At 73.0% G+C, this 175,634-nt stretch carries 152 protein-coding genes, 6 tRNA genes and 2 pseudogenes (1 of these 160 cut by a window edge); 74 read left to right on the top strand and 86 right to left on the bottom strand.

Translation table 11 applies throughout. The annotated features are described in order from the left end of the window. A partial coding sequence (locus ACGF13_RS30830) for a hypothetical protein (RefSeq protein WP_392881343.1) occupies positions 1-211 on the top strand: 211 nt, incomplete at its 5' end. Between the two features lie 208 nt (positions 212-419). On the opposite strand, the gene ACGF13_RS30825 is transcribed toward ACGF13_RS30830, so the two are convergent. The 4 genes from ACGF13_RS30825 to ACGF13_RS30810 all read right to left on the bottom strand — a co-directional run bounded on the left by ACGF13_RS30825 (position 420) and on the right by ACGF13_RS30810 (position 5,166). Further along, complete coding sequence (locus ACGF13_RS30825) at positions 420-1,094, bottom strand: nucleoside/nucleotide kinase family protein (protein ID WP_392881340.1); 675 nt, start codon at positions 1,092-1,094, stop codon at positions 420-422. 100 nt (positions 1,095-1,194) lie between these two features. Next, entirely contained in the window at positions 1,195-2,151 is a 957-nt protein-coding gene (locus tag ACGF13_RS30820; RefSeq protein WP_392881338.1) for an LD-carboxypeptidase, read from the bottom strand. Between the two features lie 134 nt (positions 2,152-2,285). Further along, positions 2,286-3,398, bottom strand: coding sequence for a tryptophan--tRNA ligase (trpS, locus tag ACGF13_RS30815; protein WP_392881335.1), 1,113 nt, complete (start codon positions 3,396-3,398; stop codon positions 2,286-2,288). A 193-nt stretch (positions 3,399-3,591) separates the two neighbouring features. Then, complete coding sequence (locus ACGF13_RS30810; protein ID WP_392881390.1) at positions 3,592-5,166, bottom strand: APC family permease; 1,575 nt, start codon at positions 5,164-5,166, stop codon at positions 3,592-3,594. 323 nt (positions 5,167-5,489) lie between these two features. On the opposite strand from ACGF13_RS30810, the gene ACGF13_RS30805 reads away from it, so the two are divergent. Next, positions 5,490-6,635, top strand: a complete 1,146-nt coding sequence (locus ACGF13_RS30805; protein ID WP_392881332.1) for an ABC transporter substrate-binding protein — start codon at positions 5,490-5,492, stop codon at positions 6,633-6,635. A gap of 214 nt (positions 6,636-6,849) precedes the next feature. Next, positions 6,850-8,160: a hypothetical protein gene (locus tag ACGF13_RS30800; RefSeq protein ID WP_392881329.1), complete on the top strand. Its 1,311-nt coding sequence runs from the start codon at positions 6,850-6,852 to the stop codon at positions 8,158-8,160. A 104-nt stretch (positions 8,161-8,264) separates the two neighbouring features. On the opposite strand, the gene ACGF13_RS30795 is transcribed toward ACGF13_RS30800, so the two are convergent. Further along, positions 8,265-8,807 (bottom strand): NUDIX hydrolase, encoded by a 543-nt coding sequence (locus ACGF13_RS30795; RefSeq protein ID WP_392881326.1) that lies wholly within the window; start codon positions 8,805-8,807, stop codon positions 8,265-8,267. A gap of 124 nt (positions 8,808-8,931) precedes the next feature. On the opposite strand from ACGF13_RS30795, the gene ACGF13_RS30790 reads away from it, so the two are divergent. Beyond that, complete coding sequence (locus tag ACGF13_RS30790; protein WP_392881323.1) at positions 8,932-9,930, top strand: ATP-grasp domain-containing protein; 999 nt, start codon at positions 8,932-8,934, stop codon at positions 9,928-9,930. A 115-nt stretch (positions 9,931-10,045) separates the two neighbouring features. Here ACGF13_RS30790 and ACGF13_RS30785 read toward each other — a convergent pair whose 3' ends face one another. Together ACGF13_RS30785 and ACGF13_RS30780 are read right to left on the bottom strand one after the other, a co-directional pair. Continuing rightward, entirely contained in the window at positions 10,046-14,173 is a 4,128-nt protein-coding gene (locus tag ACGF13_RS30785; RefSeq protein ID WP_392881321.1) for an ABC transporter transmembrane domain-containing protein, read from the bottom strand. A gap of 438 nt (positions 14,174-14,611) precedes the next feature. Beyond that, the gene (locus tag ACGF13_RS30780) at positions 14,612-15,292 is read right to left on the bottom strand and encodes a TetR/AcrR family transcriptional regulator (protein ID WP_392881318.1); all 681 of its coding nucleotides are present in this window, start codon (positions 15,290-15,292) and stop codon (positions 14,612-14,614) included. Positions 15,293-15,424: 132 nt separating this feature from the next. Between ACGF13_RS30780 and ACGF13_RS30775 the strand changes: the two genes are divergently transcribed. The 4 genes from ACGF13_RS30775 (at position 15,425) to ACGF13_RS30760 (ending at position 21,902) form a co-directional block, all read left to right on the top strand. Then, positions 15,425-17,137 carry a carboxyl transferase domain-containing protein gene (locus ACGF13_RS30775; RefSeq protein WP_392881316.1) on the top strand — a complete coding sequence of 571 codons (1,713 nt, stop codon included), beginning with the start codon at positions 15,425-15,427 and terminating at the stop codon, positions 17,135-17,137. A gap of 144 nt (positions 17,138-17,281) precedes the next feature. Beyond that, positions 17,282-19,540, top strand: coding sequence for a biotin carboxylase N-terminal domain-containing protein (locus ACGF13_RS30770; RefSeq protein ID WP_392881314.1), 2,259 nt, complete (start codon positions 17,282-17,284; stop codon positions 19,538-19,540). Continuing rightward, the gene (locus ACGF13_RS30765) at positions 19,537-20,529 is read left to right on the top strand and encodes a hydroxymethylglutaryl-CoA lyase (protein WP_392881312.1); all 993 of its coding nucleotides are present in this window, start codon (positions 19,537-19,539) and stop codon (positions 20,527-20,529) included. The genes ACGF13_RS30770 and ACGF13_RS30765 overlap by 4 nt, the downstream gene beginning before the upstream one ends. A gap of 182 nt (positions 20,530-20,711) precedes the next feature. Continuing rightward, entirely contained in the window at positions 20,712-21,902 is a 1,191-nt protein-coding gene (locus ACGF13_RS30760) for an acyl-CoA dehydrogenase family protein (RefSeq protein WP_392881310.1), read from the top strand. Between the two features lie 167 nt (positions 21,903-22,069). On the opposite strand, the gene ACGF13_RS30755 is transcribed toward ACGF13_RS30760, so the two are convergent. Next, positions 22,070-22,597: a universal stress protein gene (locus ACGF13_RS30755; RefSeq protein WP_392881387.1), complete on the bottom strand. Its 528-nt coding sequence runs from the start codon at positions 22,595-22,597 to the stop codon at positions 22,070-22,072. Positions 22,598-23,696: 1,099 nt separating this feature from the next. On the opposite strand from ACGF13_RS30755, the gene ACGF13_RS30750 reads away from it, so the two are divergent. After that, complete coding sequence (locus ACGF13_RS30750) at positions 23,697-24,800, top strand: HAD-IA family hydrolase (protein WP_392881308.1); 1,104 nt, start codon at positions 23,697-23,699, stop codon at positions 24,798-24,800. A gap of 232 nt (positions 24,801-25,032) precedes the next feature. On the opposite strand, the gene ACGF13_RS30745 is transcribed toward ACGF13_RS30750, so the two are convergent. Beyond that, entirely contained in the window at positions 25,033-25,839 is an 807-nt protein-coding gene (locus tag ACGF13_RS30745; RefSeq protein ID WP_392881306.1) for a GNAT family N-acetyltransferase, read from the bottom strand. Between the two features lie 1,043 nt (positions 25,840-26,882). On the opposite strand from ACGF13_RS30745, the pseudogene ACGF13_RS30740 reads away from it, so the two are divergent. The 6 genes and pseudogenes from ACGF13_RS30740 to ACGF13_RS30715 all read left to right on the top strand — a co-directional run. Next, a pseudogene (locus ACGF13_RS30740) lies at positions 26,883-27,888 on the top strand (helix-turn-helix domain-containing protein); the annotation flags it as partial. 886 nt (positions 27,889-28,774) lie between these two features. Further along, positions 28,775-29,377, top strand: a complete 603-nt coding sequence (gene orn, locus ACGF13_RS30735; RefSeq protein WP_392881303.1) for an oligoribonuclease — start codon at positions 28,775-28,777, stop codon at positions 29,375-29,377. 223 nt (positions 29,378-29,600) lie between these two features. Further along, positions 29,601-29,676, top strand: a tRNA-His gene (locus ACGF13_RS30730). Positions 29,677-29,858: 182 nt separating this feature from the next. Continuing rightward, a complete protein-coding gene (locus ACGF13_RS30725; RefSeq protein WP_392881300.1) occupies positions 29,859-30,305 on the top strand; it encodes a DUF4442 domain-containing protein in 447 nt (148 codons plus the stop codon). 110 nt (positions 30,306-30,415) lie between these two features. Next, positions 30,416-31,324, top strand: a complete 909-nt coding sequence (locus tag ACGF13_RS30720) for a hypothetical protein (protein WP_392881297.1) — start codon at positions 30,416-30,418, stop codon at positions 31,322-31,324. Positions 31,325-31,393: 69 nt separating this feature from the next. Next, positions 31,394-31,699: pseudogene (locus ACGF13_RS30715) on the top strand (transposase); the annotation flags it as partial. A gap of 61 nt (positions 31,700-31,760) precedes the next feature. Here ACGF13_RS30715 and ACGF13_RS30710 read toward each other — a convergent pair. From ACGF13_RS30710 to ACGF13_RS30700, 3 genes are all read right to left on the bottom strand, one after another. Next, the gene (locus ACGF13_RS30710; RefSeq protein ID WP_392881294.1) at positions 31,761-32,219 is read right to left on the bottom strand and encodes a GNAT family N-acetyltransferase; all 459 of its coding nucleotides are present in this window, start codon (positions 32,217-32,219) and stop codon (positions 31,761-31,763) included. 330 nt (positions 32,220-32,549) lie between these two features. Continuing rightward, a complete protein-coding gene (locus ACGF13_RS30705) occupies positions 32,550-33,455 on the bottom strand; it encodes a spermidine synthase (protein ID WP_392881292.1) in 906 nt (301 codons plus the stop codon). Positions 33,456-33,597: 142 nt separating this feature from the next. Continuing rightward, positions 33,598-34,113 (bottom strand): hypothetical protein, encoded by a 516-nt coding sequence (locus ACGF13_RS30700; protein WP_392881289.1) that lies wholly within the window; start codon positions 34,111-34,113, stop codon positions 33,598-33,600. Between the two features lie 261 nt (positions 34,114-34,374). Between ACGF13_RS30700 and ACGF13_RS30695 the strand changes: the two genes are divergently transcribed. Further along, entirely contained in the window at positions 34,375-35,997 is a 1,623-nt protein-coding gene (locus tag ACGF13_RS30695) for a tetratricopeptide repeat protein (RefSeq protein ID WP_392881287.1), read from the top strand. Positions 35,998-36,074: 77 nt separating this feature from the next. On the opposite strand, the gene ACGF13_RS30690 is transcribed toward ACGF13_RS30695, so the two are convergent. Continuing rightward, positions 36,075-36,731 carry a histidine phosphatase family protein gene (locus ACGF13_RS30690; RefSeq protein ID WP_392881284.1) on the bottom strand — a complete coding sequence of 219 codons (657 nt, stop codon included), beginning with the start codon at positions 36,729-36,731 and terminating at the stop codon, positions 36,075-36,077. Between the two features lie 215 nt (positions 36,732-36,946). Here ACGF13_RS30690 and ACGF13_RS30685 point away from each other — a divergent pair, with 215 nt between their 5' ends. Genes ACGF13_RS30685 through ACGF13_RS30675 form a run of 3 tightly spaced genes read left to right on the top strand, consistent with a single transcriptional unit; the run spans position 36,947 to position 41,150 of the window. Next, positions 36,947-38,167, top strand: a complete 1,221-nt coding sequence (locus ACGF13_RS30685; RefSeq protein ID WP_392881282.1) for a hypothetical protein — start codon at positions 36,947-36,949, stop codon at positions 38,165-38,167. Beyond that, positions 38,164-39,789: a hypothetical protein gene (locus ACGF13_RS30680; protein WP_392881279.1), complete on the top strand. Its 1,626-nt coding sequence runs from the start codon at positions 38,164-38,166 to the stop codon at positions 39,787-39,789. Before ACGF13_RS30685 ends, ACGF13_RS30680 begins: the two co-directional genes overlap by 4 nt. 8 nt (positions 39,790-39,797) lie before the next feature. Further along, the gene (locus tag ACGF13_RS30675; protein ID WP_392881384.1) at positions 39,798-41,150 is read left to right on the top strand and encodes an AAA domain-containing protein; all 1,353 of its coding nucleotides are present in this window, start codon (positions 39,798-39,800) and stop codon (positions 41,148-41,150) included. 24 nt (positions 41,151-41,174) lie between these two features. Here ACGF13_RS30675 and ACGF13_RS30670 read toward each other — a convergent pair whose 3' ends face one another. Beyond that, complete coding sequence (locus ACGF13_RS30670) at positions 41,175-41,483, bottom strand: hypothetical protein (RefSeq protein WP_392881276.1); 309 nt, start codon at positions 41,481-41,483, stop codon at positions 41,175-41,177. A gap of 233 nt (positions 41,484-41,716) precedes the next feature. Between ACGF13_RS30670 and ACGF13_RS30665 the strand changes: the two genes are divergently transcribed. From ACGF13_RS30665 to ACGF13_RS30655, 3 genes are all read left to right on the top strand, one after another. Then, the gene (locus ACGF13_RS30665; RefSeq protein ID WP_392881274.1) at positions 41,717-42,070 is read left to right on the top strand and encodes a hypothetical protein; all 354 of its coding nucleotides are present in this window, start codon (positions 41,717-41,719) and stop codon (positions 42,068-42,070) included. A 207-nt stretch (positions 42,071-42,277) separates the two neighbouring features. Beyond that, entirely contained in the window at positions 42,278-42,856 is a 579-nt protein-coding gene (locus ACGF13_RS30660) for a bifunctional DNA primase/polymerase (protein ID WP_392881382.1), read from the top strand. Between the two features lie 68 nt (positions 42,857-42,924). Further along, a tRNA-Lys gene (locus tag ACGF13_RS30655) sits at positions 42,925-42,998 on the top strand. 153 nt (positions 42,999-43,151) lie between these two features. On the opposite strand, the gene pgi is transcribed toward ACGF13_RS30655, so the two are convergent. Next, positions 43,152-44,813: a glucose-6-phosphate isomerase gene (gene pgi, locus ACGF13_RS30650; RefSeq protein WP_392881271.1), complete on the bottom strand. Its 1,662-nt coding sequence runs from the start codon at positions 44,811-44,813 to the stop codon at positions 43,152-43,154. A gap of 219 nt (positions 44,814-45,032) precedes the next feature. Next, on the bottom strand, positions 45,033-46,616 hold the full coding sequence (locus ACGF13_RS30645; RefSeq protein WP_392881268.1) for a Na+/H+ antiporter: 1,584 nt from the start codon (positions 46,614-46,616) through the stop codon (positions 45,033-45,035). A 159-nt stretch (positions 46,617-46,775) separates the two neighbouring features. Here ACGF13_RS30645 and ACGF13_RS30640 point away from each other — a divergent pair, with 159 nt between their 5' ends. From ACGF13_RS30640 to ACGF13_RS30625, 4 genes are all read left to right on the top strand, one after another. Next, positions 46,776-47,684 carry an NADP-dependent oxidoreductase gene (locus ACGF13_RS30640; RefSeq protein WP_392881266.1) on the top strand — a complete coding sequence of 303 codons (909 nt, stop codon included), beginning with the start codon at positions 46,776-46,778 and terminating at the stop codon, positions 47,682-47,684. 73 nt (positions 47,685-47,757) lie between these two features. Further along, positions 47,758-47,831, top strand: a tRNA-Lys gene (locus ACGF13_RS30635). 198 nt (positions 47,832-48,029) lie between these two features. Beyond that, on the top strand, positions 48,030-49,001 hold the full coding sequence (locus ACGF13_RS30630) for a GlxA family transcriptional regulator (protein WP_392881264.1): 972 nt from the start codon (positions 48,030-48,032) through the stop codon (positions 48,999-49,001). Further along, complete coding sequence (locus tag ACGF13_RS30625; protein WP_392881261.1) at positions 49,001-49,630, top strand: DJ-1/PfpI family protein; 630 nt, start codon at positions 49,001-49,003, stop codon at positions 49,628-49,630. Before ACGF13_RS30630 ends, ACGF13_RS30625 begins: the two co-directional genes overlap by 1 nt. 41 nt (positions 49,631-49,671) lie before the next feature. Here ACGF13_RS30625 and ACGF13_RS30620 read toward each other — a convergent pair whose 3' ends face one another. Together ACGF13_RS30620 and ACGF13_RS30615 are read right to left on the bottom strand one after the other, a co-directional pair. Next, positions 49,672-50,859, bottom strand: coding sequence for an MFS transporter (locus ACGF13_RS30620; RefSeq protein WP_392881258.1), 1,188 nt, complete (start codon positions 50,857-50,859; stop codon positions 49,672-49,674). Between the two features lie 126 nt (positions 50,860-50,985). Beyond that, positions 50,986-52,668 (bottom strand): chitinase, encoded by a 1,683-nt coding sequence (locus tag ACGF13_RS30615; protein ID WP_392881256.1) that lies wholly within the window; start codon positions 52,666-52,668, stop codon positions 50,986-50,988. Between the two features lie 201 nt (positions 52,669-52,869). On the opposite strand from ACGF13_RS30615, the gene ACGF13_RS30610 reads away from it, so the two are divergent. Then, positions 52,870-56,109, top strand: coding sequence for a S41 family peptidase (locus ACGF13_RS30610; protein WP_392881253.1), 3,240 nt, complete (start codon positions 52,870-52,872; stop codon positions 56,107-56,109). A gap of 9 nt (positions 56,110-56,118) precedes the next feature. On the opposite strand, the gene ACGF13_RS30605 is transcribed toward ACGF13_RS30610, so the two are convergent. Then, on the bottom strand, positions 56,119-56,331 hold the full coding sequence (locus ACGF13_RS30605; RefSeq protein WP_392881251.1) for a hypothetical protein: 213 nt from the start codon (positions 56,329-56,331) through the stop codon (positions 56,119-56,121). 189 nt (positions 56,332-56,520) lie between these two features. Here ACGF13_RS30605 and ACGF13_RS30600 point away from each other — a divergent pair, with 189 nt between their 5' ends. The 3 genes from ACGF13_RS30600 (at position 56,521) to ACGF13_RS30590 (ending at position 59,166) form a co-directional block, all read left to right on the top strand. Further along, positions 56,521-57,327: a phosphoribosyl-dephospho-CoA transferase MdcG domain-containing protein gene (locus tag ACGF13_RS30600; RefSeq protein WP_392881248.1), complete on the top strand. Its 807-nt coding sequence runs from the start codon at positions 56,521-56,523 to the stop codon at positions 57,325-57,327. A gap of 161 nt (positions 57,328-57,488) precedes the next feature. Beyond that, positions 57,489-58,028, top strand: a complete 540-nt coding sequence (locus ACGF13_RS30595) for a carboxymuconolactone decarboxylase family protein (RefSeq protein ID WP_392881245.1) — start codon at positions 57,489-57,491, stop codon at positions 58,026-58,028. A gap of 154 nt (positions 58,029-58,182) precedes the next feature. Beyond that, positions 58,183-59,166, top strand: coding sequence for a hypothetical protein (locus ACGF13_RS30590; RefSeq protein ID WP_392881243.1), 984 nt, complete (start codon positions 58,183-58,185; stop codon positions 59,164-59,166). Positions 59,167-59,235: 69 nt separating this feature from the next. On the opposite strand, the gene ACGF13_RS30585 is transcribed toward ACGF13_RS30590, so the two are convergent. From ACGF13_RS30585 to snpA (ACGF13_RS30570), 4 genes are all read right to left on the bottom strand, one after another. Beyond that, on the bottom strand, positions 59,236-61,317 hold the full coding sequence (locus ACGF13_RS30585; RefSeq protein WP_392881241.1) for a phosphocholine-specific phospholipase C: 2,082 nt from the start codon (positions 61,315-61,317) through the stop codon (positions 59,236-59,238). A 190-nt stretch (positions 61,318-61,507) separates the two neighbouring features. Beyond that, on the bottom strand, positions 61,508-62,167 hold the full coding sequence (locus ACGF13_RS30580; protein ID WP_392881238.1) for a pentapeptide repeat-containing protein: 660 nt from the start codon (positions 62,165-62,167) through the stop codon (positions 61,508-61,510). A 161-nt stretch (positions 62,168-62,328) separates the two neighbouring features. After that, complete coding sequence (gene snpA / locus ACGF13_RS30575) at positions 62,329-62,952, bottom strand: snapalysin (protein WP_392881236.1); 624 nt, start codon at positions 62,950-62,952, stop codon at positions 62,329-62,331. Positions 62,953-63,264: 312 nt separating this feature from the next. After that, positions 63,265-63,906: a snapalysin gene (gene snpA / locus ACGF13_RS30570; RefSeq protein WP_392881233.1), complete on the bottom strand. Its 642-nt coding sequence runs from the start codon at positions 63,904-63,906 to the stop codon at positions 63,265-63,267. A 303-nt stretch (positions 63,907-64,209) separates the two neighbouring features. Here snpA (ACGF13_RS30570) and ACGF13_RS30565 point away from each other — a divergent pair, with 303 nt between their 5' ends. After that, positions 64,210-65,187 carry a LysR family transcriptional regulator gene (locus tag ACGF13_RS30565; RefSeq protein WP_392881231.1) on the top strand — a complete coding sequence of 326 codons (978 nt, stop codon included), beginning with the start codon at positions 64,210-64,212 and terminating at the stop codon, positions 65,185-65,187. Here the strand turns inward: ACGF13_RS30565 and ACGF13_RS30560 are convergent. Together ACGF13_RS30560 and ACGF13_RS30555 are read right to left on the bottom strand one after the other, a co-directional pair. After that, the gene (locus tag ACGF13_RS30560; protein ID WP_392881228.1) at positions 65,184-66,425 is read right to left on the bottom strand and encodes a low temperature requirement protein A; all 1,242 of its coding nucleotides are present in this window, start codon (positions 66,423-66,425) and stop codon (positions 65,184-65,186) included. The genes ACGF13_RS30565 and ACGF13_RS30560 overlap by 4 nt on opposite strands. A gap of 500 nt (positions 66,426-66,925) precedes the next feature. Beyond that, the gene (locus ACGF13_RS30555; protein ID WP_392881225.1) at positions 66,926-68,632 is read right to left on the bottom strand and encodes an ABC transporter family substrate-binding protein; all 1,707 of its coding nucleotides are present in this window, start codon (positions 68,630-68,632) and stop codon (positions 66,926-66,928) included. Positions 68,633-68,964: 332 nt separating this feature from the next. On the opposite strand from ACGF13_RS30555, the gene ACGF13_RS30550 reads away from it, so the two are divergent. The 4 genes from ACGF13_RS30550 (at position 68,965) to ACGF13_RS30535 (ending at position 73,196) form a co-directional block, all read left to right on the top strand. Continuing rightward, the gene (locus ACGF13_RS30550) at positions 68,965-69,945 is read left to right on the top strand and encodes an ABC transporter permease (RefSeq protein ID WP_392881222.1); all 981 of its coding nucleotides are present in this window, start codon (positions 68,965-68,967) and stop codon (positions 69,943-69,945) included. A gap of 16 nt (positions 69,946-69,961) precedes the next feature. Further along, entirely contained in the window at positions 69,962-70,984 is a 1,023-nt protein-coding gene (locus ACGF13_RS30545; RefSeq protein WP_392881219.1) for an ABC transporter permease, read from the top strand. Further along, positions 70,981-73,062, top strand: a complete 2,082-nt coding sequence (locus ACGF13_RS30540; RefSeq protein WP_392881217.1) for a dipeptide ABC transporter ATP-binding protein — start codon at positions 70,981-70,983, stop codon at positions 73,060-73,062. The genes ACGF13_RS30545 and ACGF13_RS30540 overlap by 4 nt, the downstream gene beginning before the upstream one ends. 60 nt (positions 73,063-73,122) lie before the next feature. Continuing rightward, a tRNA-Lys gene (locus ACGF13_RS30535) sits at positions 73,123-73,196 on the top strand. Positions 73,197-73,310: 114 nt separating this feature from the next. Here the strand turns inward: ACGF13_RS30535 and ACGF13_RS30530 are convergent. Further along, entirely contained in the window at positions 73,311-74,195 is an 885-nt protein-coding gene (locus ACGF13_RS30530; RefSeq protein ID WP_392881214.1) for an alpha/beta fold hydrolase, read from the bottom strand. Continuing rightward, on the bottom strand, positions 74,192-75,064 hold the full coding sequence (locus ACGF13_RS30525) for a DUF998 domain-containing protein (RefSeq protein ID WP_392881212.1): 873 nt from the start codon (positions 75,062-75,064) through the stop codon (positions 74,192-74,194). Before ACGF13_RS30525 ends, ACGF13_RS30530 begins: the two co-directional genes overlap by 4 nt. Positions 75,065-75,186: 122 nt before the next feature. On the opposite strand from ACGF13_RS30525, the gene ACGF13_RS30520 reads away from it, so the two are divergent. The 3 genes from ACGF13_RS30520 (at position 75,187) to ACGF13_RS30510 (ending at position 79,180) form a co-directional block, all read left to right on the top strand. Then, positions 75,187-75,260: transfer RNA gene (locus tag ACGF13_RS30520), tRNA-Lys, on the top strand. Positions 75,261-75,484: 224 nt separating this feature from the next. Beyond that, positions 75,485-77,902: a transglycosylase domain-containing protein gene (locus ACGF13_RS30515; RefSeq protein ID WP_392881209.1), complete on the top strand. Its 2,418-nt coding sequence runs from the start codon at positions 75,485-75,487 to the stop codon at positions 77,900-77,902. Positions 77,903-78,115: 213 nt separating this feature from the next. Then, positions 78,116-79,180 carry a DMT family transporter gene (locus ACGF13_RS30510; RefSeq protein ID WP_392881208.1) on the top strand — a complete coding sequence of 355 codons (1,065 nt, stop codon included), beginning with the start codon at positions 78,116-78,118 and terminating at the stop codon, positions 79,178-79,180. Here ACGF13_RS30510 and lepB read toward each other — a convergent pair. Further along, on the bottom strand, positions 79,143-79,931 hold the full coding sequence (gene lepB / locus ACGF13_RS30505; RefSeq protein ID WP_392881205.1) for a signal peptidase I: 789 nt from the start codon (positions 79,929-79,931) through the stop codon (positions 79,143-79,145). The two genes, ACGF13_RS30510 and lepB, sit on opposite strands and share 38 nt — an antisense overlap. Before the next feature lie 125 nt (positions 79,932-80,056). Then, entirely contained in the window at positions 80,057-80,392 is a 336-nt protein-coding gene (locus tag ACGF13_RS30500) for a chorismate mutase (RefSeq protein WP_392881203.1), read from the bottom strand. A gap of 313 nt (positions 80,393-80,705) precedes the next feature. Between ACGF13_RS30500 and ACGF13_RS30495 the strand changes: the two genes are divergently transcribed. Together ACGF13_RS30495 and ACGF13_RS30490 are read left to right on the top strand one after the other, a co-directional pair. After that, positions 80,706-81,131, top strand: a complete 426-nt coding sequence (locus tag ACGF13_RS30495; protein WP_392881201.1) for an OsmC family protein — start codon at positions 80,706-80,708, stop codon at positions 81,129-81,131. 500 nt (positions 81,132-81,631) lie between these two features. Then, entirely contained in the window at positions 81,632-83,758 is a 2,127-nt protein-coding gene (locus tag ACGF13_RS30490; protein ID WP_392881198.1) for a putative bifunctional diguanylate cyclase/phosphodiesterase, read from the top strand. A gap of 139 nt (positions 83,759-83,897) precedes the next feature. On the opposite strand, the gene ACGF13_RS30485 is transcribed toward ACGF13_RS30490, so the two are convergent. After that, entirely contained in the window at positions 83,898-84,989 is a 1,092-nt protein-coding gene (locus ACGF13_RS30485) for an LLM class flavin-dependent oxidoreductase (RefSeq protein WP_392881196.1), read from the bottom strand. 657 nt (positions 84,990-85,646) lie between these two features. Here ACGF13_RS30485 and ACGF13_RS30480 point away from each other — a divergent pair. Beyond that, a complete protein-coding gene (locus tag ACGF13_RS30480) occupies positions 85,647-86,234 on the top strand; it encodes a DedA family protein (RefSeq protein ID WP_392881379.1) in 588 nt (195 codons plus the stop codon). Positions 86,235-86,691: 457 nt separating this feature from the next. Beyond that, positions 86,692-87,978, top strand: a complete 1,287-nt coding sequence (locus ACGF13_RS30475) for a hypothetical protein (protein WP_392881194.1) — start codon at positions 86,692-86,694, stop codon at positions 87,976-87,978. A 121-nt stretch (positions 87,979-88,099) separates the two neighbouring features. Here ACGF13_RS30475 and ACGF13_RS30470 read toward each other — a convergent pair whose 3' ends face one another. From ACGF13_RS30470 to ACGF13_RS30445, 6 genes are all read right to left on the bottom strand, one after another. Further along, positions 88,100-89,005 carry an alpha/beta fold hydrolase gene (locus tag ACGF13_RS30470; RefSeq protein ID WP_392881192.1) on the bottom strand — a complete coding sequence of 302 codons (906 nt, stop codon included), beginning with the start codon at positions 89,003-89,005 and terminating at the stop codon, positions 88,100-88,102. Then, positions 89,002-90,102: a branched-chain amino acid ABC transporter permease gene (locus ACGF13_RS30465; RefSeq protein ID WP_392881376.1), complete on the bottom strand. Its 1,101-nt coding sequence runs from the start codon at positions 90,100-90,102 to the stop codon at positions 89,002-89,004. Before ACGF13_RS30465 ends, ACGF13_RS30470 begins: the two co-directional genes overlap by 4 nt. A gap of 236 nt (positions 90,103-90,338) precedes the next feature. After that, positions 90,339-91,205: a branched-chain amino acid ABC transporter permease gene (locus ACGF13_RS30460; protein WP_392881190.1), complete on the bottom strand. Its 867-nt coding sequence runs from the start codon at positions 91,203-91,205 to the stop codon at positions 90,339-90,341. Continuing rightward, positions 91,205-91,981: an ABC transporter ATP-binding protein gene (locus ACGF13_RS30455; RefSeq protein ID WP_392881375.1), complete on the bottom strand. Its 777-nt coding sequence runs from the start codon at positions 91,979-91,981 to the stop codon at positions 91,205-91,207. The genes ACGF13_RS30460 and ACGF13_RS30455 overlap by 1 nt, the downstream gene beginning before the upstream one ends. Positions 91,982-92,076: 95 nt before the next feature. Then, positions 92,077-92,910: an ABC transporter ATP-binding protein gene (locus ACGF13_RS30450; RefSeq protein WP_392881188.1), complete on the bottom strand. Its 834-nt coding sequence runs from the start codon at positions 92,908-92,910 to the stop codon at positions 92,077-92,079. A gap of 5 nt (positions 92,911-92,915) precedes the next feature. Continuing rightward, positions 92,916-94,187, bottom strand: a complete 1,272-nt coding sequence (locus tag ACGF13_RS30445; RefSeq protein WP_392881186.1) for a substrate-binding domain-containing protein — start codon at positions 94,185-94,187, stop codon at positions 92,916-92,918. Positions 94,188-94,707: 520 nt separating this feature from the next. On the opposite strand from ACGF13_RS30445, the gene ACGF13_RS30440 reads away from it, so the two are divergent. The 4 genes from ACGF13_RS30440 to ACGF13_RS30425 all read left to right on the top strand — a co-directional run bounded on the left by ACGF13_RS30440 (position 94,708) and on the right by ACGF13_RS30425 (position 100,846). Next, the gene (locus ACGF13_RS30440) at positions 94,708-95,469 is read left to right on the top strand and encodes a CoA transferase subunit A (RefSeq protein ID WP_392881183.1); all 762 of its coding nucleotides are present in this window, start codon (positions 94,708-94,710) and stop codon (positions 95,467-95,469) included. Between the two features lie 4 nt (positions 95,470-95,473). Continuing rightward, entirely contained in the window at positions 95,474-96,163 is a 690-nt protein-coding gene (locus ACGF13_RS30435) for a 3-oxoacid CoA-transferase subunit B (RefSeq protein WP_392881180.1), read from the top strand. 537 nt (positions 96,164-96,700) lie between these two features. Next, positions 96,701-98,890, top strand: a complete 2,190-nt coding sequence (locus ACGF13_RS30430) for a glycosyltransferase family 2 protein (protein ID WP_392881178.1) — start codon at positions 96,701-96,703, stop codon at positions 98,888-98,890. Positions 98,891-98,914: 24 nt separating this feature from the next. Beyond that, entirely contained in the window at positions 98,915-100,846 is a 1,932-nt protein-coding gene (locus ACGF13_RS30425; protein WP_392881176.1) for a galactose oxidase-like domain-containing protein, read from the top strand. A gap of 70 nt (positions 100,847-100,916) precedes the next feature. On the opposite strand, the gene ACGF13_RS30420 is transcribed toward ACGF13_RS30425, so the two are convergent. From ACGF13_RS30420 to ACGF13_RS30410, 3 genes are all read right to left on the bottom strand, one after another. Next, positions 100,917-101,954, bottom strand: a complete 1,038-nt coding sequence (locus tag ACGF13_RS30420) for a glycoside hydrolase family 6 protein (protein ID WP_392881173.1) — start codon at positions 101,952-101,954, stop codon at positions 100,917-100,919. Positions 101,955-102,179: 225 nt separating this feature from the next. After that, the gene (locus ACGF13_RS30415) at positions 102,180-102,908 is read right to left on the bottom strand and encodes a uracil-DNA glycosylase (RefSeq protein ID WP_392881170.1); all 729 of its coding nucleotides are present in this window, start codon (positions 102,906-102,908) and stop codon (positions 102,180-102,182) included. Between the two features lie 230 nt (positions 102,909-103,138). Then, complete coding sequence (locus tag ACGF13_RS30410) at positions 103,139-103,918, bottom strand: HAD-IIA family hydrolase (protein ID WP_392881167.1); 780 nt, start codon at positions 103,916-103,918, stop codon at positions 103,139-103,141. A gap of 288 nt (positions 103,919-104,206) precedes the next feature. Between ACGF13_RS30410 and ACGF13_RS30405 the strand changes: the two genes are divergently transcribed. Beyond that, positions 104,207-104,833, top strand: coding sequence for a DNA-binding response regulator (locus tag ACGF13_RS30405; RefSeq protein WP_392881372.1), 627 nt, complete (start codon positions 104,207-104,209; stop codon positions 104,831-104,833). A 16-nt stretch (positions 104,834-104,849) separates the two neighbouring features. Here ACGF13_RS30405 and ACGF13_RS30400 read toward each other — a convergent pair whose 3' ends face one another. The 5 genes from ACGF13_RS30400 to lanKC form a co-directional block, all read right to left on the bottom strand. Next, a complete protein-coding gene (locus ACGF13_RS30400) occupies positions 104,850-106,580 on the bottom strand; it encodes an ABC transporter ATP-binding protein (RefSeq protein WP_392881165.1) in 1,731 nt (576 codons plus the stop codon). Continuing rightward, positions 106,577-108,364: an ABC transporter ATP-binding protein gene (locus ACGF13_RS30395; protein ID WP_392881162.1), complete on the bottom strand. Its 1,788-nt coding sequence runs from the start codon at positions 108,362-108,364 to the stop codon at positions 106,577-106,579. The genes ACGF13_RS30400 and ACGF13_RS30395 overlap by 4 nt, the downstream gene beginning before the upstream one ends. A gap of 141 nt (positions 108,365-108,505) precedes the next feature. Then, complete coding sequence (locus tag ACGF13_RS30390; RefSeq protein ID WP_380646254.1) at positions 108,506-108,622, bottom strand: SapB/AmfS family lanthipeptide; 117 nt, start codon at positions 108,620-108,622, stop codon at positions 108,506-108,508. Positions 108,623-108,703: 81 nt separating this feature from the next. After that, entirely contained in the window at positions 108,704-108,820 is a 117-nt protein-coding gene (locus ACGF13_RS30385; protein WP_392881160.1) for a SapB/AmfS family lanthipeptide, read from the bottom strand. Positions 108,821-108,958: 138 nt separating this feature from the next. After that, positions 108,959-111,571: a class III lanthionine synthetase LanKC gene (gene lanKC / locus ACGF13_RS30380; RefSeq protein WP_392881158.1), complete on the bottom strand. Its 2,613-nt coding sequence runs from the start codon at positions 111,569-111,571 to the stop codon at positions 108,959-108,961. A 512-nt stretch (positions 111,572-112,083) separates the two neighbouring features. Here lanKC and ACGF13_RS30375 point away from each other — a divergent pair. Both ACGF13_RS30375 and ACGF13_RS30370 read left to right on the top strand, forming a co-directional pair. Then, positions 112,084-112,734, top strand: a complete 651-nt coding sequence (locus tag ACGF13_RS30375; protein WP_392881156.1) for an ABC transporter ATP-binding protein — start codon at positions 112,084-112,086, stop codon at positions 112,732-112,734. A 4-nt stretch (positions 112,735-112,738) separates the two neighbouring features. Then, on the top strand, positions 112,739-115,267 hold the full coding sequence (locus tag ACGF13_RS30370; protein ID WP_392881153.1) for an FtsX-like permease family protein: 2,529 nt from the start codon (positions 112,739-112,741) through the stop codon (positions 115,265-115,267). 20 nt (positions 115,268-115,287) lie between these two features. Here ACGF13_RS30370 and ACGF13_RS30365 read toward each other — a convergent pair whose 3' ends face one another. Beyond that, positions 115,288-116,400, bottom strand: coding sequence for a sensor histidine kinase (locus ACGF13_RS30365; RefSeq protein WP_392881151.1), 1,113 nt, complete (start codon positions 116,398-116,400; stop codon positions 115,288-115,290). Positions 116,401-117,211: 811 nt separating this feature from the next. Between ACGF13_RS30365 and ACGF13_RS30360 the strand changes: the two genes are divergently transcribed. Next, entirely contained in the window at positions 117,212-118,288 is a 1,077-nt protein-coding gene (locus ACGF13_RS30360) for a Gfo/Idh/MocA family oxidoreductase (RefSeq protein WP_392881149.1), read from the top strand. A 62-nt stretch (positions 118,289-118,350) separates the two neighbouring features. Next, positions 118,351-118,866, top strand: coding sequence for a hypothetical protein (locus ACGF13_RS30355; RefSeq protein ID WP_392881146.1), 516 nt, complete (start codon positions 118,351-118,353; stop codon positions 118,864-118,866). Here ACGF13_RS30355 and ACGF13_RS30350 read toward each other — a convergent pair. Continuing rightward, positions 118,853-119,275 (bottom strand): type II toxin-antitoxin system VapC family toxin, encoded by a 423-nt coding sequence (locus ACGF13_RS30350; RefSeq protein ID WP_049649700.1) that lies wholly within the window; start codon positions 119,273-119,275, stop codon positions 118,853-118,855. The genes ACGF13_RS30355 and ACGF13_RS30350 overlap by 14 nt on opposite strands. Next, the gene (locus ACGF13_RS30345; RefSeq protein WP_063349249.1) at positions 119,268-119,552 is read right to left on the bottom strand and encodes a type II toxin-antitoxin system Phd/YefM family antitoxin; all 285 of its coding nucleotides are present in this window, start codon (positions 119,550-119,552) and stop codon (positions 119,268-119,270) included. Before ACGF13_RS30345 ends, ACGF13_RS30350 begins: the two co-directional genes overlap by 8 nt. Positions 119,553-119,779: 227 nt before the next feature. Here ACGF13_RS30345 and ACGF13_RS30340 point away from each other — a divergent pair, with 227 nt between their 5' ends. After that, positions 119,780-120,073 carry a DUF6412 domain-containing protein gene (locus tag ACGF13_RS30340; protein WP_392881143.1) on the top strand — a complete coding sequence of 98 codons (294 nt, stop codon included), beginning with the start codon at positions 119,780-119,782 and terminating at the stop codon, positions 120,071-120,073. A 118-nt stretch (positions 120,074-120,191) separates the two neighbouring features. Next, entirely contained in the window at positions 120,192-120,908 is a 717-nt protein-coding gene (locus tag ACGF13_RS30335) for a YidC/Oxa1 family membrane protein insertase (RefSeq protein ID WP_392881140.1), read from the top strand. A 7-nt stretch (positions 120,909-120,915) separates the two neighbouring features. Here the strand turns inward: ACGF13_RS30335 and ACGF13_RS30330 are convergent, their stop codons facing one another. Continuing rightward, positions 120,916-121,599: an HAD family hydrolase gene (locus tag ACGF13_RS30330; RefSeq protein WP_392881137.1), complete on the bottom strand. Its 684-nt coding sequence runs from the start codon at positions 121,597-121,599 to the stop codon at positions 120,916-120,918. A 112-nt stretch (positions 121,600-121,711) separates the two neighbouring features. After that, positions 121,712-122,287, bottom strand: coding sequence for an NUDIX hydrolase (locus tag ACGF13_RS30325; RefSeq protein WP_392881134.1), 576 nt, complete (start codon positions 122,285-122,287; stop codon positions 121,712-121,714). 407 nt (positions 122,288-122,694) lie between these two features. On the opposite strand from ACGF13_RS30325, the gene ACGF13_RS30320 reads away from it, so the two are divergent. Continuing rightward, positions 122,695-123,462, top strand: coding sequence for a CDP-alcohol phosphatidyltransferase family protein (locus ACGF13_RS30320; RefSeq protein WP_392881132.1), 768 nt, complete (start codon positions 122,695-122,697; stop codon positions 123,460-123,462). Positions 123,463-123,783: 321 nt separating this feature from the next. Here ACGF13_RS30320 and ACGF13_RS30315 read toward each other — a convergent pair whose 3' ends face one another. Continuing rightward, on the bottom strand, positions 123,784-123,993 hold the full coding sequence (locus tag ACGF13_RS30315; RefSeq protein ID WP_392881130.1) for a hypothetical protein: 210 nt from the start codon (positions 123,991-123,993) through the stop codon (positions 123,784-123,786). A 166-nt stretch (positions 123,994-124,159) separates the two neighbouring features. Here ACGF13_RS30315 and ACGF13_RS30310 point away from each other — a divergent pair, with 166 nt between their 5' ends. Continuing rightward, positions 124,160-125,539: a LuxR C-terminal-related transcriptional regulator gene (locus ACGF13_RS30310; protein ID WP_392881128.1), complete on the top strand. Its 1,380-nt coding sequence runs from the start codon at positions 124,160-124,162 to the stop codon at positions 125,537-125,539. A 309-nt stretch (positions 125,540-125,848) separates the two neighbouring features. On the opposite strand, the gene ACGF13_RS30305 is transcribed toward ACGF13_RS30310, so the two are convergent. Next, a complete protein-coding gene (locus tag ACGF13_RS30305) occupies positions 125,849-126,433 on the bottom strand; it encodes a hypothetical protein (protein WP_392881125.1) in 585 nt (194 codons plus the stop codon). A gap of 287 nt (positions 126,434-126,720) precedes the next feature. Beyond that, a complete protein-coding gene (locus tag ACGF13_RS30300) occupies positions 126,721-128,229 on the bottom strand; it encodes an MFS transporter (RefSeq protein WP_392881370.1) in 1,509 nt (502 codons plus the stop codon). 189 nt (positions 128,230-128,418) lie between these two features. Between ACGF13_RS30300 and ACGF13_RS30295 the strand changes: the two genes are divergently transcribed. Then, positions 128,419-128,877 (top strand): MarR family winged helix-turn-helix transcriptional regulator, encoded by a 459-nt coding sequence (locus tag ACGF13_RS30295; protein WP_392881123.1) that lies wholly within the window; start codon positions 128,419-128,421, stop codon positions 128,875-128,877. Between the two features lie 102 nt (positions 128,878-128,979). Here ACGF13_RS30295 and ACGF13_RS30290 read toward each other — a convergent pair whose 3' ends face one another. Then, a complete protein-coding gene (locus ACGF13_RS30290) occupies positions 128,980-129,315 on the bottom strand; it encodes an NIPSNAP family protein (RefSeq protein ID WP_392881121.1) in 336 nt (111 codons plus the stop codon). Positions 129,316-129,512: 197 nt separating this feature from the next. On the opposite strand from ACGF13_RS30290, the gene ACGF13_RS30285 reads away from it, so the two are divergent. Beyond that, a complete protein-coding gene (locus ACGF13_RS30285; RefSeq protein ID WP_392881119.1) occupies positions 129,513-130,031 on the top strand; it encodes an SMI1/KNR4 family protein in 519 nt (172 codons plus the stop codon). 85 nt (positions 130,032-130,116) lie between these two features. Here ACGF13_RS30285 and ACGF13_RS30280 read toward each other — a convergent pair whose 3' ends face one another. Both ACGF13_RS30280 and ACGF13_RS30275 read right to left on the bottom strand, forming a co-directional pair. After that, complete coding sequence (locus ACGF13_RS30280) at positions 130,117-131,151, bottom strand: 2-dehydropantoate 2-reductase (protein ID WP_392881117.1); 1,035 nt, start codon at positions 131,149-131,151, stop codon at positions 130,117-130,119. 62 nt (positions 131,152-131,213) lie between these two features. Further along, positions 131,214-132,035 (bottom strand): class II aldolase/adducin family protein, encoded by an 822-nt coding sequence (locus ACGF13_RS30275; protein WP_392881115.1) that lies wholly within the window; start codon positions 132,033-132,035, stop codon positions 131,214-131,216. 128 nt (positions 132,036-132,163) lie between these two features. Here ACGF13_RS30275 and ACGF13_RS30270 point away from each other — a divergent pair, with 128 nt between their 5' ends. Further along, complete coding sequence (locus tag ACGF13_RS30270) at positions 132,164-132,418, top strand: hypothetical protein (protein ID WP_392881113.1); 255 nt, start codon at positions 132,164-132,166, stop codon at positions 132,416-132,418. Further along, on the top strand, positions 132,415-133,542 hold the full coding sequence (locus ACGF13_RS30265) for a tryptophan dimethylallyltransferase family protein (RefSeq protein ID WP_392881110.1): 1,128 nt from the start codon (positions 132,415-132,417) through the stop codon (positions 133,540-133,542). The genes ACGF13_RS30270 and ACGF13_RS30265 overlap by 4 nt, the downstream gene beginning before the upstream one ends. A gap of 229 nt (positions 133,543-133,771) precedes the next feature. Here the strand turns inward: ACGF13_RS30265 and ACGF13_RS30260 are convergent, their stop codons facing one another. Both ACGF13_RS30260 and ACGF13_RS30255 read right to left on the bottom strand, forming a co-directional pair. Further along, complete coding sequence (locus ACGF13_RS30260; RefSeq protein ID WP_392881108.1) at positions 133,772-134,041, bottom strand: hypothetical protein; 270 nt, start codon at positions 134,039-134,041, stop codon at positions 133,772-133,774. Continuing rightward, positions 134,038-134,406: an ATP-binding protein gene (locus tag ACGF13_RS30255; RefSeq protein ID WP_392881106.1), complete on the bottom strand. Its 369-nt coding sequence runs from the start codon at positions 134,404-134,406 to the stop codon at positions 134,038-134,040. The genes ACGF13_RS30260 and ACGF13_RS30255 overlap by 4 nt, the downstream gene beginning before the upstream one ends. Positions 134,407-134,578: 172 nt before the next feature. Between ACGF13_RS30255 and ACGF13_RS30250 the strand changes: the two genes are divergently transcribed. From ACGF13_RS30250 to ACGF13_RS30240, 3 genes are all read left to right on the top strand, one after another. Continuing rightward, positions 134,579-135,478, top strand: a complete 900-nt coding sequence (locus ACGF13_RS30250; RefSeq protein ID WP_392881367.1) for a helix-turn-helix domain-containing protein — start codon at positions 134,579-134,581, stop codon at positions 135,476-135,478. A 7-nt stretch (positions 135,479-135,485) separates the two neighbouring features. After that, complete coding sequence (locus ACGF13_RS30245; RefSeq protein WP_392881104.1) at positions 135,486-135,671, top strand: DUF397 domain-containing protein; 186 nt, start codon at positions 135,486-135,488, stop codon at positions 135,669-135,671. Between the two features lie 223 nt (positions 135,672-135,894). Then, complete coding sequence (locus ACGF13_RS30240) at positions 135,895-136,407, top strand: hypothetical protein (RefSeq protein ID WP_392881102.1); 513 nt, start codon at positions 135,895-135,897, stop codon at positions 136,405-136,407. On the opposite strand, the gene ACGF13_RS30235 is transcribed toward ACGF13_RS30240, so the two are convergent. Further along, positions 136,397-136,939 carry a hypothetical protein gene (locus ACGF13_RS30235; RefSeq protein ID WP_392881100.1) on the bottom strand — a complete coding sequence of 181 codons (543 nt, stop codon included), beginning with the start codon at positions 136,937-136,939 and terminating at the stop codon, positions 136,397-136,399. The two genes, ACGF13_RS30240 and ACGF13_RS30235, sit on opposite strands and share 11 nt — an antisense overlap. An 80-nt stretch (positions 136,940-137,019) precedes the next feature. Between ACGF13_RS30235 and ACGF13_RS30230 the strand changes: the two genes are divergently transcribed. Then, entirely contained in the window at positions 137,020-137,712 is a 693-nt protein-coding gene (locus ACGF13_RS30230; protein ID WP_392881097.1) for a VOC family protein, read from the top strand. 230 nt (positions 137,713-137,942) lie between these two features. On the opposite strand, the gene ACGF13_RS30225 is transcribed toward ACGF13_RS30230, so the two are convergent. After that, positions 137,943-138,350 carry a hypothetical protein gene (locus tag ACGF13_RS30225; protein WP_392881096.1) on the bottom strand — a complete coding sequence of 136 codons (408 nt, stop codon included), beginning with the start codon at positions 138,348-138,350 and terminating at the stop codon, positions 137,943-137,945. Between the two features lie 103 nt (positions 138,351-138,453). Here ACGF13_RS30225 and ACGF13_RS30220 point away from each other — a divergent pair, with 103 nt between their 5' ends. Continuing rightward, positions 138,454-138,636, top strand: a complete 183-nt coding sequence (locus ACGF13_RS30220; RefSeq protein WP_392881093.1) for a hypothetical protein — start codon at positions 138,454-138,456, stop codon at positions 138,634-138,636. 201 nt (positions 138,637-138,837) lie between these two features. Then, positions 138,838-139,236 carry a hypothetical protein gene (locus tag ACGF13_RS30215; protein WP_392881091.1) on the top strand — a complete coding sequence of 133 codons (399 nt, stop codon included), beginning with the start codon at positions 138,838-138,840 and terminating at the stop codon, positions 139,234-139,236. A gap of 64 nt (positions 139,237-139,300) precedes the next feature. Here the strand turns inward: ACGF13_RS30215 and ACGF13_RS30210 are convergent, their stop codons facing one another. From ACGF13_RS30210 to ACGF13_RS30145, 14 genes are all read right to left on the bottom strand, one after another. Next, on the bottom strand, positions 139,301-139,879 hold the full coding sequence (locus ACGF13_RS30210; protein ID WP_392881089.1) for a hypothetical protein: 579 nt from the start codon (positions 139,877-139,879) through the stop codon (positions 139,301-139,303). Between the two features lie 82 nt (positions 139,880-139,961). Next, positions 139,962-140,552, bottom strand: a complete 591-nt coding sequence (locus ACGF13_RS30205; protein WP_392881086.1) for a hypothetical protein — start codon at positions 140,550-140,552, stop codon at positions 139,962-139,964. A gap of 56 nt (positions 140,553-140,608) precedes the next feature. Continuing rightward, positions 140,609-141,199, bottom strand: coding sequence for a hypothetical protein (locus tag ACGF13_RS30200; protein ID WP_392881083.1), 591 nt, complete (start codon positions 141,197-141,199; stop codon positions 140,609-140,611). A 111-nt stretch (positions 141,200-141,310) separates the two neighbouring features. After that, positions 141,311-142,090, bottom strand: coding sequence for an ABC transporter permease (locus tag ACGF13_RS30195; RefSeq protein ID WP_392881081.1), 780 nt, complete (start codon positions 142,088-142,090; stop codon positions 141,311-141,313). Next, positions 142,087-143,058: an ATP-binding cassette domain-containing protein gene (locus ACGF13_RS30190; protein WP_392881078.1), complete on the bottom strand. Its 972-nt coding sequence runs from the start codon at positions 143,056-143,058 to the stop codon at positions 142,087-142,089. Before ACGF13_RS30190 ends, ACGF13_RS30195 begins: the two co-directional genes overlap by 4 nt. Further along, positions 143,058-143,897 carry a DUF4097 domain-containing protein gene (locus ACGF13_RS30185; protein ID WP_392881076.1) on the bottom strand — a complete coding sequence of 280 codons (840 nt, stop codon included), beginning with the start codon at positions 143,895-143,897 and terminating at the stop codon, positions 143,058-143,060. Before ACGF13_RS30185 ends, ACGF13_RS30190 begins: the two co-directional genes overlap by 1 nt. A gap of 105 nt (positions 143,898-144,002) precedes the next feature. Then, positions 144,003-144,596, bottom strand: a complete 594-nt coding sequence (locus ACGF13_RS30180; RefSeq protein ID WP_392881073.1) for a toxin-antitoxin system HicB family antitoxin — start codon at positions 144,594-144,596, stop codon at positions 144,003-144,005. Between the two features lie 219 nt (positions 144,597-144,815). After that, positions 144,816-145,877 carry an adenosine deaminase gene (locus ACGF13_RS30175; protein WP_392881365.1) on the bottom strand — a complete coding sequence of 354 codons (1,062 nt, stop codon included), beginning with the start codon at positions 145,875-145,877 and terminating at the stop codon, positions 144,816-144,818. A 159-nt stretch (positions 145,878-146,036) separates the two neighbouring features. Beyond that, positions 146,037-147,332 (bottom strand): DUF445 domain-containing protein, encoded by a 1,296-nt coding sequence (locus ACGF13_RS30170; RefSeq protein WP_392881071.1) that lies wholly within the window; start codon positions 147,330-147,332, stop codon positions 146,037-146,039. Positions 147,333-147,468: 136 nt separating this feature from the next. Continuing rightward, entirely contained in the window at positions 147,469-148,764 is a 1,296-nt protein-coding gene (locus tag ACGF13_RS30165) for a nucleotide sugar dehydrogenase (protein WP_392881362.1), read from the bottom strand. Positions 148,765-148,766: 2 nt separating this feature from the next. Beyond that, positions 148,767-150,005 (bottom strand): glycosyltransferase family 2 protein, encoded by a 1,239-nt coding sequence (locus ACGF13_RS30160; protein ID WP_392881069.1) that lies wholly within the window; start codon positions 150,003-150,005, stop codon positions 148,767-148,769. Between the two features lie 231 nt (positions 150,006-150,236). Next, a complete protein-coding gene (locus ACGF13_RS30155; protein WP_392881066.1) occupies positions 150,237-151,199 on the bottom strand; it encodes an ATP-binding cassette domain-containing protein in 963 nt (320 codons plus the stop codon). A gap of 27 nt (positions 151,200-151,226) precedes the next feature. Further along, the gene (locus tag ACGF13_RS30150; RefSeq protein ID WP_392881065.1) at positions 151,227-152,078 is read right to left on the bottom strand and encodes an ABC transporter permease; all 852 of its coding nucleotides are present in this window, start codon (positions 152,076-152,078) and stop codon (positions 151,227-151,229) included. Further along, entirely contained in the window at positions 152,071-152,868 is a 798-nt protein-coding gene (locus tag ACGF13_RS30145; protein ID WP_392881063.1) for an ABC transporter permease, read from the bottom strand. Before ACGF13_RS30145 ends, ACGF13_RS30150 begins: the two co-directional genes overlap by 8 nt. Before the next feature lie 224 nt (positions 152,869-153,092). Here ACGF13_RS30145 and ACGF13_RS30140 point away from each other — a divergent pair, with 224 nt between their 5' ends. Beyond that, positions 153,093-155,429 carry a transglycosylase domain-containing protein gene (locus ACGF13_RS30140; RefSeq protein WP_392881061.1) on the top strand — a complete coding sequence of 779 codons (2,337 nt, stop codon included), beginning with the start codon at positions 153,093-153,095 and terminating at the stop codon, positions 155,427-155,429. A 24-nt stretch (positions 155,430-155,453) separates the two neighbouring features. Here the strand turns inward: ACGF13_RS30140 and ACGF13_RS30135 are convergent, their stop codons facing one another. From ACGF13_RS30135 to ACGF13_RS30120, 4 genes are all read right to left on the bottom strand, one after another. Further along, positions 155,454-156,599 carry a winged helix DNA-binding domain-containing protein gene (locus ACGF13_RS30135; RefSeq protein WP_392881060.1) on the bottom strand — a complete coding sequence of 382 codons (1,146 nt, stop codon included), beginning with the start codon at positions 156,597-156,599 and terminating at the stop codon, positions 155,454-155,456. A 61-nt stretch (positions 156,600-156,660) separates the two neighbouring features. Next, positions 156,661-158,463: a hypothetical protein gene (locus tag ACGF13_RS30130; protein WP_392881057.1), complete on the bottom strand. Its 1,803-nt coding sequence runs from the start codon at positions 158,461-158,463 to the stop codon at positions 156,661-156,663. A 170-nt stretch (positions 158,464-158,633) separates the two neighbouring features. Continuing rightward, positions 158,634-158,936 carry a co-chaperone GroES gene (locus ACGF13_RS30125; RefSeq protein WP_049655715.1) on the bottom strand — a complete coding sequence of 101 codons (303 nt, stop codon included), beginning with the start codon at positions 158,934-158,936 and terminating at the stop codon, positions 158,634-158,636. A gap of 231 nt (positions 158,937-159,167) precedes the next feature. Beyond that, on the bottom strand, positions 159,168-159,509 hold the full coding sequence (locus ACGF13_RS30120) for a DUF3618 domain-containing protein (protein WP_392881054.1): 342 nt from the start codon (positions 159,507-159,509) through the stop codon (positions 159,168-159,170). 166 nt (positions 159,510-159,675) lie between these two features. On the opposite strand from ACGF13_RS30120, the gene bcp reads away from it, so the two are divergent. Then, positions 159,676-160,149, top strand: a complete 474-nt coding sequence (gene bcp, locus ACGF13_RS30115; RefSeq protein WP_392881052.1) for a thioredoxin-dependent thiol peroxidase — start codon at positions 159,676-159,678, stop codon at positions 160,147-160,149. Between the two features lie 126 nt (positions 160,150-160,275). Here bcp and ACGF13_RS30110 read toward each other — a convergent pair whose 3' ends face one another. Then, the gene (locus tag ACGF13_RS30110; protein ID WP_392881360.1) at positions 160,276-162,609 is read right to left on the bottom strand and encodes a chitinase C-terminal domain-containing protein; all 2,334 of its coding nucleotides are present in this window, start codon (positions 162,607-162,609) and stop codon (positions 160,276-160,278) included. Between the two features lie 380 nt (positions 162,610-162,989). On the opposite strand from ACGF13_RS30110, the gene ACGF13_RS30105 reads away from it, so the two are divergent. Next, positions 162,990-163,643, top strand: a complete 654-nt coding sequence (locus ACGF13_RS30105) for an HNH endonuclease signature motif containing protein (RefSeq protein WP_392881049.1) — start codon at positions 162,990-162,992, stop codon at positions 163,641-163,643. Between the two features lie 61 nt (positions 163,644-163,704). Further along, positions 163,705-163,789: transfer RNA gene (locus ACGF13_RS30100), tRNA-Leu, on the top strand. Between the two features lie 60 nt (positions 163,790-163,849). On the opposite strand, the gene rdgB is transcribed toward ACGF13_RS30100, so the two are convergent. From rdgB to ACGF13_RS30080, 4 genes are all read right to left on the bottom strand, one after another. Beyond that, complete coding sequence (gene rdgB / locus ACGF13_RS30095; RefSeq protein ID WP_392881047.1) at positions 163,850-164,455, bottom strand: RdgB/HAM1 family non-canonical purine NTP pyrophosphatase; 606 nt, start codon at positions 164,453-164,455, stop codon at positions 163,850-163,852. 31 nt (positions 164,456-164,486) lie between these two features. Continuing rightward, a complete protein-coding gene (locus ACGF13_RS30090; RefSeq protein ID WP_392881044.1) occupies positions 164,487-164,876 on the bottom strand; it encodes a hypothetical protein in 390 nt (129 codons plus the stop codon). A gap of 223 nt (positions 164,877-165,099) precedes the next feature. After that, on the bottom strand, positions 165,100-165,825 hold the full coding sequence (gene rph / locus ACGF13_RS30085; RefSeq protein WP_392881042.1) for a ribonuclease PH: 726 nt from the start codon (positions 165,823-165,825) through the stop codon (positions 165,100-165,102). 174 nt (positions 165,826-165,999) lie between these two features. Further along, positions 166,000-166,233: a glucose PTS transporter subunit EIIB gene (locus ACGF13_RS30080; RefSeq protein ID WP_030060521.1), complete on the bottom strand. Its 234-nt coding sequence runs from the start codon at positions 166,231-166,233 to the stop codon at positions 166,000-166,002. Between the two features lie 400 nt (positions 166,234-166,633). On the opposite strand from ACGF13_RS30080, the gene ACGF13_RS30075 reads away from it, so the two are divergent. From ACGF13_RS30075 to ACGF13_RS30060, 4 genes are all read left to right on the top strand, one after another. After that, positions 166,634-167,935, top strand: a complete 1,302-nt coding sequence (locus ACGF13_RS30075) for a PTS transporter subunit EIIC (protein WP_392881038.1) — start codon at positions 166,634-166,636, stop codon at positions 167,933-167,935. Between the two features lie 397 nt (positions 167,936-168,332). Then, positions 168,333-169,610 carry a PTS transporter subunit EIIC gene (locus ACGF13_RS30070; RefSeq protein WP_392881036.1) on the top strand — a complete coding sequence of 426 codons (1,278 nt, stop codon included), beginning with the start codon at positions 168,333-168,335 and terminating at the stop codon, positions 169,608-169,610. Positions 169,611-170,104: 494 nt separating this feature from the next. After that, entirely contained in the window at positions 170,105-171,172 is a 1,068-nt protein-coding gene (locus ACGF13_RS30065; RefSeq protein ID WP_392881033.1) for an LLM class flavin-dependent oxidoreductase, read from the top strand. After that, positions 171,169-172,455, top strand: coding sequence for an LLM class flavin-dependent oxidoreductase (locus ACGF13_RS30060; protein ID WP_392881031.1), 1,287 nt, complete (start codon positions 171,169-171,171; stop codon positions 172,453-172,455). Before ACGF13_RS30065 ends, ACGF13_RS30060 begins: the two co-directional genes overlap by 4 nt. Before the next feature lie 258 nt (positions 172,456-172,713). Here ACGF13_RS30060 and ACGF13_RS30055 read toward each other — a convergent pair whose 3' ends face one another. Beyond that, positions 172,714-173,460 (bottom strand): MBL fold metallo-hydrolase, encoded by a 747-nt coding sequence (locus ACGF13_RS30055; protein WP_392881029.1) that lies wholly within the window; start codon positions 173,458-173,460, stop codon positions 172,714-172,716. 234 nt (positions 173,461-173,694) lie between these two features. Next, a complete protein-coding gene (locus ACGF13_RS30050; protein WP_392881027.1) occupies positions 173,695-173,886 on the bottom strand; it encodes a MarR family transcriptional regulator in 192 nt (63 codons plus the stop codon). A 215-nt stretch (positions 173,887-174,101) separates the two neighbouring features. On the opposite strand from ACGF13_RS30050, the gene ACGF13_RS30045 reads away from it, so the two are divergent. Then, positions 174,102-174,566, top strand: coding sequence for a type II toxin-antitoxin system PemK/MazF family toxin (locus ACGF13_RS30045; protein ID WP_392881024.1), 465 nt, complete (start codon positions 174,102-174,104; stop codon positions 174,564-174,566). Between the two features lie 10 nt (positions 174,567-174,576). Here ACGF13_RS30045 and ACGF13_RS30040 read toward each other — a convergent pair whose 3' ends face one another. Together ACGF13_RS30040 and ACGF13_RS30035 are read right to left on the bottom strand one after the other, a co-directional pair. After that, on the bottom strand, positions 174,577-175,545 hold the full coding sequence (locus ACGF13_RS30040; RefSeq protein ID WP_392881021.1) for a PLP-dependent cysteine synthase family protein: 969 nt from the start codon (positions 175,543-175,545) through the stop codon (positions 174,577-174,579). Between the two features lie 70 nt (positions 175,546-175,615). Continuing rightward, positions 175,616-175,634, bottom strand: partial view of a MoaD/ThiS family protein gene (locus ACGF13_RS30035; RefSeq protein ID WP_030257420.1) — the end only. The gene runs 260 nt beyond the window's last position; 19 of the gene's 279 nt are visible here — the last part of the coding sequence; its start codon lies beyond the right edge, outside the window; the stop codon is at positions 175,616-175,618.

Genomic DNA, 175,634 nt, shown 5'->3' with positions numbered 1-175,634 from the left:
CCCGATCAAACGATCAAGGCCGGGGATGTCAACATATCTGGCGTTGACTTTTGGCACGCTGTTGAGTTCTCAAGGAACGGACGCTTCCTTCGGACTGCTTTCCAGCAGGCCCTCCGGGCTTCGTTCTTTCGTGTTTCCAGCTTATCAGATGTTTTCCGCTCCGTTTCCGGGGCTTCGTTCATCCAACTCGCCGGTGTCTTCCGGGGCTTGACGCCCTGTCCGACGTTTCAAACTCTAGCCGATCTCCGCTCCGAAAAGCGAATCCGACCGCAACCCGATAAAACGAGCACACCGAATAAGCCCCAGGCCGTCACGCGAAAAAGCGAAACGACCGGCGCGAACCGGAAGTGGTGTTTCAGAGGATTGGCCGCCCCGGGACCGTCCGCGCCGATGCGTGTCCGGTGCTCCCTGCCGAGCGACTAGAGAACACTACCCCTGTCCGAGATCGAAGGCAAACCCGTCCCGGAGACGGTCCGGGTGCAGAGCGCCCGGCCGGGCTTCACGTACTCGCCGTTCGGATGGTCGTTGCCGGTGACCCAGTGGCGGGCGGCGGCTTCGTCGCGTCCGCCGTCGCGGTGCCGCCGGAGCAGGCGCTCCTCACGTTCCTCGTCGTCGGTGTGCACGTACCAGAGCTCATGGAGCAGTCGACGGGCCTCGGGCCAGGGGGTGTCCGCGGAGGCGAGGTAGTTGCCTTCGGTGATGACGAGTCGGGTGTGCGGGCGGACCACGTGGCGGGCGGCGACCGGTTCGTCCAGGGTGCGGTCGAAGTCCGGGACGTAGATGTCCTGGAAGCGGTCGCCGGCGATGCGGCGCAGCAGGGCGACGTAACCGTGGGCGTCGAAGGTGGCCGGGGCCCCCTTGCGGTGGGTCAGGCCGAGGCGGTCGAGCTGGGCCCCGGAGAGGTGGAAGCCGTCGAGCGGGACGTAGGCGGCGCTGCCGGGGCCTTCGGCGCGCTCGACCTCGGCGACCAGACGGCGGGCCAGGGTGGACTTGCCAGCGCCGGGCGGGCCGGCAAGTCCGAGGATCGTGCGGGCGTTGCTGCCCGGGCCGCGCAGGAAGCCGAGGGCAAGGGCGGTGAGGCGGTCCTCGTTCATGGCGGCACCTTACTCAGGGCGCACCTCGTTCAGCGTGCCCCTTGCTCGGTGACCCCGGACGGGCCGGACTCACCGAGTCGGGTCGGGTCGGGTCCCGAGCTCAGCGGCCGGCGAGGGCGGGCTGGTCCAGTGTCAGGGTGCCGGCGTCGGCGTCGAGCAGGGCGGGAACGCCGAGCGGGACGGTGAGGGTGGAGGGACAGTGGCCGAAGCCCAGTTCCCAGAGCACGGGAACACCGAGCCCGCCGAGCCGGTCGAGCATCACGTCCCGGACCCGCTCGGGCCGTCCGCAACCCTCCCAGGAGCCCAGGGCCACGCCGGCCACGCCGTCGAGGGCGCCGGAGCGCAGGAGCTGGGTGAGCAGCCGGTCGAGCTGGTAGGGGTGCTCGTTCACGTCTTCGAGCAGCAGGATGCCGCCCTCGTAGGAGGACCGCGCGGCGGGTGTGCCGCGCTCGGCGGTGAGGACGTGGAGGCAGCCGCCGGCCGTGACGCCGCGGGCCCGGCCGGGGACGAGCGGGGCGGCGGTGGGTGAGGTGAGGACGGTGACGGCGGCCGGGTCGAAGAGGGTGCGGCGCAGGTGCTCGGCGGTCGGGCCGTCGGCGACGAAGGAGGCCCCGGCGGCCAGCGGGCCGTACAGGGTGGCGAGGCCGAGGCGCTGGGCGAAGGCCTCGTGCAGGGAGCTGACGTCGCTGAAGCCGATGAAGGGCTTGGGCGCGGCGGCGCGCATGGCGGTCCAGTCGAGCAGGTCGACCAGGCGGTGCACGCCGTACCCGCCGCGGGCGCAGATGACGGCGTCGACGGTGGGGTCGAGCCAGGCGGTCTGGAGGTCGGCGGCGCGGTCGGCGTCGGTGCCGGCGAGGTAGCGGAGGGTGGGGTGGGTGTCGAGGACGTGCGGGGCGACGGTGACGCGCAACCCCCAGGAGCGGAGGATCGCGCAGCCGGCGGCGAGGCGTTCGGCGTCGATGGGGCCGCTTGGGGCGACGACGGCGATGTGGTCGCCGGGGCGCAGGTGCGGCGGGCGGGTCAGCCCCTGGCCGGGTGTGGTCGGGTGCTGGTCCATGGGCCGGGCCACCTTTCGGGCGCGGGATCGGGGTGCGGGCGGTCGCGTCGTGGCCGCGACCGCCCGGTGACGATATGCCCCGTGTCAACCGGCCGATGTCCCCCGCCCGGCCGGTGCCCGGCGGTGAGTGCTCTTCAGATCGCCGCCCCCATCACCTCCCGGACCTCGGCGAGGGTGGCGTCGGCGACGGCGTTGGCCCGTTCGGCGCCGTCGCGCAGGACCTGCCGCAGGTGGCCCCGGTCGGCGGCGAGTGCGGCGCGGCGGGCGCGCATCGGGCGGAGGAACTCGTTGACGGACTCCGTGACGGTGCGCTTGAGCACCGCGGCTCCGCCGTCGCCGATCTCCTCGGCGACGGCTACGGGGGTGCGGTCCTGGCAGAGGGCCGCGAGCAGGACGAGGCTGGAGACCTCGGGCCGGTTGACCGGGTCGTAGCCGATCCGGCGGTCGGCGTCGGTCCGGGCGCCGCGGATGATCCGGGCGGTCTCGTCCTCGGTGGTGCCGAGGGCGACGGCGTTGCCCCGGCTCTTGCTCATCTTGCCGCCGTCGGTGCCGAGCAGCATCGGGGCGTCGGAGAGCAGGGCCTGGGGGCGGGGGAAGACGGCGCTGCCGTCGGCGTGCGGGTAGCGCTCGTTGAAGCGGCGGGCGACGGTGCGGGCGACTTCGAGGTGGGGCAGCTGGTCCTGGCCGACCGGGACCAGGTCGGCCTTGCAGAAGAGGATGTCGGCGGCCTGGTGGACGGGGTAGGTGAACATCAGCCCGCTGACGGCGGACTGCCGGGAGTGGGTGATCTCGTCCTTGACGGTGGGGTTGCGGCGCAGTTCGGCGACGCTGACCAGGCTGAGGAAGGGGAGCAGCAGCTGGTTGAGGGCGGGGACGGCGCTGTGCGGGAAGATCGTCGCCCGCTCGGGGTCGAGGCCGGCGGCGAGGTAGTCGAGGACGAGGTTCTCGGTGTGCTCGGCGAGCCGGTCGGCGAGGTCGCGGTCGGTGATGACCTGGTAGTCGGCGACCACGACGAACATCTCGACGCCCTGGTCCTGGAGCCGGACGCGGTTGCGCAGGGTGCCGAAGTAGTGGCCGAGGTGGAGCGGTCCGGTGGGGCGGTCCCCGGTGAGGACGCGGTGGGCGGTCGGGTCGTCGTCGTACGGAACGGACGGGACGGCCGTGCCGGTCGTGCCGGACGGGACGGACGTGGCGACGCCAACGGCGGTGGGCGCGACGGCGGCGGCGGACGCGGGCGTGGTGGTCAAGGTCTCTCCTCGGTGCGGCGGTGGTGGTCTGCCGTCCGGGGCGAGGGGCCCGTTCTGCGGGGAGCGCGGGGCGCGGAAAACGCAGCAGGGCCGTCCATCCCGGACGGCCCTGCTCAGGCGAGTGTGGTAGCCGTCCTAGGACGGCCACCAGCACAGGCCCGTGAAACGCTTCATGCGCTCAACAGTACTGGTGTCAGTCCTCCACGACCAGTGCCTGGGTGTCCTTGGTCAGCGTCTCGCCGCGGAAGAACTCCGGCCGGATGAAGCCGTACCAGGTCATCAGGCAGGCGCCGAGCAGCAGGATGCCGACGCCGATCACGAAGACGGAGCCGATGCCGAAGACCGAACCGCTGCCGTAGTCCGGGTCCCAGGCGTCGGTGAGGGTCTGTAGGAAGACCGCGGTGAGCAGTACCCCGCCGAGGAGCGGGGCGGCGCCCTTGAGCAGCAGGTCGCGGACGCCGGTGCGCAGCGAGCGGCGGAAGTACCAGACGCAGGCGAAGGCGGTCAGCGCGTAGTAGAAGCAGATCATCAGACCGAGCGCCAGGATGGTGTCCTGGACGACGTTCTCGCTGATCAGGCTCATGCCCACGTAGAAGACCGCGGTGGCGATGCCCGCCGCGACGGTGGCGTAGCCCGGGGTGCGGAAGCGCGGGTGGACGGCGCCGAAGCGCGGCGGCACGGCGCGGTAGGCGCTCATCGCGAGCAGGGTGCGGGCCACCGGGATGAAGGTGGTCTGCAGGCTGGCGGCGGCGCTGGCGACGACGGCCAGGAAGAGCAGGATGCTCCACGGCGAGCCGAGCACCGGACGGGCCAGCGCGGCGAACACGTTGTCGGCGGTGGCCGGGTTGCCGAGGCCGTTGCCGGTGCTGCCGACGCCCGCGAACATCTGGGAGGCGATCGCGACCAGCAGGTACGAGCCGACCAGGGTGACCATGGAGATCATCGCGGCGCGGCCCGGGGTCTTGGCGCTGCCCTGGGTCTCCTCGTTCATGGTCAGGCAGGTGTCCCAGCCCCAGTACATGAAGATCGACAGCGACAGTCCGGCGGTGAACGCGCTGAACGAGCTGACCTCGAGCGGGTTGAGCCAGGAGAAGGAGAAGCCGATCGAGTCGGGCAGGTCGCCGGAGGCGGCCTTGCCGATGGCGATGGCGGAGAAGAGCAGCAGCACGGCCAGCTGGAGGCCGACCAGGCTGTACTGGAACCACTTGGTGGCGGTCATCCCCCGGTAGCTCATCGCGGTGGCGCCGGCGATCAGCAGGACCACGGTGAGCAGGTGGACGGCCTTGTTCTGGTCGAGTTCGGTGACCCAGCTGCTGCCGGTCATCTCCCCGAGCATCAGGTACAGGAAGTCGGTCGCGACCCCGGCCAGGTTGGAGAGCACGATGATGGTCGCCACCGTCAGACCCCAGCCGGCCATCCAGCCGACCCGGGGGCCGAAGGCCCGCACACCCCAGGTGAAGGACGTTCCGCAGTCCGGGAAGTCCTTGTTCAGCTCCTTGTACGCGAACGCGACGAGCAGCATCGGCAGGAAGCCCGCGAGGAACACCGCGGGCATCTGGACGCCGACCGCGGTGACGGTCGGGCCGAGCGTGGCGGTCAGGCAGTAGACCGGGGCGACCGTCGAGACGCCCAGCACCACGCTGCTCAGCAGGCCGACGGAACCACCCCGTAGACCCTTGTCCCCCGCTCCCCCAGCCGTCCCCTGACCCGCGGGGACTCCACCACTGATGCCACTGACCGGGGCACCCTGCGGAGCGCCGGGCGCCATTGCCCGGCCGCTGCTCGTGTGCTCTGAGAGCTGCTGATCAAACACCAGCGCACCCTAGATGCGGGCATGGAAGGTTGAGTAGACCAACCCTTGGTGATCTAAACCACTTGCTTCGATTCGTTCCCAAGCAGGCCCTTCGGGCTGATGTATTTACGGCTTGTTAACCCATGTACCTTTGTTTCAAAGGAGTTGGCCCAAGGAATTTTCTTCCTTTTGCCAAGATTCAGCATGATTTGCCCCCCTGGCGCGAGCGGCCCGCGACCCTGTCGCCCCGAGTCGGATAGGTTTGCCTAACCTAATTTCGATCGTGAATGGAGCGTCGCGTGCCCCCCACCCCCGACGACCTGGCCCCCGTCGCCCGCACCGCCCCCCGCACCGCCGGCCGCCGCAGGTTCCTCACCGCGGCGATCGCCGGAGGAGCGGTCCTCGGCCTCGGCGGGCTGCTCACCGCTTGCGGCAGCTCGGGCGGATCCGGTGGATCGGGCGGATCGGGCGGATCGGGAGGCAGCGGCGGCTCGACCCCGGCCGGCGGTGGCTCCTCCCCGAACCAGAAGTCGGTCAAGCAGGGCGGTGACGACTACGCCACCGTGATCGAGAAGATGAAGGGCTTCGGCACCGACGCCGCCCCCGGCGTCTACCCGCGCACCCTCAGGCACGCGATGGGCGAGACCGTCATCCCGGCCAGGCCCACCCGGGTCGTGGTGCTGGACACCGGCGAGCTCGACAACGTCGTCGCCCTCGGCATCCAGCCGGTCGGCGTCGTCCACACCGACGGCTCGAAGTCCCTGCCGTCCTACCTCAGGGACAAGGCCGGCAGCCCCGCCGCCGTCGGCACCATCAACAGCCTCAACCTGGAGGCCATCGCCGCGCTCAAGCCGGACCTGATCCTCGGCAGCCAGCTGCGCGCCCAGGACCAGTACGCGCAGCTGTCCAAGATCGCGCCGACCGTCTTCTCGTTGCGCCCCGGCTACCCCTGGAAGCAGAACTTCCTGCTCAACGCGAGCGCGTTCGGCCTGGAGGCCGAAGCCAAGGCCCAGCTCGACGCGTACCAGGCGTCCGCCGCCGCGATCGGCGCGAAGCTCGGCGACAAGCGCCCCACCATCACCCCGCTGCGCTTCATGCCGGGCCGGACCCGGCTCTACGCCGAGCTCTCGTTCATCGGCACCATCCTCACCGACGTGCCGCTGCCGCAGCCCGAGACCGAACGGGTCCAGGAGCTCGCGGTGGAGGTCAGCCCGGAGCAGATCGACAAGGCCGACGCCGACTGGATCTTCTACGGCGTGTACGGCAGCCCCAGCTCGACCAACCAGGACGCGGTGCTGGGCGGTGCGCTCTGGAAGACGCTCGGTGCGGTCAAGTCCGGTCAGGCCCGGCCGGTTTCGGACGAGACCTGGTTCCTCGGGCTCGGAGTCATGGCGGCCAACGCGGTGCTCGCCGACCTCAAGGGCTTTGTCGCGCCCGGAAGTTGATCACACCCGGCGGGGCGGGGTCGGGGGCGGCGAACAGCACAGGCCGCAGCTCCGGTCGTGTGGCAACAGTGTTCGCCCTGCGCTGTCTTGGACGATCCCGGGGCGGCCCCGCGACCATCCCACGGTGGTATCGCGCACACCATCGGGTTCGACGCTTGGAGCTGATCGCGCCGTGCGGGAGGATCGTCGGAACCGTTCCCCGAAGGGCCCGCCGATGACCTCGCTCCACACCACCGCAACCGACCCGTCCCTGCCCGGCGCGCCCGGGGACAGCGCCGGGTCCTCGCCTCCACCCGCCGAGACCGGCCCGCCCGCCGCGGCCGTTCCGATGTGCTCGATCGCGACCGCCGCCGAGCCCGGTGCGGCCGCGTCCGGAGTCCCGGTGGGTGTGGTGGGTGCGGTGGGTTCGATGGGTGCGCCGCGCCAGGGCGGCACAGCGTGGCAGGACACGGTGCGCCATGACACGGTGCCGCGGCCGCGCAGCCGGAGCGACGCGGAGGCGCCGCCCGTTCCGCGGGCGGTCGGCCCGGAGGACCACGGCCCTCCGACCGGCGGCGACCCGACCACGGCACGGCTGCGGGCGGCGTTCGCCGACCGGCTGCGGGCCGCGCACGCCCGGGGGCGTTCCGTCGCCGAGCTGGCGGACGCGTGCCGCCGACCGGTCGCCGAGATCTGGGCCCTGCTCGGCGCGGATGCCGGCGCGCAGGGCGACGCCGATGTTCAGGCCGGGAACGGTCCGGCCGCGCCCGACTTCTCCGGGGGCATCGCTGCCGCAGCACCCGACACCCTCGATGGGCCGGACCGGGGCGGGGCCGACGCCGGGTTCGTCCGGCAGCTGCCCGCCGCCGCACCGTCGGACGTCAGCCGCTCCGGGGCGGCGCCGCGCCCGGTGCGCGAAGAGCCGCGGATCCTGGGCTACCGGCGGCCCTCGCCCTCACGGCGACTGCGCCGGATGCACCCGCAGGCCGCCCAGAACGGACAGGGGGCGACCGCACGGGAGACGGCCGCGTCCGGCCCGACCGGGGCGGGCCTGCCGGGCGCCGCCGGCCGGGCGGGCGAACGCGCCGGTGCGGAGGAACTCGCGGCGCAGGGGCCGTCGTTCGGGGCCGGCCAGGACGCCCTCGGCTTCGCTGCGGTCGACGCCGTCACCGCCGCCGGCCCCGGCACCGGGACCTCGTGGAGCAACCCTCCGCTCGGCATCCTGATCGGCGGCAGCCCCGGACCGGCCGAGCCCCTCGGCCGACCGGAGGAGCGCGCACCGGTGCGGGTGGCGGCCCGGCCGATCAAGGTCGGCCGCGGCACCTGTCTGGTGGTGCTGCCCTCCTGGCGGCCCGCCATCGCCGTCTCGGTGCCGACCGAACAGCTGCTGTCCGCGACCGGGCTCGGCTCCGAGCAGCTGGTCGGCGCCCGGCTGACGGTGCTGATGAACCCCGCCGCGCTGCACGACCGGGAGCTGGAACTGCACGGGTGGGAGCCCGCTCCGGCCGGCCCGGCCGGGCGGACCCGACGCGGCGGGCGCGCGTAGCCGCTCCGCCGGGCGCCGTTCGGCGCCGGGGCCGGCGGACCGATGGGCCCAGCGGTTCAGCGGGCCAACGGGCCGGCGGTTCAGCGGGTCAGCAGTTCAGCGGTCTAGCGGGCCTGACGGGTGGCCGGAGCGTTCGGGACGTACCCGAGGTCGACGGGCACCGGCGGTCGCCCGTCCACGACCCAGCCCGTACGGACAGCGTCCAGCAGTTCCGGCAGCGCGGGCGGCCAGAGCGCGTCGGCGTTCTCGTCGGCGAGGTCCGCCGGGGTCCACCAGCGCCAGTCCAGGATCCGGTCGACGGCGTGCACCTCGCTGACGTCGCCGACCGGGCCGCGGTGCGGTCCGCCGGTGAGATAGATGTGCTCGTGCTGGCGGACCGGGGTACCGTGCCAGGTGAAGTCGTGCTCCCATGTGCAGAGCAGCGGGCCGGGTTCGAGATCGCTCCAGCCCGTCTCCTCCCACAGCTCGCGCCGGGCGCCCTCCCACGGTGTCTCGCCCGGCTCCAGTCCGCCGCCCGGCATGGTCCAGTGCACGCCGACCTCGTCGTTGTCCGAACGGAGCAGGAAGACCGAGCCGTTCCCGTCCAGGACCACCGTGCGGGCGGCCTGCCTCGGCCTGCGTTTGCGGGATCGCAGCAGATTTCGCATCGGGTCACTCTCGCAGCGGCCGCCCGGGGCGTCGAGGGGATTCGGCACTCCGGTCGGGGTGCTCGGGCCGGCCGGTCCGTCGTGGCGGGCGCGGGATCAGCCCGCCGGCCGTACCCTGACGGCCATGCCCGTACCCGCGATCATCTTCCCCGCCGATCCGCTCAACCCGCGCCGGCCCGACCCGCACTTCGCCTGGGAGGCCAGGATGCTGCGGGAGTTGGGCGGCGAGCACCACCTGGTCGACCACGACGGGCTGCTCGCCGGACGGGCCGACGAGGCCGTCCGGCGGGTGCCGCGGGACAGCGGACCGCTCTGGTACCGGGGTTGGATGCTGCCCTCCGCCCGGTACGCCGACTTCGCCGCCGCGCTCACCGCCCGCGGCGGCAACCTGCTGACCAGCGCGCCCGGGTACGCGGCCGCCCACGAACTGCCCGGCTGGTACGGCGTGTTCGAGGGTGCGACGCCGGCCAGTGCGTGGATCCCGTCCGACGGGGCGGTGCCGCCCGGGCCGGCGGAGCTGGCGGAGGCCGCGGCCCGGCTCGGCGGGCACGGACCGGCGATCGTCAAGGACTACGTGAAGTCGCGCAAGCACGAGTGGCTCGAGGCCTGCTACGTGCCGGAGTTGGCCGACCTGACGGCGGTCGGCCGGGTGGTGGAGCGGTTCGTCGAGCTGCAGGGCGAGTTCCTGGCGGGCGGTGTGGTGCTGCGACGGTACGAGGAGTTCGAGGGCGCGGGCGTCCCGGCGGAGGGACCGGCCGGTACGAGTGACGCGGCCGCGAGGCGCGGCGCGGCCGGCGCCGTCGGCCCCATCGGGCCGGAGCACACGGACGGCGGCGCACCGGAGAGCGGTGGGCGCGCTGTGGAGGCCCGGGTGTGGTGGCTGGACGGCCGGCCCGTCCTGGTCGGGCCGCACCCGGACGCCCCGCGCCGGGCCGTCGAGCCCGATCTCACCGACGTCCCGGCGCTGGTCCGCAGACTCGGCTGCCGCTTCGTCACCACCGACCTCGCCAGCCGGGCGGACGGCTCCGGCTGGCGCGTGGTCGAGGTCGGGGACGGGCAGGTGAGCGAACTGCCGCGCGGGATCGATGCCTCGGGGCTGCTGGCCTCGCTGATCGCCGCCTGACGGACCTCGTGTGAGGATCCGCCAGACGGCGTGCGGGTAGGGCGCGGCCCCGGTGCGGGGCAGCCCCGGGTGCGGAACGGACCCGGGGGCGCAGCTGCCCCTGGTCGCAGCGGCCCTACATGGCGGCGACGGTCTCGACCGCCGGGTGGCCGTCGGCGATGAACGCCTGCCAGAGCCGGGAGTAGGTTCCGCCCCGGGCGAGCAGTTCGGTGTGCGTGCCGTCCTCGACCACCCGGCCGTGGTCCAGCACGACCACCCGGTCCGCGCGCTCGGCGGTGGTCAGACGGTGGGCGATGACCAGGGTGGTCCGGCCGCCGCTGAGCCGGTCGGCGGCCTGGTTGACCGCCGCCTCGGTGGCCAGGTCGAGCGCCGCGGTGGCCTCGTCGAGCAGCAGGATGTCCGGGTCGACCAGCTCGGCCCGGGCCAGCGCGATCAGCTGGCGCTGGCCCGCCGAGAGGTTCCGCCCGCGACCGGCCACCTCGTGGTCGTAGCCGCCCGAGAGTCGGACGATCATGTCGTGGGCGCCGACCGCCCGGGCCGCCGACTCCACCTCGGCCGCCGAGGCGTCCGGCCGACCGTAGGCGATCGCCTCGCGGACCGTACCCGCGAACAGGTACGCCTCCTGCGGCACCACGCCCAGGCGGTGGCGGTACTGCGCCAGGTCGTAGCGAGTGAGGTCGACCCCGTCCACCCGGACGGTGCCCTCCGTCGCGTCGTAGAACCGGGCGACCAGCTTCACCAGCGTCGACTTGCCGGCGCCGGTCTCGCCGACCAGCGCCACCGTCTGCCCGGCTGGGATGTGCAGGTCCACTCCGCTCAGCACGGTCGGGGCGCCGTCCGCGCCGCCGTTGTAGGCGAAGCCGACGCCCTCGAAGGAGATCTCGCCGCGCAGGCCCTTGGCCACCGGGACCGGGTCGGCCGCCTCGGCGGTGGTGGTCGGGGTGCGCAGCAGCTCGCGGATCCGGCCGAGGCCCACCGAGGCCTGCTGGTACCCGTCGAACACCTGGGACAGCTGGTTGACCGGCGCGAAGAACAGGTCGATGTAGAGCAGGTACGCGACCAGCGCACCGACCGTCAGGGTCCCCGCGTCGACCCGGGCCGCGCCGACGATCAGCACCAGCGCGGCGGCCACGCTGGAGAGGAACTGGACGAACGGGAAGTACAGCGAGATGTAGAGCTGGGCCCGGACCCGGGCCTCGCGGTAGGCGATGCCGCGGGCCACGAAGCGGTCGGTGTTGGTGTCCAGACGACGGAAGGCCTGGACGATCCGCATGCCGGCCACGTTCTCCTGGAGGTCGGCGTTGACCGTACCGATCAGGTCGCGGGAGCGCTCGTACTGGTCCTTGGACTTCTTGCGGAACACCAGGGTGGCGATCACCAGCAGCGGCAGGACGGCGAAGACCACCAGGGCCAGGCCAGCGTCGATGATCAGCAGGGCGGCGAAGATCCCGGCGAAGGTCAGCAGGCTGACCACGGCGGTGACCATGCCGGTCTGGAGGAAGGAGGTCAGCGAGTCCAGGTCGGTGGTCATCCGGGTCATGATCCGGCCGGTCAGCTCGCGCTCGTAGTAGTCCAGGCCCAGCCGGTTGAGGTGGGCGAAGATCTTGAGCCGGAGCGTGTAGAGGACGCGCTCGCCGGTGCGGCCGCTGACCCGGTTCTCGGCGCCCTGCACCACCCAGTCCAGGAGGACCACGACGAGTGCGGCGAGCGCGGCCACCGCGACGCCGGACATCAGGCCCTTGCGGACGCCCTCGTCGATGCCGTGCCGGATCAGCACCGGCAGCACCAGTCCGGCCGCCGCGTCCAGGGCGACCAGCAGCAGGGCGATGAGCAGCGGGACGCGGAAGGGGCGCAGCAGGCGACGCAGGGTGAAGTCGGGATCCCCGGCCTCGGCCTCGGCGCGGGGGACGGCCGGGGTGTCGGAGGCGGGCGGGAGGGCGGCGACCTTCTCCAGCAGGTCGGGGTCGGCGGTGCGGGCGGCCTTGGCCAGGGCCGGGGTGGGGAGCGCTGGGGTGGGGAGGGCAGAGGTCTCGGGGGCGGAGGTCTCGAGGATGGACCGGGGCCCGGTTCCGGGGGTGTCGCCGGTGGGGGCGCCATCGGTGGCCGGCTGACCTGCCGGCTGCCCCGGGGCTTCGTCGGGTGCCTGATCGGGGGCCTGATCGAGGGTGGACTCGGGGGTGGACTCAGGAGTGGAGTCGGGCGTGGACCGCCGGGTGTCGCGACCGGCCTCGGGGTCGGTGATCAGGGCCCGGTACTGGGGACATCGGGCCTCGAGCTCCTCGTGCGTTCCGAGGTCCAGCAGCCGGCCGCGTTCCAGCACGGCGATCCGGTCCGCGAGCTGGAGGCTCGAACGGCGGTGGGCGATCAGCAGCGTGGTGCGGCCGGTCATCACCGAGCGCAGCGCGTCGTGGATCTCCGCCTCGATCTGCGGGTCCACCGCCGAGGTGGCGTCGTCCAGCAGCAGGATCCGGGGGTCGGTGAGGATCGCCCGGGCCAGTGCGATGCGCTGGCGCTGGCCGCCGGAGAGGGTCAGCCCCTGCTCGCCGACCCTGGTGTCGTAGCCGTCCGGCAGCGCGCGGACGAACTCGTCGGCCTGGGCGGCGCGGGCGGCGGCGACCACCTGCTCGTCCGTGGCGTCCGGGCGGCCGTAGGCGATGTTGGTGCGGACCGACTCGGAGAAGAGGAAGCTCTCCTCGGGGACGATGCCGACCGTCGCACGGACCGAGTCCAGGGTGAGGTCGCGCAGGTCGTGGCCGTACAGGCGGACGGTGCCGGCGGCCGGGTCGTAGAAGCGGGGCACCAGCTGGGCCACCGTCGACTTGCCGGAGCCGGAGGCGCCGACCAGCGCGAGGGTCTCGCCGGGGGCCAGCTTCAGGCTGAGGCCGTGCAGGACGGGGGAGGGGTGCTCGGGGTCGTAGCGGAACTCGACCCGGTCGAACTCCAGGGCGACGTCGGGGGTCCGCGCACCGACGGTGGGGGTTCCGGAGGTGGTTCCAGAGGTGGTTCCAGAGGTGGTTCCGGCGGCGGTGCCGTGCGGGATCTCGCCGTGCGCGAGGTCCAGGGTGCGGGCGTCCGGGCGCTCCTGGACCAGCGGGCGCTCGTCGATCAGCTGCAGGACGCGCTCGACGCCGGCCCGGGCCTGCTGGCCGACGGTGATGACCATGGTCAGCATCCGCACCGGACCGGTCATCTGGGCGACGTAGGTGGAGAAGGCGACGAAGGTGCCGAGCGTGACGCTCCCGTCCACGGCCAGCCAGCCGCCGAAGGCCAGGACGCCGACCTGGGCGAGCGCCGGGATCGCCTGCATCGCCGGGTTGTAGCGGGCGTTCAACCGGATCGAACGGAGCCGGGCCGCGAAGAGGTTGCGGGAGGCCGCCTCCAGCTTGTCGAGCTCCTGCGCCTCCTGGCCGAAGCCCTTGACCACGCGGACGCCGCCGATCGCGCCGTCCACCACGCCGGCGACGGCGGCCGCCTCCTGCTGGGCGGCCCAGGTGGAGGGGAAGAGGCGCTTGCGGCTGAGCACCGAGACCCACCACAGCGCCGGGCCCATGACCAGGGCGATCAGGGTGAGCGGCGGGGACAGCCAGAGCATCACGACCAGCGACATGACGAACATCAGCAGATAGCCGGTCATCATCGGCAACATCGAGAGCAGGCCGTTGACCAGTTGGAGGTCCGAGGTCGCGCGCCCGACCACCTGGCCGGTGTCCAACCGGTCCTGGCGGTGGCCGTCGAGCCGGCCGAGCGAGCGGAACAGGTCGCTGCGCAGGTCGTGCTGGACGTCGACCGCGAGCTGGCCGCCGTAGTAGCGGCGGACCTGGGTGCAGCCGAAGACCACGAGGGCGGCGAGCAGCAGCACCACCGCCCAGGGGGCCAGCGATCTGGTGTGGGCGACTATGACGTCGTCGATGATCAGCTTGGTGACCAGCGGCACCAGCGCGGTGACGGCCATGCCGAGGAGCGAGGCGCCGAAGGCGAGCAGCAGGCTGCGGCGGGAGCGCCAGCTGTAGCCGACCAGACGGCGCAGCCAGCCGGCCGGCTCGGCGCCCTCGGCGGGCCCGGTGCTCCCGGCGGGCTCGATGCTCTCGGTGCGCTCGGCCTTTTCGGTGCGCTCGGTGTTCTCAGTGGGCCCGGTGTTCTCGACGCCGGCCTGCGGGCCGTCGACGGGGACCTCCGGGGTCGAGCCGGGGGCTGGGGGGCCGCTCGGGGATTGCTCCGCCGTGGATCCGTGAGTCTCAGGCATATTTAGAGATGCTAACCATTTCGTCGGGTGGCCGCCATGACGTTTCCGGCCCGGGTGGGTTCGGGGCGGGCCGGGGCAGCCCGGATCGTCCGGTCCGGCGGACTGGCCAACAGCCCGCGGCCTGCGGTGATTCCCGATCGAACACCCGCCCGGCCCGCTCTCTCCCGGCCGTCTCCAGCATCGCCGACGGCCTTCGCGGCGCCCAGCGGCCAGGGGTGGGTGGACGCCGTCCTTTGGGACTAGGCCTCGGGACGGGCAGCCGTCGAGGCCTTCACCGGCGAAACCTTTACTCCCCGACCATTCTCCGCCGAACCCTTCACCGCCCGGCCGTCCCCCACCTGGCCGCCACCCGAAGGGCGCGGAGGCGTTGGCGCGACCGGGCAGGGCGCAGCCGGAAAGGGGGCGACCCGGGCGGGGGCGTTCTCTGGGGCACGGAGCTCAGGCTCCCGCGGGCCCCGCGGCTGCCGTGGCCGCCGTGACTGTCGCGGCGGCGGCCGACTCCGCCGCCGCCGCGAACGCGCCGTGAGCGAGGGTGTGGAGCAGGGCCGCCATGCCGTCGCGCTGGAGGGCGGTGCGCTCACCCTGGTCGGGGTTCGAGCCGAGGCTGTGCGGGGTCGAGTTGATCAGGCCGAAGACGGCGTGCACGGCGGCCCGCGCCACCGGCTCGGCGGCAGGGTCGGCCAGCGGCGGGTAGGCCTGCCGGACCACCTCCACCCACAGCTCGACGTAGCCGCGCTGGAGCCGGCGGACGGTACGCCGGTCCTCCTCCTTGAGGTTCAGCAGCTCACGGTCGTGGAGGGTGATCAGGTCGCGGTCGTCCAGGGCGAAGTCGACGTGGCCGCCGATCAGCGCGTCCAGCGTGGCAGCCGGGCCTTCGCCGCGGCCGGCCCGCCGGCGCCCCTCGTCCAGCAGGCGCTCGCTGATGCCGATCAGCAGGTCCGCGAGCATCGCGTCCTTGCCGGCGAAGTGGCGGTAGAGCCCGGGGCCGCTAATTCCGACCGCCTTGCCGATCTCGTCCACGCCCACGCCGAGGAAGCCCCGCGCGGCGAACAGCCTCGCGGCCTCCCGGCGGATCTGGTCACGGCGGCTGAGCGCGGAGGCGGCGGGGACGTTCGGCATACCGCCCATCGTAGACAGTCGGGTTATCGGCCGTTAACCTGGCTGCGTAAGTTAACGTTAATTAACGTGGCGATCACAGGCGGACCGCACCCGGCTGCCCACCTGGTGCCGAGGGCAAGGGAGCTCTTGGGAATGGTCATCTCAACCGTCGGCACAACCGCCGGCGTCCGGCTCAGCGCAGCGACCGGCACGGCGGCGGCACCCGGTGCCGCGCCGTCCGCAGCCGCCGCACCGGCGCCCCGGCTCGGCAGCTCCGCCGACCCGGGTTCCGAGGCCTACCGCGCCAACACCGAGGCGCACCGGGCCCTGGTCGCCGAGCTGCGCGCGAAGCTCGACGCGGCCGCCCTGGGCGGCGGTGCCAAGGCCCGCGCCCGGCACACCACCCGCGGCAAGCTGCTGCCCCGCGACCGGGTGGACACCCTGCTCGACCCGGCCTCCCCCTTCCTGGAGCTGGCCCCGCTGGCCGCCGACGGGATGTACGACGGTGCGGCGCCCGCGGCCGGCGTGATCGCCGGCATCGGCCGGGTGGCCGGGCGCGAGGTGGTGGTGGTCGCCAACGACGCCACCGTCAAGGGCGGCACCTACTACCCGATGACGGTGAAGAAGCACCTGCGCGCCCAGGAGGTCGCGCTGGAGAACCGGCTGCCCTGCGTCTACCTGGTGGACTCCGGCGGCGCCTTCCTCCCGATGCAGGACGAGGTCTTCCCGGACCGCGACCACTTCGGCCGGATCTTCTACAACCAGGCCAGGCTCTCCGCCGCGGGCATCCCGCAGATCGCCGCCGTGCTCGGCTCGTGCACGGCCGGCGGCGCGTACGTCCCGGCGATGAGCGACCAGGCCGTGATCGTCCGCAACCAGGGCACGATCTTCCTGGGCGGCCCGCCGCTGGTGAAGGCCGCCACCGGCGAGGTGGTCACCGCCGAGGAACTGGGCGGTGGCGAGCTGCACTCCCGCACCTCGGGCGTGACGGACCACCTGGCCGAGGACGACGCCCATGCCCTCTCCATCGTCCGCACGATCGTCGCCGGGCTCGGCCCGCGCGAGACCAAGCCGTGGCCGCTGACCCCGGTCGAGCCGCCGGCCGTCGACCCGGCGGGCCTGTACGGGGCCGTGCCGGTCGACCCGCGCACGCCCTACGACGTGCGCGAGGTGATCGCCCGTCTGGTGGACGGCAGCCGGTTCGCCGAGTTCAAGGCCGAGTACGGCTCGACCCTGGTCACCGGCTTCGCCCGGATCCACGGCCACCCGGTCGGCATCGTCGCCAACAACGGCGTCCTGTTCTCCGAGTCGGCCCTCAAGGGCGCCCACTTCATCGAGTTGTGCGACCAGCGCGGCATCCCCCTCCTCTTCCTCCAGAACATCACCGGGTTCATGGTCGGCCGGCAGTACGAGGCGGGTGGCATCGCCAAGCACGGCGCCAAGATGGTCAACGCCGTCGCCTGCACCCGTGTCCCGAAGCTGACCGTGGTGATCGGCGGCTCGTACGGAGCCGGCAACTACTCGATGTGCGGCCGGGCCTACTCACCTCGCTTCCTGTGGATGTGGCCGGGCGCCAAGATCTCCGTGATGGGCGGCGAACAGGCGGCCTCTGTCCTCGCCACCGTCCGCCGCGACCAGCTGGAGGCGCACGGCGAGCAGTGGCCGACCGAGGCGGAGGAGGAGTTCAAGCGCCCCGTCCGCGAGCAGTACGAGCGCCAGGGCAACGCCTACTACGCCACCGCCCGGCTCTGGGACGACGGTGTGATCGACCCGATGGACACCCGCACCGTCGTCGGACTCGCGCTCACCGCCTGCGCCAACGCCCCGTTGGCGCCGCCCGCTCCCTACGGCGTCTTCCGCATGTGATCCGTCCTCGTGTCACCCCTGCGTCCGTGACCCCTCCCTTCCGGGCGTGACTCCCTGCGGCGCCGGCCCACTTGGGCCGGCGCCCCGATCGCCCATCCGCCACCTCCTTCGTACGGCTCCCCTCGACCCGGAGGAACGCCTCCCATGTTCGACACAGTTCTGGTCGCCAACCGCGGCGAGATCGCCCTCCGGGTGATCCGCACCCTGCGGCGGCTCGGCGTCCGCTCGGTCGCCGTGTTCAGCGACGCGGACGCCGACGCGCCGCACGTCCGCGAGGCCGACGTCGCGGTCCGGCTCGGCCCGTCCGGCCGCAGCGACAGCTCGGCGACCGAGACCTATCTGCGGACCGACCAGATCCTCGCCGCCGCCCGCCGCACCGGCGCCCAGGCCGTCCACCCCGGCTATGGCTTCCTCGCCGAGAACCCCGGCTTCGCCCGCGCCTGCGCCGACGCGGGCCTCGTCTTCATCGGACCACCTCCCGGTGCGGTCGAGTTGATGGGCGACAAGATCAACGCCAAGGAGGCCGTCCGGGCCGCCGGCGTGCCGGTGGTCCCCGGCAGCCAGGCCACCGCTCCCACCGACGAGGATCTCGTCGCCGCCGCCGACGAGATCGGCTACCCGGTACTGCTCAAGCCGTCCGCCGGCGGTGGCGGCAAGGGCATGCGCCTCGTGCGGGACAGCGCCGACCTGCCCACCGAGATCGCCGCGGCCCGCCGGGTCGCCCGCACCGCCTTCGGCGACGACACCCTGCTGCTGGAGCGCTGGGTCGACCGGCCGCGCCACATCGAGGTGCAGGTGCTCGCCGACGCCCACGGCACCACCGTCCACCTCGGCGAGCGCGAGTGCAGCCTCCAGCGCCGCCACCAGAAACTGATCGAAGAGGCTCCCTCCGTTCTGCTCAATGCCGAGACCCGCGCCGCGATGGGCGCCGCGGCCGTCCGCGCCGCGGAGTCCTGCGGCTACACCGGCGCCGGCACCGTGGAGTTCATCGTCCCCGGCATCGACCCGGACGCCCCCGCCTCCCCCGCCGAGGGGGTGCGGGACTTCTTCTTCATGGAGATGAACACCCGTCTCCAGGTGGAACACCCCGTCACCGAGCTCGCCGTCGCGGTCGGCGCGGACGCCGACCGCCTCGACCTGGTCGAATGGCAGGTGCGCGTCGCCGCCGGCGAAGCACTCACCTTCACCCAGTCCGACATCTCCTTCCTGGGCCACGCCATCGAGGCCCGCATCTGCGCCGAGGACCCGGAACGGGACTTCCTGCCCACCGGCGGCCGCATCCTCACCCTGGACGAGCCCCGGGGCGAGGGCATCCGCGTCGACTCCGGGGTGGCCCCCGGAACCGTCGTCACCAGCGCCTACGACCCCATGCTCGCCAAGGTCATCGCGTACGGGCCCGACCGCCCGACCGCGCTGCGCCGGCTCCGCGCGGCACTGGCCGACACCCGCATCCTGGGCGTCACCACCAACACCGGCTTCCTGCGCCGACTGCTCGCACACCCCGAGGTCGCCGCCGGTCGGCTGGACACCGGCCTGGTGGAGCGGACGGCCCAGGAGCAGCCGGCCCTGCTCGCCGCGCCGTACTCCCCCGCGAACGCGACCACCTCTGACGCGCCCGCGGCGGACGAACCGCCGTCGCCCGCTCACCTCCTCTACTACGCGGCCGCGCTGGCACGGCACCTGGAACTCACTCCGCCCGCCGATCCCAGCGGCTGGACCGACCCGTTCTCCCTTCCCTCCGGCTGGCGCCTGGGCGGCACCCCCGCCTGGACCACCCACCGACTCCGTACCCCCGGCCAGGATCCGGTGTCGGTGCGCATCCGTTCGATCACTGCGGGCAACGTAGCCGATGCCACTGACAATTCCGGTGGGCCCGCCCGCGAACTGGAGCTCCGGCTCGACGAGGGCCCCGCGCACCGCGCCCGCGCGGCCCTGGCCGGCGACCGGCTGCACCTGACCGTCGACGGCCTCCGGACCACGTTCTCGCTGGCCACCGACGCCACCCCCGGCCTCGCCGCCGGACCGGTGACCTGGCTCGGTGTCGAGGGCGACGCCTGGCCGCTGCACGCCTACGACCCGGTCGTCGAGAGCGCCGCCGGGGCCGGCGCGCACCACGGCGCCCTGACCGCCCCGATGCCCGGCACCGTCACCGTCGTCAAGACCACGGTGGGCGAGACGGTCCGCAAGGGACAGCCCCTGCTCGTGCTGGAGGCCATGAAGATGGAACACGTGATCGCCGCGCCGCACGACGGCGTGGTGGCCGAACTGCGGGCTTCCGCCGGCGCCACCGTCGCGATGGAGGACCTGCTGGTCGTGGTCACCCCGGCCGAGGACGCGGCCGGCGAGGACGGCCCCGCTGTGCCGACCGCCGCACCCGCCGAGCCCGCGGAGGTCCGGTCGTGACGGCCCCCGTCCCCGCCCGCGAGCCCGACGCCCTCGACCTGGGCCTGCCCGACCCGGTCCGCGCCCCCGGCCTGCCCGAGGAGGTCCGGGTCCACGAGGTCGGGCCGCGCGACGGCCTGCAGAACGAGAAGTCCCTGGTGCCGGTCGAGGTCAAGGCCGAGTTCATCGCCCGGCTCGCGGCCGCCGGGCTGCGGACCGTCGAGGCCACCAGCTTCGTTCACCCGAAATGGGTACCGCAGCTGGCCGACGCCGAGGAGCTGGTCCCCCGGCTCGCCGGCCTGCCGGAGCGTCACCCCGGCCTGCGGCTGCCGGTGCTGGTGCCCAACGAGCGCGGTCTGGACCGTGCGCTCGCCCACCACACCACCGACGTCGCGGTGTTCGCCAGCGCCACCGAGACCTTCGCCCGCCGCAACCTCAACCGCTCGGCGGACGAGGCCATGGAGATGTTCCGCCCGGTCGTGGCCCGGGCCACCGAGGCCGGGGTCGCGGTCCGCGGCTACCTCTCGATGTGCTTCGGCGACCCGTGGGAGGGCCCCGTCCCGGTCGAGCAGGTGGTCCGGTACGGCGTGCAGCTGCTGGAACTGGGCTGCGCGGAGCTGAGCCTCGGCGACACCATCGGGGTGGCCACCCCGGGCCAGGTCACCGCCCTGCTGGCGGGTTTCGCGCGGGCCGGCGTCCCGGTCGAGCGGCTCGCCGTGCACTTCCACGACACCTACGGCCAGGCGCTCAGCAACACCCTGGCGGCGCTGCGCGAGGGCGTCACCACGGTGGACGCCTCGGCGGGCGGCCTGGGCGGCTGCCCGTACGCGAAGAGCGCCACCGGCAACCTGGCCACCGAGGACCTGGTCTGGATGCTGCACGGGCTCGGCGTCCGGACCGGCGTCGACCTGCGCTCCCTCGTCGCGACCAGCGGCTGGATGGCGGATCGCCTCGGTCGCCCGAGCCCGTCCCGCACCGTCCAGGCGCTGCTCGGCTCCTCCGGGAGCTGACCCGCCCGCTCCCTCCCCGGCGCCGGCCGGCCGCCCGCACCGTCCGGCCGGCGCCGCGCACCACCCCGCATCGCTCGACACCAATCCCTCAGTCACACCGTTCGTCCGTCATACCGTCCGACGGACGCCGGTCATCCCGCTCACGTCCGCGGCCGACCCGGCCGGGCGCCAGGAGGATCACCATGCTCGACCACAGGCTCAGCAGCGAGTACGAGGAACTGCGGCGCACCGTCGCGGAGTTCGCCCAGGACGTGGTGGCGCCGAAGATCGGCGGGTTCTACGAGCGGGAGGAGTTCCCGTACGAGATCGTCCGCGAGATGGGGCGGATGGGGCTCTTCGGCCTGCCCTTCCCGGAGGAGTACGGCGGCATGGGCGGCGACTACTTCGCCCTCGGCCTCGCCCTGGAGGAACTCGCCCGCGTCGACTCCTCGGTGGCGATCACCCTGGAGGCCGCCGTCTCGCTCGGCGCGATGCCGATCTACCGGTTCGGCACCGAGGAGCAGAAGCGCGAGTGGCTGCCCCGGCTGACCTCGGGCGAACTCCTCGGCGCCTTCGGCCTCACCGAGCCGGAGGGCGGTTCGGACGCGGGGGCCACCCGGACCACGGCGCGGTACGACGAGGCCACCGACGAGTGGGTCATCAACGGGACCAAGTGCTTCATCACCAACTCCGGCACCGACATCACCGGCCTCGTCACCGTCACCGCGCTCACCGAACCGATCGCTCGTTCGAGTGAAGAGGGCGAATTCCGCTCGCCTGTACGGGAGATCTCCTCCATCATCGTGCCCACCGGGACCCCCGGCTTCCAGGTCTCGAAGAAGTACTCGAAGGTCGGGTGGAACGCATCCGACACCCGCGAACTGTCCTTTACCGACTGCCGCGTTCCCGCGGCCAACCTGCTGGGCGAGCGTGGCCGAGGCTACGCCCAGTTCCTGCGGATCCTCGACGAGGGCCGCATCGCGATCGCGGCCCTGGCCACCGGCCTGGCCCAGGGCTGCGTCGACGAGTCCGTGAAGTACGCCGGCGAGCGCCGGGCCTTCGGCCGGCCGATCGGCGCCAACCAGGCCATCCAGTTCAAGCTTGCCGACATGGAGCTGCGCGCCCACACCTCCCGCCTGGCCTGGCGGGACGCCGCTTCCCGGCTGCTGCACGGCGAACCGTTCAAGAAGGAGGCCGCGATCGCGAAGCTGTACTCGTCCGAGGCCGCCGTCGACAACGCCCGCGAGGCGACCCAGATCCACGGCGGGTACGGCTTCATGAACGAATTCCCGGTCGCCCGGTTCTGGCGCGACTGCAAGATCCTGGAGATCGGGGAGGGCACGTCCGAAGTCCAGCGCATGCTCATCGCCCGGGAGCTCGGCATCGGTTCGTGACGACCATGTCCTGATGGTCGCCTCCTGAGCCGCGCCACGTCACGCCCACCGGGCCGGCACGCCAGTCAACGTGCTGCCCCCCGACGAGAGTTGGGGAGCAGCGCGGCGGAGGAGGCATCAGGAGGAGACCTCACGGAGGCTTCGGGAGAAGCCACAGGCACAAGGCCTCAGGGGATCACGATCACCGGGCGGTTGGCCCGCCGCGCCAGCCGTCCGGAGACCGAGCCGAAGATCTTGCCGAGCAGGCCGTGCGTCGTGCCGACGACGATCGCGTCGGCGGCGTACTCGCGGCCGACCTCCTCGATCTCGTGACAGATGTCCCCTCCGCGCTCGACCAGGATCCACGGCACGCCGGTGAGGAAGTCCGCGCAGGCGAGCTCCAGACCCAGGACCTCCGTCCGGTGGTCGGGGAGGTCGACGAAGACGGGCGGCTCGCAGCCTGCCCAGACCGTGGCGGGCAGGCGGTTGGCGACGTGCACGATCACCAGGCCGCACTGCGAGCGGCGCGCCATGCCGACGGCGTAGGCAAGGGCGCGCTCGCTCGACAGCGAGCCGTCGAAGCCGACCACCACGCCGTGCTGGAACACCGGGTCGAGAGACGGCGCCGGGGCGTCCTGCCCGGTCGGCTCGGCGTGCCCGCCCAGCGGGCCGACCGCACCGGAGGCCGCTTCCGGGCGCTCGGCGCCCGGACCCATGCGGCCCGTCACCGGAGCCCCCGCGGGGTCGGCCGGGGGCTCGCCACGCCGCTGGCGGGGCCCTGGGCGGTCGCGCCGGGCCAGGCTGCCCCGACGGGTGAGGCCGCGCAGAGCGCGAGCGAAGCCCGGAACGCCGTCGCGGCCGTCGTGCCCGGGGCCGGGATCTCCTGGCTCCGCCGACTGTGCCGCGTCGGCCGACCGGGCCACACGGGCCGTTCCGGCCGCCTCGGCGCCTTCGGCGGCGTCGGGCCGCTCGCGTGCGGTCCGTACGCCCGAGGCACCCTCCGAAGCCTCGGCACGGGCCTCGGCCCGTCCGTCGGCATCGCTGTCGGCGCCGTCGGTGTGGTCACTGCGGTCACTGTGGTCGCTGCCTTCACCGCAGTCGCCGCGGTCGCCGCCGAGGCGTTCACCGCGGTGCTCGCGCTGGTGTTCACGGTGGTCGTCACTGCGCCGGCCGGCAGGAACCCCGGCCCGCCCGTCGGAGCGATCGGAACGATCGAGGGCAGGACCGCCTTCCGGGCCCGCACTGCGGGACGTGTCCGGTTCAACCGGTCGGGGAGGCTCAAAACCAGCCATGGCTCACGGCTCTTCGATGGAGAGGGGCCGACAGGAGAGGAGAACAACGCTGCCCGGGCAGCAGGCCCGCCCACGGGATGACGTCGGTCTGCGCCGCGCAGCACCGTATGTGACCTGTTCCTTTCAGAGTACGACGGGCCTGGGGCCCCGCCCAGCGAGGAAGCCACCGAGCGACGTTGTTCCCGCGAAAGGGGGATGCGCCCGCCCTGGCGGTGCGCCCCGTCCACAGGCGATCGCGCCCCCTCCGGAAAGCCGGAAAGGAGGTTCCCAGGAGCTTGACGGACCGGACCGGACGGCGCAACAGCCCCACGGGACACCGTGACCGGACTGTCATGGATCGGCGACGATCCGTTGCCACCGATCGCGAACCGTGACGTCCGACCTGCCCCAACAGGCCCAACCGCCGCGTGCGCCACCACCCGCCACGGAGGTGCGGAGGCCGTTTCAGCCACTCCGTACGGCTTCGGGACGCCGACTGGCATTTGCCACGTGCATAGGCACGGCCGCTGGCACCATGCTTGGCATGCCCCTGCTCCTGTTCGACCTCGACAACACCCTGCTGCCCCGGGACGCCGCCTACCGGGCCTGGGCAGAGGACTTCCTGTCCGAACACGGCCTCCCCCCGGGCGACCTCGACTGGTTCGTCACCCTCGACGGGGGCGGTTACGTTCCGCGCAGCACCGTACTGTCGGCGGTTCGGCGCCGCTACGGGCTGGACGTCACCGCCGACTTCCTGATTGCCCACTATCGACGCGGCATCAACTCCCACATCCACTGCCCGCCCCGGCACATCGAGGCGCTGCGGGCCGCCCGGGCGGCCGGGTGGACGCTCGGGATCGTCAGCAACGGCGGCACCCGGCCGCAGTTGGAGAAGATCCGACGGACCGGGCTGGGCCCGCTGGTCGACGGCTGGGTCATCTCGGAGGAGGCCGACTGCGTCAAACCGGACCCGCTGATCTTCGAGATGGCCGCCCAGCGGTGCGGCATCGCCCCCACCGGGGACTGGGCCGAGCACACCTGGATGATCGGGGACCACGCACCCGCCGACATCGCCGGCGCCGAACTGACCGGGCTGCGCAGCGTCTGGCTGCACCACGGTCGGCCGTGGGCGGAGAGCGGCTACCGGCCGACGCTGAAGGCGGCCGGCCTGCCGGAGGCCGTCGGCCAGGTCCTCGCCGCACGGAACGCGCCCTCGCCCCGGCCGGACGTCCACTCCGACCGGCGGCTCCGGAAGGCCGCGGCGGGAGTGCCGGTACGCGCGACGGCGCCGGTCGGCGCGCGGTCCGGCGCACGTTCCCCGCTGGCCGCCCCGGAGGGCCCGAGCACATCCGTTCCCGCAACAACCGGGACGCTCGGCGAACCCGTCTCCGCAGGCCGGCCCGGTGTCCGAAACCGATCCGGCGGGTTTGCCGTGATCGCCGGGGCCGGCTCCGGCTCCGGGGCGGGCTCCGGAACGAGGGCAGGCGGCGGCCCCGGTCCGGCCCCGGACGCCCTCCGCCCCGCACCCACAACAGCACCGACACCCGCAGCCGCACCCGCAGCCGCGCCGGCCACCGCACCGGCCGTCGTGGCGACCACGGCCGCGTCCACGACCGCTCCCCCTGCCGCCGTGGCGGCCGGCCAGTAGCGCCCCTGCCCCACCCCTCAACACCCCTACCGCGCCTACCGCCTACCACCCACCGCGGTCCGGCTCCGGGCACCCCTACTGCAGCGCGACTGCTGCGCCCCGACCCCGTGCCGCCGCCACCCCACGCGGCCACCAACCGCCAGCCGCCACCCACCGCGCGCCGGCAGTCAGCCGTCCGCCCACCCCACCGGCCTCGGCTCCCCGCCGGCCCCGGCTACCCCACGGACCCCCGCTACTCCGCCGCCCCCACCGACGTACGGGTCCACCAGCAGGTACGGGCCACCTCGACGAAGCCGAGCTTGCGGTAGAGCGGTTCGCCGAGCGAGGTGGCGACCAGGGTGGCCGGACGGTCCGGGTGCGCGTGGGCCAGGGCGGTCCGGAGAACGGCGCGGGCCGCTCCCCGGCCGCGTCGGTCGGGCAGCGTGGCGACCCAGTACACGCCAGTGGCCCGGCCGTCGTCGTAGGTGAGGCAGGTGCCCGCCACCGCGCCGTCGACGCGGCCCAGCCAGCCCCGCCAGCCGGGCACGTCCAGCAGCCGTTCCGGGAGGGCTTCGCCCCGGACCCAGGGCTGTCGGGCGGGCAGCGGGAAGCCTTCCACGATCGTCCGCTCGACCATCGCGAAGCTGTCGCCGTCCCGTGCCTCATCGACCGTCAGGACGCCGCCCCCGTGCGCCTCCGAGACCACGGGCAGGGCGGTGGTCGCGCCCTCGACCGGCCCCGGGTCCCGGACCATCACCGGCATGATCGGCATCCTCGCGGCCCCGAGGCCGGAGAGGTCGAGCCCGCCGTACGGGTCCTCCACGGTGCAGCGTATGGTCGACCACTCGGCCATCAGGTCCGCCAACTCCTGCTCCAGGGCTGCCGGTTCCTCGTAGGGGCGGGTCACCACGATGCGGTGCGCGTCGTCCGGGGTCCGGGCGCACCGGACGGCGGTCAGCCCCGGGCGGGTGCGGGATCGCCAGCCGTGGACGCGGGCTTGGGCGAGCCAGAAGGCGGCGGCGTTGTCGTTGGCCCGTTCGAGCCGGCTGCTGGTGTTCACGGCAGGACCGTAACGCGGCGGTCCGGTTCCCGGTTCTGCCGTGCCGGGCTTGGCCGGATGAAGCCTGGGAGGCGCACGACTTCTCCACGTGCGCCCCCTCGTGCACCGCCGATTTTCGGTCAATTTCGCGTCGGTCCCTCCCGCTTGGGCAAATCCGCAGTCCAGACCTACCGGCCGGGCGCACCGGAGCCGGACGCCCCAGGAAGCGCCCCGCGACAACCAGCCACCGTTGCCCCGGCCCTCTTCCCAGAAAGGTCGACGGGTGCCACGCTTCGTGATCGAATGCATCACGCCAAATTGCCATGTCGACATAGCGTCGGATGGTGAACTTGTCACAACGGCAATGGTCCACCCGATAGATTTCGATCTTGGCTAGCAGTGCCGCACCACCCACACCACACCACCGAGGGGGCTTGAGCGCCTTGAGCAGGGTGAGCAGGAGCGACGCGGGTCCTGACAGCGGCCAGGCGGCAGCCGGCGGCGCGGGTCGGCCCGCGAGAAGCACCGGCACCGCCGCGATCGCCACCACCCGCACCTCCGGCACCCCGGGCGCCGCCTCGCACTCCTCGTACTCCGCGGTGCCCTCCCCCGGGACGGGCGCGGGCGTCGGCCCCGGTGCGCCCCCGGCCGCCTCCGACCACGGCACGGCGACGCCCTACGGCGGCCAGTCCCCCTACGGAGGCCAGCCGGCCTACGGCGGGCACCCGACCTTCGGCGGACAGCCCTTCGGCGGACAGCCCGTCAGCCGAGGCGCCGTCAACCCCGGGCAGCCCTATGGCGGCGAGCACCCGGGCCATTCCAGCCACCCCGGGCACCCGGGGCACGCCACCCATCCCGGCCATTCCGGCCACCCGGGCTACGGCGGACACCTCGCCCACCCCGGTCATTCCGGCCACCCCGGCTACGGCGGTGCCCCGGGCCCGAACGGCTCCCCCGTCGCCGCCCCCGGCCCGCTCGGCGGTCTCGCGCTCGGCTCCGGCACGGGCCACGGCCACGGCCCGCTGAGCCACGGCGGGCCCGGCGCGAACGGCTCCCCGACCCCGGTGACGTCCTCCGCGCCCCGCAAGCTGTCCGGCCGGCGCCGTCGGGAGACCGTCGCGGTGCTGATCTTCGGCGGCGCCCCGATCTTCGAGAGCTCCATCCCGCTCTCCGTGTTCGGCGTGGACCGCCAGGACGCCGGAGTGCCCCGCTACCGCCTGCTGGTCTGCGCCGGGGAGGACGGCCCGCTGGCCACCACCGGCGGCCTGACCCTCTCCGCGCCGTACGGCCTGGAGGCGCTCGCCCGGGCCGGCACGATCGTCGTACCGGCCTGGCGCTCGATCTCCCAGCCCCCGCCGGTCGAGGCGATCACCGCCCTGCGCAAGGCCCACCACGAAGGCGCCCGGATCATCGGGCTCTGCACCGGCGCCTTCGTCCTGGCCGCCGCTGGCCTGCTCGACGGCCGCCCGGCGACCACCCACTGGATGTACGCGCCGACGCTGGCCAAGCGCTACCCGCGGGTCCACGTCGACCCGCGCGAGCTGTTCGTCGACGACGGCGACGTGCTCACCTCGGCCGGCACCGCCGCCGGCATCGACCTGTGCCTGCACGTGGTGCGCAGCGACCACGGCGCCGAGGCGGCCAACGCGCTGGCCCGCCGCCTGGTGGTGCCGAGCCGCCGCGGCGGTGGAGGACAGGCCCAGTACATCGATCAGTCTTTACCGGAGGAGATCGGCAACGACCCGCTGGCCGAGGTGGTCACCTGGGCGCTGGAGAACCTCAACCAGCAGTTCGACGTCGAGGTGCTGGCGGCTCGCGCGTACATGAGCCGGCGCACCTTCGACCGGCGGTTCCGCACGCTCACCGGCAGCGCGCCGCTCCAGTGGCTGATCACCCAGCGGGTGCTCCAGGCCCAGCGGCTGCTGGAGACCTCGGAACTGTCGGTGGACGACGTCGCGCGCCGTTGCGGGTTCCGTTCGCCGGTGGCACTGCGCGGGCACTTCCGCCGCCAGCTCGGGGTCTCCCCGGCCGCGTACCGGACCAGCTACCGGGCCCGCCGTCCCGGCCAGCAGCCGCCCGCGCCGAACGGTGCGCTCGGCGACCTGCGGCTGCCCGGAGCGCTGCCGCACCCGGCGGGCGCGGTCGCGCCGGCGGGCGGGCCGCTGTTCGGCGGGGCGCACGGTGTGCCGTCGGCGCAGCCGTTCCCGACCGGTCCGGGGGTGCCGGCAACGGTCGGCCCGCACGGGCAGCCGGTGCCGCACGGTCAGCACGGGCAACACGGTCAGCAGGTCGGACACGGCCAGCCGGGAGGACACGGACAGCCCGGCGGGTTCGGTCCGGGCCAGGTCGGGACGCCGACCGGCCAGGCCTTCCACGCCCGCGCCGGTCAGCCGTACCCGCACCAGCAGGCCGCGCAGCAGTCGCACCCCGGGCAGCAGGGTGCGGCCGGGCGCGGTCCGCTGCGGCCGCCGGTGGTTCCGCCGCAGGCCGGACCGGGAGCGGGGGCGGGGACCGGACGTCCGCCGCGCACCGCGGAGCACGCGGCGGCGGAGGACGGCCTCCCGCAGCCGGGGGTGCGCGGCCAGGGCCAGGGGCACCGGAGCGCGGCCGAGCGGCCCTCGGACGAGCCGGGTGCGGCCGGGCGCGGTCACGGCGCGGCCGGCGGCCGGCTACCGGCCCCGACCGGGCAGCCGGGTGCCGGCCAGGGTGACCTCCGCGGTCGCCAGGCCCGGGCTCCGCAGGTCCGCGGTCAGGTCGGCCGGCCCGCGGCCGAGGGCGCCCGGGCGGCGCGCGAGGTTCGGACCGGGCGGGACGGCCACGCCGTCCGGACCGGCCGGGAGGGCGAGCACCCGGACGGGCTCGGCACGCACGACGGGCCGGAGGAGCACCAGACCGAGGCACCCCGCTCGGCTCCACCGGTCCCCGCGGCGCGTGATCGCGCCGTAGGGTGAGTTGTGTGAATGACCGTTTGGTATGGATCGACTGTGAAATGACCGGCCTCGACCTCGACCAGGACGCCCTGGTCGAGGTCGCGGTGCTGGTGACGGACTCCGAGCTGAACATCCTCGGCGAGGGTGTGGACGTCATCATCCGGCCGCCGGCGGAGGCGCTGGCGAACATGCCCGAGGTGGTGCGCGGGATGCACACCGCGTCCGGGCTGCTGGAGGAGCTGGAGCAGGGCGTGACCCTGGCCGAGGCCGAGGCGCGGGTGCTCGCCTACGTGCGCGAGCACGTGCCGGAGGCCGGGAAGACCCCGCTGTGCGGCAACTCGGTGGCCACCGACCGCGGCTTCCTGGCCCGGGACATGCCCGCCCTGGAGAAGCACCTGCACTACCGGATCGTGGACGTCTCCTCGATCAAGGAGCTGGCCCGCCGCTGGTACCCGAAGGCGTACTACAACAGCCCGCAGAAGGGCGGGAACCACCGGGCGCTCGCCGACATCCGGGAGAGCATCGACGAACTGCGGTACTACCGCGAGGCGGTGTTCGTCCCACAGCCCGGTCCGGACGCCGACACCGCGCGGGCGATCGCCGGGAAGTACCAGGCCCCGGCGAGCTGAGCCCCGGGCCGCCCGGCGGGCCGTCGGCGGCAACGCCCCGGACCTGCCCGGCGGCAGCGCCCCGGACGTGCCCGCCGGAACCCCCGTCGGAACCCCTGCCGGAGGACCGGAGAGGGTGCCCGCGTTCGCCGGGACGAAACCCTGGCGCGAGCACCCTCTCGGATCCTGTAGAGTTCTTCCTGTCGGAACGGGAACGCGAGAGCGGGAACGGACCGGACAGATGGTGGGTGTAGCTCAGTTGGTAGAGCACCTGGTTGTGGTCCAGGTGGCCGCGGGTTCGAGTCCCGTCACTCACCCCAGAGCCTGAGGGGCCGATCTCTTCAAGAGATCGGCCCCTCAGGCGTTTTCGCATTCCCTCAGCTGTGCACGGCCTCAGTTGCCCGCCCTCCCAGCCGGATGTGCGCTCCCTCACACGCGCCCGGCCGGTCGGCTTCGAGTCGACCCCTGCCACCGGAAGCTACTGGCTAGTAACATCAACGCCATGACCACACCCATGATCGGCAAGCTGCTCGACGACACCGTGCCGATGGCGCACACCCTCAAGCTGGAGTACCTGGAGACCACCCCGGAGCGCGCCGTCCTCCGGCTCCCGGACCAGCCCGCGTACCACAACCACGTCGGCGGCCCGCACGCCGGCGCGATGTTCACGCTCGCCGAGTCCGCCAGCGGCTGCATCGTGCTCGCCGCCTTCGGCGACCAGCTGTCCCGGGCCGTGCCGCTCGCCGTCAACGCCGAGATCGCGTACAAGAAGCTCGCCATGGGCGACGTCACCGCCACCGCCGTGCTCGGCCGCCCGGCCGCCGAGGTCGTCGCCGAGCTGGACGCCGGCGGCCGCCCCGAGTTCCCGGTCACCGTCGAGATCACCCGCGCCGACGGCGCCGTCACCGGCGTGATGACGGTCACCTGGACCCTGCGCCCCAACTCCTGACCGCCGCGCGGTCGGTGGCCCCGGGAACGCCGGCCCCGGGGCCACCCATGCGATGACTGTCCGTGACGGCGGGCGTGACCTCACCGCCCACCGGCTCGTTCTCGATTCACGTGCGAGCCAATCACGCGACCAAGCCCCAGGAACCCGCCCCCGGCGGCGTCGCCGGTGCCCGCCGCGGGATCGCCCGATGGCTGCCCCGCCCCCGCGCCGTCGCGACCGCCGGGGCCCTGCTCGCGCAACTCTGGGGCTTCGGCGCCCCCGCGTACGCGGCCACCGTCGACCCGCTGCCGGACCCGGCCCGACCCGCCGTCCGCCGCGCACCGCACGCCGCACCGGAACTCGACCGGCCGGCGCTCGACGGTCCCGCCCTCGACGGGCAGTCAGCCGAACGCCCCGTCGGGTCCGGCCCCTCGACGGGCGCGCCGCCGAACCACTCCCCCGGGCCCACCGGGAGGCCGACCGGCGACGGCCCGGTCGAGGAGCTCCCCGGGATCACCGGAGTCACCGGGGCGGTCGGCGGCACCCTCCAGGAACGCATCCGGGCCGGCGGCCTGCCCCTGCCCGGCCAGCGGGCGGCCGTCCCCGACGCCTTCGCGCTCGCCTCCGGCCTGCTCGGCACCGACCCCGCCTGGGCCCGGCCCGACGGCCCCCGCGTCTCCCGCGAGGGCGGAGCCGCCGACCTGTCCGACCCTGCCCGACGCCGCACCGACGCGGCCCTTCCCGCCCTTCCCCGACAGCGCGGGGCCGCGGCCGAACCGCTGGTCCAGGAGGCGGTGGCCACCGCCGCCGACCAGACCGGCCCCACCGCCGAGCCGGACAGGACGGCGGACCCCACGGCTCCCACCGCACCGGGCCGCGGCGGCCCACCCGAGACGCCGGCCGTCGTCGACACCGCCACGGCCGCCACCTCCGGCCACGGCTCCGCCACCGCGACCGCCGTCCTCGCCCCCATCGCCGCCGGACTGCTGCTCACCGGAGCGGCCATGTGCAAGCACCGCGGACTGCCCAGCGGGCACTGAGCGTTCCGGGGCCCGCTCGAGCGGCGGCGCCGCGGCCCGGGAACGATCGGGTTGGTGATCAGTGATCCGATGTGGGACCGGATCGAGCCGTTGATGCCGGCCGGTCCGGTCCGTGGGCGGCGATGGGCGGAGCATCGCCGCCCACTGGAAGCGATCGGATGGCGGTACGGCACGTGCTCGCCATGGCGGGGCCTGCCGGAGGAGTCGGGGTCGTTCCGGACCGTACACAAGCGCCTGCTGCGCCGGGCGGTCGAGGGCACAGGGCGTCGGGTCCTCGCGGCCGTACCGGCCGAGGCGGACGCCGACGACGACATCGGCTGGACCGCCTCGGTGGACTCCACCGTGTGCCGGGCCCACCAGCACGCCTCCGGCGCCCACACAGGGCGACTGCGGACGGGGCGAGTCCGGCATCGGTCAAAGAGACAGGCCTTGGGCCCTAGGACGCTTCCAGGTCCAGGGCCAGCAGCGGGAGTTCACGGCCCGGGATCGAGCCGGACGGGATGCTGCCGATCCGGGTGGCGCCCATCGCCAGGTAGAACGGCTCGGCGTTCGGGTCGGAGTCGATGGTGAGCCGGCGCAGGCCGAGCGCCACGGCCAGGCCCCGAGCCCGCTCGAACAGCGCGCGGCCGACGCCACGGCCGATCCACTCGGGCTCGACGAAGAGCTGGTCCAGCGACCCGGTCGGCGGTGCGCCGGACAGCGAGACGAACCCCAGCACCTGCCCGTCGGCCTCGGCCACCACCGTGGCCGACCGCTCGATCACGTCCGCGTCCACGGTCAGCTCCGACCGGCAGGCCGCCATGAACGCCTCGTCGTAGCCCCAGTAGGCCTTGGCCCGAAGCGCGATGCCGGTGAGCAGCGCGGCCTCCTCCGGCCTGGCCGGTCTGATCTCCATGACGCCCCCTCGGGTCGGCGGCCGGACGGCAGCGCCATTGTCGGCCGCGATTCCGTCGTCCGCCAACGGTTTTACGGCGGGCCGCCCGGCCGGCGGACGAGGGCGGACGAGGGACCTCGCGAACCCCCGAGAGGCATGACCGCAGACGGCTCGCCCGGTGGACCGACAGGTGGGAAGGGCCGGGTCGGCGCTTCCGGCCTGGGCGCCCCGGCGACCGCGACCGGAGCGACGTCGGCACCCGCCCGTACCGGGCCCCGACCCCGGCCACACGAACGGGGCGGGAACGACACCACTCCGACAGCACGAGCCCGGCGCCACCCGGGCGGGCCGTCAGCGGAACACGCCCGGCGGCGGTTCCGGGGACGGGGCCGCCGTGGCGTCCGTCGCCGGGGTGGCGCCGGCCGCGAAGTCGGTGAGGGCGCGGCCGTGTTCGACCCGGGCGTGGGCGGAGTCGGAGGCGGCGCGGCGGGTGAGGTCGGCGATCGGCAGCGGGGTGTGGGCGGCGGCCAGGATCAGGTTGCCGAAGCGTTTGCCGCGCAGCACGGCGGGGTCGGCGATCAGGCAGAGCTCGGGGAAGACCGCGGCGAGGGTGGCGACCTGGGAGCGGGCGAAGGGCAGGGCGCCGCCGTCGGCGATGTTGGCGGTGTACCAGCCGCCGGGGGCGAGGGCCCGGGCGGCGAGGGTGGTGAACTCGACGGTGGTGCAGTGGGCTGGGGTGCGGGCGCCGGAGAAGACGTCGGTGATCACCAGGTCGACGCTGCCCTCGGGGGTGCGTTCCAGGACGCTGCGGGCGTCCGCGCCGCGCACCTTGATCTGCCAGCCGCGCTCCAGGGGGAGTTCGGTGCGGACGAGTTCGGTGAGCGCGGTGTCGATCTCGGCGACCTGCTGGCGGGAGCGCGGCCGGGTCGCGGCGGTGTAGCGGGCGAGGGTGAGGGCGCCGCCGCCGAGGTGCAGCACGGTGAGCGGGCGGCCGGCCGGGGCGACCAGGTCGATCAGGTGGCCGAGCCGGCGCTGGTACTCGAAGCCGAGGTGGGTGGGGTCGGCGAGGTCGACCAGGGACTGCGGGGCGCCGTCGATCAGCAGCGACCAGGCGGCGGGGCGGTCGCGGTCGGGGCGCAGCTCGGCGAGGCCGGAGCCGACGGGGCGGCTGAGCGGGCCCTGGGCGTGGGTGCGTCCGCCCGGTCCGGTGGTGGCCGCCGGTTCACTGCCGCGGGCGGCTCTGCTGCTTCGTCCCATGCCGGCCATTATCGCCGCCGGAGTGGAACACCCACAGGTCAGGGGCGTGCCGCGGGGACCCGGCGGAGGTCGGCGGGCCCGGCGGTCTCCGCACAACGCACCCGCAGGAACGGGCCGGGACCGCCGGAACGGGCCGAGGCCGCTAGAACGGGCCGAGGCCGCCCGCGGTGAGTGTGCAGGCGGCCTCGCAGAGGGCGGAGCGCAGTACCCAGGCGTCGGTGGGGCGCGCGGTGCGGACGGCGCCGGAGGGCGGGATCACCCAGCGCGGGTCGGTGGCGGCGGGCACCAGCGCGCCCGCGGTACAGGAGCTGCCGGGCAGGTGCCAGGTCTCCCAGGTGCCGGCCGGGACGAGGAAGGAGACGGTGCTGCCGTTGCGGCTCTGCAGGACGGCTCCGCAGGCGCGGCGCAGTCTCAGGATGTCGACGGCCTCCAGGCCGTGCCGCAGGGCGACGGTCACGGTGTCGCAGGAGGTGACGAGGATGCCCTCGTCGGGGGTGGTGCGCTCGCGCCGGTGGCCACCGCGGGGGATGCGGCCGCCCTCGACCGGTGCCCGGCCGGACATCCGGTCGTCGGCGGGTTCGGGGAGGAGGGCGGGGGACGCGCCGGCCAGTACTCCCCCGCGGACGGGTCGGCACTGCGGCAGTCCGGTGGCCATCATGGGCTCTCCTGTACCTCGTCGGGTCCTGAAGCACAGCCGTTGGGAGGACCGCCGGGCTGGGACGGGCCGGGCGACGGCATGGGCTTCTTCCTCGTACCAGGACAACGCGGCGGGCGCACCGCGGGCCACGGGGCGCATTACAGCAAGCCATGGCATTTCATGGCGGATATCCCGCAACATCGCCCTCTTCGCCCCGGTTTGACGGCAGATGTCCTGCAAACCGAATGTGGCCGCTCGGTGACTCCGAGTACTCTCGGCGCCATGGCAGCCACCCCACCGGCCGAGCCGAACCGACCGACCCCCAACACCGTGATGCGCGCGCTGCGCGGCGACCGTTCACCCGGCGAGTTCGCCACGGCCGTCCGCAGGGCCGCCCGCGAGATCGGCGAGCACGTGTCCTGCGACGCCCGCTACGTCGGTCGGGTCGAGTCCGGTGAGATCCGCTGCCCCAACTACGCCTACGAGCGGGTGTTCCGGCACATGTGGCCGGACCGCACGCTCGCCGACCTCGGCTTCGCCTCCCGGACCTCCGTCCGCCGCCGCCCGGCGGACCGACCCGGCGGGCGGAGCGAACCGCCTCCGCTCCACCCGACGCTCCCGCCCCCGCCCGCCCCGCGCTCACCACTCTCCACTCAACTCCCGTACGCTGCCTCGCCGTACGCGGATCCAGCCGCTCCGGAAGGGCCCTCGTGGCCGCGCCCCGGGACGGCGCCCCGGGGGCCCGATGGATCGCCCAATCTCGACGAGGAGAACGACGACGTGCGTCGCCGTACGTTCCTGGCCGGCGGCACCACCGCGCTGGCCACCGTGATCGGCATCGACCGACCGGCCGCGGCCGCCGGCCTGCCGGCCCGCGCCGACGGCGCCGCCGGTGCGCTCACCGGTCAAGGCACCCTTCCCGGTGCGGAGTTCGCCGCACCGTCACTGCTCGGCGGCGAACCGCTGGTGCCCGGCCGGCCCGGGCCGGTGGCGACGATGCGCCGGGTCGGCGCCGCCGAGGTGCTCGGCGTCGAACAGGCCGTCCGGGAGATCCGGCTGGCCGACGACGCGCACGGCGCCGACGCCCTGTACGAGCTCGCCGGGCAGTCGCTGCGCAACGCGTACGTGCTGCTCAACGAGTGCGAGTACACTGAGGAGACGGAGCGTCGGCTGCAGGCCGGGGCGGGTGAACTCGCCATCTCCGTCGGCTGGTTGGCCCATGACTCGAACCGGCTCGCGGACGCCCGCTCGTTCTACTCCGAGGCGCTCGCCACCGCCCGGATGGCCGGGGACTCCGCCCTGGAGGCGCACGTCTTCTGCAACAGCGCCTTCCTGGCCCGGGACGCCGGCCGGCCGCGCGAGGCGCTGCGCGCCGCCCAGGCCGGGCAGGCCGCCGCCCGGGATCTGGGCTCCGAGCGGCTGCTCGCCCTGCTGACCATGCGCGAGGCCGGCGCCTGGGCGCTGCTCCAGGACCGCGGCTCCTGCGAGCGCGCGCTCGGCCGGGCGTACGCGCTGTTCGACCGGGGCCCCGCCGAGCAGGACCCGGAGTGGATGTCCTTCTTCGGCGAGGCCGAGATCGCCGGCCTCCAGTCGCAGTGCTGGTCGGCGCTCGGCGACTGGGACCGGGCCAGCGAGCAGGCGGGGCTGGCGATAACGCTCCAGAAGCCGCACTTCGTCCGCAACCGGGTGCTGTACACCGCCGAGCTGGCCCACGACCGGCTCGGCCGCGGGGACCTGGTGGGCGCGGCGCACCACGGCTCGGCCGCCGTCGCACTGTTCGGCGCCGTCCGCTCGGCCCGGATCCGGAGCATGCTCGCGGACACCGCCGGACGGCTGCGCCCGCACGTCGCGGTGCCCGAGGTGCGCAGCTTCCTGACCGACTACGACCGGGCGGCGGCCGCCTAGGTCATGGCCCGCAGGCCCGGGGCGGGGCGCCGGGGTCACGGACGGCCCGGAGCCGCCCGAGGTGCGGGGCGCCGGGGTCAGTGCCCGGCGGCCAGGCCGTCCAGGTGGGACAGGTCGTTCCAGACCTCCACCGCCGGAGCGCCGTACTCCCAGGACAGCACGCAGAGCGCGGCCGTACCGAGCTTGAACCGCTGGGCGTACTCGGGCGGCAGGCCCAGCCAGCGGGCGGCCAGGATGCGCAGCAGGTGGCCGTGCGCGAACAGGACGACGTCCCGGTCGGCGCAGTGCATCACGGTGGTGTCCGGCTCCGGGACGCCGTGCTCCTCGTTGAGTCCGGCCAGGAAGGAGTCCACCCGGGCGGCCACCTCGGAGAGCTTCTCGCCGCCGGGCACCCCGTCGCGCCAGATCAGCCAGCCGGGCCGGTCGGTGGCCCGGATGTCCGCGCCGGTGCGGCCCTCGTACGCGCCGTAGTCCCACTCCATCAGCTCCGGGCGCTCCACCGCGCGGTCGCCGAAGCCGGCCAGCTCGCAGGTCTCCTTGGCCCGGCCGAGCGGGCTGGTGTAGACGAGCGCGTCCGGCAGGCCGTTCCAGGGGGCCTTGGCGAGGCGGGCGCCGAGGGCCCGGGCCATCGCGCGGCCCGCCTCGGTCAGCGGGATGTCGGTGCGGCCGGTGTGGCGGCCGGTGGCGGACCACTCGGTCTCGCCGTGGCGGACCAGCACGATGCGGCAGGGCATGGGGGCTCCTAGCGAAAGGGCGGTGGCAACAACGGTCGGTCTCACCATTGAGCACCGGGCTCCATGATCCCCCACCCGGGCGGCGGCCACGATCGCGGGCCCGTCCCGCCGCCCCGGGCCGCACGCCGTCGAACGGGGCTCCGGCCGTCCGGCATGTCGTCCAACGGCCGGTCCGCACCGCGTTGTCGGACCCGGATGCGACACTGGGCCGCACCATGAACGTCTCGACGAACGTCCCGCCCCGCGGGCCCGCTGAGCCGCTCGCCCGGCGGCTCGCGGAGCTGCGCGGACCGGCCCCGCAGCGCAGTCTGAACGCCCGCTCCCTCGCCGCGCTCGCCGCCAATCCGGGCTGCCACCGCCGGGCCGTGCTCGACGCGGCCGGGGTGGACAAGTCGGCGCTGGCGGCCCGGCTCGGCCGCCCCGCCCCCTTCGGCCAGTCGCCCTTCGCCATCGCCCGCGGCGTGATCTTCGAGTCCCGGCTGAAGGCGGACGGCTACGCCCCGCTGCTGGAGCCGCTCCGCCACCACCTGGGCGTCCCGGTGGACGGCCACGCCCCACTCCTGGTGCCGGACCTGCTGCACCGCTCCGGCCCGGCCGTACGCGCCGACCGGACGGCCGAGGCCCTGGTTCGGGCCGCCGCCGACCCGGAGGCCTGGACGCTGCTGGACCACCCGATGCTGCGGCTGGAGGTGGCCGGCAGCACCGCCTACCTGGAGCCGGACGCGCTGGTGGTGCACGGCGGGCGGTGCACCGTGGTCGAGATCAAGTCCTTCCCGGTGCTGGACGGCAGCGCGGACCCGGCCAAGGTCGGCGCCGCCGCCCGGCAGGCCGCCGTGTACGTGCTGGCGCTCCAGCACGCCGCCGCCGCGGCGGCCGGGCAGCCGCTCGCCGAGGACCCGTACACCGAGCAGCGGCTGCCGGGCAGCCCGCGCACCGGCGTGCTGCTGGTCTGCCCGAAGGACTTCGGCAACCGGCCGACCGCGGTGGCCGTGGACGTCCGCCGCGAACTGGCCACCACCCGGCGCCAGCTGAGCCGGATGACCGGCATCGGCCGGCTGCTGGAGGCGCTGCCGCCGGACGCCGACTTCGACCTGGCCTCCGACGAGGCCGGCGCGCCGGCCCGGAGCACCGGCCGGCTGGCCGCCTCGGTCGAGGCGGTGCCCGCCGCGTACAGCCCGGACTGCCTCTCCACCTGCGAGCTCGGCTTCCACTGCCGCGCCCAGGCCCGCTGCGGTGACCGGGTCGAGCAGCTCGGCCGGGGCGTGCGCGGCGAGCTGGGCAGCATCCGTACGGTCGCCGACGCGCTGGCCGCCGCCGGCACCAAGAGCGGGGACCTGGACGGCGCGGACGACGCCGCCGAACGCCTCGCCTACGCGGCCGCCCTGCGCGCCGAGGCGCTGGAAACGGCGGCGCTGAGGACGGCGGCGCCCGCATGAGCCTGCTCACCACCCTCGCCCGGCTGGAGGCGGTGGCCAGCGGCCGGGCCGAGCCGCTGGCCACCGTCCGGCACCGGCACCTGTCCGACCGCCCGATGGTGCTGGTCCCGCTGACCGCCGCCGGCGAGTCCGGCGCGCCGCTCGCGGTGATGCTCGGCACCGACCGGGACGCGCCCCGGCTGCACCTGGTGCCGCAGCCGCTCAACCGCACCCTTCGCTTCGACTTCCTGGCCGAGCTGGCCGCCGACCTGCTGCCCTACCTGGAGTCCTTCGCCGAGGACGTCGAGCAGATCGAGGGCTCCGAGAAGGACCCGGAGACCGGCGAGAAGACCCAGGTGTTCCGCGAGCTGTGCGCGGACGCCCCGCAGCTGATCGTGCCGAACGGCGCGGGGGTGCACCATCTCGCCCTGATCGGCCGCTCGACCCGCTTCCGCCGCACCGCCGAGGACGCGGAGCCCGGCCCGTACCCGGCGCCGGTCCGGGTGCCGCTGCTCGGCCGCTGGCTGACCCACCTCACCGACCGGGCCCAGGTGCCCGGCTCCTCCCTGCTGCTGCCGATGACGGGGCTGCTGGCCCGGCACTGGGCGACCGGCCAGAGTCACCTGGAGGACCAGCACCTGGCGGCCCGGCTCGCCTGGCACCGCCCGCCGCCGGGGCTGACCGGCGCGCAGGCGGCCGAGCTGGCCGAGTCCGCCCGGGACGACCGGGGGCAGCTGCTGCACCCGCCGGCCGGCCCGGCCACCGACCCCCGCTTCGACGAGTTCGTGCTGGCCCCGGCGATCGCCCGCTACGACTCCGCCGTGGCCGCCCTGCAGCACGGCACCGAGCAGCGCGACGAGGCCGCCGCCGCCCGCGCCCGGACGGCCGTCCGGGGCGCGGTGACGGCACTGGAGGAGGCGCTGGCGACGATCCTGCTGCCCACCTGGCAGGACGTCTGGCAGGGCCTGGACCTGCTGCGCGCGCTGCCGCCCGCCGGGCACCTGGCGGAGCGCTGGACGGGCGACCGCTGGTCCTACACCGGCCACCGGGACCGGCTGGCGGCCGGCGAGCCGCCGCAGCCCCGGCAGGACGACGCCGTCACCGCAGCCCGCAAGCTCGCCCAGCGCGAGCGCGAGCAGGCCCGGCTCGACGTCCAGGAGGCTCTGGACGACCCGCTGGCGATGGCCGAGCACCGGCTGGCGGGCGAGGCGTTCAGCGGCGTGGTGACGGAGGTGGTGCCGGACTGGGACACCACCGGCCGCTCGCCCAAGCCGCGCCCGCTGGTCACCCTGCGCACCGCCGACCGTCCGCACGCGGACCTCGGCCGGGAGGTGCACCGGGTGTGGGGGTCCCCCCGGCCGGAGGCCGGCGCGGGCCCGTCCGCGCAGAAGGCGGAGATCGTCGCGGTGGACGCCGCCGAGGGCACCCTCACCCTGCGGGTGCTCTCCGGCATGGGCCGCCGGAAGGACCCCGAGCCGGGCAGCCTGCCCGAGCCCGGCGAGTCGGTCACCTTCACCCTGTTCGAGCTGACGGTGCGCCAGTCCGCGCCGCTGCCCGAGCCGGACGACACCCCGTGGACGCACGGCGGTCCGCCCGGTGCCGCGCCCGTACCCGCCCCGTCCGTCTCCGAGGAGTGGGAGTGAGCAGTCCGATGATCCCCGAGCAGGCCCCGGGTGCGGCCGCCGACGCCGCGGTGGCGCGGATCCTGGCCGCCACCGTCCATCCGCCGGCCGGCGCCCCGCGCGGCGTGGTGGTGGACTCCCCGCCCGGCGCGGGGAAGTCGACGCTCGTGGTGCGCGCCGCGCGCGAGCTGGTCGGGGCCGGCGAGCGGCTGATGATCGTCGCCCAGACCAACGGTCAGGTGGACGACCTGGTCGGCCGGCTGGCCGAGAAGGCGCCGGAGCTGACGATCGGCCGGCTGCACGCCGCGGACTCCCGGCCCGGCCCGGAGGTGCTGAAGCACGCCAACGTCACGCCCTCCGACAAGGTCGCCGAGCTGGTCGAGCACGACGTGGTGATCTCCACCGCGGCCAAGTGGCAGTGGGTGCGCGCCGAGGCCCCGTGGCGGCACGCGATCGTCGACGAGGCGTACCAGATGCGCTCGGACGCCCTGCTCGCGGTGGCCCGGCTGTTCGAGCGGGCGCTGTTCGTCGGCGACCCGGGCCAGCTGGACCCGTTCACCGTGGTCGGCACCGAGCAGTGGGCCGGGCTGTCGTACGACCCGTCCGGCAGCGCGGTGGTCACCATGCTGGCGCACAACCCGGAGATCGAGCCGCACCGGCTGCCGGTCTCCTGGCGGCTGCCCGCCAGTGCCGCGCCGCTGATCTCGCGGGCCTTCTACCCGTACACGCCGTTCCGCTCCGGCACCGGACCGGACGACCGCCGGCTGACCGCCGCCGTGCGCCCGGACGGCTCGGCGCTGGACGCGGTGATCGATCGGGCCGCCGAGCACGGCTGGGCGCTGCTGGAGCTGCCCGCCCGGCACACCGTACGGACCGACCCGCAGGCCGTGGCGGCCGTCGCGGCCACCGTCCGCCGACTGCTGGAGCGCGGGCTGACCACCCACTCGGAGCAGGGCGGGGGCCCCCTCACCGCGGACCGGATCGCCGTCGGCACCGCCCACCGGGACCAGGCGGCGGCCGTGCGTGCGGCGCTGCTCAAGGCGGGTGTACCGGTGGACGGCGCGGACGGGCCGGCCGTCACGGTGGACACCGCCAACCGCCTCCAGGGCCGCGAGTACGACGTGACCGTGGTGCTGCACCCGCTCTCCGGACGCCCCGACGCGACCGCCTTCCACCTGGAGACCGGCCGGCTCTGCGTGCTCGCCTCCCGGCACCGGCACGCCTGCATCGTGGTGGCCCGGGCCGGGATCGCCGAGCTGCTGGACGAGCACCCCGCGACGGAGCCGGTGCAGCTGGGCGTCCCGGTGGCCTTCCCGGACGGCTGGGAGGCCAACCACCAGGTGCTGCACCACCTGAGCGGCCACCGGGTGCACCTGCGGTAGACCGGGTGCACCCGCGGTGGGAGGTCAGTCCTCGGTCTCGCAGACGGCGAAGGCCTTGACGGCCGAGTGGTCGGTCCGCGCGATCCACCCGGTCGCGTCCTGGGACGGACCGTTGTGGGTCACGGTGTCGTTGGTCCCGGCCGGGAGCACGTACCCGCCGCCGGTCAGGTGGGTACCGCTCGGGCAGGTCGCCTGCGACGGGGCGCCCGGGGCGCTCGTCGGGCCCTGCGCCACCACCGCCGTCTCGGCGGCGACGGCGGGCGCCGCGGCGGCCAGGCCGAGGGCGGGAGCGACCAGGAGGACGCCGGTGGAGAGGATCGCTCGGCTGCGCATGGGGGTTCTCCCGGTGGTGCGGATGGCGGGGACACCGGGACAACCGGTTCGCCCGCTGCTCGGATGCGTGGCGCCCAGGGCACGCGCCCGGCGCGTGCCGGGGAATAGCGCTCGCGTGCGCACCGTTCCGCTACCGGCCATCGCCGCGAGACAATGGACGGCGGCCACGACCGGGCGGCGCGGCCCGGAGCAGATTCCCACCACCCCCACCCGAGACCCGGAGGTGTCCGTCCATGCCCGACTCCCCAGAGTCGACCGAGCCCACCAGGCGCCGGCGTCCGGTGCAGCTGCTGTTCGAGCCGCAGTCCGCCGAACCCGAGCCGGAACGATTCTTCGACCTGGAGTCGATCGAGGACCCGGCGGAGCTGCTGCGCCGTTCCACGGAACTGGCCCTGGCCTTCCGGGCGGCCGCCGAGCGGGCCACGGACTTCCAGGCGGTCGCCGCCGCGCAGCTCGCCGACCCGCGCCGTTTCGACGCGCTCTCCGACGTCGAGATCGCCCAGCGGGCGGACTGGACCCCGGACTACGCCGCCAAGATGATCGAGTACGGCCGCACCCTGCTCCAGCCGCGCCGGCACGAGGACTGAGCCCCGCGCCCGACGGCGGGACGGACGGACGCCGCTCGGGCACAGGCCTCTGGCATATGCGCGGCGGGGAAGGGTACGCCGTCCCCCGCCGCGCTGTCCGGCGAACCGTGCTTTCCGCCCCGCCCGGGGCGTGCGCCCCGCAGGCTGCTCTCCGTGGAGATCTGGACACAGCAGTCGGTGACACAGCAGTCGGTGACACGGCACCCGGTGACGCAGCAGTCGGCGATGTACCCGTCGGTGATGCACCCCACGGTGGAGTGCGTCGGCGCGGCCGGGGAGGCCTGGCTGGCCTCCGCCAGCGAGTACCCGCGCAGCATGCGCGCCCTGTGGGAGAGCCGCCCCTGGGCGCCCTCGGTGCTGCCCTGCGGGCGCGCCTTCGACGTGATCAGCATGCCGGCGCTGTTCGGCCGCCGGGTGCTGGACGAGCTGTGGGCCTCCGGGCCGGGCTGCGGGCCGGTGGCCGTCCACCGGGGGCGGCTGCTGCTGTTCGTCCAGCCGGGCGCGGCGCCCCGGCTGCGCCGGCTGCTGGCCTGGGAGGAGTGGGCCCGGGACGTGCCGCCGCTGCTGTGCCACGGCAGGGGCGACGCGGTGACCGTGCCGCCGCTGCAGCGGATGGTGAACAGCCCGGACTCCCCCGGGCAGGGCGCCGGCCGGTGGGTCGTCGCACCGGAGCGGCGCGATCCCCGACTGCCCGGCGCCGCGGTGGTGCTCTGGGCCTGCGTCCGGGCGGCGCGTGAGCCGGGCGCGGCGGTTCCCGCCGGGTCGGCCGTCGTGACCGGGGGGTGAACGCGGGGCGACCGGTATTCGATTTTGGCTCGGCCGCACGGCGCTGCTAGAGTCTTCTCTGTCAGCAGGCGCCGCTAGCTCAGTTGGTTAGAGCAGCTGACTCTTAATCAGCGGGTCCGGGGTTCGAGTCCCTGGCGGCGCACAGACAGCCGGAAGGCCCTTCGCGAGAGCGAAGGGCCTTCCGGCGTTTCCGGCGCCTCCCCGGGCCGAGAAGCCCGGACCGAGAGACCCGACCGGGGCCCGGCCCGAGAGACCCGACCGGGCCGCCCGCCGGAGCGAACGGCCCGACCCGGGCTCAGCGGCCGCGCAGCGCCCGGTAGCGGGCGACCAGCTCGGCGGTGGAGCTGTCCAGCTGGTCGGCGCCCTCGCCGGTGAGCAGCACCGGCTCGATCCGCTTGGCGAGCACCTTGCCCAGCTCGACGCCCCACTGGTCGAAGGAGTCGATGTTCCAGACCGCGCCCTGGACGAACACCTTGTGCTCGTAGAGCGCGACCAGCTGGCCGAGCACCGACGGGGTCAGCTCGCCGGCCAGGATGGTGGTGGTCGGGTGGTTGCCCTTGAAGGTCTTGTGCGGGACGAGTTCGGCGGGCACGCCCTCGGCGACGACCTCCTCCGGGGTCTTGCCGAAGGCCAGCGCCTGGGTCTGGGCGAAGAAGTTGGCCAGCAGCAGATCGTGCTGGGCGACCAGGCCGGGGAGCAGGTCGGCGACCGGCTTGGCGAAGCCGATGAAGTCGGCCGGGATGACCTTGGTGCCCTGGTGCAGCAGCTGGTAGTAGGCGTGCTGGCCGTTGGTGCCGGGGGTGCCCCAGACCACCGGGCCGGTCTGCCAGTCCACCGGGGTGCCGTCGCGGGTCACCGACTTGCCGTTGGACTCCATGTCCAGCTGCTGCAGGTAGGCGGTGAACTTGGACAGGTAGTGCGAGTAGGGCAGCACCGCGTGCGCCTGGGCGTCGAAGAACGCGCCGTACCAGACGCCGAGCAGGCCGAGCAGCAGCGGGACGTTCTGCTCCGGCGGGGCGGTGCGGAAGTGCTCGTCGACCAGGTGGAAGCCGTCCAGCATCTCGCGGAAGGCGTCCGGGCCGATGGCGATCATCAGCGAGAGGCCGATGGCCGAGTCGTAGGAGTAGCGGCCGCCCACCCAGTCCCAGAACTCGAACATGTTGGCGGTGTCGATGCCGAAGTCCTGCACGCCCTGGGCGTTGGTGGACAGCGCGACGAAGTGCTTGGCCACCGCGTCGGTGTCGGCGCGCAGCCCGGTGAGCAGCCAGTCGCGGGCAGAGACCGCGTTGGTGATGGTCTCGATGGTGGTGAAGGTCTTCGAGGCGACGATGAACAGCGTCTCGGCCGGGTCGAGGTCGCGGACCGCCTCGTGCAGGTCGGCGCCGTCCACGTTGGAGACGAAGCGGACGTCGAGGTCGCGCTTGGCGTACGAGCGGAGCACCTCGTAGGCCATCGCGGGGCCAAGGTCGGAGCCGCCGATGCCGATGTTGACGACGGCGCGGATCGGCTTGCCGGTGTGGCCCTTCCACTCGCCGCTGCGGACCCGGTCGGCGAAGGCGGCCATCTTGTCGAGGACCGCGTGCACCGCGGGCACCACGTTCTCGCCGTCGACCTCGATCACGGCGCCGCGCGGGGCGCGCAGCGCGGTGTGCAGGACCGCGCGGTGCTCGGTGTTGTTGATCTTCTCGCCGCGGAACATGGCGTCCCGCAGCTCGGCGACGCCGGTGGCGGCGGCCAGCTCGCGCAGCAGCTCCAGCGTCTCGTCGGTGACCAGCTGCTTGGCGTAGTCCACGTGCAGGTCGCCGACCTGGAGGGTGTAGCGGCGGCCGCGCTCGGGGTCGGCGGCGAACAGCTGACGCAGGTGGGTGTCGCCCAGTTCGGCCCGGTGCTTGGCCAGGGCGGCCCACTGCGGGGTGCGGTCCAGCGGGGTGCGGGCGTCGGCGCGGGTCTCCGACATCGGTGGGTCCTCGATTCATCTGGGTGCAGAAACCGGCAGGGCCAGGCGTGAGGGTTCGCCGAGGTCGTGCGGGTACTGGTGGTGCGCCGACTCCGTTGACGGCCTGCCCGGGTTCAGCCTATGCAACCCCGGGGCCGGTCGCGCACATTCCGCCCCGCGGGCGCGGACGGTGCGCCCGCGGGACGTGGACGGTGCGCTGCGGGGCGAGTGGACGCCCCGTCACTTCCGTTCGGAGCGCAGGTCGAGTCCGCGCAGCACGTGGTCGACCAGCTCCGGGTCGGCGCCGGGCTCGCTGCGGGCGGCGAGCATCTCGCGACGGGAGGCGGCGATCATCTCCTGCTCGACGTCCCGGGCGGCCCGCCACTGGGCCATCCGCAGCCTGGCCTCGGCGGCCTCCTCCTCGGCGTAGTTCTCCGGGCAGAGCCGGGCCAGCCGGTCGTGCTGACGGTCCCGCAGGCGGTCGGCGACCTCGGCGGGCAGCCGGTCCTGCTCCTCCATCTCGCCGAGCCGCCTGAGCCCGGCCTTGGCGGCCCGCCACCAGAGCTGGCGCACGGCCTGCTCGTGCTTGTCCTGGTCGATGTCCAGCTCGAACCGCTTGGCCAGCCAGGGCAGGGTCAGGCCCTGCACCAGCAGGGTGAAGAGCACCACGCTGAAGGCGATGAAGACCAGTCGGCCGCGCTCGGGGAAGTCCTCGCCGGAGTGCAGGGTGAGCGGGATGGCGAGCGCCAGGGCGACGGTGGCCACACCGCGCATGCCGGACCACCAGAGGATCACGCTCTCCTTCCAGCTGAACGGCGTGTCCTCGTCGTCGCCGGAGCGCAGCTTCTTCGACAGCCAGCCGGCCGGCAGCAGCCAGAGCAGCCGGACCAGGACGACCACGGCGATGACCACGGCCGCGTCGCCGATGAAGCCGGTCCAGCCGCGGCCGGCCTCCTTGAGCACGGTGGCCAGCTCCAGGCCGATCAGGCCGAAGGCGACGCCGGTGATCAGGATCTCGACCACCTCCCAGAAGGCGTTGCCGACCAGCCGGTAGGAGACGGCGTCCGCGTCGGAGGCCCGCTCGGCGAGGTAGAGCGCGCAGACCACGACCGCGAGCACGCCGGAGCCGTGGATCTCCTCGGCCAGGGTGTACGCGGCGAAGGGCACCAGCAGGTTGAGCGCGACCTGCTGGGTCGGGTCGTCCAGCCGTTCGGCGAGCTTGGTGTTGACCCAGCCGAGCGCGACGCCGACCACCACGGCCAGCACCGCGGACAGCACGAAGCGCAGCACCGCGTCGCCGGCCGAGAAGTCGCCGCTGACCATGGCCTCGATGGACAGCGAGTAGACGACGATCGCGGTGACGTCGTTGAACAGCCCCTCGCTCTCCAGGATCGCCACCAGGCGGCGGGGCAGCCCGACGCTGCCGGCCACCGCGACGGCGGCGACCGGGTCGGGCGGGGAGACCAGCGCGCCGACCGCGATCGCGGCGGCCAGCGGCAGGGTGGGCAGCAGCCAGTGCACGGTGCCGGCCACGGCGACCGTGGTGACCACCACCAGGGCGACCGCCAGCAGCAGGATCGAGCGGGCGTTGGCCTTGAAGTAGCGCACCGAGGAGCGCCGGGCCACCGCGAAGATCAGCGGCGGCAGGACCAGCGGCAGGATCAGCTCGGGCTCGATGGTGACGTCCGGGATCTGCGGGACGAGCGCCATGACGATGCCGAGGAGGGTCATCAGTACCGGTTGTGGCACTCCGGTCTTCCGTCCGAGCGGCATGGTCACCACGGAGGCGAGCAGCACCAGGAAGAACAGGGGCAGCTGGCCCACGGGGAGGTTCCTCTCGACGACGGACGGCTGAGCGCCGTCCAGGATAAATCTGACAATGCGCCCAATGCTGTCGACACGCTGAACAAGGGTTTGACCTCAAGTGCACTTCAGGTCGGAGGATCGTCGGCATCGGAACGATCGAAGAGGGGTGGGCACAGGATGAAGGCGGTCACCGTGGCGGGGAGCGGCGGTCCGGAGGTCCTGCGGGTCACCGAGGTGCCCGACCCGGAACCCGGGCCGGGCGAGGTGCGGGTGCGGGTGTACGCGGCCGGGGTGCAGCCGGTGGACCTCGCGATCCGCGAGGGGTTCCGCCCGCCGGGGACGGCGGTCGAGCCGCCGTTCGTCCTCGGCAACGAGTTCGCCGGGGTGGTGGACGCCCTCGGCCAGGACGCCGGCGACTGGCGGGTCGGGGACGAGGTGCTGGGCTTCCGGGTGCTGGGCTGCCAGGCCGACCGGGTCACGGTCGACGCCGGCCGGCTGGTGGCCAAGCCCGCCGGAATGCCCTGGGAGCAGGCCGGCTCGCTCTCCGCCTCCGGCCAGACCGCGCACGTGGCGCTCACCGGGCTGGGCGTCGGCCCGGGCGACACCGTGCTGGTGCACGGCGCCGCGGGCGGGGTCGGCACGGTCGCCGTCCAGCTGGCCCGGGCCTGGGGCGCCACGGTGGTCGGCACCGCGAGCGAGCGCAACCACGCGTACCTGCGGGAGCTGGGCGCGGTGCCGGTCGCGTACGGCGAGGGGCTGGTCGAGCGGGTCCGGGCGGTGGCGCCGCAGGGGGTGACCGCGGCGTTCGACGCCGCCGGGCGGGGCGCCCTGGAGGCCTCCGTGGAACTGGTCGCCGACCGGAGCCGGATCGGCACCGTGGTCGACTACCCGGGCGCCGAGCGGCTGGGCGTCCGGGGGCTGCGGGGCGAGCGGACGGCCGGGCGGCTGGCCGAGCTGGTGAAGCTGTGGGAGGCCGGCGCGCTGCGGCTGGAGGTCGAGGAGTCGTTCCCGATCGAGCGGGTCGCCCAGGCCCACCGGCTGGTCGGCGCCGGGCATGTCCGGGGCAAGGTGGTGCTGACCATGTGAGCGGGCCGGGCCCCCGCTCCGGCCCGATTGTGAGTTTCGGCTGCTGACCAGGTAATGTTCTCCACGTCAGCAGGCGCCGCTAGCTCAGTTGGTTAGAGCAGCTGACTCTTAATCAGCGGGTCCGGGGTTCGAGTCCCTGGCGGCGCACAGACAGCCGGAAGGCCCTTCGCGAGAGCGAGGGGCCTTCCGGCGTTTCCGGCACCTCCCGCGTTTCCCGCGCCCGCCCGCCATTTCCGCGTCTTCCTGCGCCTTCCTGCGCCTTCCGCGTCCGCCCGCGCGTCGGATGGCAGGAAAGGTGGGAAACAGGTCATTGCTGCCACCGTCACCCGTTGGGAGGCTGGTCGCATGAGAGCGCGCAACGTGGTCATCGTCCTCTTCGAGGGCGTGCAGAGCCTCGACGTGACCGGCCCGCTGGAGGTGTTCGCGGGTGCGGGCAAGGCCTCCGGGCAGCCGGACGCGTACCGGGTGACCACCGCCTCCCCGGGCGGCGGTCCGGTGCGCAGCCACAGCGGACTGCGGCTGCTGCCGGACGCGGACCTGGCCGAGGTCGGGCCGGTGCACACCCTGCTGGTTCCCGGCGGGGAGGGCACCAAGCTCGCCGACCCGGCACTGGTGGCCCGGATCCGGGAGCTGGCCGGCCGGGCCGAGCGGGTGGTGTCGGTGTGCACCGGCGCCTTCCTGCTCGCCGAGGCCGGGCTGCTGGCCGGGCGCCGGGCGACCACCCACTGGGCCTACGGCGAGGAGCTGGCCCGGCGGTTCCCGGACGTCGAGGTGGACCCGGACCCGATCCACGTCCGGGACGGGAACGTCGCCACCTCGGCCGGGGTCACCGCCGGGATCGACCTGGCGCTGGCCCTGGTCGAGGAGGACCTGGGACGGGAGACGGCCCTGCTGGTCGCCCGCCACCTGGTGGTCTTCCTGCGCCGACCGGGCAACCAGGCCCAGTTCAGCACCCAGCTGGCCGCCCAGGTGGCGGCCCGGCAGCCGCTGCGCGAGGTGCAGCGGTGGATCGCCGAGCACCCGGAGGGCGACCTCTCGGTGGAGGCCCTGGCCTGCCGCTCGGCGCTGTCGCCGCGGCACTTCGCCCGGGCCTTCGCCGCCGAGGTGGGGGTGACCCCGGGCCGGTACGTGGACGGGGTCCGACTGGAGGCCGCCCGGCGACTGCTGGAGGACACCGACGACGGCGTCGAGGAGATCGCGCGCTCCTGCGGCTACGGCACCCCGGAGGCGATGCGGCGCGCCTTCGTCCGGGCCCTGGCCGCCCCGCCCGCCGAGTACCGACGCCGCTTCCGACCCGAACCGACCGGAGGTCACTGATGCGCATCGCCATCCTGCTCTACCCCGACTTCACCACCCTGGACGCGGTCGGCCCGTACGAGGTGCTGTCCCGGATCCCCGGCGCCGAGGTGGTGTTCACCGCCGCCGAACGGGGGCCGGTGCGCAACGACGTCGGCAGCCTGTCGATCACCGCGGAGGCCACCCTGGACGAGGTGGACTCGGCCGACCTGCTGCTGGTGCCCGGCGGGCCCGGCACGCAGGCGCAGCTCGCGAACGAGGAACTGCTCGACTGGCTGCGCCGGGTGGACGCGACCACCACCTGGACCACCTCGGTCTGCTCGGGCTCGCTGCTGCTGGGCGCCGCCGGGCTGCTCAAGGGCCGTCGGGCCACCTCTCACTGGGGCGTCCTGGACCGGCTGCCCGCGTACGGGGCGGAGCCGACCGGGACCGAGCGGGTCGTCATCGACGGCAAGTACGCCATCGCCGCCGGCGTCTCGGCCGGGATCGACCTCGCGCTGACGCTGGCCGGCCTGATCAGCGGGGACACCACCGCGCAGGCGATCCAACTGCTGATCGAGTACGACCCCCAGCCGCCGTACGAGTCGGGTTCCATGGCGAAGGCCTCCCCCGAGGTGGTCGAGGCGGTGCACCGGCTGATGGAGCGCTAGGGACTGTCGCCGCCCCGCAGGCGCGAGTTCGAAGACAGGCCCTACCGCCGGGGCGGGAAGGCGTGGCGGCGGGCGGCGGTGACCACGGCGAGGACGGGGAGCATCAGCGCGAGCACCGTCCAGGGCAGGGCGCCGGTGCCCAGGCCGCTCAGGACCAGCCCGCCGACCACGCCGCCGCCCGCCATCGCGGCGTTCCACAGGGTCACCAGGACGGCCTGGGCGGCGTCCGCCCGCTCTCCGCCCGCGTCGCCGAGCGCGGTCTGCAGCAGGGTCGGGGCGCCGCCCCAGCCCAGGCCCCAGCACAGTGCGGCGACGTACACCGGCGGCGCGTCGGCGGACCACCCGGCGAGGACGGCCGCCGCCAGCGCGACCAGCAGCGCGCCGAGGATCGTCAGCCGCCGTAGCCGGCGGTGGATGTGGGCGCCGGTCAGCCAGACGCTCGCCAGCGAGCCCAGCCCGAAGACCAGCAGCACGGTGCCGGTGGCGCCGCCGAGGCCGGCCCGGTCCAGGAAGGGCGCGACGTAGGTGTACAGGATGGTGTGGGCGAGCACGTAGAGCACCGTCACGGTGAGCACCGGCCGTACGCCGGGCACGGCGAGCGCCTGCCGGACCGGCGCCCGCCCGCCGGCCGGCTGCCCGGGCTGCTCCGGCACCAGCGCCGCGATCCAGCCGATCACGCCGACCGCCAGTGCCGTCATGGCCAGGAAGGGCACCCACCAGGCGAGCGCCTGCCCGAGGAAGGTGCCGACCGGCACTCCCAGCGACAGCGCCACCGGCACGCCCGCCATCGCGACCGCCATGGCCCGGCCCTGCTGTTCGACCGGTACCAGCCGGCGCGCGTACCCCGCCAGCAGGGCCCAGGCCAGGCCGGCCGCGACGCCCGCGAGGAAGCGGGCGGCCAGCGTGAGCGGGTAGCTGGTGGAGACCGCGGTGACGGTGTTGGCCACCGCGAAGCCCGCCATCGCGGTGAGCAGCAGCCGCTTGCGGCCCCAGCCGGCGGTGGCCGCGCTGAGCGGGATCGCGGTGAGGGCGGAGCCGATCGCGTAGACGGTGACGGTCTGCCCGGCCGCGGACTCGCCGACTCCGAGCGCCGCGCTCATCCCGGGCAGCACGCCGGCCGGCAGGTTCTCGGTGAGGCCGGTGACGAAGACCGCGGTGGCCAGTGCGAGCAGGGCGGGGAGCGGAAAGGGCTTGTGGGGTACCGGGGTTGTGAGCTGCGTGGTCGCCATGGGGACCATGCTTGGACCTCACACCGGTGTCAGGTTCAAGCACGGCCCCGCGGGCGGTCGGGCCGGCGGCCCGCGGGATCGGCGGCCGGTCGGATCGGCGGCCGGTCGGATCAGCCGCTCGGCGGCTCAGCGGCCGAAGTAGCCGTTGAAGTTCCTGGAGAACTCCTGGCCGCCGAACCGGTCCCAGTTGATCGACCAGGTCATCAGTCCGCGCAGGTTCGGCTGGGCGCCCGAACGCGGCACGTAGGTACCGCAGTTGGCCAGCCTGGTGAGGCAGTCGAGCGCCTTGTTCACCTCGGCCGGGGCGACGTAGCCGTTGCCCGCGTTGGTGGTGGCCGGCATGCCGACGGCCACCTTGGAGGCGGGCAGCGGCGGGAACACGTTGTTCGCGTTGCCGGCCACCGGGAAGCCCTTGAGCAGCATGTCGGTCATCGCGACGTGGAAGTCGGCGCCGCCCATCGAGTGGTACTGGTTGTCCAGGCCCATGACGGAGCCGGAGTTGTAGTCCTGGACGTGCAGCAGGGTGAGGTCGTCGCGCAGCGCGTGGATGACCGGCAGGTACGCCCCGGCGCGCGGGTCCTGGCCGCCCCAGGGGCCGGATCCGTAGTACTGGTAGCCGAGTTGGACGAAGAAGGTCTCCGGCGCCATGGTCAGAACGAAGCCCGGGCCGTACTTGGCCTTGAGGGTCTTCAGCGCGGAGATCAGGTTGACGATGACCGGGGTGGTCGGGTTCCTGAAGTCGGTGTCACCGGTGTTGAGGGAGAGCGAGTGCCCCTCGAAGTCGATGTCCAGGCCGTCCAGGCCCCACTTGTCGATGATCGCCGAGACCGAGCTGACGAAGGTGTCCCGGGCGGCGGTGGTGGTCAGCTGGACCTGGCCGTTCTGGCCGCCGATCGAGATCAGCACCTTCTTGCCCTGGGCCCGCTTGGCGGCGATGGCGGCCCTGAACTCGTCGTCCGACTCGACGGTCGGGCACTCGGTGGCCGGGCAGCGGTTGAAGCGGATGTCGCCGGAGGTGACGGAGGTGGGCTCGCCGAAGGACAGGTCGATGAAGTCCCAGGAGTTCGGGACGTCGGCCATCCGGGTGTAGCCGGCGCCGTTGGCGAAGCTCGCGTGCAGGTAGCCGACCAGGGCGTGGCTGCCGGCGGGCGGGCTGGTGGGCGTGCCGGTCGGGGTGCCCGTCGGAGTCCCGGTCGGCGTCGCGGTCGGCGAGGGGGTGCCGGTGGGCGTCGCGGTCGGGGAGGCGGTGGCGGTCGGCGTGGGCGTCGGGCTGGGCGCGCCCGGGCCGTCCAGCGAGATGTCGTCCGCGTAGTAGGTGCCCTGCCCGTACCAGCCGTGGGTGTACACGGTGGCGCTGGTCTGGTTGGCCCCGGTGGTGAAGCTGACGCTGAGCTTCTGGTACGAGCCGCCGGTGCCCGGCGTCCAGGTGCTCGGGCCGCCGCCGTCCACGCCCAGGTAGACGTACGAGCCGTTGACGAAGGCGCTGAGCGTGTAGGTGGTGTTCGGGGCGACGGTGACGGTCTGGGCGCACTGGGCGGTGTCGCCGGCCGTGGCGGCCGCGGCGAGCGCGCGGCTGCCCCCGTGCACGGGGGCGGTGACGACGCTGCCGGAGTTGCCGGTGCAGCTCCAGGGGCCGAGCGAGCCGGACTCGAAGCCGCCGTTGACCAGGAACTCGCCGGCCGAGGCGGTGGGCGCCAGGCCCAGCGTGACGCCGACCAGGGCGGCCGCGGCGACGGCGGAGGCGGTACCGGCGGCGAGGGCCGCGCGGCGGCCCCTGACCGGGGTCTTGGGCATGGGTGTTCTGCGCATGCGGGTGCTCCTGCGATGGCGCGGTCGTGGGGGGACGTCCGAGGGCACGCCGGAGCACGCGCCAGTGGGGGGAACGGCCCGGCCTGGCACCCAAGTTGGACTAGACCACTGAAGTGGATTCGACAGGGCGGTGTCAATGGTCCAGACCGGTTCCCGGCGTCTCCGGTTGCCGGGGGTGACACCCCGTCGAAGGATGGAGGGGTGACCCCGCCCGGCTACCTCCGCTACCCCCACCTACACGGCGGCCTGCTCACCTTCACCGCCGAGGACGACGTCTGGATCGCCCCGCTGGACGCCGACGGCGCCGGCACCGGCCGGGCCTGGCGGGTCGGCTGCGACCGCACCCGGGTCAGCCACCCCCGCTTCTCCCCCGACGGCGCCACCCTCGCCTGGACCAGCTGGTTCGGCCTGACCCCCGAGGTGTGGACCGCCCCGGTCGACGGCGGCGAGGCGAGCCGGCTCAGCTTCTGGGGCAGCCACGACACCCGGGTGCGCGGCTGGCTGCCGGACGGCGAGGTGCTGGCCGTCACCTCCTACCACGAGCCTTTCGGCCACTACACCTGGGCGCACGCCCTGCCACCGGACGGCTCCCCCGGCCGCCGGATGCCCTGGGGGCCGGTCGGCGACGCCCAGATGAGCCGCGAGCGGACCGTGCTGCTCACCGGCGCCGCCCCGCACGAGCCGGCCGCCTGGAAGCGCTACCGCGGCGGCGCCATCGGCCGGCTCTGGGTGGACGGCGAGCGGATCCTGCCCGAGCACACCGGGCACCTCGCCGCACCGATGCCGGTCACCGGAGCGCTCGGCAGCCGGATCGCCTTCCTCTCCGACCACGAGGGCATCGGCAACGTCTACTCCTGCCGCCCGGACGGGACCGACCTGCGCCGGCACACCGACCACGCCTCCTACTACGCCCGCGAGGCCGCCACCGACGGCACCCGGATCGTCTACCAGCACGCCGGCGACCTCTGGCTGCTGGACGGCCTGGACGCCCCCGCCCCGCACCTGCTGCACGTCCCGCTCGGCGGCGCCCGGGCCGGCCGCCGCCCGTACCAGGTCAACACCGCCGGCCAGGTCAAGGACCTCGCCTGCGACCAGACCGGCCGGGCCGGGGTGATCACCGTGCGCGGCAGCCAGTACTGGCTCACCCACAAGGACGGTCCGGCCCGCACGCTCGCCGACACCCCCGGGGTGCGCACCCGGCTGCCGGTGGTGCTCGGGCACACCGGCGAGGCGGCCTGGATCACCGACGCCGAGGGGGCCGACGCGATCGAGGTGGTGCCGCTGCCCGGCCACGCCGGGCCGCCGGGCCACCAGGGCTCGGACCGGCACCGCCACCGGCTGCTCGCCGCCGGACGGATCGGCCGCGTCCTGGAGCTCACCGCCTCCCCCGACGGCAGCCGGCTCGCCGTCACCACCTCGGACGGGCGGCTGCTGCTGCTCTCCGCCGCCGACGGCGAGGTCCGCGAGGTGGCCGCCTCCGGCTACGGACCGGTCTCCAGCGCCCGCTTCTCCCCCGACTCGCACTGGATCGCCTGGTCCGAGCCGGTCGCCGGGCGCTCGCTGCGCCGCATCCGGCTCACCCGCGCCGACACGCCCGCGGGGACCACCGACGTCACCGACGGCCGGTTCGAGGACGAGCAGCCGGTGTTCACCCGGGACGGCCGCTACCTGGCCTTCCTGTCCTGGCGCGGCTTCGACCCGGTCCACGACGTGCACACCGGCGACCTCTCCTTCCCGGTCGGCTGCCGCCCGTACCTCGTGTCGCTCGCCGCCGACACCCCCTCACCGTTCGCCGCCCCGGCCGAGGACGGCGCCCCGCACGGCGACGGCGGCGGCGACGGCACCGTCCGGGTCGACCCGGAGGGCATCGGCGAGCGGCTGCTCCAGTTCCCGGTGATCGCCTCCAAGTACTCGGCCACCGACGCGGTGCGCGGCGGCCTGGTCTGGCTGCGCTGGCCGATCTCCGGCACCCTCGGACAGACCTTCGCCAGCCCGGAGGACACCTCGGGGCGCCCCTCACTGGAGCACTTCGACCTCGCCCGGGGCACCCGCAGCACCCTGGTCGACAAGCTGGACGGCTACGCCGTCTCCGGGGACGGCGGCTCGATCGTGGTCTACTCGGCCGGGGCGCTGCGGGTGATCCCGGTCGCCGCCCCCGCCGCCGGCACCACCGTCGACCTGCGCCGGATCACCCACACCGTGCACCCGGCCGCCGAGTGGCGCCAGGCGTACCACGAGGCGGCCCGGATCGTCCGGGACCAGTTCTGGGACGAGCGGATGTCCTGCCTGGACTGGCCCGCGCTGGTCGCCCAGTACGAGCCGCTGCTGGACCGGGTCTGCTCCCCCGACGACTTCGCCGACCTGCTGCGCGAACTCCTCGGCGAACTCGGCACCTCGCACGCCTACGTCACCCCGTCCCGGCGCGCCGAGGGCCCCGTCCTCGCCCAGCAGCCGCTCGGCCTGCTCGGCGCCAACACCCGTCACTCCCCCGACGGCCGCTGGCTGGTCCACCGGGTGCTGCCCGGCGAGACCTCCGACCCGCGCGCCCGCGCCCCGCTGGCCGCCCAGGGCGTCCGGGACGGCGACGAGGTCCTGGAGGTCGGCGGCCGCCCGGTGGACCCGGTGCGCGGACCGCTGCCGCTGCTGGCCGGCACCGGCGGCAGCACCCTGGAACTGGCCCTGCGCGGCGGCCCGGACGGCCCGGTGCGGCGGATCGTGGTCACCCCGCTGACCGACGAGCGGCCCATCCGCTACCAGAACTGGGTGGCCAGACGGCGCTCCCTGGTCCGGGAGTTCAGCGACGGGCGGTGCGGCTACCTGCACATCCCGGACCTCGGCGGCTCCGGCTGGGCGCAGTTCAACCGGGACCTGCGGCGCGAGCTGGACAAGCCCGCACTGGTCCTGGACGTGCGCGGCAACGCCGGCGGCAACGTCTCCGAACTGGTGCTGGAGAAGCTCTCCCGGCACGTCCTGGCCTGGGACTTCAGCCGGGGCCGCCACCCGGTGCGCTGGCCCCGGCACGCGCCGCGCGGACCGCTGGTGGCGCTGGCCGACGAGGCCACCAGCTCGGACGGCGACGTGATCATCGCGGCGATCAAGCTGCTCGGGCTCGGCCCGGTGATCGGCACCCGCACCTGGGGCGGGGTGGTCGGGATGAGCGGGCGGCACACCCTCGGCGACGGCACCCAGATCTCGGTGCCGAAGAACGCCTCCTGGTTCGGCGGCGGCCTCGGCTGGTCGGTGGAGAACCGGGGCGTCGAGCCGGACGTGCACGTGCTGCGCACCCCGCGCGACTGGGCGCGGGGGCGCCACCCGGAACTGGTCACCGCCGTCCAGCTGGCCCTGGACCTGCTGGAGGACGTGCCCGCCGCGGCGCCCCCGCCGGAGTCCACGCCCCGGCCGGACCTGCGGCGCCCGCCGCTGCCGCCCCGTACGGGCTGAGTCCGGGGCTCAGCCCCAGGGGTCGCCCTCGGAGGTCATGTTCTCGGCGGCACGCCGGTCGGCCTCCTCCTGGGCGAGCTTCTCCTGCTGGTCCCGGGTGCGCTCGACGTCGTTGGTGTACGCGTCGGCGGCCTCGTCGTGGGCGAGGGCGGCGCGCTGGGCGGCCTCCTGCCCGGCGGACTCGTGCTGCGACCGGTGGAACAACCTCTCGAAGATGCCCATGACTCCTCCAAAGGGGATGGACGGAAGGTCTGATGACCGGGCTGCCCCCACTCTCACACCGGGTGCCCACGGGCGCACCTTGAGCCTTTGGTCCCTGGTGGACGCGCCCAAGGGCCGTAGCCGGGGGCCGCCGGCCGGGCGCAGATTGGGGCCGTCGGCGAAAATCGACGCCACCCTCTGGAGCCCGCTGTGACCGTCGTACACCCCGGAAGCCACGCCCGGCGCACCGCCGAGGACCCGCACGACGGACCGCGCCGGCGGGTCGGTCCGCTGGCCGCCCTGGACGGCCGGCTGCCCGGCACCCACGACCTGCTGCTGATGCAGTGCCCCAGCTCGCTGCGGCCCCTCGCCGGCGGCGAGCTGCCGGACTGGGCGCGGGCGGTGCTGCGGGCGAACCCCTGGGTCACGGTCGGCCGGGCGCCCGCCGTGGTCGGCAACCCGGTCGACCTGCCGCACCCCCAGCGCTGCACCCGGGACCCGGAGGCGGCGCCCGAGCTGTGGTTCCCGGTGACCGTGCGCGGCCCGCGCCCCGGTCAGCGGATGGACGCGCTGGCCCCCTGGGCGGCGGTGGCCAGGACGCTGCGGCCCGAGCAGCTCGCCGAACGGCGCGAGCGGCTGGCCCCCGAGCGGCTGGCCGGCATCCCGGCGCTGGCCCTGCTGCCGGAGGTCGGCCGGCTGGTGGCGGACCACCGGCTCCCCTGGGGGCCGATCGGCGCGGTCGGCTACGAGCTGGGCAGCGGGGTGCCGGTGGCGGGGCCGCTCAGCCCGCTGCGGCTGGTGCTGCGCTCCCCGCAGCCGATCAGCCGGCGCGACGCCCTGCAGCTGCGACGGGCGCTGACCAAGCTGCCGGTGCCCGTGCAGGCCGAGCTGGAGACCCGGCACGGCGCGGTCCAGCTGGCCGAGTACGCCTCCGGCGCCCACAGCCTGACCCTGCTGACCTCCGACGGGCCCCGGGAGGTCCACGACCCCTGGTTCCCCCGGGGGCCGTTCGCCTGAGCGGCCGGACCGGCGGGGCAGACGGGGCAGGCGGGGCAGACGGGGCAGGCGGAACCGGCCGGTCGCTCCCGTCCGGTCAGGGCAATCTCGGAGTTGGCGGCCCGGCCCGGCACTCGTGAGGATGGAGCGCCGTCCGTCCTGCCCAGCCAAGGGAGCGCACCGTGCCGCACATCGCCATCGACAACGGACTGCCGGGGATCAGCGGCCTGCTGACGCTGCGTCCGGACACCGCCGCCCCACTGGGCATGCTGGCCGACGCACTGCTGCGGGCCCCGGCCCCGATGAGCCGGGGCGAGCGCGAGCTGGTCGCCGCGTACGTCTCCCACCTCAACGGCACCCGCTTCTGCGAGGGGGCCCACAGCGCCTTCGCCGCGGCGCAGTTGGACGGCGGCGAGGACCTGGTGAAGGCGGCCCTGGCCGACCTCTCGTCCGCGCCGCTCCCGGAGCGGATGCGGGCCCTGCTGCGGATCGCGGCGCAGGTGCAGGCGCAGGCCGCGCCGGTCTCGCCGGAGGCGGTGGCGGCCGCCCGCGCGGCCGGCGCCGGTGACACCGAGATCCACGACACCGTGCTGATCGCCGCCGCGTTCTGCATGTACAACCGGTACGTCGACTGCCTGGCCACCGACCTTCCCGCGGACCCGGGCTACTACGCCGAGGGGGCGAAGCGGATCGTCGACTCCGGCTACGGCCACGGGAACTGAGCCGCGGGAGCCCGGCGGATCGGGCGGCGCCGTCCTCGGACGGCGCCGCCCGAGCGCGTTCCGACACGGCACGACGGAAGAAGCGGCCGACCGGCCGCACCGCCAGGATGTCAGCCGTCGAGCACCGGGTCCCCTGCCGAATCGAGGCTCCGCCATGAGTACTTTCGCGTCCGGCCGGCCGAACGCGCCGGCCGATCCCACCCCGCGCCAACTCGCCTCCCGCACCTCGCTGTTCGTCACCGGGGACTTCCCCCGGCGGCGCTGGCTCACCCTGCTGCTCAGTACCGCCGGCGGACTGCTGCTGGCGTACGCCTGGAACGCGAAGCTGGTCGACGACGAGATCGGCTTCAGCAGCGCCGACGCCCTGCTCGGGCACGACGCCCACGGCACGCCGATCACCGGAGTGCTCTCCGGCATCCTGTTCGCCTTCGTCTCCGGACTGGCCGGCTCGTTCACCGCCTGCAACATCGCGGCCTTCGGCGCGGTCGGCCCGCTGGTCGGGCAGACGCCCTCGCTGCGCGGCAGGCTGCTGCACGTCGCCCGGCCACTGGGGTGGATCTTCGCGGGCATGGCGCCGGTCTCCGCCGCCTACGGGGCGCTGGTCGGCCTCGTCGGCACGCACATGCCGCAGTTCTCGACGGCCGCGGCCAAGGGCCTGACGCCCCGGTCCATCCAGTCGATGGTGACCTTCGGCCTGATCGGGCTCGTGATGATCGTGCTCGGCCTGGCCGCCGTCGGTCTGGTCCGGGACCCGCTGGCCGGCCTCTCCCGCCGCTTCCCGAACGCGCCGCTGGTGCTCGTCGGCGCGCTGATCGGCGGCTTCCTGGTGGGCCGGCCGTACCCGCTCTTCCGCGACCTGTTCCGGCACGCCGCCGACAGCCACGACCCGGTCTACGGCGCCGGCGCGTTCCTCCTGCAGTCGATCGGCAACATCGCGGTCATGGCGCTGCTGTTCGTGCTGCTCACCTACACGGCGGGCGGGCGACTGCAGCGCCGGCTGGCGGCCGGGCCCGCCCGGATCAGCGTGCTGACCGCGGCGGCCTTCCTGGTCGCCGGGGTCTTCACCGTCGTCTACTGGGACGTGCGGATCCTGGGCCGGCTCGGCTACATCTGGTTCCCGCCCTCCCCCTGGTCCTGAGGCCGGCGGCCGAACCGCCGCGGGCCCCGACCACCGGTGAGCGGTCGGGGCCCGCGGCGCCGGGAGCGGTCAGCCGGTGACGCTCGGCGCGCCCGTCTCCAGGTGGCCGGTGAACCGCTGGGACCAGCTGCTGTCGGCGTCCACCGTGACGGTGAAGTCGTACCAGCCGTTGGTGTAAGCCACCGCGTTGAAGAAGTCGTCGACGCTGCCGCCGGCCGGGACCTGGTACGTCCAGGGGCCGTCCGTCCGGTAGTTGTTCGAGGCGATGGTGAAGGTCATCGGCGTGCTGCCCGAGTTGGCGAGCCTGAACCAGAGCGCGAGCTTGCCCGTCCCCGGCTCGACCGCGTACGAGGCGGTGACGGCCGCGCTCTTGCCCGCCTTGGTGAGGTCTCCGGTGAAGCGGCGCAGGAAGCGGTTCGGGCCGACGACGGTCAGGTCGTACCTGCCGTTGCCGAAGCCGTTGGTGCCGCAGTTGAAGAAGTCGGTGACGGGGCTGCCGGAGTCGACGGTGTACTGCCAGGGGCCGCCGCCGCGGTAGGCGTTGGCGTAGGCCGCGAAGTGCGAGGCGCGGGCGGCGCCTTCGTTGGACATCTTCACCCAGACGTGCATGACACCACTGGCGTCGGCGTCCCAGTGGTCCAGGTTGGCGTTCGGCTGGTACGGCAGGGCGCGCGCCGGGCGGGTGCCGGACTCCTGCACCGGCAGCTGGTTGTTCACCGGGGCCGGGTTGGGCAGCGGACCGCAGGCGGACAGACCGATGGTCTGCGAGGTGTCGGGCAGCGCGGGCAGGCCGTACACCGGGTTGGCGAAGTCGAACACGCTGGTCAGGTCGCCGCAGACCTTGCGGCGCCAGTCGCTGATGTTCGGGCAGGTGGCGGGCTTGCCGAGGGCGGCCGTCCAGACCTCCAGGAAGCGCAGCACCGAGGTGTGGTCGAAGGTCTCGGAGTTGACCCAGCCGCCGCGGGTCCAGGGCGAGACGGCGATCAGCGGGACGCGGAAGCCGAGGCCGATGTTGGTGCCGTTGTAGAACTCGCCGGGGGTGCCGGCCGGGGCGGCCGGCGGCGGGACGTGGTCGAAGAAGCCGTCGTTCTCGTCGTAGTTGAGGAACAGGACGGTCGAGTCGAAGACGTTCGGGTCCGCGTTGAGTGCGTCGATCACCATGTGGACGAAGTGCGCGCCGTCGGCCGGGGTGGCGTACGGGTGCTCGGAGGAGGCCTGGTCGGCGACGATCCAGGAGACCTGCGGGAGGGTGCCGGCCAGCACGTCGGCCTTGATCGCGGCGGCGATGTCGTCCGGGGTCCGCCCGGTGGCCTTGGGCACCGAGCCCATGCCCTTGACGGCCAGCGGGCTGCCGGCCGCGGCGCCCGTGAAGTTGCTGAAGTACGCCAGGGCGTTGTCGCCGTAGTTGTCGGCGGCGTTCTGGTAGACCTTCCAGCTGACGCCCGCGCTCTCCAGCGCCTCGGCGTAGGTCTGCCAGCGCAGGCCCTTCTCCTCGCCGCCGTCGTAGGCCGGGCCGCCGGCGGCGCCGGCCGGGTCGATCTGGCCGGACCAGTGGTAGGTGCGGTTGGGGCCGGTCGCGCTCAGTACGGAGCAGTGGTAGGCGTCGCAGATGGTCCAGTTCTCGGCCAGCGCGTAGTGGAACGGGATGTCCTGGCGGGTGAGGAAGCCGAGCGTGCGGACGTTGCCCTTGGCGGCGACCCAGGAGTCCAGCTTGCCGCCGTTCCACGCCTTGTGCTGGTCGGACCAGCCGTGGCTGAGGTCCCCGTTGCACTGGGCCAGGCGCTCGGGGTCGGCGCCGCCGGCCGGCTTGGTCTGGCTGAACTGCCACGGGTACTGCCGGCCGAACAGGCCGTTCGGCTGGTTGAAGACGCTGTAGCCGCCGGAGATCTGGATGGCGCTGCGGTCGGCGAAGCCGCGCACGCCGCGCAGCATGCCGAAGTAGTGGTCGAAGCTGCGGTTCTCCTGCATCAGGATCACCACGTGCCGGGCGTCGGTGATGGTGCCGGTCGTGCTGAGCGCGGTGGTGGCGGCGGTCGCGGCCGTGCCGCTCGGGGCGGCCCCCGCGGCTCCGGCGCCGGTGCCGGCCACGGCGAGGCCTGCCGCGGCGGCACCGGACAGCGCGACGAACTTCCTACGACTCAACTCGGCCATCAGCCCGGCCCGTCCCTTCGCTGGCGATGTTGTGTACACAAGTCGGGGCTCACTCGATCGCGCAGCAGTCTCCACCCCGCGCCAGGCCTCCCACCAGATGCGCGCGGCAGGATTGGCGGACTGTTCGTCCGGGTGTCACCGGGCGACGCCCGGCTGAACGGGCGGAGGAGGCCGGACACAACCCGGGTGTTCAGCGGTCCTTGACCTCGATCCCCAGCGCGTGGGCGAACTGCGGCGCCAGTTCCAGCAGTTGGGTGGAGCTGATGACCGCGCCCCGCAGCCCCTGGTGGCCGTCGACCAGGCCGAGCCGGACGGCCCCGCGCAGGTCGGTCCGGCTCAGCGTCGCGCCGCGCAGCCGGACCTCCTCCAGCGTGGAGCCGGGGAAGGAGACACCGGTCAGCTTCGCCTCGCCGAAGTCCACGTCGCGCAGCAGGCAGTCCTCGAAGACGACGTCCCGCAGGACGGCCGAGCGCAGGTTGACCGCCTCCAGCTTGCAGCCGCGGAACACCACCCGGCGCAGCGCCGAGCCGTACCCGGCGACCCCGGCGAGCACCCCGCCGACGAAGGCGCTGTCCTGCCACTCGGAGTCGCTCAGGTCGCAGGCGACCCAGCGGCCGGCCTGCACCCAGACCTCGTTGAACCGGGCCTGGCGCAGCTTGACCCCGCTGAGCGCGACGCCGGTGAAGGCGCACTCCAGGAAGGCCGCCCCGGCGCCCGACTCGTCGGTGTGCTCGCCGCCGTCGAAGTGCGCGGTGTCGTAGCGCTCGTCGCTGCGCAGCGGCCCGCCGTGCGGGCGCAGCAGCTCGGCGTACGGGAGGTCGGCGAGCCGGTCGGGGACGGAACGGGGCATGGCGGTGGCTCCTGGCGGTCGGGGGCGGAGGGGTCTCGCCCGCATGCTCGCACGCGGCACCGACAGCCCCCGGCGGCGCACCGACGCGGCGGCGCCCCGGACCGGCCGCACCGACGCGACCGGTCCGGGGCTCACTGCCCTGGCCGTGGGAAGGCTGCGGGTCAGCCGCGCACCCAGAGCGAGTTGACCCGGGTGCGCTCGGCGCCGTTCGGGTAGGGGTTGGTGCAGGAGGTGCCGGGGCCGCCGCCCGACATCAGCTCGCTGCACGGGCCGGAGTAGTGGTCCGGCAGACCGAGCACGTGGCCGGTCTCGTGCGCCACCACGCGCACCGAGCTGTACTGCTGGTTCTGCGCGTAGTCGAGGAAGACGTAACCGCGCCCGTGGCCGTCGGTGCTGGCGTAGGAGCCGCGGCTGTCGTTGCCCTCGTAGTAACGGAAGTCGGCGGCCGAACCGGACCGCAGCTGGACGTTGGTGACCGAACTGTTCCAGATCTGCGCGGCCTGGGATATCTGGTTGCGGAAGGACGGGGCGGAGCTGGCGTCATAGGTGACGGTGACGGTCGCCAGGCCCGGGTTGGCGGCCTGCTTGGCCTTGGCGGAGGCCATCACGGCCTGGAAGAAGGCCTGGTTGTCCGCCGCCTCCGCGGCCGAACCGGCGTACGTCGTGGCCGTGTAGCCCTGCACGGCCGGGGCGGCCGGCGCCGCGGCGGCGGCGGTGGTGGGCAGGACGGCGAGGCCGGCCGCGAGGGCGAGGCCGAGGGTGGCGGACAGCACGGATCGCTTCATGTGGGGGCTCCGATTCCTGGGGTGACGTGGCCGGTTGGGGGCCGGCCACGGGGAACACCTGGTCAACGGGTGGTGTCCCCAGAGCTTCGGGCAACCCGGTGCGTGCGCGGATGATGCCAACCCGCGATAGCACGATCCAATACCCCTGCCGTGGAACGGAATTGAGTCGCCTTTTCCTCGACTTGACTCATTCGTGCCCCTGGCATTCCGTTCCGGCGGCGGCTAGGCTCCCGTGCGGGGAAGTACCCGGAGCGGCGGGCGGCCCGATTCCGGCCGGGCGGCCCGCCGCGCCGAACCCGCTTGCCGGGCGTGTCAGTCGCGCGCCGCCAGGCCGTTCGACCAGAGGTAGTCGACCTGACTGCGCTCGTTGCCGTCGGGGTACGGATTGGTGCAGGACGGGCCGGGGCCGCCGCCCGACATCAGCTCGCTGCACGGGCCGGAGTAGTCGTCGGGCAGGCCGAGCACGTGACCGGTCTCGTGCGCCACCACGCGCAGCGAGCTGTACTGCTGGTTCTGCTGGTAGTCGAGGAAGACGTAGCCGTGGCCGTGCCCGTCGGTGCTGGCGTACGAGCCGCGGCTGTCGCTCCCCTCGTAGTACGAGAAGTCGCCGTTGCCGCCGGTCTCCTGGAGCCGCACGTTGCGCTCCGAGCCGTTCCAGATCTGCGCGGCCCGGGATATCTGACTCGTGAAGGAGGGCGCGTTCGCGGTGTCGTAGGTGACGGTGACGGTCAGCAGCCACGGGTCGGCGGCCTGCCGGGCCTTGGCCGAGGCCATCACGGCCCGGAAGAAGGCCTGGTTGTCCGCGGTCTCCGCGGCCGGACCGGCGGACGTCGAGGGGGTGTAGCCCTGGAGGGCCGGCCCGGCCGGGGCCGCTGAGGCCGCGGCGGCGGGCAGGGTCGCGAGGCCGGCCGCGAGGGCGAGGCCCAGTGCGGCGGACAGCACGGATCGCTTCATGTGGGGGCTCCGGTTTCGCGGTGCGCCGGCTCGCCGGGGCCGGTGGGGCCGGGCCCGGGACGGCGCACGGTGGGGGGCCGCCCCGACGGTGTGGCCGGGGCGGGTTGCTGCCCACCGAGCTTCGACCCGCCCGGTGCCGTCACGGATGATGCCAACCGGCGATAGCACCGCCGCATGACCGCCCGGTTCGCCGCGCGCCGGGCCGGTCGACCGGCCGGTCGGTCCGCCGACCGGCTCTTCGGCACGCCTTGAATGCCTGTCATGTCCTTGGCGATACGGTGCGGCGACGTCTATGCTCCGGACGTGGAGCTCGACGTGAGACACCTCCGGGTGCTGTGCGCGATCGCCGACAGCGGCAGCCTCCGCAAGGCCGCGCTCCAGCTCGGCATGACCCAGCCCTCCCTCACCACCCAGCTGCACCGCATCGAACGGGCCATCGGCGGCACCCTGTTCACCCGCGAGCAGACCGGCAGCCGGCCCACCGCGCTCGGCCACTCGGTGCTCTCCCGGGCCCGGCCGGTGATCACCGAGATGGCCGCCCTGGTGGCCGCCGCCCGCCAGGAGGCCCGGGACTCGGCCGGGCCAGGACGACAGCGGCGGCTGCGGATCGGCAGCGTCGGCAGCCGGGCGGTCGCGGCCTGGCTGCGCCGGGTGCACGAGCGGCTGCCGGACACCGACACCACCATCCACGTGGACGTCTCGGCCAGCGCGCTGCTGCGGATGGTCGCCGCCGACCAACTGGACGTGGCCTTCGTGTACGAGTGCGAGGGCTTCCCGCTGCGGGTGCCGCCGGACGCCGAGCACCGGGTACTGATGGCCAGGGAGCCGCAGTTCGTCGCGCTCGCCGCCGGACACCCGGCCGCCGCCCGGCCGGTCGTCCACCTGGCCGACCTCGCCGAGGACACCTGGATGGTCGACCCGACCGCCGACCACGAGTACGCGGCGATGCGCCGGGTGTTCGGCGAGGCCGGGCTCAACCCCCGGGTCGTCCAGGTGCGGGACAACGCCACCGCCGCCGAGCTGGTCGCCTCCGGCGAGGCCGTCCGCCCGTGCCAGCCGACCTCGTTACCCGGCCCCGGCACGGTGGTCCGCCCGGTGTACGGGGACCCTCTGGCCGTCCGACTGCTGTTCACCTGGCGTCCGCGGGTGCTCAGCCCGCCCGCCCTGGACGCGCTGTACGGCGAACTGCGGGCCGCCTACCTGGATCTGGCCAGGGTCAACCCGGCCTACCTGGACTGGCTGGCGGAGCACGAGCCGGTGCTGCTGGAACGGGTCGGCTAGCCGGCGCCCGCCCGCCGGCCCCGCGCCCACACGCCCGCCCGCCGGCTCTCCCGGCCGTGGATCAGCACGCCCACCGCCACCGTCAGCGCGCAGACCAGGCCCGCCGCGAGCACCCCGGCGCCGCCGAGCGCGGTGCAGGCCAGCACCAGCGCGGCCCCCACCGGCGCCACCGCCTGGGCCGCCGCACCCCGCTTGGTGTGCCGGGAGTGCAGGAGCCAGACCGTGAGCAGGTAGAGCGCGGTGGGCACGGTGACGGTCGCGGTGGCGGCGGTGTCCGGGATGTGCGCCTGGCGCACCGCCGACTCCACCGCGACCTCCAGCCCGGTGCCGATCGCCGCCGCCGACCCGAACACCAGGTAGTGCCCGTAGCCCCAGACCAGTGCCTGCCGGTTGGAGCGCAGGTGCTCGTGGACGGACCGGGCGAAGTAGATCCACCAGGCCGAGAAGCAGATCAGCAGCCCGCCGGCCGCCACCGGCACCAGGCGGCCCAGGTCCTCGTGCTCGTCCACCCCCGACTGCACCGCGACGGTGGCCGCGGCCACCGTCTCACCGAGCACGATCAGGGTGAACAGCCCGTACCGCTCGGCGATGTGGTGCGGGTGCCAGGAGGTCCGCATCCGCAGCTCGGCGATCACCGGCACGGCCAGCTCGCACAGCACCCCGAGCGGGATGACGTACGGGCGGACGTCGTGCGGCAGGAACAGCACCACCACCCAGCCGACCTGGCAGAGCGTGATCCCCGCCGCGTAGCCCAGCGCGACCCTTCGCGCCAGGCCCTGCTCGCTGGCGGCCGCGCGCAGCCACTGGGTGACCATCGCCAGCCGCATCACCACGTAGCCGGCGATCACCAGCGTCAGGTCCTGGGTGGCGAACAGCCGCGGCACCCCGGCGGCGAGGATCAGCACCCCGGCGATCTGCACCAGCGTGGTGATCCGGTACGGCACGTCGTCGACGTCGTACGCGGAGGCGAACCAGGTGAAGTTCATCCAGGCCCACCAGATCGCGAAGAACGCCAGCGCGTAGCCGCGCAGCCCGTCGCCGTAGTGCCCGGCCGCCAGGGCGTGGGCCAGTTCCCGCCCGGCCTGGCCGACCGCGACCACGAAGCAGAGGTCGAAGAACAGCTCCAGCGGGGTGGAGACCCGGTGCGGCTCGTGCCGGTCGCGCGGGACCATCCGGCGCACCGGCGGCGGATCGACGGGGTGGCTGTGGGGTGCCGCGGCAGCGGGGTCACTGGCCATCGGAGCTGCTCCGGAGTCGGGAAGGGGGGGCGGAAAGGGCCTGTCCCGCGCATCCTGGCAGCGGTCCGGACCGGGCGCACGCATCGGCGCGGCAGGTGTGCACGCGCGGGCACGACGGTGTGCGCGCACGGACCAGGGGCGGGAAGCCCCCTCACACCCCGGGGCGCAATGGCAGGAATGCCCCTTTTTTCCTTGCTGTCAGCCGTAGTTGACGCTCCGGTGCGCGAACCGGGTGACAGCTCGGCGGGTTTCCGGGCGTGCCCCGCGCGCTGCCTCGCGGGCGGCCGGAGCGCCGCTAGATTCTTCCCCGGTTGGAAGAGCGCGGGCCCTGCCGGGCCCCACGACACGGGCGGCCTGCGGGCAACGCGGAAGGTCAAGGCGGGTGGTCGGGCAGCGGGGGCGGCAGAGCCGATCCCCCCGCGCCCGCTCCACCGGCCTCGTGATCACCGCGCTGCTCGCCAGCGCCTGCCGTGCGGCGGCCGGGCCCGTCCGGGCGGCGGCTACTTCTCCCAGCCGACCTTGCTGTAGTCCTCCTGGGCGAGGCCGAAGGCACCGTAGTTGGCCAGCCCCTTGCGGGTCGCCACCACGGCGGGCCGCTGGTAGAGCTCCACGGTGTGGCCGAGCTCCCAGATCTTCGCGTCCGCCTGGTTGTAGAGCTTCGCCGCCTCCGCCGGGTCGACCGTCCCGGCCGCCTTCTTCAGCAGGGCGTCGATCTCCGGGGTGCCCAGTCGCGAGGGGTTGCTGAAGGTGTTGTCCCCCACCGGCAGACGGAAGTTGGCCAGGCTCTTGGAGTTCGGGAACGAGTCGGTGTTGCGCCAGCTCGCGATGTCGAACTTGCCCGGGGTGACGTACTTGGCGAAGTAGTCGTTGGCCGCCACCTTGTCCAGGTCGACCTTGACCCCCACGGTCTGCCACATCGCCGCCGCCGCGGTGGCGAGGTCGACCTGGGCCTGCGGGGTGCCGTCGCTGAGCACCCAGTGCAGTTCCAGCGGCTTGCCGTCCTTGGTGCGCGGCTGGCCGCTGCCGGACTCCTTCCACCCGGCCTCGTCCAGCAGTTGCCTGGCCGCGGCCAGGTCGAACTTCGCCCACTCGCCGGAGTTGTCCTGGTAGCCGGCCTGGTTGGGCATGATGATGTGGTTGCCGAGCGGCTTGAACTCCACCGGCACCCCGTTGTTGGCGATCTTGATCAGCGCCGAGCGGTCGAGCGCCTTGCCGAGCGCCTGCCGGACCTTCCGGTCCGCGAGCGCGCCGGTGCCGCCGAAGGAGATGTGCACCTCGTCCCACGGGCTGGCGGCCCGGATCACGGTGTCCTTGGCGTTCTTGAGCTGCCCGTACGCGGTGGCGGTGCCGGCCGAGGCGAAGTCGATCTCGTTGTTGAGGTACGCCTGGATGCTCGCGGCCTTGTCCATCACCCGGAAGGTGATCTTGTCGAGCTTGGGCCGGGTGCCCCACCAGGCCGGGTCCGGCACCAGGCTGATGGTCTGCGCGGTCTTGTCCGCCACGCCGATCTTCAGCGGACCCGCGGTGATCGGGACCTTCTCCACCCAGCCCTTGTTGAAGTCGTCCGGGGTGGCGATGCCGGCCGCCGGGATCAGCGGGCGGAACAGGTTCTGCCAGTCCGCGTACGGCTCCGAGAAGGTGACCTTGACCTCGCTCGGGTCGGCGCCCTGCTCGACCGCGGAGATCAGCTCGTAGCCGGAGGGGTCGTAGATGTTGTACGCCGGGTCCTTGCCGTTGCCCGTCTGCCAGTCGGCCTTGAAGTCCAGGTAGCTCAGCGGCTTGCCGTCGGACCACTTGGCCTTGGGGTTCAGCCTGTACGTGACCACCTGCGGCGAGACCGAGGTGACCTTGGCCTCCACCAGGTAGTCCGGGTCCGCCTGGAAGGCGCCGGAGGCGTCGGTGCGGAAGAGCGAGGGCTCCACGGCCCGGATCAGGTTCACCGTGTCGGTGTAGGAACCGCCGTCCACCTGGAGCGGGTTCCACTGGGTGATCCACTGGTCCAGCTGGAAGCGCACCTCCCCGCCGTCCCTGATCTGGTCCAGCGGCTTGGCGTTGATGTCCTGGGAGTCCTGTCTCGGCGGCTCGCTCTTGGCCACGCCGTCGGCCGCCCCTCCCCCGCCCGAGGTGCACGCGGTGACCGCGAGCGCGACGGCGACGGCGAGGGCGGCCGCCCGGCCGAGACGGCGGGCCGTACGGGAAGCGTCCATGAGGGTCCCCCTGGGATCGATGACGGGAGTTGGGGCGCGCGAGGTGTGACGGGGCTTGAGCGTGGGCAGCCAATTCGGCACCGAGCGAGCAGAACGTAACAGCCGATCAGATCCGCCACCAGGGGGAGGAGCGCACACCTGATCCAGAAGTCACGGGCGGCAACACGACCGCAACACCGCCTCAGCGCGCCGGTGCTTCACTCTGACCTGCGCTTTCCCAACCTGCTTGCGACTCCAGCCAACTGACGCCCCGACCGGGGCCCGGACCGAAGGCCACACCCGATGCCCACCAGACGCGTCGGCCCCACCCGCACCGCGACGGGCGGCCGTTGATGCTCCGCTACCTGGCGAAGCGGTTGAGCTACTACGCGGTGCTGCTGATCGCCGCCGTCTTCCTGGCGTACGCGATCTCCGCGACCGCGCTGCAGCCGCGCACCTACTTCGAGGCCAAGGTCCCCCGGCCGTCCGTCGAGTCGGTGGAGCGCCAGCTCACCGCGCTCAACCTGAACGACCGCACCCCGGTGGTCGAGCGCTTCGGCCACTGGGCCGGCGGGCTGCTCGACGGCGACCTCGGCCGGACCATCCACGACACCCCGGTCACCGACGACTTCGGCCGCCGGGTCTGGGTCTCGCTGCGGCTGCTGCTGCTCGGCAGCCTGCTGGGCATGGTCCTCGGCGTCGCCGTCGGGGCCTGGAGCGCGGTGCGCCAGTACCGGATCTCCGACCGGCTGCTCACCGTGCTGTCCTTCGTGCTGCTCTCCACCCCCGTCTTCCTGGTCGCGCTGTTCCTCAAGAACGGCGCCATCGCCGCCAAGGACGCGGCCGGCCACGAGGTGATCCCGTTCACCGGCTACGAGACCCCCGGACTCGCCGGCGGCCTCGGCACCCACCTCGCCGACTGGGCGCTGCACCTGCTGCTGCCCACCGTCTCGCTGGCCCTCGGCGGCCTCGCCACCTACAGCCGCTACCAGCGCGGCACCATGCTCGACGTGCTCGGCTCCGACTACCTGCGCACCGCCGAGGCCAAGGGCCTGACCCGCGGCCGGGCGCTGCTCAGGCACGGACTGCGGACCGCGGTGATCCCCATGTCGACCATGTTCGCCTACAGCTTCCTGGGCATCTTCACCGGCGCGATCTTCACCGAGACGATCTTCGGCTGGCACGGCATGGGCGAGTGGCTGATCAAGTCCATCAACGAACAGGACGTCAACTCGGTGGTCGCGATCAACCTGTTCACCGCCGTCATCGTGCTCGCCTCCGGCTTCCTCGCCGACACCCTGCACGCCGCCCTCGACCCGCGCGTGCGGTCCTGACCGGAGGAGAGCCGAGATGACCACCGTCACCACCGCCGAACCGGCCGAACCGGCCGGGTCGTCCGGGGCCGCCGAGGCCGGCCCACCCGCCGGACCGCCCCGGGCCGCCGGCCGCGGCCGGCTCGTCCTGTCCCGGCTGCTCGCCGCCCGCGGGGCCGTGGTCGGCGCCGTCGTGGTGCTGCTGCTGTTCGCGCTCGCCTTCGGCGGGCCGTACCTGACGCCCTGGGACTACGCCACCCCCGACTTCTCCGCATTGCACCAACCCCCTTCCGCCGAGCACCTGTTCGGCACCAACGGGGTCGGCCAGGACGTCTTCGCGCAGACCGTCCGCGGCCTGCAGAAGTCGCTGGTCATCGGCCTGCTGGTGGCGCTGTTCTCCACCGTGCTGGCCTCGGTGGTCGGCGCCTGCGCCGGCTACTTCGGCGGCTGGACGGACCGGGCGCTGATGTTCCTGGTGGACCTGCTGCTGGTCTTCCCGGCCTTCCTGATCATCACCATCGTCTCGGCCCGGCTGAAGGGCGCCGGCTGGATCGCCTTCGTCCTGCTGCTCGCGCTGTTCAACTGGATGATCACCGCCCGGGTGGTCCGCTCGATGACCATCTCCCTGCGCGAGCGCGAGTTCGTCCGCGCCGCACGGTTCATGGGGGTGCGTCCGCTGCGGATCATCAGCCGGCACATCCTGCCCAACGTCGCCTCCTTCCTCATCATCGACGCCACCATCGCGGTCGGCGGCGCCGTGATGAGCGAGACCGCGCTCTCCTACTTCGGCTTCGGGGTCAAGCCACCGGACGTCTCGCTCGGCACCCTGCTCGCCGCCGGGACCGGCGAGGCACCGGTGTTCCCCTGGCTGTTCTACTTCGCCGCCACGCTGCTGGTGCTGTTCGTCCTCGCCGTCAACCTGATCGGGGACGGGCTGCGCGACGCCCTCGACCCCACCTCCGGGGCCACGCCCCGCCGTTCACGCCGCACCGGTCGTTCACGTCATACCGGTCGTTCACGCCGTACCCGTCACTCCGCCGGCCGTAGGAAGCACCCGTGACCACCACCGTCGAAACCCCGCTGCTCGCCGTCCGGGACCTGCGGGTGGACTTCGCCGGGCCCGACGGCCCGGTCCCCGCCGTCCGCGGGGTGGACCTCACCCTGCGGCGCGGCGAGACCCTCGGCATCGTCGGCGAGTCCGGCTCCGGGAAGTCCGTCACCGCGCTGTCCGTGCTCGGACTGCTGCCCGGCACGGCACGCGTCAGCGGCTCGGTGTGCCTGGACGGACGGGAACTGGTCGGACTGCCCGGCCGGGAGCTCGCCGCGATCCGCGGCCGCCGGATCGCGATGGTCTTCCAGGACCCGCTCTCCGCCTTCACCCCGGTCTACCGGATCGGCGACCAGATCGCCGAGGCGGTCCGCATCCACCAGCGGGTGGACAAGGCCGCCGCGCGCCGCCGGGCCGCCGAACTCCTCGACCTGGTCGGCATCCCGGCGCCCGACCGGGCCCTGGACAGCTTCCCCCACGAGTTCTCCGGCGGCATGCGCCAGCGCGCCATGATCGCCATGGCGGTCGCCAACGAGCCCGACATCCTGCTCGCCGACGAGCCCACCACCGCGCTCGACGTCACCATCCAGGCCCAGGTGCTGGACGTGCTGCGCACCGCCCAGCGGGAGACCGGCGCGGCACTCGTCCTGGTCAGCCACGACCTCGGGGTGATCGCCGGAACGGCCGACCGGGTCGCGGTGATGTACGCCGGCCGGGTGGTCGAGACGGCCGCGGTGGACGAGCTGTTCGCGGCCCCGCGCCACCCCTACTCGCTCGGTCTGATCGGCGCGCTGCCCCGGCTGGACGGACGCCGCGGTCCGCTCGTGCCGATCCCCGGCGCCCCGGCGCCGATGGCCGAACTGCCCCCGGGCTGCCCGTTCGCGGCGCGCTGCCCGCTGGCGCAGGAGCGCTGCGCCGCGGCCGAGCCCGCCCTGGAAGGGGCCGACGGCCACCTGTCGGCGTGCGTGCGCTCGGCGGAACTCGCCGAGCGGCGGCCCGCACCCGCCGAGGTCTACCCCGTACCGGAGGTGCCCGCCGGCGCCGCCGGCCCCGGCGACCGCTCCGCCCGTACCCCGGTGCTGTCGGTGACCGGCCTCGGAAAAACGTTCCCTCTCCTCAAGGGCACGGTGTTCAAGCGCAAGGTCGGCGAGGTGTACGCGGTGGACGGCGTCGACCTGGACCTACGGGAGGGCGAGACCCTCGGCCTGGTCGGGGAGTCCGGCTCCGGAAAGTCCACCACGCTGTTCGAACTGCTGCGGCTCGGCGCCCCCGAGACCGGCCGGATCGAACTGCTCGGCCGGGACACCGCCGCCCTCACCCGGGCCGAGGCCCACCGGCTCCGCGCCCAGCTGCAGATCGTCTTCCAGGACCCGATGGCCAGCCTCGACCCCCGGATGCCGATCGGCGACATCGTCGCCGAACCGCTGCTGGCCCAGCGCGCCCCGCGCGAGGAGATCGCCCGCCGGGTGCCCGAGCTGCTGCGCCAGGTCGGCCTCGACCCGGAGCACACCGTCCGCTACCCGCACCAGTTCTCCGGCGGCCAGCGCCAGCGCGTCTCGATCGCCCGGGCGCTCGCCGTACGGCCCAGACTGCTGGTGCTGGACGAACCGGTCTCCGCGCTGGACGTCTCCATCCAGGCCGGGGTGCTCAACCTGCTGCAGAGCCTCAAGGCCGAGCTGGGCCTGTCCTACCTGTTCGTCTCGCACGACCTCTCGGTGATCCGGCACCTCGCCGACCGGGTCAGCGTGATGTACCTCGGCCGGACGGTCGAGCAGGGCGAGGTCTCCGCCGTCTTCGACCACCCCCGCCACCCGTACACCCGCGCCCTGCTCTCCGCCGTCCCGCTCCCCGACCCCGCCGCCGAGCGCGCCCGCGACCGCATCCTGCTGGCCGGCGACCCTCCCCCGCCCACCGAGCGCCGCACCGGCTGCGTCTTCCGCAGCCGGTGCCCGCGCTACGCCGCGCTCACGGCCCCGGCTGACCGGGCCCGCTGCGAGCGGGAGCGCCCCGCCCTGGTCGGCGGCACCCCGGGCGCGGACCAGCAGGCGGCCTGCCACTTCCCGGACCCCGGAAGCGGCCACATGGAGTGATCACTCGAACACGATTCGGCGGATCCTGTCGGCGCCGTGTAATGTCTTCGACGTCAGCAGGCGCCGCTAGCTCAGTTGGTTAGAGCAGCTGACTCTTAATCAGCGGGTCCGGGGTTCGAGTCCCTGGCGGCGCACATGGCAAGGTCTCAGGCCGTCCACTCCGGTGGACGGCCTGAGGCGTTTTCCGGCCCGGGTGAGTCGGCCCCGCGCCCCCTGCGGTGACGCTTCGACGGCGCCTCGACGGCGCCTCAGCGGGTGTCGAGCACCGCCGAGGCGACCGCGTCCGGGCGGTCGAACATCACCAGGTGCCCGGCCGGGGCGGTGATGCGGAAGTCCGCCCCCAGCAGGGCCGCCAGCTCCCGCTGCCGGGCCAGCCAGTCCTCGGTGCGGCGGGTCCGGCAGCCGTCGTCGGCGGCCAGCACGGTGATCGGCAGGTCCTCGGCCAGCGGCCTGGTGCGCCGCAGCCCGTCCAGTTCGGCGGCCGTGTCGAGGTAGCGGACGTTCTCCCGCAGCATCGCGCGCAGGGCCCGCCCGGTGCGGTAGCAGTGCCGGACCAGCGGCGCCGGGGCGAGGTCCTCGCGGCGGACGGTGGACAGCCGGGCCGTGGTCCGTCGGATGGTCGGGCCCAGCAGGTAGGGCACGGCGAGGGCGGTGGCGGCTCCGGCCACCGCCCGGGCCGCCAGGTCGCGCGCGCCGGGCGCCGGGTACGGCCGGGGCCGCGCCTCCATGCTGCCGTCCACCAGCACGAGTCCCGCGGTGCGCTCGGGGTGCAGCCGGGCGAAGGCCTCGGCGTGGAAGCCCGCGAGCGAGTGCCCGACCACCGTGCAGGGCTCCCGCAGCCCGAGGCCGTCCAGCACCGCCCGTATTCGCCCGGCCTCGCCGGCCGCCGTCGGGGCGGGCCGGCCGGTGGCGGGTTCGGCGGCGCTCAGCCCGTAACCGGGCCGGTCGAAGCGGACCACGGTGCGGTAGGGCGTGAGGAAGGGGACGACCAGGTCCCAGTCGAACCAGCTGCTGCCGAGGCCGCCGGAGAGCAGGCAGACCGGGCCGCTGCCCTCGGTGCGGACGTGCAGCGGGACGCCGTCGATGCGCAGGAAGCGCGCCCGGTCGCCGGTCCGCGCTCCGGGGGCGCTCATGTCGGCCTCCGGCCCCGGGACGGCCCGGCAGGGCGGTGCCGCGGCATGGCGTCCTCGTGCGTCCGGCCGGAGGGGTCCGACACGTGCGGGGTGTCCGGGGCGTCCGGGGCGTCCGGGGCGTCCGGCGTATCCGGCGCGTCCGATGGATCCGGGGTGTCCGGGGCGTCCGTACGGGCGGAGTGGGCGATGCCCAGGGCCAGCAGACCGAGCCAGATCGCGACCAGCAGCACCTGCAGCCGCTGCCCGGCCCCGAGCGCCCAGGTGCCACGCCCGGCCTGGAAGGCGGCGATCGAGGCGAGGCTCCAACCGGTGGCGAGCAGCTCGGCGCCCAGCAGCCAGGGCCCGAACCGGCGGACCGGCGGCCACCAGCGGTAGCGCCGGGCGGCCACGGTGAGCGAGACGAGCGCGGTGAGCGCCCCGGCCATGGCGAGGCTGCTGGTGACGGCGTGCGCGGTGTGGGTGGCGGGGACGAGCCCGGCGGTCTCCCGGACGGCGCACATCTCGTCGCTGGTGGGGGCGCAGCTGAGCGGCAGCCGGGAGTCGGCGGCGGTCGCGGCGCCGAACAGGGCCAGCGCGGACCAGCCGGCCAGCGCCCAGCGGTGCCGCCGGGAGGCCCCGGCCTGCCCGGTGGCGAGGGCGGTGCCGGCGGCGGCGAGCAGGCAGAGCCCGGCGGCGAGGTCGGTGGCCCGGAACAGGCCGCCCAGCGGCTGGTCCTCGGCGGCGAGTTCGCTGATGTACGCCTGCACCGGGTCGAGCCCGGTGCTCAGCACGACCTCCAGCACCCAGGCGGTGTACGCCACGGCGCTGAGCAGCAGCAGGGTGGCGGCCGTCGTCCGCGCGGCGCGGTGTCCTGGCTGGGGGCTGGGCACCGTTCCACCCTAACCAGCGGTGAACTCCACACCAACCGGAAGGAAAGGTGCGGATCGGGCGCCGGCCGCCGGGGTGGTTCGAGGCACCCCTCGGAAGCGTGTATTGTTTTCCAGGTCAGCAGGCGCCGCTAGCTCAGTTGGTTAGAGCAGCTGACTCTTAATCAGCGGGTCCGGGGTTCGAGTCCCTGGCGGCGCACAGACAGTTGGGGAGCCTCTCGCAACAGCGAGAGGCTCCCTGATTTTTTGGCCTCCGACGTCCGATTTGCGTGTGATGTCGGTCTCGATTGGCGATCCGCCGGAGCCATCCGGCCCGGTCTGCTCGTCCAGGGCAGTAGAACCGGAATCGGGACAAAGGTCCCCAACCGCCGATGTCCCCGTCCGTGCCGGCTGCGTCGACGCACCCGCAGGAAAGGCCGCGCTTTGTCCAGAAACGCCCAGAGCGGCCGTCGTACGCCGTCGATCAGCCTCCGCCCGGTCAAGCGGTTCAAGCGCTCCACCGGCCCGGTCGGCGGGTCCGGTGGGCCCGGCGGGTCCGGCGGCAAGAAGGCGCGCCGTCCCAGGCGCACCGGCTGGCGCAGGCTGATACCCACCTGGCGGATGACCCTGCTCGGTTTCGGCTCGGCACTGCTGCTCGGCATCGGCCTGTTCGCGCTGGGGATCGCCCTGGTGAAGGTGCCGGACGCGCACGCGGCCGCGACCGCCCAGAGCAACACCTGGCTCTACTCGGACGGTTCGGTGCTCACCCGCACCGGCCAGACCAACCGGCAGAACGTCGGCCTGGACAAGGTCTCCCCCGCCGCCCAGCACGCGGCGCTGGCCGCCGAGGACCGGAACTTCTACAACGAGGGCGCGGTCAACGTCCAGGGCCTGGCCCGGGCCGCGATCAACACCGCCAAGGGCCAGGGCACCCAGGGCGGCTCCACCATCACCCAGCAGTACGTGAAGAACACGTACCTGAACCAGAAGCAGTCGATCACCCGCAAGGTGAAGGAACTGTTCATCGCCATCAAGGTGGACGCCACCGAGAGCAAGGACGAGATCCTCTCCGGCTACCTGAACACCTCCTACTACGGCCGCGGCGCCTACGGCATCCAGGCCGCCGCCCAGGCGTACTTCGGCGTCGACGCGTCCGCCCTCAACGCCGCCCAGGGCGCCTACCTGGCCACCCTGCTGAACGCCCCGAGCGCCTACGACGTCGCCACCGCGACCGCGGCGGGCAAGCAGAACGCCGTCAACCGCTGGAACTACGTGCTCGACGGCATGGTCAAGGAGGGCTGGCTCTCCGCGGAGGAGCGGGCCGGGACCACCTTCCCCGACGTCCGGGACCCGCAGCCCAACCCGGGTCTGTCCGGCCAGGCCGGCTACCTGGTCGACGCGGCCACCCAGTACCTCACCTCCAACGGGGTGATCAGCGAGACCGAGCTGGCCAAGGGCGGCTACACGATCAAGCTGAGCATCGACCCGGCCCGCCAGCAGGCCCTCCAGGACTCCGTCCAGGCCCAGCTGCACGACACCCTGAGCCCGGACAAGCGGAAGAAGGACGCGGCCGCCCAGGCCGGCGCCGCCTCCGTCGACCCGAAGACCGGTGCGGTCGTCGCCCTGTACGGCGGCGTCGACTACGTGAAGCACTACGTGGACAACGCCACCCGGCGCGACTACCAGGCCGGCTCGACCTTCAAGGCGATCGCGCTGGCCGCCGCCCTCGAGAACGACGCCAAGACCCAGGACGGCCGCACCATCACCCCGAACACGGTCTACGACGGCACCAGCGGCCGGAAGGTCCGCGGCGGCAAGGGCACCCCGTACGCGCCGCCGAACGAGGGCGACAGGAGCTACGGCCAGATCAGCCTCCAGCAGGCCACCGACTGGTCGGTCAACTCGGCCTTCGCGCAGCTCGCGCAGGACACCGGGCTGCAGAAGGTCAAGGACACCGCCGTCGCGCTGGGCCTGCCCGGCAACACCCCGGGCCTCGACCCGGTGCCGTCCATCCCGCTGGGCGCGGCCACCCCGAGCGTGCTCGACATGGCGGGCGTGTACGCCACCCTGGACAACGGCGGCAGGCAGATCACCCCGTGGCTGGTCCAGGCGGTGGACCGCGAGGGCGAGAACGTCGCGCTGCCCGCGCACAAGACCACCCAGGCGATCAGCGAGGACACCGCCAACGAGGTCACCTCGATGCTCCAGGGCGTGGTGAGCGACCCGGGCGGCACGGGCTGGCGGGCGAAGGCGCTCGGCCGACCGGTGGCGGGCAAGACCGGCACCACCGACGACCAGAAGTCGGTCTGGTTCGTGGGTTACACCCCCGAACTGGTCACCTCGGTCGCCCTGTTCGGGCAGGACCCGGGCAACGGCTCCCAGGTCAGCCTGAGCGGCGTCGGCGGCATCGACGGCGCGGCCGGCGGCCAGTACCCGGCCCAGATCTGGACCAGCTACATGAAGGCCGCGCTCAAGGGCCAGCCGGTCGGCGACTTCCCGACCCCGGCCGGCGGCGCCTCCACGGGCGCCACCGACCTGCCGACCGCCCCGAGCACGCCGAGCAGCGCCCCGACCACGAGCGCGCCCACCGGCGCTCCGAGCACCGGCCCCACCACGGCGCCGGGCGACGGCTCGACCCCGTCGGGCGGCACGGACGGCGGCGCGACCACCGCCCCGACGCCTCCCCCGACCGAGCCCACCACCCAGCCGACCCGGCCGCCCCGGCCCACCTCGCGGCCGACGCCGACCACCCAGCCGACCACGGCCCCGACCACGCAGCCGACCGCCCCGACCAACGGCGGGACGGACGCGCTCGTGGGGGCGGGGGCTGGGGCTGGGGCGTCGGGCGGGTCCAGGGGCTGACGGGCGGGTCCGGACACGTCGGAGCCCTGGGGCCCCGGGAGCCTTGAGGCTCTCGGGGCCCCGGGCGTTCCGGGGCCGTGGGAGCTTCGGGAGCCCTCGGAGCCCCGGGTCTTGCCGGATCGGGTGATTGCGCCATGACGCACAGGTACGGGCAGGACCGAATGACGGAATGGCGCCTTACCCGATCATCGGTATGACTGTCAGAATGCGGCCGTGCACAGATCAACGGCCTCGCCCACCCTCCCTTCGGGCAGAACCCTCGGCCTCGGCCTCGCCCTGGTCTCCGCCGTCGCCTTCGGCGGCTCCGGCACCGCGGCCAAGCCTCTGATAGAGGCCGGACTCTCCCCGCTGCACGTGGTGTGGCTCCGGGTCACCGGCGCGGCGGTGGCACTCCTCCCCATCGCCTACCGGCACCGGGACGCCGTACTGCGCCGCCCCGGCCTGCTGCTCGGCTTCGGCCTGCTCGCCGTGGCCGGCGTCCAGGCCTGCTACTTCGCGGCGATCTCCCGCATCCCGGTCGGCGTCGCCCTGCTCATCGAGTACCTCGGGCCGCCGCTGCTGATCGGCTACGTCAAGTTCGTCCAGCGCAAGCCGATCACCCGCGGCGCGGCCATCGGCGCCGGCGTCGCGGTGGCCGGGCTGGCCTGCGTGGTCGAGGTCTGGAACGGTCTGAGCTTCGACGCGCTGGGCGTGCTGTTCGCCCTCGGCGCGGCCTTCTGCCAGGTCGGCTACTTCGTGCTCGCCGACGCCGGCCGGCACGGCGACCGGCCGGTCGACCCGCTCGCCGTCAGCGCGTTCGGGCTGCTCGTCGGCGCCGTGCTGCTCACCGCCCTCACGCGGCCCTGGCAGGCCGACTGGAGCAAGCTCGGCGGGTCGGTGGTGATGAACGGGCACTCCCTGCCGGCGTTCCTCCCGGCCGTGTGGATGGTCCTGATCGCGACCGTGCTCGCCTACCTCACCGGGGTGATCTCGGTCGGCTACCTCTCGCCGCCGATCGCCGGGGTGGTCGCCAACCTGGAGGCGGTGGTCGCCACCGTGACGGCCTGGGTGCTGCTCGGCGAGCACCTCGGACTGCCGCAGATCGCGGGCGGCCTGCTGGTGCTGACCGGCGCCTTCGCGGCGCAGGCGAGCAAGCCCGCGGAGGCGGGGGCGGACACGGGGGCCAGCCCAGGGGCGGACAGGGGGGCGGGCTCGGGGACTGACTCCGGGGCCCGCGACCGGGTGACCGCCGAGCGCGGGGTCAGCGGCCGGTCCAGCCGAACCAGTCGAGGTGATTGAGCGGCCACACGACGGCCGACACCGGGCCGACCACGTTGTCCACCGGCACGGCGCCGCCACCCGGGCCGTGCTGGTGGAAGCGGGAGTCCGCGGAGTCGCTGCGGTGGTCGCCCTCGACCCAGACGTAGCCCGCGGGCACCTTCACCGGCCCGAAGTCCATCCCGGCGCAGGAGTCGTCCCCGGGGTGCAGGTACGGCTCGTCGAGCTTCCGCCCGTCGACGGTCAGCGTGGTGCCCTGGCACTGCACGGTCTGACCACCGGTCGCGATGACCCGCTTGACCAGGTAGTTGTCGTCCTTCGGCGGCACAAGGCCGACGAAGCTGAGCACCGAGCTCATGGTGTTGGTGAACGGGTTGGGGTCGGCGGGCTGCGGCGGCAGCCAGCCCCCCGGGTCCTTGAACACCACCGGCTGCCCCTGCTCCGGCTCCCAGCCGGTCAGCGGCGCCAGCTTGTTCACGCCGACCCGGTCGCCGATCCGCAGGGTGTTCTCCATCGAGCCGGACGGGATGGTGAACACCTGGAACAGACAGGTCTTGATCAGCAGCGCGACCACCAGGCCGACCGCCGCCATCACCGGAAGCTCGATCCACCACGGCCGCGGCCGCCGGCCCGGGCGGCGGGCCGTACCGCCACGCGAACCGCGCGCCCGACGGCGGGCCTCGGCGCGGCCGTCGGACGCCCCGTGGACGTCCGACGCGGTACCGCTGGGCGCTCCGGCTCCGCTGGGCGTTTCGGGCAGGTTCACCGCCATCGTCGCTGCTCCACCTCTCCGGCTGGGGAAACCTGCACGCTACGCCAACCGTGGAGCCTGACGAAATCGGTCATTTAGCCGCCGCCGACATCTCCGGGTGTCCCGGAGCCGCTCGGGCCCGGGTTTCAGGAGCGGGCGATGGCCTCGTGGTGGCGGATGACCTCGGCGATGATGAAGTTCAGGAACTTCTCCGCGAAGACCGGGTCCAGCTTCGCACCCGCCGCCAGCTCCCGCAGCCGCTTGATCTGGTCCCGCTCGCGCGCCGGGTCGGCCGGCGGCAGCTTGTGCTCGGCCTTGAGCCGGCCGACCTTCTGGGTCGCCTTGAAGCGCTCGGCCAGCATGTGGACCACCGCGGCGTCGATGTTGTCGATGCTCTCGCGCAGGCTGGTCAGCTCGGCCCGTACGGCGTCGTCGATCCCCTCGGACGAGCCGGCGTCGGGGGTCGTGGAGTGGTCCGTCATCGGGGCGGCTCCCGGTGTCTGGAGTGGGCGCCCGGCCGTACGGCGGCCGGGCTCGGGCCCGGGCAAATCTAACAGGGCCCCCGCCCGGGCCCCGCACTGTCGGACGGAACCGTCCACGATCCGGACAGCGGGCCGGGACCGCCCGCCGGCGCCGGGACCGACCGACTGCCCTGACCGACCGACCCGACCGACCGCTACGGCCGACGGCTGCGGCGTGACGCGCCGGGACCGGGGCGGGCTCTGGCCGTAGGCTGGGGCACGCATGACCGGAAGTGACCGCTCGAACACTCCCTCAGCACTGGAGGAACCGATCGTGGCAACCACCCGCACCGCCACCACCGCGTGGGAGGGCAACCTCCTCGACGGCAAGGGACTGGTGACCTTCGCCTCGTCCGGGATCGGCGAGTACCCCGTCTCCTGGCCGTCCCGCGCCGAGGCACCCAACGGCAAGACCAGCCCCGAGGAGCTGATCGCGGCCGCCCACTCCGCCTGCTTCTCGATGGCCCTCTCGCACGGCCTGACCGGCGCCGGCACCCCGCCCACCAAACTGGACACCCGGGCCGACGTGACCTTCCAGCCCGGCACGGGCATCACCGGCATCCACCTGACCGTCGTCGGCGACGTCCCCGGACTGGACGAAGCCGGCTTCGTGAAGGCCGCCGAGGACGCCAAGGCCAACTGCCCGGTCAGCCAGGCCCTGACCGGCACCACCATCACCCTCTCGGCCTCCCTGGCCTGAGCCGCGCCCTCCTCTACTCTCCTCTTCTCCTCTCTCCCCTTCTTTCTTCCCTCCCGCCCCTCGGTCCCTGCCCCTCGGCTCCCGTCCCGCTCCGGACAGCTTCCGTCCCGCTCCGGACAGCTTCCGGCGCGCGACCGGCGCCCAGGGGCGCGGCTTCGGCGCACACGCCCCTGGTGCACATCATGTGATGTACACCAGGGGCGTCTGCACGTACCGCCATTCATGATCACAAAGCGGGCGAATCACCCTGGCGGCGGTCACCGCGTGTTGCCATCCCGGCCTATGATCGGCCGCAGCGCCCTGTCCTTCAGGCGGGTCCCCGCGCGCCGCCACCCCACGACGGGCGGCCCCCGCAGCGGACCGACTCCGAGGACCACGACAGAGTGCGGAGCCGGCCGCCGGGTCCCGACTGGCCGGCCGGACCATCGTCAAGCGTCAGCAGCGGACGGGAGCATGCCGTGCCGGGCCAGAACGAGGGGGCCGACGCACACCACCCCGGCGTGCGGCACACGGAATCACCGCGCCACCGCCACCTCGCCTCACCGGTCCTGGAACCGGCTGCCGGATCCCACGGCGGGTCCGTCCCCGGAGCCACGGGTGCCCCAGCGGGAGCCGGCACCGTCTACGGGACCCTCGCGGAACCCGACCTGCTGCTCTGCCCCACCTGCTCGGCCCCGCTCACCGGCGACACCCACCGGGACCGGTGGCTCACCGGCGGCACCGGCCGGGCCGACGGCCGTACGGACCGAGAGGGCGACGGCACCGGCCTGGAGGGCAGCGGTCCCGGTGGGGCGGACACCGGTACCGGTCGGGAGGGCATCGGCGCCGACCGGCTGCTGGCCGCGCTGCGGGCCAGCGAGTCCCGGTTCCGGGCCGCCTTCTGCGACGCCGTCATCGGCATGGCCCTGATCGACGCCGAGGACCGCATCATCGAGGTCAACCCCGCCTTCGCCGCCCTGATCGGACGGGGCGTCGGCGACCTGGTCCGCACCCACCTGCACGAGATCATCGACCCGGAGGGCATGCCGGACCGGCTCTTCGCCGAACTCGTCCGCGGGGAGCGGGAACGGTTCCGCGTGGAAAAGCTGCTCAAGCACCGTGAGGGTCACACCGTCTGGAGCAAGGTCACCGTCTCGCTGATCCGGGACGGCGCCGGTGATCCGCTCTACACCCTCGCGCTGGTGGAGGACATCACCGAACAGCGCCGGCTCGGCGACCGGCTGGAGTACCAGGCCCTGCACGACCCCCTGACCCGGCTGCCCAACCGGGCGTACTTCTTCGAGCGGCTCGACGCCGCCTGCCTCGCACCGACCGACCAGCCCGGCCCGGTCGCCGCCGCCACAGCCGCCACGGACGAACGCCGGGTCGGGGTCTGCTACCTGGACATCGACGGCTTCGCGGCGATCAACGAGGCGCTCGGCCACCACATCGGCGACCAGCTGCTGATCGCCGTCGCCACCCGGCTGCGGCGCGGGTTCGACGGGCGCGACACCCACCTGGTGGCCCGGATGGGCGGCGACGAGTTCGCCGTCCTGGTCACCGACAGCCTGGGCAGCGAGCAGCTGACCGAGCTGGCCGCCCGGATCCTGGAGGCGCTGGAACGTCCCTTCGATGTCGCCGGGCACCGGTTGGTGATCACCGCCAGCGTGGGCGTGGTCGAGCGGTCCGTGCACGAGACCACCCCGACCGACCTGGTCAAGGACGCCGACGCCACGCTCTACTGGTCCAAGGCCGACGGCCGCGCCCGCTGGACCCTCTACGACCCGGACCGCGGCGCCCACCAGCTCACCCGGCAACTGCTCGCCACCTCGCTGCGCCCGGCCCTGGAGCGCGGCGAGTTCACCATCGAGTACCAGCCGCTGGTCGGCCTGGCCGACGGCGCGGTGCACGGCGCCGAGGCACTGGTCCGCTGGCGCCACCCCCGTTACGGGACGCTCTCCCCGGACCGCTTCATCCCGCTCGCCGAGGAGACCGGCGCGATCGTGCCGCTCGGGACCTGGGTGCTGGAGGAGTCCTGCCGCCAGGCCCGGCAGTGGCTCGCCGAGTTCCCCGAGACCGAGACCTTCGTGAGCGTCAACCTGGCCGCCCGCCAGATCTGGGACTCCGACATCGTCGCCGACGTCGCCCGGGCCCTCGAACGCACCGGCCTGCCGGCCCGGCTCCTCCAGCTGGAGATCACCGAGAGCGCCCTGCTCGGCCCCGGCGGCCGCCCGCTCCAGGCCCTCCAGGCGCTCGCCGACATGGGCGTGCGGATCGCGATCGACGACTTCGGCACCGGCTACTCCAACCTGGCCTACCTCTCCCGGCTGCCGGTGCACGTGCTCAAGCTCGACGGCACCTTCATCGAGGGCTTCCGCGAGCCCGCCCCGACGGACCGCCCCGGCCGCCCGGAACTCGGCGCCCGCCGCAGCGACGCGGACGAGCAGATCGTCGGCGCGATGGTGCAGCTCGCCCACACCCTCGGCCTGACCGTCACCGCCGAGGGCATCGAGAGTGCCGCCCAGGCCGAGCGCCTGCGGCTGACCGGCTGCGACACCGCCCAGGGCTGGTACTTCGCCCGCCCCGGCGAGGCCGAACTGGTCGCGGCCATACTCCGCGAGGGCCGCCCCGCCCTGGGCCGCCGGTAGCCCGCCGGTAGCTGATGGGCCCGGGGAACGGGGAGCCGGGGGCTGAGGGCTGGACAGACCGAGTGCGCGGACCGCCACCGTGTGGACCGTGCCCCGCCGGCCGGTCAGGCCGTCGCCGTCACGCGGCACCCCTCGGCGATCAGGCCGTCGCCGTCAGGCCGTACGCCTCGGCGATCAGGCCGTAGGAGCGCAGGCGGGCCTCGTGGCCGTGGATGTGCGAGGTGACCATCAGCTCGTTCACGCCGGTCCGCTTGCGCAGTGCCTCCAGTCCGTCGGCGACCCGGCCCGGGTCGCCGAGCACGACGTTGTCGAGCCAGCTGTCGATGAAGTCCGCCTCGACCGGGCTGTACGGGTACTCCTCGGCCTCCTCCGGGGTGGGGATCGGGCCGGGGTTGCCGCGCCGCAGGCGGAGCATGCCGAGGGCCGCGGAGCGGGCGAGGCGCCGGGCCGAGGGCTCGTCGGCGGCGGCGACCGCGCTCACGCCGATCAGCGCGTACGGCTCGGCGAGCACGGCGGAGGGGCGGAAGGACGACCGGTAGAGGTCCAGCGCCGGGAGGGTGTTGGCGCTGCTGAAGTGGTGGGCGAAGGCGAACGGGAGGCCGAGGCGGCCCGCCAGCTGGGCGCTGAAGCCGGAGGAGCCGAGCAGCCAGACCGGCGGGCGGCCCTCGCCCTTGGGGACGGCGGTCAGCCGGGCGTACGGGTGGCCGTCCGGGAAGTCGCCGTCGAGGAAGTGGGTCAGCTCGGCGAGCTGCTGGGGGAAGTCGTCCGCGCCTTCGGTGAGGCCTCGGCGCAGCGCCCGGGCGGTGGCCGGATCGGTGCCCGGGGCGCGGCCGAGTCCGAGGTCGATCCGCCCGGGGTGCAGGGCCTCCAGCAGGCCGAACTGCTCGGCGATGGCCAGCGGGGCGTGGTTGGGGAGCATGACGCCGCCGGAGCCGAGCCGCAGCGTCGTGGTGTTGGCCCCGAGGTGGGCGAGCAGGACGGCCGGGGTGGAACTGGCCACCCCGGGCATGCCGTGGTGCTCGGCCACCCAGAAGCGGTGGTAGCCCCACTGCTCGGCCTTGCGGGCCAGTTCGGTGGTGGCGGCGAGGGCCTCGGCGGGCGTGTGGCCGACGCCGACGGTGGCCAGGTCGAGGATCGAGAGCGGAGCGGGTGCCGTTCCGCGGGCGGTGCCCCGGATCGCCGCGCCGGCCGCCGGCCCGGTTCCGTGCTCCTGCTGGTCCTCGGTGGTCATCCCGTCCGCCCTCCTGGCTGCCGTCCTTGAGCCGGCCGTCCTTGAGCCGGCCGTCCTGGAGCCGGCCGTCGTGGCGACCGCGCGGCCCGGGTGGGCCCGCCGGTCGCTGTCGCCGACCGGGGTCAACCACGGCCGGCGGCCCGCTGTTCCCGCCCCTGGGGTGCCGTCCGGCCAGGGTCCAGGTGGATTTCGGCCATTTCGCGCCAAGTCCGACCGACCCTTCGACTGACGCAGAGCCAGCGGGCGAACACGGCTGGCGACTTCCCGCCAGCGCCGGAAGTCGCCAGTGCCGGTGCTCGCGGCGGGGGCCGATGTCCGGCAGGCTGGGGACCAGGAGCGGGTCGCCGGAGCGGGATCCGCACTCCACCAGCAAGATCGTCGGGCTGGACCAGCACCGGACGATCACTGCGAGCCCTCGGCGCGGCACCCCGCCCCGGGGGCTCGTTCGGGTTCCGGCGGCCTTCCGCCCCCGGGTGCCGCACGCCCCGGACGGCCCGGACGCACGGTTCGCCACCTCGCGGCGCGGCCGGAATCAACAGCCGTGATCCATCCCATACCGGGGTGCTTCATGCCATGAAAGGTCGAGGCGCTAGCGTTGACCCCTGCAGCCACCTGCTCCTCCGGGAGGCGTGGAGGGAGTAAAGGGCCTTGAACTTCGTGGCGGCGATCGGATCCTCGTGGATCTGCGCGCTGGCGCTCGTCGCCGTGCTCGGTGACGCACTCCTTCCGTTCATCCCGAGCGGGACCCTGGTCATCCTGGCCGTGCTCAAGACCTCCCAGGTCAACGGCGCGCCCCTGATGCTCGGACTGGGCGTGGCGCTGGCCTCCTTCCTGGGCGACCTCCTACTGCTCAACCTGGCCCGGCGCGGTGCCCCGGTGCTGCACCGCCGGCTCGCCCGGCGCCCCAAACTGGCGGCCAGCGTGACCCGGGTCCAGGAGGCCCTGATCGAACGCCCCCACGGGACGGCCGCCGCGATGGTGGTGATCGCGCGGTTCGTCCCGGCCGGGCGGACCGTCCTCGACCTGGCCATCGGCCACTCCCCCGCCCATCCGCACCGGTTCCTGCACTGGTCGGCGCTGGCGGCGATGGTCTGGGCCGCCTACATCGTGACGCTGGGCTGGCTGAACAGCCACTGGTTCAACACCGCCTGGCTGAGCCTCGTGGTCTCCTGCGCGGCGGCCACCGCCATCAGCACCGCGATCGCGCGCATGGTGCGCCGCACCCGCCGGCTCGCCGCGCTCTGACGGTCCGCCCGGCAGCCGTCGCCGACCGACCGGCCCGTCCACTTCCGGCCGGCCCCGCTCCTTTCCGGCCGATCCGCTCCGCCGCTCCGCCCGTTCCGTCCGGCAGTGCCCCTTGGCGGGCCTCGGGCCGCCCCAGCCCAGCAAGGGGCAAAAGTTTTCCCAAAAGGGCGACCAACCGGGCCGAACGCAGACGAACTCCACCGGAGTGCGAGCCGACCGGCGGTACCGTACTGACCGGGCCGCAAGGGGTGGGAAGCGTCACAGGACGGCAACAGTCGACGCATCCCCGCAGCCCAGCCGGTCATGCCCGGCGTGTTGAGAGTCGTCAGCGCTCGGCGACCTTGGTGACCGCTGTGGCGACATGACAAGCTAACGGCGAAATAATCATCAATTGCCCGATTTGACCGGTGCGGCTGCGGGCCGCCCTCACCACCGGCGTCGGCACCCAGGGGAGACCATGACCAGCATCTCGCGCAGGACGGTGCTCAGTGCGACCGCGGCGACCGCGGCCCTCGGCGCGGTCACAGCCTGTTCCAGCGGCGGATCCGGTTCGGGCGGAAAGGGCTCCCCCTCCGTCTCCCAGGATTCCGGCGGCGCGAGCACGCCCCAGGGCGGCACCACCGACCCCACCCGGGCGGTGGTGCCCAAGGGCACCCCGATCGGCGACGGCTCCAACGCGGACACCGGCCCGCAGCCGAACCAGCCCAAGCCCGAGAAGCTCAAGCCGGGCGAGCGGCCGCCGCAGTTCGTGGTCTTCTCCTGGGACGGCGCGGGCGGCACCGAGGACGGCCAGTTCCCCCGCTTCCTGAAGCTGGCGGAGCAGTACAAGGCCACGATGACCTTCTTCCTCTCGGGCATCTACGCCCTGCCCAAGGGCAAGGCCGACCTGTACCACCCGCCGAAGCACTCGGTCGGCGCCTCCGACATCCCGTACCTGTCGGACGGCGCGGTGAAGAGCACGCTCAAGCTCATCAGCCAGGCCTGGCTGGCCGGGCACGAGATAGGCACCCACTTCAACGGGCACTTCTGCTCCAGCCGTCCGGACAAGAACGGGGTCAACGTGTGGACCCCCGAGGACTGGCAGAGCGAGATCGACCAGGCGATCGGCTTCGTCACCCAGTGGCGGACCAACACCGGCTTCACCGACGTCGACCCGCTCCCCTTCGACTACAAGAAGGAGCTCATCGGCGGCCGCACCCCGTGCCTGGAGGGCCAGAAGGCGCTGCTGCCGACCATCGCCAACCTGGGCTGGAAGTACGACGCCAGCTCCTCGGGCGGCCTCCAGATATGGCCGCAGAAGGTGCAGGACGGCAAGATCTGGGACTTCCCGCTGCAGTCCATCCCGTTCCCCGGGCACACCTTCCAGGTCCTGTCGATGGACTACAACATCCTGGCCAACCAGTCCAAGGGCAGCACCAAGGGCGACCCGGCCATGTACGGCGAGTGGCGCACCCAGGCCGCCAACTCCTACCTGGCGGGCTTCGAGCGGGCGTACAACAGCAACCGCGCGCCGTTCTTCGTCGGCAACCACTTCGAGCAGTGGAACGGCGGCATCTACATGGACGCCGTCGAGGAGGCCCTCAAGGCCATCGCGGGCAAGCCCGACGTCCGGCTGGTCTCCTTCAAGCAGTTGGTCGAGTGGCTGGAGGTGCAGGACCAGTCCACCCTGCGCAAGCTGCGCTCGCTCAACGTCGGCCAGGCGCCGGCCGGCGGCTGGGAGAGCTTCCTCGGCACGGCGGGCTGACGCCCCGCGCCGAGGGGCGGACGCCCTTGGCGCCGCCGGCGGCCGGCGGGGGTTCGGCCCCCGCCGGCCGTTGTCGTCCCGGTCGGCTCCCGGGGTCGGGCGGCTACCCGGCGGCGGGCGGCTAGCCGGCGGCAGGGGCGTCCGCGAGCAGGGTGCGGACGATGCGGTCCGCCCCGGCCTCACCCCAGAGGATCGAGTAGTGGTTGGTGCCCGGCACCGGCACGGCGGACACCCGCTCCTGGTCCAGCCGGGCCAGCCCGATCCGCTCGTGGTCGTAGAGGCCCTGCGGCTCGTCGAACAGGCCGCGCTCGGCCCAGAGCAGGTCGGCCGGGCAGGGCAGCCGGTGCACGGCGGCTGCCGCGTCCTCGTCCAGCAGGACCTGGGCGCCGTCGGTCTGCACCGCCTCCAGCACGCAGGAGGAGCGCAGTTCGGGCTCCGTGCCGACGAGGTCGCGCTGGGTGTAGGCGTCGATCCCCTCGGTCCACTCGCCGGCGAAGGCGGGGTGGCCGCGCCAGAACTCCCGGTAGGCGTCCCGGTCCGGGAAGGTCGTGGACAGCCGGGCCAGCGCGGGGCCGAGCACGGCGGCCAGGGCGTCCTCCTCGCGAACGCCCTGCGGCAGCGGGAAGGTGACCGCTCCGTCGACCAGCAGGACGCGACGGACCAGCTCGGGGTGCCGGACGGCGGCCAGCGCGGTGACCCAGGCCCCCATCGAGTGGCCGACCACCGTGACGGGCCCCGAGCCCAGGGCGCCGATCAGCGCGGCCACGTCGTCGGCGTGCCGGGCCAGCCCGTACGGTCCGGCGACCGAGCGGCTCGCGCCGCGGCCCCGCAGGTCGGGCGCGAGCAGGGTGACCCGACCGGCGAGCCGGCGGGCGACCTCGTACCAGGCGAGGCCGTTGGCGGTGATGCCGTGCACCGCCACGATCGTCGGGGCCTGCGGGTCGTCGGCGGGCCAGCGCAGGACGGCGAGGTCCCCGCCGGGCACGGGGACGGTCAACTCCTCGGGCTTCAGCGGCGACTGGCTCACGCGGGGGTACCTCCGGTGGGGTGGGCGGTTCCGAGGCCGGTCGGCGCCGGAGCTGAGCGCGCGGACCGGGCGGACCGGATGCGGGCAGGCAGTCTGGCCAGGCCGCCGGGCAGCAGGTAGACCACGGCGACGAACAGGGCTCCCAGCAGGAACAGGGGTTGGGAGAGCGGCACCTTCAGCACCGCCGGCAGGTCGGCCACGGTCGACGAGTTGGCGAGGTCGCCGAGCCGGTGGCTCGCCCAGGTGTACAGCACACCACCGAGCAGTGGCCCCCAGCGGGTGCCGGAGCCGCCGAGGACGACCATGACCAGGAGCGCGAGCGTGGCGTCCGAGGTGGCGGCCTGCGGGGTGGCGCCACCGGTCAGCAGCAGGTAGACCACCCCGCCCAGGCCGGCGAGCCCGCCGGACAGCACGAAGGCGACCAACTTGTAGCCGTAGGGCCGCAGTCCGAGCACCTCGACCCGGCGCTCGTTCTCCTTGATGCCCTCCCAGACCCGACCCATGGGCGACTTGACGGCCCAGTGGACCGCGGCGACCGTCAGCACCAGGTAACCGACGGCGATCCAGTAGAGGTTGGCGGTGTTCTCGATCCCGAGCAGACCGGAGGGCAGCAGCTCGGCCGGGGCGGAGCGGCCCTCCTCGCCACCGGTGGCGCCACCGGGGTTGCGCTGGACGAGGATCGAGCCGGCCTGGGCGAAGGCGAGGGTGACCATGGAGAAGCCGATACCGGTGACACGCAGGCTGACCGAGCCGAGCAGCAGGGCCAGCAGAACGGAGCAGGCGACGCCGAACACCGCGGCGGCGGCGAACGGCAGTTGCAGCTCCAGCATGCCGAGGTCGGTGGCGTAGAGGCCGGTCGCGAAGTAGAGCGCGTGGCCGAAGGAAAGCAGTCCGGTCCGACCGAGCAGGAGGTCGTAACCGGTGGCGAGGCCCCCGTAGAGCAGGCACAGGGCCATCAGTTGGAGGCTTCCGGGGCTGCCGAGCGGGCCGTCGAGCAGTCCCGGGACGGGAAGCGCACTATATGGGGCGACAAGGAGCGTGATCAGCAGAGCGATCGGCCACCAGCGTAGCGCTCTGTGCACTCCTGTCCAACGAATAGTAACCGAATCACCTGTTCGAGGGATGGCGCCGGGCTCGGCCTTGTGTTCACAATGGGTCTCGGCAAGGCCGGTGTCAGTCCCCCTTGCCACAGTGGCGGTGTCGGCGGAGCTGGTGTCAGTCCCCTCTGCCGGTTTGGTGGTCACGGCAGGGCTGGTGTCAGTCCCCCCTGTCGGACGGGTGGCGCTGCGGCCGGCCGCAGGACCACCGGTGCTCGTGATCGGTGTTTCGGCGCTCACGCGAGCCTCCCGGTGAGTCCACGGGGTCGGACGAGAAGCAGCACGGCGAGCAGGACGACGACCGAGAGGTCGCCGAGCCCGGCGCCGGTGTAGTAGTTGGCGAACTGCTGGACGAGGCCGACGCCCACCGAGGCGACGGCGGCTCCGGTCACGGAGCCCATGCCGCCCATGACCACGACGACGAAGGCGAAGATGAGCAGGCCGGTCCCCTGGCCGGGGTTGACCGAACCGAAGTAGAGGCCCCCGAGGGCGCCACCGAGGGCGGCGGCAGCCCCGCCGAGGGCGAAGACGAGGGTGAACGCCTTCCGGACGTCGATGCCGAGCGCGGTGACCATCGCCCGGTCCTCGACGCCGGCCCGGACGATCAGCCCGTAGCGGGTGCGGGCGAGGAACAACCGAAGAGCGAGCAGCAGCAGGGCGGCGGCGGCCACCAGCACGAAGCGGTTGACCGGGACGGTCGCACCGAGCACGTGCCAGGTGCCGGACAGCAGCTCCGGCTGGGGGAAGGGGCGGGAGTCCGCCCCCCAGATCCCCATCAGCAGGGCGGGTACGGCGAGCCCGACCCCGACGGTGGCGAGGATCTGGTCGCGTGGGCGGCTGTAGAGGGGCCGGATCAGGAAGAGCTCCAGCAGGACGGCGGCGGCCGTTCCGACCAGGGTGCCGAACGGCACCGCGAGCCAGAAGGAGAAGCCAGCCTCGGTGCCGGCCCACCAGGTGGCATAGGCGCCGATGGAGAGCAGGGCGCCGTGCGCGAAGTTGAGCACGTCCATCAGACCGAAGATCAGTGACAGACCGGAGGCGACCAGGAAGTACAACGCACCGAGACCGAGCCCGGTACAGGAAAGGAGGACGACGGTGTCCATCAGGGCTTCACCTCGGCGGTGACGACAGGGGCGGCCGGGGAGGAGGCGGGCCGGGGCCCGCCGGCGAGCGGGTGGTGGGAGCCGACGCCGAGCAGGCGGCGGGCGGCTTCCTCGTCAGCCAACAGCTCGGCGGTGTCACCGCGGTGGGCGGTGCGGCCGTCGGCCAGGACGGCGCAGGTGCCGGCCAGCCGGCGGACGAGGGCGAGGTTCTGCTCGACCAGCAGGACGGGCACGGCCTCGGCCGCACGCGCCAGCACCTCGGCCACCTCGGCGACGATCTTCGGGGCCAGGCCCTTGGTGGGCTCGTCGGCGATGATCAACCGATTGCGGTTGAGCAGCGTCCGGCCGATCGCCACCATCTGCTGCTGGCCGCCGGAGAGCGTCCCGGCCAACTGGCCCGCCCGCTGCTTGAGTTCGGGGAAGAGCTCGTGGACGAGCGCGTAGTTCGGCTCACCGGCCTCGCCCCCGCTCCCGCTCCCGCTCCCGGCGGCGCGCTCGGCGAGGCGGAGGTTCTCGGCGACCGTCAGGCCGGCGAAGATCCCCCGGTCCTCGGGTGCGTACCCGATGCCATGCCGAACGACCAGATGCGTGGGAAGGGAGGAGAGTTCGGCGCCGGAGAGCCGGATGCTTCCGGTGCGCGGCACCAGGCCCATGACGGCCTTGACGGTGGTGGTCTTGCCAGCGCCGTTGCGGCCCAGGAGTGCGGTCACCCCGGCGGGGGCCACATCGAAGTCGACGCCGTGCAGGATGTGCAGCCCGTCGATGACCACCCGCAGATCGCGGACGGAGAGGAGGGGATCGGCAGCGGACGACGGCGAGGAGGCGGAGCGCGCCGAAGGAGAGGTGCGCTGAGCGGAGAACGGAGAGGAGGTCACAACGCCTCACCCAGGTAGGCCTGTTGCACGGTCGGGTCGGCCATCACGGCCTCGGGGGTGTCCAGGGCGAGCAGGGTGCCGTGGTGCATCACCGCGAGCCGGTCGGCCAGGCCGAGCAGGACGTCCATGTGGTGCTCGACCATCAGGACGGTCCGGCCCAGGTCGCGGTGCACGGAGCGGATCAGCTCGGTGAGAGCTGGCACCTCCTCCGCGCTGACACCGGCCATCGGCTCGTCCAGCAGGATCAGCCGGGGCTCGGAGACCAGCAGGACGGCCAGCTCCAGCTTGCGCTTCTCCCCGTGCGAGAGCGCACTGGCCAGGGTGTCCGCACGGTGGGTGAGATCGGTGCGTTCCAAGGTGTCGGCCAACTGCTGCTCGTAGCGGTCGGCGCGGCGCCAGAGCCGGTACGAGGCACGCGGCCCGGCCGCCGCCTGGGCGGCCAGGCGGACATGGTCGGCGACGGTCATCCCCGGCCAGAGGGAGGAGGTCTGGAAGGTGCGGCCCAGCCCGCGGCGGGCCCGGGCGTGCACCGCCTCGGCGGTGATGTCCGCACCGTCGAGGTAGAGGCTGCCGTGGGTCGCCGGGTAGATGCCCGAGATCAGGTTGAACAGGGAGGTCTTGCCGGCGCCGTTGGGCCCGATGAAGGCGATGAACTCGCCTTCGCCGACCGAGAAGGAGACGTCCTCGACGATCGGCACGCCACGGACGGCCCAGCCGAGCCCGTCCAGTCGCAGCACCGGAGAGGAGGACGCGGAGGAACGCACGGACGACGTGGACGCGGCGGACGCGACGGAGGAGCCGGAAGGAGTGGAGGTGGTACGGGCGGACATCGGGATCAGCCCGCCATCGGGGTGACCGGGGGTGCCGCCTCGTCCGCGGTCAGGGTCTTCTCCACCGAGGGCTTGGCGGCGGCGCCATTGCCGGTCAGTCGCACCTGGAACATCGGCTGGAGCAGGGCGTGGTCCTCGGCGCGGACCGTGGTCTTCCCCTTCACCCCGTCGAAGCTCCAGCCCTCAAGGGCCTTGACCAGGGCCGAAGTGTCGTCGGCGGAACCGTGGTTGGACTCGACGGCGTGCACGATCATCTGGGCGGCGGTGAAGCCGTCCGGGGTGAAGATGTCCGTCTTCCCCCCGGCGGCGGTGACGGCGTCGGTCATGGCCTTCTCCACCGGGGTGCCGGCGGCGCCGTCGAAGTAGTGGTTCAGGAAGGAGATCTTCTCGCCGGCCGGGCCGAACAGCGGGTAGGAGGCGGCCAGGTCGAGGCCGGTGACGACCTTGGTGTCGGCGAACACGTCCTGCTGGTTGAGCGCCGTCCACAGGGCCGAGGCGGTGTCGCCGGCCCAGGCGACGAACAGCAGGTCGGGCTTGGCGGTCTTGGCCTGGGTGGCGAAGGGGGTGAGGTCGGTGGCGCTCGGCGGGGCGAGCACCTGGTCGACCGTCGCGCCCTCGGCGCCGAGCACCGCCTTCACGGCGGCCACGTTGGCCTGGCCGAAGGCGTTGTCCTGAGCGAGCACGGTGACCTTCTTGCCCTTGGCGTCACCGACGAACGAGGCCGCGGTCTTGATGTCCTGGTAGGACTGGCGGCCGGAACGGAAGGTGTACTTGTTGAGCCCGGTGGCCTTGTCGGCCGCGGCCGGGCCGCTGATGAAGAGCACCTTGTTCTGGGCGGCGATCGGGCCGACCTGGAGGGCCACGCCGGAGGCGGTGGAGCCGGCCAGCACCTTGTAGCCCTTGCCGATCAGGTCCTTGGCGGCGGACACCGCCTTGGCCGGGTCGCCGGCGTCGTCCTGCTCCTCGAACTCGATCTTGTGTCCGTCGACCGCGCCGGTGCCCTTGGTCGCGTAGCTCAGGCCGGCCTTGAAGCCCTCCAGGTACTCCTTGCCGTAGGCGGCCAGCGGTCCGGTCTTGGAGTACACCAGGCCGACCTTGATCGGGCCCTTCGATCCACCGTCCGCCGCGCTCGTCCCGGCCGTGCCGGCCTTGGCGCAGCCCGAGGCGAGCAGGACGCAGGCCGCGAGGGCGGCGAGCTTCCGGGTCGGGCCGCCGGTCAGGGAGTCGCCCAGGCGGGCGCCGGAGGCGGTCCTGGAGGGGGCTGTCGAGCTGCGCATGGTGACCGACTCCTGAGGTGCGGCGGGGTGGATGCGGGAACCGTAGGTGTGCGGTGAGAGCAGCGACATGTGCCTGGTCGACGCATCAGCCCACCAGGATGTGGTGGCAACCGACATACCGTCGGCCGGTCGCCGTCCCCCGGGTTCACAGGTGTGGCCCACCGACACGAATCCGCGCCCACCCATGGGGGTGGCCGCCATGGCTGCGGCGGCCCCCGCCCGGTGACGGTGGAGGGGCGCGGAGCCCGTCCGGCAGCAGCCACCCCAGCGGCGCGTCCGACCCGGTCCGGCCCAGGCAGGACCCCAGCCCGGCCTGGCACGGCCGTGGGCTCCGCGCGGTTCCCGAGCCCGCCGGCCACCCCTCCCCGCCTGCCCGTCCGTCCCACCGCCTGCCCGTCCCCGCCGTCTCCTTCCTTCTGTCCCCCGCCTGCCCTCCCCGTCTCCTCCCCCTCCTCCCTTCTCCCTCCACCCCTCCGCCCTCCGTTCCTCCCCTCCTCCCACTCCCTCACGAGGTGACCCCTTGGACAAGGTCCTGGACTCCCCCGCCGACGCGGTCGGGGACATCCCCGACGGCGCGGTCCTGGCCGTCGGCGGCTTCGGCCTCTGCGGCATCCCGAGCACGCTGATCGGCGCCCTGGTGGACTCCGGTGCCACCGGACTGCGGGTGGTCTCGAACAACTGCGGGGTGGACGACTGGGGGCTGGGCCTGCTGCTGCGGGCGGGCCGGATCGCCCGGATGACCTCCTCGTACGTCGGGGAGAACAAGGAGTTCGCCCGGCAGTACCTCTCCGGCGAGCTGGAGGTGGAGCTGACCCCGCAGGGCACGCTGGCCGAGCGGCTGCGGGCGGGCGGATCCGGCATCCCGGCGTTCTTCACCCCGGCCGGGGTCGGCACCCAGATCGAGGAGGGTGGGCTGCCCTGGCGCTACGCGGCCGACGGCTCGGTGGCCCTGGCCTCCCCGCCGAAGGAGGTGCGGGAGTTCGGCGGCCGTCGGTACCTGATGGAGGAGGCGATCACGGCGGACTTCGCGCTGGTCCGGGCCGAGGTGGCGGACCGGCACGGCAACTGCGTCTTCCACGCCGCCGCCCGGAACTTCAACCCGCTCTGCGCGATGGCGGGCCGGATCACCCTGGTCGAGGCGGACCGGATCGTCGAACCGGGCGAGCTCCCGCCGGACGCGGTGCACCTGCCCGGGGTGTACGTCGACCGGGTGGTGGCCGCCGACCCCGAGGACCGCCGCATCGAGCGCCGGACCGTCCGCCCCGCACTCCAGGAGGCCTGACCCGATGCCCATCGAGACTGCCGACCCCGCCCCCGTCACGGGCACCCCCGCCGCCCCCGCCCTCGACCTGCGCAACGCCCTGGCCGCCCGCGCCGCCCGCGAGTTGCGCGACGGCCAGTACGTGAACCTGGGCATCGGCCTGCCGACCCTGATCCCCAACCACCTCCCGCCGGGCGTCGAGGTGGTGCTGCACTCGGAGAACGGCATCCTCGGCGTCGGCCCGTTCCCGGAGGAGGGCACCGAGCACGCCGACCTGATCAACGCCGGCAAGGAGACGGTGACGGTCGCCCCCGGCGCCTCGTACTTCGACTCCGCCGTCTCCTTCGGCATGATCCGGGCCGGGCGGATCGACGTCTCGGTGCTCGGCGCGATGCAGGTGTCGGCCGCCGGGGACCTCGCCAACTGGATGATCCCCGGCAAGATGGTCAAGGGCATGGGCGGCGCGATGGACCTGGTGCACGGGGCCCGTCGACTGATCGTGGTGATGGAGCACACCGCCCGGGACGGCTCGCCGAAGATCGTCGAGGAACTGTCACTTCCGGCCACCGGGCGCGGAGTTGTGGACCGGATCGTCACCGACCTCGCCGTGATCGACGTGACCCCGGAGGGCCTGCGGTTGGTGGAGACGGCTCCGGGCGTGGACTTCGCGGAGGTCCGGTCGGCGACCGATGCCACCCTGCTGCCCCCGCTCTGAGCAGTCCGCTCCCGTACGGACGGCCGGGTCGCCCCTGAGGGACGGTCCGGCCGTTCCGCTGCCCCGCGAACCACCCGCGAACCGCCCACAGACCACTCGCGGATCACCCGCTGAGCACCCACAAGCCACCCCGGAACCCGATTCCCCCGCAATAGCATCAACCCCCGCCATTGCGGTCGGGAACCGTGGCATCTTCATGCCTCGGCGGCGGCGATCTCCCGGACTGGTTGCGATCACCGTTGCGCTCAGGGAGAGTTGAGGGGACCAAGGATCCCGACGTGCCCGGAGGGGAAACGGGAAAGTGCATCGGGATCCCGAATTCGAAGCCGCCGCACCGCCGCACCGACGCTCCACGGAACCGATCGCACACGCCGAATGCGCTGGACGGCCCAGCCGATTCGAGCTGACGCCGACCGGTTCCGCCCCGTTCCGCCCTGTTCCACTTCCACCCGGACGGCTCCGAGTCGAGGCAAGCCCACGCAGAAGCCGAGCGAGCCTAGCGAGCCGAGCGAGGCGCGAACTCCGGGGGGAGCAGCTATGACCACGCCGCCGTTCTCACGACGAAAGGGCGTCGGAACGGCCCACGGGCGAGGTCCCGGGCAGCTGGACGAGGCCACCCTGAGCGCCGTTCCCGTTCCCGAAGCCCCTTACGACTACGGCCACTTCAGCCGTCTCGCCGGCCCGGCGTACGACCCGGACGAGGACGACGACCTCGGCGGCGGCGTCTACTGGCCCGAACCGGCCGCCCGCTACGGCCCCGCCCCCACGGCCGCCCCGTACGACCCACCCCCCGGCGCCCCGTACGGCCCCACCTCGGCCGCCTCCCCGTACGGCCCTGCCCCGACGGCCGCCCCGTACGACTACGACCCACCCCCCGCGCCCCCCTACCGCGTCCGGTACCGCAGCCTGCTGCGCCGCGAGCCGCACCGGATCCGCGCCGCCCTGCTGATGATGGCGGCCCCCGTGGTGGAGGCGGTGCTGCTGGTCTGGCTGCTGCTGCCGGAGCACTGGCCCGAGCGGCTGGACGAGACGAACTCCCTGGTACTCCTGGGCGACAAGGTGATGATCGGCATCATCGCCGTGGTCGAGGTGTTCCGGCTGGTCAACGTCGTCTCCAACACCCACGCCACGCTGGTCGCCCGCGACCCGGTCCCGGTGACACCGGAGGCCGGGACCCGGGTCGCCTTCCTCACCACCTGCGTGCCGGGCAAGGAACCGCCCGAGATGGTCCGGGCCACGCTGACCGCGGCCCGGACCGTGCGACACAACGGACCGTACGACGTCTGGTTGTTGGACGAGGGAAACGATCCTGCAATGCAGGCGCTCTGCACCGAACTGGGCGTGCGCCACTTCAGCCGTGCCGGCCGCCCGCACTGGAACCGGCCGAAGGGTCGGTTCCGCGCCGGGACCAAGCACGGCAACTACAACGCCTGGCTCCAGGCCCACGGCGACGACTACGAGTTCTGGGTGTCCGTGGACACCGACCACGTCCCGCTGCCGGACTTCTGCGAGCGGATGCTCGGCTACTTCCGCGACCCGGACGTGGCATTCGTGGTCGGCCCCCAGGTGTACGGGAACTACCGCACCTCGGGCTCGGCCGTCACCAGGTTCTCCGAGAGCCAGCAGTACCTCTTCCACGCCCTCATCCAGCGCGCCGGAAACCGTTACGGCGCACCGATGTTCGTGGGCACCAACAACGCCGTCAGAATTCGGGCGCTCCAGTCGATCGGCGGGTTGTACGACTCCATCACCGAGGACATGGCGACCGGCCTGGAGTTCCACCGCAGCCGGAACCCGGAGACCGGGGAGCGCTGGAAGTCCGTGTACACCCCGGACGTGCTGGCGGTCGGCGAAGGGCCGTCCTCCTGGACCGACTTCTTCTCCCAGCAACTGCGCTGGAGCCGGGGCACCTACGAGACCCTGCTCACCCAGTACTGGCGGGTGCTGTGGAAGCTGTCGCCCGGCCGGCTGCTCAACTACTCGCTGATGGTGGGCTTCTACCCGATGGCGGCGCTCACCTGGCTGCTCGGCGGCCTGTCCAGCGTGCTCTACCTGGGCTTCGGCGCCTCCGGCGTGCACGTCTCCTCGGAGATCTGGATGATGCTCTACAGCGACGCCGCCGCGCTCCAACTCCTGCTCTACACCTGGAACCGCAAGCACAATGTGAGCCCGCACGAGCCGGCCGGCTCCTCCGGGGTCGCCGGCATGGTGATGTCGGCGCTCTGCGGCCCGGTCTACGCGGCCTCGCTGCTCCAGGCACTCGTCCGCCGCCGCAGCCGCTTCGTGGTGACGCCCAAGGGCCGCTCGGCCAGTACCGACCGGCTCGGCGCCTTCCGCTTCCACCTGTTCTGGACGCTGGTGTTCGGCGGCGCGATCACCGCCTCCTACTTCACCGGCTACGACCACGCCGCGATGCGCACCTGGGCCTGGATCGCCCTCCTGCTCACCCTCCTGCCGGTCCTGATCACCGTCGGCGACGCCGTCCGTCGCCGACGGACCCGCCCCACCGCCACCCTCACCGTCACCGGTGGCCCGGCCTCGACCCCTGGCGTCCTCCTGGAGAAGCGCCGCCCGCGCCACGCCCGCCACGCCCGCGATCCCCGAACTCCCCGAGCCTCCACAGCCTCCGTACCGCCCGCAGCCCCCGTACCCCCCGGAGCTCCCCTACCCCCCGCAGCCCCCGGAGCTCCCGTACCGCCCGGACACCCCCTGACACCCACCCACTGACGACCTCCCGAGGGGAGCACCCACGTGAAGATCCACAAGGCCGGCCGCACCAAGCGCCTCGCCCTCGGCAGCACCGTCGCACTGACCGTGGCCGGGATGAACGCGCCGGCCGTCCTCGGCTTCGCCTCCGAGCAGTACCACCACTACGTGATCAACCGCCCCGAGTACAAGGCGCAGTACGGCCACTGGCAGACCCTGTCGCTGCCCGCCGAGTTCCGGGTCAACGCCGTGCACGCGACCCTGCTGCGCACCGGCAAGGTCCTGATCGTGGCCGGCTCCGGCAACGACGAGAAGCAGTTCAACGCGGGCACCTTCAAGAGCCTGCTCTGGGACCCGGCCGAGAACACCTACAAGCTGGTCCCCACCCCGGCCGACATGTTCTGCGGCGGCCACACCTCGCTGCCGGACGGCCGCGTCCTGGTGGCCGGCGGCACCCAGCGCTACGAGAAGCTGGCCGGCGCCGTGAAGAAGGCGGCCGGCGTCATGCGGGTGCGCAACGAGAGCCCGGAGCATGACCGGACGTTCCCCAAGGGCACCGTCTTCGTCGCCCCGAACGGCCACGAGTACGCCAGCACCGCCGCGGTGACCGTCCCGGCCGCGACCAAGACCGGCTCCGGCAAGCAGACCGTGGTGACCGCCGGCGAGCAGCACGTGTACGTGGAGGCGGTCGGCCCGGGCCCGGACTACGCCTCCGACTCCCCCGCCCAGTACCGGATCAAGGGCCTGAGCGGCGCGGACGCCCACAACCTGTACGGGCAGAACGAGAAGCTGACCCTGGACAAGCAGGAGTACCAGGGCATCCGCTCCGCCTTCGAGTTCAACCCGGACACCGAACTGTACGAGCCGGTCACCGACATGGCCCACGCCCGCTGGTACCCGACGCTGACCGGGCTGGGCGACGGCCGGGTGGTCACCGTCTCCGGGCTGGACGACACCGGGGAGATCCTCAACGGCAACGACAACGAGATCTACGACCCGAAGACCAAGTCCTGGTCCAAGGGCCCCGACCACTACTTCCCGACCTACCCGGCGATCTTCCTCACCGCCTCCGGCCGGCTCTTCTACTCCGGCTCCAACGGCGGCTACGGCCCCGGCGACAAGGGCCGCGAGCCCGGCCTGTGGGACCTCTCGAACGGGGCCTTCCAGCCCGTCCCCGGTCTGCGCGACCCCGGCCTGACCGAGACCTCCTCCTCGGTGCTGCTGCCGCCCGCGCAGGCGCAGCGGGTGATGGTGCTCGGCGGCGGTGGCGTCGGCGAGTCCCCGCTGTCCACGGCCCGCACCGACATCGCGGACCTCTCCTCCGCCAAACCGGTCTTCACCCCGGGTCCTGACCTGCCGGCCGGCGGCACCCGCTACCTCAACAGCGTGATCCTCCCGGACGACACCGTCTTCACCACCGGCGGATCCAGCGGCTACCGCGGCCGCGGCGACAGCGACCTGCTCAAGGCGCAGGTGTATCACCCGGATTCGAACAGCTTCAGCACCGCCGCCGAGCCGACCGTCGGCCGCAACTACCACTCCGAGGCGCTGCTGCTGCCGGACGGCCGGGTCGCCGTGCTCGGCTCCAACCCGCTCTTCGCAGACAAGGCCGAGACGCAGCCGGGTGGCTTCGAGCAGCGCATCGAGATCTACACCCCGCCGTACCTGTACCACGGTGACCGCCCGCAGGTCGGTGCCGTTCCGCGGACGGCCAGGCTCGGCGGGTCCGTCACGGTCGGTACCGCTCGGCCGGAGGCGGTCGCCACCGCCAAGCTGATCCGGCCGAGTTCGGTGACCCACGTGACGGACGTCGAGCAGCGCTCGGTGGCCCTGGACGTCACCGGGCGGACGGCGGACGGCGTCTCGCTCGCCCTGCCCGGCAGCGCCGACCTGCTGCCGCCGGGCTGGTACATGCTGTTCCTGACGGACGCCGCCGGCACCCCGTCGGTCGCCCGCTGGATCCAGGTCACCGGCTGACGCCCGAGAAACGGCGCGGGCGGCCCGGGCGGAGCGGGCGGGACGGGCGGCCCCGGCGGAGCGAGCGTCCTCAGCGCGCCGCCCGCGCCAGCCCGAGCGCGTACGGCAGCCAGAACTCGCCCGCCCGGGGCTCGCCCCGGCCGCAGTCGCCGTCCGACTCCCCCGGGTTCTTGATCCACAGGTAGGCGTCCACCCCGGGCCGGCCGGTCCCGGTGGTCGGCCGCTCGCCGAGCGCGCGCCCGGGCGGGTTGCACCAGGAGGCGCCGCCCAGTGCCCCGTTGCCGCTGCGGCTGGTGTCGATGACGAAGTTCTTCCCGCCGAGGGCCGCGGAGAGACTGGCGCCGTACGCCGCGTTCCGGTCGGTGTCGTAGAAGTTGGCGACGTTCACGGCGAAGCCGTCCGCCGCCGCGATGCCCGACTTGCGCAGGGCGGTGGCCAGTTCCGCCGGGTCCTGCGCCCAGCCCGGGTTGCCGGCGTCCAGGTAGACCCGCGCGTTCGGGTTCTTCTTCAACTCCTGGACGGCGAAGGCCAGCAGGCCGTACCGCTCGGCGGCGAGGTCGCCCTTGATCCCGCAGTCGTCCAGGGTGTGCGCGACGGCGTCCGGCTCCAGCACCACCCAGGCCCTGCGGTCCCCGAGGGCCTGCGCGACGCCGGTGATCCAGGCCCGGTAGGCGGCCGCGTCGGGGGCGCCGCCGGCCGAGTACTGGCCGCAGTCGCGGTGCGGGATGTCGTACGCGACGAAGACCGCCGTCCGGCCCGCTTCGGTGGCCTGCCGGCTCACCTGCTCGGCGATCTCCCGGGCGCCTTGTTCGCCGAGCCACTGCGAGGACGGCTGGGCGGCGATCCGCTGCAGCTCGTCGGCCTCCGCCGTCCGGCCCTGGCCGCGCAGCGCGGTCACCTGGTGGGCGGCGTTGGTCCGGTCGGAGACGTAGAAGGCCTGCCCGGGGAGCTGGGCGAACCCCCCGCCCTGACCCGCGCCGACGCCCTCGCCTCCACCCCCGCCCGGCCCCGAACTCGCGACGGCGCCCGGCGTGCCGCCGTCCGACCCGCTGCAGCCGGAAACGACGGCCATCACCCCGGCCAGCAGCGCCCCCACGGCCCACCGCAACGTCCCCGTCCGCCCCAGCCCGTGCACGTGACGCCCCTCCCCCGACCGGTCCGGCGACCGGTCGGCACCAGCTAAGCACACCCGGTACCGGCCGACGGCCACCGTCACTGAACGCCAAGTGGCCGTGGACGAACGGGACATCGAACCCGTCCGGCCCACGGCCACCAGCACTCGAACCGAGGTGCTCGAACCAGGGTGCTCACACCGAGGTGCTCGAGCCGAGGCTCACGCCTCCTTCAGGTTCGGCACCTGCCAGTCGATCGCCTCGGCGCCGAAGGAGTCCAGCGCGGTGTCGATCTGGGAGAACGGGCGGCTGCCGAAGAACAGCTTGGCCGACAGCGGCGACGGGTGCGCCCCCTGCACCACCACGTGCTTGGCGGTGTCGATCAGCGGCAGCTTCTTCTTCGCGTAGTTGCCCCACAGCACGAAGACGACCGGCTCCTCGCGGTCGCTCACCGCCTTGATCACGGCGTCGGTGAACTTCTCCCAGCCCTTCGCCTTGTGCGAGTTGGCCTCGTGCGCGCGGACCGTGAGCACCGCGTTGAGCAGCAGCACGCCCTGCTCGGCCCAGTGCATCAGGTAGCCGTTGTCCGGGGCGGGGATGCCCAGGTCGGCGTCCAGCTCCTTGAAGATGTTGCGCAGCGACGGCGGCGTCTTGGTGCCCGGCAGCACCGAGAAGCTCATGCCGTGGGCCTGGCCGTTGTCGTGGTACGGGTCCTGGCCGAGCACGAGCACCCGGACCTTGTCGTACGGGGTGGCCTCCAGCGCGGCGAACTCCTGGCCACTCGGCGGGAACACCTCGTGCTCCGCGCGCTGGGCCGCCACGAAGGCCGCCAGCTCGGCGAAGTACGGCTTCTCCGTCTCGGCGCCCAGCACCTCGCGCCAGGACTCGGGCAGCTCCAGCCCGCCGCCCGCGCCGGCCTCGACCACGCCCGCCTCGACCGTGTCCGTCACGACATCTACCTCCCACACCGCGGCTGCTGCGCCGCACGCCCTCTTTCACCCCGAACGCTACACAGCCCCACCGACAACTCACGTCCCCGGAGCCGGTCGCGGGCCCGCGGGGACGAAGCGGCCGCCCGCCCCTCCCCGCGGGTACGAAGCGGCCCCGCCCCGGCGACCGGCCGGAACGGGGCCCACGACAGAACCGCGGCGGCCAGAGGGCTGCCGGGGCGAGGACGCCCCTAGATCAGCTCGATCAGGTCGGCGATCGACTGGACCACACGGCCCGGCCGGTACGGGAAGCGCTCCACGTCGGAGGCGGAGGTCAGCCCGGTGAGCACCAGGATGGTCTCCATGCCGGCCTCCATGCCCGCGACGATGTCGGTGTCCATCCGGTCGCCGATCATCACGGCCGTCTCGGAGTGGGCCCCGGCGGTGTTCAGCGCCTCGCGCATCATCAGCGGGTTGGGCTTGCCGACGAAGTACGGCTCGACCCCGGTCGCCTTGGTGATCAGGGCCGCGACCGAGCCGGTGGCCGGCAGCACGCCCTCAGTGGAGGGGCCGGTCTCGTCCGGGTTGGTGCAGATGAACCGGGCGCCCTGGTTGATCAGGCGGATCGCCTTGGTGAGCGCCTCGAAGGAGTAGGTGCGGGTCTCGCCGAGCACCACGTAGTCGGGGTTGTTGTCGGTGAGCACGTAACCGGCCTGGTACAGCGCGGTGGTCAGCCCCGCCTCGCCGATCACGTACGCGGTCCCGTTCGGCCGCTGGCTCTTGAGGAACTTGGCGGTGGCCAGGGCGGAGGTCCAGATGCACTCCTCGGGCACCTCCAGCCCCATTCCCGCGAGCCGGGCGCTGAGGTCGCGCGGGGTGTAGATGGAGTTGTTGGTGAGGACCAGGAAGGGCTTGCCGGACTCCCGCAGCTTGCGCAGGAACTCCTCCGCCCCGGGGATCGGAGTGCCCTCGTGGATGAGGACCCCGTCCATGTCGGTCAGCCAGGACTCGATGGGCTTGCGCTCTGCCACGTAGGTGTCTCCTCGGTCTTGCAATGGTACTGAACGAATTCGCACATCACTCCGGACCGGACACCTTCGGCCGGCCGGGCGCCACAGGCTGCCCCAACGCCGACCAGCGTAGTCGCCCGAGATGCCACCGGAAGTGGCGGCCGCCCGGCCCCTTCCCGATCCGGGTGTCCGGCCCGACGACGACGGCGGCCCGTACGGCGAACGCACCGGAACCGTCCCGCGCCGAGTCACGGCGTGTTGTCTAATGAAGTGCCGTGTGTGACGGTCATCCGACAGGGGGAGTTGCTGATGATCAGGGTGTTGTTAGCCGAGGACATGAGCATGGTGCGCAGCGCTCTGATGGCTCTCCTCGCGTACGAGGACGATCTGGAAGTCGTCGCCGACGTGGGCCGCGGGGATCTGGTCGTGCCGACCGCGCTCGAAGTACGGCCGGACGTGGCAGTCCTCGACATCGACATGCCCGGGCTGGACGGGCTGCGGGCCGCGGCCGAACTGCGCCGGAAGCTCCCGGAATGCGGCACGTTGGTCCTCACCGGGCTGGTTCGCCCGGCGTACCTGCGCAGTGCGCTCGCCGCCCACGTTCTCGGTTTCCTGGGTAAGGACGCCCCGGCCGAGGAACTGGCTGCGGCGATCAGGAAGGTGGCCGTCGGGGAGCGCGCCATCGCCCCGGAGCTGGCATTGGCCGCCCTGGACGTGCGAGAGAACCCGCTGACGCCCAGGGAGTTGGACACCCTTCGGCTCGCGGCAGAGGGCGCCTCCGTCACCGAGATCGCCGCCCGTCTCTTCATCTCGACGGGCACTGCCCGGAACCACCTGGCCGCGGCTGTGTCCAAGACCGGGGGGCGCAGCCGGGTAGACGCGATCCGGATCGCCGAGGAGATGGGCTGGCTGCCGGTGGAGCCCCGGATGGGCTGACGCCCGCGCGGTTGCTTCAGTGGGCTCCGGCCGGGCGCAGCCAGTGGCCGGCGAGGTCTCGGTAGAGGCCGGATCGTGTCAGTAGCTCCTCGTGGGAGCCCACGATGGTGGCGGTCCCGTCCATGACCAGGACCCGATCGGCCCGCAACGCTGAGCTCATCCGGTGAGCGATGACCAACAGGGCTCCCGGGCGGCGGATGAACGCCTCCTCGGCCCGGGCCTCGGAGGCCGGGTCCATGAGGCAGGTGGCCTCGTCCAGGACAACCAGCTCGGCCGGGGACAGGTAGGCGCGTACCAGCGCGATCTGCTGGCGCTCTCCGGCCGAGAGCCCGTCCGGCGCGATCTGCGCCCGGTAGCCGCCGAGCCGTTCGACCAGCCCTTCCAAGCCGATGGCGGCCACCGCCCGGTCCACGTCCCCCGGGCGTGCGTCGGCGTTGAGATAGCGCAGGTTCTCGTCCAGGGTGCCCGCGAAGACGTAGGCCTCCTGGGGGATCAGAACGCGGTGGCGGGCGAGTTCGACGGGGTCGTCGGGCAGCGGAAGCCCACCGAGTCGCACCTCGCCGCTGGTCGGCCGGAGCAGGCCGGCGATCAGGCCGGCCAGGGTCGACTTCCCGATCCCGCTGGGCCCGACCACCACCAGGTGCTCGCCCGGGCCGATCGTCAGGTCGAGGTCGCGGACCACCGGCTCTGCATCGGGACCGTAGGCGAAACTGACCTTGCTCAGCTCGACGCCGTACGGGCCGGGCACGCGCGGTGAGGGCACGACCGCCGGCGTGGTGGGTTCGGACGGGGCGGATTCCAGGATCCGCCGCAGGGTGACGGCCAGCCGCACCCCGCTGCCGCCCAGGCCCTGGACCAGGGTCTGCAGAGCGGGTTGGAGCCCCTGCATGACGTAGGTGACGGAGCCGAGCAGCACGCCGGCCGTCACGCCATGGCCGGACAGCCAGGAGGCCGTGGACAGTAGCAGGACCAACGGGAGCCAGCCGCCGATGGCCAGCACCAGGGTGCGGCCGGCAGTCAACCGGGCTACCCGCTGCGCCGCCCGAGCCTGCCGATCGACTGCCGCCGAGAGCCGGTCGCCGGTCCAGCCTTCTGCGCCGGCTGCGCTCACGTCGCGCAAGCCGGCGATAACGGCACCCGCCTCGGCGGCGAGCCGCTCGTCGGCGCGCAGCAGTTCCCGCTGGCCGTCGGTCGTGCTTCGGAGCATCAGCGCCAGCAGGCCCGCCGCGGCGAGCAGCGGCGGCAGGACCACGGCCAGAACCAGCGGCTCCAGGAAGCACATGCCCAGCAGGGCACCGCCGACACTGAAGACGAACCTGCGGACGACCATGGTGATCCCGGCGTATGCCTCGCGGACGATTTCCGCCTGCTGGGTCAGCCGGGCGACGCCCGACGTGTCGGGCCGCTCGGGGGCCGTCCGCGCCGCGCGTAGCCCGCCGGTGACCACCCTGCGTACCAGATCGTCCCGCAGCGGTTCCACCAGGGCCGCCAGCCGTGGGTAGACCTGGCGGGTCGCCCATGCGCCGACGAACACGGCGACGCCGAGCAGGGCCAAGTGGGCCATGCCGACCGCTGGGCGGCCGGCGCCGAAGCCGGAGTCGACCGAGCTCGCCACCAGCCGGCCGGCCACGAACCCGGGCAGTGCCTCGATCGCCGACCACAACGCCAGCTGGGCGACCACCCGCGGGCGACGGCGCAGCGGGGCGAGGAGTTCGGCTCGGAGCGAGACCTCGGGCGTCCCCTTCACGCGCCCACCTCGGCGGGCTTGGAGCTCGCACCGTCAGACCGGTCCTCATCGGCAGGACCGTCGGGCTGGAAGACGGCCCGGTACTCGGGCAGGCCCCAGAGCTCACTGTGCGGGCCGATCCGTCGGATGCCACCGCCGTCGAGCCAGGCCACGAGGTCACACCGGGCGGCGGTCGAGGCCCTGTGGGCGACGATCAGGCGGGTACGGCCGGCCAGCTCGGTGGTGAGCGCGGTGCTGACCCGGAATTCGGTCACGGTATCAAGGCTGGAGGTCGCGTCGTCCAGCACCAGGACCCGTCCCTGGTGCATGAATGCCCTTGCCAGCCCTATTCGTTGGATCTCGCCGCCAGACATCGGCACGCCCCGCAGGTCGGTGCGGTAGCCTTCCGGGAGGCGGTCGACGAAGGCATCGATGCAGGCCGCCTCAGCGGCCCGGGAGAGCCTCGGCCGGTCCGTCTCCGTCACGTCATCCAGGGCGATGGCCTCCCCGACCGTTCCGCCCAGCAAGGCCGGGCGTTCGAAGGCATACCCGATCGCGCCGCGCAACTCCTCGCGCGAGAGCTCGGGCAGCGGCACCCCGTCGAGGAGGACGGCTCCCGCCTGGGGATCCGTCAACCGACCTGCCAGTGCCGCGAGCAGTGACTTTCCGGTGCCGGACCGGCCCACGATGGCGAGCGAAGCCCCGCCCGGCACCGTCAGGTCGAGTCCCTGGAACAGCACCTGCCCGTCCACCCGCATGGTGACCGCGCGGAGTTCGAGGCGGCCGGGGCCCGGCGGGAGCACCCCGGTGCCGTACGCCATGGCGGGCTCCGCAAGCACCTCCTGGATGCGTCCGGCACCAGCCCTGGCGCGGGCGAGGCGGCCGAGGAGCATCGCGGTCATGCCTACGCCTGCGCCCAGGGCTGCATACCGGGAGGCCGCCAGCATCTCACCCAAGGTGACTCGGTTCGCGGCCAGCCCGAAACCGGCCACCGAGAGAACGGCAACCTCCAACAGCGGCACCAGCAGGGCGCTCTGGCCAGCGACCTTGGTCTGCGCCCGCCAGAAGCCGTGGCCGAGGCCGCTCAGCTCCGGGAGCGGCCGCAGCACGCGCTCCACCTCCCGGTCCATCGTGCCTGCGGCCGCGATGGTCCGCATGCCGCCCAGGGCCTCGACGAAACCGGCGGCGATGGCGCCCTGGACCTTCTGGTACCGGGCGATCAGGACCGACATGTCCTGGGCGTACGAGCGCAGGAAAAGGACCAGTGCGGGCATACCGACCAGAAAGGTCAGGGCCAGCCAGGGGTCGATCAGCCAGAGCGCGACAACGCTGGTGAGGGTCGGCAGGATGGAGAGCGCCGCCCAGACGGCGGCCTCCGCGGCGGCGCCGGCGTCGACGGCGCTCCCGATCAACCGGGCCGTGAGATCGCCGGGGTTGAAGCGGGCGGTGACCCGGCCGCCGAGGGTGAGCAGGTGGGCGAGCTGGGCCCTGCGCAGCCAGGCCGTGCCGACGGCAGAACTGCGGCCGGCGGCGAGATCGGCCAGCACCTCGCAGAGGACGAACACGGCGATCACCGCCGCGCAGGCGGTGATCCGTCCGTCGTCCGTCCGGCCGGACATCGCGCTGTCGACGGCGCCACCGACCACCGCGGGCAGCAGTACCTGAGCCAGCACGCTACCGACGGCCGCGAGTACCAGGAGAAGGGCCCAGCCACCGGCCTGCCGTACCGCACGCAGCAGAATGCTGTCGGCTGCCCGGCCGGGTGTCTGCACGATCCGGTCGGCCGCTGCTGGGGAGTCGGTCATCACTCTGCTCTCCGGGTCGTCACGCTGGACTGGGTACCGCGGTCATGCGGTGGAGCCGTGAGGCGCGCCGGCCTCCTGGCCCTGGGCGCGACCGGTGTCCCGCCCAGGGCCAGGAGGCCTAACCGACTAGTTCAGCCGATGTCAGTTGCACCACAGCCAGCTGGAGTTCGAGCAGTTGTTGCTGTCACCGCTACCCATCGGGGCCATCTCCTCGGCCTCGGTCGGAAGCTCCATCGTCTGCAGGTCAAGCAGCGCCATGTTCCCTGTCCTCTCTGGTGAGTCGTGCGTCGGTTCGGCGAAGCGGTGCGGAGGTAGTGCGACCCGTTCCGGAGGTCAGGGTCAGTTGCACCACAGCCAGCTGGAGTTCGAGCAGTTGTTGCTGTCGCCACTCCCCATCGGGGTCATCTCCTCGGCCTCGGTGGGCAGCTCCATCGTCTGCAGGTCAAGCAGCGCCATGATTCTCTTCCTTTCCGCTGGATATCGGTCTTGCCCATGTGGGCACCCCTCCGGGACCCGGAGGGGAGTCAGAGAGGCGCACGGGCGTGTCGGTTCGGGCGGCGCACGCCCGCGCACCGGTCAGGGTGGTCGGCCGGTTCAGGAGGTCCGGGCCGGCCCGAGGAAGGGCAGATGGACCGGGGTGTCGCCGAGAGCCGAGCCGAGGGCGAGCAGGACGCCCGCGGAACCGGTGGCGAGATCCATCGACAGCCGAAGGAGCTGCTCTCCGGGGTAGGCGAGCCGGCTGTGGTAGGCGAGGGCGTGCAGGGAGAGCGCCGTGATCTGCACGGCCACGTCCGGGTCGTCGACCGGCTGCGCGAACCGGGACGTCGAGACGAGGTGCTGCAGGATTCCGGCCCGGCCGTTGAAGAGGCCGGACAGCACGTAGTGCTCGGACTGCGAGGAGATCCGCACACCGTCGGCGGCGGCGCGGAACTGCTCGTCCTCGCGGTGCGCCAGGTAGCGCTCCAGGACGATCGCCAGGCCTGCGCTGCCGGTCGCGAGGTAGGGCATCGAGCGCCAGCCCTCGTTGACGTGAACCGCGCCGTCGGCCCGGGTCAGGCAGCGGCGCAGGTCCTGTCGCAGGGCGGTGGCGGCCAGGTCCAAATAGGCCTGGTCACGGGTCTGCTCGTACAGCCGGACGAACATCAGGGCCGGCCCGGCGGAGCCCCGCATGAGCCCGGCGTGCGGGTGGCGTCCGCCGCTGGTGTCGGCTACCTCCTCGGCGCCGCCCAGCTGTCCGGCCACCAGGTCGGCGGCCCGGAGGGCGGCCTCGCGCAGCGTGGACTCCCCGGTGGCGTCGGCGAAGTGCGCGAAGTTGAGCGCGAGACCGGACAGGCCGCTCTGCAGGTCGGTGCCCAGCCGCTCCCAACCCTCGGCGAGGCAGAGCTCCAGGACGTTCAGCGCGTCGGCGCGGTGACCGAGGCGATCGAGCACGTGGGCGACGCCGTGCAGGCCGTCGTAGAAGCCCAGTCGGGCCCGCGCGTCCTTGCGCAGGGCACGCTCCAGCAGCCATTGCTCGTGCTGCGGGAAGCGGCCGGCGCCGGTCGCGTCCAGTGCGTACAGCACTCCCGCGGCGCCGTGAGCGATGTTGAGCGCGCCGGTGCTGAACTGCTCGATGTCGCCGGGGAAGAGTCGGTCGTCGCGGTCCGGGGTGGCGCTCCCGAGAATGGCGTCGGCGAGCGAGTCGCGGGTGGCGGGCCAGGCGTCGCGGTCCGGGGCCGGCAGCGGCAGGGCAGCCGGCTCGAAGACCGTCGCGGGGGTGCCGGTGGGCGGCAGGCCGTCCGTGCCGGTCGAGCCGCTCGGCCCGAGGATGTCGCACACCGCGGCGTCGAGGAACTCGCGCGGCACCGGGAAGCGCCGGGCGATCTCGTCGGCCAGGTGACGGGCCTTGCCGAGACTCTGCCGGAGCATCGCGGTCAGCGGCATGAACATCGCGAGCCGGATGCAGCCGAGGGCGTAGCGGTCGATGGCGAAGCCGGTCCGGTCGCGCGGAGCCGCGTAGGCGGGGTTGCCGAGCGCGGGCTTGGTCTCCGTCTCGACTGGTGCGGCGACCTCGTAGTCGATCAGCGCGACGCCCCCGTCCGGGCGGACCATCACGTTGAACGGGTGCAGGTCGCCGAAGACCACGCCACGCCCGTGCACGGCGTCGACCGCCTCCTCGACGGCCCGGCAGATCCCGAGCGCCCAGTCCGTGTACTCGGCGATCTCCGCCTGGTCCGTCCGGGACTTGTTGTACGGGTACCGCTGCCCGAAGTACTTGTTGAGCGGTTGGCCGTCCAGGAACTCCTCGACCAGGAAGTGGTGGTCACCGACCACGAAGTAGTCGATCACCCTGGGAACCACGCTCAGCCCGGCGAGCCGTTCGAGGATGTCCCGCTCGTGCTGGAGGCGTTCGACCGCGTCGAGACCGTCGTTGGTCAGGCCGGCGTGGGCCCGGGCCTCCTTGAGTACGATCCGCTCACCGCTTTGGGTGTCCACGCCGGTGTAGATGCCGCCGCCGTTGGAGAAGTGCAGCACCTGCTCGATCCGGTACGGCAGGCCCTCCAGAGACTCCTTCCGACGAGCCTCCAGCTGCGGCACCAGGAAGTCCGGCAGCTCCACCCACTCCGGGACGTGAAAGGCCGGCTCGCGCCTGTCGGGCACCAACGTGCCGTCAGGCGCCTCGATGGCCTGGACCAGCGCGCCCTGCTCGGAGACCATGTGCCGCTCGGCGAAGCCTCCGTAGCGCACGTACAACGGGCCCTCGTTCCAGCGCAGGTCGCTCAGGATGTAGGGACCGGCCTCACCGCCGATGCGCTCCTCCAAGGCGTCCAGCAGAGTCTTCAACTGGGCCTCGTCGCGCGGGTAGATGGTGACGAGTTTGCCGCTGGATCCCCGGTGCGCGTACTTCATGTTCCGGGTCTGCAGGATGTGCCGGCCAGCCAGATGCTTGAACGGGATGCGCTCGGCCCAGCAGTAGTCCGCCACCTCGTCGAGAATCCGGTCGGCGTTCTGCTGGCGGCCGGAGGTGTGGATCTTCCAGCCCTGCTTGGGCAGTGGCTCGCCACCCTCGGGGCGGTAGATGACCCAGTCACCATGCTCGATCCGGCTCCAGCCCTCGGGCACCGGTCGGCCGGAGAGGGCGAAATCGAGGCCCTCCTCATTCAACGTGGTGGGCGAGTCGAAGAAGGTCGGATCGGCCATACAGTACACGTCGTAGTGCTTGGACATTCGCCACCCCCGTGACTTCTCCGAAAAGATTCCGTATTGCTCGGAACGTGTCGGCAAAAAATATCCGCCAAATCGGCGGAACTCCGGATGGCCGCACCAAAGGAATGTCGATCGAAATGTCGATCAAACCGATTCCCGGCAGCCCGTGTTCGACTGCTTCGAACGGGATCGATCATTGCACCGTCGATCGGACTTTGACCACGCTGCAGTCCATGGATCACTCCATGCGATCCGCATGGGTTCGGCTGCGGATTCTCCACCCCGGGGCCGTAACGGGCGGCCGAACCGTCCGATCCGGCTGCTCGGCGGTTACCGCGGCGCACGGTCTTGGCTAGGCTGGCCGCCCGTACGGGGCGGTGCGGCATACCGAGGAGGGGATTCCCGTTTTCTCGCGGACTGCGGATTCCGGCGATCCGGAACATGATCTTTCCGTTTCGGACCCGGCGGTCCGGCTCGACGGGGTCAGCAAGGTGTACGGGCACGGAGCGGGCGCCGTACACGCCCTCCGCGAGGTGTCGATGGATTTCCGGCGCGGCGGGTTCACCGCCGTCATGGGGCCGTCCGGGTCCGGGAAGAGCACCTTCCTGCACTGCGCCGCCGGACTCGATCGGCCGACCTCCGGGCAGGTCCGGTTGGCCGGCCTGGACCTGGCGGCGCTGAACCCCAACGAGCTGACGATCCTGCGCCGGCAGCGGATCGGCTTCGTCTTCCAGGCCTTCAACCTGCTCCCGTCGCTGACGGTAGAACAGAACATCACCCTGCCGCTGCGGCTGGCCCGGCGTCGGCCGGACCGGGCCTGGCTGACCGAGATCGTCGATCGGACCGGCCTGACCGAGCGGGTACGGCACCTGCCCACCCAGCTGTCCGGCGGCCAGCAGCAGCGGGTGGCCATCGCCCGGGCCCTGGTGACCCGGCCCGAGGTGGTCTTCGCGGACGAACCCACCGGTGCCCTGGACAGCACAACCGGCACCGAGGTCCTGCGGCTACTGCGACACGTGGTGGACGGGCTGGGGCAAACCGTGATCATGGTGACCCACGACCCGGTCGCCGCGTCCTACGCGGACCAGGTCTACTTCCTGGCCGACGGCAGCTTCGCCGATGTCCTGGACGGGCCCACGCCCGAACGGGTCGCCGAACGGATGACCCTCCTGGGAAGGCGCTGACGACATGCTTCTGCTGGCCTGGCAGACGGTGCGCGCCCGGAAGACGGGCTTCGCCGGCGCGTTCACCGCGCTCACCTTCGCCCTCATCCTGACCGTCGGCTGCGGGGTCCTGCTGGAGTCCGCCCTGCGCGCGGGCACACCGACCGAGCGTTACGCGGCGGCTCCCGTCGTGATCGGCGGCAACACCCGCATCCCCGACGCGGGGCCGCTGGCCAACCGGCTCGCCGAGCTGCCCGGCGTCTCGGCCGCCGTCCCGGAGGTCTCCTTCCCGGCGGCGGTGATCACCGGGGACGGGAAGGTCCTCTCCGGTCCACAGGGCGGCCCGTCGCTCGGGCACTCCTGGACGAGCGCCGCCCTGGCGCCGTTCCTGCTGACCTCCGGCCGCGCCCCGGCCGGGCCCGACGAGGTGGTCCTCGACGCCGCCACCGCCGCCCGCGCCGGGGTGACCGCCGGCGGTACCGTACGGCTGGCCACCACCGAGGCGCCGCGTGCTTACACCGTGACCGGAGTGGCCACACCACCACATGAGTTGTCCCGCCAGAACGCGCTCTTCTTCAGCCCCGAGCAGGCCGCCCGGCTCGCCGGGACGACGACCGGCGCGAACGCGATCGGCCTCGTCTCCGAAGGCGGGGCCGACCCACGGTCGGTGGCCGAGCTGGCCCAGCAGGCGCTGGCCGCCGCCCGGTCACAGAACGGCGGCGAGTACTCGTCCGAGCCCCGGGCGCACACCGGCGACGAGCGCGGCGAGCTGGAGTTCGCCGGAGCCCCCGGGCCGGGGGACGGCCTCTCCTCGCTCGCGGGGACAATGGGCGTGCTGTCACTGTTCGTCTCGGTCTTCGTGGTGGCCGGGGCGCTCGCGCTCTCCGTCCAGCAGCGGTTGCGCGAGATGGCCCTGCTGCGGGCGGTCGGTGCCACCACCGGCCAGGTGCGGCGGATGATCGCGCTGGAAACGTCGGTCCTGACCGTGGCGGCCGCGGTGATCGGCATCCCGTTGGGGATCGGCCTCGCCATGCTGCTACGGGGCCAACTGGTCGACCGCGGAGTGGTCGGTTCGGACGTGCGGCTGCACATCGGGCCGACCGCTCCACTGATCGTCCTCGGCGGTGTGCTCGTCACCGCGCAGTTGGCCGTCTGGGCCGCCGCTCGCCGTGCCTCCCGGGTCGAGCCCACCCAGGCGCTGCGCGATTCCTCGACGCCGCCGCCCGGCATCGGCTGGATCCGGACCGGGCTCGGGCTCGTGACGCTCGCCGCGTGCGGCGCAGTACTGGGCGGGTCGACGAGTAGCCGCAGCGGCGCCGGCACGGCCGAGAGCATGGTGCTGGTGCTGCTGCTCGGGGTCGCCCTGCTCGGGCCGCTGATCGGCCGGGTCGCCAGTGTGGCGATCGGCTGGCCGGTGGGCCGGCTCTTCCCGGTCGCCGGGTTCCTTGCCTCCGCCGCTCTGCGGGCCCAGCCCCGCCGTTTCGCCGCCGCCGTCACTCCTCTGGTACTGGCGGTGGCCTTCACCGGCACCGTGCTGTTCGTCCCGGTGATCAAAGCCCAGGCCAACGTGGCCGAGGACGGCCGCCGGCTGCTGGCCGACCACGTGGTTCAGTCCGGCAGTATCGGCCTGCCCCCGGAGTTCGTCCGCGCGGTACGGCAACTGCCGGGCATCGAAGCGGCCAGCGGGCTGTCCTCCATCACCGCCACAGTGTCCGCCGGCACCACCGACACCACGGGTGTGGACGCCCGGATCGTCGACCCACAGGGGCTGGATCGATTGGTCGACCCCGGGGTGACAGCCGGCTCACTGGACCGGTTGCGCGGTGAGAGCATCGCGCTGGGCGCGCGGCAAGCCGCCGCCCTCAAGGCCGGCGTCGGCTCCACCGTCCGGATCGGCTGGAAGGACGGTGTCAGCAGCACTGCCACGGTCGTCGCCGTCTACGACCGCGACGCGCGGTTCGCCGACGCGCTGGTGCCCTCCACCTTCGCCGCCACCCATGCACCGAACCCACTGGCGCCGATCGTCCTGGTCCGCAGCACTCCCGAAGCCGATCCGCAGCAGGTCGGGCAGGAACTCCAGAGCCTCACGTCGGCCTACCCGATGGCCCGCGTCAGCGACCGGGCCGACTATGACGAGAGGCGCCGGCAGCAGCAGGAAGCCGCCACCGCAATGGGCCGACTGCTGCTCGGCATGATCAGCCTGTTCACCGCGATCGCCGTGGTCAACACCTTGATGATGGCGACGACCGAACGGCTGCGCGAGTTCGCGCTGCTGCGGCTGGTGGGCACCACGGACCGCCAGGTGTTGCGGATGATGGCATGGGAGGGCGGAATCACGGTCGCCGTGGCGCTCGTCATCGGTATGGGGGTCACTGCCGCCGTTCTCGTCCCGGTCAGTCTCGCGCTCACCGGGACGGCCTGGCCGTCACTGCCCTCGAGTTGGGAGGCCGGGGTGCTGGGCGGGGCGGCGTTGCTGGGTGTGGGCACCGTGCTGCTGACCACCCGGGTGGCGCTGCGGCGGAAACCGGTCGAGGCGATGGGGGTTCGCGAGTAGCCGACCGGCCCGCGGGGCGGTCACGCGGCCCTGGAGGCCCTGGCGGCCCCGGCCGGTCGGCCCGCAGCCCCGGCGGCCGGCGCCTCGACGACCGCCGAGAGGTGAAACCAGCCGGACTCGCCGTGCCCGGCGATCAGCTGCCCGCCGACCGCCAGGAGCCGCTCGGTGAGGTTGTCGATGCCGTGGCCGCCGTCCGGCTCCCCCGGTGCCCCAGCCGCCGGGACGCCGTCGTTGGAGACCGTCAGGCGCACGGCGCCGAGGTCGCCCCGGACCGCCCGGATCCGGCACTGCCGGGGCGCGCTGTGTCGCAGCATGTTGGTGACCGCCTCCCGCACCACAGTCGCCAGCACCGCGTCGACCTCCGGTTGCAGCGCCCCGCAGGCCAGCTCGACCTCGACGCTGATCCCGGCCGCTCGCAGCGCCGAGGCGGCCGAGCGGGACTCCTGGGCCAGCGACATCTGCAGGTCGCCGCTGGGGATCCAGCGAGTGTCCGTCATCGCCTGACGTACCATCACCAGCACCTCGGAGATCTCCGCTCGGGCCCGCTCCGGATCCTCCAGCGCCAGTCGCTCGGCGAGTTGGCACTTCAACGCCGCCACCGAGAGGCTGTAACCGAGCAGGTCGTGCAGGTCACGCGCGAAACGAAGGCGCTCCCGATCCACCGCGCGCTCCGCCAGCTCCGTCCGGGCCTCCCGCAACTCAGCAGTCAGATCCGCGAGTCGAGCCACGCCGAACACGACGATGCCGCCTACCGCGGTGGAGACGACAGCGTTGACACACTGGCCGGAGGTCCCACCCAGGCTCGCGGTGAGCGGGTACTGACTCACCGACAGTACGGCGAAGAGGATCCAGGAGCGCGGCGCGGCGACGGTCAGCAGTACCGATCCGGCGAACGAACCGGGGATGCCGACCCATGATCCGTCGAACACCAGGATCGGCAGATAGGTGAGCAGCCCGTGAACGAACAGGCTCCACGGCCACCAGAGCCGCTCCAGGCGCCACGGGCCCGCGTGCACGATCTGGAAGCCCAGCAGCAGCAACAGGACGACGACAGCGGGTACTTGGTACATCAATCCGTCGCGGTTGCCGACGGTAGCCACCACCGAGGCGGCGAAGAAACCGATGGCCACCATGACGACGATGCCCTGAGTGAGCCGCGACAGGGGGTCGCTGGGCCACCGGGACGTCCACCGCCCGGTCGGCCGCCTCGCGGACCACTCGTCATCGGTTCCGTACACGCTGTGACCCAAAGCGATCTCCCCCTGGTCGACTTGGCGTGCCGTCGGCGCGCGGGAGCCCACTTCGCACACGGCGCGACCCCCCACACGCCCCCCACCAAGAGCATAGTTCCTGAACGCAATATTTCTGCAACACGCGGTAATTGACCGGAAATAACGAGCCGGATGCCGACGGTCCGCGGCCGGAGCCGTCGCGGCGCTCGGTTCAGCGATCGGTCCCGGACCCACGGCCACGCCTTTCCGGTGATTCCGCACCGCCACAGCTCCGCGACCTTGTACGGGCCCGCGATGGACGACACCTGCGGTGGCGGAGAGCATTCACCGCTGCCGAGGCGGGTCGGGCCGGGCGCACCGAAATTCGTACAGCACTGGAGACAGGACGGCGCTTCGGCGTCGCGCTCCGCAGCAGCAACACTTCGACGACGTTCCCACTTCGACGCTCTCCCCTTCCGTGGACGGCTCTCAGCACTTCATGATCCGGGTCGAGCGGCCCGGGGCCCGGACCTGACGACAAGATCGCGGGTTGTCCACAGACTGGGACATGGTCTCGCCCGTGGCCGTCGACCGAAGAGCGGCCGAAGGACGGCCGAAGGCGCCCTCTCGGCTATCGAGGCGGCGGACATGCCCCCGGCGCTCCCCCGGCCGCGCTCCCCGGCCCCGTGCACCAAACCGGGAGCAAGCGGGCGCCCCGTGATTGAGTAGGCGCATGACCCCGAAGACGAGCTCCGGTCCGTTCCGCGTCGGCCTGGTCGGCTACGGCCTGGCCGGCTCCGCGTTCCACGCGCCTCTGATCGCCACCACGCCGGGCCTGCGGCTGGACGCCGTGGTCACCGCCAATCCCGAGCGGCGTGCCCAGCTGGCGCGTGAGCACCCGGGCGCCCGTGCCGTGGACACGCCCGAGCAGCTGCTCGCCGACCCGGACGCGCTCGACCTGGTCGTCATCGCCTCGCCCAACCGCACCCACGCGCCGCTCGCCCGCGCCGCCCTGCGGGCCGGCCTGGCCACCGTGGTGGACAAGCCGCTGGCGGGCACCGCCGCCGAGGCGCTGGAGCTGTGCCGGCTCGCCGAGGAGCGGGGCGTCCTGCTCTCCGTCTTCCACAACCGGCGCTGGGACGGCGACTTCCTCACCGCGAGCCGCCTGGTGCGCGGCGGCGCGCTCGGCCGGGTGCACCGCTTCGAGTCCCGGTTCGAGCGCTTCCGCCCCAAGCCCAAGCCGGGCTGGCGGGAGCTGGCCGATCCGGCCGAGGTCGGCGGCACCCTGTACGACCTGGGCAGCCACCTGGTCGACCAGGCGCTCACCCTGTTCGGGCCGGTCGAGACGGTGTACGCGGAGATCGACGTGCGGCGCGACGGCGCGGTGGTGGACGACGACGCGTTCCTGGCCCTCACCCACGCCTCCGGCACCCGCTCCCACCTGTGGACCAGCGCCATCACCCCGCTGATCGGCCCGCGGCTGCGGGTGCTCGGCGACACCGCCGGCTACGTCAAGCCCGGCATGGACCCGCAGGAGGCCGACCTGCGGGCGGGGCTGCGCCCGGACGGCACCCGCCCCTGGGGCGCCGACCAGCCCGCGTACTACGGCACCCTCGGCACCGACGAGTCCGCGATCTCGCTGCCGACCGACCCGGGCGACTACCCCGCCTTCTACCGGGGCGTCGCCGCCACCCTGGCCACCCCGGGCACCCCGCCCCCGGTCGACCCGCGCGACGCGGTGGCCGCCCTGGCCGTCCTGGAGGCCGCCCGCGCCTCCGCCGCGACCGGGACGGCGGTCCGCCTGGGCTGACGGACGGCCGCTCCTCCGGCCCGCTCCACCCTCCCTTGAACCGAACTCCTACGATGATCGCCATGAGCACTCGGGGGGAGCGGCGGGCCGCACGCAAGGCCGCGGACGAGGAGCGGATCCGCCAGGACCAGGAGCGGGACCGGCGGTTCAGCGAGCGTGAGAACGCCGGAGCGATGGCGCTGCAGCGGAAGGCCTGGGCCCGCGGGGACAAGACCGGCTTCGCCGGGTGCGTGAAGGTGGCCGGGCCGGACGGCCTGCCGGTCCTGATCGCGATCGAGCGGCCGTTCCGGTACCGGGAGCCCGCGAAGGGCAGCTCCGGCGAGAAGCTGCTGTACGTCCTCGCCGTCATCCCCTTCATGGAGATCGCCGTCACCGCGGTCGTCGTGCTGTTCCTGGCCTTCCGCTGGCTGTTCATCGAGCTGACCGGCCGCCCGCACTTCGAGGTCACCGCCCTCCCCGAGGGGGGCCGCGAGCAGGTGCTCGCCCGGACCCGGCGGCGCCCGGCCGCGATGAAGGCCGCGACGGCCCTGGCGGACGAGGTGGAGCGCAGCGGGACGGCCGCCCTCACACCCCGATGACCTCCACCGCCGAGCCCAGCCCCCGGAAGTCCGCCACGTTGCGGGTGTACAGCGGCAGCCCGTGGGCCGAGGCCACCGCGGCGATCATCAGGTCTATCCGGCGCGGGCGCGGCTGCCGCCCCGCGGCGATGGTGAGGGTGACCAGCGTCCCGTAGCGGGCGGCGGCGGCCGCGTCGAAGGGCAGCGGGTCGAAGTCCGCCATCGCCGCGCCCAGCACCTCCAGCCGGGCCGCCCGGCTGGCCGGGTCCCTGGCCATCGACACGCCCTGCTGCAACTCGGCGAAGGTGATCGCGGTCAGCTCCGGCACGGCCGGCAGGTCGGACGGGCTGAGCAGCGCCAGGTCGATGTACACGCAGGTGTCCAGCACCCCGGCCGGCCGTCGCCGGGGCGCCCTGCGGCGCTCAGCCACGCCGCCGCTCGAACGGGTCGTCGCCCTCGTCCCCCACCAGTTCCTCGGGCCCGAAGTACTCCTCGGCCTCCTTGCGCATCTGCTGGTAGTCCACCCGCGGCAGCTTCACGTGCCGCGCCACCAGCTCCTCCGCCGTGAGTCGCCGGCGCCCGGACACCGGCCGCAGCTCGGCGACCTCGACCCCGTTCCTGGTGATGTGGAAGGTCTCCCCCGCCTCCACCGCGTCCATCACCGCGGCGGAGTTGTTCCGGAACTCCCGCTGGGTAATCGTCTTCACCCTTCCACGGTAGCCCCGTGTAGCCCCGCTGGCTACACCTCTGCACGTCCCATCCCCGGGCCGGGAAGGGCACCTTCGATCACGAACGGAAACGGGACGCCGACGGGCGCGGGCGCGGGTGGGGATGCACCGCCGGGGAAATCCCCGACGGGCGGGAACCCTGCGGCTCGTAGGATCGTCGTGCTGGTACATCAGGGAGCCGAGGACACCGGGAGGGGGAGGGCGCCGTGGCCGTGGTCGCGATGCTGCTGGGCCTGCTCCGGGTGTTGACCGGGGAGTTGGTGGCCGACAGCGGGACGCTGGCGTCGGTTGCCGCCGTGGCGACCGTGGCGCTGGTGGCCGGGGCGGTCGCCGGGGCACTGGCCGGGGCGCGGCTGCTGGGGGCGCGGGCACCGGCGGCGGTGCGCAGCGGGGTGCTGCGGCGTCGGGCGTTCGGTACGGCGTTCCTTCCGCAGCGTGATCCGGATGCCCGGGGCAGGCGACGCCCCAGGGCGCCGGGAGCGGCCCCGGCGGCCGCGTAAACCCTCTTCCGCCGGTCTTCCGCGAGTCTTCCGCAGGACCGTAGGACCGTAAGACGTTCTTCGTGGCCGTCCTCCGCCGATCACTCATGTCCTGAGACCCCGGAGGGCTCGCTTCACCATGTCCGTACTCGCCGTTCTCGACCCGGCCGTCGCCGTGGCGCACGCCGTCGTCGCCGCCGTCGCCCACCTGGTGCCGACCGCACTGGCCATCGTCCTGTTCACCGTCGCCGTCCGGCTGGCGCTGCATCCGCTGGCGCGGGCGGCGGCGCGCGGGGAGAAGGCCAGGGCGCGGCTGGCGCCGAAGGTCGCCGCGCTGCAGCACAAGCACCGGGACCGGCCGGAGAAGCTGCGGGAGGCGATGGCCGAGATGTACCGCAAGGAGCAGGTATCGCCGTTCGCGGGGTGCCTGCCGGTGCTGGTGCAGGTCCCGTTCTTCTCGGTGATGTACCGCCTGTTCACCACCCCGAACGACCTGCTGGACCACACCCTGTTCGGCGTGCCGCTGGGCCTGCACGTCACCGGCGCGCACGGTGCCGGGCAGTGGGTGGTGTTCGGGGTGCTGTTCGCCGGGCTGGCGGCGGTCGGGGTCGTCAACTTCCGCCGGGCCCGGCGCGCGGCCGCGACGGCGGCGGCAGCAGCGACAACGGCGAAGGCTCCGGCGCAGCCGGGGGCGGGGCTGCTGCCGTACCTGTCGTTCGGGTCGGTGCTGTTCGCGGCGCTGGTGCCGGTGGCCGCCGTGCTCTACCTGCTGACGACCGGCGTCTGGTCGGCCGCCGAGCGGGCGTGGCTGCACCGGGACGGGACGCCCGTCCCGGCGGCCTCGATGATGGGCTGACGATCCGTCAGAAGTGGCGCAGCAGCTCGGGGAAGGCCCCGAGCTGCAGCGTCGCCTCGTCGGGGCCGAGTTCCGTGTGCTCCAGCACCCAGGTGTGCTCGTGCGGGATGAAGACGGTGCGCAGGCCGGCCCGGCGGGCGGGGGCGATGTCGGACTTGGGCGAGTTGCCGATCATCCAGGTCCGGCCCGGGTCGAGGCCGAGGTCGGTGGTGAGCTGCCGGTAGGTGTCGACCGACTTCTCGGCGACGATGTGGATGCCCCGGAAGTGGTGGTCGATGGTGGACTCGGTCACCTTGCGCTGCTGTTCGTCCTGGTCGCCCTTGGTGAGCAGGAGCAGGTGGTGGCGGTCGGCGAGGGCGGCCAGGGTGTCGGCGACGCCGGGGATCAGTTCGACGTCGCGGCTGGTCAGCGGGGTGAGCAGGTCGTCGATGCGGGCCTGCTCGTCGGCCGTGGGGGTGCGGCTGTTGAGCTGCTGCAGGCAGTCGGCGAGGCTCTGCCGGAAGACGGTGGCGCCGTAGCCGAGGGTGGCGGAGTTGGCGGCCTCGATCTCGTTCAGCAGGGCCCTGGTGCGCACGTGCTCGGCCGGGGCGGCGACCCAGTTCAGGAAGCCGTCGATGACCCGCTCGAAGAGGACGTTGTTCTCCCAGAGGGTGTCGTCGGCGTCGAAGATCAGGGTCTGGTCGGTGTGCATCCGGTGGTCTCCAGGGGACGTCGGTCGGGCGGCAGGGGGCGGTCAGGCGGGCAGCGGCGGAAGTCGGTCAGGCCGGAGCCGGTCAGGCCGGAGCCGGTCAGGCGGGAGTCGGTCAGGCGGGCGGCAGCAGGCGGGCGGCGCGGTCGAGGGTCTCACGGAGGTTCTCCTCGGTGGTCCGTCGCCCGGCCTCCTCGACGGTGAGCCACTCCAGCGGGGACGCCGGGTTCTCCGGCCGGGCCAGTTCCGGGGTACCGGTGGCCAGCAGGAAGCGCAGGTCTGCGTGCTGGTGCGCGGGTTCGGCGGGCGAGGCGGGGACGGGCACCACGGCGAGGTGGACGAGGGCCGGGCCGGGCCAGGGGGTGAGGTCGGTCAGGCCGGTCTCCTCCAGGCCCTCGCGCAGGGCGATGTCCAGCGGCCGGGTCTCCCCCGGGTCGCCGTGGCCGCCGACGTGCAGCCAGGCCTGCTGACGGACGTGCCAGCGCAGCAGGACGCGGCGGGTGGGCGGGTGGACGATCAGCGCGGAGGCGGTGAAGTGGAGCGGGAAGGTGCCCCTGTTCCAGGCGTCGGCGACGTCGAGGAGCCGGCGGGCCCGCTCGTGGTCGGCGGTCTCCACCGGCCCGTGCGGGCGGTGGTCCGCCAGCAGTCGGGCCAGGTCGGGGCTCTGGGACGGGCCGCCCGTGGTCACCATGGATCTGCGCTCCTCGTTCTGCTCCGGGACCGCGCGGACCGCGTCGACCGGCGCGCGGGCGTGCGGGCGTGCGGGCGCGGGCGGTCGGGGGCGAGCGGTCGGCCCCGGGGCTTCGGGTTCCGGCGAACCCGCGCAGCCTAGCCCGGCCCGCTCGGGCGGCCCACCGGTTTTCACCGCTGCACACGCCGCCGCCCACGCCGCCGTACACGCCGCCGTTCAGACCGCCGTTCAGACCGCCGCCCGCACCGCCCCGCACACCGCCCCGCACCCCTCCGGAAGCCGTCCGCGACAGACGTTCCGCCGGTGGACACCTGCCGTACCACCACCGGTGCCCCACCCGGTCGGGGCGTTCCCCCGGAGGCCGTAGCCTGTGGTGATCGTTTCAGGACAGGTGGAGGGAAGTCGTCATGGTGGCTGCTCCGGCGCTCGCCGAGCTGCGCGAGGTGTGCCAGCCGCAGGCCAAGCTTCAGAGCCGCAACGGCGAGCACTGGGCGGGCCGGATGTACATGCGGGCGATCTCGCTGCGGACGACCCGGCAGCTGGTGCGCACCTCGGTGTCACCGAACACCCTCACCTGGGTGATGGTGGTGTGCGGGGTCGGCGGCGGTGCGGCCCTGCTGATCCCGGGCCTGACCGGTGCGGTGCTGGCCGCCGTACTGTTCCAGCTGTTCCTGCTGTTCGACTGCGTGGACGGCGAAGTGGCGCGCTGGAAGCGCCAGTTCAGCATGGCCGGGGTGTACGTGGACCGGCTCGGCGCCTACCTGGCGGACGCCGCGCTGATGATCGGCGCGGGCGTACGGGCGGCGCGCGACGGGTCGGAGCTGTGGGTGTCGGCGGGACTGGCGGCCGCGCTGGGCGTGGTGCTGCTCAAGGCCTCGACCGACCTGGTGGACGTGGCCCGGGCCCGCAGCGGGCAGCTCCCGGCGACCGAGGAGTCGACGCAGCCGCGTTCCCAGGGCATCGCGACGGCCCGCAGGCTCGCCTCGGTGTTCAAGATCCACCGGGTGACGAACGGCATCGAGGCCTCGCTGGTGCTGCTCGCGGCGGCCGCGGTGGACACGGGGCTCGGCAACCTGGACGCGACGCGCTGGACGCTCGCGGGCATCACGGTGATCACCTGGGGCATGGTGGTCGCGCACCTGGCGTCGATCCTGTCCTCCTCGCGACTGCGCTGAGCGCGCGGGCGGCCGGACGGACGGACAAACGGACGAACAAACCGCCGGACCGCCGAACCGCCGGAATCGGCAACGCGCCCTGCACGGGAAGTCGACTCTGCCGACTTCCCGTGCAGGGCGCGCCACTTCGCCGGGAGGCTCAGCGGCCGGAGCGGCTCGCGGACGCGGCGGACCCGGCGGCGGACGCAGCGGACGAGGCAGTCGAGCCGGCCCGGCCGGTGGCGGTGGTGGCGGTACGGACGGAACGCTTCAGGGCCATGTGCATGGCAGGATCCCTTTCCGGGAGGAGGGTCGAGGAGACGGAAGTCGCGCCGCGGCCGGTCAGCTCAGCGGCTTGCCGGGGCACCAGGCGTCGCCCCAGGCCGTCGTCGCGACGCAGCTGTGGCCGCCCTGCCCGTAGCTCGCACCCGCGCCCGAGCCCGTCGGCGTCGCATCGTCGAACACGGAGGCACCGGCCGGGGACACCCCGCCCAACCAGGCGGCGGCGCCCAGCGCGACCGCGGCCAGGGTCCGCGTCACGATTCCTCGCATGCCGACAACTCCCATCACTTCGGGGGACAGTTCCACATGTTCCGGACCTCTCCGCGGTTCCCGCCGCAGCGCCCGGCCCGTGCTCGCCACCCTGCCAGGCGGCGGATGGCCACGGCATCCCCCGCAAGGGATCATGAGCCTGCCTGGCAGCTTTAGGAGGCATGCGATGGACCCCGAGACCGGCCCCGATCCGACCGTCGACGTACCCGCACTCGACAGCACCGCCGTCACCCTCTACCGCTGGACGGTGGTGAACGAGCAGCTCACCCCGGCGACCCTGGCGCGGGCGGCGTCGGAGACCGACCTGAGCCTGGCGGAGTGCGAGGCGGCCGTCCGGCAGCTCACCGGGGCCTGCCTCTTCCAGGAGCTGCGCTCACCCGACGGCCCCGCGCGCGAGACCCCCGCGGGCGAGGCCCCCGCCTGCGGCGGCCCGATCGCCTGGCGGCCCGTCAGCCCCCAGGCCGCGACCGCGCAGCTGCTCTCCGCCCGCGACACCGCCCTGCGCGCCCGGGAGGAGGCCCTGCGCGAGCAGCGGCGGCTCGTCCAGCAGCAGCGCGACGGCCTCGCGGCGCTGGTGCCCGTCTACCTCCAGGCCCGCCAACACGCCTTCCCGCAGGGCACCATCGACCGCCTGCCGGACAAGTTCGCGGTGCGCTCGATGCTCACCGACGTGATCGACTCCTGCCGCAGCGAGGTGCTGGTCTCCAAGCACGGCGGAGCGTTCTCCCCCGCCGCCCTGCGCGAGGCGCTGCCGCGCGACCTGGAGCTGCTCGACCGGGGCGTCCGGATGCGGAGCCTCTACCAGCACGCGACCCGCTTCGACCAGCCCACCCGGGTGCACGCGGAGCAGCTCATCGAGGCCGGCGCGGAGATCCGGACGCTGCCGGAGGTGCTGCCGCAGCTGATCATCGTCGACGGCACGCTGGCCCTGCTGCCCGCCAGCTCCGGCGGCGCGCTGATCATCCGGGAGCCCGACCTGATCAGCTACCTGCTGACGGTCTTCGAACGGGACTGGGAGAACGCGACCCCGTTCGCCAGCGGCCCGCAGGCCGCGCACGACGTCACCAAGACGATGAAGCAGAGCATCCTGGTGCTGCTCGCGAAGGGCCTCAAGGACGAGTCCATCGCCCGCCGCCTCGGCATCTCCCTGCGCACCTGCCGCCGGCACGTCTCGGACCTGCTGGACAGCCTCGGCGCCCACAGCCGCTTCGAGGCCGGCGTGGTCGCGGAGCGACTGGGCCTGACCTCGCACCCGGCACCCGCCACCCCCACCGTCGGAACCGACGAACCCGCGCCGGAGACGCCCACACCGGAGACGCCCACACCGGAGACGCCCGCACCGGAGACGCCCGCACCGGGGACCCCCGCACCGACCGAGCCCGCACCGACGGCGGCCTGCCCCGCCTGTGACGGACCACTACCGGCACCCGCCCCCTCCCCCGACGGCCGGCGCCCGGGCGGCCGACCGCCCCGCTACTGCTCGCCCCGCTGCCGCTCCCGCGCCTACCGGACCCGCCGACGGGAACAGACGGACGGCGTCACCTGAGCGGCGAGCCGCCGGCGTCACGTAACCCGGCGACGGCGTGACGTAACCCGGGCGTGGGCCGCAAAATCGCGGGCGTCCACGGCGAGTCGGCGCAAGCGCGGGCTCACCGGCGCGGGCGGCTCCGACTCGTGGCGCCGGCCGGGCGGCCCTGAGCCGCCGGGGACGCGCAGGGCCTCACCGCGGCGCAGGCCCGGAGGACGTTCGGAACCGAGCGGGTGACCGGCACCGTGCGGGAGGTGCTCGGGCGCCCGCCGCGCGACGTCCGCAGCCGGGTGCGGGATCGCGCGGCGGACGACGGACGGGCCCGCGTCAGTAGCGGACGGCCTTGACCACCACCGGGATCAGGGTCTTGTCGGCCGGCTGCCGGCTGAAGGCGACGGGCTGGGCCTTGCCGTTCGCCGGGACGTTCTCGGCTCCGACGATGGCGCTGTCCACGGTCCTGCCGCCGGTGTCGGTGAAGTCGACCTGGACCGCGTAGGAGGCCGCGTTGGGCCCCGGGTTCTGGATCGTGACGACCACGGCGTGCAGGCCCCCGGTGTTCTGCCGCGGGACTCCGGTGATGGTGATGTCGCCCTGCGCGTTGCCGCCGTCCGTCACCCCGCTGAGCACCGAGGCGGCCTTCTCCTGGGTCGCGGACTGCTGGGCCGACACGGACGCCCCGAAGGCGGACGCCCTCGCGGAGAGCGAGGCGGCGGCCTCGGAGGCGGCCGCCGAGGCCGAGGCGGCCGCGGCCGACGCCGAGGCCAGCAGCGACTCCGCGGCGGAGGCGACGGCGGAGGGCGGCTGGCCGGAGAAGGCGCTCGTGTTGGGCGGGGTGGCCGTCGGCGAACCGGCCGCCGTGCCCGACGGGCTGCTGCCGCAGGCCGCGAGCACGACGGCGCCGGACGCCGCCACGATCAGCGCGACCGTGCGCTGCGGTGTCCAGCTCCGGCCCGCTCGCCCGTCACCGCCCGCGCGACGGCCGGGCAGCGGACGGTGGCCGGTTCGGCCGTGGCTGGGGGGACTGTGGAGTTCACGCACCGAGGATCCCTCTCCTGGTCGGTGTTCGGCGGCCGAGGGGCCCGTACGTCCCCATGCTTGGCAACATCCCGCTCCACAGCGACAGCTCCTGACCCGTCCGAGTGGGCCGCCCCGCGCGGAGGCGGCCCGACCGGAGCCGGACGGGACCCCGGGCGCGGGGCTCAGGCGGTGGCCGGCTTCCCCACGTCGGCGCCCCCCGCGTCGGCGCCCGCCGCCTCCTGGGCGGGGACGGCGCGCAGCTGCGGCCCCGGCGGCGCGGGGATGGCGGCGGCGACGGCGGCCGCGATCAGCGCGACGACGCAGCCGATCACCAGGCCGACCCGGAAGCCGCCCTCCGAGGGCAGGGTGTGCCCGCCGAGGGTGACGGTCAGCTGCGACAGCACCACGCCCATCACGGCGGCGGACACCGAGGTGCCCAGCGAGCGCATCAGGGTGTTGAAGCTGTTCGCCGAGGCCGTCGCGGTCAGCGGCACCGCGCTCATGATCAGCGCGGGCATCGCGCCGTAGGCGAGGCCCACACCGCTGTTGCAGACGATCGTGACGACCAGCACGCCCCAGGTGGAGCCCATCAGCGGCAGCGCCAGCCCGTACCCGACGGCGATCGTCAGCGCCCCGGCGACCAGGGTGAACTTGGGCCCGCGGGCGGCCGACAGCTTGCCGCCGAGCGGGGAGACGACCATCATCATCAGCCCGCCGGGCGCCATCCACAGGCCCATCGCCAGCATCGACTGCCCCAGCCCGTAGCCGGTGGCCTCCGGCAGCTGGAGCAGCTGCGGGATGATCAGCGCCTGGGCGTACATGCCGAAGCCGACCAGCACGGAGGCGGCGTTGGTCAGCAGCACCCGCGGGCGCGCGGTGACCCGCAGGTCGACCAGCGGCTCGGTCACGCGCAGCTCCCAGCGGGCCCAGAGCATCAGGATCGCGGCAGAGGCGGTGAACAGGCCGAGGGTGCGGGTGCTGCCCCAGCCCCAGTCGCCGCCCTTGGAGACGGGCAGCAGCAGGCAGACCAGACCGATGCTCAGGCCGATCGCGCCGACGAAGTCGAACCGGCGGCCGGCGGAGCGGCCACCGGCGGTGGGCGAGGCCGCGGTGGGCGAGGCCGTCGAGGCCGGGATGACGGTCCAGAGCATGCCGATGATGACGACGGTCAGCACGGCGGTGCCCCAGAACAGCACGCGCCAGCTGGCGTAGTCGGCGACGCCGGCCGCGATCGGCAGGCCGAGGCCGCCGCCGATCCCCATGGAGGCGCTGACCAGCGCGATCGCCGAGCCGAGCCGCTCGGGCGGCAGGACGTCGCGCAGCAGGCTGATGCCGATCGGCACCAGGCCCATGCCCATGCCCTGCAGCGCCCGGCCGGTGATCATCGGCAGCACGGAGTCGGCCACCGCGCACAGCACCGAGCCGAGCAGCAGCGGGACGCAGGAGGCGATGAGCATCGTCCGCTTGCCCAGCAGGTCGCCGAGACGGCCGCTGATCGGGACGAAGACGGCGGCGGAGAGCAGGGTCGCGGTGATGACCCAGGAGGCGTTGGACGCGGTGGTGTGCAGGAGTTGCGGGAGTTCGCTGATCAGCGGGGTGACCAGGGTCTGCATGATCGCGGCGACGGTGCCGGTGAAGGCGAGCGTCGCCACGATCGGACCGGTACGGGCGGTGGGGGCGGGGCCGTTGATGACGGGCCTCCTCGGGCATTCGGGGGACGCAGGCGTGTGCAGTTCGCACACCATGTGCAGCTAGCACACTCTGCTCAGGCTACACACGATGTGCGTCATGCACATCGTGTGGGATGCGCACACCTCTGGCATACTGGACGTGATCGACGAAGAACCCGCAGGTCAACGCGGTGATGAAGGGACTTCGACATGGCCGGCCCCACGCACGAGGTAGCCCTCGAGTTCCTGGTGTTCGCCCGGCACCGCGACCTCAACCAGGTCGACGACCGCCGCCCCGAGGGCAGCCAGCTCGAACGCAGCGCCTACATCCTGCTCAGCCGCGTCGCGGCCCAGGGGCCCATGTCGATCGGGCAGCTCAGCGACGCCTTCGGGCTGGACGTCTCCACGCTCAACCGCCAGACCGCGGCGCTCACCACCGCCGGGCTCCTCGACCGCATCCCGGATCCGGACGGCGGCATCGCCCGCAAGTTCCGCCTGACCGAGGAGGGCCGGCGCCGGCTGGACGACGAGCGCGAGGCGCACGTCCGGGCGCTCGACCTGGTGATGGCGGACTGGCCGGAGGAGGACATAGCCACCTTCGCGGCGTACCTGCGCCGCTTCAACACCGGCATCGAACGGATCGACGGCCGCCCCTGGCCCCGGGGTTGAGGGTGCCGGCTTCGGGCCCGAGACCCACCGGGGGCTCGGACGGTGAAGCCGGACGGGTGGACCGGGAGTGGTCAGGGGCGGCCACGGTCGGTCAGGAGCGGTTCAGGAGCGCTTGAAGACCTCGGCCGCGTCGTCGGCGACCTCGACCACGATCGAGTGCAGGCTCTCGATGCGGGAGACGATCGCCTCCCGCGGGCCCTGCCGCCAGACCTCGCTGCCGTAGAAGGCGTCCTCCTGCGCGCGGTGCTGCTCGATCGAGTCGAACGCCCGGATCAGGTACGCCTCCTCGTGCCCGTCCTCGTCCACGAGCGACGCCCCGTGGTCGACGACCCGGATGCCCGCCGCCCGCAGCAGCGGGACGGCCTCCTCGCCCATCACCCGGACGAAGTCGGCGCGCGTGCCCGGCTTGAGGCGGTAGGTGCGCAGTTCCAGTATCACGGCGGCTCCTCGCGATGGTTGACGCCCGGTCAGACCGGAGGCCCGTCCCCCGGCCAGGGCGGGTGGAAGCCTAGACGGGAGCGCGAGGCCGCGCGTCAGGATTCGGCCCCAGCCGACTTCCCGCGCGGGGCGCCGACCCCGCGTGTCAGTGGCGAGCCGTAGCCTTCGACCTGGTCCGCACGGAAGGGGAGGGCGCGATGGCGACGCTCGACGAGCTCAGGGCACTGCTGGGAGAGCCGCGCTTCAACTGGTCCGATCCGGCGCCCTGGACGCGGCTGGAGCAGGACCTCGGGGCCTCCCTCCCCGCCGACTTCCGGGCCTTCACGGACGCCTACGGCCCGGTGGAGATCAACGAGCAGCTGTACCTGGAGCACCCCGGGCATCCGATCAGGAACCTGGGCGAGAAGATCCAGGAGTCGCTCGAACTCTGGCGCGACGAGGACGAGGCGGAGTTCCTTCCGGCCCCGGCGGGGTCGGGCCCCGGCGAACTGCTGCCGGTCGCCACGGCCACCACGGGCGAGTTCGTCTTCCTGCGGGTGCCCGAAGAGCCCTTGATGCCGTGGGGCGTGGGCGTGCTGGAGACGGACACGCTGGAGTTCGTGTCCTACGAGTTGACGTTCGGCGACTGGATGCTGGCGTACCTCAGGGGCGAGGACGTCACGGTGCACTCCCACAACCTCGCCCCGGACCGCCCGTTCTACCGGCCGTTGACCTGACGGGCTCACCTTCGACGCCCGACCGCCGGCCGGCCCCTCGCGGGGTGACCGGCGGCCGTCACGGTGGCCCGCGCGGCCGGGGCCGTCAGCTGGCCGGGGCGACTTCGGCGAGGAGGGCGGGGCCGGCCCAGCCGGGCGCCGCGCCGGGGGCGGCCGCCTCGGCCTCGCGGACGAGGGTGATCAGACGGGCGTTGGCCGGGGCGGTGAGGCCGTGGCGCTCGGCGAGGGCGACGATCTCTCCCTGGAGCGAGTCGATCTCGGTGGGGCGTCCGCGCTGGAGGTCCTCCCACATCGAGGAGCGGGCGGTGGCGTCGATCTGCAGGCTGGCCCCGGCCAGCTCGTGGAACTGCGCGTCCGACAGTTCGAGCACCTGCGGCATCACCTCCGGCGGCACCGGGCCGAGCTGGGCCGGCTCCACTCCGGCGGCCCGGAACACCGCCAGCGCCTCCAGCTGGCAGCGCGCCACGCACCGCCGGTACGCCAGCTGCCCGACCTGCTCGCGCAGCGGCAGCCCGGAGAGCGCGTTGACGGCGTTGTTCAGGTTCATCAGCAGCTTCGCCGCCTGGACGGCCGGCATGTCCGACCGCAGCTCCAGCAGCAGACCGCTCTCCCTGGCCGCGTCGGCGAGGGCGTCCGCGCCCTCCTCGCCCGCCAGCATCAACGACCCGCCGCTGCCCTGGTGGAAGGCGGCGGGGCCGGTCCGCACCACGTTGTACGGGACCATACCGGCCAGCACCCGGTGGGACGGCAGCGCGGCCGCGAGCACCTCGGTGTTGCGCAGCCCGTTCTGGAAGCTGACCACCACCGTGTCGGGGCCCAGGTGCGGGGCGAGTTCCCGGGCGGCGGCCTCGGTGTCGGCGGACTTCACCGTGACCAGGACGTAGTCGGCGCCGGCCACGGCCTCCGGGCCGGCGGCAGCGGTCAGCTCCCGTACCTCGCGGCGGGCCTCGCCCGGGCCGGTGAGGGTCAGCCCGCCCGCGTCGATCGCCGCCATCGCGGCGGGACGGCCGACCAGGGTGACCTCGGCGGTCGAGGCGAGCATGCCGCCGAGGTGGCAGCCGATGGACCCGGCGCCGAACACGGCGATCCGGAGCCTGCGCTGGGCGGGGGTGGTGGGCACGGTGCGGCTCCAGGACGAAGGCGGGGACGAGGAGGAGGAACCGGGGGTGTGGGGCCGGCCGGTCAGTCGAAGAGGTCGGGGTCGGAGAGGGTGATCTGGTCCCACAGCGGGCGGGCCTGGAACCAGCCGGCCAGTGAACTCCCGAGCTGGTCGCGGGTCTTCAGCGCGGTCTCCCGGTCGATCAGCTTCGGCGCGCCGGCCGCCATCGCGAGCAGCTGCGCCTGGCAGGAGCGCTCCATGGTGATGAACCACCAGACCGCCTCGGCCACCGTCCCGCCGACCGTCAGCAGGCCGTGGTTCTGCAGGATCACGGCCTTGTGGTCGGCCAGCGCGGCGGCGACCCGCTTGCCCTCCTCGGTCTCGGTCACCACGCCCCGGTAGTCGCTGTACAGCCCGTGGTCCTCGAAGAAGGCGCAGGCGTCCTGGGTGATCGGGTCGAGCGGGATGCCGAGGCTGGAGAAGGCCTTGCCGTACAGCGAGTGGGAGTGCGCGGCGGCGACGGCGTCCGGGCGGGCCGCGTGCACCTGGGAGTGGATCGCGAACGCGGCCCGGTTCACGGGCCGGGTGCCGTGCAGCAGGGCTCCGTCGTGGTCGACCAGGATCAGGTCGGAGGCCTTGATCTGGTTGAAGCTCATGCCGAACGGGTTCACCCAGAACCAGTTCGGGTTCTCCGGGTCGCGGACGGTGATGTGCCCGGCGACGCCCTCCGAGAAGCCGAACCGGCCGAACAGGCGGAAGCCTGCCGCCAGTTGCTCCTTCCGGTACTGGCGCTCCTCCTCGACGGTGTCGAAGGCCGGCGGCAGCGGCAGGGTCACCCCTTCCGGGGCCGGGCCCACGACGCCGGTCGCCGCATACGGGTCGGCGGGCTGCTGCGGTGCGGACATGGCGACTCCCGGGGCTGCGACGGTGGGGCAGGGGGTGGATCAATCCAAAGACATGTTCGAAAGATACATACCTTTGGCAATGATCTCCTGACTATGATCAATCTGATCATCGATCATGGAGAGGGGCAATGATGCGTAAGGCATTGGCAGCGCTGGCAGTTGGGATCGCCGCCGGTACGGCCCTGCTCGGCGGCACCTCGGTCACCACCGTCGCCGGCCAGTGGAACGAGCCCAACCAGTCGGTCGTGGTCCAGCGGAACGAACCGAACCAGTCGGTCGTCGTCCAGCGGAACGAGCCCAACCAGTCGGTCGTCGTCCAGCGGAACGAGCCCAACCAGTCGGTCGTGGCCCAGCGGAACGAGCCCAACCAGTCGGGCCAGTGACCAGCCCGCTGCTTCGCGACGCGTTATCCGCCCAGGCCCCCTTCCGGGCCCCGGAGAAGACGTTCGGGCAGTTCCTGGAAGAGAAGTGGACAGCCGTCTGCCGAGGCCTGGGGACAGGCGAGTTGGAGACGGCGCGCGTCCTGCGGGAGCTGCGGGACGTGCTCAGCCCGTGGGGCGGGCGCGCCATCGGGACCAGGTGCGATCCTCCGTCCTTCGTGTCGTCCGACGGCTTCCCCGCCGAGCTCTCCGTCAGCTGGAAGGCGGGCAAGCCGGAGATCCGCATCCTGTTCGAGTCGCTGGGCATCGATCGCACCCCGCTCGGATACCAGGAAGCCGGACGGGAGTTGACGCTCCGGCTCGCCGAACGGCCGGGGGTGAGCATCGAGCGGTACCTCGACGTCGAGGACCTGTTCGTCACGACCGCTCCCGATCACAACCGGCCCACCATCTGGCACTCCCTGGCCTGGCAGCCCGGCGAGCGGCCGCACTACAAGGTCTACCTCAACCCCCAGGCGCACGGCCTGGACCGGACCCACGAGGTCATGGCGGAGGCGATGCACCGGCTGGGGCTGGCGAAGGCCTGGGGGCCGGTGGGGCGGCGGTGCGAGGAACTCGCGCTGCGCGGGCACGAGGTGGAATTCTTCGCACTTGATCTGGACGGCGGAAGCGCCTCCCGGGTGAAGGTCTACTTCCGCCATCTCCCGATGACGATGGACGAGTTGGACACGGTGGCCGCACTGTCGCACCGCCACGACTCGGCGCGGGCGGCGCGGGCGCGTGCCGTGATCTACGGGCGAGACGGCGGCACGGTGGACAACGAGCCGATGACCTGCCTGGCGTTCCGCGAGGGTGCGACAGGGCCCGAGGAGGCCAACGTCTACCTGCGGCTGCCGGGGAACGCCCGGAGCGATGCCGAGGCGGCCGCGCGGATCGCGGAGCTGATGCGGATCGAGGGGGTCGACCCGCGCCCGCACACCGAGGTGCTGAGACGGCTGACGGCCGGGGTCGAGGAAGGCGACACCGGCGTGCAGGAGCTGTGCAGCTACCGCACCATCGCGCCGGGGGTTCCGGCGCACATCGGGCTGTACCTGCGGTTCAACACCTATTCCGGGCCGGTGACCTGAGCGGGCTGTACCTCGAACTTCCCCAGTGGGAACTTCGAGTCACTCAAGGAGCGCGGAACCGTGGTCCCGATGAAGAGGATCTCGTGAAGAGGATCTCGGACGTGCAGCCGGAACTCTTGGAGTACGTGGCCATGGGGACGACTCCCTTCGGTCGCGCCGGAGTCGTCGGGGTCCGGATCGCCCGAATTCCATGCAAGCACCCTTCCGGGACCGAGGCCATCCGGGCGAGCTAGGTCGGCTCCGGGCGGTGGTGGACGTCGCGGTTGCGCCTGAACTCGCGGATGAGCGCGAGGAGGTTGATCAGAGTGCTGGCCGGGACGTTGCCGATGTCGACCAGCGGACGGCCGTGGAGGTTGGTTCCGCCCGGGGTCGCCGAGGGCCAGAGGAGGCCGAATTCGCGACCCTCGGTGCGGAGTTCGACGATGAGCTCGGTGACCTGGCGCGAGGTGAGGTGGAGGAGCGCCGGGTCGGCGGGGTGGATCGGGTGGTGGGCGCTCACAGAGCACCGTCCTGGTGCAGCTCGAACCATACGGTTTTGCCGAGCTGTTGGGGGTCGACGCCCCAGCGGTGGGTGAGGCCGGCGACGAGCTGGAGGCCCCGGCCGGTCTCGGAGAGGAGGGAGAGGGGGCCCTTCTCCGGGGGGAGCGGGCTGCGGTCGGAGACCGCGACGCGGAGGGTGTTGGCACGGTGGTGGATCAGGATGACCGGGGAGGTCGTCTCGCCGTGGCGCCAGGCGTTGACGATAAGTTCGACCATCGCGAGTTCGGCGTCCGCGATGAGGGAGGGCGGCCAGCCGGCGCTGGCCATCCCGTCGCGGAGGGCGTCGCGGGAGAGGGTGAGAGAGGGGGAGTTGAGGTTGCGCACAGCGTCTCCCGGAGGGGGATGGGTGAGACCGGCGGATGCGTCGCCGTGAACGAACCCACTGGACATGGGTGTTCTGCGGTGCCCGAGCGGCGTTACTGACGATCCGTTCGGTGATCGATGCATCACAGACTGTAGGGCATGCGATAGCAAATTTGCTAGCGCACTCAAGAAGATGTGCCTACCTGCTCGCTGGACTCGTCACGCACGCGCGGTGGATGCTGGGGAGATGCCACCTACCCCAACCGCACGCCGGAAGCGCGTCGGCATCGAGTTGCGAAAGATGCGCGAGACCGCCGGGCGAACGGCCGGAGACGCTGCTGCTGTTCTTGGGCTGGACCGCAGCAAGGTCACGCTGATCGAGCAGGGCTCCTACCCGATCAGCGCCGAGCGGGTCCTCGCACTCGCCGCCGAGTACGAGGAAGCCGACTCCGAGTACGTCGATGCCGTTGCCGAGATGGCCGCCGACCGGACCAAGGGGTGGTGGGAGGAGCACAGAGGCCTCGTCCCTGCCGGGATTCTTGACATCTCCGAGGTCGAGCACCATGCCAGCGCGCTGGTGACGTACCAGATCTGTCATGCGCCGGGGCTCATGCAGACCGAGGAGACAGCGCGGGCGATCTTTCGAGAGGTCTATCCTCCCCTACGGCCGCTGAACATCGAAGCGCGAGTCGAGAACCGGATGCGCCGAGCCGAGCTCCTGACGCGAAGCGATCCACTCAACTACGAAGCGATTGTGCATGAGGCCGCACTGCGCATGGAGTTCGGAGGTACAACTGTTGCCAGAGAACAACTGAAGCAGTTGCTCGCACTCTCAGACGCCCCCAACGTGACACTGCGCGTGCTGGAGTTCAAGGCCGGCGGCTTCAAGGGAGCAGGTCAGGCCGTGCTGTACGCGCCTGGCCCCGTGCCCCGCCTCGATACGGTGCAGCTGGACTCCGTAGGATCACCAGCGTTCCTGACCGAGATGAACCAGCTGGAGAACTACCGGAACATCCTCGGGGCGATGCGTGATCGCGCGCTCGATCCATCGGCCTCCCGTGACGCGATCTCCAGCATCATGAATAGCCTGTGAGGCCCCGATGGAAGAACTCTCTTGGCGAAAGCCCAGCGCCTGCGGCGATGGCAATAATTGTCCTGAGGTAGCCATAGGCCCCGACGCCGTTTACGTCCGCAGCAGCCTTCGGCCCGACGCCATCGCCCAGCTCGACGTCAGCGAGTGGCGCGACCTCGTGGCCGCCATCCGCGTCGGCGAGTTCGACGCCTGACTCCCCGATTCGTCGCACGGGCTCTGACCTGCTAATGTTCCTGACGTCGCGAGAGAGATGATCTCTCGTCAGGCGTCAGCGGTGCTACCAGAGCACGTCCTACTTTCAGTAGGAAGAGTCCGTGCAACCCGGGCCTGGCGCTCCACAGTCGGAAGGGTCCGGCACCTACCCAGGTGCCGGACCCTTCCGCGTTTCCCACCCCGACCGCCCCACGAGGCCCGCGATGTCCGACCCCCAATCCCTGTTCGACTTCTGGTGGACCCCTACCCCGGACAGCGAGCGCCTCCAGTGGACCCTCACTCCCTTCGTCGGCGCCGGCCCGCTCCGCTTCGGCATGAACCACGACGAGGCCCTCACCGCACTCGACAGCACCGGCAGTGCACCCCTCGAATCCCGCGGCCCCGCCTTGGAAACCCGGCTCCGGCACCTCGGCCTGACGCTCTACTTCGACCAGCGAGAAGCCCTACTCGGCATCGTCGTCGACGCCCTCAAGGGCCCGCAGGTCCTCGCCGCCGGCATGGCACTCACCGGCCGCACGCCCTCGGCCCTGGAGCAGTGGATCACCGACCGCGACACCCGCGTGCCCGGGGGCCGGCCGGTGTCACGGACCCTCGGGGTGGTGATCAGCCTCCAGCGCTCCCACGACCTCCTCCTCACGCGTCTGGTACTGCTCTCGCGCGAGGCCACCCGGAACCCGACCCACGCCCTCCCGAACGAGGTCTGGATCACCCGCTGATCTGGAAAGCCTCGTCGGGCAGGAAGTCGTGCAGGTAGTGCAGGCCCTCCGCGGGGAAGCACACCGGCCGCGTCAGCAGCCCGTCCCCCGCCCGCTGCACCCCGATCACCACCCCGAGCGACTCCGAACAGAACTCTCCCCCGCCCATGACGACGAGCTCCTTCGCCGGCGCCAGGGCATCGGCCCGGCCCCACAGCCACTTCCCCAGCTCGGACGGGCGGCGCCCGGTCAGCGCCACTCCCTCCACCGACACCTGCGGCCCGCACAGCGCGTCCGCCGAGACGCCCCGCAGCCGCTCGTCCCAGTAGTAGAGCGTGAGTCCGAAGCTCGGGTAGCGGCCGGTCACCAGCCCGTACGGGTCCTCGGCCAGGCACGGGCCCGAGTACCGCTGGAGGTCGTCGGTGCGGCGGCTCAGGATGTTGGACACCTCGTCGATCAGCATCCCGAACCGCAGCGGGCCCACGCTCTCGAACGGCTCCAGCACCCACTGCTCGCGCTCGCCGTCCGGCAGCACGTCCCAACGCTCGTACATGATCACGAAGCCTAGACAAACGCTTCCGCAGTGCCGAATGATCGACCGGGGCGATCGAATTCGCACGCTTGTTGGGGCGCATGACCTACGGGGAGAGCACGATGGAGCGCATCAGGCCGCAGCGGTTCCACGAGGCCGTCGGCCTGGAGGACTGGCGCGTGGTGGGCGAGGGGGCGTGTGCGTACTTCCGCACCGGGTCGTTCGCGGTCGGCGCCCGGTTCGTGCAGGCGATCAGTGAGATTCCGGGCGTCGGGGACGACCACCCGGACGTCGACGTGCGGCAGGCGGGCGTGCTCGTGCGGCTGATCACGATCACGGACGACTACTACGGACTGACCGAACGGCACATCGAACTGGCCCGCCGGATCTCGGCGGTGGCCCAGGCGCTGGACGTGCCGGCCGACCCGTCCGCCGTGCAGACCGTCCAGGTCACCGTCGACGCCCTCGCCGGTCCCGACGTGGTGGCGTTCTGGCGCGCTCTGCTCGGCTACCAGGAGCGCGCGGGCAGTGGCGAGGACCTAATCGACCCGCACCGCCGCGGGGCGCCGTTCTACTTCCAGCGGATGGATTCACCGCGCCCGCAGCGCAACCGGGTCCACGTCGACGTCTGGGTGCCCTACGACCAGGCCGAGGCCCGGATCGCCGCGGCCCTCGCGGCCGGCGGCCGCCTGGTGAACGACGCCGACGCGCCGTCGAACTGGGTGCTGGCCGACCCCGAGGGGAACGAGGCGTGTGTCGGCGTGGCCGGCCCGCCCGCACACGTCCCGGCCTGACTGCCCCGGGGCCACGATTCGGCGCACGGGCGCTGACCTGCTAATGTTCCTGATGTCGCGAGGGACATGAAACCTCGTCAGGCGTCAGCGGTGCTACCAGAGCACGTCCTACTTTCAGTAGGAAGAGTCCGTGCAACCCGGGCCTGGCGCTCCACAGTCGGAAGGGGTCCGGCACCTACCCAGGTGCCGGACCCCTTCCGCGTTTCCCACCCCACAGCAGCCACTCCGCGTCAGGCCGCGGGCTTCGCGAATGCGGGCCGCACGAGTGCGGCGAGCAGAACCAGCACTGCCAGCGCGAAGAGCGTGAACAGGTAGTTCCCCGACAGCAGGCCGTAACCGAGCAGCATGACCTGCACCGATCCCGCCCCGACCAAGGCGGAGGAACCGCGGGACGCCTTCTGTGGCGACCCCATCGCCCACAGGCCCAGAGCCGCCCAGCCGTTGACCCCGACCATAACGAGTCCCGCGAGCAGGAACCCCTGCGGCAGGAAGCGCGGGACGGGCGCCACCTCGTCCTCGAAGGCGATACCGCCCACGAACAGCGGCATGGCGATGCAGAAGAAGAGAACGATGGCGATCGTTTCGAGCAGCATCAGGGCCATTGCCCCCAGCAGGGCAGCGGTGGTGAAGCGGGTCATCGTGCCTTCCAAGTGTTGCGGCTGGATCGGTCGCAAGTCGAAAGAGCATATGAGGTGCCGCGCGTGCGGGACACGGCATGACAACCATGGGAGGAAACGCACCATGCCGAGCACGTTCACCGTGTTCTTCGAAGGCCCGTTCTGGGTCGGGGTGCTGGAGATCGCGGGCCCGCGAGGGGCCGGTCACCTCAACCGCGCTGCTGCCAAGCGCCGCGCCGCCGAAGCCGCGCTCGACCGGCGGGCGGCCGCCAGGCGGCAGGCCAAGGAGCGACACCGGGGCAGGTGATTCCCCATCTCCTCACTGTGCCAATCATATTGGAGCAATATAGGAAAACGGCCTGATCTCATCGTCGGCGAACTTACCGAGCGGAAGCCGGTTTTCCGCCACCAGGGGCCGGGGTAGTGCCGAAGCGTTCGCGCCCCGACCATTTCACTGCTCACGAAGGGGCGAATCCTTGACGCTTTTCTTTCTCGGAAGGACACCCTCATGCACAGGACCCTTCGGAACGCCCTCGCGACCGTCATCGTGACGGGCGCGCTCACCGCCGCCGCCGCTCCGGCCGCCCTGGCCGCCGAGCAGGCGCCGTCGACGGCCGGGGTGCGGGCGGAGCTCCGCAACCCGAAGACGGTCAAGGTCGCGGACTACAACCAGGCCCGCAACACCCTGATCAACGCGGGCAGCAAGACCGCCGCCAAGTCCCACCCGGCCCACGGCACCAAGGACGTCCCGGTCTCCCACGGCACCAGCCTGCTGGCCGAGGCCCGCGACGAGTTCCGCGCCGCCGACCGGAACCTGCCGGCCAACCAGAAGAGGTCCGACATGTCGATCCCGCACTACAACGCCATCCACAGCGCGGCCAGGACCATGGGCATCGACACCTGGTGACACCTTCCCCACCACGATGCACGGCCCGGCTCTCCTCCGCTTCCCGGAGGGGAGCCGGACGGCTTCAGCGCTTCGGAGGCAGGGGCTCTTCCCGCGGCTCGCCCAGACTGCCGTCCGGGAGGACGTCGAAGACCGTGAGCGTCTTGCCCCTGGTGATCGTTATCCGGTCCGGACCTGACCAGTTGACGCCGTCGTCGTGCCTGGAGGAGTCCAGTTCCCAGTGGCGGGCCGACCAGCCGGAACCGGACACCAGCTCACTGCGGTAGAACGGGTCGAAGCCGCCCAGGTCCGTGATGACGATCACCCGGTCCGGGCGGCCCGGGGCCGCCTCCCGACGCGGCGGGTCCATGGGGGGAAACAGGCTCGCCAGGAGGGCGAACGGCACGCAGAGGACCAGCAGCCCCAGGCCGAGGCCGCAGACGAGCTGCCCCGTCCCGGTACCGAATCCCAGCTCGACGACGAGCGAGGCCACGAGCAGCACGAGCACCGACCCGATCAGCAGGACCGGGTGGTCGCACCACTCCGCGACCATCACCAACCCGCCCGAACGGGACTCGCGCCAGCCCGCCACGCACGCCAGCAACGCCAGCAGCGCCACCGCCCTGAGTCCCCACGCGATCTGCCTGCGGCGCACCGTTGTCATCTCTCACCCCCGACGGTTCTTTGCCGATCTTCGGCGCGGACGTTACTACAGGGACTCATGGGGCAGTTGGGACCGGCAGGGCCTAGCGCTGCCGGGGCGTCACCGAGGGGCCGCCCGGCCTCCCGTCCTCGTCCACCGTGAAGACCCTGACCTCCTTCTCCAGAGTCACCGTGATCCGGTCCGCACCGGACCACTCGGCCCTGACCAGGCCCTTGCCGTCCACCCAGGGGCCGAGGCTCCAGTGGCGGGCCGACCAGCCGCTACCGGTCAGCAGCTCCACCCGGTACACCGGATCGATCGAGTCCGCGACGTTGGCGAAGACGAGCACCCGCTCCGGGTGGTCCGGGGCGGCCTCCCGCCGGGTCTCCACCCCTTCGTCGGCGGTCACCAGCGTCGACAGCGCGAGCGGCACCCCGAGGAAGACCAGCGCCACCAGACCGCCGGCCAGGCCGATCTGCGACTCCGGGGTGCGGAACTCCAGCTCGACGACCACCGAGATCAGGACCAGCGCGACCGCCGACCCGGCCAGCAGGACCGGCCGGTGGAACCAGAGTTCGAGCTCCACCAGCCCGCCCGAACGAGCGGCGTGCCGGCCCACCAGGTAGGTCAGCAGCGCCACGAGCGCCACCCCTCTGAGCCCCCACGCGATCCGCCTGCGGCGCGCCACTGCCATCCCTCGCTCCCCCACGGTTTCCTCTCCGGACTTCGGCACGGACCGCACCGCCGGGCCTACCGGGGCCTCGGCGTCACCGAGGGGCCGCCCAGTGCGCCGTCCTCGCCCACGGTGAAGACCTCGATCTCCTTCTCCAAGGTCACCGTGATCCGGTCCGGACCGGACCACTCGGCCCTGACGAAGCCGTCGTGCTCCTCCCAGGTGCCGAGGCCCCAGTGGCGTGCCGACCAGCCGCTGCCGGTCAGCAACTCCACCCGGTAGACCGGGTCGATCGAGAAGGCGACGTCGGTGACGCTCAGCACGTGGTCGGCGCGGTTCGGGTCGGGGGTGCGGGCGACCAGCCGGCCGTCCCCACCGAAGTAGTACGCCAGGGCCCCCACCGCCGCCCCGATGAAGAGGAGCGGTGACAGGACGGCCGCGCAGCCGATCTGCGCCCACCTGGTGCGGAACTCGACCTGGGCCACGGCCGAGGCCACCGCCAGCGCGACCGCCGTCCCCAGCAGCAGCACCGGGTGGTTCAGCCAACGCTCGACCTCGATCAGCCCGCCCTGCCGGGAGGCGAAGTACCCCGGCAGGTACACCAGGAAGGCCGCCAGCGCCGCACCCCGGAGCCACCACACGACCTGCCTGCGGCGCGCCACCGTCATTTGCTCCCCCCGGAGTTGCCCTTTGCCGGGACTTTACTACGGGGCCGCCGGGTGGCCCGGGCGACGGGTGCTCCGCCGTCCGGGCCGCCCGGCCCACCGGCCGTCCCCCCGTCACCGCCGGTGGAAGACGCTCCGCGACCAGAAGTAGCCGACCAGCGTCAGCCCGGTACACCAGGCCAGGGCGCTCCAGGCACCGGCGCCGATCCCGGTGCCCATCAGCAGCCCGCGCAGGGTCTCGATCATGGGGGTGAACGGCTGGTACTCGGCGAACCAGCGCATGGCTGTCGGCATGGAGTCGGTCGGGACGATGGCGCTGCCGACGAAGGGCAGGAACTGCAGCGGCATCGGCAGGTTGCTGGCGCTCTCGACCGTCTTGGCCACCAGGCCGATGCCGGCCGATATCCAGGTCAGGGCGACGGTGAGGAAGAGCAGCAGGCCCGCCGCGGCCAGCCACTCCACCGGCCCGGCGTTCGGCCGGAAGCCCATCGCGAGGGCCGTACCGACCACCAGGACCAGCCCGATCATGGTCTGGATGACGCTGCCGACCACGTGCCCCGCCAGGAAGGCGGAGCGTGATATCGCCATCGTGCGGAAGCGGTTGACGATGCCCTCGGTCATGTCGGTGCAGATGCCGATCGCGGTGACCAGCGACCCCGAGGTGGCCGCCATCAGCACGATGCCGGGCGTCACGTAGTCGATGTAGTGGCCGCCGCCGATCCCGGCGCCCAGTGTGCTGCCGTAGGCGTAGTTGAAGAGCAGCAGCATCATGACCGGCGTCACCACGACCGCGAAGGTCAGCGACGGGTACCGCAGCGCGTGCTTGAGGTTGCGGCGCAGCATGGTCAGCGAGTCGCCGAACGCGTGGCCGGCCGTGCCCGTGGCCGTGCTCATCGCACGCCCTCCCCGGTCAGTTGAAGGAACACGTCGTCCAGGTCGGCCGTCTCCACGACCAGTGACTCGGCCGGTACGGACGCGTTGTCGAGCGTGTCCAGCACGGCCTTCACGGTGAGGACGGAGTTGTCCCCCGGGATCTCCAGCCGCAGCGCCTCGGTGTCCGCCGTGGCGTACTCGAACAGCGCCGCGGCGGCGGCCAGTCGGCCGGCGTCCGCGAACCGGAGCCGGATCCGCCCGCCGGGGGCGAACCGCTTCAGCTCCTCGGCCGTGCCCTCGGCGACGATCCGGCCGCCGTCCAGGACGGCTATCCGGTCGGCGAGTTGGTCGGCCTCCTCCAGGTACTGGGTGGTGAGGAGGATCGTCACCCCGTGGTCGGCGACCAGGCTCCGGATGATCTCCCACATGGTGCGCCGGCTGCGCGGGTCCAGCCCGGTGGTCGGCTCGTCCAGGAAGATCACCTTCGGATCCCCGACCAGGGTCATCGCGAGGTCGAGCTTGCGCCGCATGCCGCCGGAGAAGGTGGTGACGGCCGTGCGGGAGGCCTCGGTGAGATCGAAGCGCCGCAGCAGTTCCTCCGCCCGCCTCCGCCCCTCCCGACGGCGGAGGTGGTTGAGGTCGGCCATCAGCAGCAGGTTCTCCTCGGCGGTGAGCAAATTGTCCACCGCCGAGAACTGGCCCGTCACCCCGATCGCCCGCCGCACCGCGTCGGCCTCGCGCTCCACGTCGTGCCCGGCCACCCGGGCCGAGCCGCCGTCGGCGGGGATCAGGGTGGAGAGGATCTGCACGGTGGTGGTCTTGCCGGCGCCGTTGGGCCCGAGCAGGGCGAACACGCTGCCCGCCGGGACCTCCAGGTCGACGCCCCTCAGGACCGGCTTGTCCCCGTAGGACTTGGTGAGGGCCGTCGCCGAGATCGCCGGGACCGTCCGGTTCACCGGGACCACCGGGCCCCCCGAGGCCGCCGCCATCACGCCCTCCGGACGATGACGTTGCCGACCTGGGTGCGACCGCGCACCTCGACCGTCTCCACCGCGTCGCCCGGGCCCTGGGTCGGGCCGAGGTCGTTGCGGACGCCGCCGACCTTGCTGTGCACGTCGAGCCAGGCCGCGGTGCCCTCCGCGATGCCGACCTCGACGTCCCCCACGTTGGTCTGGAGGGTGACCTGACCGCGGACCACCCGGTCGACCCGGATGTGGCCGTGCGCCGACTTGGCGTCCACGTTGCCCTCGGCGGCGCCGATGTGGATCCGGCCGTTGGAGGCGTTGGCGTGCAGCTCGCCGCGCACCTCGTCGATCTCGGTGTCGCCGTTGCTGTTCTTGACCGTCAGCCGGCCCCCGACGGATCCGATCTCGATCCGGCCGGCGCCCGTCACCTCGGCGTCCCAGGCCGTCCCGCCGAGCCGGACGTCGCCGAAGCCGCTGTCGAGCCGCACGCTGTCGGCCTGCTCGACCTGGATCCGGCCGAGCGAGGTCTTCAGCCGGCAGGCGCCGAGCGGCCCCTCGGTGATGAACTCGGCCATCGGGCACTCGCTGTGGACCTCGGAGCCGATCGGCAGCTCGACCAGGACCTCGATCGCGCCCTTCTTGCTGGTGAAGACGGAGCGCTGCTTGGGGGCCTTGACGCCCAGCCGACCGCCGGAGAAGTCGACCTGGGTCTGCTCGGCGGCCTTGACGTCCGCCTCCTTGGCCGGGTTGGCGGGCCGGACCTCGACCACGGTGTCGGTGCGCTTGCTCGCCTTGATCCAGACCGAGCCGATGTCGAACTCGAGGATGGCGGAGATCGGTCCGTCGGTCTCGTACGTAGGCATGGCTGTCCCGTCCTCTTGACTCGTGTGGGTGTTCCCGCTGGTCGGAGCGGGGGTGACGTCGAAGGTGCAGAAGGTGGTGCAGACGATCCCGGTACTGCGGAAGTGCTAGTGGACCCAGCCGGTGAAGCCCTCGCCGCCGATGCTGCGCGCGATCCGGCTGCCCGGATCGGCCGCCGGGCGGCGGGCCGGCTCGCCGCCCTCGAGCGCACCGGCCAGGGCCCGGACCAGCCAGGCGTTGAGCGAGAGGCCGGCCTCGGCGGCGGCCTCCTCCGCCCTGGCCTTGAGGTGGGCGGGCAGGCGGAAGTTGATCCGGGCCGTGCCCGTCTCGTCCGCCTCCGGCACCCCGGAAGGCACCCCCGAAGGTGCCACCGGAGGCACCACCGGTGGCACCGCCGGCACCATTGGCGCCACGGATGGCGCCAGCGGCGCCAGATCGCCGTGGAAGGCACCCGAGCCGGGCGGCGCCGTCACCACGAACTCCGGGTCGAGGCCGCGCAGGCGCACGTCCACCGAGCCGGGGGCGAGATCACGGGTGACCTCGCCCATGGCGGCCGAGAGCGCGTTGAGCAGGGTGAGCCGCACGGCCGACTCCAGCGGGAGCGTCAGCCGCTCGGCCAGCGCGCGGGCCTCCTCCCCGCCGGTGGCGGCGGCCACCGCGAGCTCGTTCCGGAGGTTTTCCACGTAGGGCGTGAGGTCCATGGCCGATAGCTTGGCACGGCGATGGCGCCATGTCGAGCCATTTGTGGCACCACTTTGGCGCCATCACCCCAACGGAGTCGGCGCCGGCCGGCGCCGACGACAGGACCGCCCCGCCGACCGGAGGTCGACGGGGCGGTCCAAAGGGTGATTCAGAGGTGGGTTCGGAGGCGGGTTCGGAGGCGGGTTCGGGGGCGGGTTCGGGGGCGGGTTCGGGGGCGCCTACGCCCGCCGCCAGCCCGCCAGGTAGGCGTCGATCTCCCCGGCCAGCCGGGTCTTGCCCGCCTGGTCCAGGAAGGAGGCCTCGACCGCGTTGCGGGCCAGCCCGGCCACCCCGGCCTCGTCCAGGCCCAGCAGCCGCGCCGCCACCGCGTACTCGGTGTTGAGGTCGGTGCCGAACATCGGCGGGTCGTCGCTGTTGACCGTCACCAGCAGCCCGGAGTCCACCATCTGCTTGATCGGGTGGTCCTCGATCCGCTCCACGGCCCGGGTGGCGATGTTGGAGGTCGGGCAGACCTCCAGCGGGATGCGGTGCTCGCCCAGGTAGTCGACCAGCGCCGGGTCCTTCACCGCCTGGGTGCCGTGCCCGATGCGCTCGGCGCCGAGCACCCGGATGGCGTCCCAGACCGTCTCCGGCCCGGTGGTCTCGCCCGCGTGCGGGACGCTGCGCAGGCCGGCCGCCCGGGCCCGGTCGAAGTACGGCTTGAACTGGGGGCGCGGCACGCCGATCTCCGGGCCGCCCAGGCCGAAGCTGACCAGGCCCTCGGGGGCCAGCTCGGTGGCCAGCCGGGCCGTCTCCTCGGCCGACTGCAGCCCGGCCTCGCCCGGGATGTCGAAGCACCAGCGCAGCACCACGCCGAGTTCCTTCTCGGCGCGCAGCCGGGCGTCCTCGATCGCCTCCATGAAGGCGACGTCGGGGATGCCCCGGCGGACCGAGGAGTACGGGGTGATGGTCAGTTCGGCGTACCGGATGTTCTGCCGGGCCATGTCCTCGGCCACGCCGTAGGTGAGCGAGCGGACGTCCTCGGCGTCCCTGACCAGGTCCACGACGCTCAGGTAGACGTCGATGAAGTGCGCGAAGTCGGTGAAGGTGAAGTACTCGGCGAGCGCCGCCGGGTCGACCGGCACCTTGGAGTTCCCGGCGTGCCGGGCGGCGAGCTCCGCGACGACGCGCGGCGAGGCCGAGCCGACGTGGTGGACGTGCAGCTCCGCCTTGGGCATCCCGGCGATGAACGCCTCGATGCTCCGGTCCGCGGGCTCGGTCCGGCTGTCGCCGTTCCGAATGTCACTGGGGCCGATCCGACTTCCGTCCGGCTGGACCACGGTGGTTCCCTTCTTCCTGCTCCGTGCCTCTACGCGCGTATCGCGTGGTTTCGGCCCAGGATAGGCCCGAGTCGGCGCCGCCGTCCCCGGGATCGGCCCCGAGCACCGCCGTCCCCGGGATCAGCCCCCGAGCGCGACCGCCACGGTGTGGATCAGCAGCCCGGCCAGGGCGCCGACCACGGTGCCGTTGATCCGGATGAACTGGAGGTCGCGGCCGACGTTGGCCTCGATCTTGCGGGAGGCGTCGTCGGCGTCCCAGCTCGCCACCGTCTCGGAGATCAGCGAGGTGATCTCCGTTCGGTAGGTGTCGACCAGGTACTGGGCGGCGTCCTGGAGCCAGCCGTCCACCTTGGCCTGCAGCTTGGCGTCGGTGGCCAGGCGCTCGCCGAAGCCGCGCACGCCGTCGCGGATGCGCCGGCGCAGTTCGCTGTCCTCGTCCTCGGCCGCACCCATCACCAGGGTGCGCACGGCCGCCCAGGTGGAGTTGATCAGGTCCTGCACCTCGGGGCGGGCCAGCAGCTCGCCCTTGGCCCGCTCGACCCTGGCGATGGTCTCCGGGTCGGTCTGCAACTCGGTCGCGAAGTCGGCGAGGAAGTTGTCGATCGCGCCGCGCGCCGGGTGGTTCGGGTCGTCCCGGATCTCGGTGACGAAGCGCAGCAGCTCCCTGTAGACCCGCTCGCCGACCTGGTGGTCGATGAACCGGGGCGTCCAGCCCGGGGTCTTCTGGGTGACCTTCCGGACCACGTCCTCGTGGTTGGCGGTCAGCCAGCCGTGAGCCCGGACGGCGACCAGGTCCACCACCCCGTGGTGCCCGCCGTCGGCGACCACCTTGCCGAGCATCCGGCCCATCGGCTCGGCCACCGAGGTGGCCGCGGCCCGCCTGGTCACCGCCTCGGCGACCACCGCCCGCACGTCGTCGTCGCGGAGCACCGCGAGCAGGCCGCGCAGCGCCGCCGAGGCCTCCTTGGTGACCCGCTCGGCGCTGCCCGGCGCGGCCAGCCACTCCCCCAGCCGCCGGCCGATGCCGAGCGCCGCCAGGCGGCCGCGGACCACGTGGCCGGAGAGGAAGTTCTCGCCGACGAACTCGCCGAGCGAGCGGCCGAAGGCGTCCTTCTTGGTCGGGATGATCGCGGTGTGCGGGATCGGCAGGCCGAAGGGGCGGCGGAACAGCGCGGTCACCGCGAACCAGTCGGCCAGCGCGCCGACCATGCCCGCCTCGGCGGCGGCCGCCACGTACCCCGCCCAGGGGCCGGCGCCGGCCGCCTTCGCCCAGCTGGACAGGGCGAAGACCAGGGTCGCGAAGGCCAGCAGGCCGGTCGCGATGGTCTTCATCCGGCGGACGCCGCGTCTCTTCTGCTCGTCGGCCGCGGTGAACCGGACCCCGTGGCCGGTCCCGCTGAAGGCATCGTCACTCACCCCGCCAGTCTGCCCGGTGCCCGGTGCGGACGGGGGCGCGCCTCGCGATCACGCGCCCCCGCCAGGCGTCACGCGCCGAACGGGCCCGGCGAGAACGGGCCCGAGACCGGGCCCGAGACCGACACGGGACCGGCTTTCACTCCCCGCCCAGCACCATCCGCCGCACCTCCGCGCCCGCCCAGCGCTTCGGGTCCGTGCACCGCCGCCCGTCCAGCAGCACCCGCACCCCCGGCAGGTCCACCGGCGACAGGTCCCGGTACTCCGGGTGGTCCGCCTGCAGCACCGCCGCCACCACCGGCTCCCCGCCGTACGGCGGCAGCCCGAGCGCCGCCAACTCCTCGGCCCCGTACAGCGGGTCGCTGACGTACGGCCGCCCGCCGGCCGACCGCACCGCCTCGACCAGCGGGAACACCCCGGAGTACGCCGTCTCCTTGACCCCGCCCCGGTAGGAGGCCCCGAGCACCAGCACGCCCTGCCCGGCGATCCCGCCCGGCACCGCCCCCGCCAGCACGCCCACCGCGTACCCCGGCACCGCCAGGTTGGCCTCGCGCGCCGCCCGGACCACCGTCGCGCCCGGGTCGTTCCACAGGTACAGCCGCGGGTGCACCGGGACGCAGTGCCCGCCGACCGCGATGCCCGGCCGGTGCAGGTGGCTGTGCGGCTGCGAGTTGCAGGCGTCGGCGATCTCCGCGAAGTCCACCCCGACCTCGTCCGCGTACCGGGCGAACTGGTTGGCCAGCGCGATGTTGACGTCCCGGTACGTGGCCTCGGCGAGCTTGCTGAACTCGGCCGCCTCCACCGAGGCCAGCTCCCAGACGCCGTTGGGCCGGGGCAGGTCAGGGCGCGGGTCGAAGTCCAGCACCGCCCGGTAGAACTCGGCGCCGCGCCGGGTCGAGGACGCGTCCAGGCCGCCGACCAGCTTGGGGTGGCGCCGCAGGTCGGCGAGGACCCGTCCGGTGCGGACCCGCTCCGGGCTGAACACCAGCGCGAAGTCCGTCCCGGCGGCGAGGCCCGAGCGGGACGACAGCCGGGGCGCCCAGCGCTCCCTGGTGGTGCCGACCGGCAGGGTGGTCCCGTAGCTGACCAGGGTGCCCCGGCGCAGCCCGGCCGCGACGGCGTCGGTGGCCGCGTCGAGCGCGGTGAAGTCCGGACTGCCGTCGGTGGCGGTGACCAGCGGGACGACCAGCACCACGGCCTCGGCCCCGGCTACCGCGCCCGTGGTGTCGGTGGTGGCACGCAGCAAGCCCTCGGCGACGACCCGCTTGAGCACCTGCTCCAGGCCCGCCTCCCGGGGGGACGGCGGCACGCCCAGGTTGACGCTCTCCACCACACCGGGCGCGATGTCCGCGCCGGTGACCCGGTGGCCCTTCAGCGCGAACTGCACCGCCAGGGGCAGGCCCAGCCTGCCCAGCCCGACCACGCAGACGTCCAGGCTCATTCCCGTCCTCCGTTCACCGAGTCGGCCAGCCGGCGCCATGCCGGGTGGCGCCGCAGTCCGCGGCGCAGTTGCTCCGGGACGAGTCCGCGCCACAGCTGCCGCGCCAGGTCGAGCCGCGGCGCGGCCTGCGCCACGGCGGCGCCCGAGTCCTCCTCCGGCAGCAGGAACAGCGCGTCCGGCAGCCCGAGCCGGGCGTCCCGGAACGCCGGGTAGCCCGCGAACCGCCGCCGCCCGTCCACCACCACGGGTGGATCGCCGTGCGCCGCCTCGTAGCGGATCTGGTGGCGCAGGGCCTCCGGCCGTACCGCGCAGGCGAGTTCGAGCCGTACCCGCTCGGCGACCGGCAGCCGGTGGTACACCTCGCGGGCGCCGAAGCGCTCGATCAGCCGGGCGACCTCGACGCACACCCGCTCCTGCATGTCGTCGGCCAGCAGCAGGAAGCCGTCCTGCAGCAGGCGCGGCACGTCCCGGCCGAAGCCGCGCACCCGGATGGCGTCCGACTCCTCGCCCGGCCTGGCCAGTTCGGCGGCCACCTGCTGGAGCGCGGTGATCCCGCGCAGCCGGTCCAGCACCCCGGCCCGCTCGGTGAGGTCGCTCCGGTCCTCGCGCGGCACCGGGAAGTAGCAGTCGTAGGAGGCGAGGACGGACACCCTGGCCGCCCGCAGGCAGGCCTCCAGGGTGAACGGCTGGTCCGAGAAGACCTTCAGCCGTTCGTCGCGGCGCAGCCGGTGGCGCCGGAGGAGGTCGAGCCGGAAGAGCTTGGTGTCGGCCAGCGCCCAGGCCAGCGCCGAGTCGGTGAAGTCCACCGACTCGGCGTCGGCGTGGAAGATCCCCTGCGGCACCGGCCGCCCGTTCACCCCGGCCTGCTTGGGCACCACCACATCCGAGCCCCAGGCGTCGGCGGCCGTGACCAGCCGCTCCAGCGCCTCCTCGCCGAGCCGGTGGTCCGCGCCGAGGAACAGCACGTAGCGGCCGCGGGCCAGCTGCATGCCGCGGTTGGCCGGGCCCGCCGGGCCGCCCGAGTCGGCCTGGTGCACCACCGTGAACAGCCCGGGGTGGCGGGCGGCGTACTCGTCGAGCAGCTCCCCACCGCCGTCCGTGGAGCCGTCGTCCACGGCCACCACCTCCAGCCGCCCCGGCGCCAGGGACTGCCCGACCAGCGAGTCCAGGCAGGCGGTGAGGTACGGCATGGTGTTGTGGACCGCGACCACCACGGTCACGTCGGGTAGGGCCATCGGGCGGGGAGCCTCCGGTTTCCGGCATCGGCGGGTGACATCCGGTCAACTCGCGTCAGCGGCCGGGGGTCACGGTGATCACCCACACCGGCGAAGGAGAGCCGAACGCGCCGCCGAACGACGAACGGGCGCACGGCATCCGGCCGCCGTACGCCCGCCCCCTCCAGTCGTGCGCGCCCGTCCCCGTCAGCCGTACGCGCCCGTCCCTTCAGGCATCCGCGCCCGTCCCCGTCAGCCGATCGCGACCTCCGCGTACATCCGGGCGATCACGTCCTCGATGGCCGGCTCGCGCACGGACAGGTCCACCAGCGGGTAGCGCGCGGCGACCGCCGCCACGATCGGCGCGGCGCTCTCCTCGGCCGGGAAGGCCAGCCACTGGCGCGGCCCCTCGACCCTGGTGACCCTGGCCCCGGGCACCTCGACCGGGTGGGCGAGTTCCTGCGCGAGGTCCACCACCAGCGTCCGCTCGCTGCGGCCGGCGGCGTGCAGGCCCTCCAGCCCGCCGTCGTACACCACCCGGCCGTGGTCGATCACCATCACCCGGCCGCAGAGCTGCTCGATGTCGGTCAGGTCGTGGGTGGTGAGCAGCACGGTGGTGCCCCGGTCCCGGTTGACCTCGCGCAGGAACTCGCGCACCCGGCCCTTGCTGATCACGTCCAGGCCGATGGTCGGCTCGTCCAGGTAGAGCACCTGGGGGTCGTGCAGCAGCGCCGCCGCGAGGTCGCCGCGCATCCGCTGGCCGAGCGAGAGCTGGCGCACCGGGGTGTCCAGCAGGCCGCCGAGGTCGAGCAGTTCGACGCAGCGGTCGAGGTTCCCGCGGTACCGGGCGTCGGGGACGCGGTAGATCCGGCGGGCGAGTTCGAAGGAGTCCCGCAGCGGCAGGTCCCACCAGAGGGTGGTGCGCTGCCCGAAGACGACGCCGATCCGGCGGGCCAGCGCGACGCGTTCGCGGGCCGGGTCGACCCCGGCCACCCGCAGCCGCCCGGAGCTGGGGACGAGGATGCCGGTGAGCATCTTGATGGTGGTGGACTTGCCGGCCCCGTTGGGCCCGATGTAGCCGACGCACTCGCCGGCCTCGACGGTGAAGCTGAGCCCGTCCACCGCGCGGACCTCGCGTTTGGCCCGGCTGAACCGGCCGGTGCGGGTGCGCACGGTGAAGCTGCGGCGGACGTCCTGGAGTTCGATCAGTGCCATGGTGGGCTCCTTCTGGTCAGGGGGAGTTCAGCTGCCGGTGCCGCGGTAGGCGCGCAGCCCGGCCCGCCAGGCGAGCCCGGCGGCGAGGACGCAGACCGCGGCGGCGACCGGGGAGGCGAACTGGAAGGCGGTGGGCAGGCCGAGCGGGTCGGGCCGGCCGAGGATGCGCAGCGCGGGCAGCCAGTTGACGAAGGCCAGCGGGACGCCGAAGACGACCCCGGCGACCAGTTCCTTGGCGAAGACCGTCGGCGGGTAGTGCAGCAGCGTCGCGCCGCCGTAGGTGAAGGAGTTCTGGATCTCCTTGGACTCGCCCCACCAGAACTGGACGGTGGCGCCGCCGATGTAGATCGCGCCGAAGATGACGGTGCCGCAGACCAGCAGGACGGGCACCAGCAGCACCCGGTCCCAGGTCCAGTGCACGTCCAGCGCGGCCAGTGACCAGACCAGCACCGCCACGGCCTGCAGCGGGCGGCCGAGCCGGCGCAGCGAGAAGCGTTCCGCGCACAGCTGGGAGAGCGCGGGCGCGGGCCGGATCAGCATGGTGTCCAGCGAGCCGCTGACGATCCGCGCGCCGAGCGACTCGGCCGAGCCGACCAGCAGGTTGGCGACGCCGAGCGAGAAGGCGGCGGTGGCGTACAGGAAGGCGATCTCCGGCAGGCTCCAGCCGCCGAGCCGGTCGGTGTGCAGGAACATGACCACCAGCACCACGAAGTCGAGGGCGTGGATGACCACGCTCGCCGCCAGGTTCAGCGCGAAGGAGGCCCGGTAGGCCATCATCGAGCGCATCCACATCCGGGCGCAGAGCCACCAGGAGCGCAGCGCCCAGGCGGTGCGGGCCGTGAAGGGCTCCCGGTGGAGCCTCACCAGCTGCTCAGCCACCCTGCACCACCACCCTGCGGGTGGCGAGCCACTGGGCGCCCCGCCCGGCGGCGAGCAGCACCGCCGCCCAGCCGAGCTGGAAGCCGAGCGCCCCGAGCACGGCGGTGCCCCGCGTCCGCTCCAGGAAGACGTCGGTGGGCACGTTCACCAGCGCGGACCAGGGCAGCACCCGGCCGAGCGCGCCCAGCCAGCCGGGGAACAGGGCGATCGGCAGCAGCATCCCGGAGAAGAACATCGAGACCACCAGCATCGCCGAGCGCACCCCTTCCGAGTCGTGCAGCCAGAAGCCGGTGATCGAGACCAGGAAGCGCAGCCCGAAGCTGACGACCACCGCCAGCAGCCCGGAGAGCAGGAAGAACGCCCAGGTCAGCGGGTGTTCGGGCAGTCGGATGCGGAACACCAGGGCGCCGATCAGCATCGGCACGGTGCCGCGCACCAGCGCCTGGAAGCCGGCCCGTCCGAGGTCGGAGGCCAGCCACCAGCCCTGGAAGTCGACCGGGCGGTAGAGGTCGACGGCGATGTCGCCGCTGCGGAAGCGGTCCTGGAGGTCGTCCTGGAAGCCGCCACCCCAGACCGCGACGGTGACCAGCAGGCTCTGGCTGACCCAGATGTACGTGACGGCCTGGCTCTGGTCGTAGCCGCCGAGTCCGGGGCGGGCCTGCCAGAGGGCGAGGAAGGTGTAGGCCAGGATGATGCCGAAGACGGTGTTGGTGAAGGTGCCGGCCACGGTGGCGGCCCGGTAGGTGGAGTAGCGGCGGAAGGCGCCGCGGGCAACGGCGGCGTAGAGCATATTGTCTCCTTGTCGACAAATACGAGCAGAGAGAGGCGCCCCTCGACATCCGCGCACGCCCCAACGGCCCCGACCGGCCGTACCCGGGGGGTGCCGGGCGGGCGGGCGGAGCTGCGAAAGCGGGTGCGCTATGTGGTTTTCACCTTTCACCGTACCTCCGGACGACCCCACCCGCACCCGGTTTTTCCGGCCTGATCGCGCGTCAAATAGCAGATAATCTCGGCATGACCTTGAGCACCCGCCGCCAGGCCAAACGGGCCGCCCGCCGCGAGGCCCGCCGCGCCCTCCCGCTCTGGCGCCGGCTCCTGCCCACCTGGCGGGTCACCCTCGGCACCCTCACCACACTGTTCCTGCTCGCCGTCGGCGGCTTCGCCGTGCTCTACGTCATCGTCCCGGTGCCCGATCCCAACGCCCACGCCGTCGCCCAGAACAACATCTACCTCTACGCCGACGGCACCACCGAGATCGCCCGCACCGGCGCCGTCAACCGCACCGACGTCACCATCGACCGGATCCCGCTCGCCACCCAGCAGGCCGTCGTCTCCGCCGAGGACCGCACCTTCTACCAGAACCGCGGCATCGACCTGAAGGGCATGCTCCGGGCCGGCTGGAACACCCTGCTCGGCAAGGGCATGCAGGGCGGCTCCACCATCACCCAGCAGTACGTCAAGAACTACTACCTCACCCAGGACCAGACCATCGAGCGCAAGGGCCGCGAACTGCTCATCGCCCTCAAGGTCGACCAGCAGCGCGACAAGCGCGAGATCCTCGCCGGCTACCTCAACAGCAGCTACTTCGGCCGCGGCGCCTACGGCATCCAGAGCGCCGCCCACGCCTACTATGGCGTCGACGTCTCCCGGCTCACCCTCCCCCAGGGCGCCTACCTCGCATCCCTGCTCCAGGCCCCCAGCCTCTACGACGTCAAGACCGCCACCCCCGCCAACCGCGAGAAGGCCGTCGCCCGCTGGAACTACACCCTCGACGGCATGGTCCAACTCGGCTTCCTCACCCCCGCCGACCGCGCCGCCACCACCTTCCCCGACCCGATCGACCCCCAGCCCGCCACCGGCCTCGCCGGCCAGGCCGGCTACCTGGTCGGCGTCGCCGACGACTACCTCGTCTCCTCCGGCACCCTCGACGCCGCCACCCTCAAGGCCGGCGGCTGGCGCATCACCACCACCTTCGACAAGCCCCGCCAGGACGCCTTCACCAAGGCCGTCCAGGACGAACTCACCGGCGAACTCGACCCCCAGGCCCGCCCCACCACCGACACCGACGTCCGGGTCGCCGGCGCCTCCGTCGAACCCGCCACCGGCCGGGTCGTCGCCGTCTACGGCGGCCCCGACTACGCCAAGCAGCCCTACAACGACGCACTGCGCCAGGACAACCAGATCGGCTCCACCTTCAAACCGATCGACCTCGCCGCCGGCCTCGTCGCCCAACACGCCGTCGACGGCCGCCCGATCACCACCGAATCCCGCTACGACGGCACCAGCGAACGCCCCGTCACCGGCGGCCCCAACCCCTACGCCCCGCCCAACGAGGACGACATCTCCTACGGCAACATCACCCTGCGCTACGCCATGGTGAAGTCCGTCAACTCCGTGTACGCCCAGGAGGGCGTGGACGCCGGACTCGCCCGCGTCCGCGAGACCGCCGTCAGACTCGGCATCCCCGACAGCGTCCGCGGCATGGACCCGGCCAACACCTCGATGACCCTCGGCACCGCCACCCCCAGCGCCCTCGACCTGGCCGGCGCCTACGCCACCTTCGCCAACCACGGCCAGGCCCACACCCCCTGGTCCGTCCTCAAACTCGAACGCGTCAACACCGGCGGCGCCGTCGACGTCCCCAAGATGCCCGAACACAACCCCACCGACGCCCTCGACCGGGAGATCGCCGACTCCGTCACCGACGTGCTGCGCGACGTCATCAGCCCCCGCGGCACCGGCGCCGCCGCCCTCGACCTGAACCGCCCGGCAGCCGGCAAGACCGGCACCACCGACTCCAACCTCTCCGCCTGGTTCGCCGGCTACACCCCCGAACTCGCCACCACCGTCGGCCTGTTCAGGGAGAACCCGAAGACCCACGCCAAGGAACCGCTGGCCGGCACCGCAGGACTCACCCGGATCAACGGCGGAGCCTTCCCCACCCGGATCTGGACCGCCTACACGGCCGCCGCCCTCGACGGCACCCCCACCCAGGACTTCGACCTCAAGACCGGACAGGAGCCCACCACCACCCCCTGGCCCGACCTCACCCCCGGCACCAGCCCCAGCTCCACCACCACCCCGACCACCCCGCCGCCCGGCGGCGCACCCACCAGCACCGGCCAGGCCCCCGGCACTCCCCCCGACCACACGCCCAGCGCCCCCGCCACCACCGACCGACCCGCCCCCGGGCCGAACACCCCCAGCCCCCAGGCCCCCCAACCCACGACGGGCCCGGACCAGCCCAGCCCCACCCCCAAACCCAGCCAGACCCAGCCGACCCGCCCCACCAGCCTGCCCAGCGCCACCGGCGGCCCCGCCAGCCGCCCCGCGGCACCGACCACGCCCTGAACCGCCGGCCCTGAACCGCCGCCCCTAAGCCACCAGTTCGCGCTCCAGCGGGGTACGGAACCGCGGCGTCACCCGCACCTCCCCCAGCCAACCCGCCAACCGCTCCGCCTCCGCCCCGACGTCCCGGAACAGCCGCCACACCAGGCTTCCGTCGGCGCGCTGAGCCCAGCCGCCCACCACCTCGCCGCACCACCACACCGTCGGCCCGGAGTTGCCCGCCCGGTCGAACAGCGCCGGCACGTCCTCCGGCCGCAGATACCAGTCCCGCCCGCGCCAGCCCATCACCGCAGGGTCCAACGAGGGCAGCAGCGCCGCCCACGGCTCCGGCTCCGCCACCGGCGCCTCGTCCCCCGGCAGCACCAGGGCGGGCGCCCCGTCGGCCAGCGCCACCTCCGACACCCCGAGGTCCGCCAGCGCCCTACGGACGTCCCCCAGCGTCCAGCCCGTCCACCACTTCACGTCCTCCACGGTCCCCGGCCCGTACACCGCCAGCCAGCGCCGCACCACCTCGGCCTTCGCCTCCCGCACCGGCACATCCGGCCACTGCGGCACCGGCGCCCACGGGTAGCTGCTGCTCAGCCACGACCCGCGCGGACGGCAGCGGCGCACGTGCCCGTCCGAGGCCAGCAGCCGCAGCAGCCGACTGCCCACGCTCTGCCTCGCCTCATACGGCTTGCCCGCCGACATCAGCATCGTCTCGCGCAACTGCGGCACGTCCTCGGAGAGTTCCCTGGTCGTCGCCTCACCGCGCGCGGCCAGCGCCGCCAGCACCTCGCGCTCCGTCCGCGCCAACCGGGCCTCGTCCCAGCCCTCGGCGTGGTCCCGCAGGTGCTTCAGCAGCCCCGCCCGCTCCTTCGCCGCGATCGCCCGCGCCGCCGCCGAACTCACGTACGGGGCGAAGCCCTCCGTCACCGCGAAGATCGTCCGCCGCATCGACAACAGCTTCACCAGCGAGACGTCCTCGTACAGCGCCCGGTCCACCTCCGCCGCCGCGGGCTCCGCCAACCGCGCGCAGGCCGACAGGTACACCGTGGCCGCGTCCGACGCGTGCAGCCCGACCACCCCGTCGGCCACGTCCTCCACCCGCGCCGCCCGCACCGACGGCGCCAGCAACTGCCGCCGCCCCAGCCTGGCCCGACGCTCCCGAACCCCGATCACCGGCACACTCATGCCGGGACCCTAGCGCCCACCACCGACAAGCCCGGCCGGTCGAGGCGCGGGCCCACCCGCGTCAGGGGCTGGGCGTCGGACAGCCGAAGCCGATGTTGTCGGTCCAGTAACTGCCGCCGAAGATGTCAACCTTGGTACCTGCGGCCCCCGGGCCCGGATGGGGGTTGGTGGCGTTCGCGCAGTACGCGGCCTGGGCATCCACGAGCGTCGGGTACGGGCCCAACTCGGCGGTGTACTGCACCGGGACGTCCTGACCGCCGGCATCGGCGCACAGACCACCGTCCGCGAAGTCGCACGTGCGCTTGCCCTGGACGTCGTCCAGCGAGCCCACCAGGACGTTCCCGCCGGAGACGTTGGTGAGCAGGAAGACGTAGTAGGCGCCGGCCGAGGGAGAGGGCGAGCCGGAGGGCGTCACCTCGGTGGGCGTCTCGGACGGGGTCCCCGTCGGAGTCTCGGTGGGCGTCTCGGACGGGGTCTCGGTGGGCGTCTCGGTGGGCGTCTCGGACGGGGTCTGTTCCGGCTGCGGCACCGGACAACCCTGCACGCCCTGCCCCGGCCGCAGCCCGTCGCCCCCGGACAACCCCGGACGAGCACCGCCCCGGGAGGCCGGAACCGAGTTGACGAAGTCCACCAGCTCACGCGTCCGGTCACCGGCCTGCTTGGCCGAATCCGACCCGCAGTACAGATAGTTGGAGAGGTAGTGGAGGTTGAACCGCGACGCCGTGGAGCCGTCGTACACGATCTGCGGAGCCACGGCCCTGGTCGTGAAGTCCACGCTGGAGACCCCCATCAACAACCAGTCCCACTCGAACATCTCATAGCGGGTCGGATTGGCGTTCAGCTCCTGCCCGCTGCCGAACGGCGGGGCGATATAGAGCGCCCCGACGGGCTTCCCGGCGCCGATCCGCGGCAGCACGTTGCGCAGGTAGAGGCCGCCCTCGCTGTGCGAGATCAGCACCACGCGCAGCCCCTTGCCCAGGTCGTCCTGCACGTTCTTCAGCAGGTTCACGTTGACCCCGTCCAACGCGAAGTCCGGATCCGCCAGCTTCCGGGTGATCGTCCCGCTGACGTCCGCCATGACCGCGTCCGGCAGGACGACCGCCCCAGCCGCGCTGAGCCCGCAGACGGCCTTCGCGAGGTCCCGGTTCTCCTGGATCGGGTTGCCCGCAGTGGCGCGCTGCGCCTCCTGACAGGCGCTGTACGTGTACATCGCGATGCTGGCGCTGGAGGCGTTGAACTGGAGGTTGACGCGGACCGGATAGCCCAACTGCCCGCTCAGCGTGGTGGACAGCAGGTTCGCGTTCACCGTCGAGGAGTCGAAGTTGTTCAGCACCCCGTTGACGAAGTAGAAGGACAGCCCGGCGCCCGGCGACGCCTGCCGGAACGCGGCCGGCCGCCCCGGTCCCCCCGCAGGGGGCGCGCCGAGCGTCGGTGCCGGCACCCCCGAGGTACCACCCACCGACACCACGCGCCCGTTCAGCGCCGCGGCGTTGGCCATGAAGGTCTGCTGCCCCTCCGGCGTACTCAGCCGGCGCGACTCCCACAGCAGGACCTCCCTGCTGATCGTGTCGTGGTCGACGCCCCGGGCGGAGGCGGCGCCCACGGCCGCCGCCAACCCCTCCCACGCCCGCTGAGCGTCCTCCGCACCGAGCGGCTTCTCGAACGCCGCGAGACTCTGTCGCACCTCCGCGGCCCCGGCGGCGGAGGCCCCCGCGGAGGCGGAGGCCCCGGCAGGGGCGGACGGCGTCGGGCCGCTCTTCGGCGGCGAGGAGCAGCCGGCCAACAGGGCGGCGACCGTACCGAGCACCACCGTGACACGAACGCGGACACGCGCGTCCGCACCGCTCTCTCCGGTCGGTGTCATGGCTTCCCTCGCGCGGTCACCGTGGACGCCCCACGGGCGGATGGCCGTATCCGGCCGCTCCCACCGTCCGCTGCGGCGCCGGAAGGCACAACGGGAACTGAACCGACCAGGTGACACGCCCACCCGCGGACGACCACGCGAGGACCCGCGACGAGGACCGCGGGCCGCGCCTACAGGTAGAGCCCGGTCGAGCCCTCCGTGTCGCCGAACCGGGTCGCGGCCACGGCGTGCAGGTCGCGCTCGCGCAGCAACACGTAGGTGGCGCCGCGGACCTCGACCTCCAGCTTGTCCTCCGGGTCGTACAGCACCCGGTCACCGGGCTCCACCGAGCGCACGCTCTGGCCCACCGCGACGGCCTCCGCCCAGGTGCAGCGCTTGGACAGCTCCGCCGTGGCCGGGATCAGGATGCCACCGGTCGAACGGCGCTCGCCCTCACCGCCCTCGATGCGCACCAGCACGCGGTCGTGCAGCATCCGGATCGGCAGCTTCTCGCCGAGCCGGTCGTGGCGGGCGTGCTCCTGCAGGTGGTCCGAGTGGCTCTCGTGGTTCGTACTCACGGTCCCGAAGGTACCTCCCCCGGGCGCGGGGCGTGACGCTGGCCCGGCATGCGGAACGCGGGCATGCCCAACGCCGGGCATGCTCAACGCCGGGCATGCGGAGGGCCGGGCACGCGTGCTGCGCCCGGCCCTTCCGTCCCGCGGTGCTCAGCCCTTGCGGCGCTTGCGAGCCGAGGCGACCAGCAGCACCAGGCCCACGCCCACCAGCGCGGCCGGGACGATCCGCTCGCGGCGCGGCTGCCCCTTCTCGTCCACGAACTGCGCCCGGACCTTCTCCACCACGCCGCTGGCGGCCACGTAGGCCCGGGCGGTCCGCTCCTCGACGGCGGCCGCCGCCTTGGCCTTGACCTGGGCGGAGATGGTGCTCGGGTGGACGCGGACGGCCAGCTCGTCGAGGGTTCCCGTCAGCCGGTCACGCGTCCGCTCGATGTCCGCCTCGATCTGGGCGGTCGTCCTCGCCGACTTGTCCTGCGTGCTCGCGTCGCCCACTCGGGCCACCCCATTCACTCGCCGATGTTGTTCCGTCCGATCCGTACGATCGGTGCGACTGACCCAGTGTGTCAGCTGCCAGGAACGGTCGCGCGGCCCCACCCACCATCGGAGGTAAGTTTGCCGTGGTACGACCGCCCGCCCCAGCTTCCAGGAGAGTACGACCGTGAGTGAGCGTCTCCAGCCCGGCGACACCGCACCCGCCTTCAGCCTGCCCGACGCCGACGGCAACCAGGTGTCCCTCGCCGACCACGCGGGCCGCAAGGTCATCGTCTACTTCTACCCCGCCGCCCTGACCCCCGGCTGCACCAAGCAGGCCTGCGACTTCACCGACAACCTCGAGGTCTTCGCGGGCGCCGGCTACGACGTCATCGGCATCTCCCCGGACAAGCCGGAGAAGCTCGGCAAGTTCCGCGAGGCCGAGGACCTGAAGGTCACCCTGCTGTCCGACGTCGAGAAGACGGCGCTGGAGGCGTACGGCGCCTTCGGCGAGAAGCAGAACTACGGCCGCACCTACCTGGGCGTGATCCGTTCCACGATCGTCGTGGACGAGCACGGCAAGGTCGAGCACGCCTTCTACAACGTGCGGGCAACCGGCCACGTCGCCAAGCTGCTGCGCGACCTCAAGGTCGGGGCCTGAGGCGCTGAGGGCCCGAGGTACTGAGGTACTGAGGTACTGAGCCCGACCCACGACGAAGCGGTGGCGGCGCACCCCCCGACCGGGTGCACCGCCACCGCCGCATCTCACCTCAGCGGACCGCCCTGATCAGCAGGCCCCGAGGTCGCTCCAGACGCCCCACGCACCGCTGGCCGCGGGGTCGTCGCCCTTGGTCCACCACTTGTTCTGGTAGTAGTGGCCCTTCCAGGAGACCTTGGTGGGGCTCGCGTAGGTGGTGCCCGCGTCCCAGCTCGGGGCGGCCGTGCAGGCGCCCGAGGTCTGGGTCGGCGTCGGGGTCGGCGAGGCGGTGCCCGTCGGGGTCGGGGTCGGCGTCGGGGTGGCCGTCTGCGACGGGGTCGGGGTCGGGGTCGGCGTGCCGCCGTCCACCGCGCCGCGGGTCAGGTCGCCCTTGATCCCGTACAGCGTGCCGCCCACGTTGACCGTCCAGTTCGACGGCGTGGACACCGGCAGGTAGTAGACGAAGTCCATGTCGATCGAGGCGCCCGGCGCCAGCGACTGCCAGCCTGGCAGCTTGACCGACACCCGGTTGTAGTTGCCCTTCAGACCGCCCACGTTGCCCGGGCCCGGGTTGTCCTGCTTGACGACCTGCAGGCCGAAGCCGGACTGGTCCTTGGCGTTGCCCGGGGCCGAGTTGCCGTAGTCGAACTGGAACTCGGTGCCGCCCGGCAGGGTCAGCGTCGAGTTGTTGACGATGTGCAGCTTCGGGTTGATCGGGTAGTTCGAGTCGCCCAGCGCGAAGTTGTTGAACGACACGTCGATCGGCAGGGTCTGCTGCGGCAGCGCGGTCGTCGAGCGGATCGCGCCGTACGGGGTCGACGACTTGAACTTGTCGTACATCAGCGTGGTCAGCGTGTTGCCGGGCACGTACTGGCCCTTGCCGCCGTTGGCGGTGGCGTCCCACCGGTAGTCGCCGGCGAGCTCCCAGATCATCGCGCCGCCGGCACCCTGGTTGACGATGTAGTCCGCCTTGGCGCCCACCGACTGCTCGTCCTCGGTGGAGAGGAACACCTTCTTGGTGTCGTTCCACAGCCACGGCGCCACCAGGGTGGAGCTGTAGTTGCGGGTGTAGGTGCCCTGCAGCGCGGTGTCGGACACGCCGTACTTGGCCAGGTAGTCGGGCAGGATGCCCTTCTCCAGGTTCTTGGCGTGCCACATCGGGTTCGACCCGGCCGGGGACTCCTTGCCCGCGTCGTCCTTGTCGTTCCAGATGTTGTCGATGCCGACCGCGCCGTCACCGCAGGCGGTCAGGCCGGAGCCGACCGGGCAGGTGGTCGCCGAGGCGGTGCCCCAGAGGCCGTTGGTGCCGCCCTGGACGTTCTTGAAACCACGGGTGTAGTACGGCAGGCCGACGTTGATCCGGCCGCCGGGCATCGAGCCGCGGAAGTAGTGGTACGACCAGTCGGCGTTCAGGTAGCCGATGCCGCCGTACTGCGCGGTGCCGTAGACGTTGGCGGCGGCCAGCTCGCCGTCCTTGCCGTCGTCGAACAGCGAGGCGTTCGGGCCGACGTACTTGTTCCAGGCGCCGTGCAGGTCGTACGACATGATGTTGACGTAGTCCAGGTACTTGGCCACCTGGAAGGTCTCCATGCCGCGCAGCAGGTAACCGGAGGACGGGGCCGCGACCGACAGCAGGTAGTGCTTGCCGTCGGCGGCGCCGGCCTTGTCCAGGCTCTCGCGCAGGGTCTTCATCAGCGCCGCGTAGCCCTTGGCCAGCGAACCGCGCTTGGCGTTGGCGAGCTGCCAGTCCAGCGGGTTGCCGGCGTCCTTCATCGAGGTCGGGTACTCGTAGTCGATGTCGACGCCGTTGAAACCGTACTTGCGGATGAAGTCGACCGAAGAGGCGGCGAAGGTGTCGATGCCGGCCTGGTTGACGCTGCCGTCCGCATTGACGGTCATCGAGTAGAAGCCGCCGGAGTTCACGCGCTTGCCGTCGTCCCCGAAGTAGCCGCCGGTCTCGGTCCAACCACCCACCGAGATCAGGGTCTTGACGTTCGGGTACTGCTTCTTGTACTTCGTCAGCAGATTGAAGTGACCCTTGTACGGCAGGCTCGGGTCCAGCTCGGCACCGGGGACGCCGGGGAAGGAGATCCCGGTGGCCTCGTTGGTCGGGCCGTCGGTGCCGACCGAGAGCTTGTTGTCGCCGCCGACGTGGCCGAAGGCGTAGTTGAGGTGGCTGACCTTGTCCCAGGGGACGTCGCTCACCAGGTACGGGGCGTCGCCGTTCTTGCCGGTGCGCCAGCCGGTGAAGTACCCGATGATGCGGCGCTGGTGGTCGGCGCCCATCTTCTCGCGCCCGCTGGTGTCGTAGACGGAGCAGTACGGAACGTCCACCCCGGGCGTCTGGTACAGGCCGTCCGGCCGACAGGCCGCGTTGTCGACCGCCGCCGACGCCTGCGAGGGCACCGCACCCAGCGTCGCCATCAGCAGCCCGGCCAACGAGGCCGCCGCCAGCGAGGCCACACCGGCCCGAGCCGCCGGACTCTTCCGGCGGTGGGCAGCGGTGGGACGCCGCTCCGCCGTGTTTCGGATCAACACTCGGTCCTCCAGGAGAGAGTGTCGGCGCGTGCCTGTGGGGGAGCACGCACGTGGGGGATTGCAATTGGCGCAGAAGCTATGTGGTCTGAACCACATAGGTCAATAGGTCTGTACCAATTGGTAATCAACGACCAAACATCACAGGTCGGAGCCCCACGACAATCAGTCAGCCGATGGCCGAAACCCACCCCACCCGCAACCGAACCCGCCGTCGATCGTTGCCCCCTCCGAGGGAGGACCCGCACGAGCCCACTCAGGGGGCCACCATGCCGGTCAAGTACACCCGCGAACTGCTCGCCGAGGCTGCGGCGGCTGCGGCTGCGGCCACGTTGGACGAGATGCTGCTCACACTCGACCGCGAACCCAATCCGTACAACCGGTCGTACCTGCGCCAGAGGATGAAGGCGTACGGCATCGAAGCCTCGCACTTTCCCGAGCCCGGAACCTTCTACACGAAGGAGCTCCTGGAGGAGGCCGTTGCCGCCTCGCAGAGCGTGGCCGGAGTGATCCGCTACCTCAACCGGCCTCAGGCAGGCGGCACTCAGGCCCATGTCGGGCGGCGCATCAAGGCCCTCGGGATCGATACCTCCCACTTCACCGGACAGTCCCACCGTCGCGGCAAGCCCTCGCCGCGACGGCTGCCTCCCGGGGAGATCCTCGTGCAGCGCCCAGCGGGAGCCAAGCGACTGCCCGGATTCCGTATCCGTCGAGCCCTGGCGGAACTCGGCCGAGCAGAGGAGTGCCAGGGCTGCGGCACCGGCCCCGAGTGGCGCGGGCAACCGATGACCCTGGAGGTCGATCACGTCAACGGCGACTGGTCGGACAACCGCCCGGACAACCTCCGGTTGCTCTGCCCGAACTGCCACTCCGTCACTCCGACCTATTGCAGGCGGAAGGAGAGCGGCCGATCGGACCGGTGACCGGCGAAACGAAGGTGCCAGTCGTTCCGCGCGCCCAGTAACATGATGGCCAGCAGGACAGGCGGCCGTGGCGCAGAGGCGACGCAGACGGTTTAGGTCCGTTGGCCCGTGAGGGCTTGAGGGTTCGAATCCCTTCGGCCGCACCAGGAAAGCCTTCAAATCAAAGGCCCCGATCGATTTGATTCGATCGGGGCCTTCGGTTCTTCTCAGCCGACGAGGTCCTTCACCACCGGGGCGAGGGCGCGGAAGGCCTGGCCGCGGTGGCTGATGGCGTTCTTCTCCTCCGCCGTGAGCTCCGCGCAGGTGCGGGTCTCGCCGAGGGGCTGGAGAATCGGGTCGTAGCCGAAGCCGCCGTCGCCGGCGGGGGCGGTGCGCAGGGTGCCGAGGAGGCGGCCCTCGACGACGCGCTCGGTGCCGTCGGGGAGGGCGAGGGCGGCGGCGCAGAAGAAGTGGGCGCCGCGGTGCGGCTCGGCGATGTCGGAGAGCTGGGCGAGCAGCAGGTCGAGGTTGGCGCGGTCGTCGCCGTGCTTGCCGGACCAACGGGCGGAGAAGATGCCGGGCGCGCCGTTCAGCACGTCCACGCAGAGGCCGGAGTCGTCGGCGACGGCGGGCAGGCCGGTGGCGCGGGCCAGGGCGTGAGCCTTCAGCAGGGCGTTCTCGGCGAAGGTGACGCCGGTCTCGGGGACGTCCGGGATCTCCGGGTAGGCGTCGGCGCCGACGAGTTCGACGTCCAGGCCGGCGTCCGCCAGGATGGCGCGGAGCTCGGTGACCTTGTGCTGGTTGCGGGTGGCGAGGATCAGGCGGGTGGACATATCGCCCACCCTACCGAGTGGCCGGGGACGGTCAGCCGGTGCAGACCGAGGTGAGGTTGCCCGCCGCGTCGCCGAGCGGCTTGAGGTCGGGGACCTCGTTCCTGTCGGCCGCCCGCTGCACGTTCTCGACCTGCTTCTGCAGGTCGGTCACGGCCTTGGCGACGTCGGTGTTCTTGGAGTTCTTCCCGACCTGGTCGAGGTCGTTCTTGAGCTTCTGCAGGGCCCGGCCGGCGGCCGCCGAGTCGTTGCTGGCGTTGTCGTAGGCCTGGGTGACGTCGGCGATGTCACCGGTGATCTTCACCGCGGTGTTGCCGCAGTCGAGCGCCTTCTGGGCGGCGGAGCAGCTCACCATGCTGAGCGGGAGGATCGCGATGAGGCCGGCCACGGCGAGGGCGGTGGGGCGGGCGATGCTCGACGGCATCCGATCCTCCTGTGGGGCGCGGGTTCCATGGGGTGGGACGCGCGCCGGGAGGTGCGCGGTTCCCGCAGCGGGAGTGCTGCGGGAACCGTACGGTCTCCGGGCCCGGCCTGTACAGCAGGCGGATCGTTCGGCGGGCCGTTCGCTCCGCGGCCCGAACGGCCGTCCGGGCCCGGGGGCTGACCGTGCGTCCGATCCGGTCGACGGCTTCGGGGCCCGCGCCGGTTCAGCCCTCCAGGGCCTTGCGCTGGATCTCGTCCAGTTCGGCGCAGCCGAGGCTGCCGAGGTCGAGCAGCCGGTCGAGCAGCTCGCGGTCGAACGGGGCGCCCTCGGCGGTGCCCTGGACCTCGACGAAGCGGCCGTCGGAGGTGCAGACGATGTTCATGTCGGTCTCGGCGCGCACGTCCTCCTCGTACTGGAGGTCGAGCATCGGGACGCCGTCGATGATGCCGACGCTGACGGCGCTGACGCCGCCGGTGATCGGCTGGCCCTTGGCGCGCAGCAGCTTCTTGTCGCGGGCCCAGGCGACGGCGTCGACCAGGGCGATGTAGGCGCCGGTGATGGCGGCGGTGCGGGTGCCGCCGTCGGCCTGGAGGACGTCGCAGTCGAGGACGATGGTGTTCTCGGCGAGCGCGCGGTGGTCCACGACGGCGCGCAGCGAGCGGCCGATGAGGCGGCTGATCTCGTGGGTGCGGCCGCCGATGCGGCCCTTGACGGCCTCGCGGTCGCCGCGGGTGTTGGTGGCGCGCGGGAGCATGGAGTACTCGGCGGTGACCCAGCCCTCGCCGCTGCCCTTGCGCCAGCGGGGCACGCCCTCGGTGACGCTGGCGGTGCACAGCACCTTGGTGTCGCCGTAGGAGATGAGGACGGAGCCTTCGGCGTGCTTGCTCCAGCCCCGTTCGATGGTGATCGGGCGGAGCTGTTCGGGGGTGCGGCCGTCGATGCGTGACATAGGAACTGAGCGTAGTCGCTCCGGAGCCCCGGTCCCGATGCGTCGCCGCGCCCGGTCCCGATGCGTCGCCGCGCCGGGCCCCGCCGGGTCCCGGGTCGGCTCCGGATGCGCCGCGGCCCGCCGTCCCCCTGAGCGGGTCGGCGGGCCGGGCGGGCTGAACCCGGGTGGTTCAGCTCACATCATGTCCTCGATGTCGGCGGCGATCGGGTCGGCGTCGGTGCCGATGACGACCTGGATCGCGGTGCCCATCTTCACGACGCCGTGGGCGCCGGCGGCCTTGAGGGCGGCCTCGTCGACCAGGGAGGCGTCCTTGACCTCGGTGCGCAGGCGGGTGATGCAGCCCTCGACCTCTTCGATGTTGTCGATGCCGCCCAGACCGGCGACGATCTTCTCAGCCTTGCTGGCCATCTGGTTTCTCCCTCTGTCTCGGCCCTTCGGCGGCTCTGCCGGGTGCCGTCCTGCGTTGGTGCTGGGGTGTCCCTCGACCGTCGGGTGGTGAGGTCCGTGCCGGTGGCTGACGCGGGTTCGGCTGCGGTCGGCCGGCGAGCAGCGCGACCAGCATCACCCGTGCCGGTCCGGTCCGCCACGTTAGTCCACTTTTGGCCCATCTCGGCGGGCAGGGTCCCGATCGCCGCCCGAGGATGACGATCAGTGGGGCCGGTGCCCTCGGAGTACGGCCCGCGTCCAAGTGGTCTACACCAATATATGTGTACTCCGAGGAACGCGGGAACGGCCCCGGGTGTTCCCGACCCCCGCCCGAGGGTCCTGCGGGGCCCTGCGGTCGGCAACTGCTCCCGGAGGGCGAAGGATGAGTTCGGCAGGCGCCACGGCCCCGCAGACCACCTGGTGGCACACCTTCTACGGCGGCCTCCAGAAGATGGGACGCTCCCTGCAGCTGCCGGTCGCGGTGCTCCCGGCCGCCGGCATCCTCAACCGGCTCGGCCAGCCCGACGTCTTCGGCAAGGACGGGCTGGGCTGGGACGACGTCGCCAGGGTGTTCGCCGCCGCCGGCGGCGCGCTGCTCGACTCCTCCTTCGGCCTGCCGATGCTGTTCTGCGTCGGCGTCGCGATCGGCATGGCGAAGAAGGCGGACGGCTCGACGGCGCTGGCCGCCGTGGTCGGCTTCCTGGTCTACTTCCGGGTCCTGCACGCCTTCCCGGAGAAGTGCCCGGCGGGGACGACGCTGATCCCGGACGCCTGGTCCGGCCAGTGCGTGAGCTACTCGTCGGCGAGGATCGCCGCCGCGACGTACCAGAACCCGGGCGTGCTGGGCGGCATCCTGATCGGCCTGATGACGGCCTGGCTGTGGGTCCGGTTCCACCGCACCAGGCTGGTGGACTGGCTCGGCTTCTTCAACGGCCGCCGCCTGGTACCGATGATCACCGCCCTGGTGGGCCTGGCCACCGCCGTGGTGGCGCTCTGGATCTGGCCGCCGATCGGCCGCGGCCTGAACGACTTCTCGCAGACCCTCGCCGACCTGGGCGCGGGCGGCGCCGGCATCTTCGGCCTGTTCAACCGCGCACTGCTGCTGATCGGCATGCACCAGCTGCTGAACACCTTCGTCTGGTTCCAGTTCGGGGAGTTCGTCAAGCCGGACGGCACGATCGTGCACGGCGACATCCCGCGCTTCCTGGCGGGCGACCCGACGGCCGGCCAGTTCCAGTCCGGCTTCTTCCCGATCATGATGTTCGCGCTGCCCGCCGCCGCGCTCGCGATCGCCCACTCGGCGAAGCCGCACCGGCGCAAGGAGATCTACGGCCTGATGCTCTCGGTCGGCCTGACCTCCTTCGTGACGGGTGTCACCGAGCCGGTCGAGTACTCCTTCGCCTACATCGCCCCGGCCCTGTACGCCGTGCACGCGGTGCTGACCGGCGCGTCGATGGCGGTGACCTGGGGACTCGGGGTGCACGACGGGTTCAGCTTCTCGGCCGGGCTGATCGACTACGTCATCAACTGGGGGCTGGCCACCAAGCCGTGGTTGATCATCCCGATCGGGCTCTGCTTCGCCGCCGTGTACTACGCGCTCTTCCGGTTCATCATCCTCAAATTCGACCTGAAAACTCCCGGCCGGGAGGACGAGGCGGAGGTCGAGGACGTCACCAAGGCCTGAAACCGGGCGGCGCCCGGGTTATCCCCGCATTGGCCTCCGGATCACCGGTCCGGGGGCCTTCGGCATTTCCCGAAAGGGCCGGGCCGGTGGCGGACGCCCCGGGCCCGGCCCAGGCCGGACGCCCCGTCAGACACGCCGTGCTTTTGTTGCGCGATTATCCAAAATCGATTTTGTTGCGCCGTCGGCCAAAGTCCCAATCGCGACCGACACCAAGATCGCCATTCGGTAAGTAGGTTTCGATTTCATAGCGCTTCCCGGCGACAGCGCTTTCCGGGGTTCCTCGACTTCCCCGCCCGTGCTACAAAACTGGTCTACACCACGTGTGGTGTAGACCAGTTTGCGGTTGGCCCCCTGTGCCTCCCCCGACCGACCGCCATGCCGTTAGGAACCCACCCCCATGAGTCAGTCTGAGCAGGCACCGGCGCCCGCTAAGGCTCCGGCCTCGCCAAGCCCCGCCAAGCAGTTCGGCCAGAACCTCCTCCAGGGTCTGCAGAAGATCGGCCGCAGCCTCCAGCTGCCCATCGCGGTGCTCCCCGCCGCCGGTCTGCTGATGCGTCTCGGCCAGGACGACGTGTTCGGCAAGGACGGTCTCGGCTGGGACAAGGTCGCCGCCGTGTTCAACACCGCCGGCTCCTCGGTCTTCGACGCTCTCCCGATGCTCTTCGCGGTGGGCATCGCGATCGGCTACGCGAAGAAGGCCGACGGCTCCACCGCTCTGGCCGCGCTGGTCGGCTTCCTGGTCTACAAGAACGTGCTCACCGCGTTCCCGATCACCGAGTACAAGATCCTCCCCGGCAAGGACGAGCCTGCCACCTACCAGAACCCGGGTGTGCTCGGCGGCATCGTGATCGGCCTGCTGGCCGCGGTGCTGTGGCAGAAGTACCACCGCACCAGGCTGGTCGACTGGCTCGGCTTCTTCAACGGCCGCCGCCTGGTCCCGATCATCATGGCCTTCGTCGGCACCGCCGTCGGCGTCTTCTTCGGTCTGGCCTGGGGCCCGATCGGCGACGCCATCAAGAGCCTGAACGACACCCTGATCGGCGCCGGCGCGTTCGGTGCGGGCGCGTTCGGCCTGGTCAACCGCGGTCTGCTGCCGGTCGGCATGCACCAGTTCGTGAACTCCTACGCCTGGTTCCAGACCGGTGACTTCACCAAGCCCGACGGCACCGTCGTGCACGGCGACCTGACCCGCTTCTTCGCCGGCGACCCGACCGCCGGACAGTTCATGTCGGGCTTCTACCCGATCATGATGTTCGCGCTGCCCGCCGCCGCGCTGGCCATCGCCCACGCCGCCAAGCCGCACCGCCGCAAGGCCGTCACCGGCATGATGGTCTCGCTGGCCCTGACCTCCTTCGTGACCGGTGTCACCGAGCCGATCGAGTTCGCCTTCGTCTTCATCGCCCCGGTCCTGTACGTCATCCACGCGCTGCTCACCGCCGTCTCGATGACCGTCACCTGGGCGCTCGGCGTGCACGACGGCTTCACCTTCTCCGGTGGCCTGATCGACTACCTGCTGGCCTGGAACAAGGCCACCGACCCGTGGATGATCATCCCGCTCGGCCTGGTCTTCGCCGCGATCTACTACTTCCTGTTCCGCTTCGCGATCGCCAAGTTCGACCTCAAGACCCCCGGTCGCGAGGACGACGACGAGATCGAGGACGTCACCAAGGCCTGAGGCCCGACGCCCGAAGCCCGCGTCACCGCACACCTCGAAGGCCCCGCCCCGCCGCTGCTCCCCAGCGGCCGGGCGGGGCCTTCGGCGTACCCGGGCCCGCCCCGCGCGTCCCCGGGCCCGCCGATCGGCCGTGTCCACGAACGCCGTGCCACTGTGTCCACGAACGCCGTGCCACCGTGTCCACGGACGGAAACGGCGGTTGACGAATCGCCGGAGGCCCTGGTCAACTGAAGCGGTGAACGCCTCGTGCCCGCTGGTCACCCGCAGCCACATCGACTTCGGTCGCGTGTGGTCCGCGGCGTGTCGCGGCTGAGCTGACCGTTCCCCCGCCGCCGCCCGGCTGACGACCCGCCCGGCGCCGGTCCTTCCCTCCCCCGCCCGTACGGGCTCCGCCCGCGGGCCGCCACCGCGCTCCCGCGCGCCCCGCGCACCCGTGCCCCGGCACGGGCCGCTCCGGTGCGCGCACGCGTCCGCACGAGGAAGTCAGGCTCACCATGCCCCGCCAGTTGCACCTGTCCGCCGCCCTCGACAGCCCCGGCCGCTTCGACGCCGGGCACTACGCCTACCTCGCCCGCCTCGCCGAGCGGGCCACCCTGGACTTCGTCACCCTCGACGACTCCTTCGCCGCCGCGCCGAGCCGCCCCGACGCGCTCGCCGCCCTCGCCCGGATCGCCCCGCTGACCGGCCGGGTCGGCCTGGTGCCGACCGTCACCACAACCCACACCGAGCCCTTCCACACCTCGATCTCGGTCAACACCCTGGACTGGGCGAGCGAGGGCCGGGCCGGCTGGCTGGTCGGCGTCTCCACGACCGAGGCCGAGGCGCGGGCCTTCGGCCGCCGACCGGTCGCCGCCGAGGACGAGCTGTGGGCCGAGGCCGCCGACGCCGTCGAGGTGGCCGCCCGGCTCTGGGACAGCTGGGAGGACGACGCGGAGATCCGCGACACCGCCACCGGGCGGTTCATCGACCGCGACAAGGTGCACTACATCGACTTCGCGGGCCCGCGCTTCTCGGTCCGCGGCCCGTCCATCACCCCGCGCCCGCCCCAGGGCCGCCCGGTGGTCGCGGTGCCCGTCTCCGCCGCCGACCTCGCGCCGGACGCCTCCCCGGGCGGGCGCGCCCGGGTCGCCGCCGCGGTCCGGCACGCCGACGTCGTACTGCTCGACGCCCCCGACCGCGCCGCCCGGCTGACCGCCGCCACCGAACTGCGGCTGCGGGCCGGCGAGGGCCTGCGCATCCTCGCCCGGCTCGACGCCGACCTCTCCGCCCTGCCCGACCGCGCCGCCGACGATCGGCTGCTCGCCGAGCTCACCGCGACCGGCACCGGCGTCGACGGCTTCCACCTCTCCCCCGCCGACCCTCCGCGCGACCTGGCCGCGCTGGCCGACCGGATCGCCCCCGCGCTGCGCGCCGCCGGACTGCTGCGCGCCGAGTACACCGGCCGCACCCTGCGCGACCACCTCGGCCTGGCCCGCCCGGCCAGCCGCTACGCCGCCCGCCCGGCCGACGCCCCCACCGCTTCCCCCGCCGCTTCTCCCGCCCTCGCCGAGGTGACCCGATGACGGACCGACCGCTCAAGCAGATCCACCTCGCCGCACACTTCCCCGGCGTCAACAACACCACGGTGTGGAGCGACCCGGCCTCCGGCAGCCACATCGAGTTCTCCTCCTTCCGCCACCTCGCGCAGACCGCCGAGCGCGGGAAGTTCGACTTCTTCTTCCTCGCCGAGGGCCTGCGGCTGCGCGAGTCCAAGGGCCGCATCCACGACCTGGACGTGGTCGGCCGCCCCGAGTCGATCACCGTGCTGAACGCGCTGGCCGCCGTCACCGAACGGCTCGGCCTGGCCGCCACCGTCAACGCGACCTTCAACGAGCCGTACGAACTCGCCCGCCGCTTCGCCTCGCTGGACCACCTCTCCGGCGGCCGCGCGGCCTGGAACGTGGTCACCTCCTCGGACGCCTTCACCGGGGAGAACTTCCGCCGCGGCGGCTACCTGGACCGCGCCGACCGCTACACCCGGGCCGCCGAATCCGTCCAGCTGGCACGGGAGTTCTGGGACGCCGGGGAGGAGACCGTCCGGCACTCGGGGCCGCAGTTCGAGGTAGAGGGCCGACTCTCGCTGCCACGGCCGCCGCAGGGCCACCCGGTGGTGATCCAGGCCGGGGACTCCGACGAGGGGCGGGAGTTCGCCGCCGCCACCGCCGACGTGGTGTTCTCCCGGCACTCCACCCTCGCCGACGGCCAGGCCTTCCACACCGACGTCAAGCGCCGGCTCGGCGCGTACGGGCGCAAGCCGGACGAGCTGAAGATCATGCCCGCGGCCACCTTCGCCCTCGGCGACACCGACGCCGAGGCGGCCGAGCGGGCCCACGGGATCCGCCGGGCCCAGGTCGGCGCGCAGACCACGATCGCCTTCCTGGAACAGGTCTGGGGCATCGACCTGTCCGACCACGACCCGGACGGACCGCTGCCCACCGTCGACCCCGACCCGGACAGCGACCTGGTCCAGGGCAGGGTCCGGCACGTCGACCCGGTGGCCGTCGCCGAACGGTGGCGGGCGGTGGCCGCGGAGAAGAGGCTGACCAGCCGCGAGCTGGTGATCGAGCTGACCGGCCGACAGTCCTTCATCGGCTCGCCGGCAACCGTCGCCGCGCAGATCGACCACTTCGTGCAGAACGACGCGGCCGACGGCTTCATCCTCGTCCCGCACCTCACCCCGGGCGGCCTGGACGAGTTCGTCGACCGGGTGGTGCCGCTGCTCCAGGAGCGCGGGGTGTTCCGCACCGACTACACCGGCTCCACCCTGCGGGAGCACCTCGGACTGCCGGTGCCCGGGCGGCGCTGAACGGGCACGGCCCGCCCGGGTGCTCCGGGCGGGCCGTGAACGGAGGGACGGTCAGCCGGCGCTCCCGCCCACATCGGTCAGCGGACCGCGGCGGGCTGCTCCGTGCCCGGCGCGGCGCCGCCCACGAAGACGCCGACCGCGGAGATGCCGTGCGGCCAAGACATGCGGGGGGCACGGAGGTTGCAGGTGGTTCCCGAGTTTCTTCCGGGAACCCGCGGACCGACGCCGGGCACGCCCACCGGCGCCGCGCCGAGTTGCTCAGACCTCGTACACCGCGCCGGCCCGGGCGACCTCGACCGGCCCGGGGTAGGCGGCCGCGGCGGCCCGCCGGTTGTGCTCGGCGTCGGTCCACGGCGGGATGTGGGTGAGGACGAGCCGGCGGGCCCGGGCCGCGGCGGCGTGCTCGCCCGCCTCACGGCCGTTGAGGTGGACGGCCTGGTAGGTGTCGCGCCCGTCGATGTACGCGGCCTCGCAGAGGAAGAGGTCGGTGTCGCGGGCGAGTTCGACGAGTTCGGGGCTCTCGCCGGTGTCCCCGCTGTAGACCAGCGAGCGGCCGTCGTGCTCCAGCCGGAACGCGAAGGCGTCGACGGGGTGGTTGACCTGGGCGACGGTGACCCGGAACGGGCCGAGTTCGAAGCTGCCGGGGGTGAGGGTGCGGAACTCGAACACCTCCTTCATCCCGGGGTTCTCCGGCATGTCGTAGGCGCGGGCGAGCCGCTCGGCGGTGCCGGCCGGGCCGTACACGGGCAGCAGTTCGGGGCAGCCCTCGGCGCGGTAGTTGCGGGCCACCCAGTACGCGCACAGGTCGACGCAGTGGTCGGCGTGCAGGTGGCTGAGCAGGACGGCGTCGACGTCGTAGAGGCCGACGTGCTTCTGGAGGGCGCCGAGGGCCCCGTTGCCGAGGTCGAGGACGACGCGGTAGCCCTCGGCCTCGACCAGGTAGCTGGAGCAGGGCGAGTCGGCGGACGGGAAGCTCCCCGAGCACCCCACCACGGTCAGTTTCATCCGAGCCCCTCCGCCCCGACACGTCCTGGCTGCTGCTGGAAAACGGCATCACCGTCCTCCATGGAAAACAGCATGGAAAACGGCAGGCCGGGGCCGGTGGACCGGCCGGTAGCACTGCGTTGGTGTGTCGAGGGTAAGGGCGGAGCGGCACTTTGCCCCCGTCCCCGTGCCGGGCTGTGGGCGGAATCACCAGAACGCCCGGGGCGGGAGCGGGGCCGGTTGACGGGCCGGGGATCAGCGCCGCCGGGGCCGGTTGCGGGCCCAGGTGCGGATGGTGAACGGGTACCAGCGGGGGTGGCCGCTGCCGTCGATCACGTCCGGATCGGGCAGCAGCCGGTGCCGGCGGTAGCTGCGGACGGTCTCGCGCCGGACGTTGATGTGGCGGGCGATCTCGGCGTAGGACCACAGCTCGGGGCCACGGGTCACGGGGGCACCTCCGGGGGGACGGGGGCGGACGTTCGTGACGCAGCCTGGCCGGACCGGGCGGAACTCCGGGCGCAGAACGGGCATTGTGGCAGTTCCGTGACGAACCGGGAGCAGTGCGCGGACAAATGGGCGGACGAACGTCCGGCGGCCGACCGCCGGACCGTCACGGACCGCGCGGTGGTGGCGTGCGCCCCCGGCCCGGTACGGTTCGCCGCATGAACGGCATGACCGCTGCCTGGCTCGTCCTGTCGCTGCTCGGCGTCGCGCTGCTGGCCGCCGCCGCGGCGGCGCTGGTGCGGCGCGCCCGTCCGGCCCCGCGCCCGTCCGGGCCGGCCGGTCCGCAGCCGCGTCCGCGGACGGGGGCCGGCCCGCAGCCGCAGGAGATCTGGTGGGCGCAGGTGCCGTTCGAGGACGGCCCCGGCTCCAAGGACCGCCCGTGCCTGGTGCTGCGGGTGCGCGGCCGGACCGCCACCGTCGCGAAGATCACCAGCAAGCACCACGCCGAGCGCCCGGGCGTGCTGGCGCTGCCGCCCGGTTCGGTGGGCGACCGGCAGGGCCGGACCAGCTGGCTGGAGACCGACGAGCTGCGCGAGGTGCCGCTGTCGGCGTTCCGCCGCCGGGCCGGCGCGGTGGACCGGCAGGTCTGGACCCGTACCCAGCGGGCCCTTCAGAGCCGCTGAGGCCGAGGCCTCAGGCCCAGAGCTGGCCCTGCAGCGCCTCGACCGCGGCCTCGGTGGACTCGGCGGTGTAGATGCCGGTGGACAGGTACTTCCAGCCGCCGTCGGCGACCACGAAGACGATGTCCGCGCGCTCCCCCGCGGCCGCCGCCTTGCGGCCGACGCCGATCGCCGCGTGCAGGATGGCGCCGGTCGAGACGCCCGCGAAGATGCCCTCCTGCTGGAGGAGTTCGCGGGTGCGGCGGACGGCGTCCGCGGAGCCGACGGAGAAGCGGGTGGTGAGCACCTCGGCGTCGTACAGCTCGGGGACGAAGCCCTCGTCCAGGTTGCGCAGCCCGTACACCAGGTCGTCGTAGCGCGGCTCGGCGGCGACGATCTTCACGCCGGGGACCTTCTCGCGCAGGTAGCGGCCGACGCCCATGAGGGTGCCGGTGGTGCCGAGGCCGGCCACGAAGTGGGTGACGGTCGGCAGGTCGGCGAGGATCTCGGGGCCGGTGCCGGTGTAGTGGGCGCCCGCGTTGTCGGGGTTGCCGTACTGGTAGAGCATGACCCAGTCGGGGTGCTCGGCGGCGGTCTCCTTGGCGATCCGGACGGCGGTGTTGGAGCCGCCGGCGGCCGGGGAGGAGATGATCTCGGCGCCCCACATGCGGAGCAGCTCGCGCCGTTCCTCGCTGGTGTTCTCGGGCATCACGCAGACCATCCGGTAGCCCTTGAGCTTGGCGGCCATGGCCAGTGAGATGCCGGTGTTGCCGCTGGTGGGCTCCAGGATGGTGCAGCCGGGGGTGAGCCGGCCGTCGGCCTCGGCGCGCTCGATCATGTGCAGGGCCGGGCGGTCCTTGATCGAGCCGGTGGGGTTGCGGTCCTCCAGCTTGGCCCAGAGGCTCACCAGGCCCTCGTCGTTGCCGGGGACGGCGGCGGACAGCCGCGGCAGGCGGACCAGCGGGGTGTTGCCGACGGCTTCGAGCGGACTGTCGTAACGCAAGGGGGCCTCCGGCCAAGGCGGTGAGGGTGGCGGGGGTGGTTCCCCCGCCGCGGCGGGGGAACCGGGTGGTCTAGCGGGCGCCGCCGGCC

Origin of the sequence: Kitasatospora sp. NPDC048286, assembly GCF_043201735.1 — a bacterium.
Classification (GTDB): Bacteria; Actinomycetota; Actinomycetes; order Streptomycetales; family Streptomycetaceae; genus Kitasatospora.
The sequence above is the reverse complement of the archived record's forward strand: the minus strand, read 5'-3'. Positions and strand labels throughout refer to the sequence as shown.

Excerpts from the sequence above, each read along its gene's own strand:
- ACGF13_RS30825 (WP_392881340.1), bottom strand. The coding sequence starts at position 1,094 with ATGAACGAGGACCGCCTCACCGCCCTTGCCCTCGGCTTCCTGCGCGGC.
- ACGF13_RS30820 (WP_392881338.1), bottom strand. The coding sequence starts at position 2,151 with ATGGACCAGCACCCGACCACACCCGGCCAGGGGCTGACCCGCCCGCCG.
- ACGF13_RS30810 (WP_392881390.1), bottom strand. The coding sequence starts at position 5,166 with ATGGCGCCCGGCGCTCCGCAGGGTGCCCCGGTCAGTGGCATCAGTGGT.
- ACGF13_RS30800 (WP_392881329.1), top strand. The coding sequence starts at position 6,850 with ATGACCTCGCTCCACACCACCGCAACCGACCCGTCCCTGCCCGGCGCG.
- ACGF13_RS30795 (WP_392881326.1), bottom strand. The coding sequence starts at position 8,807 with ATGCGAAATCTGCTGCGATCCCGCAAACGCAGGCCGAGGCAGGCCGCC.
- ACGF13_RS30790 (WP_392881323.1), top strand. The coding sequence starts at position 8,932 with ATGCCCGTACCCGCGATCATCTTCCCCGCCGATCCGCTCAACCCGCGC.
- ACGF13_RS30785 (WP_392881321.1), bottom strand. The coding sequence starts at position 14,173 with ATGCCTGAGACTCACGGATCCACGGCGGAGCAATCCCCGAGCGGCCCC.
- ACGF13_RS30780 (WP_392881318.1), bottom strand. The coding sequence starts at position 15,292 with ATGCCGAACGTCCCCGCCGCCTCCGCGCTCAGCCGCCGTGACCAGATC.
- ACGF13_RS30775 (WP_392881316.1), top strand. The coding sequence starts at position 15,425 with ATGGTCATCTCAACCGTCGGCACAACCGCCGGCGTCCGGCTCAGCGCA.
- ACGF13_RS30770 (WP_392881314.1), top strand. The coding sequence starts at position 17,282 with ATGTTCGACACAGTTCTGGTCGCCAACCGCGGCGAGATCGCCCTCCGG.
- ACGF13_RS30760 (WP_392881310.1), top strand. The coding sequence starts at position 20,712 with ATGCTCGACCACAGGCTCAGCAGCGAGTACGAGGAACTGCGGCGCACC.
- ACGF13_RS30755 (WP_392881387.1), bottom strand. The coding sequence starts at position 22,597 with ATGGGTCCGGGCGCCGAGCGCCCGGAAGCGGCCTCCGGTGCGGTCGGC.
- ACGF13_RS30750 (WP_392881308.1), top strand. The coding sequence starts at position 23,697 with ATGCCCCTGCTCCTGTTCGACCTCGACAACACCCTGCTGCCCCGGGAC.
- ACGF13_RS30725 (WP_392881300.1), top strand. The coding sequence starts at position 29,859 with ATGACCACACCCATGATCGGCAAGCTGCTCGACGACACCGTGCCGATG.
- ACGF13_RS30710 (WP_392881294.1), bottom strand. The coding sequence starts at position 32,219 with ATGGAGATCAGACCGGCCAGGCCGGAGGAGGCCGCGCTGCTCACCGGC.
- ACGF13_RS30705 (WP_392881292.1), bottom strand. The coding sequence starts at position 33,455 with ATGGGACGAAGCAGCAGAGCCGCCCGCGGCAGTGAACCGGCGGCCACC.
- ACGF13_RS30700 (WP_392881289.1), bottom strand. The coding sequence starts at position 34,113 with ATGATGGCCACCGGACTGCCGCAGTGCCGACCCGTCCGCGGGGGAGTA.
- ACGF13_RS30695 (WP_392881287.1), top strand. The coding sequence starts at position 34,375 with ATGGCAGCCACCCCACCGGCCGAGCCGAACCGACCGACCCCCAACACC.
- ACGF13_RS30690 (WP_392881284.1), bottom strand. The coding sequence starts at position 36,731 with ATGCCCTGCCGCATCGTGCTGGTCCGCCACGGCGAGACCGAGTGGTCC.
- ACGF13_RS30685 (WP_392881282.1), top strand. The coding sequence starts at position 36,947 with ATGAACGTCTCGACGAACGTCCCGCCCCGCGGGCCCGCTGAGCCGCTC.
- ACGF13_RS30680 (WP_392881279.1), top strand. The coding sequence starts at position 38,164 with ATGAGCCTGCTCACCACCCTCGCCCGGCTGGAGGCGGTGGCCAGCGGC.
- ACGF13_RS30675 (WP_392881384.1), top strand. The coding sequence starts at position 39,798 with ATGATCCCCGAGCAGGCCCCGGGTGCGGCCGCCGACGCCGCGGTGGCG.
- ACGF13_RS30670 (WP_392881276.1), bottom strand. The coding sequence starts at position 41,483 with ATGCGCAGCCGAGCGATCCTCTCCACCGGCGTCCTCCTGGTCGCTCCC.
- ACGF13_RS30665 (WP_392881274.1), top strand. The coding sequence starts at position 41,717 with ATGCCCGACTCCCCAGAGTCGACCGAGCCCACCAGGCGCCGGCGTCCG.
- pgi (WP_392881271.1), bottom strand. The coding sequence starts at position 44,813 with ATGTCGGAGACCCGCGCCGACGCCCGCACCCCGCTGGACCGCACCCCG.
- ACGF13_RS30640 (WP_392881266.1), top strand. The coding sequence starts at position 46,776 with ATGAAGGCGGTCACCGTGGCGGGGAGCGGCGGTCCGGAGGTCCTGCGG.
- ACGF13_RS30630 (WP_392881264.1), top strand. The coding sequence starts at position 48,030 with ATGAGAGCGCGCAACGTGGTCATCGTCCTCTTCGAGGGCGTGCAGAGC.
- ACGF13_RS30625 (WP_392881261.1), top strand. The coding sequence starts at position 49,001 with ATGCGCATCGCCATCCTGCTCTACCCCGACTTCACCACCCTGGACGCG.
- ACGF13_RS30620 (WP_392881258.1), bottom strand. The coding sequence starts at position 50,859 with ATGGCGACCACGCAGCTCACAACCCCGGTACCCCACAAGCCCTTTCCG.
- ACGF13_RS30615 (WP_392881256.1), bottom strand. The coding sequence starts at position 52,668 with ATGCGCAGAACACCCATGCCCAAGACCCCGGTCAGGGGCCGCCGCGCG.
- ACGF13_RS30605 (WP_392881251.1), bottom strand. The coding sequence starts at position 56,331 with ATGGGCATCTTCGAGAGGTTGTTCCACCGGTCGCAGCACGAGTCCGCC.
- ACGF13_RS30590 (WP_392881243.1), top strand. The coding sequence starts at position 58,183 with ATGAGTACTTTCGCGTCCGGCCGGCCGAACGCGCCGGCCGATCCCACC.
- ACGF13_RS30585 (WP_392881241.1), bottom strand. The coding sequence starts at position 61,317 with ATGGCCGAGTTGAGTCGTAGGAAGTTCGTCGCGCTGTCCGGTGCCGCC.
- ACGF13_RS30580 (WP_392881238.1), bottom strand. The coding sequence starts at position 62,167 with ATGCCCCGTTCCGTCCCCGACCGGCTCGCCGACCTCCCGTACGCCGAG.
- snpA (WP_392881236.1), bottom strand. The coding sequence starts at position 62,952 with ATGAAGCGATCCGTGCTGTCCGCCACCCTCGGCCTCGCCCTCGCGGCC.
- snpA (WP_392881233.1), bottom strand. The coding sequence starts at position 63,906 with ATGAAGCGATCCGTGCTGTCCGCCGCACTGGGCCTCGCCCTCGCGGCC.
- ACGF13_RS30560 (WP_392881228.1), bottom strand. The coding sequence starts at position 66,425 with ATGGCCAGTGACCCCGCTGCCGCGGCACCCCACAGCCACCCCGTCGAT.
- ACGF13_RS30555 (WP_392881225.1), bottom strand. The coding sequence starts at position 68,632 with ATGGACGCTTCCCGTACGGCCCGCCGTCTCGGCCGGGCGGCCGCCCTC.
- ACGF13_RS30550 (WP_392881222.1), top strand. The coding sequence starts at position 68,965 with ATGCTCCGCTACCTGGCGAAGCGGTTGAGCTACTACGCGGTGCTGCTG.
- ACGF13_RS30545 (WP_392881219.1), top strand. The coding sequence starts at position 69,962 with ATGACCACCGTCACCACCGCCGAACCGGCCGAACCGGCCGGGTCGTCC.
- ACGF13_RS30530 (WP_392881214.1), bottom strand. The coding sequence starts at position 74,195 with ATGAGCGCCCCCGGAGCGCGGACCGGCGACCGGGCGCGCTTCCTGCGC.
- lepB (WP_392881205.1), bottom strand. The coding sequence starts at position 79,931 with ATGGCGGTGAACCTGCCCGAAACGCCCAGCGGAGCCGGAGCGCCCAGC.
- ACGF13_RS30500 (WP_392881203.1), bottom strand. The coding sequence starts at position 80,392 with ATGACGGACCACTCCACGACCCCCGACGCCGGCTCGTCCGAGGGGATC.
- ACGF13_RS30485 (WP_392881196.1), bottom strand. The coding sequence starts at position 84,989 with ATGACCACCGAGGACCAGCAGGAGCACGGAACCGGGCCGGCGGCCGGC.
- ACGF13_RS30475 (WP_392881194.1), top strand. The coding sequence starts at position 86,692 with ATGACCAGCATCTCGCGCAGGACGGTGCTCAGTGCGACCGCGGCGACC.
- ACGF13_RS30460 (WP_392881190.1), bottom strand. The coding sequence starts at position 91,205 with ATGGACACCGTCGTCCTCCTTTCCTGTACCGGGCTCGGTCTCGGTGCG.
- ACGF13_RS30450 (WP_392881188.1), bottom strand. The coding sequence starts at position 92,910 with ATGTCCGCCCGTACCACCTCCACTCCTTCCGGCTCCTCCGTCGCGTCC.
- ACGF13_RS30445 (WP_392881186.1), bottom strand. The coding sequence starts at position 94,187 with ATGCGCAGCTCGACAGCCCCCTCCAGGACCGCCTCCGGCGCCCGCCTG.
- ACGF13_RS30435 (WP_392881180.1), top strand. The coding sequence starts at position 95,474 with ATGCCCATCGAGACTGCCGACCCCGCCCCCGTCACGGGCACCCCCGCC.
- ACGF13_RS30430 (WP_392881178.1), top strand. The coding sequence starts at position 96,701 with ATGACCACGCCGCCGTTCTCACGACGAAAGGGCGTCGGAACGGCCCAC.
- ACGF13_RS30405 (WP_392881372.1), top strand. The coding sequence starts at position 104,207 with ATGATCAGGGTGTTGTTAGCCGAGGACATGAGCATGGTGCGCAGCGCT.
- ACGF13_RS30395 (WP_392881162.1), bottom strand. The coding sequence starts at position 108,364 with ATGACCGACTCCCCAGCAGCGGCCGACCGGATCGTGCAGACACCCGGC.
- ACGF13_RS30390 (WP_380646254.1), bottom strand. The coding sequence starts at position 108,622 with ATGGCGCTGCTTGACCTGCAGACGATGGAGCTTCCGACCGAGGCCGAG.
- ACGF13_RS30385 (WP_392881160.1), bottom strand. The coding sequence starts at position 108,820 with ATGGCGCTGCTTGACCTGCAGACGATGGAGCTGCCCACCGAGGCCGAG.
- lanKC (WP_392881158.1), bottom strand. The coding sequence starts at position 111,571 with ATGTCCAAGCACTACGACGTGTACTGTATGGCCGATCCGACCTTCTTC.
- ACGF13_RS30370 (WP_392881153.1), top strand. The coding sequence starts at position 112,739 with ATGCTTCTGCTGGCCTGGCAGACGGTGCGCGCCCGGAAGACGGGCTTC.
- ACGF13_RS30365 (WP_392881151.1), bottom strand. The coding sequence starts at position 116,400 with ATGGTGGCCATCGGTTTCTTCGCCGCCTCGGTGGTGGCTACCGTCGGC.
- ACGF13_RS30360 (WP_392881149.1), top strand. The coding sequence starts at position 117,212 with ATGACCCCGAAGACGAGCTCCGGTCCGTTCCGCGTCGGCCTGGTCGGC.
- ACGF13_RS30355 (WP_392881146.1), top strand. The coding sequence starts at position 118,351 with ATGAGCACTCGGGGGGAGCGGCGGGCCGCACGCAAGGCCGCGGACGAG.
- ACGF13_RS30335 (WP_392881140.1), top strand. The coding sequence starts at position 120,192 with ATGTCCGTACTCGCCGTTCTCGACCCGGCCGTCGCCGTGGCGCACGCC.
- ACGF13_RS30330 (WP_392881137.1), bottom strand. The coding sequence starts at position 121,599 with ATGCACACCGACCAGACCCTGATCTTCGACGCCGACGACACCCTCTGG.
- ACGF13_RS30325 (WP_392881134.1), bottom strand. The coding sequence starts at position 122,287 with ATGGTGACCACGGGCGGCCCGTCCCAGAGCCCCGACCTGGCCCGACTG.
- ACGF13_RS30320 (WP_392881132.1), top strand. The coding sequence starts at position 122,695 with ATGGTGGCTGCTCCGGCGCTCGCCGAGCTGCGCGAGGTGTGCCAGCCG.
- ACGF13_RS30315 (WP_392881130.1), bottom strand. The coding sequence starts at position 123,993 with ATGCGAGGAATCGTGACGCGGACCCTGGCCGCGGTCGCGCTGGGCGCC.
- ACGF13_RS30310 (WP_392881128.1), top strand. The coding sequence starts at position 124,160 with ATGGACCCCGAGACCGGCCCCGATCCGACCGTCGACGTACCCGCACTC.
- ACGF13_RS30295 (WP_392881123.1), top strand. The coding sequence starts at position 128,419 with ATGGCCGGCCCCACGCACGAGGTAGCCCTCGAGTTCCTGGTGTTCGCC.
- ACGF13_RS30285 (WP_392881119.1), top strand. The coding sequence starts at position 129,513 with ATGGCGACGCTCGACGAGCTCAGGGCACTGCTGGGAGAGCCGCGCTTC.
- ACGF13_RS30275 (WP_392881115.1), bottom strand. The coding sequence starts at position 132,035 with ATGTCCGCACCGCAGCAGCCCGCCGACCCGTATGCGGCGACCGGCGTC.
- ACGF13_RS30270 (WP_392881113.1), top strand. The coding sequence starts at position 132,164 with ATGATGCGTAAGGCATTGGCAGCGCTGGCAGTTGGGATCGCCGCCGGT.
- ACGF13_RS30250 (WP_392881367.1), top strand. The coding sequence starts at position 134,579 with ATGTGCCTACCTGCTCGCTGGACTCGTCACGCACGCGCGGTGGATGCT.
- ACGF13_RS30245 (WP_392881104.1), top strand. The coding sequence starts at position 135,486 with ATGGAAGAACTCTCTTGGCGAAAGCCCAGCGCCTGCGGCGATGGCAAT.
- ACGF13_RS30240 (WP_392881102.1), top strand. The coding sequence starts at position 135,895 with ATGTCCGACCCCCAATCCCTGTTCGACTTCTGGTGGACCCCTACCCCG.
- ACGF13_RS30235 (WP_392881100.1), bottom strand. The coding sequence starts at position 136,939 with ATGTACGAGCGTTGGGACGTGCTGCCGGACGGCGAGCGCGAGCAGTGG.
- ACGF13_RS30230 (WP_392881097.1), top strand. The coding sequence starts at position 137,020 with ATGACCTACGGGGAGAGCACGATGGAGCGCATCAGGCCGCAGCGGTTC.
- ACGF13_RS30225 (WP_392881096.1), bottom strand. The coding sequence starts at position 138,350 with ATGACCCGCTTCACCACCGCTGCCCTGCTGGGGGCAATGGCCCTGATG.
- ACGF13_RS30220 (WP_392881093.1), top strand. The coding sequence starts at position 138,454 with ATGCCGAGCACGTTCACCGTGTTCTTCGAAGGCCCGTTCTGGGTCGGG.
- ACGF13_RS30215 (WP_392881091.1), top strand. The coding sequence starts at position 138,838 with ATGCACAGGACCCTTCGGAACGCCCTCGCGACCGTCATCGTGACGGGC.
- ACGF13_RS30210 (WP_392881089.1), bottom strand. The coding sequence starts at position 139,879 with ATGACAACGGTGCGCCGCAGGCAGATCGCGTGGGGACTCAGGGCGGTG.
- ACGF13_RS30205 (WP_392881086.1), bottom strand. The coding sequence starts at position 140,552 with ATGGCAGTGGCGCGCCGCAGGCGGATCGCGTGGGGGCTCAGAGGGGTG.
- ACGF13_RS30200 (WP_392881083.1), bottom strand. The coding sequence starts at position 141,199 with ATGACGGTGGCGCGCCGCAGGCAGGTCGTGTGGTGGCTCCGGGGTGCG.
- ACGF13_RS30195 (WP_392881081.1), bottom strand. The coding sequence starts at position 142,090 with ATGAGCACGGCCACGGGCACGGCCGGCCACGCGTTCGGCGACTCGCTG.
- ACGF13_RS30190 (WP_392881078.1), bottom strand. The coding sequence starts at position 143,058 with ATGGCGGCGGCCTCGGGGGGCCCGGTGGTCCCGGTGAACCGGACGGTC.
- ACGF13_RS30185 (WP_392881076.1), bottom strand. The coding sequence starts at position 143,897 with ATGCCTACGTACGAGACCGACGGACCGATCTCCGCCATCCTCGAGTTC.
- ACGF13_RS30180 (WP_392881073.1), bottom strand. The coding sequence starts at position 144,596 with ATGGACCTCACGCCCTACGTGGAAAACCTCCGGAACGAGCTCGCGGTG.
- ACGF13_RS30160 (WP_392881069.1), bottom strand. The coding sequence starts at position 150,005 with ATGGCCCTACCCGACGTGACCGTGGTGGTCGCGGTCCACAACACCATG.
- ACGF13_RS30155 (WP_392881066.1), bottom strand. The coding sequence starts at position 151,199 with ATGGCACTGATCGAACTCCAGGACGTCCGCCGCAGCTTCACCGTGCGC.
- ACGF13_RS30145 (WP_392881063.1), bottom strand. The coding sequence starts at position 152,868 with ATGCTCTACGCCGCCGTTGCCCGCGGCGCCTTCCGCCGCTACTCCACC.
- ACGF13_RS30140 (WP_392881061.1), top strand. The coding sequence starts at position 153,093 with ATGACCTTGAGCACCCGCCGCCAGGCCAAACGGGCCGCCCGCCGCGAG.
- ACGF13_RS30135 (WP_392881060.1), bottom strand. The coding sequence starts at position 156,599 with ATGAGTGTGCCGGTGATCGGGGTTCGGGAGCGTCGGGCCAGGCTGGGG.
- ACGF13_RS30130 (WP_392881057.1), bottom strand. The coding sequence starts at position 158,463 with ATGACACCGACCGGAGAGAGCGGTGCGGACGCGCGTGTCCGCGTTCGT.
- ACGF13_RS30125 (WP_049655715.1), bottom strand. The coding sequence starts at position 158,936 with ATGCTGCACGACCGCGTGCTGGTGCGCATCGAGGGCGGTGAGGGCGAG.
- ACGF13_RS30110 (WP_392881360.1), bottom strand. The coding sequence starts at position 162,609 with ATGGCGACGCTGGGTGCGGTGCCCTCGCAGGCGTCGGCGGCGGTCGAC.
- ACGF13_RS30105 (WP_392881049.1), top strand. The coding sequence starts at position 162,990 with ATGCCGGTCAAGTACACCCGCGAACTGCTCGCCGAGGCTGCGGCGGCT.
- rdgB (WP_392881047.1), bottom strand. The coding sequence starts at position 164,455 with ATGTCCACCCGCCTGATCCTCGCCACCCGCAACCAGCACAAGGTCACC.
- ACGF13_RS30090 (WP_392881044.1), bottom strand. The coding sequence starts at position 164,876 with ATGCCGTCGAGCATCGCCCGCCCCACCGCCCTCGCCGTGGCCGGCCTC.
- rph (WP_392881042.1), bottom strand. The coding sequence starts at position 165,825 with ATGTCACGCATCGACGGCCGCACCCCCGAACAGCTCCGCCCGATCACC.
- ACGF13_RS30080 (WP_030060521.1), bottom strand. The coding sequence starts at position 166,233 with ATGGCCAGCAAGGCTGAGAAGATCGTCGCCGGTCTGGGCGGCATCGAC.
- ACGF13_RS30075 (WP_392881038.1), top strand. The coding sequence starts at position 166,634 with ATGAGTTCGGCAGGCGCCACGGCCCCGCAGACCACCTGGTGGCACACC.
- ACGF13_RS30070 (WP_392881036.1), top strand. The coding sequence starts at position 168,333 with ATGAGTCAGTCTGAGCAGGCACCGGCGCCCGCTAAGGCTCCGGCCTCG.
- ACGF13_RS30065 (WP_392881033.1), top strand. The coding sequence starts at position 170,105 with ATGCCCCGCCAGTTGCACCTGTCCGCCGCCCTCGACAGCCCCGGCCGC.
- ACGF13_RS30060 (WP_392881031.1), top strand. The coding sequence starts at position 171,169 with ATGACGGACCGACCGCTCAAGCAGATCCACCTCGCCGCACACTTCCCC.
- ACGF13_RS30055 (WP_392881029.1), bottom strand. The coding sequence starts at position 173,460 with ATGAAACTGACCGTGGTGGGGTGCTCGGGGAGCTTCCCGTCCGCCGAC.
- ACGF13_RS30045 (WP_392881024.1), top strand. The coding sequence starts at position 174,102 with ATGAACGGCATGACCGCTGCCTGGCTCGTCCTGTCGCTGCTCGGCGTC.